Consider the following 230,686-nt stretch of genomic DNA (forward strand, 5'->3'; position numbering starts at 1 on the left):
TCCGAACAGAGAAGTTAAGCCCACCAGAGCCGATGGTACTGCGGTAACACGTGGGAGAGTAGGTCGGTGCCAAATCTTAAAGAAAGCCTGTAGGAGACTACAGGCTTTTCTTGTTTATAACCTTTTTGTTTTCCCCCTTCTTTCCTTAGTTGGCCATATTATTCCTAAATTGGACTCAGGCTATTCATCCAATATGTATAATTTACTCCGCGAGAACATCGAAAAACATATTCATCTGACGGATGAAGAATTTGCACAGTTTTCTGCCCCCTTTTATTTACAGAAGGTACAGAAGAAGCAAATGCTTCTGCGTGAAGGAGAGATCTGTAAATTCGAAGGATTTGTCAATAAAGGATGCCTCCGGGTTTATTACCTGGATGAGATGGGTTTTGAAAAGGTCTTATACTTTGCCGTAGAAGGATGGTGGATCACTGATATAGATAGTTTCACCAATCAGGCACCTTCCATACTCAACATCGAAGCCTTAGAAGATAGTGAAGTACTCATGATTACCTATCCCTATAAGACAATACTTTATGATACCCTGCCGAAGGTGGAGAAACTGTTCCGTATTATGACACAGAAGACCCACGCAGCTTTACAACGCAGGATGATCTCCTCACTAAGTAAAACCGCTGATAAACGTTATATTGAATTTGTCACCAAATACCCACAGCTGGAACAAAGGCTTTCACAACAGCAGGTAGCAGCATATCTGGGGATATCCCACGAATTTCTAAGTAAAATCAGAAAAAAGGTAGCTAAATTAAGGTAGCCCTCATTTTTTGAACTAGTTCAACTTTTCCCGGTTGCAGGCGCTATAACTTTGTGTTCATATTAAAACACAATTTTATGCAGAACTTTAAACGCTTATCTATTTTTATGCTTTCTGGCTTTCTGGCCGCATCTGCAATAGCAGCTTGTACTCCTGCGGGAAATAATTCTACCGACCCATCAGTAAGAAATCCTGAACATGAACTGATCGGCAGAACGGGTAAAATTACCTATCCTGGTTTCCAGGCCGAAGTGCAATATATCAATGATTCTACCATTCACTGGAAAACAGTAGATACTAAAGGAACTGTGGCTGAGGAAACAGAACACATTGCCTATAAAAAACTGGATGACCATTTGTTTTTTCTGAACTGGATGGAAGAAAGTGGTCTTACTGTTAGCCAGGTGATCAATACGAAAGATCTGGAGGTAACGGCTTATCTTACTTATAAGGATGCAACTGTACCATCTGGGCGTAAAACAGAATACCTGCATGGTAAATTTGAATATATCAACAATCACTAATTTTTAATTATACAACAGATATGAAATTGATTTATGTAATGGACCCGCTTTGTGGCTGGTGTTACGGAAATAGTAATCATACATTAGCACTTTTTGAAGCTTATCGTGAAGTCCTGGATTTTGTAATCATCCCGGCAGGAATGTGGGCAGGGCCCAATACCAGAATACAATCTCCGCAGATGTCTGCCTATTTCCGTAAACACGATGAAAGAATAGCGCAGCTTACCGGGACAGAGTTTGGAGAGGCTTATTTTCAATTCCTCCAGTTAGAAGAAGTAAAACTGGATAGTGAGATCCCTTCAAGAGCTATAGTTACCGTACAGGAGTTCTGGAATGCGGAGAATGTCCATTTTATGGTGGCTTTACAACAGGCAAGATATAAATATGGTAAGGATCTGAACTTAGAGAAGACTTACATTGAAATCTGTGAGCAGACTGGAATAAACAGTGCTGAATTTCTGCGTCACTTTAACAGTGAGTCGATGAAGGTAAAAACTCAGGAGACCTTTAGCCAGGCTATGCAATATGCCTCTTCTTATCCTACTTTATTGTTTGAAGAAGCTGATCAGCTGACTTTGTTAGAGCAAGGCTATTCTTCTTTAGCAGAGATCAAAAAGAACATCGGTCAGCTGATCGAAGAAATTAATACAAATCTTATCTAAATAAAAACTTATGAAAACGAATCTGATTTATTCCCTGCTTTTGCTGACTTTCATCGTTTCGAAAGCCGATGCACAAATAATTAAAAGTTTAGAAACCAATCCATTAAAGCTTACGGTGTATAATGCGCCGGAAACCAGTTTGGGCGTTGCTTCTGTTCTGGTTAGTGGTAAAACCGATGTGATCCTTGTGGATGCGCAATTTACCCTGCCTGATGCAGAGAAGGTCGCCACAGCGTTGAAGAAAAGCGGAAAGAACCTGAAAGCTATCTATATCAGTCACGGTGACCCTGACTTTTATTTCGGTCTGGAAATTTTCAAAAAATATTATCCGGAGGTGATTGTTTATGCAACGGCCCAGACTGTAGATCATATCAAAGCTACTGCACAAGGTAAACTCGATGTATGGGGACCACAGTTAAAAAATGCTGCGCCAAAAAATGTTGTTTTACCTCAGGTATTAAAAGATAACACGCTTGAACTGGAAGGGCATAAACTGGAAATACTCAGCACAGAGGCTTCACCAGAAAGATCATTTGTATGGATTCCATCTATTAAAGCAGTTATTGGAGGTATTAATGTTTTTGGCGATAATTTCCATGTCTGGTTGGCTGATGATGCAACTACGGCAAAAAGAGTTAACTGGATTGCTGTTCTGGATAAGATAATCGCTTTGAATCCTGTTGTAGTTGTTCCTGCTCATGCAGCAGCTGGTGCAACAATGAACCTTACTTCTGTGAAGTATACTAAAGAATATCTGCAAACTTATGAAGCAGAGCTGCTGAAAGAAAAAACTTCTGCAGGTTTGATTGCTGCTTTGAAAAAGAAATATCCAAATGCTCAATTTTTACTGGCGCTGGAGCTGAGCGCGAAAGTTAATACTGGTGAAATGCAATGGCACTAATATAAACCAGATTGAAATAAAAAAGGAAGACCATTTGGTCTTCCTTTTTTATTTTGTAGTTAATGCGGTCCCATTTTGCTCAAAGAAATAGATAATCAGCATGATTGCTTTCTCTTTGGAGGTGTTTTTAGGAGTATGTGGCAGACGGCCATCAAAAAGCATGGAGTCTCCGTCCGAAAGGCTATAAGTCTGATCTTCAAAAATGTAGTCCACCTTTCCGGATAAGATATACTTGTACTCAAATGCTTCAGTAACGACCATTGGACGGCTGGCATTAGGTTCTAATTCAAGTAAGACTATATCAACGGTTGAGTTTTTGAATGTTTTAGTGAATATGCGCTGATAAAGAAACCCCAGTGCCTGTTCTTTTTCAAAAGACTGGTACTCATCTTTTCTCTTAACAATTACCGGGCTGAGCTGGCTGTTTGCAGAAATGTCTTTGAAAAATGCATTCAGATCAATGTTAAGCGCACTGATGATATCGATAAGTACCATTAAAGAAGGAACTGTACGGTTATTCTCAATCTGAGAAATCAGGCCTTTGCTTACACCTGCAAGGTCAGCAAGTTCCTGTACCGTAGTGTTATGCTCTCTTCTGATTTCTTTGATCCTGTTACTTATTTTAAGTATGATATTTTCTTCCATAAGGGGGGCAATTGCTCAAACTTAAGGAATTTGGCAGAGTTAAGTTGTTAATAAAGGTTAAAAACTGTCAGACCAAACTCATGTTTAAGGATTGCCCGGGAATTGGCAGCCCGGGCAACAATGAGCTTTATATTTGATTTTAAGATTTGATAATAGCGATTAGTTCTGAGATATTATCAATGATATGGGTAGGATGGAATGGCTCCAGTTCACTTCTGGTGAAAGCTCCTGTGGTAACGCCAACGACATATTTACATCCGGCATTGATCCCTTCATTGATATCCACTTCAGTATCTCCGACTTTAACTATCAGATCTTCCGGCTGGATATTGAGCCTGGTTTTAATCTGGTTGATCATATCGGGATATGGACGGCCGTTTTTCACTTCGTCACTGGCAACCATGATGTCAATTTTGTCTTCCCATTGCAAACGGCTGATGATCAGATCCGCAATGTTTTTAGAAAAACCCGTGTCCAAGCCTATTTTGATACCCATCGCTCTCAATTCTTCAAAAGTGTTTTCAACATTTGGAAGTGGTTTGATTTCCTGAGAATGCGTGTAGAAATCTATCATTATATTGACAAATTCGGTGTGTATCTGATGGATAATCTCCTCATTGATTTTTAGCACATCCGTCTCGTATTTATCCAGCATCATTTGAATGGCCAGTGGTTTTTCATATCCCATTAAAGGGTTGACATCTTCGAGCTTCACGTTATACCCATGTTTTTCCATGGCTTGCTGAAATGACTGGGCTACGTAATTTTCATCACTTACGGTTGTACCGGCCATATCAAACACTACTAATTTTATTGACATTATTACTAATTTTGTTGTTTACAATTATATGGCTTTGTTTACTTATACTAAACAATTTTGTGTTATCTAATTGTTAAGTTTTTCCTGGATTACCGTTTATTAAATGCTTCTGTGACTGGTTTTCCTCTCCAGCTTTGTGGTTCTTTCAAGCCTAATAGCCAGGCAATAGTTGCAGCAGTATCATAGGTAATAATGACGTCTTTAATTTCGTGATCTTTAACTACGCCAGGGCCGTTGGCAATCCATGGAATCTGTACTTCGTCGAGTGATTTACCACCATGTCCTTTACCGGTACCACCATGATCCGCCGAAACGATAATAACAGTCTCATCTGCAATACCAGCTTTTTTTACAGCATTAATGATTTTTCCGATCCGTTTATCGAGGTTTTCCAATTCTGCGTAATAAGCAGGGGTACGATGACCAATATTGTGCCCTGTGCCATCTGGCTCGTCAAAATGGATAAATGTTAAGAGTGGCTTTTCTCTGAGAATGATTGAAGCAGCTGTATCGGCACAGAAATTATCATTGTCCTTTCCGGCAACTACAAAGTCGATAGCCTCTTTCTCAATCAGCGGTCCGATACCTGGCCAGCTGTAAATTACGGCCGTTTTTGCATGAGGTTTTTGTGCTCTGATCACACCGAAAATGCCTGGAAACAGTCCGTAAGAAGATTTAACGACAGATGGTATTTCAGGAACGGCACTTCCCCATTCGGTATAACCATGTTCGGTAGAGCCAGCTCCCATCAGCATGGATGCCCAGTTGACAGCACTTGAGGATGGCAATACACAACGTGCTTTCAGTGACCACGAACCTGTGCTCATTAATTGTTTCAGGTTTGGCATTTTGGCATCAGGAACAGCATAAGCGCCAAACCCATCGCAGCCGATCAGGATGATATGTTTAACATTTTTTGGCTGAGCTTTCAGCTGAAAGCAAGCACAGAGGATAACTAATGTGACTAGTACTTTTTTCATTTTTACTGTTTTTTGGTTTATGAACAAGTATAGCAAAACTAAACTTAGTTTATAAATATTATACTCAACTTTTGTTAAGTATTTGTAAACAATCAGGTGGATTTTTCCCTGAATAATAAAATACTGTTGATCATCATAAAAACGGCTGTCCCTCCGTGGATAAGCAAATGAGGCCAGTCACCACTGCCATTTGCGGTAAGAACCAGTAGACAATCCGTAGCCGGTATAATAATGGCTGTAGAAAAGATAAATGCAGTAACCCGGGGCGACCGTATCCATAAGGGGTAAAACAGTACCAGTCCTGAAAAGATATCCCGGATACCTTTTATACTACCATATAAGCTTGATTTTCCGTCTGGAAGGGGAATACCAAAACCAATGGCAGCTACGCGAGGGGAGAGGATATAACGTAATCCTATAAAAATAATACCAAGAGCTGTGATTAAGGTCAGCCAATAAGAGAGGGAGCGAAAGCCCCATTGATAATTTTTCATCGTTTTCTTTTTTATAGGTTCATGAATTTGAACTAAACAAAAATCAGGAACAGAAAAGCGATGGTCGTTCACCCAGGTTAATTAATGCTGACCCGAGATTCTTTTTCTGATACGGGATAATGACTGAGGTTTGATCCCTACATAGGAAGCGATATAATATTGTGGTATTCTTTGTACCAGGTCGGGATAAATATGCAGGAATTGCTGATATCTGGTAGCCGGAGGATCGGTATACATAGAGCCTAACTGTTTGATCGCTGTGACAAAGACATACTCTATGGCTAACCTTCCAAATCTTTCACCTTGTCTGATCTCGGCATACAGACTTTGCAGTTTTTCATAGCTGATGATGAACAACCGGGTATCCTCTAATGCCTGTATATATCTGTCGGAAATGGTCTGAGGGATAAAACTCATATAATTACAGACAAACTCGCGTTCTTTACTGAAATAGATTGTCCTTTCGTTACCATCATCGTTGATATAATAACGGACGAGCCCTTCGCGGATAAAGGCAACATGTCTGCATACTTTTCCTTCTTCTAACAGGAATTCTCCTGCTTTTAAATCTAATGGTGAAAAGAGCCGGCCTATTATGATTTCTTCTTCCGGACTGATTGTAATATAGTTTTGAATAGCTTGTATTAATGTCTCCATAATAGATGAAGATAATCAGAATTTTGTGTTTACTATGGTTGAAAATAAGCGTAAACGGATCGAATATTTTCTTTAAATTGGTGTAGATGTTCTTTTTAGCATAGTAATTGTGTTGTTTTCGTTCGATATCATATTTTAAAGCCCAAAGCCTTATGAAACAAAAATTACCACTGCCTTTATGGACAATTGTAACACCTGTTCTGGCCTGGCTGGCCTATTTTGGCATTTCGCTTAATCTTGGCGCATTGTATACTATTTTGCTGGCTGCTGTACTGATTGGTGGTGTGCTGGCAGCTGTGCATCACGCAGAAGTGGTTGCGCATAAAGTTGGAGAGCCATTTGGTACTTTATTACTGGCCCTGGCTATTACTGTTATTGAAGTTGCCCTCATTGTTTCGCTGATGCTGACTGGCGGCCCGGATGTAGCTTCGCTTGCCCGCGATACTGTACTGGCAGCAGTGATGATTATTCTGACCGGTATAATTGGTTTAAGTTTACTGGTGGGAGGGGCTAAATTCAAAGAACAGGTATTCAGTTTGCAGGGTGTAAGTGCTTCACTGGTTACGCTGACTGCAATTCTGATACTAACCTTAATTCTTCCGAATTATACAACCAGTACACCTGGTCCGCAATACACACAAACCCAGCTTATTTTTGTAGCGATCATCTGCCTGGTTTTGTACGGTTCTTTCATTATGGTCCAGGCGATCAGGCACCGTGATTATTTTTTACCGCCCGAAGCTGAAGATGGGAATGAAGATATACACGCTGATCCACCTACGGGAAAAGTCGCAATGCTGAGTGCATTTCTGTTGATTTTATGTTTAGGAATCGTTGTACTGCTGGCTAAGGCACTGGCCCCGGATATTGAAAAAGCAGTGGATAATTTTGGTGCTCCCAAATCGCTGGTCGGGGTGATTATTGCTGCTGTAGTTCTATTGCCTGAAGGGTTGGCAGCTTATCGGGCGGCTAAAAAAAACCGTTTGCAGACCAGTCTTAACCTTGCATTGGGTTCTGCCCTGGCAAGTATTGGGTTAACTATACCCGCAGTAGCTATAGTATCCATTATAACGGGTATGAGTATTAACCTGGGAGTTGATATGAAGGCAACTGTACTGTTATTACTGGCTCAGTTTACTATCATAATTTCTCTGGCAACAGGTCGTACAAATATATTGCAGGGCATTGTGCTGCTGGTTATTTTTGCGGTTTACCTTTTTACCATTATTGCACCGTAAAATCGGGATATGATAGAAATCCTGTTGATTATGGGTAAACATAATCAACAGGATAATGAATAGCCAGGTTACTTCAAGCAGATAATTTGTTCAATGTAACTGTAATTGCCTGTCCATTGACTATCATAGATAGTTTTTTCGTAGGCAGTTAAAGAGATCTTGCCACATGGAGTTTTTACACCTGCTGTACCAAAGCTGAAATTAGCTGATGTGTTAGCCGTTCCGTTTACGGAGCCTCCAAAACTGCTGACTAGTGAATAACTTAGCAAATGTGCATCATAAACAGAATAGGAACCTGTAATGGTGTCTCCAACTTTGTAGTGTGAACAATCACCTGCATCATTAATCTGTAAACTGATAGCAGGTGAATTGTTATCCATCTGGATGTATTTGGTAAATAAACCGGCAACGCCTGCTATTTCCAGATCGATTCTTAAAAGGTTATTGGTGCCAGGGCTGAACCTTGCCAGTACGTTATCAGTATTCTTATCAAAAGTCTGATAGTTATAGTAGAAAGTTACCGGATCTGCCTGAACATTAGTATATTGGACGTAAGGAGGGGTTGGTAACCAGCCCACAGCGGTAAAGTCATTGTTGACATAGTGACTGGCCAGCGTACTCATATCGGTGACTTTAATCCTGTACTGATGTCCGACAAAAGATGGTCCCTGTACAACGATAATTCCACCAAAAGGACTGTAATCGTTAACAGCTACCTGATTTAAGGCAAATTTTGCCCCAGGAATAGTTAAACCGTTTACATCACTGATTTTATCTACTGTTATACCGCCTAAAATATTAAACAGTGGTTTCAGTACGCCTGATCCGACACCCGGTTTAATCTGAATATAGGTATCCAAACGGTTTCCCCAGTAATCCAGTTTATCAGGATCAGTCACTGAAGGAGCAACAGCCCATGATAATACGGCGCGTATTTTAACAACTTCCGGATTTGCACATAATTTCCTCATTTTATTAAAATCATAAGGAAGAATGGCTGCATAAGAAAGCCCCTCTTTAGGAATGTTATTGATATCATGTACATTTACTGTAGTTGTGCCTGCGTATTCCCATTTACAGTTGTTTCCCCAGTCAACCCAGAAAGCAACATATTCAAGACTGCCTTTGCTACAGAGATCACCAGAATAACCCGCAGCTCTTTTAATTCTGAACGAGGCTACAAATTGTTCCAGATTGTAATCCAGCCCGATGCTTTCCAGTTGTTCATAAGATACATCTGCACTTGTTTTTTCAAGTTCGCTCAGGATTGCACCCAGATCAATTCCATTTTGCTGTAACTGACTTACTTTCTGATTAATGATCTCTTCATTGTAACTTTGAATAACTGGTAATGCGCTATGTAGCCCATATCTGCCTGGTGTTACATAAGTTTGACCTTTGTATAAGTCTGCGAGTGTTTTTAGATCAGGAGCAGCAGGGGTTATAGCTGATTGTGATTGCTGAAGGGCTGCTTCTCCACCAGGGATCAGTTTAGCTGCATCAGTAATTTTAAGTGTTGGGTGCAACAGGGTAAGTTCAACTAATTGCGAAAAAACCGGGTTCTCGAAAATGATCAGTTTGTATGGTTTGATCTGGATGAAATCATCCACTGTATTTCCCCATACCGAGATATAATTCGGATCATTGGCTGGCGGAATTTTGTTCCATTCCAGGATTGCTCTTGCTTTTGGTAATACATGTACACTGCATATATTCGTTTTTGGGTTTATTTTTAGCGATGCAGCATAATTTAATGGCTTCTCAGGACTTTTCTGACAATCAACCCCAGTAGGAATATCATGTTCATTTACTGCCGAGTAACCCTGGTCCTCCCAGCCTTTACCATAGTCAAGGTAGAAACGTACAAAGGCAAAGGAGCCATCTGTACAAAGGTTTCCATTGTAACCATAATCTCTTTTTACAGCGATGATAGCTTCCAGCATCTGGAAATCCGGATTATAGGCTACTTTTTGAATTTGTTCGTAAAAAGTGTTTCCTGAATAAGCAATAATGCTTTTTTGAATCTGCTCGAACTTTGTTGAAGCAGAAAGGGACTTAGCGGCATGAAAAGCACTGAAGCCGGTTCTTAAGTCCTGAAGTTTTTGTTCATTGTCGTTCATGATCTTAAATTTTGTATTTGCCGGGTAAATGGCAATAAAATAAAAGCCTACTCTTTTTTCCCTTTTCGGCTTCCGGGGTTTAGTCTGGTTCAGAATGGTTGAATCAGCTAATCAAAGCTATGTATGGAAGGGAAGAAAAATGGGAGTGCATATACCTGACTTTATGCGTGGTTATACGCAATTTAAAGGAGTACAATTACTTTAAACTGGTTTTGAGAGAAGAGAAAGAGGAGCAGGAAGGAAGTTTAACAGCGTACGTCTTCTTCTTTAATAATATTGTTTTTGAGGGCGAAGATGACTACACCAGCAATGTTTTTTGCCTGTATTTTCTCGAGTATCTTCACACGGTAGCCTTCCACAGTGCGCTTACTCAGAAAGATCTGGTCAGCGATCTGTTGTGTGGTCTGCTGCAGGCATATCAGTTTGATAATAGTTTTTTCCCGGTCGTTTAAGTTCACAGCGGGCTCCTGCATGGCATGGGGGTTAAACTTACTACGCACAATCATGGTCGCCAGCAGAAAAGAGGTCTGGGAGCAATAGTAGTTTTTATTCTGGTAGACAGAAATGACAGCATCTATAATTTCATCTTTGTGGGCATTCTTAAGCAGGTAACCTTTTGCTCCTGCTTCGAGCATTTCAATAATCAGATTTTCCTCATCAAACATGGATAACGCAATTACGCCTATACCAGGATGAGCTGCTAAGATATGTTTTGTACTCTGGATACCATCTACAGCCGGCATACGAATATCAGTTAATACGATATCCGGATTTTCACGGTCGACTACCTCCTGTAATTGCTGGCCGTTTGATGCCCTGCCACAAACGTTAAAACCCGGATGACCGGATAACATCAAGGCCAGACCATCCAGAAAGATCTCATGATCATCAGCAATTACAATATTGATATTATAATACATGCTTCCTTTGAAAAATGGATTAGATAGCTGATTAAAGTTAAAAAAAATAAATGGTCATTTATGATGCCGGTACCTTTATAATTATTCTGCACCCTTCATCTTTTGCCGTGATAATTTTTAGAGAAGCATTGATAATCTCACAGCGGTTTTCAATACTTTTTAACCCTAATCCCAGGGATAGTTGCCTGGTATTATACAAGTCGAAACCTTTACCATTATCTTCTGAAGTCAGGAGTAAACCGTCAGGCTGATTACTCATGAACAGCTTTAAGCTAGTGGCACCCGAATGTTTAATAGTATTATGTACAATTTCCTGAATTACGCGGAATAAGTGGATCTCTATTTTTTGGGGGATGATAATATCCTGTGGGGCATCGAAATCAATTTTAAGAACATTAAGATCCGAAATCCGGGCTATATATTCTTTGATGACCAGAGTCAGGTTATTCCTGTCCAGGCCGCCGGGCAGGAGGTTATAGGATATCTCGCGTAAATTTTTGATAGTTTCATCAATGTAACCTGAAGCTTTATCCAATGACTGCTTATCAGTCTCATTGATAACTGTAATACTGTGCATGTATAATTTTACGGTAGATAACAGCGGTCCTAGACTATCATGCAGGTCGTTTGCTATCCGTTTACGTTCCAGCTCCTGTATCATAATCTGAGCCTGAATTCTTTCTTTTTGCAGTTGAATGTATCTCTTATTATAACGCATCACAGATACCACAAAATAGATGATCACAATAGCCACCAGTATTGAAGTGATAATCACCGTATAAAACAATTTATCTCCCATTCTTCAAAAATTAATTTCCAGGTTCAGATCCCTCTGAATCATGATTTTATAATGTCTTCTTTTCTGCGGGGAATGAAATAGATCGCTACCGCATATAATAGGTTTATGGCAAAATTGAGATAACCGAAACCTATAATTATTTTATTCGCTACTGCTGATTCGGCCGAGTCAATGGAGAAGGAGGCTTCGTAAATAATCTGGTAAATAAAAATAATAATAAATCCCAGGCAAATCAGGAACCTGGGATTTTTGACTACTGTTTTTTCATGATAAAACATCATGGTATTGATCTGGTCAATACTTAGGATCGCGATAATAAATGCATAGAACTCTCTGAAATAAGGACTAAATGTATTCAGATTAGCATATATGATGGTCTCTGTAAACCAGAAGGTAATACAAAAGGCGGCTATATAAATGTAGGACCGTTTGCGTCTGTACAGATTCTCCCATAGATATAGCTGATATAAAATCAGGCAACACTCCAGTAAACTGTAAATTTTAATTACCGGAGCGTTACTGATTCTAAAGGTGTTAATTAAAATAAAACTGGCTGATTCTGCTAAAAGACCAAATAATAACACAGTGAAAAAGGGAAAATATATTTTATCGGGTCTTCTCAGGAGTACCATACCTGTTATAATGGGTATCAATACAGACTGGCTCAGCAGGAAATTCGTCAGAATATTCATTTGGGAATATTTAATCTATTGGTCCGGTTTCACTACAAAGCGTAGGACAGCGCTGTCCGGATTCTAATGCGATGGCATCATTAGCTTCATTGCTGGTGAGCCTGACTAATTTACCATCACTTCCGGTAATGTCATTGCCTTTGTCATTGACAGCGACCAGTACAAGTCTGATCTGCCCTTTTTTGTCCTCGCCAAGGTAAATCCTCATTCCTTTAGCTCCTTTCTGATCTAAAAGCGCAGCCAGAGCGTCACGGTTGAATTTTTCAGCTAAAGGCAGGTTAAAGTTTTTATCCAGGAAGGTACTGTCTCTAAGTTGGCGGCTTAAAACAGTTTTTTCCTGTCTGAAATTTGCAGTCAGCCGGGCTGCATCACGAATGGAAATGATATGCAGTTTTGCATTTGTCGGGTTATAAGGAATTTGAGGATCAGATTCATTTCCACGCCTGCATTGAGAGAACAAAAATGCAATACCAAGCATCATGCCCATTGAAAATAATGTTTTTGGTGATTTCATAATTCGTTGTTTTTTAATATGTTAAGTTAGATTAATAGTATATTAAGATAGGTAATAGTTTTGGATTGCCAGTACAATATCTGAATAAGCAGCTGCGAAAACAGTTTAGTATTATGATGTGTCGTGAGGGGGAGACACGGGTTTGATAAATTCAGTCCGGGGGTGCCTTTAAAGATTGATGAATTTCAAATAGTGTACAATTGGTTTTTATTTTGTAAGTTCCATTTTATAAACCAGATATTCCAGCAAAGAGCTGATGGATTATGGTTTCAATGTAAACAGAATTATCAGGAGGAATAAGATTATGCGCCTACAGGCAAAGCCCGGAAATAAAAAATCCTCTAGATTTTTACATCTAAAGGATTCATAATCAAGTAGCGGGGAGCAGGATCGAACTGCCGACCTCAGGGTTATGAATCCTGCGCTCTAACCATCTGAGCTACCCCGCCGAAGGGTCTTATTTTTTAAAGAGTTGCAAATATAGAATAAAATACTTTTCTTTAGAAAAAAAAGAAAAAATAATTTACAAATAACAAGATATAAGCGATTTAAGATGTCAGAAAAGAAAAAATTTACACTAGAATATGAGTTGAAATCGTCTCCGCGTATTTTGTTTAGCTTTATAAGTGAACCAAACGGGTTGTCCCAATGGTTTGCTGATGATGTGGTTTTCCGTGATCAAGTATATACTTTTACCTGGGACGATGAAGTCCAGAAAGCAAAAATGTTAAGTTTTAAAGAGAATAAGATGGTTAAGTTCAAATGGATTGACGATGACCCACACTGTTATTTTGAGATGGAAATTGTGCAGGATGAATTAACAAATGATGTAGCTCTTTCTATTACAGATTTTGCTACCGATGATACACTTAAAGAAAGAACACAGATCTGGGATAACCAGATAACTTACCTGCATAGTGTAATTGGTGCATAGGATTTCAGATCCAATGCCTACATTTGTACATTGAAAAAGATCCATATACTGCTTCTTAAAGCATTCATAAGACCATTTATCGTCACGTTTTTTATTGTGATGTTTATTTTGCTGATGTTTTTCCTCTTTAAATATGTGGATGATCTCATCGGAAAAGGATTTGAATGGTATACTATAGTAGAGCTGATGTTTTATGCTTCTGCTGCCAATGTATCTATGGCTTTGCCACTGGCCATATTACTCTCTTCGATTATGACCTTCGGGACACTGGGGGAGAACTATGAGCTGGTAGCCATAAAGTCTGCGGGTATTTCCCTGCAAAGAGCAATGCGGCCGTTACTGGTATTGATTATCGGGATAGCTTTTGCTTCTTTCCTGTTCTCGGAATATATGCTGCCCAAGGCCAACCTGAAGTTTGGGTCCCTGTTATGGGATGTCAGGAATAAAAAACTGTCTTTCCTGATCAAGGAAGGGGTATTTAACAATAGTATCCCCGGGTATTCAATCCGTGTCGATGAGAAAGGGAAAGATGGTACCTCGCTGAAAGGGATCATGATCTATGATCATACCGGTAATAATGGAGTAGCTAAGATTATTGTAGCTAAAAGTGGTACAATGAATACCACTAAAGATAAACAGTACCTGGTATTGAAACTGAATGACGGCGTGCGGTATGAAGAATCAAGCGGGCAAAATTCAGGTTACGATCCAAGGCAACAACTGACCAGGATGCGGTTCGGACAAACGGAGCAGAAGTTTGATCTTTCCAGTTTTAAAATGAACAGGACAGATGAAAATAGTTTCAGGTCGAACAATCAGATGCTGAATCTGAAAGGACTGACACATAAAAGAGACTCTCTCAAAAAAGAACTGGATAGCGTGGATCGCTTTGCGAGATTATCCCTGAGCAGTTATTTCAAACAGAATAATTATACTAAGGGGTATACTAAACTTAAAATTGCACCGGTAAAGGTAGGGGCGACAATTCTGAACAATATTCCAGTCGATAAAAGGGCAACTGCTGTGCAGTCTGCACTGGACCAGGCCAATTCTATTAAACAGACCACCGATGGGAGGGTACCGGATCATGATGACCGGATTGTTAACCTGATCAGGATCAGGATAGAGTATCAGCGAAAGTTTACACTGGCTGTTTCCTGTCTGATGTTATTCTTTATCGGAGCACCTTTAGGAGCAATTATCCGTAAAGGAGGGCTTGGACTACCGGTTGTAATGGCAATCATTTTCTTCCTTTTCTATCATATTATATCTACTGTGGCTGAAAAATCTGCTAACCAGGGGAATATTCACCCTGTCGTCGGAATATGGATGGCCGTCATTGTGTTATCACCCGTAGGCGCGTTTTTGACTTATAAAGCCACTGTGGATTCTGCTCTCTTTGATATAACTTATTATAAGACACTGTTGCTAAGTCTTTTCAAGAGGTTTAAAAAGCAGAAAGCATCATAGTTTTCGGTCCGCAGTTCCTTACTTAACGATGATATTTTTAGCTAAATATTATCCCTTGAAGGTTGTAACTTTGTTTAAGAATCTTACAAATGAATTTAATGAAATATTCTTTGTTTAAGAGGTATTGACGCCAATGGAAATTAAACTTAATGCAATAGAAGATGCTGTTGCTGATATAAAAGCTGGTAAAGTTGTAATTGTTGTAGACGATGAAGATCGTGAAAATGAAGGCGACTTCCTGACTGCAGCCGGTAACGCGACGCCTGAGGTAATTAACTTTATGGCCACGCATGGCAGAGGCCTTATCTGTGCCGCGATTACTGAAGAAAGATGTGATGAACTGAACCTGGAACTGATGGTAGGTAAAAATACTGCAGCATATGAAACTAATTTTACTGTTTCTGTCGATTTGATCGGTTATGGTTGTACCACTGGAATTTCTGCTTCTGACAGGTCAAAAACAATTCAGGCACTGATTAATCCGGCTACTACTCCCGAAGAATTGGGCAGACCAGGACATATTTTTCCTTTACGTGCCAGAGATGGTGGTGTGTTAAGACGCGCCGGTCATACTGAAGCAGCCGTAGATCTGGCCAGATTAGCCGGGATGGAACCTGCAGGGGTTTTAGTGGAAATCATGAAGGAAGACGGGGAGATGGCTCGTTTGCCTGATCTGGTGAAGATTGCTGCACAGCATCAGCTGAAAATAATTTCAATCAAGGACCTGATTGCTTACCGTCTGAAAAATGACAGCCTGATCCGCGAAGAAGTTACCATTAACCTACCTACGGAATGGGGTGATTTCAAAATGACTGCTTATACGCAACTGGAAAATAATGCTACACATCTTGCTTTAAGTAAAGGTGAGTGGACGGAAGATGAAGCTATACTGGTTCGGGTCCATAGTTCTTGTGTAACGGGAGATATCTTCGGTTCATGCCGTTGCGACTGTGGGCCACAGTTACATAAGGCACTACAGATGATAGATCAGGAAGGTAAAGGAATTGTCGTTTATATGAACCAGGAAGGCCGTGGTATAGGACTGGTCAATAAATTATTAGCCTATAATCTTCAGGATGCCGGTTTTGATACCGTTGAAGCAAATATTAAATTAGGTTTCAAAGGAGATGAACGTGATTATGGAGTTGGTGCACAGATCTTAAGGGCACAAGGTGTTAGAAAAATGCGCCTGATGTCTAATAATCCGACAAAAAGAGCCGGATTGATTGGTTACGGTCTGGAAGTTGTGGAAAATATCCCGATAGAGATCAGCAGCAATACACACAATGAAACTTATCTGAAAACCAAAAGGGATAAGATGGGGCATACTATAATGAAGGGCTAGGAGTTGCATTTTGCAACTTCTTTTGCTCCTCGGTGATTGCATCTTTATTTACTACATTCTGTTTTGATTTTTTAGATTGCTGGTCTTTTTCTTCCTGTAGCTTCTTTTGAATCTTGCGGTATTTACCAGTCATCTTCTGAACAAATTCTCTGAAATTGTCAAATTGCTGTGAATAAATTAACCCGAATGAAGTTACATTCATGCTCGGGTTGATCCCTGTATTCACGAAAATACTTTGCTGTGTGGGTGGTTTATTGGCGAGTTTTCCAATTAATGTACCATCTTTCCGGATGAGTGCGAGAACCTCGACCTCACTGCCCACACTATTTCTTGAAAACCCTATGGGCGACAGATCGCTTGTACTTCTGTTATCGATTACACCCGCATTGACAATGATCCGGTTATTAAAGAATTTAAAAGAAGCACTTGCTTCACTTAAAGACCGTATATTAATATCTACGAAATCGAGATTAAGTGAAGACAATACGTTGTTGAACTGGTTGAAAAGAAGTTCTGTTGCTGTACTGGCTACTCCCGAGGTCAGCTGTTTACCTAAATCTTCGCGGCCTGCTCCCGGAGCAAAACTTCTTCTGATGATTAAACTGAATGCCTGAAGGTTCAGGTTGTTCGGGTCACTGAAGTAAGCTTGAAGCTCTTCTTTAATGGATGGATTGGAAGGAAAGAAAATATCCAGTTTGATATCTGGTTTCAATAATAATCCGCTTAATCCCATCTCAACTTCCACAGGAACCCTTAAATTGGCGTTACTGCTGGATACGTCCCTGTTAGCTGCGGTGTAAAGGTCGCTAAGACTCGCTCTAAGCTCATAAATGGCCTTCAACTGTATTTGTGCCTGGTTGGGATTTCCGGTCCATCTGATGGTTCCTCCCTGTCTGATGTTGAATTTCTTGTTGATAACCTCCTGAGCGGTAAAGTCAAAACTTCCTGATTCAATGATATAATCACCTGACATCTCAAAATCACCCAGGCTGTTAATTTCAAGATTGAGGTCTGCATTTCCTTTTCCGCTTAAATTACCCAGGTTGGTAAACAGATTTGCTGTACTGCTTGGGTCTACCTGGAGTTTGAAGCTCATGGTAATCCCGTCAAAATTAGTTGCTTTTTTGACGTTCGCTGCCGTATCCTTACTCAGGAAGGTAATGAAATCCTTACTGGAAACAGTTTCAGAGGTGTTTAAAGGAAGATTGAATACGGTGCCTTTTTCTGTTTTTGCGTCAATACCAATATAAAGTTTATTGGTTGGCCCGCGGAAGATAAAAGTACCGGTTGCATAGGCCTGTCCAAAATATAACTCATTATCTTTTATCGTTGTATTTAAAGCCATAAAGTCTTTGGCCTTAATCGTAATGTCTAGAGTGGGTGTATTGATCTTATTCAGATCTACTGTGCCGTTGGCGGTAGCAATATTACCAGCCGTGTCTTTTAGAACAAGGTCTTCAATGTTAATTACGCTATGCTCAACATTTATTTTATCAGACAGTGTATAGGTTGTCTTTAAATAGTTAACCATGACCTGCGCATTATTAAGCGTGACATTTCCATCAATCTTTGGTGCATCAAATGCCCCTTTTACTGTCAGATTGGTAGAAATTTTTCCCTTAAGCTTAGATACCAGGTCGCTGACAAACGGAGATAAAACAGCAAGTTCACTATCATCCATTTTAACAGCCAGATCCAGGTCTTTGTCTTTAAGGTTTACATGGCCATCGACTTTAAAGGTTTCCATTCCATCTCTGTCAATCCGCATGTAAGCATTGATCAGGTCGGTCTTCTGGTTGTAACCAGAGGTATCTGTCAGGGAGCCAATATAAGTATCATTGAGTGTGAGTGAATCTATCTTAATATCATCGTCAATTTTGGGCGATTTGAGCAGACCGTAAAGTTTGGTCGTCCCATTGACTTTACCTGATAACTGAACCCCTACGGTTTTCAGAAAAGGGTTTATGGTGGTTAAGTTGAATTTTTTAAAACCTACCTTGAGTACATCATTTGCATCTTCGGACAGAATCCCATCCACAGTCAGTAGCTGATCTCCGTTTCGAAGATCGAAATTACTGACCTCTGTTTTCCCGTTTTTGAAGTTGATCCTTACCTTATCCTGGATAGCCCAATCCTGACTGTTTATTTTAAGTAGAGAAGGCAGAATACTAATCCTTGTTGTGTCTTTGGCAAATTCTACCAGACCGTTTAAATCCAGTTGGTTGGCATCGTCTGCATTGGATAGTTTGACGTTGAGGGCCAGGCTGTCATTACGCAGGATGTTGGAAATATTGACGTTTTTGATATATAAACTGTCATTCAGGTCTACACGGTCAGAAGTGATAATTGCCTGCAGCTGATTAGCTGTCGTATTTTCATCAATGATAATATTGTTGGCAATTACACCCTTATATTTTAGCTTTTTAATGAAACCGTTTAGCGTGGCTATATTTTTTTCGGAATCAAAGTTTCCAACAAGCTCAGCCTGGTCTTCAATCTCCAGACCAGGTGCAATTAACTGGGCTAAAGGTTCAAAATGTTTGATATCCAGCTGAAAGGTAAAGATCTGATTTTTGAAATGTACAATGTCTGCCTGTAATGAAGGTATATAGGTTTTTGCCAGTGTTTTGTAATAGGATGGTAAGGTATTCAGATCGTACTGTCCATGTATACTTGCGTCGAGTACGTCGGAGTTTATCTTAAGTGTTCTGTCTGCACCGATACCTTTGGCCTGCAATTGAACAGAATCGATGTTATAGATTCCTTTTACGTTGTTGAGCCTTATTTTATCTATCAGTAAATTTCCCTGGATATTATTGAGGTTTGTTCCAGAAAAGTTGGTGCTGAAATTAGCATCAACCATCAGTGAATCTTTAAACAGATGCAGATTACGGAGTTTCGCCTTTTTGATAGAGGCTTTAAAATTGAAGACAGGCAGTTTTGGGTTTAAGTTTACTCCACCGTCAAAAGCCAGCTGTATATTTTTATCATTAATACTCAATTTACCGTCGAAATACTTTTTGTCAAAGGTTCCGTCGATTTTAACATTCGAGTAGCGGTAATCATTGAAATCAATATATTTCACATCACCGTTAATTTGTTCAGTAAGGGTATTCAGTTCAGTATCCTTCCCTTTTACATAGACCGAAGCTGTAATTTTTCCGAGTGTGTTTTCATCCAGCAGTCTGCCCAGGTCAAAATCATAGGTTTTTACGTTTCCGGAATAAGAGGGTACGCCTTTCTTATTGATTTTCATGTTGACATCCGAGACTACTCTTCCTAATTTGGTTTTAAATTCTCCAAAAGCAATAAAGTCGTTCTGGAAGCCTGTGAAATTCCCATTGAAATAGATATCCCCGAATTTTTGTACGATAACCGGAATCACTTTTTTCCTGTTCCCGGTAATATTTGTCACGAGTTCATCCAGATCTTTTTTATTGGTAGAAGCCATCTCGACTTTCATCTCCATAAAAGTTTCATCGAGTTGTGGCAAGCCTTTGAGGTTGAAATCTCCTTTTACATAGGTCGCCTGTCCGGCTTTTACCGAAAGTTTTTTTGCTCTGAGATCATTAACTAATCCTGTAATCTGGCCGTCTACATCAATATTCAGGTTCATTTTCGAGACTTCAGAGGCAAAATAGGCAACGTCTTTTGATTCGAGGTGACTATTTTTGAAATGAGCCTTCATCCTTACTTTATTGACATAGTCATTAAAGTCGTTGTAATCATGAAACTTCATTTCAAAGTAATCTGAAAGACGACTTTTATTGGTAACGAGAAGGAGCTTTTTAAGTTCTATCTTGTTGCTGTCGATAGTGGTAAATGCAGAGAGGTTTTTGAGGTAAAATCCGCTTTTCTCTTTAAAAGTCAGATTCTTTATATTAGCCTGCACCAGATGGTCGGTCGTATTCAGTTTCTCAAATATACCGTTCAGGTTTTTGAGTTCGACATCATCAAAATTGACACCATTAATGACGGTATCAGTATTCAGGTTTTTATATTTGAGCTGAATGTTATTGAGGATTACTCTGTTGAAAGTGATTTTATAAGGTTTGTTTTTCTTTTTAACTGTCGTTGTCCCTGAATCAAAATAATCAATAATGAAATCCAGATTGGTTCCTTTATTTTTTCCTTTGTACGACTTGAGAAAGAATGATCCGTTGTTTACCTGAACAGTATTGACATCGATAATCCGTTTTTCAAAGGAAAGCAGATTGAGGTCGACAATGAATTTTGGAGTGCTTAATAGGGTGTCTTTCTGCTGATCGAGTACTAAAAGGTCTTCAATGACTACAGATTTGAATGGTTTAAGGTAAATACTGTGTAAAGAAATGGTCGTATTGAGTTCACTGGAAAGATATGCCGCTGCTTTTTTTGCCACAAATGTCTGCACAGGACGGAACTGAAGCGAAAATAACAGAATCGCAAGCAGCAGCAGAATTGATGCAATAGACCAAAGAAGTATTTTTAATAGTTTTTTGATATTTTTGTAGCTTAATAATAAATCAACGTGTCAGTAATACTTGCTATCGAATCCTCCTGTGATGAAACTTCTGTTGCTATTTGTAATAACGGCAAAATTACAGCCAATGTTATTGCAAACCAAACTATTCATCAAAATTATGGTGGTGTAATTCCTGAACTTGCTTCAAGAGTTCATCAACAAAATATTGTACCGGTTATTCAACAGGCATTAACCGACGCTAAAGTTAGCAAAAAGGATATAAACGCCATAGCCTTTACCAGAGGCCCCGGATTACTGGGCTCTTTGCTGGTTGGGGTATCTTTTGCGAAGTCTTTTGCCCTGGCATTAGACCTGCCGCTTATAGCAGTTAATCATATGCACGCGCATATCCTGGCGCATTTTATTGAGGACCCTAAACCTTCGTTTCCTTTTCTGTGTTTAACGGTTTCGGGCGGACATACGCAAATTGTACTGGTTAAAGACTATTTTGATATGGAAATAGTGGGTGAATCACTGGATGATGCAGCGGGTGAAGCTTTTGATAAAACGGCCAAAATACTGAATTTGCCTTACCCGGGCGGTCCATTGATTGACAAACATGCAGCCAATGGTAATCCTTTGGCCTATAAATTCCCTGAACCTCAGATCAAAGATCTGAATTATAGCTTTAGCGGTTTGAAAACTGCCATCCTGTATTTTATCAGGGCGCAGGAAAAAGAGAATCCTGATTTTATTCAGGATAACCTGAACGACATCTGTGCTTCTGTTCAGCATAGTATTGTACATATCCTATTAAATAAACTTAAAAAGGCAGCACAGCTTTACGGGATTAAGGAGATTGCAATTGCTGGTGGTGTCTCTGCAAATACAGGACTGCGTAAGGCACTGGAAGATAAAGCTAAAGAGCTGGGCTGGAATGTATACGTTCCGGGGTTTGAATATTGTACTGACAATGCGGCTATGATTGCTATAGCGGGACATTATAAGTTTATAAATAAAGAGTTTGTCGGGCAGGATATCGCTCCTGCATCAAGAATGGAGTTTAATACAATTAAATAGATTATTATGAATTCAATGAGTTTCCTGTTTTTCGGCCTGATGCTTATCCCTTTTATTTTGCTTTTGATCTGGATGATCAAACAGGATAAAAATAAGAATTATATCGGTCTAGTAGTACTAGTTGCTGCTATATTTATTGCCGCTTATGTAGCGGTTAATGTGGATATGAAGTTTATGACCCCATAGGTTTCCTGAAAAATAAAAAAGCGGTATGTCCATAAGACATACCGCTTTTTTTATGTAGCTGTAAGCTGAATTACAATAATTCTTCCAGTTTTTCGCCAGTTACTTCTTCTCTGATTTTGCTCTCGATTTCATCAGCTAATTCAGGATTGTCCATTAATAATTGTTTAACGGCATCTCTTCCCTGTCCAAGTTTAGTATCTCCATAAGAGAACCATGAACCAGCTTTTTTAACGATATTGAAATCTACACCTAAATCGATAATCTCACCAACTTTCGAAATTCCCTGGCCAAACATGATGTCAAACTCAGCGATACGGAAAGGAGGCGCAACTTTATTTTTAACGATTTTTACTTTTACCCTGTTACCTGAAACCTCATCAGAATCTTTGATCTGTGAAGTTCTGCGGATATCCAGACGTACTGAAGCATAGAATTTCAAGGCATTACCACCTGTAGTAGTTTCGGGGTTACCGAACATCACACCAATTTTTTCACGTAACTGGTTGATGAAGATACAGCAGCATCCTGTTTTAGCAATAGTTCCGGTTAATTTTCTTAGTGCCTGTGACATTAAACGAGCTTGTAAGCCCATTTTAGAATCACCCATTTCACCTTCGATCTCAGCTTTTGGTACCAAAGCAGCAACAGAGTCAATCACGATCACATCTATTGCTCCTGATCTGATCAGGTTATCGGCAATTTCCAATGCCTGCTCACCATTGTCTGGCTGTGCAATCAGCAGGTTGTCTACATCAACACCCAGTTTTTTAGCATAAAACTTGTCAAAAGCATGCTCTGCATCAATAAATGCAGCTACACCACCTTTTTTCTGTGCTTCAGCAATGATATGTGTAGCCAGCGTAGTTTTACCAGAAGATTCAGGACCGTAAATTTCAATTACACGGCCTTTGGGTACACCACCAATACCTAAAGCAATATCTAAACTGATAGAGCCGGTTGAGATAGACTCAATAGATTCAGTAGGAGTGTCACCTAATTTCATCACGGCACCTTTACCGTAAGATTTTTCTAACTTATCTAATGTAAGTTGTAATGCTTTTAATTTATCTGGGTTTGGGATCATCTTATTTAATTATGTCGTAAATATAAAATATTTATTCTTTATAAAAACTTAATCTTTACTGTTTTGTACTAATTTATTTAGCAATATTAAGTATTATTTTTCAATATATAACAAAACATGTAAAATTATTGAATTTAGTATTCAGTTTGGCTAATAGCTTTAGCTCTTTTGTGCTATTTAATCTTATTCACTTTCGGCGGCGCATTGGTACGTATGAGGGTTTCATAGTATTTACAGAATGATTTCAGATCGCAAATATCACATTTAGGCGAACGTGCCACACAGATATAACGTCCATGAAGGATGAGCCAGTGATGTGCTACATGAATACTTTCCTGCGGTAAGTATTTAGTAAGTTCCTTTTCTACGGCGAGGGGAGTTTTACCGCTGGATAAGCCCAGGCGATTGGCTACCCTGAACACATGGGTGTCTACTGCCATAGCAGGTGCATTGTAAATGACAGATGCAATTACATTGGCAGTTTTGCGACCCACACCAGGCATCTTTTGTAACTGGTCGATATCTGAAGGAACTTCATTGTTAAATTCGTTTAACAGGATATTGGCCATGCCGACCAGATGTTTAGCCTTATTATTCGGATAACTCACGCTTCTGATATAATCAAATACGATATCCGGAGTGGTTTCAGCAAGAGCTTTCGCGTTCGGAAAACGCTGAAACAAGGCAGGGGTAACCTGATTGATTCTTTTATCTGTGCATTGTGCAGATAAAATGACGGCTACCAATAACTGAAAAGGATTATTATAATGAAGTTCTGTCTCAGCATCAGGCTGTTTAGCAGAAAAATAGGCTACAAATTGTTTATACCTTTCTTTTTTGAGCATAGACAAAGATAAAACAAAAAAAGCTGCCATACACTGGCAGCTTAATCTTTTAAATCAATTACAAGGACTTTGAATAAGCCAGGATTTTGGAAATAGTTTCCTCATCAGGTGTCTTATTCAACAGATCCATCTGTGGTTTAATGCTTTCATAAAACATTAAATCAAGGTCGTTGAAATACTCACTACTTATATTTTCAGCATGCTGATTTAAGTAGTGGGAATTTGAAATAGGAGTAGAGGTTGTTATCATAAGCATTAAACTGTTTTTGTTTTCTAATTTAACGAAACAATTCAACATTTATTTTAACCTGCTATTTAATTATAAACTTAATTTTCAAGTTACTTCTTTCACCTTCATCATTTTACGCAAATTGCTCAGGGCGTATCTCATCCTTCCCAAAGCAGTATTAATACTGACATCTGTCAGGTCGGCAATCTCCTTAAAACTGAGGTCTGCATAGTGGCGCATAATCAGTACCTCCTTTTGTTCGTCAGGAAGAAGCTGGATTAATGCTCTCAGATCTGTATGGGTCTGCTCTCTCAGTAGTCTGTCTTCTGCATTTTCTTCATAAATCTGAAGCATATTGAGGATATCAGTCCCATCGGCACTGGTAATTACAGGTGCACGTTTTTCACGTCTGAAATAATCGATTACCAGATTGTGAGCAATACGCATCACCCATGGTAAAAATTTACCTTCTTCATTATATCTGCCCGAACGTAACGTATTAATTACTTTGATAAAAGCATCCTGAAAAATATCTTCTGCCAGGTACTGGTCTTTAACCAGTAAATAAATGGAAGTATAAATCTTGGATTTGTACCTGTTCAGGAGTTCTTCGAGAACGGATTCATTTCCTTTTAGGTATAACTTTACTAATTCCTGATCACTATATGATTGTAACTTCATAGGATTATCTAAACTAAATTCCCTTGCTTGGTTGCTAAAAAAATATTGAGTAGATGTTTTTGCTATAGTGGTTCTCCTATGATTTTTAAAGGTTGTGATTTAATCGATTGTGTTACAAGTTCAAAAGAAGCATTTTTTTACCAGAATTCAATAATAAAAGTTGTAAAAAAAATTAAATTAGTTTAAAGAGCCGTATTTTTGCAACTCTCCACAAACGAATTTTGTGTTTTTGGGGTTATAATTAGCAAATCCTATAAGGAAGTCAATGAGTAAGGAAACGGAGAAAGATCCACATAAAAATATTATTATTAAGGGGGCCAGGGTACATAACCTCAAGAATATTGACGTTGCGATACCAAAAAATAAACTGGTAGTCATTACTGGAATGTCAGGTTCAGGGAAATCTTCCCTTGCCTTTGATACACTTTATGCTGAAGGGCAGAGAAGATATGTAGAAAGTCTTTCTTCCTATGCCCGTCAGTTTATGGGCAGGATGAACAAGCCTGATGTTGATTATATTAAAGGTATTGCCCCTGCAATTGCTATCGAGCAGAAAGTAATTACATCTAATCCCAGATCTACTGTAGGTACTTCAACCGAGATTTACGATTATCTTAAACTGCTTTTCTCCAGAATCGGTAAAACGATCTCTCCGGAATCGGGTGAAATAGTTAAAAAAGATACAGTGAGTACTGTGGTTGACTTTGTCTCTGGTCTGGGTAACGAAAGTGTAGTAACGATTTTTTGCCCGCTTCACCCGCATAATAACCGGTCTGTCAAAGAAGAACTGGCTGTATTATTACAGAAAGGGTTTCTGCGTGTTTATATGGATGATACAATTCATAAAATTGAAACTGTACTGGAAGATGAGAAGTTCAGGGATACTGAACTTAAAGATGCCGAGACGGTTAAAATCCTGATCGACCGTATCATTTTTCATGAGGATGATGAAACAATGAGCCGTCTGGCCGATTCTGTTCAGACTGCCTTTTTTGAAGGTAAAGGTGATTGCTACGTAGAACATGAAGGTAAGATCAGTCACTTCTGTGATCGTTTTGAACTGGATGGTATTCGTTTTGAAGAGCCAACACCTAATTTTTTCAGTTTCAATAATCCCTATGGAGCATGTAAAAGATGCGAAGGATATGGAAATGTAATCGGTATTGATGAAGACCTGGTTATTCCTGATAAAAGCAAAAGTCTGTATGATAATGCGATTGCGCCATGGCGTGGTGAAAAGATGCGGGAATGGTTAAATAAACTGATCAAGAATGCTGCAAAATTTGATTTCCCGATTCACAGACCTTTCAATGAGCTGACTGAAAAGGAACAAAAGGTAATCTGGACTGGAAATAAGTATTTTGAAGGACTGGATGCTTTTTTCAAGGAACTGGAAGAACAGACTTTTAAGATTCAGTACAGAGTGATGTTATCCCGTTACCGCGGAAAAACGATCTGTCCTGATTGTAAAGGCTCAAGATTAAGGAAGGATGCCTCTTATGTGAAAATAGGAGGGAAATCTATCGTGGATGTGGTCTTAATGCCTTTATCAGTTATACAGAATTTCTTTGATCAGCTTGAATTGTCTGAAACTGATGCGAAAATATCGAAACGTTTACTGGCTGAGGTAACTAGCCGCGTACTTTATCTGAATAACGTAGGCCTTGGTTATTTAACCTTAAACAGGTTGTCTAATACGCTTTCTGGTGGAGAATCTCAAAGGATTAACCTGGCTACCTCATTGGGAAGTAGCCTGGTCGGATCTATTTATGTATTGGACGAACCAAGTATTGGTCTGCATCCAAGGGATACCAATAAACTGATTGAAGTATTGCAGTCACTCCGGAATGTTGGGAACACAGTGCTTGTTGTAGAACATGAAGAGGAAATGATGCGGGCTGCTGATCATATCATTGACATTGGGCCTGAAGCGGGAACATTAGGCGGTAACCTGGTCTTTACAGGTACGTATGATGAAATTATAAAAGATGAGAAGAGTCTGACCGGAAAATATCTTTCGGGCAAGGAGAATATAGAAATTCCGGCTACCAGAAGGAAATGGGCTGACCATATCCTGATTAAAGGAGCAAGAGAAAATAACCTCAAGAATATTGAAGTGAAATTCCCTCTGGGAGTATTTACCGTAGTTAGTGGAGTTTCGGGATCAGGTAAAACCAGTCTGATCAAAAAAATACTTTACCCGGCCCTGCAAAAAGCTATTGGTAACTATGCCGGGGAACAGACTGGTTTATATGATGGGATATTTGGTAATTATGATCTGATCAGCCAGGTAGAAATGGTAGATCAGAACCCTATCGGACGTTCTTCAAGATCCAATCCGGTTACTTATGTAAAAGCATGGGATGATGTAAGGGCGCTGTTTTCTGCATTACCTGCGGCTAAAGCCGCTGGTCTGAAACCTGCTGCCTTTTCTTTTAATGTAGAAGGTGGCCGTTGTGACGTTTGCCAGGGTGAGGGAGAAGTGAAGATTGAGATGCAGTTCATGGCTGATATTTATCTGCCTTGTGAAGCTTGCGGAGGGCGCAGGTTTAAACAGCAGATCCTGGATATTACTTACCAGGATAAAAATGTGGCTGACATCCTCGACCTGACAATTGATGAGGCGGTAGGATTTTTCAAAAATGAATCTAAAATTCTGAATAAACTGCAACCACTGGTGGATGTAGGTTTGGGTTATGTCCATCTGGGACAATCATCCAATACTTTATCCGGGGGAGAGGCACAAAGGATCAAACTGGCTTCGTTTTTAATCAAAGGGAACAGCGCGAGTAAAACGATGTTTATTTTTGATGAGCCGACTACAGGTCTGCATTTTCATGACATCAAGAAACTGCTGATCGCTTTAAATACGTTGATTGAACAAGGAAATACGATCCTGGTGATTGAGCATAATATGGATATGATTAAATCTGCCGACTGGGTAATTGATATTGGCCCTGAAGGTGGTGATAAAGGTGGGAACATTGTTTTTGAAGGAACACCTGAAGACCTGGTCCATGCAAAATCATCCTATACGGCGAAGTATTTATTGCCTCATCTGAAACCATCTCTGACGGTTTAGAAATATATCATACAATGACGGCTGAAGAATTTTTCTTCGGCTGTCATTTCTAAAATACGACCGATCAATAAAATCTTTATATTAGCACATGCTTTTTCTAACCCTGTTCCTCGGAATAATTCTTAATTCGATAGGTTATATCCCGCCTGGAAACATTAACCTGACGGTTGTACAAATCACTATTACAAGGGGAATAAAACAAGCTTTGTACTTCATTCTAGCCTTTTCCTGCATAGAAGTGCTGTTCACATTTGGTGTAATGCGTTTTGTACAGTGGTTGTCGAGTGAAATTAAGTTTGGCAATTATATTGATGGGATCATGATTATCATGTTCCTGGTGCTGGGTATTATTACCTGGAGATCGAGAAAGGAAATGCCAAAGGCTGATTATTCTAAAAAAGATAGTATCAGGTACGGAATGTTGCTGGGAGTGTTAAACCCTATGCAAATTCCCTATTGGTTATTTGTGGGTACTTATCTGGTTTCGCATGAATGGATAGACATCGGTTATCTCTCGCTTTCAGTATTTAGTATCGGATCGGGAATCGGAGCTGGTGTAGCTTTATATGGTTTCGCCCGTTTTGCGCAGTATATCCAGACCAAATTTGCTTTAAGCAGTTATGTGGTTAACCGGGCTATCGCGATTTTATTCTTTGCACTTTCTGCCTATCACGTCTGTAAACTGAGTTATGTTTATTTTATAAAGTAAACAGCATTCCTTCACCTATTTTTTTAGGAATTCTACATTCCAGATCTTTTCCGCCCTACGTCCGATCAGCCAGAATGAGCCAGCCAGTACGCTGAAGAATAAGGCTTTGTGCCAACTGTCCCAGAAGTATTCAAAGTAACGGGTATATAAGTTGATGAAGAGAAAGGTAATCCCGAACTCGCGGGCAATATCATCTCTGAATTTCAGCCCCACAAAAATACTGGTGACACAAGCAACTGCCGAGATAATGGCCCAGTAGAAAAGACTGATCTGCTTAATGCCATACCATTTATCGAGGGTACCAAAGTTACCGAATACGGAAATCAACCATAAAGAGATAAAGAGGTAAATCATCCCACAGATATAAGTAGTATCGTAAAAGAAGCTGAAGGCTTTGACTTTTTTTAAGGAGAGCGAAATTAAAGTCAGGGCCAGGCCAAAGAAGACAAAACGTAGCGGATAGTTCATACCCAGGAAATAGAGGTTGTCACGGGAAAGATAACCGGTCTCTGTACCAAACCATGCCCCGAGAGAGATCAGTACAAATATCCAGATCAGACGTGATTTGAAAATATAAGCCAGAACAGCATAAATAAACACTGAAAGCAGGATCAGGATGGAAAAATGACCATCTCCCTTACCTATGGCTTTGCCCATATAAGCAATGGCATTGGCAGTCAGCATCACAGCAGTGAAAATCAATGCGTCATTACTGAATACCTGCATCGGTAATGTTTTCTTTCTTTTGAAGCTCAGTTTGTAAAGAAAACCTGCGGCCACTGCAGATAGTAAACTGATCACTCCATCAGGTGTATTGTACAGGGTCCTGAGATAATTCAGAAATTTATTGTCAATGAGTAATGCCCCCAGTGAAATCACACCGCAGGCCATGGCTATCCAGAATGAATACTGAGCAAGTCTGCGCCAGTCGAATGACTTGGCCTCATAACTTGTCTTCAATCTTTCGACCTCAGTTGGTGTGAGCAGATTTTCCTGTTGCCAGTGTTCCAGCATTTCATCTAAAAAGTCACTCTTTTCCTGGTCGATTTTCATTCTTAATTTTATGAATTATTTCGCAATATCTAAAAAAAATTCAGGATTAAGCAATTAATGAAACCAGGTCTGTCTTTAGGGGCTATGTTTTCTTTAACAGATCGGGAATCTTTTTATGGTTACCTACAATCCATACGATATCTTCATTTTCAAATACCAGGTTCGAATCGGGATTGAGAATACGGACCCCATTCCTTTCAATGCCAACAACCAGTCCCTGTGTTTTTTCGCGGATACCTGACTCGCGGATAGACTGAGCAAATACGGGTGAAGAGCTATTGATGACAATCTTTTGCAGTGTCATATCTTTCTTAGGAAAAGCTGTTTCCTGGTCTTCATTTTTTGTGCCTTTGAATAACTCGCCAACTGCTGCCAGCTGATCATCAGTACCAATTAACATAACCTTATCATTTGGATACAGGCGTTCATCTCTGCCGGGTGTAGGGATCATCATATTCCCTCTTTCTATCAGGGCTATATTTACGCCATATTTCTCTCTGACAGCCAGTTCAATCAAAGATTTACCCACCAGGACCGATTCGGGAGCGATAGTCAGTTCAGTCAAATGCGTATCCCAGGGTAAGATCTCCGGTTGTTTCTGCTGTTCTTCGCGGGCATTCAGGTTATACAGAAAGCGGTGTTCCAGACGATCGTAAAAAGCCTGTAGTTTCCTCGAAAAAATAACCATTCCGGTGATAATGAGCAGGAGTGCAATCGTGATGGCAACCCAGGTATTATAAAATTGAAAGATGAGAAAACAAACAGCAAATAAAGCCAGTGCGACACGTACTACCTCTAAGGCAATCAGCGGGCCTCTGGTATATTTTTTATTGAGCCATAAATGGGCATGTGCTTTTCTGGCAATTCTCCGGATCGCCAGCGCCCATAAAAATGGGGCCATGATGATCAGTGAAACAATCAGGCTGATAATAATTCCCTGATCTCCGGCAATGATATTCTGTGTGATGAACGGCTGCAGATATCTGGATCCTGAAAAAATAATCGCAATCAGGATAACAGCGTGAATGATCGTGTTAAATGTATAAGATTTCAGTAATGTTTTCCAGTCACTCATGGTTGTAATTCCAGCCGTACTTGAACTGTATCTCTGAATTGCCGCCACCCAGCTTTTTGGTAATTTACGTTCTAGAAAAAGATAAAATGGTTCTGAACTTTTGATCAGATAGGGGGTGGTAAAGGTCGTAATCGCAGAAACGGCAACAGCAATAGGGTAGAGGAAGTCGCTTGTTACTTTTAAGGTAAGCCCAAGGGTGGCAATGATAAAGGAAAATTCTCCGATCTGGGCCAGGCTCATCCCGGTCTGTACAGCCGTTTTTAAAGGCTGCCCTGATACAAGTGCACCTAAACCGGAACTGAGAAATTTACCGAGTACAGTAGCAACAGTAATGATCAGGATCGGTATAGCATAATCTACTAATATCTGCGGATCGATCAACATTCCTACGGATACAAAGAATATCGCAGCAAACAGATCTTTTACAGACTTGGTCAGGTGCTCAATTTTTTCGGCCTGGGTAGTTTCTGCAAGGATGGAACCCATGATAAAAGCACCTAATGCCGGAGAGAACCCTACTTTAACAGCTAGTAATACCATCAGCAGGCAAAGCGCAATGGAGACAATCAGCATCGTCTCATCATTCATTAGTTTCTTAGTTGCTTTGAGAAAGGTAGGAACCAGAAAAATTCCGCCAATAAACCACAGGATCAGGAAGAATAACAGTTTTAAGATGGAAAAGAACATCTCTGTCCCCGCAAACTGCTGGCTGACCGCCAGTGTGGAAAGTAAAACCAAAAGTAGGATGGCTACCAGATCTTCTACGATGAGGACACCAAACACCAGACCTGCAAATTTTTTATGTTTGACACCCAGTTCTTCGAATGCCCGGATGATAATCGTAGTGGAGGAAACAGAGAGGATCCCGCCCAGAAATATACTGTCCATCGTAGCCCAGCCCATGGCTTTACCGGCAACAAAACCAATGGCAAGCATACAGACTACTTCGACAATAGCTGTAATAGAGGCTGAACCTCCAACTTTGACCAGTTTTTTAAAACTGAACTCCAGCCCAAGACTGAACAGCAGAAAGATTACACCTATTTCGGCCCAGATATTAATACTGGCCTTATCAGTCACTGTAGGGATAAAATTAATATGGGGTCCGACCAGTAAACCGGCGAGGATATAACCTAAGACAAGAGGTTGTTTGATTTTTTTAAAAAGAAGAGTTGTAATTCCTGCTGCGGCAAGTATTAAGCCTAAATCAGTTATTAGTACAGGGAGGTGTAACATATAGCATATTTAATTGTAAAAAGACAGTTGAATGGGGTTGCTGCAGGAGCATTACCAGAAAACATGATTGGGATACAAGAAATCGTATATGAAATTATAATGGAACCTGGTATACAGGTTGATTGTTCTAAGCGGGGAATTCCGGATTAATTTGTCTTCCGGCAGATAAAATAATTGCAGACAGACCACGGGTTGTTTGGTCAATGCCTGTTGTATGGTTCCGGAATGTTCAAAATCATCTCCGTTTAAGCTGGATACGTCCTTCAGTTGTGGTTTCTTAAACAGATAGTGAAGAGAAAGAGGTTTAATCTCTTTCTCCGGCTGGCAAACAGAGCCGGTCTGCCCAGGCTTCAGGGCAAAGCATGAATTCGTTATGAAAAAGATTACTATAATCAATAAAAAACGCCTCATTATTGTAAATATACAATAAAAAAGGCGTTTTTGATAGAAAAAAGACGTTTATTTTGTCGCGTTAAGATTTGCGAAATAGGCCAGGGTATCTTCCTTGTCTTGTTGTAATTGTAATTTTAAAGCTTCCAGGCCCGTGAATTTTACATCATGTCTGAGGAATTCCATAAAATTCATTTTGATGTACTGCCCGTAGATCTCTTTGTTGAAGTCAAAAATATTGACCTCTATATTTCTGGTCATTCCGTTAATGGTAGGACGCTGACCGATATAAGCCATCCCTTTATAAGATTCGTTTTCCATTTCTACAGTAACCGCATAAATACCATCCGAAGGAATGAGTTTGTAAGGTTGTTCAATAAATATATTGGCTGTAGGAAAACCGATAGTCCTGCCTATTTTATCGCCTTTAATTACCGGGCCATACAGAGAGAAATTATACCCCAGATACGTTGCTGCCAGACCAACCTGTCCGTCCAGCAGGGATTTCCTGATTTTGGTGGAGCTTACAGCTACATCATTAATATCCTGCTCTTTGATCTCCTCAATCTGGTAATTATAGGGGCCGGAAAAGGCAACAAGGTCTGTCATGCTACCGGTTCTGTTTTTTCCGAAACGGTGATCGTAACCGACAATGAGCTGTTTGATCCCGATAGTGTCCACTAATATGTTTTTGATGTACTCAGCAGGGCTGAGATTAGAAAAATCGCGGGTAAAGGGAGTGATAATTAAATGATCAACACCTAATTCAGCTAAAATTTCTGCCTTCTCTTCTATTGTATTGATCATTTTCAGATCCTGGTTTTCAGGGTCAATAATCAATCTTGGATGAGGGAAAAAAGTCAGAATAACACTCTCTCCGCCTGTGGATTTTGCCAGCTCACAAAGCCGGTTAATGATTTTCTGGTGCCCGAAATGTACGCCGTCAAAAGTACCTATGGTTGCAACCGCATTGTTCAACCGTTTAAATTCAGAAAGGTGATTATATATCTTCAAAATCTTAAAAATTAATGCAGGGCATGGCGTTTTACTACTCCTCCCTTAATATCAGAAATCTGCTGCTGCACAATAAAAGCGTCGGGATCGATCTGACGGATTTCATTTTGCAGTTTACCCATTTCAAGCTTAGTCACTACGGTATATAAAATATCTATTTCTTTTTTCTCCCCATAACCACCTTCACCTTTATATATGGTTACACCCCTTTTCATATCATTGATCAGAAATGATTTAATATCTTCTTTTTTCTCAGAAATGATAGTTACACCAATATATTGCTCCAGGCCATTAACCACAAAATCCACAGTTTTAGAGGCGGACAGATAGGTCAGAATGGCATACATAGCCGTCTCGATATGAAGGAAAATTGCAGCCACACCAAATATAATAATATTCAGGATCAGGATAATATTGCCTACGGTAAGCATGCTGTTTTTACTGATATAAAGTGCAAGGACTTCTGTTCCGTCGATAACACATCCGCCACGCATAGCCAGTCCAATACCACCACCCAGAAATAAACCGCCAAAAAAAGCGATCAGTAATTTATCGTGGGTAATAGGCTGAAAGGGTATAATAATCAGGAAAATAGCAAGTACTATGATAGCAAAGGCTGTTTTGATTGCGAATGTCTTTCCAATCTGGGTATAACCAAGGATGACAAAAGGGATATTAATCAGCAGGATCAGATAGGATAATTTAAAGCCTGTCAGTGTACTGATCAGCAGGGAAATTCCGGTTACACCACCATCGATAAATTCATTGGGCATCAGGAAACTCTTCAAACCGAAACAAGCAGATACTATACCCATTCCAATCAGGATAAAGTCTTTCAGGTGTCTTAAATAAGTGTTTCTCAGATGACCGTGCATAATATCTATGTTAGCTGTTTTCTATGGGCTGTTCAGCGGCAGCCCTTTTCTCTTTGAGATAGGCCACCAGGTCGGTTACTTCAAAAGCGTCATCCAGTGAAAAACTACCACTTCTGGTACGGGTTAACTTAGACAGGTAAGCGCCGTTTTCAAGGTGTTTACCAAAGTCCGAGACTAACGATCTTATATAGGTACCTTTACTGCATACTATTCTGAAATCAACTTCAGGCAAGGCAATGCGGGTGATTTCAAAAAGAGGCACAGTTACAAAACGTAATCTCAGTTCCTGTTCTTCACCTCTTCTGGCTTTAACATAAAGGCGTTCTCCATTTACCTTGACAGCCGAATGGGCAGGTGGGTATTGTTGAATATCACCTGTAAACGGAGCGGTTGCTGCATATATAGCTTCGTCATTCAGGTTAGTCAGGGGATATTCCTGGTCTATTTCCGTTTCCATGTCAAAGGAAGGGGTGGTTGCACCCAGGATCATGGTACCGGTATATTCTTTATCTTCTGCCTGAAAGGTGTCAATTTGTTTGGTCAGCTTTCCAGTACACAAAATCAACAGGCCGGTAGCCAATGGATCCAGGGTACCTGCATGACCTACTTTTAATTTCAGGGGTTTTAACGAATTTCTAATCTTTCCTACTACATCAAAACTTGTCCATTTATAGGGCTTATTGATGAGTAATAACTCTCCTTCAGCAAAATTGAAGGTTCTTTCCAGTAACTTTTCTGCGCTCAACACGGTAATCTAAATTAAGCTGCAATTTACACATTAAATTATTTGCAGATCGTGTCCGGCGTAGATTAATGCAATAATGGTCAGCCCGGCGATGATACGGTACCAGCCAAATACTCTGAATCCGTGTTTGTTAAGATAACCGATAAAGCTCTTAATGGCCAGAAGGGCAACGATAAACGCAATCACATTTGCAATAACCAAAAGCTGGATCTGATCGTGATTAATGGTATGTCCTTCTTTATAGAAGTCGTACAGTTTCTTTCCTGTAGCCGCAAACATTGTTGGAACAGCTAAGAAGAAGGAAAATTCGGCAGCTACTTTTCTGCTTAATTTCAATGACATCCCGCCCACGATACTTGCACCCGATCTGGAAGTTCCTGGAATCATAGCCAGACACTGAAAAAATCCGATTTTTAAAGCTGTGATATAATTAATCTCTTCTTCCTCGTGGATAGTTGGTTTGTTAAACCATTTATCTACAAAAAGGAGAATTACCCCACCTACGACTAAGGATACTGCAACAGTCATTGGGCTTTCAAGCATCTGGTCAATTTTTTTACTTAATAGCAGACCAAAAACAGCTGCGGGAATAAAGGCAACGAGTAATTTAATATAGAAGTCAATAGTCTTAAAGAAACGCTTGAAATAGAGCACGACTACCGAAAGAATGGCCCCTAACTGAATGGCAATCGTAAATAATTTTACAAACGGATCGGATGCAATTCCCATAAAGGAGGATGCAATGATCATATGACCCGTAGAAGAAACAGGCAAAAACTCGGTCAGTCCCTCTATAACAGCGAGAATGATAGCATCAATAAGTGTCATAGGATTTACTTCTTCAGTATTGCGTAAATGCCAAATCCAAAACCAAAAAGGACAACCATAGGAGCCAGAAGGGTCTTTCTTAAATCATAGATATCAGTTGTACCTATCATCAGCAAAAAACCAACCACCACAATAGCGATGCTGATAAACAATAACTGGTAATTCTTTTTAGTGAAAACCAATTCACTTTTAGTGTCCTGCGTTGCAGAACTAGTTTTTTTCTCGGTCATTATCTGTAAAGGTCGTAAATTTTTAGACGTAAATATTTGCTTACTGCAAAGGTCGTACTCAGGGCAGTCAGGAAAATACCCATACCTACCAGACCAAGCAGCACGATACCAAACTCGGTATAATTTCTTAAAATAATAATTTCAGGAATTTCTTTCTGCGCATAGTAAAGCATGCCCAGCAAAATAATGATGGCAATGAAGGAAGCTATCAAACCGTGTAACATAGCCCAGAAAATAAAGGGCTTACGGATGAAATTTTTAGTAGCACCTACCAGTTGCATGCTTTTAATCAGGAAACGCTGAGAATAAATGGCCAGTCTGATCGTATTGTTAATCAGGGCCACAGAAATGACTAAAAGGATAGCTGCAAATCCAAGTACAATCAGTCCGATTGTTTTAATGTTTTTGTTAACCATATCAATTAATGAACTCTGATAGATCACTTCTTTAACCACGGGGTTCTTGCTGATATTTGCTTTCAGGGCATCTATACTTTTGTTGTTTGCATAGTCTGCTTTCAGATAGACATCAACTGTAGAAAGTAGTGGATTATAGCCGAGGAAGTTTACAAAATCTTCGCCTAAATCCTGCGTCAGGTTTTTGGCAGCGAGCTCTTTGTTAACATATTGTGTCTGCTTAATGGCCGGATTGGCATTCAGTTCTTTCTGAAATTGAAGCACATCGGCTTCTTTTGCACCCTCGTCAACAATGATGTTTAATACAATATTCTCTTTTACATAGTTAGAAAGGTTCTTTGCATGTACAAGGAGTAATCCCAATACGCCAAGCATCAACAAAACCAGGGTTATACTAAATATAGTGGAGATATAAATGGTTTTCGTCTTCTTAGAAGCATCACTGACTTCAAATTCTTCCATATGTTATGTGTTGAGTATTTTTTATGTTCTGCGAAAATAAAAAAATATATGCAAACTATGTGCCTTTTAAACGGGTAAAATATCTTGTTTGGTATGAATATCACTGATATGTACAAAGTTCTTTTCATAACCTCCTTTATTTCTTTATTTTCGCCGTATATAAAGGATTACTTGTAATGGATTACCAATTTAAAGAAATAGAACAGAAGTGGCAGGGGTTTTGGGCAGCAAACCATACGTTTAAAGCAGAAGCATCATCAGCTAAACCTAAATTTTATGTGCTGGATATGTTTCCATATCCATCAGGAGCAGGCCTGCATGTCGGCCATCCGCTGGGCTATATTGCCTCCGATATATTTTCAAGATACAAAAGATTAAAGGGATTCAATGTTTTACATCCTATGGGATATGATTCATTTGGTTTACCCGCAGAACAATACGCTATACAAACCGGTCAGCATCCTGCTTTAACTACTGAAGCAAATATCAGTACTTATCGCCGTCAGCTGGATCAGATTGGTTTTTCATTTGACTGGAGCCGTGAAATCCGCACAAGCGAACCAGAATATTATAAATGGACGCAATGGATCTTTATGCAATTGTTCAATTCCTGGTATAACCTGGAGACAGACAAGGCAGAAGATATCAGTACACTGATTGAAAAATTGAATACAGTAGGAAGTGCTGGGGTAAAAGCAGCAAGTGATGAGGATGTGAAAACGTTGTTGCCTTCTGACTGGGCAGCACTGACTGCTGAAGAAAAACAGGAAGAACTGTTGAAATACAGATTGACATTTTTGAAAGAGAGTACAGTGAACTGGTGCGCGGCACTGGGAACGGTACTGGCGAATGATGAAGTGAAAGATGGTTTTTCTGAACGTGGTGGTCATCCTGTGGAGCAGAAAAAAATGATGCAGTGGAGCATGCGTATTTCTGCTTATGCAGAACGTTTGCTGCAAGGCCTGAACACAATTGACTGGCCGGAGCCGGTTAAAGAAATGCAGCGTAACTGGATTGGGAAAAGTGCAGGTGCGAGTGTGCGTTTCAAAATCGAAACGGGTACTGAAGTTTTGCCTGCTGATTACATCGAGGTATTTACAACTCGTGTAGATACTCTTTTTGGTGTTTCTTACGTAGTTCTTGCACCCGAGCATGAACTGGTTGCTGCACTGACTACACCTGAGCAGGAGAATGATATTAAAAATTATATTGCCCAGACTAAAAAGAAGTCTGAGTTAGACCGCATGGCGGATACAAAAACAGTTTCTGGTGCATTTACTGGTACCTATGTAATTAACCCTGTCAGCGGAGAACGTGTTCAGTTATGGATCGCAGATTATGTCCTTGCCGGTTATGGTACAGGAGCTGTGATGGGTGTGCCAAGTGGTGATCAGCGTGACTGGTTATTTGCAACTCATTTTGGTTTGCCAATTGTTCCGATCCTGGATGCACAACAAGAAATTGAACTGCATGCAGATCCAACTAAAGAGGGTAAGTATATCAATTCGGGCTTCATTAATGGAATGAATTATGCCGAAGCAGTAGCTACTTTAAATACCTGGCTGGAAGAACAGAAAGTAGGTAAAGCCAAAGTAAACTTCCGGATGCGGGATGCTATATTTGGTCGTCAGCGTTACTGGGGAGAGCCTATTCCAGTATATTTTAATAATGGCCTGCCTTATCTGATTAAAGAAGAGGAATTACCGTTGTTATTACCAGAAGTAGATAAATATCTGCCAACAGAAACAGGAGAACCGCCATTAGGCAGAGCCGAAAACTGGACTTATGAGAATCAATATACTTACGAACTGAGTACTATGCCAGGGTGGGCGGGTTCAAGCTGGTATTGGTATCGTTATATGGATGCGCACAATAATACCGCATTTGCTGGTCAGGAAGCCATTGCTTACTGGAAGGATGTAGATTTGTATATCGGTGGTGCTGAACACGCAACCGGTCACTTGCTTTACAGCCGTTTCTGGAACAAATTCCTGAAAGACCTGGGTTATGTGAAGGAAGAAGAACCCTTCAAAAAACTGATCAACCAGGGAATGATCCAGGGCCGCAGTAATTTTGTTTACCGTGTGGTTGATGAAACAGGCAGAGGAACAAATACCTTAGTTTCTCATGGTTTAAAAAATGATTATAAAACTTCTGCATTACACGTAGATGTGAATATTGTGGATAATGAGATCCTGAATATTGAGCAATTCAAATTATTCAGACCAGAATTTAAGGATGCAGAATTCATACTGGAAAATGGTAAATATATCTGCGGTGTTGAGGTAGAGAAAATGTCTAAATCTAAATTCAACGTAGTTAATCCGGATGTACTGATTGCCAGTTATGGTGCAGATACCTTAAGGATGTATGAAATGTTTTTAGGACCACTGGAACAAAGTAAACCATGGAACACTAATGGAATTGAAGGTGTATTCAAATTCCTGCGTAAATTCTGGCGTTTGTTCCATAATGACGCATGGGAATTCAGCGTGTCGGATGAAGAACCTGGCAAAGCAGAATTAAAGGCATTACATAAGATTATTAAAAAGGTACAGGATGATGTAGAGCGTTTCTCTTTCAATACTTCTGTATCCAGTTTCATGATTGCTGTCAATGAATTAACGGATCTTAAATGTAATAAACGCAGTATCCTGCAAGACCTGGTTATTGTACTTTCTCCTTACGCTCCGCATATCACTGAAGAACTGTGGTCATTACTCGGTAATCAAGGAAGCTTGTCATATGCAGCTTATCCGGAATTTAATCCGTCATACCTGATCGAAGATGAATTCAGCTACCCTGTTTCTGTAAATGGAAAAACAAGATTGAATTTAAGTTTGAGCCTGACACTGGAGGCTAAAGAAATCGAAGAGATTGTACTGGCTGATGAGCAGGTTCAGAAATATCTGGAAGGGAAGACACCTAAGAAGGTAATTATCGTAAAAGGCCGTATTGTAAATATCGTAGTTTAATATTTTTACCGGATTAATGATCAAAAGGTTATTAAGGCATGTTTGTCTTAATAACCTTTTTTAGTATAGGCTGTATTTTGATCGAATGTAACATTTGTGCTGAGCTGAAGTGTTTAATTGAGCTGAGGTGCTGAACGTAAACAATTTACCGGTAAATTCGCGCCGTTCGCCGGGAAAATGATTCCTGTTGTCGGAAACTATTTAATATAGCGGTGTAACAAAATTAAATTTGATCAGACTAATGCAATACTGATTCACACACTATTACAAAATTATGAAAAGACTATTACTATTGTTTGCCTTCCTGGGAATGATGATACAGGCTAATGCGCAATTCACTTTAGGCGGGGGAGGACAAAAAGTAACTATCACGGGTAGAATTAGCGCGGTGATTACTGACTCCGCGACAAAAGCACCTGTTGACTATGCTACCGTATCACTCATCAGAGTTAAGGATAATAAATCGGTTAATGGCGGGGTAACTGACGCCAAAGGTAAAGTCGTATTACAAAATGTAGCTCCTGATCAATATAAACTATCGATCGGTTTCATGGGGTATAAAAGTAAAACGATACTGGTAAAAACCAGTCAGGAAAAACCGGATTTAAATTTGGGCAATATCCTGCTGACCAGCACATCGAGTAACCTGAAAGAAGTGGCCATCGTAGGTAAAACACCTATGGTAGAAACTAAAATTGATAAACTGGTTTACAACGCAGAACAGGATGTGACCACGGCTGGTGGTAATGCAAGTGATGTGATGCGTAAGGTTCCGATGGTTTCGGTTGATATTGACGGAAACCCTTCCTTACGTGGAAGTTCTGCTGTAAGAGTATTAATTAACGGAAAGCCTTCGGGAACAATGTCTAACAGTGTAGCGGATGCTTTAAAAATGATCCCTGCTGAAGAAATCAAGAGTGTAGAGGTAATCACCAGTCCTTCGGCAAAATACGACGCTGAAGGTTCAGGGGGAATTATCAATATTATCACTAAAAAGAAAACAGCACAAGGGGTTAACGGAACTGTAGGTGCTTCATTGGGTACACGTCAGAATAATGGAAATTTTAGTCTGAATGTGAAACAGGGCCGTCTTGGAATTACCTCAAGTTTTGGTGGGCAATATGCTATCCCGCAAAATACAAGGGTAGTTTCACAGAATGATAATTATACTAGTAATATGTTTAATTCTCAGGATGGTTATACGAAAGCGAAGAGATATGGTTATACAGGTAGTGTTGGATTGGATTATGATATTAACGGATATAACAGTCTCTCAACGAATATTAAATATAACGATTTCTCCAATGGTTCGAACGGGAGTTTTAATGGAACAAACAGATTACTGGATAGTGTTACCAGCCGTTATCTGCGTACTTCATCGAACGATAACAGTCTGAATAATATAGACTGGAGTGCTGACTACAGGAAAACGACTAAAAAAGAAGGGGAAGAATTTACTGTTTCCGGACAAGCTAGTTTTGGCAGAAATACAGCTAAATTTAATACACTGGTAACTGATCCGTCTGGCGCAGCCGTTGGCCCCGCGCTGATTGGTGATAATACCGGTAAAAATAATGAGTATACTTTGCAAACGGATTATGTATATCCATTTAGTAAAAATGTGATCCTGGAAACGGGTGTTAAAGGAATACTCAGGAATATTAAAAGTAAATATGAAAGCAGTGACCAGGATTTTGACTATAAACAGGATGTAGGAGCTGCCTACGGTGTTTTAAGTTTCAAACTGGCTAAAACGGTTGACGTTAAAGGTGGGCTGAGAGCTGAATACACTGATATTCACGGTGTATCCGGGTCCTCACTGAATTTTAATAATAATTATTTTAACCTGTTTCCAAGTGCTATAATTTCAAAAACGCTGAAAGGAAATTCTACGCTGAAGCTAAGTTATAACAGAAGAATGCAGAGACCAAGTCTGTCTTATCTGAATCCTTTCCTGAACAGAAACGATCCGCAGAACCAGCAGCAGGGTAATCCAAGTTTAAGTCCTGAATTAAGTGATATTGTAGAGCTGGGTTATTCTACCTTCATTAAGGGCTCTATCATTAATGCGTCTATCTTTTACAGAAATACCCAGGATGTGATCCAGAGTTTATTCATTCCTGAAAAAAGTCTGACTACTTATTTCAATGTGGGTAAAAATAAATCCTATGGTGCGAATGTGTTTGCTACTTATAACCCATTACCAAAATGGACATTGATGGGGAACTTCAGTTTAAATACTTATGATTTACTCAATACACAAACTAATGAAAGAAGTGGTGTTTATGTGAATTATTCAGCATTTGCAAGATCGGCTATTTCGTTTAACGGTGGTTGGAATACAGAGATTTTCGGAGTTTATAATTCTGAAAAAAGAGTTTTCCAGAATACGTCTGGACCAATGGTTTTTTATGGTGGTGCCTTCAAGAAGGATATCATGAAAAAGAAAGCAACAGTAGGGATCAATGTACTGAATGTATTCTCGCGTGATTTACACATCAGAAATGAAAGTAAAGGCGATACGTTCCTGCAGAGCACTAATATTTATTATCCTTTACGCTCTTTTGGAGTCAACTTCAGTTATAAGTTTGGTAAAGTGAGCTTTACTTCCAAAAAGAAAAAAGGGATCAATAATGATGACTTAAAACAGGAAGAAGGAGCCGGTGGATTAGGCGGTGGTGCAACGGGCGGCCCTAAACAATAAGAAAAAATTAAGATGAAGAGACCGTCTCCTAAGCAATTAAGAGACGGTTTTTTTTGTAAATTTTTATAAGGATAGTTTTCATTGGCATTTTAATTGTATTGTAGTATTAACCAGGTGTGATTATAATGATTGTAAGGAAATGGTACCTATATTTGCCTGGTAATTTATATGAAGACTTATATCATTCACGTTAGCCATGCTTCTGACAGAAAAAAGCATATTGATAAACAGTTAAAAGGTAAAATAACTGATGTGCATTTTGTGCTGGAAGGGGATAAGGAAAAGTTATCTGACCAGATTATCTCTAAATATTTTACAGGCGGAATGGCATGTATATCGGGGGGGACTTCCTGCGCATTAAAACATATCCTGGCTTATGAAGATGTTAAACGGCATAACATTGATTATGCGGTTATTCTGGAGGATGACATCTTTTTAGATGATCAGTTTATGGAGGCGGTTGAAAATGTGTTAACAGAAATCAAGAAAGATAAAATCAGTAATTTTATCATCAGCCTGGAAGATTCAAGTCTGAGATATGTGAAAGGGAGCACAAGGAAGAAAGGGAAATTTCTGTACAGGGAATCATATGGCAGAATGGCCGGTGCATACATGATCGATAATCAGGCGGCAAATAGTCTGATCGATAAATTAAATCAGGATAAATGTGGTATGCCGATTGATTTTTTTCATAATTATTGTGCCGATCACAAAATTATAGATATCTACTGGATACATCCGACAATTGCAACTCAGGGAACTTTAAACGGGAGTATGAATTCTCTTATTGATCCTACACCCAGAAGTTTTTTCAAAAGGATGTCTTTTAAAATGCACAAGAAATATAAACAGCTGCTTTGGTTATCCCGGTAGGTCTTTATATTTTTTTTACGCGTTTTAAAATCATAAGACTCAGTGGGTTAATTGGATATCCTGTGATGTTGTTCTGAAGCATAGTGACAGACTGGTCATAGAGGATTGGTACTATAGAGGCATTTTCTATAACCATATTATCCATTTTCTGATATAAAATAAAGCGTTTTTTTGAATCGTTCTCATAATAACTCTGCTCAAACAGACGGTCAAATTCTTTGTTGAAATAGCCGGTGTAATTAGGTCCATAGGGTACGCGGTTTTTCGAATAGAATACAGAAAGATAGTTCTCTGCATCCGCATAATCAGCAATCCAGGAGCCTCTGAAAAAATTGACCTCATTCTTAGACATTAATTCACGCAGGCTGGAACTGGGAGTGACATCAACTTTTACCCTGATGCCCAGTGAATTTAATTCTCCCTGGATGAATTCAATCAGATCTTTATAAGTGGTAGAAGTACTCAGTGTTAATTCTGACATCCCTTTCCCATGTGGAAAGCCTGCTTCTGCCAATAATTTGGCTGCTTTGACCGGATCATAGTGGTAACCTATGACCTTTGTGCTGTCAAATCCAGGCATTCCTTTGGGGACAAATCCGGAAGTAGCTGGTGTACCAGTGCTGTTCCGCAGATATTTGATCAGCTTTGCTTTATCTATAGCGTAATTAATTGCCTGACGTACTTTTTTAAATCTCAGTGGAGAGTTTTTGACAATGGATTTTGAAGTATCTACTAATATACCAACGTATTCAGTGCATAAATAGGGGCCTTTGATCAATTGAAATTTACCTTTGTATTTACTGGTCATATGACCGCTTTTGGTCAGAATATCGTCGCGGTAACTCCCGTCAACGCTATAGAAGAAGTCAAGGTCTTTTTTGATAAAGGACATAAATGCACTTTGCTTATCACTGATAAATGAAACTTTAACCGCATCGAGATAAGGAAGTCTGTGCCCGTTTTCCTTTTCCCAGTAATTCTCGTTTTTCAGCAGAACCAGAATTTCTTCTTCTTTCCAGTATTTAAAGCGAAAGGGGCCAGTGCCTATGGGATGGCTCCTGAAATCTTTTCCGTAATGGTCCACTACCTCATGGGGGACAACCACGCAATACTGTGTAGTCAGCAGGTTGATGAATGCCGGAAATGGTTTGGTCAGGCTGATGACCAGTGTACTGTCGTTAACTGCTTTAAAGCTATGACTGTCTTTTACTTTATCACTGAATATCCAGCCGCCTGAAGAAGCGACTTTAGGATCTATCAGCCGGTTGAAACTGTATACAAAATCTGCCGCAACTACTTTTCTTCCTTTTCCTTTGCTGAACAGTGGATCGTCATGAAAGAAAACATCATCGCGTAAATGAAAGGTATAGCATAATCCATCAGTTGTTATTTCCCATGACCTGGCAATTGCAGGTACAGGATTCAGCTGGCTGTCCGCCTGTACCAGACCGTTAAAAAGCTGGTTCATCATCCATATTGCCGGCTGATTACGTGCAAAGGCAGGATCCAGTGAGGTAAGGCTCTGATCAAAGTTGAGGTTAAAGACTTTTTTTTCTTTATCATCAGCCTTAAAATGACAGCTATACAGTGCAATAATGCATAAAGTGCAAAAAATATTTTTTATAATTCGGGGCATCAGATCAGGAATATTACTTTTGCACAAAGTAATAAATTAATCACTATGTCTATTTTAAATGCAGTTATAAATAATGTTGAGGATGAAACGCTACGCGAAGATTTGCAGGAGCGTGTGGATATCATTCTGCATAAGATTAAATTTATGGACAAAATACCTGTGGCCTGCCTGGATACCAACAATACGCCAAACAGTGTTTTGAATGTCCTGATTGAGGCTGTAGGGGGAGAGATGCTGGAAATTGTACAGCAGGCACAAGTACTGATTTATCACCAGACTAACTATAATATCGGGCAATTAATGGGCATTGTCCCTTCTCTGCTGGAAAAGGAATGGCCTGCAGTAACATATAACAGAGTGTACCTGATGGAAGACACCACTGCTTTTTTAAGCGATCCTGTTTCCTTTGTGGAAGCGATGGAAGATATGGCAGAAATGCTTTATCCCGGCTATTTTATTTTCGGGAACGAAGGTAAACGCTGGAGCTCATTTGCTGTTTAATAAGCAATAAATTTATCTATCTGCTGTCCGGTAAATTTGAGGGTATCTTCTTTATAAAAAGCACCTGATTCATCGAGCTCCGTTTTAATCGCCGGAATATGCAGTCTTAAGGGGAGTACATGCAGGTGTAAATAACTGCATACGCCACCAAAGTGATCAATACCCCTGATATTTCCATATTTACCCGAAGATATGCCTACCAGGCAGGCTTTTTTATCATAAAAGCTTTCCGGAAAACTACAGGCATCGATAAATGTCTTCAGGACCCCCGGAAAACTTCCGTTGTATTCGGGAATAATGAACACAAACTTAGTTGTAGCAGTAACCTGGTCCTGCATTTTTTGAAATTCCGGTGATCTTTTTCCATAGAGATCCGAGGTGATTAACGCGGAGGGAAGATCTGTGAGATTCAGTATATTAGCCTCTTGTCCTTTTCCAAGGAAGGCTTCCTGATAATATTTTGCAACTTTAAGCGTATTGCTTTCGGGTCTGTTTGTGCCTGAAACGATCGTAATCATGAAAAAATTGTTAATAAGATGTTCAAAACACTCTATTGTTTAACACTAATATTGTCATTTAGTTTGTATCTTAGCTAATTGTTAAAAAGCCCCTAAATGTAGGTAAAAATAGCATTTTTTACATAAAGGATCTAATTCACAAATTCTCAGGGAAATAATAAGTAATTATTAAATAGATAAATGAGTAAAATTATTGCATTGGCAAATCAGAAAGGTGGAGTAGGTAAAACAACTTCGTCTATTAATTTAGCCGCCAGCCTGGCCGTATTAGAATATAAAACTTTATTGGTAGATGCAGATCCTCAAGCGAATTCGACCTCAGGTATAGGGTTTGATCCCAGAAGCATCAAAAATAGTATTTATGAATGTATCATCAATGATGTAGAACCTTCAGAAGCTATTCAGAAAACAGAAACACCAAATCTCGATCTGTTACCAGCACATATTGACCTTGTCGGAGCAGAAATAGAAATGATCAATCTGACAAACAGGGAGTATAAAATGAAAGCTGTCCTGGAAAAAATCAAGGATCAGTATGATTTTATTATTATTGATTGTTCACCCTCACTGGGTCTGATTACAATCAATGCCTTAACTGCTGCGGATTCAGTAATCATTCCTGTTCAATGCGAGTATTTTGCATTAGAGGGGCTGGGTAAATTATTGAATACTATAAAAATTGTACAAAGCAGATTAAATCCGGAGCTGGAAATTGAAGGTATCCTGCTGACAATGTATGATGTACGTTTACGTTTATCTAACCAGGTGGTGGAAGAAGTGAGAACACACTTCCAGGAGCTTGTTTTTGAAACTATCATACAGCGGAATACACGTTTAAGTGAGGCACCGAGTTATGGGATTTCAGTCATCATGCATGACGCCAATTGTAAGGGAGCAATTAATTATCTGAATCTTGCCCGGGAGATTGTCCGTAAAAACGGAATGGTTAAAGAAACCCAGGGTTTGACTTCTGCAACTATTTAAATATAATTGAATGACATCTTTTCAGCGAAAAACAGGTTTAGGTAGAGGGTTAAGTGCGCTTTTGGATGATTCTGATTCGGCACATCCACCAAAAAATGCGATGAACCCGGTCAGTGAAACCGAACAGAAAACGCCAGCCAGCAATATTGGTCATATCAATATCAGTGATATTGCAACCAACCCATATCAGCCTCGTACTGAATTTGATCAGGTTGCATTGAATGAACTGGCTGATTCCATCAGGGTTCAGGGACTGATTCAGCCAATCACCGTCAGAAAGGCTGAGGGAGGAACTTACCAGTTAATCTCGGGAGAAAGGCGTTTAAGAGCCTCTAAACTTGCAGGATTAAGTGAAATTCCGGCTTATGTCCGTGAAGCCAATGACCAGCAGATGCTGGAAATGGCCCTGATTGAAAATATTCAGCGGGAAAACCTGAATGCAATTGAGGTTGCACTAAGTTTCCAGCGTATGCTGGAGGAATGTAATCTTAAACAGGAGCAGCTGGGGGAAAGAGTAGGTAAAAACCGCTCGACAGTGACCAACTATCTGCGTCTGCTGAAATTACCTCCTGCGATCCAGATCTCGATCCGGGATCAGAAAATCTCTATGGGACATGCACGTGCATTGATTAATGTAGAGGAAACAGATAAACAACTGTTCATCCATCAGGAAATTATTGATAAAGGCCTTTCTGTACGTAAAGTGGAGGAACTGGTCAGAAGTATCAACAGTTTACAGATTAAGCCAAAAGGGATGAAACAACCCCTGGGCGTATCTTTCGAATACCAGAAATTACAAAAGGACCTGGCTTCAAGATTTGCCACAAAAGTAAAACTTAAAGTTGGCGAAAACGGAAAGGGTGCTATTGAAATTCCCTTTGTTTCGGATGATGACCTGAGCAGAATTTTAGAATTATTAGATTGGTAATGCCAAAAATCTTACTGTTATCAGTTTTATTGTTCATTGCTGCGCTTGGAGCAAGTGGACAGGACAAATTCACTGTCAAAGGGGATAGTCTTAAACGTACCCCCGTAAAAACGGATACGGGGTATGTAAACCTGGGTAAAATTGCAGGTAGAAGAGCTGCGATCAGATCTGCAATCATCCCTGGCTGGGGACAATACGGAAACGGACTCACTATCTATCGTGGAATTAAAATTGCCGCTATTTATACAGGGGGAACGCTGCTGGCAATTTCCTATATACAGAATAATCAAAAATATCATGAATATCTTGCTGAGCTCCAATACAGGGCTCAATATGGTCAGTCTCCGGGAGGAAGTCCGCTTTTTAATATCGGGACCCAGGGTTTGCTGACTGCTAAAGATATATACAGGAGAAACAGAGAGGTCGTGATCTTCTCTTTCATAGGTTTGTATGCCGTAAATATTATAGAAGCTTATGTAGATGCGAGGCTTTCCTATTTTGATATAGGGGAGAACCTGGCTATCAAGATCTCTCCGACAGTAATCGGATCCAATACAATGTATGGGTATAATGCTTTTACGCCGGGCTTGAAGATCGCCTTTAGATTATAGATTTAAATATGCTTTACCATCCATCTTTATAAAATAAAAAATACATGAATATAGCTTTAATCGGTTATGGCAAAATGGGTCAGATCATTGAACGTTTTGCAATTGAAAGAGGACATGAGGTTGTCCTGAAAATTGGTATAGATAATCTGGCAGACCTTACGGTTTCAAATTTAAAAAAGGCTGATATAGCAATAGATTTTAGTACCCCTGACGCTGCTATCCGTAATATATATTTATGTTTTGATGCGAATGTACCTTTGGTTGTAGGAACAACCGGCTGGTATGGACAATTGCAGGAAATAAAGGATGAATGTGAACGTGGCAATCATACTTTGTTATACGGATCAAATTTCAGTATCGGGGTAAACCTGTTCTTTTATATCAATGAGATAATGGCAAAAGTGATGAACAACTACCCTGTATATGATGTGCAGGTTGAAGAAATTCATCATACACAAAAACTGGATTCTCCGAGTGGTACGGCTATGACAATAGCTGAGGGGATTATTGAGAATATAGACCGTAAATCTGAATGGGTAAACGAGCTGGATGGTGTTCCTACCATTGATGTGCTTAAACAAAACCAGGTACTGATTGCTTCACAGCGGATAGAGAATATCCCAGGTACACATACCGTGGTTTACAGTTCGGAAGTAGATGAAATAGAACTGAAACATACTGCTCATAGTCGTGCAGGTTTTGCCCTGGGTGCAGTTGTAGCCGCAGAATGGTTGCAAAATAAACAGGGTTTCTACAATATATCTGATATATTTAATTTAAAATAAGAAAAACATATGAATTGGAAGTTCTGGCAAAAGAATAAAGATACTGCGCCTAAAAAGAAGAAAACCAAAAGCAGGGAATGGTTTGATGCTGTTGTCTTTGCTGTAATTGCTGCTACTGTTATCCGCGTATTCTTTATCGAGGCTTATACGATTCCTACTGGTTCGATGGAGAGATCACTATTAATTGGTGATTTCCTTTTTGTGAGTAAGGTAAACTATGGTGCGAGGATACCCATGACACCAGTTGCTTTTCCTTTCGCACACCATACGATGCCAATTACTGGTACAAAGGCATATTATGATGGAATACAGTGGAAATACCGCAGATTACCGGGAATGCAGGATATTAAAAGAAATGATGTAGTCGTTTTTAATTTTCCTGATGGAGATACGGTAGCTCTGGAAGCGCAGGACAGGGATTACTATGATATGGTCCGTTCGGTAGGCAGACAGGCTGTTCATAACCAGTATACGATTGTCAGCAGACCGGTAGATAAGAGAGAAAACTATATCAAACGTTGTATCGGTATCAGCGGTGATATTCTGAGTATGTCAAACGGACTGGTTTCGATCAATGGAAAACCTGAACCAATGAAAAACACCGGACAGATCGATTATCTGGTGAAGTTCAAGACCAGCGATGTGAATTTCCAGGTTTTCGAAGAGATGGGTTTTGTGATAGACAGGGATATCAGTGCAATTTCTCAGGATAGCTACAATTTTGTAGGTACCCCTGAAATGATGGAGAAGGTTAAAAAATTAGACTTTGTAGCTGCTGTAAATACACGTACTGCCGTACCTGGTGCAGCTGAACCAAATGTTTTTCCTCAGGATCCAAACAGAAAATGGAATGCGGACAACTGGGGGCCGGTTCAGATACCTAAAAAAGGATGGACAGTCAAACTGGACAGCGCGTCGATGCCTTTATATCAGCGTGCTATTACTATCTATGAAGGTAATAAACTGGAAAAAGTTGCTGGTGGATGGAAGATTAACGGAGTCAAAACCGATAGTTATACTTTCAAAATGGACTATTACTGGATGATGGGCGATAACAGACATAATTCACTGGATTCCCGTTACTGGGGTTTTGTTCCTGAAGATCATGTGGTTGGTAAAGCATTGTTTATCTGGATGAGTTACGATACTAACGGATCTTTCTTTAGTAAAATCAGATGGAACCGTTTGTTTAGGGGTATTCATTAGATCCCGCCGGATTTTCCGGAATAAAAAAAGAGGTAAACAGTTTATAAACTGTTTACCTCTTTTTTTATGTTATAGTCTGTCAATCCGGAGTTTGTCGGCCAGTTCATTCAGGTCGTTGACCACTGCTTCTACCAATGGTATTCCCGACACTTTACGTTCCTGCTCAAAAGCATATTCAGGTTCTCCGGGAATAATTACGCTTTTGGAAGGGTCTATGGTTTTAGCACTTTTAAAGCGTTCAATCCAGTTATCGAGGTGAGCTTTGAAGTCGGCTGCGGGACGGAACCCATCAATCCGCATCGCGCCAAAGAAATGTCCCAGGCCTTCGCCTACAGGATTTTTCGACGGTTCAAGGAAGGCGACAAAAGGAGGAACCCAGGGCCCATAATTAGCACCCGAGAGAACCGCAGTCAGAATATCAACTGTTGCACTCAATCCGTAGCCTTTATGACTCCCGTGATCTTTATCGCTGCCTAAAGGAAGTAATGAACCCCCGTTTTTTAAAGCATTAGGATCAGTAGATCCATTGCCATCCTGATCCTGGGCCCAGCCTTCAGGAATAGGTTGATTTGCTCTTTGTGCAATTTCAAGTTTACCATTAGCTGCTGCTGCGGTAGCCATATCTACGACTACCGGAGGGTATTTTCCTGCCGGGAAGGCATAACACATCGGGTTGGTCCCTAATAACCTTTCATTTGCATAGGTAGGGGCAACCAGCGGACTTGCATTAGTCATACTGATGCCAATCATATCTTTTTCGACAGCCATCAATGCATGATAACCTGCAATTCCAAAATGATTTGAGTTTTTGACGGCTACCCATCCACTGCCATATACAGCCGCTTTTTCCATCGCCACTTTCATCGCAAAAGGGGCCACCACAAGACCAAGACCTGCATCTCCGTCTATGGTTGCAGTTGTAGGGGTTTCGTGGACTATGGTAATGTTTGGAGTGGCATTGATCCGTTCTTTTTCCCAAAGACGGATATATCCGCTGAGGCGGGCTACACCATGAGAATCTATCCCTCTGAGATCAGAGCGTAGTAATACATCTGTGGCTAAATCCGCATCTGCGGAAGGACAACCCATTTTTAAAAAGACACTTCTGGTGAAATTCCGTAAACGTGTTTCCGTAAAAGTATAAAAAGTCATCTGGATCGGTTAAGCGTATAATACCGTAAATTTATAATCAAGCGGTTTGAATGCGGACAATAGGCTTTCAATAAAATCTTCCCCGTAAAGTACATACATCGGAGCGATATTTAATACACGTTCCTGTAATACTCCCGATGGAAATAGTTTGTTTTTCAAGGCATCAATCTGCTGTAATGAAGTTGTATGTTTACGTTTTTCTGCACGTAAAAGTTTTTTCTCCAGATTGGTAACCAGTTTCAGGGCTTTCGTTTTGGCGCCTTCAGCCGACATAGATAAAGTTTTATCAATCTTATAAGAGTTTAATTTGATCTGGTCAAAAATAGCTCTTATAGCACGTTGTTCGTCATCCAGACAAAGCGAATCACCCACGTGGGCCTTAATCCATTGGTTTTTTAGTTGTTCATCACTATTAAACAGGGTGATCGGACTAATGTCAAGAATCTGCATTTTTCTTGCGCTTCTGTCGTCAATGACCAATGCCGAGTTCCTTAAGATCAGGACAGGATAAAAAACTTTGTAAAAATCAAAATTGGCCTTTAACTGGAGCCAGTAGGTCACTTCTGCGCCACCTCCGATATAAGCCAGGTTCGGAAGGATCAGCTCCTGATAAACCGGACGCATAACTACGTTTGGACTGAAGCGCTCGGGATGGGTATCTATTTCTTGTTTTAAAGCCTCTCTGGTAAAGCTGATGTCCGTATTGAGTACCTTATAAAGGTTATCTTCTTCTACGATACGTTCACGCAGCTGGTCATCCATATAGAAGAAATTAATCTCTCTTGGATTTACCTGTGGTTTATAGCCCTTTGACTCCAGGGCAGCACTGCTGGCATTGATTTGGGTAAAACTGTTCTGAGCTGTAATATCCTGATAGATAATATCAGCAAACTGGGTTTTTAGGGCTGAATCATCCGCGTCTATACAAACCAGACCCTTTTTACCAAATAAAGCATCTACCAGCTCACGCGTAGCATTAGCCAGTGTCTGATTCGAGGTATAGGCTTTTTCAATTGCTTTGGAGAATTCAGTACCGTTTTCACTAATGCCAAGATAACCTTTGTAAGCTGTCAGTGCATCTGTTATATCGGATGTGTTTAATCTTCCGGTAGCACCTGCCGCATTTTTTTTCCAGGTCAGGAGCTTGTCCTCTACTTTCACATGATTGATTTCTTCAAAATCATGGTCTTCTGTTGCCATCCAATAGACAGGTATGAAGTTATAATCAGGAAAACTTTTTTTGAGATCGGCCGCCAGTTTGATTGCTGTTACAATCTTATAGATAAAATACAGTGGGCCTGTAAATATATTAAGCTGATGACCCGTTGTAATGGTAAACGTGCGGTCATCAGCTAATAAGTTGATATTTTCTTTGACTAAAGCAGAAGGCTGAATATGCAGGTACTGCTTTTGCAGACTGCGAACCAGTAAACTCCGGTCACCGGAATACTTCCGGTCTTCAATAGCTTTCTTAAAGCCTTCCGTAGTAGGGGAGTACTTGTAAAAAGACTCCAGGTTATCTTTCCCATCTATGTAATCCAGGACTACTGATGAAAAAGCATGTGTTTGCTGATAGGAGATATACTTAGCCTGCATTGCTACGAAATTAAGTTATTAAACCATAATTCAGCACACTGCAATATTATTTTACAATTTGTCCATATAGATCAAAATCTTCTGCACGATCGATAGCTACATTTACAAAACTACCGTTAGCTGCATAGCCTGTGTTTGCATCGATTAAAACCTCATTATCAACCTCTGGAGAGTCAAATTCAGTACGGCCAATAAAGAAATCACCTTCTTTACGGTCTACCAGTACCTTGTAGGTTTGGCCTACTTTTTCCTGATTAATTTCATAAGAAATTCCCTGTTGAAGCTCCATGATCGCATCGACACGTTCCTGTTTTACTTCATCAGGTACATCATCCACCAGATTGTGTGCATGTGTTTTCTCCTCGTGTGAGTATGTGAAACAACCTAATCTGTCGAAACGCGTATCTTCAACCCAACGCAGCATCTCTTCAAAGTCTTTTTCAGTTTCGCCCGGGTAACCACAGATTAATGTCGTACGCATAGCAATTCCAGGAACTTTATCCCTGATCTGATTGACGATGTCGATAGTCTTCTGTTTGGTGATTCCACGACGCATCGATTTTAGCATATTGTCTGTAATATGCTGTAAAGGCATATCCAGATATTTGCAGATATTCTCTCTTTCGTTCATGGCATCCAGGATTTCCATAGGGAATCCCGAAGGATAGGCGTATTGCAACCTGATCCATTCAATACCATTAATGTCCGAAAGACGTCTTAATAATTCATCCAGATTACGTTTACCGTAAATATCCAGCCCGTAATAAGTCAGGTCCTGCGCAATAAGAATCAGTTCTTTAGTTCCGTTTGCTGCTAATATTTTAGCTTCTTTAACCAAAGCTTCCATTTCAGTAGATACGTGTTTACCACGCATTAATGGAATTGCACAGAAAGAGCAGGGGCGGTTACAGCCTTCTGCAATTTTGAAATAAGCAAAATGTGAAGGAGTAGTCAGTAGTCTTTCTCCAATCAGTTCATGCTTATAATTTGCACCTAATGAATGTAGTATATTTTGTAAGTCGTTAGTCCCGAAAAAGGCGTCAACGTTTTTGATCTCTGATTCCAGCTCTGGTTTATAACGTTCAGAAAGACATCCGGTTACAATTACCTTGCTGATTTTACCTTCCTCTTTTAACTGGCTGTACTGAAGGATAGTATCAATAGACTCCTGTTTTGCATTGTCAATGAAGCCGCAGGTATTGATTACAATAATATCGTCCTTATTGATTTCGTTAGCCTCATGAACTACATTTAAGCTATTCCCTCTTAATTGACCCATCAAAACCTCAGAATCGTAAATATTTTTGGAACAACCCAAGGTAATTACATTGATTTTTGGTTTTTTAACTGGGATAATTTTAGAAGTTGTTTTTGTGTTCATCTTGTATGTATATATATGCTCAGCGCGGAAATCTTATTTAAAGAGGCCGTCAACAAAAGCTTTTTTATCAAATAATTGAAGGTCATTCACACCTTCACCTACCCCGATGTATTTAACAGGGATTTTAAACTGATCAGAAATACCAATCACTACGCCACCTTTAGCTGTTCCGTCCAATTTAGTAATCGCCAATGCGTTTACATCCGTTGCTTCTGTAAATTGTTTACACTGCTCAAATGCATTTTGTCCGGTTGATCCGTCCAGTACCAGTAAAATTTCATGTGGTGCATTAGGAATTACCTTTTCCATCACTTTCTTAATTTTACCAAGCTCATTCATTAACCCGATTTTGTTATGCAGTCTTCCTGCAGTATCAATAATGACTACGTCTTCTCCGTTTGCTACAGCAGACTGTATCGTGTCAAAAGCTACTGAAGCAGGATCGGAACCCATAGCCTGGGCAACAACCCTGACACCAATGCGTTCACCCCATAACTTGATCTGTTCAACGGCAGCAGCTCTGAAAGTATCTGCTGCACCCAATACAACTTTTAACCCTTCGGCTTTAAGTTTATGGGCAAGCTTGCCAATGGTAGTCGTTTTACCTACACCATTTACACCAACCACCATGATCACATAAGGTTTATGGTCTCCGTATTCGAAATTGCGGAAATCATTACTGTTATTTTCAGCCAGCAAAAGCTGGATCTCATCCCGGAGAATCAGATTCAATTCGGAAGTGGACAAATATTTGTCTTTTGCCACTCTGTCCTGAATCCTTTCGATGATTTTCAGTGTAGTCGTAACGCCGACATCCGACGTAACGAGTACTTCCTCCAGATTGTCCAGAACATCGTCATCAACGGTTGATTTTCCTGCAACAGCTTTGGTGATTTTGTTAAGAAACCCAGTTTTAGTTTTCTCTAAACCCTTGTTTAATACTTCCTGAGCTTCAGGAGCAGTTTCCTTTTTCTTGAAAAAATCGAATAGTCCCATAGAAATGTAGATGAAAACAAAAAAAGCCCTCCCATGAATATAGGGACGGCTTTAATATCATTAAATATTAAAATTACTTGCCTTCAATAGCATCTTTAACGTGATCGTTATGAACGATAACTTCTTTAAAAGAATAAGCACCAGATTTTGGTGATTTAGTCATCGTAATAACTTTTGAATATTCTTTACCTTTACCCGTTTTAAGGGTTGCAACTACCTTTTTTGCCATGATCTAAATAGATTGGAAATGTATTACTTAATTTCTTTATGTACAGTTACTTTCTTCAATACAGGATTGAATTTTTTCAATTCTAATCTCTCAGTTGTATTTTTACGGTTTTTTGTAGAGATATATCTAGACATACCAGGCATGCCGCTAGTTTTATGCTCTGTACATTCTAGAATAACTTGTACTCTGTTACCTTTTTTTGCCATTTTATTAATAATTTAGTTGATTCACATCAACAATGTTTTTACAAAAATCCTTTTTTTACGAAACGGTTAATAGCTTCAGTAATACCAACTTTATTGATGGTTTTGATAGCTGAAGTAGAAACTTTCAGTGTTATCCAACGGTCTTCATCAGGAATATAAAATTTCTGAAGTTGTAAGTTGGGATAAAACTTACGTTTAGTTTTAACGTTTGAGTGAGAAACATTAAAACCACTCATAGCCTTTTTTCCGGTTAAATCACAAACTCTAGACATGCCTTTAATATATATTGTTAAATTGTTCTTCGCTTAATTTTTTAAGAGTGTGCAAATATCACGAAAATATTTGTAACGATCAAGAGTCCATGCGATTATTTTTCAAATTTTACAGATTCTCTCCTGCTCCTCTCCGGACAAAGATACACAAATACCTCAGAAATGCGAATATCAGGGGATTCATTGGCCTGATGCCCCTTAATGTAATTAACAATGTACATATATTTTGTACTAAGAATATTTATATCATCTTCAAATAATTTATATTAGCTTAAAAAATCCCCAAATATATTATGCAAATCAAATCTTTAGCCGAGTACGAAGAAACCTACAAGTTCAGTGTTGATCATCCAGAGGAGTTTTGGGCAGGAATAGCCGAGAATTTTCTATGGAAAAAGAAATGGGATAAGGTATTATCCTGGAATTTCACTGAACCGAAGATTAAATGGTTCGAAGGCGCAAAGTTGAATATTACCGAAAATTGCCTTGACCGTCACCTTGAAAAAAATGGTGATAAACCAGCGATCATCTGGGAATCAAATGATCCGGAAAAGCCAAGTGTAACCTTAACCTACAAAATTCTTCATGAGCAGGTATGTCGTTTTGCCAACGTGCTGAAGAAAAATGGTGTTAAAAAAGGTGATCGTATTTGTATTTATATGCCAATGGTGCCTGAGCTGGCTATCGCTGTATTAGCATGTGCCCGTATTGGAGCAGTGCATTCAGTCATATTCGGTGGTTTCTCTGCGAAATCTATCGCAGACAGAATCAATGACTCTGCCTGTAAACTGGTTATCACTGCTGATGGGTCTTTCCGTGGAAACAAACAGATTCAGCTTAAAGAAGTAATAGATGATGCACTGATCGGGTGCCCTACTGTAGAAAAAGTGATTGTATTAACGCATACAAGAACACCTGTTTCTATGTTAAAAGGACGTGATCTGTGGTACGAAGATGAGATTAAACTGGTAGATACAGTTTGTCCGGCTGAAGAAATGGATGCTGAAGATATGCTGTTCATCTTATATACTTCGGGTTCTACCGGGAAACCAAAAGGTGTTGTGCATACAGTAGGCGGATATATGGTTTATGCCGGATACACTTTCTCTAATGCATTCAATTATCAACCGGGTGAAGTGTTTTTCTGCACCGCGGATATCGGCTGGATTACAGGTCACTCTTATATCGTATATGGCCCGCTTTCTCAAGGGGCAACCACACTTATATTTGAAGGTATCCCCACTTATCCTACGCCTTCAAGATTCTGGGAAATTGTAGAAAAACATAAGGTTAACATTCTATATACTGCGCCAACGGCAATCCGTTCGCTGATGAGTTTTGGAACAGAGCCACTAAACGGGATAGATATGAGTTCTCTGCGTGTGCTTGGATCGGTAGGAGAACCTATTAATGAAGAAGCATGGCACTGGTTTGATGAAGAAGTAGGACATAAAAAATGCCCTATTGTCGATACCTGGTGGCAGACGGAAACCGGCGGATTGATGATTTCACCAATTGCCTTTGTAACTCCGTTAAAACCAGCCTGTGCAACTTTACCTTTACCTGGAGTTCAGCCCCTACTGGTAGATGAGCAGGGAAAAGAGATAGAAGGAAATGGCGTAAATGGTAATCTGTGTATTAAATTTCCATGGCCTGGTATGTTAAGAACGACTTATGGTGATCATGAACGTTGTAAACAAACTTATTTTTCTACCTACCCTGAGCTTTACTTTACAGGTGATGGATGTATGCGGGATGAAAACGGGTATTACAAAATTACCGGAAGGGTAGATGATGTAATTAATGTTTCGGGACATAGAATTGGTACAGCTGAAGTAGAAAATGCAATTAATATGCATGCGGGTGTAGTAGAAAGCGCGGTAGTCGGTTTTCCGCATGAAGTTAAAGGACAGGGAATATATGCCTTCGTGATTTATCCGAAAATTCATGATGAACCAGAGCTAACCAAGAAAGATATTCTGCAAACTGTAACCCGTGTAATTGGTGCGATAGCTAAACCAGATAAGATATTATTCGTGTCCGGATTACCTAAAACACGATCGGGAAAAATCATGCGCAGAATCCTTCGTAAAATTGCTGAAGGAGAAACAACCAGTCTGGGTGATACCAGTACTTTGCTTGACCCGGCAGTGGTAGATGAGATTATTGCGGCGGCTCAACAACTATAAGGAGTGCAATTCCTGAAAACAATTTTAAAAACCGGCTGTTCTTAACCTGAACAATTATTTATTTAAAACGGATACTATGGACAGTTTAGAGTTAAAAGGAAAATGGAACGAGTTAAAGGGAAAAGTTAAACAAGCATATGCTGAACTTACTGAAGATGATTTAAAACATGAAGAAGGTAAGGAAGATGAGCTTTATGGTAAATTACAACAGAAAACAGGTAAAACCCGTGATGAAGTAATTACCTGGTTAAAATCTCTTTAAGCTTATTAATATGAGAAAGGCCTCTTCGGGTTCATATCCGAAGAGGCCTTTTCTGTAAAGAATTATCCCGAAGGATTAGTAACCAAATATTTGCTCTAAGGTAAGGGTGTTAAGTTTGCCGAATTTTTGCATATCATCAGCTTTTACCTTTTTGTCGGATGCTACAATACAATAGTTGTAAGGTTTATTCGCCACATTATTGGTGTGGAAAGATTTAATATCTGCAAATGTCAGAGGCTGAATACCTTTATATTCATCAATTCTTGAATCGTGGTCAAGACCCAGTCTCTGATCTGCATAATAGTGATTGATGATATCATTTTTTGTAATTCTTGAAGTCACCAGCGCATTTAAAGAATTAGATTTCGAAGATTCAAAGTTTTTATCCGATTCAGGTAAAACATTGAGCAGCTCATTCATCGCACCAACTGCATCATTCATTTTATCAGCCTGGCTACCTACATAGGCCATCATGGCATTGTCTTTCTCTTTTTTGTCAGGCGTTACATAAAATGCAAATGTCGAATAAGCCAATGCTTTAGACTCTCTGATAGTCTGGAAAACAATAGATCCCATACCGCCACCAAAATAGCTGTTAAACAAATTGACTTTAGGCGTTTCTGAAGGGTTATAGACTCCGTTATTTCTTATCCAGCGAATTTCTGACTGTACCATGTCATAGTTGGCAAAGTATACCTGGTTGTCTTTATTATCTGTATAAGTGAAATGCTGGGCCGGGGCAGCTTCAGTAAATGACTGAGGCAATACGTGTACTTTCGCGATATGTTTAGTGAAAGTTTCCGGTGTTTCAGGCCCATAATAATTAACAGCGTGTTTATATGTATTGATATGATGCAGGATATCCAGCAATTGTGAGGAAGTCATTTGCTGTAACTCTTCGTTTGAAAGTACAAAATTCGTTGGATTTTTAGGACCGAATTGTGCATAGTTCATCAGGCCTGAAAGAATAGCACTTTTGTTCAGCTTTGTATTTTCTCTTGATTTAAGAATACTGCTTTTCATCTCTTTTAAAGCTTCTTCATTGGCTTTGCAGTTGGCGAAGATGTGTTCTGTTAAACTTACAGCCTGATCGAAATTTTCCTGCAATCCGCTGATTTCAATTGTCGTCACATCGTTTCTTACGGAAAAGGAATAGTTACAGGCGATATTGTAGAACTGCTTGCTGATTTCTTCTGCAGTATATTTATCAGTACTCAGGAAAGTAAGATATCTCGCTGCGTAAGGTAATAGTTTAGAATTCCAGGCTCCCATATCAAAACGATAGGTGAGTTTGAATATGCTATTTTCTTTGTTTTGGACTGTTACCACATCAGCAATGCCGGTTTTTCCAAAATTCAGATCTTTCTGGTAATCCAGGAATCTGGCTTCAATAGGTTTGGTGGGGGCAGCCAGCAGATTTTTAGTGAAGACAGACGTTTCGTTTGTATTTGTTTTAACAGGAGTGATTGCTGGTTTCTCTACTTTTTGAATGCTCTTGTCTTCGCCTTTATGTTTTAAAATGACTACATAGTCATCCTTGAAAAATTTGTTTGCGAAATCAACAACCTCTTTCTTGTTGATTTTGGCCATGTCATCAGGGTTGCTCAGTGATTTATCCCATTTAGTTGCCCGGTTTAAGATAAATTCATTAGTCACCGCTTCTACCCGGAAATTATTCTTATCAAATGATTCCAGCAGACTCAGTTTACTGTTTGCTACTGTAGCTTTGATCAGACTTTCGTCAAAATTACCACTTCTGATCAGAGCAATCTGATCGAGTAACAGTTGCTTAGCCTGGTCAAGCGTCTGACCTTGTTTAGGCTGGGCAGACAGCGTAAAAGTCCCATAGTCTTTCATCTGCTGGTAACTGGCATATGCACTCAGTACTTTTTGCTGTTTGTTTAGATTAATATCCATTAATCCGGCTTTACCATTTGAAAGGATGCTGGAGATCAGGTCAAGCACCATACTTTCCTTTGTATTTTCAGCATAACCTCTATAACCGATTTTTACAGTCTCCGCACTTGGACCATTAATATCAGCAGTCTGAATTCTGGTTAGTGGTTTTTCCGGTGCAGGGTTGTATAATTCGAGCGGTTTGGCTTTCATATAAGCAAATGACTTAGCCACTTTCTGGATCATTTCATCCGATTTGAAATCACCTGATAATACAATAGCCATATTATTCGGCACATAATATTTGTTATAATACTTGCGGATTTCTACCAGAGAGGGATTTTTTAAATGTTCAATGGTACCAATAGTGGTTTGTTGTCCATAGTTATGGGTTGGATATAACAAGGCATTCATTCTTTCACTGACTTTCCAGGAGTCATTATCCAGGCCTCTGTTTTTTTCCTCATAAACTGCCTCCAGCTCTGTATGAAAAATACGGAATACCGGATTGCGGAAACGTTCTGCCTGTAAGGCAAGGAATTTATCTACTGCATTAGAAGGAAGGTCTTCATTATAAACTGTTTCTTCATACCAGGTATGTGCATTGGTAGATTGTCCACCAATTGATTTCATCATTTTATCGTATTCATTCGCTATCGAATAATTTGAAGCTTCACCCGATGTTTTATCAATCTGCGCATATATTTCTTTCCGTTTAACAGGATCGGTAGTTGCATGATATTTTTCATAGAGGGCCTCTATTTTATCTAACAGAGGTTTTTCTTTAGCATAATCCAGGGTTCCAAAACGATCAGTTCCCTTAAATAACAGATGCTCCAGGTAATGTGCCAGTCCTGTAGAAGTACGCGGATCTGTATTACTACCTGCTCTTACAGCCATACGGTATTCAATGCTCGGTTCTTTAGCATTTTCCGAAAGGATAACTGTCAAGCCGTTTGGTAAAGTATAAAAGCGCGATTTAGTGGGGTCATTGGTCACATATTTATAGCTATAGCCACCGGAAGAGGCAGTCTTCCACTGGTATCCCACCTGTGCCATGAGGGATGATCCTGCCAGAATAAAGCAGGAGAAAATAAGTATTTTTTTTTTCATGTTTAATAAGTTATGTTCAAATATACTTTTTGAAATAGGAATTTCTGGCATTTTTTGTCCCATAATCTTGTACTTTTACCTCCATGAAGAAAGAGCAATCCAGACCCAATATTTTAGTAGTAAATGATGATGGTGTAACTGCACCGGGAATCAGGAATCTGATTGAAGCAGTTAAGGAATTAGGTAATGTCGTAGTGGTTGCACCAGATGGACCGCAATCAGGAATGGGACATGCAATTACGATTGGAAAACCACTGCGTTTTGATCGTGTAGATCTCTATGAAGGTGTTGAAATGTATAAATGTTCAGGTACACCGGTAGATTGTGTGAAACTGGCCGTTAACAAAATATTTAAAGGTAAAAAACCAGATCTCTGCGTTTCGGGGATCAACCACGGACTGAACAATTCAATCAATGTAATTTATTCAGGTACGATGTCTGCTGCTGTAGAAGGAGCTATTGAAGGTATTCCTTCGATTGGATTTTCTTTGGATGATTTTTCTGAAGAAGCTGATTTTAGCCATTGTCTTAAATTTGTTAAGATTATAGCCCGTCAGGTACTCGATCATGGTTTGCCGCAGGCCACTTTGTTAAACGTGAATTTTCCAAAGGGAGAAGAGCTTAAAGGAATTAAAATCTGCCGTCAGGCAAATGCAAAGTGGGCAGAAGAATTTGATGAAAGAAAAGATCCTTACGGACGTCCGTATTACTGGTTAACCGGAGTGTTCCAGAATAATGACAAAGGAGAAGATACAGACGTATGGGCTTTGGATAATGGTTTCGTATCGGTTGTACCGGTGCAGTTTGATCTAACCGCGCATCATGCTATCCCAATATTAAATTCATGGACGTTTAATGATTAAAAATATTAAAAATAGTGTTTGGACAGGCTTCGGAATCGGGCTTGTCCTTCCCGGAATACTGGTTTCTATAGTGTGGTTTATAATGCATACTGTATCTTTTCTGGCAAAGGCTGATCTGTTACTGATTGGTTGTATCGCAGTGAATGCACTGCTATTAAAATATTTTTTTAAAGTCAATAAAGAAAATACCGGAAGGGGAATTCTGAGTGCTACCTTTATCTGGGGTTTCTTATTCTTTTTTTATAAAATGTCACAGTCATGAAGTACTATCTGGTAGCAGGCGAAGCGTCGGGAGATCTCCATGGTGCCAATTTGATGAAGGCACTGAAAGATCAGGACCCCGAAGCTGAATTCAGATATTTTGGTGGCGATAAAATGAAGGCCGAGGGGGGACATCTGGCGAAACATTATGCTGAAATGGCATTTATGGGATTTACAGAAGTTGTGCTCAATCTCAGGACGATATTCCGGAATCTGAAAACCTGTAAAAACGATATCCTGAACTATTCGCCGGATGTACTGATTCTGATAGACTTTCCGGGGTTCAATTTGAAAATAGCTGATTTTGCGAAAGAGCAGGGACTCAGCGTATGCTATTATATCTCTCCGAAAGTATGGGCCTGGAATCAGAAGCGGGTCCTGAAAATTAAAAAGATCGTTGATCACCTGTTTTGTATCCTCCCATTTGAAGTTGATTTCTATAGAGAGTGGGGGATGGAGGTGGATTACGTAGGTAATCCTTTGCTGGATGAGAAAGCTTCTTTTGTACCCGATATTGATTTCTGTGAAAAACAGGGGTTGAATAGTGGGCAGGTAATCGCATTATTGCCAGGTAGCCGTAAACAGGAAATAGAGCGGCTTTTGCCAGCCATGCTGAGTGTTACTGAAGAATTTCCAGATCAGCAGTTCGTCGTTGCTGCTGCTCCCGGTTTTCCAGTGGTTTATTATCAGCAGTTTATCGGGGCAAAAAATGTGAAACTTGTTTTTGGGCAAACTTATGACCTGCTTCATATTGCTACCGCTGCTATAGTTGCCTCCGGTACGGCAACCCTGGAAACGGCTTTATTCCATGTCCCTCAGGTAGTAGTTTATAAAGGAGGTACAATTTCTATTGCAATTGCCAGAATGCTGGTTAAAATCAAATTTATATCATTAGTCAATCTGATTATGAATTCAGAAGTTGTTACGGAGCTGATTCAGGAAGATTGTAATACGATAAATATAGCGGAAAATCTGGCCAGGCTGATTGAAGGGCCGTGGAGAGAAAAGATGCTGAATGACTATAAAGATTTGGCAGAAATAATGGGGAAACCCGGTGCTTCAGCCAGAACGGCTGCGTTGATCCTGCAATATATGCAAAAGAAATAAATGCCTGTCTTATTTTGAAGGCAGGCTTTATGCTAAATTCAAGCGGTTTTTTTTACCAAAAGATTATTGATCCTTTTGACCACATCATCCAGGTCAAATGGCTTACTGATATAATCATCAGCACAAGCCTGCGTGCTCATTTGTTTGCTTCTTGGATTCGCTGACATCACAATAACCGGGATGTGTTTGGTGAACATATCATTTTTCAGGTCATCACAGATTTCGATTCCGTTTCCATCAGGTAACATTACATCGATAATAAAGAGATCAGGTAAAGAGTCCCGTAGTTTGCTTTTCAGCTCGCTGACTGACGAAGAAAGCTGCAGTTCATAACCCTCATCCTTTAATAAATACTCAATGATATACCTGATATCACTGTCATCTTCCAGTACGTGTATCCTTTTGGTCATAATTAATTATGTTAGCTATTTATTTGTTTAATTCTTATCAAATAGTGTTCCACAATATCTCCAATATAGCCGGAGAGATTAAACATTACATTCTTGTGTGTAAAACTTATTCGTTTAAAAAAAAAGGCATCCCATATTCTGAAATGCCCTCTGGAATAGTTTTAAAGATAATTAAGCTGCATCTATAGCATCGCGTAATGCTTTTGCGGCTGCTGCCGGATCTTCAGCACCATATATGGCTGCACCAGCAACGGCTACAATCGCCCCTGCCTGAATGACTGCGGTGATATTTTTAATATTTACACCACCAGCTACCGAAACTGGTACTCCTGCGCGGGCTGCTTCATCAATTAAAACCTGAATAGAATATCCTTCTGTCCATTGTTCATCCAGTCCTGCATGTAGCTCTACAAATGCTGCACCTAAGCTTGTTACTTCCCGGGCACGTTTCACGCGGTCTGCTACGCCAATAGTGTCAACTACTACTCCTTTGCCATGTGCTTTTCCTGCTTTGATTGCACCTGCGATAGTTGCATCACCTGCGGCCCCCAGAACAGTTACTAAATCTGCACCTGCTTTAAAAGCGATATCAGCCTCCAGCTCTCCGGCATCCATAGTTTTTAAATCTGCAAACACCAGTTTATCTGGATGTGCCTGTTTCATTGCAGTAACTACCTTGATCCCTTCATTCTTAATTAATGGGGTACCCAGTTCAATAATATCAATATAAGGAGCGATTTTAGCAGTTAAGGCCAGGGCTGCTGCTGTCGTTAATAAGTCTATTGCTACTTGTAATTTTGCCATGTATTTGTTTTTTATTTAATGTGTTCTAATATTCAATTGGTTATTCCAGATTGGCATGTCTTTCCCAGAGTTCTTCAGCGGGAGTGTTCTCAGCGGCCATCATCGTTTGAAAAATAGCATCAGTCAGCAGGAGCAGGGATTGTTCAAACAGGCTTCCTGCATATTGTGCCGAAATAGTTTTTCCATGATCTTCTTTCTGCGCGGCAGGAATAAGTATAACCTGGCTAGCCAGTCTGGCTAACGGAGAATTGGTTGTGGTAGAAAAGACAACCACCCCGGCACCTGCAGATACGGCTTTTTCTGCTGCCTTGACGATGGTTCCTGTGGAACCTGATCCTGAAGCTGCAATTAGCAGATCTCCTTTTTTTATTGCTGGTGTAGTAGTTTCTCCTGCAACATATACCGTAAACCCGAAGTGCATCATTCGCATGGCAGCAGCTTTTAAAGCCAGGCCTGTACGTCCCGCACCAGTAACAAAAATCCGTTTTGCCCCAAGAAGATAAGGAATTGCTGTTGCCAGCTGATTAAAATCTATGTTGGCTGCGATTCTGTTATTTTCTGCTAAAATCAATTCGAGATTAGCTTTTAAGCCGATGGCATTCTGATCTGTGTTATTCATTGGTTTTTTGTCTGCACCAAAGGTAGTTTGAGCAAATTGTGGGAACGTTATACTATATGCGCATAGTGTGGGATTATTTGGAAACCCATATCTTTGAATTGATGAATGAGAACGCGAGCCCTGGATTAGAAAAGTCATTGATTTATATCAGAAACCTGGAGAACTGCCCTCCAAGTTACCTGAACGATCCCGGAAGAAAGGATTTCTTTGAAATTGTCTGGTTACAGGATGAATTTCCATTACACCTGGCCGGGGATGAAGAGAAATCGGAGCGTGGGGACTGGATTTATCTTATTCCCCCATATCGCGTCCATCAGCTAAATAAAGCAGGTAAAAATGGTATTCTGCTATCTTTTAAAAGAGATTTTCTGGATGACCAGGACAAGGAATTTTATCTTGACCTTTTTAAGATTTTCAATATACAGGGAGAGTTTTCCTGTTTGCCCCTTGCTGTTGATAGTGCTGCCGAACTGAATAAAATCTATCCTTTGCTGGAAGAGGAGTATCAAACACAAAGTAATAGTTTTTTGATTTTAAAGGCTTTACTGAAAGTATTCCTGTTGAAACTGATCCGCATTAAAGAACATGTTTTTACCACTCATGATGTCAATCAGAAAAGAGTATATGAATTTATGCTGCTGCTTGAAGAAAACTATCAGCAGGAACGGAATGCTGAATTTTATGCCGGAGAGCTGGGTTTAAGTGCTAAACGTTTAAACCAGATTTTAAAATCTAAACTGGATAAAACAGTCGTGCAGCTTATTCATGACAGGGTGATTCTGGAGGCAAAGCGACAAATTATACATAGTGAAAATACCCTTAAAGAGATTGCTTATAGCCTGGGGTTTACCGATCGCCCATACTTTAGCCGGTTCTTTAAAAAACAAGCGGGTGTATCTCCCGAAGAATTTCAGAAACAGGCCAGAATCCATATGGAGTCGCTGTTCAATACACTGATTGAATAGACAGAATAGGATAATATTCACTAGCTTTATTTTCTAAACTAAAAAATTTATGAAAAGAATAGCCTTTGCCCTTCTGTTCGTCAGCACTATTGTTGCCTGTAAACAGGAAGACAAGAAAAACCATGCTAACGGGAATGCTAAATTCAGCAAACTCTGCGATCAGTATTACGAAGATTATTTAAAATTAAATCCAATTTCTGCCACTTATTCGGGAGATAACAGATATAATGGCGAGCTACCTAACGATGGGTCGGTGGCTTATCTGAATACTACTAAAAGTTTTTACAAACAATATCTGGATAGCCTGGGTAAATATAACCGCGAGCAGCTGGATGAAAATGACAGATTATCTTTTGATGTATTGAAAGATCAATTGGAGGTAGGATTGGAAGGGCTTAACTATCACTTTGAATATCTCCCTTTTAATCAGATGACTGCGTTACCATTAACGATTGGTCAATTTGGATCCGGTACCGGGGCACAGCCTTTTAAAACGGTTAAGGATTATGAAGACTGGTTGAAGCGTATTAATGCATTTTCTGTCTGGGCTGATACAGCAATCGGGAATTTTAAAAAGGGAATTGCATCCGGTATTGTATTGCCTAAAGCGCTGGTTGTGAAAATGTATCCGCAAATGCTGGGGATGGTTGTCACTGATCCTGCAAAGAGCTTGTTCTACGGTCCGGTTAATCAAATGCCAAAAGAATTTTCGGTAGCAGACAAAAAAAGACTGACAGAGGCTTACCGTAAGTCAATACTAACCGTGATTGTTCCTACCTATAAAAAACTGGGGGATTTTCTGAAAAATGAATATCTGCCAAAGGCGAGAACAACTTCAGGTTTTTCTTCTTTACCTGGCGGGACTGCGATGTATACCTATTTAGTGAAACAACAGACCACAACTACTAAAACACCGGAAGAGATTTATCAGACTGGTTTGAAAGAGGTAGCAAGAATTCATTCGTTAATGGACAGCGTTAAAAATACGACAGGTTTTAAAGGTGATTTGAAGGCGTTTTTTGAATATATGAAAACCGATCCTAAATTCATGCCTTATAAAAAGCCTGCTGAGATTCTCGCTGCATTCGATAACATTCATAAACGGATGGAACCGAATCTGAAAAAGATGTTTACAACAGTTCCAAAAACACCATTTGAAATCCGTCAGACCGAGGCTTTCCGTGCAGCATCAGCAAGTGCTGAATATAATCAGGGATCTGCGGATGGTAAACGTCCTGGTATTTTTTATGTGCCTATATTGGATGCTACCAAATTCAATACAACTTCTGGTATGGAATCTCTGTTCCTTCATGAAGCCATCCCCGGACATCATTATCAGATTTCATTGACTCAGGAAAATACTAATTTGCCTAAATTCCGTCGTTTTGGTATGCACAATGCCTACGTAGAAGGCTGGGCTTTATATTGTGAATCTTTAGGTAAGGAATTAGGACTTTATACAGATCCATACCAGTATATGGGTGCTTTGGGTGACGAAATGCACCGGGCTATCCGTCTGGTTGTAGATGTGGCCATACATACTAAAAATATGACCAGGGAACAGGCCATTAAATATATGATGGATAATGAGGCAATCGACGAGCATGGGGCAACAGCCGAAATTGAACGCTATATGGGAATGCCTGCACAAGCATTGGGTTATAAAACCGGGGCAATGAAAATCCGTGAATTACGTACAAGATACGAGAAAGAATTAGGACCTAAATTTAAGCTGGCCGAGTTCCATCATCAGGTGCTTAAAGACGGGTCTTTACCATTAAGTGTTTTTGAAGCAAAAATGGATGCCTGGGCTGCAACAGTAAAATAATAGTAATTTTTCCCTAGTTAGGAGAATATTCTGACCAGGGAAGAGAAACTTCCCCGGGCAAGCTTATATTGCAGGCTTGTCTGATAAGATCTTTCAATTTCCGGCCCTATAAAAGAGGCCGGAATCAGGTCATCAGGATTGGATCGGAATAATATAGACCATTTTCCTGATGACCTGTTCTTAAATATTTCCAGAATGCCGTGTTTGTGTATTATCCTGTAGAAGGAAAGATTAGGTGATAGTTTTTTTACCTGGAAACTTTCTCCATACAGTGAAACTTTATAATAAATCATATAGGTGTATTTGGTTTTAAGCTAATTGATTCTCTATACGTCTCAAAAATCATTCAGATCAGACGATTTGCTGATCATTCATCTTTTCTTATTGTAATTGTCTGGCTTTGTTCTTCAGCGTTAACGGACAATTGAACAATTGGCACTAGTGTTTTTCTAAAATCGTTTTAATTATTAACGATGATATTCTGCGATTTGTTGCGGAAGATGAAACTGAAAAACGCCTTCCTTATCAATAAGGTTAAAATTACTCTTCTGAGGGCAATTTATTTTTTCTTTTTTTAATAATAGCTCTTTGTCATGGATAAATACATTTCATAATATTTTTTAACTATTGTGTACTTTAAAATAATATTAAAAAGTATTCTGTTTATAATAATATTATTTATTAAGTTTGACGCCTAACCAGAATAATGACCGTGATCATCGAGAAGAGTAAACTCTTAAGGGCAGATATAATCAGACAACTATACTATAAACATCCGCTTTCCTTAACTGAACTGAGCAGGTTAACTAACAAAAGTTTACCACTGGTTACTAAAGTCGTAAACAATCTCATTACAGAAGGTTATATCGTTGAACAAGGTCTTGCTCCATCAACAGGCGGCAGAAGAGCATCACAATTTCTACTCAATCCGGACAACCAGAAGTACATCGTTTCCATAGCCATGGATCAGTTGATAACCCGTATGGTTATTTATGATTTAGCGCATCAAATGGTTGTGCCTGTAAAATCAGTTCATCTTATCATTGCTGAAGATAAATATGGGGTGTCCAAACTGGTTGATTTTATAAAAGAAAACCTGTTATTAGCTGGCATTCAAAGAAAAAACCTTTTAGGTGTAGGTCTGGGCATGCCAGGATTCATTAATATTGAAGAAGGGATTAATCATTCCTATCTGAAACCCGAAAACGGGCAGAACCTGCAACAATATTTAACTGCTGAATTAGATTTACCAGTATTTATTGACAATGATTCTAGCCTGATCGCATTGGCCGAATGGCATTTTGGTGCGGCAAAGGGGATGAAAGATGTGCTGGTTGCCAATATTGGCTGGGGTACCGGACTAGGTATGATTGTCAACGGACAGCTTTACAGGGGAAGCAGTGGTTATGCCGGAGAATTCAGTCATATTCCATTATCAAATACCAATAACCTTTGCTCCTGTGGCAAAAGGGGCTGTCTGGAAGTAGAAACTTCATTACTGGTCATGACTCAGAGAGCGATAGCAGAGATCGAAGGAGGGGCAGCATCCAGTATGACCACTCTTTTTAAAGACAAAAGCAAAGATATCGGGGAGCTTTTCCTTGAAGCCGCAAGTAATCATGATCCACTTGCTGTTTCTATTCTTTCTGATGCAGCCTTTTTACTTGGAAAAGGGCTAGCTACTTTAATCCATATTATGAATCCTGAATGTATTGTATTGAGTGGTCGCGGAGCGATGGCCGGAAAAATTCTGTTACCTCCCATACAACAGGCGATCAATGAATTTTGTATTCCCCGGATGGCAGATCAGACTTCCATTGTATTGTCAGAACTGGCGGTGAATGCTGAGTTGCTGGCTGCGGCAAGTCTGGTCATTGAAAATAGCCAGTTCGAATTTTAATAAGCAAACAAACCAATTTAATATATAAATCTAATCAAGCATGAAAAAAATCTACTCCAGATGTTTAAGTGTTTTATTGTTAACATTGCTGACAATAACCGCTTATGCACAAAAAACTGTATCCGGAAAGGTACAGGATGCTACGGGTACCCCGGTGCCTGCAGTGAGTATACTTGTAAAAGGTACAAATAAAGGTACCAGTACCGATGGCAATGGTAAATTCTCTATTTCGGTTCCCGAAGGAGGTACTTTGGTATTTCGTTATATCGGATACAAGATGCAGGAAGTTCCGGTAGGCTCATCGGCTACTTTAAACATCGTTTTGCAGGATGATAATAAAAATCTGACAGAAGTTGTCGTTACTGCATTAGGTATTAAGAGAGAAAAAAAATCTCTTGGTTATGCTGTGCAGGAAGTTAAAGGAGAATCTTTGGTTGAAGCCAGAGAACCAAACCTGGCCAATACGCTTTCTGGTAAAGTTTCAGGTTTGCAGGTTATCCGTTCCAGTAATGGGCCGGCAGGTTCTTCAAAAATCAACTTAAGAGGAAATAACTCTTTGACTGGTGATAACCAGCCGCTGATTGTGGTTGATGGAGTGCCTTTGAATAATTTCACCGGAGCAATTGATAATTTCTCAGGTAAACAAAACAGTGATTTTTTCAATCCTTCTCTGGATATGGGAAATGGTCTTTCCGATATCAACCCTGAGGATATTGAAAGTATGTCTGTACTGAAAGGGCCAGCGGCATCAGCACTTTATGGTTCAAGAGCAGGTAACGGAGTAATTCTGGTTACTACTAAAAGCGGAAAAGCCCAGAAAGGATTAGGCATAACTGTTTCTTCAACTTTAGGTATTGAAAGTGTTTTCACAAATCCAAAAGCGCAAAGTGATTTTGGACAGGGCTCAAATAATATATTCGATCCTTTGTCAGGTTCGAGCTGGGGACCTAAAGTTGCTGGTCAGACCGTAACCAACTGGAATGGTACCCAGTCTCCTATGAAAACCTATAATAACATCAATGATTATCTGAATACCGGGATAAGTTCAAATCAAAGTGTAGCATTTCAACAACAGGTTAAGTCTACTTCGGTTTATACTTCTTTTAACCGTTTAGATGATAAGGGGATTATTCCAGGGGCTGAATTACAGCGGACAAACCTGATGGCCAGGGCAACAACTAAATTCGGTGAAGGTGACAGATGGCAGACAGATACGAAGATACAATACAGTAATTCTAATGCCATGAACAGGCCTGCAGGCGGTTCTAATTCAAGTAACATCTTTTCTACATTATACAATTTTCCAAGATCATTAGATATCACGCAATTTAATCCTGCTGTCGATGGCAACAACAAAATGATCTGGTACAGTCCGACAAGTACGCAGCTCAATCCATACTGGGCAAGGCAGTATAACCTTAATCAGGATGTCAGAGACAGATATATCATGAACGGGTCGTTAAAATACAATTTCAATAGCTGGTTAAATGCTGAAGTAAAAGCAGGAGCTGATAAGTATAGTACTACAGCCGAAGAGAAACTTTATGCAGGTAGTCCTTCGTCAACAACAGGCCGTTACAGTTTGAGTAAACAGTCTTTTACAGAAACAAATTTCAGTGCATTAGTTAACGGGCACAAAGATAATATCTTTGGTCGTCTGGGTGGAGCCTTCAGTGTTGGTGCTAATGCGATGTCACAACAGTTAAGTGCTTTAAGTGCAAACACAGGTGATATGACTGTGCCGAATTTCTTCTCTTTAAATAATGGTAAAAATCCAGCGACTATCGGACAGATTTTGAATAAGAAAAAGATCAATTCTGTGTATGGTACCGTACAGGCAAACTGGGACGGCTATTTATTCGTGGACGGAACTTTCAGGAATGATAAGACCTCTACTTTAGCTCCTGGTAAGAACTCTTATTTTTATCCTTCAGTGAGCTTTTCGTACGTGATTACAGAAATGTTCAGCAAAATGGGTAAAGAGTTACCTTCATGGATAAGTTATGCCAAACTGAGAGCATCTGCTGCTACGGTAGGTAACGACATGGCTCCTTATCAGTTATACAATACTTACGTTATCAATAAAGATCCGAATGGAAACCCTATAGCTTCGAGAAATGACGTGCTATACAATCCTGATGTGAAAAATGAGTTGATTAAATCTTATGAGGCAGGAGCAGAGATGCGTTTCTTTAAAAGCCGGGTAGGTTTTGATTTGTCAGTATATAAGTCAAATGCTACAAATCAATTGATTGATATTCCATTGGATCCTTTGAGTGGTTATAAAGCTGTGAAAGTTAATTCAGGAAATATCCAGAATACTGGTGTTGAACTGATGGTAGATGCACATATCCTGGATAATCCAAATTCATTGAACTGGAATGTAGCATTAAACTATTCACACAATAATAACACCGTGAAATCTTTGAGCCCTGGTATTCCACAGTATTCTCTGGCTGGTTTTGATGATGTTAAAATTCTGGCAGTAGAAGGACAGAAGTATGGAGAGATTTATGGTAGTAAATTTTTGCGTGTGACTGACGCCAGCAGTCCATACAATGGCCAGATTTTATTAGATGCCAATGGTTTGCCACAAAAGGGTGATCAGAATGTGAAATTAGGAAATCAACAGGCAAATGCACTGGTTGGTATTACCAATACATTCAGTTACAAAGGGTTTAATCTTTCCTTCCTGGTTGACGGGCGTTTTGGTGGAAAGATTTTCTCAACCACATTGTTAGCCATGCAGAAAAGCGGCACAGCTAATAATACTGTAGTTAATGGTTCAAGAGACAATATGGTTGCTGCGGGGGTTATCCTTGATCCGGCAACAAACCAATACGTGAAAAATACAAAAGCGGTAACTCCGCAACAATACTGGTCGGCTGTGGGTACCGGTAACCTGGGTATTACAGAAGCCAACCTTTATGATGCTTCTAATATCAGAATCAGAAATATAAATCTGAGCTACAATTTATCTCCAAAACTTTTGGCTAAAACTCCTATTCAGAGAGCAAAAATTGGGGTGTCTTGTAATAACGTCTGGTTAATCAGCAGCCATATGAACGGTATTGACCCTGAATCGGTTTTTGCTACCGGAACTAATGCTGTAGGGTTTGAGAACTCCAGCGCACCTACCACACGTACCGTTTCCTTTAATTTAACCTTAGGCTTTTAATCTTTCTATTACGATGAAACATATATTATCAAAATCATGTGCCCTTATTGCTGCTGCAATGTTCGTGGGATCATGTAAGAAAATTGATCAGATCAATACCAGCCAGACTGCTGCCAATGGCGACCAGGTTCAGGTTGAATATTTTATAAATAACTCCATTATTTCGGCGCAGATGGATCCGGATGTTGCCGAGAGATCCTTTGTGCTTTATTGGAAACCAGCCGGACATCAGGCAGCTGATGTGGATGGCGGAGCAATCTCTGTCGCTAATTATGACGACGGATGGACAAGTTCCTATTACAATCAGGTATCGACCTGGTTAAATTATGCGAATACAGCTATACAGATAGGTAATCAGCAAATTGCAGCTGGTAAAGCTCAGCCTTATACCAAAAACCTGATTCAGGTAGCCCGTATATGGAGAGCTTATTTAATGAGCGAGATGTCTGATAATTTTGGTCCGATTCCGGTTAAAGCTTTTGAAAATACAAATCCAGACTTTTCGGACGTAAAGACCGTATATTATTATTTACTGGATGAGTTGAAAGACGCAAGTTCAAAACTGGATCTTTCTGTCGTGAATACAGCAGATTTAGTAAAATTAGATCCTTCTTATGCCTATAATTACGCCAACTGGCAGAGATATGCCAATTCCATGCGTTTACGTCTGGCCATGAGGTTGTCTGAAGTTGATCCTGCAAAAGCTCAGGCTGAGTTTGAGGCTGCAGCTGCGACTAATAACTTTATCACAACAAAAGATCAGAGTTTCCAGGTACAGGAAAAAGATGGCTGGAGTGCCTTAAGTGGTGTGATGAGCCGTCCATGGGATACACAACCTTTATCAGCGACTTTGAACAATCTTTTTGTTGGTCTTGGAGGTGTAAAAACACAGGATCAATTAGGTGCCGATTTTCAGCCCTTTATTAAATCTGCCGACTGGTTAGGCCAACGTTACCCTGATCAATTTGCTACTAAAACAAATGATCCTGCTGCGGGATACTGGTTTAATGGTTTACCGTTTACAATCGATCCACGTGCTTTTGTATTGTTCAGTATCCCTGGTGATCTGACCAATCCAAACTATCCGAACCAAAATGGTAATTATGATACAGTGACTTCAAGGTTGCTGAAAGATGCTAACGGAGCAACAGTTAAAACGGTTGATGCTAAATATACCTGGAATGCGAAGACTGATGGAAACTGGGGACAGAAAGACCAGATGAACCAATTGGTTAATTATGGAGGGACTATGCCACGTATCAATATGCAGTTTAGAAACAGCACCCAAAAAAGATTATTCTTCGGACCTTGGGAAACTTACTTTTTACTGGCAGAAGGTGCTGAACGCGGATGGAATTCTCCAATGGGCGCACAAGCTGCTTACGAAACTGGTATTGCTAAAAGCTTTGATTACTGGGGTGTATCTATGGGATCTTATATAACATCTCAGGATTACAACAGAGTTGGAACATCTGTAAGCTGGACACATACTACCGAACCCAATGCGGGACGTGTGATGAAGTATGAAGATGGAATGACTGGTACACCAGGTACAGTTACTGTAAATTATCCAAAAAATGATCTGTATAAAAACGGAGCAGTTAAAAATGACCATTTAACAAAAATCATTACACAGAAATTTATCGCTCAGACCCCATGGTTGCCATTGGAAGCATGGAATGATCATAGACGATTAGGATTGCCGTTTTTTGAAAATCCGGTTATTGAACTTCCAATAACTACTTTGCCTGCATTGAACGATGGTTCTTATATGACCAGCAGTGTTAAGTTTTTCCCTCAGCGTTTAAAATATCCTTCAAGTCTGATTAATACAAATTCATCAGGTTATAACCAGGCAGTCTCTGCACTTGCTGGTCAGGATGCTGTTTTAACCCCGTTATGGTGGGCTAAAAAATAAGTTATCGGGATATCCGAAACGGAAAGGGGTGGATGTTATCAATAACATTCACCCCTTTTTTGATTTTAAATCAGCTTATTGTCTGATCACTTTAAATTCAGTTCTGCGGTTTAGCTGATGCATTGCATCCGAACATTTGACCCCATTGCTACAGCCATTGAGCAACTGTGTTTCGCCATAACCTTTTCCGGTGATCCTGCTTTTGTCAATTCCTCTGGAAATGATATACTGCACGGCAGAATTGGCTCTTTTTTGTGATAACCACAGGTTGTACTGATCCTTACCTCTGCTGTCGGTGAAGGAGCTGAGTTCCACCCCGATGTTTTCATTGGTTTTCATGGTCGAGACCAGTTTATCCAGTTCTCTTGCGGCATCAGGTCTGATATTGGATTTGTCAAAATCATAATAAATATTGTTGATGACAATAGCTTTGTTGAGCACAAGTGTTTCCAGGAACAAGTCTTTATGCAGGACTGTTGAAGTCGTTAAGTTCATGGTTGTCAGCGAAGCCCCATCCGAGCTGTAACCAGGTTTTTCTGCTTTGAGAGTGTAATCTGCCTCCTGATCCAAGCCAAAGCTGTAAGCACCACGGCTGTCTGTTTGTGTGGTCAGCGTATTTCCCCCCTGTTTGTTCAGGGTGATGGTTGCCCCAGCAATCGGCTGATTAGTTTTGCGGTCATAGACAGTACCCTGGAGTTTGAAATCGAGGATCATTTTAGCGGCAAAGCTGTAGATATCATCACTGCCCATTCCTCCCGGACGATTGGAAGCCATCAGTGCATTTCCTTTGAGGCTGAGGTTGAAAGCGAAATCATCCTGCGGTGAATTGACCGGGTAGCCCAGGTTGACAGGGGTTCCCAGTCCAGCAGCTGTTTTAGCAGCTTTATAAATATCAAGTCCACCCATACCTACCAGTCCGTCACTGCTGAAATAGAAGTTCCCCTGCTGATCGGTAAAAGGACTGCGTTCATTGCCAGGGGTATTGAAAGCCACGAGATTGACTGCCTCTGCCCAGGTTCCATCTGCATTTTTGCTGCAGCTGTAGATATCTGTTCCACCTTTCCCCCCAGGCATGGAAGAAACGAAGTAGAGTGTATTTCCATCGGCAGAGATAAAAGGATCACCGACCGACCATTCATTGACTTTATTGTATCTGAACGGGACTGGTTTGCCCCATACGCCATTGGCATCTTTGGTACTGCTGTAGACTTCCAGGTTAATGGTTGCAGGTTGTCCTTTCTGGCGGATAATTTTTTTTGGTATTCTGGTGAGGGTAAAATAAATGGTATTGCCATCCGCAGTAAAAGTGGCCGCTCCAATATGGTAATTGGTCTGCGGGTTGATTGGGAAAAGCTTTAAGCTATCATCGGCTTCCTTTTTCTGATACAGGCGCAGGTACTGATTTCCTGTCCATCCATAATGAGCAGGATCTGGTAACTTGGTCTGGCTGTCAAATTTGAGGAAAGGTTTGCGGTAGATTGTTCCAGCCTGTGCAGGTAAATTTCTGTCAGAAGTGAATACAATACTTTGCTGATAGGCAACCGCTCCCCAGTCTGAATCTGTACTGTTAAGCCCTTTTTCATTGACCAGGGTTACTGGTTTGGGGTTTGCAGTCCAGTAGGCTGCCGAATCACAGGAAGCGCTCCAGATTTGCTGCTGCTGTGGGCTGATGCCTGGTTTTAAGCTTGCATATTTCTGGTACTGAATTTTAGCCTCCTGATATTTGGCATTGCTTTGTAAGGCCCTGGCATAATAGAGGGTGTTTTCAGGTGTACTTTCGGGCATGGCCGAGGCGATGGCATACCAGGATTCTGCCTTTGGATAATTGTCTGTCAGGCGATAGGTATCGGCCAGTCTTGTCGCGGCATGGAGGGTTTGTTTTTTCTGATAAGCCTTCTCATAGAGTGCTGCTGCCTGGTTATAATTGTATAATTCAAACTGCTGATCAGCCTGCTTCAGGATATACTGTGCCTTTGTTTTTATGGTAGTCAGGGACAGCACAATGGTTGCTGTGATTATCCCTGACTGTATTGATTTGATGCTGCTCATGGATGGGAAGCGTTAGAATATAAATGATAAAATTTTAGAAGTACCTAGGTGATTTCATTCTGGTATTTTTGGTATTGAAATAATAACCGATTGATATTTCATGAGTACCGCTGCTGTATCCCTGCAAAGGCCCGATGGAGATATCATAGGCATAACCAATCCGGAGCGTTTTGGTTGGGAATACTTCTATGGCAGCCACTGCGGAGTTACGGTTACTGAGGTCTCTTTGGAGATAGTCTTTGTTGTAGAGTTTAACCCCTGTGCGGTAAGAGCCCCCGATCCATATCCTGTCCATGAACAGGACAAAGGCATTAATGTCTAGACTGGTCGGGCCAGCACGGTCATCCTTTAACAGGAAAGACGGCTTCAATAAGATGTCCTGTCCCAGAGGGATGAGTGTACCTGCGGTTAAATAATAATGAGGTTTGGGTTGAGGAATAAAAGCGTAGCGATCTACATTGATATATTGGGCGATGAGGTTATCGGCAGAGAATCCTGCATAATAGCGGTCATCGGAATAATATACCCCGACTCTGGCATCGGGCAGGATGGTACTTTGGGTACCTGTAGGCTGATCGATTTCCGGATCATTGGGATTTAACATGGAACCGTCTATGCCGAGTTGTTCCATTCCGATCCCTACCCCGAAGGCAAGTCTTGAACTTCCCGAAGCGTTCATTCTCAGGCGATAGGCATAATTGGCATAAGCGGCCAGGTTACTCTGAGCACCGAGTTTATCGGCCGATACCTGGAGGGCTAGTCCGACATTACCATCATTAGCTGTCGCATCTACAGCGAGAGAGAAGGTTGTTGGAGCCCCTTTAATCCCAGTCCACTGGCTGCGGTAAAAACTATGGAGGTTCAATTGCTCTTTATATCCTGCATAGGCAGGATTGATATAGATGCCGTTGAACATATACTGGCTGAACTGCGCGTCTTGTTGTGCTTTGACCACCTCTGAAGGAAGTAGCAGGGTGAAAACCAACACTATTAATAACAAGCTTCTTTTCATACGGGTAAATTTAATTCTGTTTCGACTCTTCAATCTGATTGTGTTTTTCCGGTTTGTTTATTAACCCACAGGCTGAAAAGTTCAGCCCATGGGTGGGTGTGCTATTTCTTGAAGGCTCTGATCAGTGTGATATAACCTTTAAAGATCTGCCAGTCACCATTTCCACCTTTGGCTTTGACTTTCAACAGGTAGTAATAAGTACCTTCATTGAGTCCTTCACCTGTCCAGGTGTTCTGGTAATTGTTTTGTCTGAAGACTTCATTACCCCAACGGTTGACAATGCTTAATTCATTATCACCGTACTGGTCGAGACCTCTGATTTCAAAAGTATCGTTGCGTCCGTCCCCGTTAGGTGTGAACAGATTCGGGATCTTGATCTCAAAGAAGCTGACTGTGATGGCAACATTGGCGACATTAGTCAGATAACCATACATATCCCGTACCTGATAAGTGAAATTGTCAGGTCCCGTATATCCCGGATCCGGCGTATAGGTAATGGTTCCATCACTGTTGACTATCACTTTACCATGTGCAGGCTGGGTGATGACTACAACCGTTGCTTTATCAAAGCTTGAAGAGCCCGGATTATCATTGGCCAGTACATCCACACGAACCGGCGAGTTGGCATTGGTCTGTGCCTGGTCATCATTGGCCACTGGCGATTTGGTAACCACAATGACTGTTGGGTTAGTGTTGGTAGCATCAGTACCAGAGACGGCGGTTACTGTCGCTCCTGAAGGAGTGATGGCTTTGGCAATCGCGGTATTGGTTACCTTTCCAGCATCTTTATCTGCCTGGGTTAAGGTATATAGCTGCGTGATTGAAGCTGAAGCTCCTGGTAGAAGTCCTCCACCAACATCGATGGTTCTGTTGACTATACCCAGTTTGGCATCACTGAAAGTGACAGGGTTCAGGGTGACATTGCCCAGATTTTGTACCGTAAAGGTATATGTGATCTGGTTTCCGCTGAATACCCCTGTTTTAACCAGTGACAGGCCTCCTGAAGGCGTGATGGCTACTACTGTTGGTGTATCATTAGTGGCATCCGTACCTGAAATGTCTGTTGCCGTAGCCCCGCCAGCAGCTGTTGCTTTCACATTGGCAGTATTGGTTACATTTCCAGCGTTTTTATCTGCCTGGGTTAAGGTGTACACCTGGGTTACAGTTACTGAAGCACCAGGAGTAAGACCAGTACCGACATTCACTGGCAGGTTGGTAACACCTAGTTTGGCATCATTGAGCAGTACAGTTGTGAAAGTCACATTGCCTGTATTCTGCACGACAAAAGTATAAGTGATGCTATTGTTATCTGTACTGATGACCCCGGTTTTTACGAGTGTTACCGCTGGTTTTGGAGTCAGTACAATCACCGTTGCATCATCAGGGGTAGGGGTATTCGGATCATCAGATTTCGGTTTGTCCACCGGATTACCTGAAGGATCAGTACCTTTTGCACTGGCCTGGTTGCTGTAAGTACCACCATCCAGGTCTCCTTGCGTTAAAGTATGTTTAGCGGTTACTGTGCTACTTGCTCCCGGAGCGAGTGTGACAATATTGGCTGGTGTGATACTACCTGCATCTGCTCCCGGATCTGCGACCACGATATTACTTAAAGTGACGTTTCCGGTATTGGTGGCAACGATGGTATAAGTAATAACATCACCTGCTTTGCTACCAGTATTGTTGGCTACTTTAGTCAGGGTCATCGAGGTAACCGGTGTAATGACAACTACTGTTGCATCATCAGGGGTAGGGGTATTCGGATCATCAGATTTCGGTTTGTCCACCGGATTACCTGAAGGATCAGTACCTTTTGCACTAGCCTGGTTGCTGAATTTACCTCCATCTATGTCAGCCTGGGTTAAAGTATGTTTGGCAGTGACTGTGGCGCTTGCTCCCGGAGCTAGTGTCACAATGTTTGCCGGCGTAATACTACCTGCATCTGCTCCTGGATCTGCGACCACAATATTACTCAAGGTGACGTTTCCGGTATTGGTGGCTACGATGGTATAAGTAATGACATCCCCAGCTTTAGTACCCGTGTTGTTGGCTACTTTAGTCAGAGTCATGGCCGGTGTTCCTGGTGTTATCGTAATGGTGAAAGTCTGAGGAGCCGATTGATCTACTCCGCCATTGGCTGTTCCACCATTGTCTTTCAGGATGACCGTTACAGTCACTGTTCCCGTTGCTCCAAAAGCAGGAGTGTAGGTCAGTGTACCATCCGGGGCAATCGCTGGCTGGGTAGTGAACAGTGCATTATTGGCGTTGGTGACGATGAAGTTAACCAGTTGACTGGATTCATTGGCTGGTCCCGGACTGATTGCAGTTGCCCATCCCGGAATGGTTTGTGCACCTGCGTATTGTAGTACAGTCTGATCTGCCCCTTTGACAAATGATGGTGCATCATTGACAGGTATTACAGTCAATGTTAAAGTACTGGTTGCAGATCCTCCTTGTCCGTCAATGACAGTATAAGTGATGACCGGAACAGGACCGTTATAATCCTGAGCAGGCACGAAGGTATAACCACCGTCACTGCCCAGAGTGATGGTTCCTACTCCTGCGATCAGTACCGGGTTACCTGGTGTCTGATCGCCAGCGATTCCAGCGATAGTAAATTTGCTGACTGACAATGTATTATTGTCGACATCGGTGTCGTTTGCTAAAACACCATTAGCCGCAGTCACAATTAAAGTCTGATCTTCCAATAAAGTATTGGTATCAGGATTAGCTACCGGATCACTGTTGACCACTGATACTGTTGCAATCGCAGTATTATTCGTTAAGAACGGATCTGTTTCATTACCCGATACCACTGCTGTGGTCTGGTAAGGTCCACCGACAATCAGCGTAGCCTGGATGGTTAAGGTGGTTGTACCACCATTAGCCAGGTTACCAATGGTCCATAATCCCGAAGCCGGATCATAAGTGCCCGTTGTTGCAGACTGACTGGTGATCTGGTAACCGGCTGGCAACAGGTCGGTGACTTTAACCCCAGTGGCATTACTAGGCCCATTGTTTTTCACCTGAACGGTAAAGGTCACTGGCTGTCCGACTTTTTGTAAAGCCTGGTTAACGGTATTGGTTACACTCAGGTCAGTGACTGCCTCTACCGTTGTATTAACCGGTGGAGTTGTTTGTGGTACTGTACCAGGTTCTGCCGGGGTCACAGTTGCTGTATTCTGAATAGCAGCAGTTGTACCCGCAGGTAAAGAACCCGTAACTACAATGGTAATGGTATTGGCATTTCCCGCTGGGATGTTCGCCGTTACACTCACATTGTTGCCGGTTCCTGTAGTTCCGCTGGTTACCGTGGCAGTACCAGCTGCGGTGGCTGTCCAGCTGACACCAGTCAGTCCGGCTGGCACAGCATCAGTAATGACAGCCGCGATTGCATCACTGGTACTTGTATTTACGGTAGTAATGATATATTGAACTGTTGTTCCTGCTGTAGCGTTAGCAGGACCAGATTTGGTAATGTTGAGGATTGGTACCCTGCTGACAGTGGTAGTCACTGAAGAACTCACCGGCGTTACTCCAGCTTCCGCAGGCGTTGCAGTAGCCGTATTGGTGATGCTGGTGTTGAGGTTGGCAGGGACAATACCACTGACATTGATGGTAATGATATTACCAGCTCCAGCCGGTATATTTCCTGTTAAGGCGATATTGCTGGTGGTGCCCGAAGTTGTTCCACTCAGGGTTGCTGTTCCTGTGGTGGTTGCTGTCCAGTTGATACCAGTAAGCTGAGCAGGAATGACATCCGAGATGGCCAGTCCTATAGCATCCCCGGTACCCTGGTTATTGACTGTAATCAGGTAATTGATGGCTGCACCTGCAACCACATTAGCCGGACCAGTTTTCACGATATTAATCACTGGTTTTCTGCTGACTACTGTGACCACTGGTACTGTAGTTGTCGGTGTACTTCCTGTTTCGGTAGGGGTTACAGTAGCAGTATTGGTCAGTGTACCATTAAATGCAGGGTTGACTGTTCCTTTGACCTGAATGATCAGCGCATCTCCTGGAGCAGTCGTTAAATTGGCATTGGTTGCTATGGTGTTTGAATTACCCGAGCTGGCGCCAGTAAGTACCGCATTTCCTGTGGTCAGTGCTGTCCATTGTACATTGATAATATCCGCCTGTACCAGATCGGAGATAGCTGCATTGAGGGCAGTACTTGGGCCACTGTTGATGACCGTGATCTGGTAATCAATTTCCTGCCCGGCCAATAGTGTTGCCGGACCAGATTTGGTAATCGAGAGATTGACCACCGGTTTAACCACAGTACTTACTGTCGAGGTCACCGGGGTGATTCCAGGTTCAGAAGGAGTGGCTACCGCCTGATTGGTCAGGGTGTTATTGAAAGTAGGGTCAATGGTGCCAGTAATGGTGACGGTGATGGCCGCACCTACCGGAACATTGACATTGGCAGTCATCTGGTTTCCTGTTCCTGTAGCTCCCGAATTGACCACTGCGGCACCTGTTGCTGTTGTTGTCCAGGTTACATTTTGTACAGCTGCAGGAACCAGGTCGGAGATGGCTGTATTTACCGCATCCGAAGGTCCAGCATTGCTGAGGTTCAGTGTATAAGTGATCTGTTGACCGCTGGCGGCAGTAGCCGGACCAGATTTGACAAGTACAAGTCCAGGAGTTCTGGTCAGAGCGGTCGTCACTTGGTTGGAATTTACTGGCGGGTTACCCGGTTCTGTTGGGGTAACTGTGGCCGTGTTCACGATATCAGCGGTAGCAGAAGAAGGGATGGTACCAGTAATGGTGATCAGTACCCTTGCATTGACTGCCCCTGGGATATTGGCTACGACATTCAGCGCATTACCAGTTCCGGTGGCACCTGTAGTGATTGCCGCGCCGTTTTGCGCACTGGCTGTCCAGCTTACATTTTGCAGGATGGCAGGGATCGCATCGGTGATGGCCGCTGCAGTCGCATTACTTGGACCTGCATTGGTTACTTCCAGTGTATAAGTAATTGGCAGACCAGGGCTGGTTGAAGCCGGTCCCGATTTACGGATACTGATAGCTGTAACCTTGCTGACTACTGTGTTGACCGTAGGTGAGGTTACTGCAGGATTCACGCCAATCTGAGCAGAAGCCGTATTGGTCATTGTGCCTGTAAAGGCAGGATCTACAGTACCGGTAACATTTATAGTAATAATATTACCTGCACCCTGTGGAATATTAGCAGTGACTACCGGATTTGTAGTACCTGTAGTAGGCGTAGAGGTGATCGCTGCAGTGCCTGAACTGGTAGCTGTCCAGGTGTAATTAATTAACTGGGCTGGCAGCGGATCAGTAATGTTAACCGCTGTTGCATCACTTGGTCCGTTATTACTTACCTGGATCACATAATGTACCTGCTGACCAGCTACAGCAGTCTGAGGACCGCTTTTCGATACTTGCAGTGTAGGGTTATTAGTGACAGTTGTTGTCACGGTTGCTGTATTATTTGCTAAGTTATAATCAGCTAAACCAGCAGGCAGAACCAGGCTGGCATTATTGATAATAGGTGATGCAACTGTATTAGACGGAACAGTACCATTGATGGTAATCAGTATATAATTACTGTTGTCACCACCAGGGATATTACCAATGGTTTGAACAGTGTTACTGTTTCCGGATGTGCCGGATGTGATGGTAGCGGTACCTACGACAGTTGCTGTCCAGTTGTTCACCGTTACACTTGCAGGAACCACATCATTAATGGTTAAACCAGTCGCATCTACAGTACCATTGTTAAATACCTTTAACGTATAACTGATATGATCTCCTGCAGCCACACTTTGAGGACCTTGTTTTTCGACACGCAGATCTGTTGATTTATTAACAGAGGTAACCACAGAACTTGAATGTGTTGCCCCGGCTACAACAGTCACTGTGTTCGTGAATGAGGCTCCTGCACTAGGAAGCACGGTTCCGTTTACTATAATTTCGATAGCATTAGATGATCCTGCATCTATATCTGCAGATGGTATACTAATCGTATTGGTTGTACCAGTAACTACATTATTCGGTATACCAGCTATTTTTGAAGCATAAAGTGCAGTCGCAGTCCAGTTTGTTACGCTAACATCAGCCGGAACAATATCGTTTATACTTGCACCGGTGATATTACCCAAACCTGAATTCGTTACGATAATTCTATAAGAAATCGGATCACCTACATTTGCTGTTGCAGGTCCGGATTTGGATACTCTGAAATCCGGATTGTTGCTGATTGTAGTAGGTAATACCGCTGTATTGTTTGATGTCTGAGGATCAGGGACGGTACTGTTAGCTGTTGCTGTATTTGGCATTGAAGTGCCATCAGCGAGTGCCGGATCTACATTTCCCGAAACCATCACTGTAACCAGTCCTGTACCAGAAGGTATATTAGCAGTCAGATTCACATTTCCATTTCCATTTGGAACTGAAGCCGTAGCGCCACCCGAAGTAGTTACTGTCCATGTCGGGTTTAGAACGCCAGCCGGCAGATTGTCCACAATCACTGTTCCTACTGCGGTACTTGGTCCTGCATTACTGATACTCAATTCATATTGTATCATTTCTCCCGCGCCCACATTGGCAGGTCCTGATTTTACAATCCTTACGTTAGCCGAAGCTGAAGTTGTGGTTGTTACAGTACTCGTTACAGGAGTAGGATTAGTAACTCCTGCAGGCGGTGTAATACTTGCCGTATTGGTAATGGATGCATTGGCATTAAATAAAGGATCAAGAGTTCCTGTTATTGTGATAGTCAGTGCATCCTGTCCGTTTGCTTTTAAATTAGCCAGAAGATCTACATTGCCTGATCCACTTAATAAATTGGCACCTGCAGAGCCCGATGCCGTTACTGTCCATGACGGGCCTAAAATACTGGTTGGGATAACATCCTGTACCCTTGCTCCAGTTACATCACTCGGGCCTGAATTGCTGACCTGGATTGTATAAGTAACCGGCTGACCAGCAACAGCTGTTGAGGGACCAGATTTAAGAATAACCAGATTAGATGTTTTGGTTACTCCGGTAGTTACTGTATTTGAAGTGACAGGATTATTGCCCGGTTCCGAAGGTGTAACTGTTGCGGCATTACTGATTGATGTTCCTGAGAAAGCAGGATTTAGTGTGCCGGTAATCATCACATTCACATGATTAGCTGCACCCGCAGGAATACTTCCGGTTACACTCACTGCATTACCTGTTCCTGAAGTACTGGTCACAGTTGCAGTTCCGGTTACTGTTGCGGTCCAGGTTACATTAGTTAAAGCTGCGGCAACCTGATCTGTGATGACAGCTGCCAACGCATTACTTGGCCCATTATTGGATATGGTCAGATTATAAACTACGTTTCCACCCGCATCTACTGTTGCAGGCCCTGTTTTACTAATGATTAATGCACTTTTATTTCCAACAGTAGTATTTACTGTATTTGAATTTACCGGACTGATACCAGGCTCCGAAGGAGTTGCTGTCGCGGTATTGGTGATGACTGTATTTGCCTGTGCAGAGCCTAACTGACCTGTAACTGTAATTTGAATGTTGTTGGTATTACCCACATTTAAATTGCCAGTTACACTGATATTGTTGCCTGTTCCAGTTCCGGTAACAACTGATGAAGTTCCCGAAGCAGCGGCTGTCCAGGTTACGTTGGTTAATGCAGCAGGTACAGCATCAGTGATGACCAGTGCGGTTGCATTGGATGGACCATTGTTTACTGCGTTGAGTACATAAGTCACGGTTTCCCCTGCATTAGCTGTTGTAGGGCCCATTTTGGTAAGTGAGACAGAAGGCGTTTTGGTGATGGTGGTAATTACCGGACCCGCAGTCTGTGGTACAGCCCCTGTTTCAGCAGGAGTGACTGTGGCACTGTTGCTGATATTAGCTGTAGCCGCCGGGTTTACTGTTCCGGTAATGGTGATCAGGATCTGATCGGTACTGTTTCCACCAATATTACCCGTTACACTGAGATTATTTCCTGTACCTGTGGCCCCAGCGGTTACTGTGGCAGTACCGCTAGTTGTGGTTGTCCAGCTTGGGTTGAGGATACTGGCTGGAATAGCATCCGTAATTACCGATGCAATGGCATTGGCCTGGCTGATGTTTTTGACCGCAATAGTATAGGTGATGGCCTGTCCTGCACTGAGTGAGGCCGGCCCATTTTTCTGAATACTTAATACCGGGATACGGGTTACATTGGTTGTGGCCGTAGCCGATGCAGGACTGGTACCTGTTTCAGCTGGTGTCACTGTCGCTGTATTGGTCAGTGTACCGCTAAAACCAGCGGCTACTTTACCAGTCACGGTAATGGTGATCTGATTGCCAGTTCCTGCAGCGACATTACCATTGATGCTGATGGTGTTTCCGGTACCTGTCAAGGCTCCGGTTACCTGCGCATTTCCAGCGGTTGTTGCAGTCCAGTTAACCCCTGTAATGGTAGCCGGTACAGCATCAGCGATGGCCAGGTTTAAGGCATCGGATGCACTGGTATTGGTTACATTCAGGGTATAGGTAATAGTTTCGCCGGCATTGATAGCTGCAGGCCCATTTTTAGTGATCGAGACTACTGGTGTTCTGCTGGCAATGGTATTGACCGTTGAGCTGGGGGAAGGGCTGTTCGGCTCAGTAGCCGTTACCGAAGCGGTGTTTGAAATGGTACCATTGAGAGCCGGATCAGATTTACCAGTGATGGTAAAGATGATTTTATTAGCAGCTCCTGCAGGTATGTTTGCTCTTGCATCCAGTGTATTTCCAGTACCTGTAGCGCCCGAGGTAATGGTAGCTGCTCCTTGTACCACCGAAGTCCAGGTTGTATTTAAGATACTGGCCGGGATGGCATCCTGAACATGTGCAGCGATGGCATCACTTGGTCCGTTATTTCCTACGGTGACGGTATAGGTCACATTATTTCCTGAATTGATTACAGGAGTTACACTTTTGACAATGGTTAAACCCGACTGCGCGGTAATGGTTGTATTGACTGCAGTCGAGGTTACCGGCGTAGTTCCTGGTTCAGCAGGGGTAGCTGTTGCGGTATTGGTGAGTGTACCCGAAGCATTGGATGCAATGGTACCAGAAACGACAATCTGGATGGTACTTCCAGTGGCGAAGTTGGCATTGACATTGATTGCGTTGCCTGTTCCAGTGGCACCACTGTTGATCAGCGCTGTTCCAGCGGTAGTGGTCGCTGTCCAGCTGACCCCAGTAATGGCGGCAGGAACTGCATCGGTGAGTACGGTGTTTACACTATTTGAAGGGCCATTGTTTTTGGCAGTAATGGTATAGACAATGGTATTTCCCGCTAATGCTGTAGCCTGGCCACTTTTGGTGATGGTGAAAGCCGGTACTTTGGTGACTGTGGTTACAGCCTGTGCATTGACCGGTGTACTACCAGGTTCCTGTGGTGTAGCGATGGCATTGTTGGTAATGTTTCCGGCAAATGCAGGATCAATAGTACCAGTGATCACGACCAGTACTTTGTTGGAAGTACCGGCAGGGACATTGGCTGTAACGTTGACATTGTTTCCTGTGCCGGTAGCTCCTGTAGTTACTGCCGCTGTACCGACTACTTGAGTGGTCCAGCTGACATTGGATAATGTGGCAGGTACTGCATCGGCAATTTGTACACCAGTAGCATTACTAGGTCCATTGTTTGATATGGCTACCTGATAGGTAATCTGATTACCAGCTGTGGCCGTAGAAGGTCCTGTTTTAGTGACTACGACACCCGAGGTACTGGTGATATTGGAATTGACTGTAGAGTTACTACCTGTTCCGGCAGGTTCTGCCGGGGTTACTGTGGCGGTATTACTGATACTTCCGGTCGCTCCAGGATTGACGGTACCAGTAATGGTTACCGATATGGTATTGGCCGCACCGGCAGGGATGTTGGCGGTAAGGCTTACATTATTTCCTGTACCCGTAGCACCAGTAGTGATGGCAGCTGCCCCAGCTACCGTACTTGTCCAGCTGACATTGGTTAAAGCGGCAGGGACTATATCGGTGATGCTGGCACCGACTGCATTACTGCTGCCGGTATTGGCAATGTTGAGGGTATAGGAGGCGACATTACCTGCAGTTAACCCTGCTGCACCGAGTTTGGTGATGGTGAGTACTGGTTTACTGGTAATGTTTGTGATGACTGTTGAAGTATTGTTTCCTGGTGTAGGATCCGTGATTCCCGGAGGGCTGGTCACTGTGGCTGTATTGGTCAGCGTACCTGTTGCCCCTGGAGCTACCGTACCAGTAATGGTTAAGGTAGTTGATTGTCCGGAGGCCAAAGTAAGGCCAGTCCAGTTTCCATTAGCGCTGGTATAGGTTCCTGCAGCAGGGCTGTATACTGGATTGTTAAATCCAGCGGGCAGGTTATCTGTTAAGGTCAGTACATCAGCAGCGGCGAGTGTACTAGGGCCGTTATTGGTTAAAGTAATGGTATAAGTTAAAGCATTACCAGCGGTAGCTGTTGTCGGGCTTGCTGTTTTGACAACACCAAAATCGATGACCCTGCTGATGGTACCAACGTCAGTTGCTGTATTATTTCCTGGTGTAGGATCGGTTACTCCGGTAGGAGGGGCTACAGTCACGGTATTGCTGAGTGAACCACTGGCAGTAGGCGCTACAGTACCTGTAATGGTGAGTGTAGCAGTTTGTCCTGAGGTCAAAGTGAGTCCTGTCCAGTTTCCATTAGAGCTGGTATAAGTACCTGCCGAAGGGACAAAAGAGCTGGCAGTGAATCCGGCAGGGAGGTTATCGGTTAAGGTAACCACATCAGCAGCGAGTAGGGTACCAGGTCCATTATTGCTCAGGGTGATGGTATAGGTTACGGTTTGTCCTGCCACAGGTGGTTTAGGGACCGAAGTTTTGGTTACGCCCAGGTCAATGACCCTGCTTACCGGTGTGGTAATGGTTGCAGTATTGTTTCCTGGTGTAGGATCAGTCACTCCAGCAGGCACGACTACAGAAACGGTATTGCTGAGTGATCCTGTGGCATTCGCTGCAACAGTTCCGGCAATGGTTAAAGTGGTGCTTTGTCCTGAGGCTAAAGTGAGCCCTGTCCAGTTTCCATTTGAACTGGTATAGGTTCCTGTAGCTGGTGTATAGGTTGAAGCGGTGAATCCTGCTGGCAGATTATCTACCACCTGGATAACATCAGCAGCCACCAGTGCACTAGGCCCACTATTGGTTAAAGTGATGGTATAAGTTAAGGCTTGTCCAGTAACCGCAGGGTTTGGTGAAGCGGTTTTGCTTACACCTAAATCCATTGATCTCGTTACCGCTGTGACATCCGTTCCTGTATTATTTCCAGGCGTAGGGTCTGTGATGCCAGTCGGTGGAGTTACCGTTGCTGTATTTGTCAGGTTACCGGCAGCAGCGCTTGCGTTTACTGTTCCAGCAATAACCAGGGTTGCACTTTGTCCATTGGCTAAAGTCAGGCCAGTCCAGTTTCCGTTTGAACTGGTATAAGTTCCTGCAGACGGGGTATAGCTCGAAGCCGTAAATCCTGCTGGCAGATTATCAACTACACTTACAATATCGCTGGCCAGTAAACTACTTATACCATTATTCTTCAGTGTTAAAGTATAGGTTAAAGTCTGTCCTGCAATAGCTGGTTTAGGGCTGGCCGATTTAGTTAAACTAAAATCGATCTGCCTGCTGACAGTTGTCGGTGTTGTTGCTGTATTATTCCCGGGTGTGGGGTCGGTAGTTCCCGTTGGTGGTGTCAATGTTACGGTATTACTTAAAGTACCTGCCGCAGACGGAGATGTTGTGCCAACAATAGTTAACGTAGTCGATTGTCCTGAGGCTAAAGTTAAACCCGTCCAGTTTCCGTTGCTGCTCGTATAAGTTCCATTTGCAGCAGTATAGCTGGTAGCGGTAAATCCGGCAGGTAAATTATCCACTACAGGTACGACATCGGTAGCCAGCAAACTGGTTGGGCCATTATTTGTCAAAGTAATTGTATAAGTCAAAGTCTGACCAGCAATTACCGTTGTAGGATTAGAAGTTTTGGTTACCCCCAGATCGAGTACGCGGCTGATATTTGTGGAAATTGTAGAAGTATTATTACCTGGCACCGGGTCGGTAATGCCGGGTGGGGTGGATACAGTAGCCGTATTACTCAGCGCGCCTGTTGCTGTAGCACTGACAGTTCCGGTAATAGTCAAAGTGGCCGACTGTCCAGATGCTAACGTGAGCCCGGTCCAGTTACCGTTACTACTGTTATAAGTTGTACCGGCAGGAGCAGCTACATAAGAAGAAGCTGTAAATCCGGCTGGCAGGTTATCTGTTACATTGATCACATCCGTTGCCAGTATCGGACTTGGCCCGTTGTTGGTCAGATTGATGGTATAGGTTAAAGGACTGCCCGCAACTGCTGTTGCTGGTGTCGCTGTTTTGACGACGGCAAGATCGTATGGTGCAATAGGGACGGGTGTATTGGTCGCTGTATTATTGGCAGGAACCGGATCGTATTCAGCTGCCGTTACTGTAGCTGTATTTGCATAAGGACCGGTACCAAGTACTGTTGCATTAATTACCAGTGTAGCATTTGCACCATTAGTAAGTGAACCAACACTCCAGACTCCGGTAGCAGAATTGTAAGTTCCTACGCTCGGTGTGCTTGATATATAAGTATAACCAGCAGGTAAAAGATCATTAACAGTGATGTTATTACCTGTTAATGGGCCATTGTTAAGCACTTTCACAGTAAAAGCTACATTACTGTTCACTCTTGGTGTAGCGTTATTTACTGTTTTAGTAATGGAAAGATCGTTTTGAAGAACAGTAGTTGAAACTGTTGCGGTATTATTTGTCAGATCGGGATCGGTGATACCAGATGTTCCTACATTAAAAGTTGCGGTGTTACTGATGGTTCCGCCACTTGGGTAGCTATTAATTTTACCCACGATGGTAAATGTTCCTGTACTGTTTGCATCCAGGTTAACTGCAATATTCGATAAATTGGTATTGGAATATCCTGTCGCTGTATTTAAGGCATTCCCATTATTATTGAAAGTTACGCTTGTAACCTGAAAACCAGGAGGGAACTGACTCAGTGCATCGGTAAAGGTAAGTCCTTGTAAGTATGCCGGGGTCTGGTTGGTCGCATTAACTGTATAGGTTAGCTGATCTCCGACATTAGCGGTCAGTTTATCCACACTTTTAAGTACCCTTACTCCTCCAGGAGTTGTAACGATTAAATTTCTGATTTCGTGGTTGTTGTAACCACCACCCGTAGATGAAGCAAATCCTATCTTAAGATTTGCTGGTACAGGTGTGAGCGTGGTTAACGTATATTGAAAGAGTTGTGTAAAGGCTCCATTAGGAGTAGTTGTCCAATTTACAGTTACCATATAGGTATTTGGAACGCCGGTAGGTACAATCTGTACCTGGACTCTTCTGTAAAACTGTGCATCTGTAGGTCTTGTTGCAATTAGTGTTCCGTAACCAATTGGCAGTCCGAATGTTGCGTTTACATCAAGTCCAGCCAGATAGGTATTCGTAGTGGCTGCATTGGTAGTTGTCGGTCCCCTCAGTACCACCGAATTCGGTACTTGTCCCGGGCCTCCATTTCTTCCGTCATTTGGACTTGAATAGTTACCAAACTCATCCAGACCAAGCCCGATATATCCACCCCCTAAACCGGTAATACCTGAACTTGTACTTGGGGCATAGCCTAATGAACCGCCGTTGGCACCTAGTTTAAAAGGTACTGATGCATCAAACAAAAACACGCCAATTCCGTCTGCACCTCCAAATGTAGGATTGGTTGGTCTCCAGGTTTTATATTCAAAATCTGCCAGAACACCAAGTGTAGATGGGAATGACTGATTGATATAGGCATATCCAGCCTGGGTCAGGGCAGCAGGGGTAAGTCTGAGCCATCCCTGATTTGTGGGGTCTACACCTCCAGAGGTTAAGGTCGCATTCCCACCAATAGTAATCCCTGTAACCGAACTCCCCATGAAACTCTGCGTAATCGTAAACTGGGCATTTGCCTGCAGACTGATAAACAGAAATAACAAAAAGAAACATGCTCTTTGGAATTTGGAATGAAAGCTGATTTCTCTTTTTGACTGCGTATCTTCTGATCCTTCTCCGTAAGAGTCGATACACATTGAATTATTCCGGGATTGTGGCTGATCCACGGGTGTATTTCGTGTTTTAAATAATGAGGAGGAGAGCGTGAGATTGTAGATTAGTTTCATAGAGTAAAACTTTTGATGCGTGGTAGATTATTTAGCCCGTAAATCCCCATTGGAGTTGGCTTACAGGTTTTGCTCTACTGAAAAGGGAGAGTTAACTCTCTCTTTTCAGTAGAATGATGTATATAGTTTTAAGGTAATTGCTGAGTTATACTCTTGAAGCCGGTCATTGTGCACTGAACCTGGACAGGAACATAGCAGATTTCTACAGGCTTATACAAGGAATGAAAGTCGGAACGGCTGGCTTTGGGATAAAAACTAATTATAGTTTTCGTCAGGGCATTTTTTAGCTCTTTTTTGAATAAAGATTTATTCCAGGATTGAATCAGATCAATGCTCGTAACCGTATTGAAGATTCTTAAAAAAGAGAAAGGTTGAGTGTAGATTTGTTTCATACTTTAAGAGCTTTAGATGCGTTATTAATCAGAATACTGAATGAGTAGAACACGAATTATTGATTTTGTACACAATACTCGTATTTAAAATGCAGGCAGATCTTGTTTAGTTTATAATTAGTTAATGATAGTTGTAGAAATAATTTGTCTAAAAAATACGTTAATAGATGTGTTTTTTATTGTCCAGAATTATATGCTATTAACTTCGATTTCAATAATTGTGCCGCTAGCTGTCTGATAAACAGGTTAGTATGGTTTTCGGTGTGTGTGGCGCTTTAAAATGTGCGATTTTAGCAATGCTATTTCTATTTAGCTAACTAATAATCTTAGGTTATTCATTTTATACAGTTTGCGGGGAATTTGTTCCTGATTTAAAAAGTATCTTTAAGACTCTGTTTTTCTTCTGTTTAAAAGAACTTTTTTTATTAAAGTAGAACTAAATTCAGTACAGCTGCCCAGGTTTTAATACCAATGTATTGCGGCGGCTGTTTTTAAGTTAAATCTGGATTGATAAGAGATTATTTTCTTTGGATAATGTTATTCAAACGGAAGCCCCGTAAACCAAAAGTTGACGGGGCTGAAAGAAATTTATAATAAGAGATTTATCTTATTGTCTGACTACTTTAAACTCAGTTCTGCGGTTTAACTGGTGCATGGCATCCGAACATTTGACCCCATTGCTACAGCCATTGAGCAACTGTGTTTCGCCATAACCTTTTCCGGTGATCCTGCTTTTGTCAATTCCTCTGGAAATGATATACTGCACGGCAGAATTGGCTCTTTTTTGTGATAACCACAGGTTGTACTGATCCTTACCTCTGCTGTCAGTGAAGGAGCTGAGTTCCACCCCGATGTTTTCATTGGTTTTCATGGTCGAGACCAGTTTATCCAGTTCCCTTGCGGCATCAGGTCTGATATTGGATTTGTCGAAATCGTAATAAATATTGTTGATGACAATAGGTTTGTTTAAGACCAGTGTTTCCAGGAACAGATCCTTGTGTAGCACCGTGGAAGTGCTCAGGTTCATGGTTGTCAGCGAAGCTCCATCCGAGCTGTAACCAGGTTTTTCTGCTTTGAGGTTATAGTCTGCCTCCTGATCTAACCCAAATTTGTAGGTACCCCGGCTATCTGTTTGTGAGGTCAGTGTATTTCCTCCCTGTTTGTTCAGGGTGATGGTTGCCCCAGCAATTGGCTGATTAGTTTTGCGGTCATAGACAGTACCCTGAAGTTTGAAGTCGAGGATCATTTTGGCGGTAAAGCTATAAATATCATCACTACCCATTCCTCCCGGGCGGTTGGAAGCCATGAGTGCATTTCCTTTGAGGCTGAGGTTGAAAGCGAAATCATCCTGTGGTGAATTGACCGGGTATCCCAGGTTGACTGGTGTTCCCAGTCCGGTAGCTGTTTTACCAGCTTTATAAATATCAAGACCACCCATCCCTACCAGTCCGTCACTGCTGAAATAGAAGTTACCCTGCTGATCGGTAAAAGGACTGCGTTCATTGCCAGTGGTGTTGAAAGCAGCCAGGTTCACTGCATCTGCCCAGGTTCCATCTGCATTTTTGCTGCAGCTGTAGATATCTGTTCCACCTTTACCACCCGGCATGGAAGACACAAAGTAGAGTGTATTCCCATCAGGGGAGATGAAAGGATCACCCACTGACCATTCATTGACTTTATTGTATCTGAACGGGACTGGTTTGCTCCATCCGCCATTGGCGTCTTTGGTACTGCTGTATACTTCCAGGTTAATGGTTGCAGGTTGTCCTTTCTGGCGGATAATTTTTTTCGGTATTCTGGTGAGTGTAAAATAAATGGTATTGCCATCCGCAGTAAAAGTTGCCGCTCCAATATGGTAATTGGTCTGCGGGTTGATTGGGAAAAGCTTTAAGCTATCATCGGCTTCCTTTTTCTGATACAGGCGCAGGTACTGATTTCCTGTCCATCCATAATGATTGGGATCTGGTAATTTGGTTTGGCCGTCAAATTTAAGGAAAGGTTTGCGGGAGATTGTTCCGGCTTGTGCGGGTAGGTTTCTGTCAGAAGTGAATACAATACTTTGCTGATAGGCAACCGCTCCCCAGTCTGCGTCTGTACTGTTGAGCCCTTTTTCATTGACCAGGGTTACTGGTTTAGGGTTTGCTGTCCAGTAGGCTGCCGAATCACAGGAAGCGATCCAGATTTGCTGCTGCTGGCTGCTGGCTGGTTTTAAGCTTGCATATTTCTGGTACTGAATTTTAGCCTCCTGATATTTGGCATTGTTTTGTAAGGCCCTGGCATAATAGAGGGTGTTTTCAGGTGTACTTTCGGGCATGGCCGAGGCGATGGCATACCAGGATTCTGCCTTTGGATAATTGTCTGTCAGGCGGTAGGTATCGGCCAGTCTTGTCGCGGCATGTAAGGTTTGTTTTTTCTGATAAGCCTTCTCGTAAAGGATGGCTGCCTGGTTGTAATTGTATAGTTCAAACTGCTGATCAGCCTGCTTCAGGATATACTGTGCCTTTGTTTTTATGGTAGTCAGGGACAGCAAAAAGGTTGCTGTGATGAGCCCTGTCTGTATTGATTTGATGCTGCTCATGGATGGGAAGCGTTAGAATATAAATGATAAAATTATAGCTGCAATTAGAAGTACCTAGGTGATTTCATTCTGGTATTTTTGGTATTGAAATAATAACCGATTGATATTTCATGAGTACCGCTGCTGTATCCCTGCAAAGGCCCGATGGAGATGTCATAGGCATAGCCAATGCGGAGTGTTTTGGTTGGGAATACTTCTATGGCAGCCACCGCGGAGTTACGGTTACTGAGGTCTCTTTGGAGATAGTCTTTGTTGTAGAGTTTAACCCCTGTGCGGTAAGAACCCCCGATCCATATCCTGTCCATGAACAGGACAAAAGCATTGATGTCCAGACTGGTCGGGCCAGCGCGGTCATCCTTTAACAGGAAAGACGGCTTCAATAAGATGTCCTGTCCCAGTGGGATGAGTGTACCCGCGGTTAAATAATAATGCGGTTTGGGTTGAGGAATAAAAGCGTAGCGATCTACATTGATATATTGGGCGATGAGGTTATCGGCAGAGAATCCTGCATAATAGCGGTCATCGGAATAATATACACCGACCCTGGCATCGGGCAGTATAGTACTTTGGGTGCCTGTTGGCTGATCAACCTCAGGATCATTAGGGTGTAACATGGAACCGTCTATGCCGAGTTGTTCCATTCCGATCCCTACCCCGAAGGCAAGTCTTGAACTTCCCGAAGCGTTCATTCTCAGGCGATAGGCATAATTGGCATAAGCGGCCAGGTTACTCTGGGCGCCGAGTTTATCGGCCGAGACCTGGAGGGCTAGTCCGACATTACCATCATTAGCTGTCGCATCTACAGCGAGAGAGAAGGTTGTTGGAGCCCCTTTAATCCCAGTCCACTGGCTGCGGTAAAAACTATGGAGGTTCAATTGCTCTTTATATCCTGCATAGGCAGGATTGATATAGATGCCGTTGAACATATACTGGCTGAACTGCGCGTCTTGTTGTGCTTTGACCACCTCTGAAGGAAGTAGCAGGGTGAAAACCAACACTATTAATAACAAGCTTCTTTTCATACGGGTAAATTTAATTCTGTTTCGACTCTTCAATCTGATTGTGTTTTTCGGTAGTATTTATTCTTTGTTTCCTTTCATGGAATCTGTATGGACCTGTTCAATTGGCTAACTGAACAGTTCCATACAGATTTCATTTATTTATTTTTTGAAGGCTCTGATCAATGTGATATAACCTTTGAAGATCTGCCAGTCACCATTTGATCCTTTGGCTTTGACTTTCAGCAGGTAGTAATAAGTACCTTCATTAAGTCCTTCGCCTGTCCAGGTGTTTTGGTAATTGCGCTGTCTGTAGACTTCATTACCCCAACGGTTGACAATGATTAATTCATTATCACCGTACTGGTTGAGCCCTCTGATTTCAAAGGTGTCATTGATTCCGTCCCCGTTTGGTGTGATCAGGTTCGGGATCTTGATTTCAAAGAAGCTGACGGTAATAGCAACATTGGCAACATTGGTCAGGTAACCATAGATATCCTTCACCTGGTAAGTGAAATTGTCAGGTCCGGTATATCCAGGATCCGGCGTATAAGTAATGGTTCCATCACTGTTGACTATCACTTTACCATGTGCAGGCTGAGTGATGACTACAACCGTTGCCTTATCAAAGCTTGAAGATCCCGGATTATCATTGGTCAGTACATCTACACGAACCGAAGTATTGGCATTGGTCTGTGCCTGGTCATCATTGGCAACCGGTGATTTGGTGACCACAATGACTGTCGGGTTATTGTTGTTCGCTGCTGTTCCTGAGGTGGCAGTCACGACTGCTCCCGAAGGGGTGATGGCTTTGGCAATGGCGGTATTGGTTACCGTTCCGGCATCTTTATCTGCCTGAGTTAAGGTATACAGCTGCGTGATTGAAGCTGTAGCTCCTGGTAGAAGTCCTCCACCAACATCGATGGTTCTGTTGACTATACCCAGTTTGGCATCACTGAAAGTGACAGGGTTCAGGGTGACATTGCCCAGATTTTGTACTGTAAAGGTATATGTGATCTGGTTTCCGCTGAATACCCCTGTTTTAACCAGTGACAGGCCTCCTGAAGGCGTGATGGCTACGACCGTAGGTGTATCATTGGTGGCATCGGTACCAGAAATGTCTGTTGCCGTAGCTCCGCCAGCAGCTGTTGCTTTCACATTGGCAGTATTGGTTACATTTCCGGCATTTTTATCTGCCTGAGTTAAGGTGTACACCTGGGTTGTAGTTACCGAAGCACCTGGTGCAAGACCAGTACCCACATTCACCGGCAGGTTTGTTAGCCCCAGTTTGGCATCATTGAGCAGAACAGTTGTGAAAGTCACATTGCCAGTATTCTGCACGACAAAAGTATAGGTAATGCTATTGTTGTCGGTACTGATGACCCCGGTTTTAACGAGTGTTACCGCTGGTTTTGGAGTCAGTACAATCACCGTTGCATCATCAGGGGTAGGGGTATTCGGATCATCAGATTTCGGTTTATCAACCGGATTACCTGAAGGGTCAGTACCTTTTGCACTGGCCTGGTTGCTGAATTTACCTCCATCTACATCGGCTTGTGTTAAAGTATGTTTGGCAGTGACTGTGCTACTTGCTCCCGGAGCGAGTGTGACAATGTTTGCCGGGCTGATACTACCTGCATCCGCTCCCGGATCTGCGACCACGATATTACTCAAGGTGACGTTTCCGGTATTGGTGGCAACAATGGTGTAAGTAATCACATCCCCTGCTTTAGAACCGGTGTTGTTGGCTACTTTAGTCAGGGTCATGGCCGGGGTTCCTGGTGTTATCGTAATGGTGAAAGTCTGAGGAGCTGACTGATCTACTCCACCATTGGCTGTTCCACCATTATCTTTCAGGATGACTGTTACAGTTACTGTTCCGGTTGCTCCAAAAGCAGGAGTATAGGTCAGTGTACCATCCGGAGCAATTGCTGGTTGGGTAGTGAAGAGTGCATTATTGGCATTGGTAACGATGAAGTTAACCAGTTGACTGGATTCATTGGCTGGTCCCGGACTGATTGCAGTTGCCCATTCCGGAATGGTTTGTGCACCTGCGTATTGTAGTACAGTCTGATCTGCCCCTTTGACAAATGATGGTGCATCATTGACAGGAGTCACACTTAATGTTAGGGTACTGTTTGCAGATCCACCTTTACCATCAATTACGGTATAAGTGATGACTGGAACAGGACCATTGTAGTCCTGAGCAGGTGCAAAGATATAACCACCGTCACTGTTCAGGGTGATGGTTCCTACTCCTGCAATCAGTACCGGGCTACCTGGTGTCTGGTCACCTGTGATACCAGCTATGGTAAACTTGCTCACAGACAATACATCGTGATCGACATCGGTGTCATTGGCTAAAACACCATTAGCCGCAGTCACAGTTAAAGTCTGATCTTCCAATAAAGTATTGGTATCAGGATTAGCAACCGGATCACTGTTGACCACAGATACTGTTGCAATCGCAGTATTATTCGTTAAGAACGGATCTGTTTCATTACCCGATACCACTGCTGTGGTCTGGTAAGGTCCACCGACAATCAGCGTAGCCTGGATGGTTAAGGTGGTTGTACCACCATTAGCCAGGTTACCAATGGTCCATAATCCCGAAGCCGGATCATAAGTGCCTGCTGTGGCAGACTGACTGGTGATCTGGTAACCGGCTGGCAACAGGTCAGTTACTTTAACCCCAGTGGCATTACTAGGCCCATTGTTTTTCACCTGAACGGTAAAGGTCACTGGCTGTCCGACTTTTTGTAAAGCCTGGTTAACGGTATTAGTTACACTCAGGTCAGTGACTGCCTCTACCGTTGTATTAACCGGTGGAGTTGTTTGTGGTACTGTACCAGGTTCTGCCGGGGTCACAGTTGCTGTATTCTGAATAGCAGCAGTTGCACCCGCAGGTAAAGAACCCGTAACCACAATGGTGATGGTATTGGCATTTCCAGCTGGAATATTTGCCGTTACACTCACATTGTTGCTGCTTCCAGTGGCTCCGCTGGTCACAGTGGCTGCACCAGCTGCAGTGGCAGTCCAGCTGACCCCAGTGAGTCCTGCAGGTACTGCATCTGTAATGACAGCCGCGATGGCATCACTGGTACTGGTGTTAACTGTGGTAATGATATATTGAACTGTTGTTCCTGCTGTAGCGTTAGCAGGACCAGATTTGGTAATGTTGAGGATTGGTACCCTGCTGACAGTGGTAGTCACTGAAGAACTCACCGGCGTTACTCCCGCTTCCGCAGGCGTTGCTGTAGCCGTATTGGTGATGCTGGTGTTGAGGTTTGCAGGGACTACAGCGCTGACATTGATGGTAATGACATTCGCAGCTCCAGCCGGTATATTTCCTGTTAAGGCGATATTGCTGGTGGTACCCGATGTGGTTCCGCTCAGGGTTGCTGCACCTGAGGTTGTTGCCGTCCAGTTGATACCAGTCAGCTGGGCAGGGATGACATCGGAGATGGCCAGTCCTATGGCATCACCTGTACCCTGGTTATTGACCGTAATCAGGTAATTGATGGCCGCACCAGCCACTACATTGGCCGGACCAGTTTTCACGATATTGATCACTGGTTTTCTGCTGACTACAGTGATTACCGGTGCAGATGTAGTTGGTGTACTTCCTGTTTCGGTAGGGGTTACAGTAGCGGTATTGGTCAGTGTACCATTAAATGCAGGGTTGACTGTTCCTTTGACCTGAATGATCAGCGCATCTCCTGGAGCAGTCGTTAAATTGGCAGTTGTTGCTATGGTATTTGAATTACCCGAGCTGGCGCCAGTAAGTACCGCGTTTCCAGTGGTCGAAGCTGTCCATTGTACATTGATAATGTCAGCCTGTACCAGATCGGAGATGGCTGCATTGAGTGCCGTACTTGGACCGCTGTTGATGACCGTGATCTGGTAATCAATTTCCTGCCCGGCCAATAGTGTTGCCGGACCAGATTTGGTAATCGAGAGATTGACCACCGGTTTAACCACAGTACTTACTGTCGAGGTCACCGGGGTGATTCCAGGTTCAGAAGGAGTGGCTACCGCCTGATTGGTCAGGGTGTTATTGAAAGTAGGGTCAATGGTGCCAGTAATGGTAACGGTGATGGCCGCACCTACCGGAACATTGACATTGGCAGTGACCTGGTTTCTTGTTCCTGTAGCTCCGGAATTGACCACTGCGGCACCTGTTGCTGTTGTTGTCCAGGTTACATTTTGTACAGCTGCAGGAACCAGATCGGAGATGGCTGTATTTACCGCATCCGAAGGTCCAGCATTGCTGAGGTTCAGTGTATAAGTGATCTGTTGACCGCTGGCGGCAGTAGCCGGACCAGATTTAACCAGTACCAGTCCAGGAGTTCTGGTCAGGGTGGTGGTTACTTGGTTGGAGACTACTGGCGGGTTACCAGGCTCAGTTGGCGTTACGGTAGCCGTATTGACCAGATCGGCAGTTGCAGAAGAAGGGATGGTACCAGTAATGGTAATGAGTACCCTTGCATTGACTGCCCCTGGGATATTGGCTACGACATTGAGTGCGTTACCAGTTCCGGTCGCACCAGTTGTTATGGCCGCCCCGTTTTGTGCACTGGCTGTCCAGCTTACATTTTGCAGGATGGCAGGGATCGCATCGGTGATGGCCGCTGCAGTCGCATTACTTGGACCTGCATTGGTTACTTCCAGTGTATAAGTAATTGGCAGACCAGGGCTGGTTGAAGCCGGTCCCGATTTACGGATACTTAATGCAGTCTGTTGAGTGACTACAGTAACCACAGCTGGTGAAGTAATGACTGGATTAGCACCGATCTGAGCAGTAGCTGTATTGGTTATAGAACCTGCAAATCCCGGATCAATTGTTCCTTTAATATCAATTGATACTACATTTCCTGCACCTTGAGGAATATTTGCAATAATTGCCGGGTTCCCTGTTCCTGTTGTCAGGTTTACAGTTGCACCGCCTGTTATTGTGGCTGTCCAGTTCACATTTTGTAGCTGTACAGGGACAACATCTGCGATATTAACCGCTGTTGCATCACTCGGTCCGTTATTCGTTACCTGGATTACATAATGTACCTGTTCACCGGCATATGCAGTATTAGGACCGCTTTTTGAAACATTTAAGCTTGGGTTGTTTACAATTGAGGTTGTTACAGCCGAAGTATTATTGGCTAAGTTATAATCTGTCAATCCAGCGGTAGTCAGGTTAACGGTTGCTGTATTTGTAATATTCCCAGCTACAGTAGAAGATGGGATAGTTCCATTGACAGTGATTAAGATATAGTTACCAGTGCCAGCGGCGATACTGCCAGTAGTAGCAATAGTACCATTAGTACCCGTTGTGTTACCAGTCACAGTCGCAGTACCGGAAGTTGTAGCTGTCCATTTGTTTACTACAACAGCAGCCGGTACATTATCCTGTATAGATAAACTCGATACATCATTAGGTCCGTTATTGAATACTTTCAAGGTATAGGTGATATTTTCACCTGCAGCTATGGTTGCCGGACCCTGTTTTTCGATACGCAGATCTGTCGATTTATTAATAGAGGTTGTCACAGAACTACTATTGGTTGTTCCGGACGTAACATTCACCGTGTTGGTAAATTGTGTATGTCCTTTGTCAACGACAATGCCATTTACAGTGACTTCAATCGTATTGGCAGGGCCATTCAAAATATCACCTGATGTAGAAATTGTTCCGGTATTTCCAGAACCGGCACCAGTAATAGTTGCGCCGCCTATGGCTACAGCTGTCCAGCTGGTTACCTGTACATCTTCAGGTACATTATCAGTAATTAAGGCATTGGTGATATCACCTGTTCCTGCATTACTTACTATGATTTTGTAAGTAATCGGGTCTCCGATATTTGCAGTTGCCGGACCTGATTTGGATACTCTGAAGTTTGGTGTGTTATTAATGTTTGTAGTAACTGTAGAGGTGTTGTTTGCTGTTTCCGGGTCAGGGACAACCGTACTTGTGATCGTTGCCGTATTAGAAAAAGCGGTGCCATCAGTTAAAGCCGGGCTTGCTGTTCCAGTTACGACAACCTGTACCATACCTGCTCCTGATGGAACGTCTGCTGTCAGACTTACATTTCCGGTTCCCGAAGCAGTAGAAATAACAGCTCCACCCGAGGCCGTTGCTGTCCAGCTCGGATCTAAGATCTGAGAAGGAATCGCATCCTCGATATCAACTGCTAGCGCCGTACTCGGTCCTGCATTGGTGATATTTAAAGTGTATTGTACCTGTTGGCCAGCTCCGGCGTCTGCTGGTCCTGATTTTACAATCCTTACGTTTGCCGATCTGCTTGTCGTAGTCGTTACTGTACTTGTTGCAGGAGTTGGATCTGTAACACCAGCCGGGGGTGTTGCTGTAGCTGTATTGGTTACAGTAGTCCCCGCAAATAAAGGATCAAGTGTACCGTTGATAGTGATCAGTAATGAATCAGTTGCATTTGCTTTCAGGGTAGCTAACAGATCTACATTACCTGAGTTATTTGTAGGAGTAGCACCAGAAGTACCGCTGGCAACTACAGTCCAGACAGGATTCAGAATCTGTGCAGGGATAACGTCCTGTACTCTTGCACCAACTACATCACTTGGTCCTGCATTTTTTACGCTGATGGTATAAGTGATCGGCTGACCAGCAACAGCTGTTGCTGCACCAGATTTTAAGATGCGTAAATCCGAAGTTTTCGTAACGGTTGTTGTAACCGTGTTCGAGGTTACCGGATTATTACCAGCTTCAGCAGGCGTAATGGTTGCCGTATTACTGAATGAAGTTCCGGTAAAGCCTGCATCCAATTTTCCACTGATGAGCACATTAATTTGATTGGCTGTACCTGCAGGTATACTTCCGGTTACACTCACTGCATTACCTGTTCCGGTAGCACCTGCTGAGATAGTAGCAGTTCCGGTTTGAGTAGCTTTCCAGGTTACGTTGGTTAACCCTGAGGTGATCTGGTCAGTAATTATAGCATTGACTGCATTACTCGGGCCATTATTGGATATGGTCAGATTGTAAGTCACCTGTTCCCCGGCATTTACTGATGACGGGCCAGACTTACTAATGGTTAATGCAGTTTTATTTCCTATGATTGTACTTACTTTATTTGAATTTACCGGACTGATACCAGGCTCCGAAGGAGTTGCTGTCGCGGTATTATTGATAGTTGTATTGGCTTGTCCCGCACTTAACTGACCTGTAACTGTAATCTGAATATTGTTGGTGTTACCCACATTTAAATTACCAGTTACACTGATATTGTTGCCTGTTCCATTTCCGGTAACAACTGATGAAGTTCCCGAAGCATTGGCTGTCCAGGTGACGTTAGTCAGTTCAACAGGTACAGCATCAGTGATGACCAGTGCGGTTGCATTGGATGGTCCATTGTTTACTGCGTTGAGTACATAAGTCACGGTTTCCCCTGCATTAGCTGTTGCAGGGCCCATTTTGGTAAGAGAGACAGAAGGCGTTTTGGTGATGGTGGTAATTACCGGACCCGCAGTCTGTGGTACAGCTCCTGTTTCAGCAGGAGTGACTGTGGCACTGTTGCTGATATTGGCTGTAGCCGCCGGGTTTACTGTTCCGGTAATGGTGATCAGGATCTGATCGGTGCTGTTTCCGCCAATATTACCCGTTACACTGAGGTTATTTCCTGTTCCTGTGGCCCCAGCGGTTACTGTAGCTGTACCAGTAGTGGTGGTGGTCCAGCTTGGGTTGAGGATACTGGCTGGAATAGCATCAGTAATCACCGATGCAATGGCATTGGCCTGACTGATATTTTTGACCGCAATGGTATAAGTAATGGCCTGTCCTGCACTGAGTGAGGCTGGACCATTTTTCTGAATACTTAATACCGGGATACGGGTTACATTGGTTGTGGCCGTGGCCGATGCAGGACTGGTTCCTGTTTCAGCTGGGGTCACTGTTGCTGTATTGGTCAGTGTGCCACTAAAACCAGCGGCTACTTTACCAGTCACGGTAATGGTGATCTGATTGCCTGTTCCTGCAGCGACATTACCATTGATGCTGATGGTGTTTCCGGTACCTGTCAAGGCTCCGGTTACCTGAGCATTTCCAGCGGTTGTTGCAGTCCAGTTAACCCCTGTAATGGTAGCCGGTACAGCATCAGCGATGGCCAGGTTTAAGGCATCGGAAGCACTGGTATTGGTTACATTCAGGGTATAGGTAATAGTTTCGCCGGCATTGATAGCTGCAGGCCCATTTTTAGTGATCGAGACTACTGGTGTTCTGCTGGCAATGGTGTTGACCGTTGAGCTAGGGGAAGGGCTGCTCGGCTCAGTAGCCGTTACCGAAGCGGTGTTTGAAATAGTACCATTGAAAGCCGGATCAGATTTACCAGTGATGGTAAAGATGATTTTATTGGCTGCTCCTGCAGGTATGTTTGCTCTTGCATCCAGTGTATTTCCAGTACCTGTAGCACCCGAAGTAATGGCTGCTGCCCCTTGTACCACCGAAGTCCAGGTTGTATTTAAGATACTGGCCGGGATGGCATCCTGAACATGTGCCGCGATGGCATCACTTGGTCCGTTATTTCCTACGGTGACGGTATAGGTCACATTATTTCCTGAATTGATTGCAGGAGTTACACTTTTGACAATGGTTAAACCAGACTGGGCGGTAATGGTGGTATTGACCGCAGTCGAGGTTACCGGCGTAGTTCCTGGTTCAGCAGGCGTCGCTGTTGCAGTATTGGTGATGGTACCCGAAGCATTGGATGCAATGGTACCAGAAACGACAATCTGGATAGTACTTCCAGCGGCGAAGTTGGCATTGACATTGATTGCATTGCCTGTTCCGGTCGCCCCGCTGTTGATCAGGGCGGTTCCCCCTGTGGTTGTTGCAGTCCAGCTGACCCCAGTAATGGCGGCAGGAACTGCATCGGTGAGTACGGTGTTTACACTATTTGAAGGGCCATTGTTTTTGGCAGTAATGGTATAGACAATGGTATTTCCCGCTAATGCTGTAGCCTGGCCACTTTTGGTGATGGTGAAAGCCGGTACTTTGGTGACTGTGGTTACAGCCTGTGCATTGACCGGTGTACTACCAGGTTCCTGTGGTGTAGCGATGGCATTGTTGGTAATATTTCCTGCAAAAGCAGGATCAATGGTTCCAGTGATTACGACCAGTACTTTGTTGGAAGTACCGGCAGGGACATTGGCTGTTACGCTGACATTGTTTCCTGTGCCGGTAGCTCCTGTAGTTACTGCCGCTGTACCGACTAATTGAGTGGTCCAGCTGACATTAGATAATGTGGCAGGTACTGCATCGGCAATTTGTACACCAGTAGCATTACTAGGTCCATTGTTTGATATGGCTACCTGATAGGTAATCTGATTACCAGCTGTGGCCGTAGAAGGTCCTGTTTTGGTGACTACTACACCCGAGGTACTGGTGATATTGGAATTGACTGTAGAGTTACTACCTGTTCCGGCAGGTTCTGCCGGGGTTACTGTAGCGGTATTACTGATACTTCCGGTCGCTCCAGGATTGACGGTACCAGTAATGGTTACCGATATGGTATTGGCAGCACCCGCAGGGATGTTGGCGGTAAGGCTTACATTATTTCCTGTACCCGTAGCACCAGTAGTGATGGCAGCTGCCCCAGCTACCGTACTTGTCCAGCTGACATTGGTTAAAGCAGAAGGGACTACATCGGTGATGCTGGCACCGACTGCATTACTGCTGCCGGTATTGGCAATGTTGAGGGTATAGGAGGCTACATTACCGGCAGTTAACCCTGCAGCACCAAGTTTGGTGATGGTGAGTACTGGTTTACTGGTAATGTTTGTGATGACTGTTGAAGTATTATTTCCCGGAGTAGGATCCGTGATGCCCGGCGGGCTGGTCACTGTGGCTGTATTGGTCAGCGTACCTGTTGCCCCTGGAGCTACCGTGCCAGTAATGGTTAAGGTAGTTGATTGTCCTGAGGCCAAAGTAAGGCCAGTCCAGTTTCCATTGGAGCTGGTATAGGTTCCAGTAGCCGGGGTATAACCTGAAGCAGTAAATCCAGCGGGCAGATTATCTGTTAAGGTGAGTACATCAGCAGTGGCAAGTGTACTAGGACCGTTATTGGTTAAAGTAATGGTATAGGTCAAGGCATTACCAGCGGTAGCTGTTGTCGGGCTGGCAGTTTTGACAACACCAAAATCGATGACCCTGCTGATGGTTCCAACGTCAGTTGCGGTATTATTTCCTGGTGTAGGATCGGTTACTCCGGTAGGAGGGGCTACAGTCACGGTATTGCTCAGTGATCCGCTGGCAGTAGGCGCTACCGTACCTGTAATGGTCAATGTAGCGGTTTGTCCTGAGGTTAAAGTCAGTCCTGTCCAGTTTCCATTAGCGCTGGTATAAGTACCTGCTGAAGGGACAAAAGAAGAGGCAGTGAATCCTGCAGGCAAGTTATCGGTTAAAGTAACTACATCAGCAGCGAGTAAGGATCCTGTTCCGTTGTTGCTCAGGGTAATGGTATAGGTTACGGTTTGTCCTGCCACCGGTGGTTTAGGGACCGAGGTTTTGGTTACGCCCAGGTCAATGACTCTGCTTACCGGTGTGGTAATGGTCGCAGTATTGTTTCCTGGTGTAGGATCAGTTACTCCTGTCGGTACCACTACAGAAACAGTATTGCTGAGTGACCCTGAGGCATTCGCTGCAACAGTTCCGGCAATGGTTAAAGTGGTGCTTTGTCCTGAGGCTAAAGTGAGCCCTGTCCAGTTTCCATTTGAACTGGTATAGGTTCCTGTAGCTGGTGTATAGGTTGAAGCGGTGAATCCTGCTGGTAAATTATCTACCACCTGGATAACATCAGCAGCCACCAGTGCACTAGGCCCACTATTGGTTAGGGTGATGGTATAAGTTAAGGCTTGACCAGTAACAGCAGGGTTTGGTGAAGCGGTTTTGCTTACACCTAAATCCATAACTCTTGTTGTATTGATTGTATTAGTTGCAGTATTATTGGTAAGATCAGGATCTGTGATGCCAGTTGGCGCGGTTACTGTTGCTGTATTAGTAAGCGTCCCCGTAGCTACTGTAGAAGAAAGACTTCCTGCAATAACCAAGGTTGCACTTTGTCCGTTTGCTAAAGTCAGACCAGTCCAGTTTCCGTTTGAACTGGTATAAGTTCCGGTAGACGGGGTATAGCTCGAAGCAGTAAATCCTGCTGGCAGATTATCAACTACACTCACAATATCGCTGGCCAGTAAACTACTTATACCATTATTCTTCAGTGTTAGGGTATAAGTTAAATTTTGTCCGGCTGCTACAGGTGAAGGACTGGCTGTTTTAGTTAAGCTAAAATCAATCTGTCTTGCGATTGGTGTAGTTTCTGTGGCCGTATTATTACCAGGCACTTTATCATTGGTACCAGTAGGGGCAGTTACACTGACCGTATTACTTAATGATCCGGTTGACGTAGCTGCGACTGTACCGACAATGGTTAAAGTAGTATTCTGACCATTATCTAAGGTTAAGCCTGTCCAATTGCCAGTTGCCTTATCAAATGTTCCTTTCGCTGCTGTATAAGTCGAAGCTGTAAAACCAGCAGGAAGGTTATCTGTCAGTGTAACTACATCTGCAGCAAGTAAAGCTCCAGGCCCGTTATTGCTAAGAGTAATTGTATAAGTCAGTGTCTGACCTGCAATAACAGGTTTAGGACTTGAGGATTTGGTTACGCTAAGGTCGATATCCCGGTTAACCGGGGCGACGACAGTTGCTGTATTATTAGTCAGATTCGGGTCTGTTATACCTGTTGGATTCGTAACAGTAGCTGTATTACTTAAAGAACCAGATGCTGTCGAGGCCACGTTACCGGTGATCGTTAATGTCGCCGATTGACCATTAGCTAAAGTTAATCCAGTCCAGCTGCCGTTGCTGCTGTTATAGGTTGTTCCGGCAGTCGGTGTGTAGGCAGTCGCTGTAAAACCTGCTGGTAGATTATCAGTTAAGGTAATTACATCAGTAGCCAGTACCGGACTCGGACCATTATTTTTAAGTACAATGGTATAAGTCAGAGGTTGTCCAGCCGTGGCTGTTGTAGGAAGAACAGTTTTTGTAACACCCAGATCATAAGAAGGCTGAATGATTAAACTATAATCTTCTACTTCCCCATTACTTGCCGCGCCCACCACCGACGAGGTGGTTAAGTTATCCGTACTCAACCTCAGACGTGCATAGGTAATACCGGCAGTCAGATTAGATAAACCAGACCAGGATAGTACTGCTGAAGTTGCATTGTTAGGTACATTGACAACAACACCTTCTGATGGATCAAAAACTCCGTTTTTATTAAAATCTACCCATCCGACTAATTTTGCGGTTACTCCGGTGGTATTGGTTACCGGTACCGTCAGACTGTATGTTGTTGAAGAAGCTGTAAGGACAGGAAGCGTGGTAAAACCATCCTCATCAAGACCATCTCCATTAGTCCCGTTTGCATCTGCACCTGCTGCTACCGGTTGTCCGTCAGGTTCTCCGTCTATTGTTTTACCAATGATGATGCGGTTGTCAATAACATGACGGGGACCATTGTCAGCCAGTAATGTTTTATAACTGACCGGCGCATCTCCAAAGTCTAAAGGAATAATTTGTAAGGTGTAATCTTCGACCTCCCCGTTACTAATTACCGAAGTCGGTGTAGACGTTGTTAAAGCAGGGGTCGTAGAAATCCTGAACCTTGCATAAGTTTGCCCCGAAACAAGGCCCGTCAGGCCTGTCCAGGTTAAAGTTGCGGTGGTCGCATTATTAGGTACAGTTACTGAAGCACCTTCTGAGGGTTCAAAAGTACCATTGCGGTTAAAATCTATCCAACCTACCAGGTTGGCATTGCCACCACTGGTGTTTCCGACCGTTGCGGTAACACTATAGGTTGTCGCATTGACGGGAAGTGGGGCAAAACTAGCGATACCATCTTCGTCATTTTCTCCGTTTTTATTATCCGCATCTGCATTGGTACCCAAAACAAAAGTCGCTGGGTCGAAGTCACCTGCTATTAAGCCTAATTTTGGTGTTTGTGGTTTAGCTACAGTTCCTGTAGTAATCAGGCTGCTTCCACTAGGAGGATTGGCAATATAAACCGGGCTAGTCGATCCAGGGTTTGGATTATCACCTCCAGTAACCAAAGGAGTTAGTGTATGAGTTGGGGAACCATAAGAAGCAGGTGCATCACCTATTTCGGAATAGGCCATCACACCTAATGCCATCGCCGTTAATCCACCAGACTCAATATGAGCATTAATCGTAAGTGGATTATTTAAATCAGTTAAGGTTTTCTGAGTATATAATAAAGCCGCATTCTGATTACATTGTAATCTGACGGTTTGATCGTTAGCTAAAAAAGTAATACGTCTCCCGTCACCTGGGCCCGGCTGATCATTTTGATTATCAACAAAAGTTTCCAGTAATTTCCATTTATCCCCGTTTGTGTTACCCTGAGTATATTCACTAGGTGCATCAGATTCAGCATTTCCAAAGACCAGCCCTATATCTGCCTTTTGACCATTTACTGTAGCGTAGGTCCGTATACGAAAATCGGCATCAGCGCCATTATTGTTTGTTCTGATCGCATTGACAAGTGTATTACTTGATCCATTACCACCAATATTATATAGGCGATTTAATCTGTCTTCGAAGTAAGATCCTGATACATAGGGTATCAATCTTGGATTTGTACCGCCTTGTGTAAAACTGACATTGTCAATGATGGCCGTAATGGTAATACCACTCACAGTGAAAGTAAACGTTTTACTTTCACCGGCTGCCATATTCAGACCAGTAAAATTGAGCCAGTAGATATTATTTCTATATATCCCTGTTCCACCGGTTGCCTGTACCTGTCCGAATGAATTTTGGGCAAATAAAATGAAAAGCAATAGCAGGCAGGAGGCAAACTGGTAAGCAAACCTGATCTTTTTAATTAGGAAATTTGGATTTTCAGAAATGAAAAAATCCTTTGTGTAGAGTCGTTTCATAGAAGGTAAATTGGTATTGAGATAATCTTATTATAGGATAGATATGAGCTGCAATGATTCAGCTCAAAGGCGAAAATGGAAGGCTTATACAGACGAAGTTGACGCCCGGATTTCTTGTGGCATCACTTTGAAGTTTTGTATGAGAGCAAACTGATATCTGGGATACTGTTCAAAGGATTCTAAATAGAATAAGCTGTTCACTGATCCCGAACGGGATAATGCAGAAAGTCTGTTTATGATTTTTAGAAGGCAGGAAAAGATAACCATGCGGTAGATTTTTATCATACTTTAATAACTTTTTATGCGTTAATAATCACATAATAACAGGATCCGCATTTGCTTAATACTATAATTATGCATATGAATATTATACATACGTAGCTTAGTCGTATAAAGATTGGTTAACAGTTGTTCTTTTGAAATTTTTTTTCCTGAAAAATGCTTTTATAAGTGTGCTATACGTTACTTAAATAATATTCAATAGCTGGCTGGGCTCAAGAATTGTGCCGTAGATGCTATCAGGCGCTGGTTTTTCGATTTGCTTATATTAAAAACAAGTGTGGGAAAAGAAAGAAAATGAGTGTTTTTTTGTTTTAATATACTTCCTTGATAGAGAATATTTTGTTTTGTAGAATAAAGACTTTATTTAATAGAAGGATTTTTGTCTTGACTATAAGTTAATTGCAACTATAATTGTAATTTTTTTGTTTATAATTTTTTGATAAAAGATAAACTGGTGTGTTTTTCCTGAGATGCAAACTTTAAATTAATGGTAACTTGATTTTTATTTAATAATATTTTTCTCTTGTATAAAAGTGATACTGTTTTGTATAAAAAACTTAGTCTTAATCTGAACGTTCAATAGTCTGCTTTTTAAGCATGTGTTCCAAAAAGTGTCCATATTCTCCACATATTTACTTCAATAGATTTTCCTGTAGATAATACCGAACATGGTGAGTTATTAGTAAGGATTATGCAATTATTATTTTCAATGGTTCAGTGTTCCATCTTTTCCATTTCTTTAAGATACTGGCTCAACTCGGGAAGTCCTATTTCTTTTCTGCGTTTATTGAGGTTTAATGAGTCCTGAGTAGGAAGGGGGCTCAGTTTTTGTGTTTTTGGATTGTAACGACACTGAGTTCCATACAATTGTTTTTTACCTTGGTTAATTAATACACGATCTTTCAGATAAGCATAATCTTCACATGATGCATTATGACGGTTAACTTCAGTGATCATCAGGGTTAGTACATTTTGTTGAAATTTGACATCATCATCACAATGTTGTACAATAGTAAAGAATTTATTGCTTCCACTTTTGCCGACCAGCGAATAACCTGGGAATCCATATTTCTTGATCATCCGTTTAGCTTCTGCATAATTAAAACTGTCAGTTTGTGCCCATTTTCTATCGACTGTTGCCTGATCATAAACAGATTTCTTCTTGTTATATAATTTGTCCGATTCTACACGCCATTTCTGATCTTCCTTATACATGACCTCTATCTTCTTATAGAGTGCAGAATCTATTGTAGTCTGACTGAAAGCTACTGTATAGGAGAAGGAAAGGTAAAAAAGAAGGAATATTGTTTTCATTACATGAGATTCTACATTCAATTTAAGCTTTTTACAAAAGAGTGTTCCATTATAGATTAGAATAATTTTGTGATAGCTGAGTTAATCATGAGGAATCTATTCAATCTTTGGCGTAAATGATAACATGAAGTAACAAGGTAACACCTACTCCTGCCAATAGAAGTCCCCCAATAAAAAAGAAAGTGTTGTATACACTGGGAGTCGAAAATCCGTAAGCCACGCTATATATCCCTATAGGTATCAGCACCAGGCCTAAAAGAGCCTTGAGTGCATTGATTAATCCTTTCATAGCTTATGCCCGACCATTTACAATGAATAATGAACAGTCATTAGTAGTTACTGCTCGTTTCGCAAAACAATTGAGATAATTTTTTTTTGGCCCTGGGTATTATAAAATCCTATATATTGCCTGTAATAGCTATCCGGAGATTGGATGCTTTCTGAATCTATATCCATACCATCTTTCGTCGTTTTATCAATGCTCAAACACTTGTTGAAGATTTTTTCTGCTTTAAAAATATCTTCCACTGTGGGTGTGAAATGAGAACTCTTTAGCTTCTAAATATAGATTTTTGCTTTCCTCTACCGGAGAAATTGTGTAGCCGACACCGTCAATAATTCCATACCTGCTCTTGCTACATCCGGCTAAGATTATGAGTGACTTAGTATTCAAATAAACCGAGTTGAAAATGGTTTTTCTCATATGCTGTTGAATTCCTTTTTTAAGGATTAATGTGTATTGATATAAGTGGTAAATATAATTTTTTTAAATTGTTACTATGTTAGATTTTTACCTGATACCGGATCATCAACGCCAGCCCGGCTACCCTGAAGAAGTAGAGTTGGAATTGGCTGGTGAACTTGATTATAAGACTTTTGGAAATCTACAGAAGTCTGGGATAATCGGAAGTAATTATGATTACTATACTGATTTCAGGTGGGACACAGACATCATCAAACAGATCTGCCATAAAATAAATCTTAATCAGCGCTTACATCATGGAGATATTGAAAATTTGCTGGCCATTTTGAACAAGGCCAGATCACTGAATATGGGTTTGCTGGCTTATGCTGATTAATTTTATTTATTTAAGTAAACCATCCTGGATGGTTTTAACTTTTATATCATTTGTTTTTCCTGATCACCCGGGAGGCTAAACCGGAGCGTCTCTTGAAATGGATAAAGTATCTTCATAAAACTCAGTCTGGAAATGAGCAAAAAAAGAAAGCAAAATGATACTGTCTTCATATGGCTGATTAATGTTTTGGGTTCTGACAGCTATTGAGTAAATAAAAAAAGCCTTTCAGATTATACTGAAAGGCTTTTAAAAGAATTTTAAGGAATTGTTATTTAGTTTGCATGAGTTTGGTCATCTGCTCTTTCAACTCATTAATCTGTTGCTGCTGTGCCTTATTCTGTTTATCAGTCTCATCTTTTTGCTGAATGAGATACAAAGTCAGTTCTTCTACCTTTTTAACAAGTAACTTATTCATCTCACCTAAATTAACCCCATCTGTTTCCACTTGCTTTGCCGATGGTAGCTCTGGTAAATGTTTATTATTATCCAGGTAGTTTTTTAATTGCGGAAGAGAAAGTAATGCATATTCTTCATTGAAAACATAATCCGGCCAGTTTGCAGTCTCTACTTTGATTGCCCGTGCCCGTATATTTCCGTTGACTGATAGTTTATCCGTAGGGTTTGAAGTCCCAATTCCTACATTTCCAGATTTAGCAATACGCATAGCTTCCGTTCCCTGAGTCGTACCCTCCCCATTAGGGAAAAATGTAATATAACCATAAACAGAAGACCTGTTGTCTAATCTGAATTCACCGCTGCCGGCTGATGAATAAAGCAAAGCAGGATAGGTATCGTTGCCGATAGCCATCATTCCTGAATTCAAATCACTTTTAATATGTAATTTGGCAAAAGGTTTATCAGTTCCAATCCCAACATTTCCGGTGGAAGCATTATTCAGAACCAGAGGGAGTGCTTCTATAGATAGTTTCTTGAAAACATTATCCCCAAATACATCAATGTAACTCAAATTATTAGTTAAGTCGGCATTGATATACATTCTACCTTCTCCGGTTCCGTTGCCGCCACCAAGCCTGATTTCACCCTGTTTACTATTGCTGTATACCTGTAATCTGGTAATTGGATTTGCTGTACCGATACCTACATTCCCACCAATATCGGTTAGAGCTGTTTGCGCATTAGAGATATGATATGCCATGAAAAGACATAAACTTAATAAAAGTGATTTCATAAATAGCTGATTGTTAATTCGCTCTAAAACTAGACAAAAAAAGCCTTTCAGAACATAATTCTGAAAGGCTTTTAAAAAGAGTGGGGGGAGAAGGATTCGAACCTTCGAAGTCTTGCGACAACAGAGTTACAGTCTGTCCCATTTGGCCACTCTGGTATCCCCCCGATTAAAAAATAAAGCTCCAGATTGCTCTGAAGCTTTCCTGGGTGGAGAATAGCGGAGTCGAACCGCTGACCTCTTGCCTGCCAGGCAAGCGCTCTAGCCAGCTGAGCTAATCCCCCGGGGTGGCAAAAGTAATTAAAAGTTTGACTGTTGCAAATTAAATGTTGAAATAAACTATAAAAGGGCTTTGATCAATTTCAAAGCCCCAATTATTACTAGATTAATGATTAATCAGGGACATAAAAAGCTATGCCTTCATTTACAAAATCACCATTCCCGATAGTAGGCTGATTATCTGGTGTAAAATAATGATCGCTGTTTCTCGAACTATAATACACATAAACAGGTGCTCTATCTGCGCCTGCTGAAGGATAAGCATGAAATGCTATACCCTCATTTCTAAAGCTGCCATTTCCTATGGTGGGTTGATTATCCGGCGTAAAATAATGATCACCTGATCTTGAATTATAATAAACATAAACAGGTACGGTGCCGGTGGCAGGCGCCGAGAAAGCATAAAAAGCTATGCCTTCATTTAGAAAACCACCATTTCCTATGGTAGGTTGATTATCGGGGGTGAAATAATGATCGCTGGATCTTGAATTATAATAGACATAAACAGGAACATCCCCCAATGCTTTCACTCCTTTATCTTTAAGGTATTGATTGATATATAATCTTACAGCTTCCTTCTTTGCAGGATTGGCAATCAGATCAGAAAGTGGAATAGCTCCATCTTTTACAATCTCAATCAGTGTAGCGTTTGCCGCAGTGCAAGTACTTTGCCAGTTGCTGATATTTACTTTTGTGATAGGCTTATCCAGCTCAACTTCTCCTATTACTCCTTTAGTCCCGTCTCCACCTACTGTACGGTAACTTAAAGTTTGATTAGTATTCGTTTTAGCCAGACTTTCATCATAGGTAAAATCGGCATTTAACGAGAAAAATTTGATAAGTCCATGAGCAGCAGCTCCAGCGGTTGCCGCTTTCTTTTTATCCGAACTGGTGGTTGTAGAGCGATAATTAATCTCAAGTTTTGCACCCAGGACAATGTTACTCAATACGTGAGTTCCATAAGCAGCTACCAATTGCTGTGGAGTCATTGTGTTAATATCTGATTTAAAAGCATCTGATAAATAATTAGCTATAATCAGGTCATTTGATGCATTAACTTTAACAGATCTTTGTTTATTAATCTGTGATAGGTGAGCATAAGAATATTTGTTAGATGCTTTCATCGAATCCTTATAAGATCCGTATACCGTTCCTCCAAAAAGTTTAAAGTCAAGAGAGCCGCTAAACTTACCGGATAAATCACGGGAATAATCTTCTGAATTTGCGCCTGACTCAATTGTAGTATACTGATCCGGGGCGATGCTATTTTCAACCCTGTCAGGGTGCTCAAGTTTTAATTTTGCGATATCAATAACTTTAAATCTTGAAGCACTTGCATTGCCATACTCGCCTGTTGCATCGTATCCATAACCCAGTAAATCATATAGGCCATCTCCACCAGAGGCCACTTTACGGATGTTTTCAGGGTTTCCGGGCAGGTTTTTAAATTGATCTTTTTTACATCCGGCTACTGTACACAATAGTAGCATGACGAATGGAAAGTAGTTTTTCTTCATGTTTGTCAATGGTCTAAATATTAATTTATATGGTTTAAATTATTCGAATATATAAAATATTTATACATATTGACAACTGTAGTAATTTTTAAAATAAATTAAGGTTGTTTTATTTGGTGTTTATAGTGTTAAATTATTAAAATTTTATTCAATAATACTTTATTGGTGTTGAAAATTGAGCTTTTTTGACTTGTATAGTGACTGTTTATTTCAGGTAACGAACTTTAAATTAACATATTGTTAATCTATATAGGTTATCAGTGTTGTTTTAAGTCTTATGTGAAATTATTTTATTTAAACCGGTAGGAAGGAACCGGTGAAAGAATGGTTACCTTAGAGGTAATCTTTTAGCAACGTTAACTGATCAGTCAAATTTATCTCTTGATTGTTATACTTCTGCCGGTAACCAGGTTAAAAGTATAGATCCGGTATAATCCATCATCTGATATTTCAATCTTCTCTACCAACCCTGTTTTACTAAATGTATCGGTGACCATGTCGCCTTCTTTTACATCTTGTAATACATCCAATGGTGTGTCATTATTTAATCTGATCATGGTATTTGCGGATAAAATACAAATATACACTATCCTTAAAGGATAACGGCTTAATGTAGCCCTTTCCTTTTGACATCGGCTAAAAATCTGATTAGATCCTGGCAAAACTTGTCAGGTTGTGCATAATGAACATTATGTTCCACTCCGGGATATTCAACCCTGGTAATCAGGTGAGGAAATTGGTTAGTCAATGCAACATTTTCTTTTTCAAAAGGAATTGGATCATTTGCTGATACCGGGTCAAGGATAAGCATAGGAACAGTTAAATTTCTGAATATTATTTTAGGTTGAACCATGGTAATTGAGGTACCATATAGTGGAGATTTATTAGGTTTCAATACAAGGTCTCTGAATTGTTTTTCGTTTTCCATCGAGAAGAAATTTGCTAAACCCTGATAAGTAATCCAATGGTTTCCTCGTTTTTTGATAATATTCAATAACTCGGGCTGAGTTCCGCCTATCGATTTGTCGTAAAGACTTAAATAGGCCTCCATTTCAGAATCATAACTCTTATTATAAAGACTATCAGCTTCGGCGGAAGGTACAATGGAACTGAGTTTTTTCTGAAGTATTTCATCGCTCATGCTGTGATTAAAACTGTTAAAGGCGACAGAACCACCATCTTCTAGTATCAAACCTTTTACCCTTTGTGGATAACTCTGATAAAAGGCTGCAGCAATATAACCCCCTCTGGAAAATCCACCAATCACAGCTTTATTAATTTTCAAAGAATCCATTAAAACAAGTATATCATCAGCAGAATGATAAAGGGACACCTCATGTGCAGGTATTGGTGTTTGTCCATGCCCATAGTAATCAACAGCAATCAGATAATAACCTCCGTCAGTCAATGTTTTAGCCAGTTTTGCCAGTTCATAACTATGACTGAAACTGCCATGAGCCCAGATTAATGGCGTATCCGAAGGATTACCCCATGTTAAATAGTGCATCAGTACATTGTTAGTCTGAACATATCCGCCATGTATATTCTCAAATTCAAGATAGGCCGACTTTGCCTGCTGATACAATTTTTCTAAATTTGTCGTATCTGAATTCCTGTCATATTGTGCAAACACGGACGTTCGCTCCGTTATGGTCATTAAACAGATCAATAATATAATTGATTTCATATCAGGTTTACGCTTAAATAAGACCTAAAGCTAGAAATATTCAAAACCTGAACCCCTTTTTCACTAACCGCGGTCAATAACATGACGTTCAGAAGATCCCCAACAACATTTAATCCAATGAAACTTAAATTAAACAACAATTTTTTTGTGATTACCGGCGGCCCCGGATCCGGAAAAACCACCTTACTCAGCGAACTCGAAAACATGGGATACCAATGTATACCTGAAGTTGCCAGGGAAATTATTAAAGAACAAATGCGAACAGACGGAGAGGCCTTACCCTGGAAAAATAAAGAACTTTTTAAACAATTGATGCTCGATCGTTCGGTTGCGGATTATGATGATGTAAGTATTAATAATGACCTGCCGGTTTTTTTTGACCGCGGAATATTAGACACATTAGCTTACGCGAAACTAATTCGTTCGCCACTGAATAAGGATATGGTTCGTCGTTATGCCCAAACTTACAGATATCATCAGAAAGTTTTCCTGTTGCCGCCCTGGTTTGCTATTTATCAGACGGATGATGAACGTAAACAAACATTTGAAGAAGCTGTTCGGATTTACGAGGTTCTGAAAGAAACCTACGGTACCTATCTTTACGAAGTGATAGAGGTACCCTGTGTGTCAATTAACAAAAGGGTAGCGTTTATTTTGGAAGAAATCAGTCAGGCATAACCTAATTATTATCCCTGACTGATTATATAATGCACAGGCTCTGCTGTATATTATTTTCTGGTCAGATTATATTCATTTCCTTCCGTTTGTTTTGTATGATCGCTACCATCATGCATCTGAATGGTCTTTTCATCAACAACACTGAACGAAGTTCCCCTGTCCATTAAATTGGTATAAGCCAGATATATTTTTTTAGCAGTGGCATCATATTTCCACTTTCCTTTACTGTCCATTGAAGGGGCGGGTTTATTGTCTGCGCCTTTGTAGACCTCTTTTAATGTAAAGCTGGAGTCAGCATTAAAAGTAACCTCGACTGCAGATTTCATTTTTCCAACTGGTACTTCACCTGTAAAGGTTCCAACGGTAAACGCTGCTGGTGTTGCAGTCGTAGTGGTGGTCGCTGTAGAATCTGTTGCCGTCTGTGCAGCATTTTTAGAGCTGTGACAAGCACTGGTTAAACTAACAACGGCAGCCAATATTGCTGCATACATGATTTTGGTGTTCATATTAGTGTATTTATTGATCAATAGATGTTTGTGTGTTAACGTAAATGTAACGAAATAATTACTTTCTTAGGCATAAATAATGCCAGAATGATCGCTCATGCTGTAAGCCGGGATCAAAACAGCTGTAAAGCAATTTGTCTATATTTGCCGGAATGAAACCCGCAATTTATAACTCCAAATACTTTATTACCATCGGAGTCTTTATTTTATTGTGTTTTAGTGGGATTGGTTACTTCATGACCAGTAAATTCAACAAACGCACAGAAAGGATCAGTATTGATATGGCCACCAAGATCTATCAGCTGAAATCCAATATTATCTATAATGAATTCAGAAGTTTCATCAGAGGCTTAAACAATTCCGAAACGATTATTCCCCAGATCAGATCCAACACTGATTTTCATCACGCAGAACAAATGGTCAGTGCACTCTTACTGAGCCATCCAAAAATAAAACGCGGCTGGTATGCGATAGTCAAAGGAAAAGATACTGTTTACAAAACAATAACTAAAGAAGGGCAACAGTATAAAGAAGGAACAATACTGAGTTATCAGAAAAAATTCATCCACAGTCAGCTGGTCAGAAAAGACAGCGCAATCAGAACCGGAACCATGATCAATGTATCAGATTCCCTGCATTGTCTGTTAGCATCCAGACATCGTCTGGCTGATTCCTCTGTGCTGATCCTTGGACTGGATGTCAACTTCAGAGATTTACAGCATTACCTTTGGAGTGTAGACAGTACCGGCCGGGCTTCTGCATTTATTATCGATTCGGCCGGATATTATATCACCAATCTCGAAGAAAAACTGATTGGTAAACGCATGGCAGGTCCTGTTAAAAGAACCGGGACCCAGTTTCTGGGAGACAGCATCAGCAGTTATGAAATTGTAAACTCTGCGTATCTGCAGCTTCCTGTAGTCCGTTTTTATACGCCTTTACATATAGGCCCGATGAAATGGACCATGATAGTGGATACCCCCGTCCTGGCAGTCGACGAAGATGTAAAAGCCATAGAAAAATATGTGATGATCATGTTTGTCTCCACAGCTTTGATTATACTGATTCTGATCTCCTGGACGCAGGCCAAATGGCAAAAACAATTTATGCTCAGGCAGCGGGCCGAGTTAGCTGTAGAACGTCAGCAAAAAGAAAATGCCGTTTTACAGTTAGATAAACTCAAAGAAAAGCTCGATCCACATTTTTTATTCAATTCACTGAGCTCTTTAAATGGTCTGATAGAAGAGAAACCGGCGCTTGCAAAATCATTTGTGGTGAAGCTTTCAAGAGTGTACCGCTATGTGCTGGATCCTACACCAAACGGACTCGAATTAGTCTCCAGGGAAGTCGGTTTTGCCAATGAATATTTTTTCTTATTGAAAATACGGTTCGGCGATGCTTTAGCCTCGCTTGAAATAGATTTGAATGAACAACATTCCTCTGCTTATATTCCCTTTATGAGTATCCAGACACTGGTCGAAAATGCAGTGAAACACAATGTCGTTTCCAAATTAAAACCATTGTATATCAGTATTAAAAGTGAGGGCGATGGGATACTTGTTACCAACAATTTACAGTTAAGGAACGATGTGAAGGATTCTGGCAAACAAGGGCTAAAATACCTGCAGGGAATTTACGCGCATTTCGGAGACCTTCATTTGAATTACGGGATTGAAGATGGGACCTATAAATGCTTTTTACCCCTCATTAAAAATCCATCCACTCCTTAAATCTGCGCTTTCACTTCGCATAATGGCAAGCTCACTTTTAATAATTTCATAATCTGGCAACTAAGGGGGATTTTGTGGCATGATTTTGAATAAAAAATTTTTGAGATTGTCTTTTACTGCGCTCTTTTTATTGTTCTGCAATGTAAATGGCTATACTCAGATGCCTAAAAAATTACCAAAACCTACAGGTAAAACTACTAGTAAAAAAACACTTACGGATACACTCAGTAAGAAAGCCAAGACCGACAGTACCAAAAATAAGGAACTGAAAAGTTATGCGGAATTATTGAAAAAAGCGACAACACTGAATGGTCTGTTTAAAGTTCATCAGGTAGAAGCAGATTACTACTTTGAAATTCCATTGAACCTGATGGAAAAGGACTTTCTGATCGTCAACAAAATTTCGTCAGTACCTCTTGCACTTAACGAATCCGGCCTGAATAAAGGGATGAACTTCGACAATAAAGTAGTTCGTTTTTCCAGAAATAAACTGGCCAAAACAGTATGGGTAAAGACCATCGTACCACAGATCGAGTCGGCTCCGGGTGATGCGATTACCCGTTCTGTAAACGATAATTTTACCGGTTCAGTTATTGAATCATTCAAGATTGAGGCCTATTCGCCCGATTCATCTGCCGTTGTTATTAAAATGAACAAGGTTTTTGACGGAACGGAAAAAAGCTTCAATGATGTATTTACAGATTTAGGATTGGGAGCCTCCCCTAAATCGTCTTTATCAGCTATTGAAAAGGTTAAAACTTTCCCACAGAATTTAGTCATCCGCGCTTTATTAAGTGCCCGTGTGATGGATGCAGGAATTAGCGTACCCATCAGTATAACCGTTACTACAAATCTTCTTTTATTACCAGAGAAACCAATGAAACCGCGTTTTGCGGATAACAGAGTAGGTTTCTTTAGTACACCGAGATGGTACTTCTCTGATGCACAGCATAAGATGGAAACAAGGGAACTGGTTACCAGATGGAGAATGGAACCTAAACCTGAAGATCGTACCAGATATCTGAAAGGCGAACTGGTAGAGCCAGCTAAGCCAATCGTATTTTATATAGATCCTGCGACTCCCCCAAAATGGAGAAAAGAAATTATAGCAGGTGTTCATGACTGGCAGAAAGCCTTTGAACAGGCTGGTTTTAAAAATGCTATCCAGGCCCGTGAAGTAAAAGATACTGCCGATTATGACGGTGATGATGTCCGTTACTCTGAAATTACTTACGCCGCTTCGCCAAAATCAAATGCAATGGGCCCTGCGGTTGTAGATCCACGTTCGGGAGAGATCCTGGAATCTGATGTAGTCTGGTGGCATAATGTAATGATCTCTGTTCAATCCTGGATGCGCGTGCAGACTGGTATAATTGACACAGGAGCAAGATATAATCAATTGTCAGATGCAAGAATGGGACATGCTATCCGTTTCGTCTCTTCACATGAAATTGGCCATACCCTGGGTCTGAAACACAATATGGCTGCGTCGGCTTCTTTCCCGGTAGACTCTTTACGTTCACCAGCCTTTACTAACCGTATGGGTGGTACAGCTTCTTCTATTATGGATTATGCCCGTTTCAATTATGTGGCACAACCCGAAGATAAGGTCACTAATATTACCCCGCAGATCGGCGTTTATGATACCTACGCCATTGCCTGGGGATATCGCTGGCTGGATGTAGAAGATCCGCATAAGGAACTGCCAATTCTTAAAGAATGGATTAAAGTACATGCAAATGATCCTTTGTACCGCTTTGGCGAGCAGCAGAGTTTACTGAATACCATTGATCCCCGTGCGCAGTCCGAAGATCTTGGAGATAATTCGGTTAAAGCCAGCCGTTACGGATTAGCCAATTTAAAACGCCTGATTCCGCAAATAGCGGCATGGTCAGCGCCTGAAGGTGATAATTACTATGAAGCAGGTAAATTATATATGGCTGCTATATGGCAGTGGCAGGCTTATGCCGAACATGTGACTGCAAATATCGGTGGGTACTATTTAGAAAACCCAGTGAGCGGAGATGGCAAAAATGCTTTCACACCTGTACCTGTAAATATCCAGAAAGAAGCTTTGGCTTATCTTAAAGAACAGGTATTCTATATGCCAGACTGGTTGTTTAATAAAGAGCTTCTTCAAAAAACTTTTCCTTTAAAAGATACCCCGGTAGGACCGCTTGAATACGCACCTTACAATATGAGACGTGAATCCCAGTATGCATTGCTTTACAGCCTGCTGAGTGAAAGTCGTTTATTAAGAATGCTGGAGATGGAAGTGCTGATGGGAAAAGACAAGGTATTTACAGTGGCAGAGTTATTTAAGGATATACGTCCTGCGGTTTTTGCGAAGACCTTAAAAAGTAAATCACTTTCTATCACTGACCGTATGCTGCAGCAAAACTATGTGGATGTATTATTGGTGAGTACGGATAAGATGATGGAAAAGATTACCAAGAAATCGTTGAAACAGTCAAACCTGATCAATTTACCACAAACATGTGATCTTGGTCTGAACCGAGATTTCGAAACTCCTGCGGCCGAATTAAGAAATATCTACGTGACCTCAATGAGCCGGACCTCGGATGCAGCTTCTGCAAAAAGAGGGGAGCTGCTTCAGATTTTATCACTGCTTGAAAATAATAAAAACACAGGAGATGAATCGACTAAAAGTCATTATATGGATTTAATCCTTCGTATCCGTCAAAGCCTTAAAACGAATTAACCGATTTCACACACACACAAATACACACACATCAATTTATTCAGCCGGGCTGCTATACACACCCGGCTGAATTTTCAAACACACCTCAAATAAATACTATGGTTAAAAATCTACTCTTATTTCTTGTCCTGATTGGCCTCGGCTTATCCGGATATAGTCAAAAAAAGACCGCCATCAGTGGTCAGGTTTTAGATCCGGAAGGATTGCCAATCCCTGGAGCATCCGTTTATGTGGATAAATCTACGATAGGGGTACAAACAGGACTTAACGGAGTTATCCAGAACATAGCCATTGGTACTGTAACCGATTCGGAAGGTAAATTTACTTTAAGTGTTCCCGAAGGGACTCCAACCATCCGCGTAAGTTACATGGGTTATAATTCCATGCTGGTAAACATTATCAATAAAACGAAACTCACCATTTCAATGGAAAGTAATGAGAACAATTTGGGTGAGGTGGTTGTCAATGGTTATACTGCAATTGCAAAACGTAAAAATACGACGGCAACAACGGTATTGGAATACAGTAAAATGCGTCAGTCGGGTGTTTCTGGTATCGACCAGATGCTGGAAGGACAAATTGCAGGGGTGGCAGTAACGACGCTGACCGGTGGTCCGTCTGCTGCACCAAAGATCCGTATCCGTGGTACAGTTTCTTTAAATGGTGGCCAGGACCCACTATGGGTATTAGATGGTATCCCGTTGGAAGGGACTAACATGCCTAATAATTTAACAGATAAAGATAATATTGACCAGTTACGTAACTTACCAATTGCGGGATTAAACCCTGATGATATTGCGGATATTACGATTCTGAAAGATGCAGCAGCGACTTCAATTTATGGAGCCAGAGCAGCAAACGGCGTTATTGTGATTACGACAAAAAAAGGTAAAAAAGGGCCGGTTTCCATTAACTTCAATGCGAATACCTTTATCGCTGAACGTCCTGACTTTAGCAAATTAAACCTGATGAACTCGACAGAAAAAGTTGATTTCGAATTGGGCCTTGCTGCAAGACCAGATTTAACCTTCAGAAACAATCAGGGTGAGATTATCAGGATCCTGAATAAAAATAATGAACTGGATAATTACCAGGCTAATGGTTTTTCAGCATTAAGTCCTGCGACACAACAACAGATCAACTCACTCCGCCAGAACAATACCAACTGGGGAAAAGAACTTTATCAGACCGCAATCAATCAGCAATACAGCTTAAGTCTGTCGGGTGGTAATGACCAGGCGAACTACTATTTTTCTGGAGGTTATTACGATGAGAAAGGAACCTCTATCGGTACAGGTATGAAAAGATATAACCTGACTTTAAAAACTGATTTTAACATTTCTCAGAAATTAAAGTTCGGAGCAGCTATTTTCGCTTCCAAAACAGACCGTAAAAATTACCTGGCTGACATTGACGGTTTCACGAATCCGGCAAAATATTCCAGAAATGTGAACCCTTATCAGGTGATCAGAAATGCTGACGGTAGTTACGCTTATGACCAGGATATCTTTGGAACCAGTAATGCTATCCGTGATATCTATGTACCATTTAACGTCATTGAAGAGAGAGAAAATACCAGATATACTTTAGGTAATAAAAGTTTGAAGAGTATCCTGGATATGGATTATCAGATTACCAAAGACCTGAAATTACATTCTGAGCTGGGCTTACAGTTTGATGAAACGGGAAGCGAAAAATATGCTGGTATTGATTCATACTATGCACGCAGAATTAAGGAAACGACAAGTTATTACGATTCTAAAAATAAGAAATATGCTTATTTCCTGCCTGTAGGAGGGATTATTGAAAACCAGAAGACCTCTTTTTTCCAGTATAACTGGAAATCCTTACTGGAATATAAAAAGGTCATCAATGAGAAGCATGAGATTGAAGCCCTGGCAGGTACAGAATTCAGAAAAAACAACAATGAAGACCTGATGACCAAAGGGTTCGGTTTCAATGAACGTACACTGACTAATCAGAACATTATATTTCCAAATTCAACACAGTCAGATAATCCGAGTTTCCGTACTTATAGGAAAGATAAGCTGGCCAATGCTTATGCTTCTTTCTACGGTACACTTTCGTATACTTATGATAGAAAGTACACCGTCTATGGTAGTGTCCGTTATGACGGATCAGATTTATTCGGTGTAGATCCTAAATATAAATACCTGCCAATTTATTCTGTTTCCGGTGCATGGAATGCGAATGAAGAAGATTTCGTGAAAAACCTGAAATGGATTTCTAATTTACGTATCCGCAGTTCATACGGTATCCAGGGAAATATTGATAAAAATACTTCACCAATGATTGTCGGCAGATACAAAACTGCTGAAATATTACCAGGTAATGTAGAGAATACAATCAGTGTGGAAAGTCCTCCGAATGACAAACTGCGCTGGGAAAAAACAACTACGTATAATGCCGGTCTGGATTTAGGTTTATTCAACAATGCATTCCAGGTTACATTCGACTATTATAACCGGAACAGTAATGACCTGATCGGTTTACAATCACTACCCTTAGAAAATGGTTTTGAATTTACCAACAAGAACTTTGCACAGGTAAAAAATAAAGGACTGGAACTGACTATTTCGACAAGGAATATCAGTACTAAAAAATTCCAGTGGTTTACAGATTTTAATATCGCCCATAACAAAAGTAAAGTAATCAGAGAGGAGCAAAGTGCAAACCTGTTTACCCCATCCAGACAAGGATATCCGGTAAATGCTCTTTTTGTCATGAAAACAGCTGGTCTGGATGCTGATGGTATTCCACAGTTCATGCAGAATGGAAAAGTTGTTTCCATGGAAAATTTCTACAAAATATATGATCCATTTGCAGAAGTTCAGGCAGGTCTGGCAACTGGTACTGCTTTAAGCAACAAAGAATACCAGAGCCTGTATACTTATGCCGGCGACAGAGATCCTAAGTATACTGGTGGTTTGATTAACCGTTTCCGTTATGGTAACCTGGACCTTTCTATCTCGGCAGTTTTTAACCTGAGCCAGATGATGCTGATCAATCCTTCTTATAAACCGGCATTGGTTGACCGTGGAATGAACTATTCAAGAGATATCCTGAACGCATGGACACCGACTCATACGAATACAAACCAACCTAGGATTATTGATAAAAACACAGGTGACGGAAGTCGCTGGATGGCTGCTGATTTTATGAACACCAACGATCCTGGAAACTCTTATAAATACCTGGATGTTTTCGCAAAGAAGGTCAGCTATATGCGCTTAAACAGTATTCGTTTAGGCTATACTTTACCAGCAAAGATCTCTTCAAAAATCAAGGCAAATGCATTGAGGTTTAGCGTAGAGGGCAGAAACCTGTTTGTATTGAGCACTGGTTACAAAGGATATTTCGATCCGGAAACTTACGGTAACATTTACGCGCAACCAATTTCAAGAAGTATCTCTATCGGTGTAAATGCAACATTTTAAAGATTAAAACAGAAATTCAAATGAAGAAACTTATACAGATCTGTGCTGTGCTGATGGTGCTAACCACCTTGGGCAGCTGTAAAAAATACTTAGATATACAACCGGTAGGAAGAGTAATCCCTACTACTTCGGATGATTTCAGGGCCCTGTTAACCATGGGGTACAATGGTTTTGCCGAGCATAAATCATTACTGGCTATCCGTACCGATGAATTGGTGATCAATGAAAATAATTATGACCTGTCCACCTATCGCGATATCTACAGATGGAATGATGGTTCTCCGGATGCTATAACCCTTCATTTTCCTTACCTGGCATTTTACAATACTATCTTTTATGCCAATGAAGTGATTGCCGAAGTGGAGAGTAAAGTGGGTAAAACTGCAGCAACCGATCAGATGAAAGGGGAGGCTTATTTATTACGTGCCTATTGCCATTTTGAGTTGCTGAACCTGTTTGCCAAACCTTATCAGGCATCCACTGCATCCAGTGACCGCGGTATCGCATTAGCGCTTAAAATGAACCTGGAACAGAATTATAAACCAGCTACAATTGAGGCTACCTATGCCCAGATACTTGCTGATATCGATGAGGGCCAACAATTATTAAATGTAGTTGATTTCCCGGCGGGTAAAAACTATCGTTTTACAACCCGTGCCGCACTGGCACTGAAAGCGAGAGTATATGAGTTTAGGGGAGCGTACAACAATGCACTGGATGCTGCTCAGAAGGCTTTACAACTGAACAATCAATTGGAAGACTTAAACGTAGCTGGTAGTCGTTTACCTAACCATTACCTGGCTAAAGAGAACATCATGGCTATGGAAAAAGCATTCAATGTTTCGGTTTCGAAAGCATTCTTTATCTCTCAGCATTTACTTCAGATCTACGATCAGGCGAACGATCTTCGTTTTCCGGTCTATTTCAGTAAATCGGATGATCGGTACGTTTCTCTGAAAGGGGCAACAAATGAACTGAATATTTCTTTCCGTAACGGAGAATTATACCTGATTCAGGCCGAAGCTGCTTTACAAACAGGAAACCAGGCACTGGCTACAGAAAGTTTACTGGCCCTGAAAGCCAAACGTTTAAAACCTGCTTATTTTGCAACAGAAAAAACGAGAATCCAGGCTTTAGCTAAACCAGCTCTTTTACAGGAAATCCTGAATGAAAGAGAAAGAGAACTGGCATTGGAAGGTCACCGCTGGTACGATCTGAGAAGATACGGACAGCCTGCCCTGACGCATACTGTAGACGGAGTAAATTATACCTTACAGGCAAATGATCCGAGATATACTTTGCCTTTCCCTAAAGAGGCGATCGTAAATAATCCGAACCTGCAATAAAACAGGGTTTCCTTAATGAATTAACTCCGGTCTGTCGCTACAGGCCGGAGTTTTTTTTTACATTTACGGTTAAGCAATTAAGACATGACCGTATTGATTATTGAGGACGAAGAACTAGCTGCAGTTACCCTGCAGAATATGCTCGTACACATTAATCCCGCTATCCGGGTACATGCCATCGTAGGTACCGTAGAGGCTGCGGTGAACTGGCTTCAGCAACATACAGCTGATCTGCTCTTTATGGATATCCATCTGGGCGACGGAGAAAGTTTTCAGATTTTTCAGCAGGTTGCGGTCAGTAGTCCGGTGATCTTTACCACGGCCTATGATCAGTATACTTTAAAAGCTTTTAAAAACCAGGGGATCGATTATCTGCTGAAGCCCTTTGATGAGGAAGATGTACGTAATGCATTAACCAAACTCAGTAATATTCAGAATACCGCTGACCCTTCAGCACCCCAGCTTGCCCGGAAAGTAGAAGCCGTTTTAGGTAAACCCCGTAACCGTTTTATGGTGAAGGTAGGCAAGCTGATCAAAACAGTACCTTCCGATCAGGTAGCCTATTTTATGGCTGATGATAAATATCTTTTTTTGATGACTAAAGATCATCAGAATTATATCATTGAAGAAACTATAGGAAGTCTGGAACCTAAGCTGGACCAGGAACATTTCTTCAGGATCAACCGTAAGTTTATCATCCATATCAATTCGATCCGGGAGATGTATAAGCTTTCGCGTAACCGCGTCAGGATTCATCTGTCTCCAAAACCTGAAGGTGTGGAAGTCGTGGTGAGTGAAGAAAGAGCAGAGGCTTTCAAGCAATGGCTGGATCAGTAATTAAGGCACGGTTTGTGTTATTGATCTGAAGAAGAATCAAGATGAACCAAGCCGAAAAAATAAGCAGAAACGAAGAAATCACCCAAGCCTATTTTACTTTATTAGACCAGCACCTCGCTGATTTAATCTCCGGAAGGGAAATAGAAATGATGGAGATCAGTCAACTGGCTGACCGGCTTTTTATTTCAGCAAAACATTTAAGTCAGACTATTCAGTTAACGATGGGACATCATCCCTGTCATTTTTATGATCAGAAAATTCTGGATGCTGCAAAAAAGATGATACTGGAGACCCCTTTATCTATTGCGGAAATTGCCAGAAAACTAACTTATGATCCTTCTAACTTTTCTAAATTTTTTAAAAAATACACAGGTAAAACACCCGGTCAGTTCAAACAGGATGAATTAAACAGCACCAGTTGAAACTTCCGAAAAGTTCACCACATAACGCTCTGCTTAAATAGCAATATTTGTTTAATTAATCATAAAAAAAAACGTTATGGCTGGAAATGATTTGAAAGGTAAAGTAGTACTAATTGCCGGAGGGGCTAAAAACCTGGGTGGATTATTAAGCAGGAATTTTGCAGAAAAAGGGGCTAAAGTTGCTATTCATTATAATAGTGACCATACAAAGGAAGCAGCCGAAAAAACGTTAGCTGATATTAAAGCAAAAGGCGGAGAAGCATTCCTGTTTAAAGCAGATTTCAGACAGGTAGAGAATATCAGTAAGTTTTTTGCAGAAACCAAAGCAAAGTATGGCGGTATTGATATCGCTGTGAATACTGTAGGACAAGTGTTGAAAAAACCATTCGGAGAAACAACCGAAGCAGAGTACGACAGTATGTTTGATGTGAATTCTAAAATTGCTTATTTCTTTATTCAGGAGGCTGGAAAACAGCTGAATGATCATGGGAAGATCTGTACAGTAGTGACCTCGTTGCTGGCAGCTTATACAGGTTATTATTCTACCTATGCTGGTGGAAAAGCTCCGGTAGAACATTTTACCAGGGCAGCATCCAAAGAATTTGGTGGAAGAGGAATTTCAGTAAATGCGATTGGCCCCGGGCCGATGGATACCCCGTTTTTCTATGGTCAGGAGAGTGACGACGCAGTAGCTTATCATAAATCTGCTTCTGCCCTGGGTGGATTAACTGATATCAGAGATATTGCTCCGATAGTCCTGTTCCTGGTTACCGAAGGATGGTGGATTACTGGTCAGACCATATTTGCCAACGGCGGATATACCACAAGATAATGAGCGTTTTATAGAAAAATTCCAGTGTATTCTCACTGGAATTTTTTATTTTGAATCAAAAATCCCTATGATATTAAAAATTATCAATTCAATACTGATCCTCTTTGCGCTGTATATGGGGATCAAACAAGGATGGGCCATGTTCTCGGGTAAAACAGCCATGCTGGAGATGTTCGGTAAATGGGATATGGGCAAAACCAGTGTAATGGTTTTAGGTGCTTTTACCATGATTGGTGCGATCCTGGTTTTATTTCCTAAAACATTTGTATTGGGCAACTTTATCACTGCGGCAGGGATCTTACTGATTATTGCTTTCCATTTAAGTGACCGGGATTTAAAAGGTGTGGCTATTGAACTTCCTTTTCTGATACTATCTCTTCTTATTATTTATTTACAGCATCCACTGGCGAAAGGTTAGCTCTGGGTACTGTTCGGGATGAGGCCAACATGAGGCCAACATGAGGCCACGTTCAGGCCAGGTTTTACCCTAGGGAAAAGGTGGGGTGATGTAGTGTATATGTTGGTTTACTGATGGGGATTTCTGGTATCATGACCGGACAATTGCAGACAATAGCGGACAATACCAGACATCCTGTTTGAGTTGCAGACTGATTCATTTACTTTAGGTTATTGGTTAACTTAAAAAGAATGTCATGGCAACTAATCATGGAAAATACCTCAGAGGTGCATTGGGTCCTGTAGTCTACAAAAGATACAGGAACAAGCAAGTAGTAACAATTAAACGTGGCCGCGGAACCGTGAAACAAACAGCTAACAGCCAAAGGTCTTCAAGTACTTTTGGCTTAAGTAGTAAACTGGGCGGTAAGCTACGCTATATATTAGATAACGATATTAGTGGCCTGCAGGATGGAGAGATGGCCAACAGGATGACCACTATATTCAACCTCATGCTAAGTGACTGTCGTGATCCTAAAACCAGGGTGTTTAGCTTTAAAGAATATAGTTTCCGCAGACTCGCTGATTTTGAGTTTAACATCAATTCTCCTTTAAGAAATTATCTGGAGATCAAACCCGAAACAACAATTGCCAATGGTAAAATGCAAGTGGTTTTTCCAGTCCTGGAAAACCCGCCAAGATTAAAATTTCCGGAAGAGAGCTCTTCTTGCAGGATGACTGTGAGCCTGGCATTATTTCGTTTAAAAGAGGGGAAACATATCAGTACAAGTCAATCGCAGCGTATTGTCTTTGACAGGGAAAAACCTGAGCTGGGCGGACAAACATTTACTTTTGAGGTTCCTGATGGTTGTCTTTGTGTAGTCAGTATGTTTTTAGATTATCGTACTTATTCAGTGCCGTTAAATCATAAAAAATTTAGTCCGGCAGCTGTTCTCGATGCCTTTGTTACTCCAGGGGTTTATAAGGCAAATGATCGGCGAAACTGGATGTATATGGATACGGAATTCTAGAGTGTTTCGCTATAGTATAACCAAAAAGGTGACTGGTTAAACTGCCACCAGTCCTGTGCCAGCTGCGTCTGTATTGCTGCCCAGTAAGGATCATTGCTGTCAAACCGGAAAGCATATCTTAACAGGTTATAACATGTCGTAAACTGACCCGTAGCAATTAAAGCTGCGGGTTTGTTTTCTGCCTGGTGACTTTTATCAAACCAAAGCGTGGTATCCATATCTGTTGCCAGCTGGGCAGTTTCCTGTAAGGCAACCGAGGGTTTCAGTAATTCATTTAAACTGATTTTTTTGCCATTGATCAGAACAGTTGGATTGGTCTTATGCCAGGCTTCGGCCTTGAGGTCAGCGAGCCGCTGGAAGTCATTTTTTGGGCTCAATGTGTAAATCGCATTTAATAAACTGAACTGTCTCCAGTGTTTCAATTCTATCTGCTGGATTAAGGTGTCTTTTTCTCCTTTTTTCAGTAAAGTGCCATCTGCCTTTATCTTCCTTTCCGATATTTTTTCAAACAGGCGGTCATAGGAAACCCTTCGGATCTTTTTTAAAAATACGACTGAAGCAAGATAGGATAAAGAGCTGGCGCGCGAATAGATCAGCTGAAGGAGTACACTTAAGCGGAGTCTTAAAAAATAAGAGATGTGTCCCAGGATCATCGTGCTATAGGTATCCTCTTCCTTTTTTACCTTTTGATAAGTCTTAAAACCCAGAACGTAAAAATAAGCGGATACTAATAATAGCGTAGTACTGATCCCTAAAAGTGCATAAGATAATCCCGTACAGGTTTTGGTGATTACACCAGTGATAAATATTGCAGTCAGCAATAAGATAATCAGTAAATATTGAAGCAGGTTCGGTTTTCCTATCCAGCTTTTTTTATCCTCTTCCGGGAAATCATACCCTGTGGTATAGTTACTGCTGACATCGCAGGTGATATACAGGTCGTAACCAAATATATTCCTGGTCTGAAGTCTTTCCTCAGCTTTGATAAAAGAATCTATTCCCTGGTTATCATCAATTCCACCATCCATCAATACAAAACGCGGGGGCGGGGCCTCGACAATTTCACCCTTAGCCGGAGAAAACCGCGGATCTTCTTTAATCGCGGCTTCGAGTGTGTTTTTATTTAATCCATGATGGGTAAAATCATTAGGGAAAACAAAGGGCTCAAAACCTAAAGGGAAACAAGACGAGCAGGAGAGGATATCGGCCAGTTTTAAATTTTTTAAAGTTTCGTGCGAACTTTTATCACCTTTAAATCTCAGAAAATTGTTTCCGGGTATACCCGCATTTTGAAAACGGAATAACATTCCGTTTTCAAATTCAGTCGCATTCACACAAACCTCTTTGACAGCAGATTTAACAGGTTTCCAGTAGACCCCGAATACTTCTTCCTTGAAAAGGAGTTCGTTATAAGCGATAGAAAAAGCATTAATGACATTTCTTGACTTGCCGGGAGTTTTCTTCCATTCCCGGTCACTTTTCATGATCCTGAAAACACGGTCAATTAATTTAGTACCATGTAAGATATGTTTGTTGATATCGGTATAAAATTCTTTGAAAGTCTGACCCTTCCGCTGACTGGCGGTATAGGCAAGATTCGTAATTGTTCCCCCCGAAGCCGAAGAGATAAAGTGAACAAGGGAAGTCAGTTTCTTACCATCGATATAAACAGTCTCCATATAGGACAAACAACCCAGTGAATAGGATGCTGCCCGGAAACCACCGCCCGAAAAACTCAATGCGATATGCTCAGGTTTTCTAGGCAGAAGAACAGAATATTCCATAATCAGTTTTAATGATAAAAAGGTAAGGCTTATTTTGTTCAATATCAAAATATAAACTGGCTCTTACTGAAGAGACCAGTCTATATGATCAGTATAAATTTTGTTATCCTTTTTGATTACTGTTTTAATCTTGTTTATGCCTTTTTTCAATTGGATGTCTTTAAAAATATATTGAACTGCATTGGTTCCCTGCACTGGTGCGGCAGAAATCTTTTTGTCATTGACATATAAAACCGGCTGACCGATATTAGAATAAACTGTTACTGGTGTTACTGCATGCTTCCGGGCTGTTGTACGGCGTTCGGTCAGATATAATACAGGTTCTTTACTCCAGTTAGCCTTATACCAGTAAAAAGCATCTTTTTTAAGTTTGCGGTCAAAAGTGACCAGACCTTTCATATTACGGGCCGGCATGCTGCCACGGTTCCACATCGGAGTAGCAAAATCAAACATATTCCAGATATAGGATGCAGTGATATAAGGATGTTTAGCAATAATCGGCCATTGTATTTCATGTGTTTTAGTCTCGAAATTTTCGGGATAAAACGGCGAAGTATAATCATACTCCTCCTTCAGGTCTGCTTGTTCCTGTTGCTGGAAAATATTCCCGTCTGCACCATATTCTGTCAGGATCAGTTTGTTATCCGGATAGATGGTTTCTGTTGTTTTTGCCCAGGTTTCCAGATCACCGATTTTGCCTTCATACCAGCCATAATAACGGTTCATACCCTGGATGTCCGCATTTAAGTTGGTTGGACGGTCCATTTCTCCGTATCCGCTTACACTGACGGTATAACGGTAAGGATCTTCAGTTTTAGCGATATCATTCAGGTCGCGGGTCAGAACGGCAGGAAAATCGGCAGGGGTTTTACCGTATACTTCATTGTGTAATCCCCAGACATAAATGGAAGGGTGATTGTAATTTTGTTTGATCAGTTCCATGAGCTGCTGTTTGGCATTATCAGCTTCTTCTCCGGTACTTGTATTGACAAAAGGGATCTCAGCCCAGATGACAAAGCCCATCGTATCACAAGTGGAATATAAATATTCTGCCTGTTGATAATGTGCAAAACGGATGGTAGTCGCACCCATTTCTTTAATGATGTCCAGGTCTTCTTTATGTTGTGCATTGCTGAGCGCATTGCCATACTGCCATCTGTCCTGGTGTCTGCAAACCCCATGCATGGCATAAGGCTGATCATTCAAAAAGAAACCCTTGCCGGCAATAATTTCAAACTTACGGAGGCCGAGAGGTTGTTCGACTTCATCGATGACTGTCTGATTAAGCAGGAGCTGGGTTCTGACTTTATACAGGTAGGGATCATTAAAACCATTCCACAGGTGTGGACTGGTCAACTGGAAATCCTGTGAAAATTGTTGTCTGCCCTGGGTGGTCATGTGTTGAGCAGAGGTTTTACTGCTTACAATTTTTCCGGTATGATCAATAATGTCTGTTTTGATATCAATGTCCTGCCCGCTCTTTTCTGTGTTTTCTATTTTAACGGCTACACTTACTTCAGCAGATTTAGCGGTCACATTTTTCTGGGAAATATAAATCCCCGGAGAAGCATAGTCAGTTGTAGTGATGTTGACCTTGTTCGTGACTAAAAGACTCACGGGCCGATAAATCCCTCCATAAATACCGAATAAGAAATGGTTGACAGGGATAATATCTTTACGGGCCTTATTGTTAACCTTGACCAGGATGGAATTGGATTCGCCCAGTTTTACAGCATAGGTAATGTCAAGACAAAAAGCACTGTAAGAACCTTTATGGGTGCCTACCAGTTTGTGATTGACATAAACCTGTGCAACTTGTCCGACGCCTTCAAAACGCAGAAATAAACGTTTGTTTTTATATTCAGGGCCAAATACAACTTCCTTCTTGTACTGACCTTCACCTTCGTAAAAGTCTTTGCCCAGCTGCATATCAATCGCATTCCAGGTATGTGGAAGGGTGACTTTCTCCCAAACGCTTTTGGTATTGATGGTGTCGTTGGTTTTACGGAATGTCCAATCCTGATTAAAGGAAATATTTTTCCTGGATTGTGCAAAACCGGGTACACTAAAGCCTGTCAGCAAAAATAGAAGAACTGCTAAGTAGTATCTGTTGTTAAAATATAAAATTGTCATACGGTATTTTAGGTTTTAGCTTTTTCGTATTTAACTGCTTTCGCTGGGGTTTCTTTTGTGGTTTCCAGTACAATCACAAAAGGACGGTTTTCTGTTTTATTTTTCAAATGAATAAAACTTTCATGACTTCCAATCTCTTCGGGTGTATATTGTTGTGTGGGATCATCTAATCTGTAAGCTTTGGTAATACCTGTTTTACTGGGTAGTTTCAGACGTAATGCACCGGATATAGGGACATTAAAAATAAGCATATATACCTTGTTTGTGCCCGTTTTTTTGGTGTAATATCCCCAGTTCTGAGGTTCAAAACCAGCGTATTCACAATCATAAACGGCTTCCTGGTTAATCTTCATCCAGTCACCGATTTCGCGGGCCAGTGAAAGTTCTTCCTGACGGATAGACCCGTCGCCTTTGGGGCCAAAGTTCAGCACGAAATTACCATCCAGTGAAACACACCTGGCCAGCATTTCCAATAGTTCATCTGTGGTTTTAATATGTCCTTTCCAGGCTTTATTATATCCCCACTGATTTTCAGGAACAGTCATTACGCAATCCCAGTCATTGCCATGTACTTCGTTAATTGTACTCGGGATTTTGCGTTCCCAGCCCTGCTCATAATCTCCCATCAGATTACCATTGGTATCAAAATGACGTTTGCCATTTTCATCGGCACGGAAGCGGCTTCCGATAATCAGCCCCGGATGGATTTTGCGCATTTCGGTTTCCAGTTCATCAGCAAAAGCAGCTTGCTGAACCCATGCTTTATCCCAGGTACCATCAAACCATAAACCTTTAACTGTAGGGTAGAGCCTCAGCAATTCGAGCAGCTGATTTCGGGTAAAGGTTTTGAAACGGTCAAAAGCAAGGCTGTCTGCTTTAGTTTTAATTTCATAACGCCAGTCGGGATTATTCCAGTCCATCACAGAGAAGTAGAGGATAACATCAATTCCTGCTTTGTTGTAGGCATCGACCAATGGCCCGATCAGGTCTTTCTTATAGGGTGAATTAGCTACGGTGTATTTGGTGAATTTGCTGGGCCACAGACAAAATCCATCATGGTGTTTAGTGGTAATGGTTACATATTTAGCGCCCATTTGCTGAGCCGTTTTTGCCCAGGCTGTGGCATCAAATTTTGTGGGATTAAAGTGGTAGATCAGAGAATCATAGGAAGATTTAGGGATGCCGTCCCAGGAACGGATCCACTCGGAAGCACCGTTGTAAGTTTTTCCATTCCATTCTCCACCGGGGATGGAATATAAACCCCAGTGGATGAACTGCCCTAATCCATAGGCCCGCCATCTGGCCATATCCGGATCTGTTCTGCGTCCGGTTCTGTGCGCACCATGTTTCAATGGAACTGCTGTCTGTTTAAATTCAGTTTGTTGTGCCTGGCAGAATTGATTAAACAGTATCGCGGTGATCAGGATCAGGAATATTTTTTTGCTCTTCATGATTTCTTCTTTTTAATAACCGGTATTCTGGTCCAGTTTTGCGTCTTTATTGAGATCGATTTCGGCCTGTGGTATGGGTAAAAGCTGGTTATAAGGTTTGATCGATCCGGCAGAGGTCGGGTTGTACTTCTGGGCGCGGTTAAACAATGTTCCTGTACGCATCAAGGTGACCCGGCGATCTTCTTCGGCAGCCAGTTCACGGGCTCGCTCATCCAGGATAAAATCCAATGAGATATCACTTGCCTGTACCTGGTCGGCATTTGCCCTTGTGCGGAGCTGATTGATACTGGCAGCAGCCTCGGCTAGTTTGCCTTGTTGAAATTGTGCTTCTGCCAGCAAAAGATAGGTTTCTCCAAGGCGCATCTGAATACGGTCTTTATAGGTAATAGTTCCGAAAGGTTCCTGGTCAGTATAATAGTTCCATTTTGTAGTATGTGCATAAATATTCTGAATGGTATCAAAGCCGGTAACCACTACCTGTTGCCCGTATTTTGGAGAGGCCGGGTCATTATAATAGAATTTGCGATGAATATTATAGGGCGAATTACGCATGTCATTCTTTTTATACAAGTTATAAGTCCACCAGTTAGTAGGTCTGATCCGGCCAATTCCTCTTCCACCTAAAGAATCAGCAATCAGCATTCCTGGGATATTGACATAAAAAGGGACCCAACATCTTCTGCGCTGATCTGTCGGACTAAACCCTCCGGGGACATTATAGTTTTGCTCTATCACCCAGATTGCCTCTGCATTTCCTTGGTTTCTTCTCATATTTCCATAAATGAACATATCTGAAAATGGATCGCCTGGCTGATCTTTTTTAATCCCGTAACGCGTTTTTATTAACCGGAGCGCTCCATTAGCTATAACCTTTTTGGCTTCAGCCTCTGCCAGGTCTGGTTTATTTGCTCTAAGATAAACTAAAGCTAACAATTGAGAGGCCGCAGACTTATTGATGCGCCCCTGTGCTGTTAATTTGGCAAAATCGGGCAGGTTCGCAGCGGCGTAAGTTAGATCGGTAATGATGAAATTCAGTACTGAATCTGCAGGGGCACGTACAAAATCTGTTTTGGGTGCAGTCAGGGAATGCTTCAGCAATGGAATCCCGCCATACAAACTGGACATAAAATTATAAGCGTAAGCCCTGAAGAATTTAGCTTCGGCAATATAACCGGTTTTCTGGGCCGGTGTTAAACTTGTTTTACCGGATTCGACAGCATCGATGATCTGGTTAGCCGAATTGATGGTTTTATACCCCCAGCGCCAGAACCCTGCCGAAGCTACATCCTGTGAGTTGAGTTGTCCATAACTTTCATAGGGGACCATCGCTGAGGTGGCCTGTCCGTTTCTGGCTATATCAGTTCCGGAGGCCATGGTTGCAATAATCCCCTGATCACCTTCGTACTGATCGCGGACTGTATTTTGCAAACCGGCTATCGCGGCCTCGAAACCGAGGGGATCTACCAGTGTATTCTCAGGAGCATAAGCTGATTTTAAGTTTTCATCCAGGAAACTCTTTTTACATCCGGTACTTAAAACTGAAAACAGAACCAGTGCATATATATAGAAAACTAACTTCTTCATAATCATTTAAATTTATTGTAGACCAATGTTGATACCCATTACAAAAGTTCGCACCTGCGGATAAAAGGTACTCGCCTGGTTGTCGTAATATTTATAAGGATCGGACTCAGGGTCCCAGCCCAGCCATTTGGAGAAAGTAGCCAGGTTCCGTCCGCTCACATAGACACGCAGGTTGTTTATTTTAAGCCGGTTGAGTTTCTCGACAGGGAAATCGTAACTCAATGTGGCATCTTTTATTCTGGTAAAAGATCCGTCAACCGGATAGGTATATTGTCTTGAATTGGTATAAGCCAGGGACGGACTGGTATTACTTTTGTTTTCAGGGGTCCAGTAAGTATAACTTGCAGGCAAGTTGATCCTGCCCAGCTGATCCCTGTAATCATAAATCGTATTCGGTTTCAATACACCCTGGACTGTCTGGATAAAGACACTCAGCGAAAGACGTTTGTATTTGAATGTATTGGTCAGACCGGCAATATAGCTGGGCAGACGGGGTCCGAGATAAGTACGGTCCTGAGAATTGATTTTTCCATCGCCATTCAGATCCTGGAACTTCAGATCGCCGGGTTTAGCAGATGGGTCTACACTGAAATCATCGCCTTTTTGCCAGACACCGATTAATTTATAATCGTAAACTCCCTGTAAGGACTTTCCTATAAAAAGGTTGTTTACGATATCATCTTTACCATCTCCATAAAGTGATACTACTTTATTCCGGTTCAGGGAGAAATTAAAATTAGTTTGCCAAGAAAAATCTTTTCGTTCTATATTTCTGGAAGTAATACTGGCTTCAAAACCTTTATTGGCGGTTTTACCTACATTATCTAAAATTGAGGTATAACCTGTTATATTGGGTATTTTTCTGGATAAAAGTAAGTCATAGGTATTGGTGAAATAGGTTTCCAATGATCCTGAGATCCGGTTGGAAAGGATAGAGAAATCTACCGCTGCATTAAATCCTTTGGTACTTTCCCATTTGAGATTTTGATTTCCAATCCTGCTTGGGGTTACACCAATGGTAGTGACACCATCATAAATATATGGGGTAGTAGCCAGGGTACTTAAAGTATTGTAAGGGGAAACTCCCTGGTTACCTGAAACCCCATAAGAGAGACGCAGTTTTAATGAATTAATTAATTTGCTGTCTTTTAAAAAAGCTTCATTGGCTATATTCCAGCCCAAAGCGACAGATGGGAAAGTCCCGTATTTGTTATCACTGCCAAAACCTGAATAACCATCTCTTCTGGCAGTTAATGTCAAAAGGTAACGACTGTCATAAGCATAGTTTATTCTCAGCATCTGTGAGACCAGTGTACTGGCGTAATAATTGGATGTGGTAGTCTGTTTCTGACCTGCCCCGATGTTATTAAAATCGAGCATATCATTAATGAAAGTATTGGCATTAATGGTGGATCGGAAATCATCATTTTTTTGTGCGCTATATAAGCCGGTTACATCGATGTTATGTTTTCCGAAAGCTCTCTGGTAACCAAATATGTTTTCGATCAGCCAGTTTTTAGCTTCTTCGTTGGCCAGAGTTGCTGTTCCGAGAAGATCTCCGGTTTTACGGCCGGTATAATCTCCTGTACGATCAGGTTTATAGGTATAAGCTGTATTCAGTCTGTATTTGAACCCTTTAATAAATTCTGGTTTAATTTCTGCATAGGCATTTCCGCTTAAGGTCCTGGTCAGGTTTAAGGTTGGCTGATATAAACCCAGCAGGGGATTGGTATAAAGCTGTTCGGGGTTCATCGGGTATATTTCGTAATCTCCCTGTGCGTTATACAAATGCCCGTAAGGACTCATGACTGTAGCCATATAGAGATTTACTTTTCCTCCGCCCTGATCGTTATTGGTAAAAAACAGGTTGGTTCCTGCGGTCAGCCAGGAGGTAATTTTCGCATCGAGGTTGGAACGTACGCTGACACGGTTATACTGATATCCTTTCAATACACCTTTTTCTTTGGTGTAGTTTCCGGAAACATAATATTTGACATCTTCAGTACCTCCGGAAATATTCAGCTCATGGTTCTGGATAAAGCCCTGCTGAGAAATCTGTTTTAACCAGTCGGTCTCTATACCCTTGTCATAATTGTCCTTTTCATACTGGTTGGGAACAGGGGCGGAGGCTTTATTGGTTTGTGCAGTGTAATCAAGGTTTTTTTGAGCGTATTGTGCACCGTTCATGGGCTGCATAGCACTGGTCATGTTTTCCAGACCAAACCAGGTACTGTAAGCAACCACCGGTTTACCCGTTTTTCCTCTCTTGGTCGTAATCAGGACGACACCATTTGATCCGCGGGTTCCATAAATTGCGGTAGCAGAGGCATCTTTAAGTACATCGATTGATTGGATGTCGGTGCTGTTAATATCGTTATAAGAACCACTGAATGGGATACCGTCCAAAACAATCAGTGGACTGTTGCTTGCTGTAATGGAATGTAATCCTCTGATATAGAAATCCGGTGATTTTCCGGGAGCATTGGACGAAGAACTGATATTCACACCGGCAACAGAGCCTTGCATCGCTTGCAGCACATTGGTTACCGGGAGGTTCTGAAGACGTTCTTTCGGCACTGAAGAGATAGATCCGGTTACATCGCTTTTCTTTTGGGTACCATAACCAACTACAACGATTTGGTTAAGTTCGCTGACGTTTTCCTGTAAGATGATATCTATCTTTTCCTGATCTGCTTTGATGTGTTGTCCGGCATAACCTATATAGGTAACCACCAGGGTTGCACCAGGAGGGACATTACTGAGTTTGAATCTTCCTTCGGCATCAGTTATCGTTCCATTTTTTGTGTTTTCTACTTTAACAGAGACTCCCGGAAGAGGTTTACCCTGCTGATCTTTTACTGTTCCGGTGATGGTCTGCGGTGGCATAACCAGAAGTTCATTTAAAGACATGGCCTGAGCGGGTCTGACCGTTAGTATAATTAAATAGATGATCAATATAAAACCACAGGGGTATGTGATTTGAGCATGGTTTCTTCTCTTCATGGTTTGGTTAGTTTAGGGTATCTAAACTAAAGAAGTTACCACTGCACGGAAAGCAGAAATCGCTGAAGATTGTCAAATCAAACGTTTGTTCAGTGATTTCAAACGTTTGAAATTGGAGAGTGGCCTGTTGTAAATTCAGGCAGGAAAAATGGGGGAAGCAGATTGTCCAGGTGTACGAAGACTATCTAAAATATGTAAAACAGAAAAAAGGCAATAGCTATCAGTAGGATAATGAAAAATAAGAATCTACTAAATGATGAAGTTGAGCCCCTGGAACCGGGGCTAATTGGTTTCAAATGCTGGTCAGCTAAAATCTGATCAATTTGAGTGTCACGGGCATTCATCGGTGAAGAAGGCTTTAAAGAATGTGTCGCAGAAGCTCCGCCATGCTCCAGTGCTTCTACATACTCTTTACTCTCTGACAAGCTAACACGGGCAAAATCTTTATAGATTTTCACAGCCTGCAATTTCTTGCCCTGTGACAGATAGAATAAAATCTCTGAGTCAATATCCCGGGTGTCCGCTACAAAGATGGCTTGTCCGCGGCTTATGTTTTCGACAATGTCCAAAGCCTCTTTCAGTCCGCATTTGAAGAAAGTGTGAACCAGCTTAACAGCAGCAATTTTTTTGTTCTGAGATAACAATAACCGGACTTCTTCTTCTATTTCTTTTGGTAAGATCATTAGTGTAATTTAAGGATAAACAATGAGATTACTCCTTACTCTTTAATAATCCAACCTGGGGAAATGGTCAGGTAAAATCTACCTGTCGATATCTTCAGTCTCCACTGTAGAAATGCTTTCTCCCCGACTGATTTTTCCCACAATTTCAAAGGATTCTTTCAGTCCGGATTTGGTGAGTGTATGAACCAGTTCAATAGCAGCAACTTTTTTATCTTGAGACAGCAATAACTGGACTTCTTTAACTAGTCCTTCTGGTAAAATCATTAGTGTAAATTAAGGATGAATAATAGGGTAAATGGACAATGTTTGATTAAAATTACATTAAAGATATTTTAAAAAAAAATGTATTGTTCATTTTGTTCATTATTTGTAGAGGTCAGCAGGCTTAAGCATTAATGTTCTCTTCTGTTGCAGATTGTTGTAATCGACAGTGATCAGATACTGTTTCTTTCCGAAAACATAATTGTTTATGAACCACAGTATCTCATTCAGATTCTTATGCATTGGAATTTCTGCTATTTCATGCCCCATTCCTCTCACCTGCATATAGCAATAGGGGTATTTATTTGCTGTAAATCTTTCTGCCAGATATTTAGAACCAAAAAAACCTTTGTTGAAAAATCGTTTTTTATTATTTATAACCAGTTTGTCTTCTGCCCCATGAAACAACATAGTAGGGGCAGGGGCGATCTGATAAGATGGAGAGCCTTTATAACTTAGTATTGCTCCTGCAAAGGAGATAACACCCGCATACTGAAATTTTTCCGGAAGCTGAAGGGTTAAACTGGTATGGTTTCTTTTCTCCCAGTCGGCATGTAGTACCGTTATTGCTCCGGCACTGGAACCGGATATGATAATGCTGGTGCTGTCAATACCTAAACTGCCAGCGTTTTTAAGGAGGTAGGCAGTGGCGCTGTAAAGATCTGCAACTGCAGTATCTATGGCATTTTTTAAAGGTTTGGTATGGAGGGCGGAAAGTTTTTTTACTCCTTTCAGACCCAGCCGGTAATCTATAGAAACAACTTTGTAATTATGAGCGGCTAGTTTGTTGAAGTAGGCTGTATAGGCTTTATGATCTCTTGTACCGGTTATAAACCCTCCCCCAAAGACAAACATCACGCAGGGCTTCTTTACTTTTAAATCCTGGTTACTGTAAATATCCATTTTCAGCTCCTGCTTATCTTTTACGCTATAGGTAAATGTTGTTTTATGAATAGTCTCAGCTGGTTTTGTTTCTTGTGCAAAAGTGCTTTGAAAATTGGTTAGGAAGAAAAACAGCAGGATTAATATAGATCTGTATGTTTTGGCAGTGGTAAGAGAAAGGTTCATTATTCGCGGATTATATCGTTTTAAAACAATTTTTATGCCATCCGGGTGATTAATGACTGGAGATATTAAATGAAATTGGGACATTAAAAGCAACTCTGGCAGGTTTACCTCTGTAAAGTCCAGGCTCCCATAAAGGAGATCTTTTCATCACCCGGACAGCTTCTTTAGCCAGATCGTCATTTACATAATTAACCACTTTGACATCGGTTAAGGTACCATCTTTTTCCACTGTAAATTTCACAATGGCTACCCCGGTTATACCTGCCCGGCGGCAATTTTCCGGATAATTAACATGTCCGCGAAGATAGCTGTAAAATCGGTCCATACCCCCTTTAAATTTAGGCATAGTCATGTTACTGGTGTATTTATAAGTTACATCCTGGTCATCCGTACTCTCACCTGAAATTAGTTTCCCATTTGTGTAGGTTTCAGTATACTGACTGCTGGTTTTTGTTTTGTCACCAGTCCAGACCCCATCAGGAACTCCATTTTTGATTGCTCCACGCTCTATGATTTTTCCAAAATCCTGATCATAAATTATATAATCTCCATTCCCTTCAACTGCCAGTTCTTTTCCGGTAGAATCTCTGACCTCATTGATATGAACATCAGGAGGACCTGGGAAAGGGGAGCTTTTATAAACCGAAATGGTATACAAATTGCCGCTCGGATAATATCTGTAAGCAGTATCTGTCATTAGTCCTTTACTGAAGTTTGCGATCTCTTTTTTGTTCCCGTTCGGGTAGTAGACCCTGCGGTATCCTTCATAAGAAGGGGGATCTATTTTACTGGACATCCCTATTGTCTTTTTAGTACCATCCATATAATACTCTCTCACCGGATACAACTCAGATCCCTGTTCGGGTTCCTGGACAATGCGGATATAGTCTGCACTGTCGCGCTGAGTAACGTACTGCCCATTGTTTTTAATGAAATAGGTGTTCTGGCGCTGGGCAGATACTTTGATGAAGAAGCATAAGAATAGAGACAAAAGAAGATTAAATCTGATCATTAAAACTGTGTGTTATTATTTAAGGTTAATTTGATAAAGTAAATGATACAGGAACATTATAGGAGACTTTGACTATTTTACCCTTGACAATTCCAGGTTCCCAGGGAGGGCAGGCTTTAATTACTCTTATTGCCTCTTTTGCCATATCCGGATCGACATAATTGACTACTTTAATGTCGTCTAAAGTTCCATCTTTCATCACTGTGAATTTCACAACGGCTACACCTTGTATACCTTCGCGATTACATCTTGCAGGATATTCCACGTTTCTATGTAAATATTTGTAAAACTTATCTATACCACCTTTAAATTGAGGCTGAATAAAGCTTTTGGTGTATTTGTAGATGACAAGCTGATTATCAGTGCTCACTCCGGAAACCAGTTCCCCGTTTGCGTAGATTTCAGTGTACGGATCACTGGTTTTTGTTTGATCACCTGTCCAGGTTCCATCAGGAACTCCGTTTTTTATGGGGCCTCTCTCTACGATATTTTTAAAATCGTCATCATAAACTAAATCCTGACCATTTCCGTTAATGACCATTTCTTTACCCGTGCTATCCATAACTGTCTTGGTAAAAATAACCGTGGGGGCCGGGTCAGGATAATTGGTATAGGATACGACTTTGTATAGTTGGCCATTGGGATAATAAGTGTAGGCCGTATCAGTAATTTTTCCTTTGCTGTAACTGGCGATCATTTTTCTTTTTCCATTTGGATAAAAGCTGCGGTAAGGACCTTCATAAAGCGGCGGGTCTATTTTGCTGGTCCTTCCCAGTGTTTTTGCTTTTCCATCTAAGTAGTATTCTTTTATGCCATAAAGATCGGTGCCTTTCTCAGGCTCCTGAACGAAGCGGATATAATCGGCACTGTCACGTTGAGTAACATATTGTCCGTCATTTTTAATAAAGTATGTATTTTGGCGTTGCGCAGAAACCTTTAAAAAAGGGCTCAGGAGTACAAAAAGGAGAAGGTTGAATCTGGACATTTGAGATAGACGTTATGTCCGCAAGTTATCTGTATTTCATTTGAATAAAAAATTAAATTATGCGTAATGACAATTAATTTAAATCCTTCATTTTAACAGAAATGCTGTAATTTTAGACATTGATTAAATGTTATTGCGAATGAAACAGATTACGCTCTTCTTTTTGTTTTTACTGGGTTCAATTTTTTCCAGGGCACAGGATCCTGTAAAATACCGCGTTATCTTTATTGGTGATGCCGGAGAAATGAATACCGTACAGAGAGCGTCACTGAAAGATGCGGCAAAACAGGTGATTGCCGGAAAAACAACTGTCATGTACCTGGGTGATAATATTTATCCCAATGGAATGGGCTTACCTGGCAGCCCGGAAGAAGCAACGACCAAACAGATTTTACAATCACAGTTCCAGCCTATGCGCCAGATGGGGGCAGCAGTTTATTTTATTCCTGGTAATCATGACTGGGATAAAATGGGGCCTCAGGGGCTGGCTAAAATAATCGCCCAGGGAGAATATCTGGCTGCACAGAATGATTCTCTGTTAAAAATGGTTCCCCCTAACGGATGTCCTGATCCGACGGCTATACAACTGACCGATAATCTCACGATTATAACTTTTGACAGTGAATGGTGGCTGTTTCCTTATGCTAAACGAAATCCTGAAGCTGAATGTAATTGTAAAACTAAAGACGATGTTATTGCCAGAATGCAGGAGCTGCTGGAAGCTAACAGAGGTAAAATTATTCTGTTTGCTGATCATCATCCGTTACAAAGTTATGGGGTGCATGGCGGATATTTTTCACTGAAAGACCATGTTTTTCCGTTAACCTCACTGAATAAAAACCTGTATGTGCCTTTGCCGGTTGTGGGTTCATTATATCCTTTGCTGCGGTCTGTGTTTTTAAGTCCGGAGGATATGCATCATCCTTTTTATAAAGAGATGATCAAAAAAATAAACGGAGTCTTCGGTGCTTATCCAAACCTGACTTATTTTTCAGGGCATGAACATGGTTTGCAGTTAATCAAAAGTGATCAGCTTAATCTTCAGGTGGTAAGTGGTGGGGGAGCTAAACACTCCGCCAATAAAAAGGGTAAAAATTCTATTTTTCATGAATCAGCCCAGGGTTATGTGGTAGCAGATCTGCTGATGAACAATGATATGCGTTATGATTTTTATGAATACACTGATAACGGCGTAAAAAAAGTATACAGTTATACCAAAGCATTTGTCCCGGTTTCTGATGCACCTCAGCACATTGTTAAAGTAATCACAAAAGATAGTGTTTCTATCAAAATATATCCAAAATACGATAGTGTAAGTAAGGTCCACCGGTTCTTATTCGGAGAAAACTACCGTAAAGAATATGCAATGAAGATAAAGGTTCCGGTGATCAGGCTGTCTGAAATAAAAGGCGGTTTAATGCCGCTTCAGCGAGGTGGAGGTTTCCAGTCACATTCTTTAAGGATGGTAGACAAACAGGGGACGGAATGGGTTTTGAGAAGTGTTGAGAAATTCCCGGAAGCATTGTTACCTGAGAATCTCAAAGAAACTTTTGCGAAAGATATCCTGAAAGATAACATGTCTGCCCAGCATCCGTTTTCGGCATTGATAGTTCCCGAGATTGCCAGTGCAGTGGGTGTGGCACACGCCAATCCGATAATCGGTTGGGTCTCTCCTGATGCTAATCTGGGGAAATATGGAAGAGTATTTGAAAACACGCTTTGTCTTCTGGAAGAACGTGAACCTACCGGGAAATCTGACAACACGCACAAAATGTTTAAGAAGCTGGTGAAAGACAATGATTACACCTATGATGGTCCGGCTTTTTTAAGGGCAAAAGCATTGGATGTAATTATCGGGGACTGGGACCGGCATTTTGATCAATGGAGATGGACACTGGATAAAAGTGGAAAAAGAGCTGTCTACAGTCCTGTGCCACGTGACCGTGATCAGGTTTTTTATCTGACCCAGGGTATTATCCCGCGTTATGCGCAGTCATCTACCTTTTTGCCAATGATCCAGGGATATGAAAGAAATATAACCAATATCAACTGGTACGTATGGGAGAGCAGGGATATGGCTACCCGTATATTAAGTCAGCTGACAGAAAAAGAGTGGATGGACATTATTCATGCTTTCTGTGCCCAGCTGACGGATGAAGTTTTTGAAAAAGCATTGAGAAAATTACCTGAACCAGCATATTCTATGCGTCATGATCAGTTTCTGGCACAGCTGAAAGAGCGGAGGGCAAAACTACCGGAAATGATGGATCAGTACTATCATTTTCTGAATAAAATTATAGATATCCAGGCGAGTGATAAAGGAGAGCTGATAGAAATATCGGATGCTTCAGGCGGAGGTTTAACCATTGATATTCATCAGTTGTCAAAAAACAAGAAAGTAAAAGATCAGATATTTCTGAAAACATTTGATCCTAAAATTACCAAAGAAATCAGGTTGTATACCAAGGATGGAAATGACAGCCTGGTTTTAAATAATAAAAGTGCTGATATCAAATTAAGAATTATCGGTGGCCATGGCAACAAAGCTTATCATGTGGAAAATTCTTATCATAAAGTAACGCTTTATGATAAAACAGACAGCACTAGTTTTACTGGTAATACAGGCCGTTTACATAAAGTACTTTCTAATGATACGGCAAATATATCCTATAGACAGACGGATCTGTACCACAGAAGTCTGTACCTGCTGGACGGAGGCTATAATAATGATGACGGCTTGTCATTAGGCCTGTCGGTTAAATTCATGAACCCTGGTTTCAGGAGGTTCCCTTATGGAAATACACAACAATTCTCTTTTATACATTCTTTCAGTACCAAGGCTTTTAAATTCGATTACAGGGGTGAATGGATGCATACAGTAGGGAAAGCCGATCTGATCCTGGCTGCCAGTGCATATGCTCCCCATAATACACAGAATTTCTTCGGACTGGGGAATGAAACTGTTTTTGATAAGTCTATCGATGGAATCAGTTATTACCGTGCCAGGTTTAGTTTATATCAGTTAGATCCGGCACTGAGATGGAAAAGACCTAAATCTTCTTTTAGTGTAGGGCCATCATTGCAATATTATGCTTTTAACAGGAATGATAACACAGGAAGGTTTATTAACAATAGTACCGGTCTGCATTCTTCGGACAGTCTTACCATTGCAAAGAATAAATTATACACAGGAATAGTAATTAACTTCATTAATAATACCCGTAATAACCAGGTGTTACCTTCTCTGGGCAGTTATATCAACTTAAGATTGCAGGGCTATACCGGATTAAACAGCTATTCTAATACCTATGGTCAGTTTACCGGAAGTGTCGCATTGTATAAAAACCTGGATAACCGGGCTAATTTTGTAATTGCTGAGCGTTTTGGCGGTACAGTAACGGTAGGTAAACAGCCATTTTATCAATCTGCATTTTTAGGCGGGGAGGGAACTTTACTGGGTTATCGTCAGTTCCGGTTTGCCGGTGACCACAGCTTTTATAATAACTTGGAAATGAGAGTTAAACTGGCTGATTTTGTAAGTTATGTATTACCCGGACAATTAGGTCTGGTGGGTTTTCAGGATATCGGCCGGGTATGGAAAAAGGGAGAAGAATCGAGTACCTGGCATACTGGTGTTGGTGGTGGTCTATATTTTGCACCTGCTTCAATGGCTGTTGTGCGTTTGGTAGCCGGACATTCGGACGAAGGATGGAACCCTTATATTTCTCTTAGTTTTCGCTATTAGGGGAAAATTATTAACTTGAGCAGATGAGTAATTTACTAACTGAATCAACTATTATTCTTGAAAATGACCGGGTGTTAATCAGACCGCTTACAGTGGATGATCACGAACATTTATTATCAATTTCTTTAAATGAACCGGAGCTCTGGCATTTTTCTCTGGTTTCTGCTGCCGGATCAGAAAACCTGACACAATATATTAAGACCGCGTTGGAAGACAGGGCTAAAGGAACAGCTTATCCGTTTATTGTTTATGATAAGCTGACCAATAGCTATGCTGGTTCAACCAGGTATTACGATATACAGGAACGTTTTAAGACACTTCAGCTTGGATACACCTGGTATGGTGAAGATTTCCAGGGGACAGGACTAAATAAAAACTGTAAATATCTGTTGCTGAAATATGCATTCGAAGATCTGGGTATGGAAAGAGTTGAATTCCGCGCAGATAACAGTAACCACAGGAGTATCGCTGCGATGAAAAGCATAGGTTGTAAAATGGAAGGTGTATTACGCAACCATATGCCTAATAATCATGGGGGCAGAAGAGACAGTATAGTTTTAAGTATCTTAAAGGGAGAGTGGGAGGCTTACGTTAAATCAAACCTGGAGGAGAAAATATTTCCGTCTGATCCGGATGGCAACGTTAACTAAGGCAATTAGTGCCGGGACCTCGACCAGCGGGCCGATTACGCCTGCAAAAGCCTGACCGGAGTTAATCCCGAATACCCCAATAGACACAGCAATAGCCAGTTCAAAATTATTACCGGTTGCAGTGAAAGCTATAGCTGTGCTTTTAGCATAGTCAGCACCAAAATATTTTCCTGCAAAAAAGCTGGTTATGAACATAACAATAAAATAAATAACCAGCGGAACAGCAATGCGGATTACATCCAAAGGGATTTTTACAATCAGGTCGCCTTTCAGACTGAACATGACAATGATGGTAAATAATAAGGCGATTAATGTGAGCGGTGAGATAAATGGTACAAACTTAGCCTGAAACCAATGCTCACCTTTGAGTTTAAGGAGAATAAATCTGCTGCTGATCCCTAAGACAAAGGGGATACCCAGGTAAATACCTACACTTTTAGCAATTTCCGTTATCGTAATATGGATAGCCAGGCCTTTGATCCCAAAAAGGGGAGGTAATACCGTTAGAAAGAGGTAGGCATAGACACTGTATAAAAGTACCTGGAATATACTGTTTAAGGCAATCAGTCCGGCTCCATATTCTCTGTTTCCTTCAGCCAGTTCATTCCAGACCATGACCATCGCGATACATCTGGCCAGCCCGATCAGAATTAGCCCGGCCATATATTCCGGATAATCTCTCAAAAAAGTAATGGCCAGAATAAACATTAAAACAGGTCCTATAACCCAGTTCAGTAAAAGTGAAACACTTAGAATCCTGGTATCCTTAAACACTTCAGCCATATGCTCATATTTTACTTTTGCCAGAGGTGGATACATCATTAAGATCAGCCCAATGGCCAGCGGAATGTTTGTGGTCCCGCTCGAAAAGGAATTAATAAAAGCAGCCGAAGAAGGAAAGAGAAAACCTGTCGCTACACCAATGGCCATGGCCAGGAAAATCCAGAGTGTAAGATAACGATCTAAAAAGCTGAGTTTTTTTCTTTCCAGGGCAGGAGTACAGGATGTAGCAGACATTTTTAAGAGATGCTTAAGTTTTCAAGAGTAAAATTTTGTATATAACTGCGGATCATGTCGCGGACTATGGCAAATTGTTCCATGACCTCCTGTTCAGTTCCCGATGCTTTTGCCGGATCAGGAAAATTATAATGCAGTTTTATAGCCTGATTAGGGAAATACGGGCAGCTTTCTCTGGCATTATCACACACGGTAATCACATAGTCAAATTCAATTCCTGAATATTCATTGACATTATTCGAAGTGTGGGCAGAGATGTCAATACCATCCCTTTTCATAATTTCTATGGCTTTTGGATTTACACCATGTGTTTCAATCCCAGCACTATAGATTTCTGCCCGGTTTCCTGCAAAATATCTTAGATAACCTTCAGCAATCTGACTGCGGCAACTATTGCCGGTACATAGAACAAGTATTTTCATAAGGTATATTTTTTAGCAGCAGCCACTATCCGGGCTGCAGGTATTCCCGTCAGTCAGATTAAACATTTCTATTTTTAATTTGGGAACTGTTCCGCAGCTTTCTCCCCTTCCGATTGCTTTACACTCACTTTTACCAGGATTCAGATCCACTATGAGGTCATCACCGGTTAAGTTCAGTTGGGTAGGGAATAATTGACGCATATCATATTGTTCATTTCCGAATTCAATTTTTACTACTGCCAGTGGATTTAAAGGCATAGATTGCTCCACGAGATTAATAATCGATAGGGCTTTTTTTACCTGCATAGCGCGCGTACTGTCTTTTTTTTCAGGTTCCCATAGTTGAAGGATGACTTCTGTCCAGGTATTCATAACCCCACCACAGTCTACAGAGGTAATAGGGGCTTGTTTAATCTCTGTCAGGTGATAGGAAGCATCTATCCGTTTATCATCTCCATACTGAAACTGTAAAAGCTGCTCCGGATGCTGTTCAAGGAATGATTTGAAAGTCTTCCAGTTGATTAATTCTGGTTTGTTCATAATATTGCAATTTAACGATTGATTAGGTTAATTTTTTTAGAGCCTGATGGTTGACGATCTATTAACAACAGTTTTTTTGTGGGATATAAGCCGCAAAGAAGGCATTGAGCTGATTTTGCAATAGCTTCCAGTTTTCCGGATGAATGCAATAGCAGACACTAACCCCTTCAATTGTTCCCTGGATCAGACCGGCATTTTTTAATTCTCTTAAATGTTGTGATATAGTAGCCTGGGCCAGTCCCAATTCATCTACCAGGTCACCACATATACAAGCATTTGCTTTGATAATGCTTTGCAGAATAGCAATCCGCGCCGGGTGGGCCATAGCTTTCAGTAAAGTGGCGATCTTGTTCTGCTCGGCAGTAAATATTTCAGTTTTTGTCAGTCCCATAATATATATTGCAATATTACGATTAATATAGATATCTAGCTATATTTTTTGTTTTTTATTGAAAGAAAATCTTCTGGCAATTGTAAAACCCCAGCGATACTGCCCTTTTAGCCAGGAACTGGTGGTTTGTGAGATATACTGCATTTCTTCTATGGCTTGTGCATTGGTGAAATTCAGATGAAATACATGTCCGCCAGTTTCAATTTCCAGTCCGACATCTAATGGATTATAGAATTTTACGCCATTAACCTGCTCCAGGTAAGCTTTGTCTGCCTGATTACGGAATGGAATAAAATAATCTACTACAATAGCCATTCGCTTACTGATTTTAGCTCTTCCGCCAAAGCCAAGGGCAAAGAGGTCATTCTGATCCCGGAATGCTGTGAAATTCCGGTGCAGATAACTCGGGGTAAGGCTAAAAGAGAAGTTTGAATTAAACTTCCTGGCGAGGATAACCTGACTGACATAATTCATCCGGTCACTGAACCGGCGATAGGCAGTTGCTGCTGCCGGATCATCGCTTGCACGGACTGCGGCGATTGTATTACTTCCGAATAAAGTAACGGCAACGGGAATATAATCATCGGTTGTCTGTTCCAGTAACCGGTATTTAATATTTCCTTCATATAGCTGTTGCACATCTGTAGCACCTTTTGCCCTGGCCAGGCCAATACTCAAACGGTCTGACAAACCGTATTCAAAACCTATCCTTACATCGGTTGCGTGATCCAGTCCGAAGAATTGTCTGATGCCGCCGTTGCCGCCTGCAATATCTCCAAACCGATGATCTACTTTAAATTCCAGTTCGTTTTGATGAATAGTCTCATTGGTATGACCGTTAACTAATTTGATGTCTTTAAATGTTGCGGCTACTTTCTCATGAACGGGTTTGTTGTCTGCTAATTCTTTTTCTAATTCTTCCTGTCCGAAGCTGTGCAGTGTACTGAAAATGAGGAGGAGCAGAAGGAGTTTTTTGAATAATCTTGTTCTCATTTGGTTATGGTTTTCGTGGGTTGATAGACGGCTGATAATCGTACTTCTACGTATTCTGCGATATTTTTAAATACAAGGGATGGGATCTTAATCTGATAATCTTCAATTTTTATTTTAAACACAGATTTTGCAGTGACTACTCCATTGCTAATGATCATGGCCACTCTGCAGGACCAGGGTTTAGTTACGCCGTGGATCTGGAGTGTACCTTCGACAGTAAGATTGTAATTCCCGTCCTTATTGAAGTCGAGCTCATCGGTGATTCTTCCGCTGAATTTAGAAAATGGATAGCGGTCACTTTCCATGTAATCCTCGTTAAAATGTTCCTGCATAAGTTTCTTTTGAAACTGAAAGGAAGTATTGCTGACTTTGAAAATGATATTCCTGGTTTTGGGATCTATCACCGAACTGGCGGTATTGCTCTTTCCTTCTATATCTTCCATGACTGTACCCGAAAAGAAAGAGACAGTGGCATTTTTACTGCTTAAAATATATTGTGCGCGGGAGGGAAATGTAAATGAACAAATGAAAAGGAGAAGATACAGTGCTTTCTTCATAGGTTTTGGTTTTGAATGGTAACTGTTTTTGTTTGTTTTACTGAGACATTCCAGAGTCGAACCAGGTCTGTAAAGATTGTAGGTCTGCAGCAGAGAGGCTTCCGCCCAATGGCATCGTTTTACTGACTAAAACAGCTTGTTTAATCTTGTCAGCATTAGCTGTTACAGAACTGTAGCCATTAAAACTCCAGGCTGAGGCGCCACCTCTGCCCGGTGCATGACAGCCTGCACATCTGGACTGAAGCAAACCTTGTACAAAACCTGTATAGGTAACCTGTGTACCGGGATTGACCGGTACAACAGGTTTAAGTTCTTCAGCTTGTTTTTTTGAACAGGCAGCCAATAAAAGCACGCTTATCGCTATAGCGATAAAATGATTTACATATTTTGACATATCAGGATCTTAAGGGGTTAATGCAATAGTGTTCACGGTTAGTATAGGCCATAAACCAGAATTTATACTGACTCCTTTGGTATCACCACGTTTGGCATCAGGACCAAAATAATATAAGGGATGGCCTTTGTAGGTGAGTTGTTTTTTACCCGCCGAAGTAATCTGCATCATCATGTCTTTTTTAAGAACAGATGGTACATTCAGAATATCTGATTCGTAAATCGGCCAGGTACTGTTGTTGCTTAAGTCTGCTTTAGTGTAAGTATTGAGATTATACGTATCGGGTTTGAAAGCATATAAAGTTCTGCCCGAGGCATCGGTTAAATATTGTGTGATTCCTGTGCCCAATTTTTCGTCACTGGTGTAGTTCTGACCATCCAGGCCCACTAACTGATAGTTGGCCAGCATGACTGAATAATCCGGTTTGGCAACAAACCATGTTCCGCCCGAACCATCTCCATTCACATCAGATTTGTTGGTGTCGCCCGAAAAATAATATAAAGGCCATCCTTTATAGGCAGTTTGTTTGCTGCCATCTGCACGGGTAATCGTGCTGATATCAGTTGCGGTAATTCCTGTTGGAGCAGTTTGGTTCCCGGCATAGTATGGCATCCAGGTTATTGCACAAGCTCCGGTACAGCCTGAGGAGCCATTGGCATCAATAGAGAAAAAATAGAGTGTTTTTCCATTGGCATCGGTAAGGATACTGCCAAAAGTAGCATTGGTGGTCAACTGAAGATTAGAACTTGCCACAGGAGGAGTAACAGGATTTCCGTAAGGATTATCAGGAGACATCGTGTCATTTTTTTTCGAACAGGCTGATAGAAAAAACAATGTAGCCAAGCTGCAAAGGGCCAGACATTTTTTTAGAGATAGGACCATCGTATTTACGGTTAAAGGTGATAAGTATTTTTAATTATTGAGGTTACGGTACCGTGTTAAGAAAGGTTGCTTGTGATATTGATAAAATATTTTAATTAAAAAATAATGCGCTGTTTTACAGCTTTTTATGGTCTAAATAAAATTTTCTTGCTAGGTTTGGCAACCTATTGAACGGTCTCTCCGTATAGGGGGTAAATGACGCAGGTTAAATTATAAGAACAGGTGCAAAGTATTATTAACGGGTGCATCAAAAAAGACAGGTCTAGTCAGTACTTACTCTATAAAGAATTTTATAGTTATTGCCTTGCTATATGCCGCCGGTATTCCTTAAATGATGACGATGCTGCCGAAGTTCTAAATGATGGTTTCCTGAAGGTCTTCACCTATATCGGGAAATACGATCTGACGAAGCCATTTAAACCGTGGATTGCACGCATTATTACGAATACTGCGATTGATCATTACCGGATGAACTTGAAATTTTCTGATCATGACGATGTCAGCGAACATGAGGATATCGGCCATGGCGCAGCAATTTATGATCATCTGGCCTATAAAGATCTGCTGATCCTGATCCAGACGCTTTCTCCCGCCTATCGTACTGTATTTAATTTATATGCGATTGACGGCTATTCACATGAAGAGATAGCTGGTCTTTTAAAAATATCAGCTGGTACTTCTAAATCCAATTTATTTAAGGCAAGACAACATTTAAGAGAAAAACTCAAGGTTTTAAATATGAACCAACCTCCTGATAGCCAGCAGGAGAAGGAAAACCTGGGTGTCAATAAAGAAATGGCAATAAAACAGATAAATACTGATGAATAGAGATAATGATATAGATCAGCTATTTAGAGATAAGTTAAGTGATCCGGAGATCCCATTCAATGAAATGGACTGGAAACAAATGGAGGCTAAACTTGATCAGCAGCAAAAGAAAAGACTTGTTCCGGTGTGGCTATACGGGGCAGGAGGGATTGCGGCTGCATTGATAATTTCATTGTACTGGATTCTGGTAAATCCTGTCAGTGTCGATAAACGGGTTATCAAAGATACTTTGACAAATAAAAAGCCAGGACAACAGTCGGTTATCCCTTTTTCAGTACCTGATTCACTAAACCCTGCCGCCGATTCCTCACAGCTGCAGCCGGACCTAAAAAATGGGGATATGCTGGCTGGAAATAGAGCGCAACCGGTTATGAATAATATTGCCAGAACAGAAAGCCAGCTATTGGAGGAATGGTCAGGACAACCTGTATGGAGTGTGCCTTCTCCGCTTCAGGTGAAAATGGGGACGTTGCAGACTATCAAGGTCCATCCTTTTGTTTCTCCCGAAACCGATAGCTCCAGATTAGCTGAAAAAGCAAATGCGCTGGCGCATAGTAAAGATCCGGCAGGAAGAATTGACGCTGTTGAAATTGCAAGATCTGTGAAGCAAAAGATGGAGAATGCCTTACAGCAGAATCATGAGGTGATTGTCAGTGCGATGGCTGCGCCTGATCTGTCTTTTGCAAAATCGAGCAAACCGTCTAAGGTAAGTTCTAATGTAGGGATGCTGGCTACCTACGCTTTTGGCTCTAAAATCAGTGTGACTTCGGGGGCAATCTATTCAAGGAAGTTTTATAATAGTGGAGGAACAGCACCTCAGAGCAATAATTATAGCCCAGGAGCAGACTGGCAGGTTAACGCAGATTGTAATGTGCTGGATATTCCGCTGAATGTAAATTATAAGATTTTCAGTCAGAAAAAATTGGCGATAAGTCTGAATACGGGGTTATCCAGTTATTTTATGCTGAAAGAAAAGTATCAGTTTATCACAGGACAGCCGGGACCGTCACAGCAGGTTTCAACGCTGGAGATTAATAACCAGAACCAGCATCTTTTTGGTATAGCCAATGTTTCTATAAGTTTTGATCATCAGATAAGCCCTTCGGTGAGTATAGGGGTGCAGCCTTTTGCTAAATTACCATTAACAGGAATCGGTTATGGTAAAGCCGATCTGAAGTCGGCAGGAGTATCGTTCTCTTTGAATATTGGTTTGTTTCCTGCTAAAAAACCAGGTAAATATGCAGCTGTTCAATATTAAACAGCTGCATATTAAATTTATATGGTCGTAGTGATATAGGTATTCTCCAGAGTGCCGTCATCATATAATTTGATAATTGCATATCCGGGAGGGGTTTCCTGATAATAATAAGGCTTAGCCGATTTTTCATCGCCTTTGCCCCACCAGAAGCCACTCATTGCTCCGTTACAATAGTACTCGACACCATTATACCAGGCTCTGTCCAGTAAATGCTGATGTCCGCTCAGGCATACTTTAACTTTATCTTTGTACTTATAAAACAACTTTTTCAACTCTTTATGATCCCCATGCTGTCCGCCTTCCCAGCTACTGGTTACTGTCAGTACCGGGTAATGTGACATCAGCAGTACCAGGGTACCTGGCGCCAGTTGCTCTAATTCATTTTCCAGCCATTTAAACTGCTCTTCGTCTAATGAGGTATTTTTATTATTCCCGTCCAGTATAATAAAATGCCATCCTTTTTTAGAAAAGCTATAATAACGGTTAGGGATTTTCAATCTTTTAACCACGTAATCTTTACCGTACATCTCGTCCTGCTTTGAAGGGGCAGCCCACCAGGTATCATGATTACCTATGCAACTGTGTAACTCATAACCTGAAATCTGGCTGATACATTTATCCCAGACTCTCCACTGATCGATTACTTCTTCTCTTTTGACATGATCGTAATCTGCCGCATGAATGCTATCTCCTCCGTTGAGAAAGAAATCAACTTTTAGTTTTTTAATATCCTGAAGACATTTTTCAAATCTTTGTTCGGCATCTTCAAAATGACGGATATGTACATCAGTAATATGCGCAACTGTTAAAACCAGTTTCTTTTTAGATGAATGGGATGTTTCGGCCGGAGCTGTAGCTGCATGACCTATTTCTCCCAGGGCCAGGGCCACAGTAGCAAGGGGTATTGCTTTTAATAAACTTCTTCTTTTCATTGCTTTATATTTTACCAGCCAGTAGGCTGAGTCAGTTTTGGATTAAGTATGATTTGCTGAAAAGGGATTGGGAAATAGTAATATTTAGGTTCTATAAAAGATCTCGGTGTATTGATGTTTTCCGGGAACATGACAAAACCTGAAGTTGTATTACTTAAATAAAAACTATTGTCACTCAGATAGTAAAGGACCAGTTTAGTACGTACTGCATCTGGAAGGTTTGCGATCGGAGCAGTCTGATCAGGTGATTGTAAAATAGCAATGTCTTCTACTCCATCGCCCGTAACATCAAAAGCCCCCAGTTTCGGTACATACATTCCCTGTGTCGGTCTTTCCAGTAATTTACCAGCTTTCCATCTTAGTAAATCGGCATATCTGAAACCTTCACAGGCAAGCTCTACATTTCGTTCCCGGCGGATCTCCAGTAAGACGCCTTTGCTGCTGATCTGGGGATACATATTCATTAATACCGGATCGGGATTTGTATTCGCTGTTCCGATGTTTAAAGGAGATACGCCAGCACGGTTACGCAATAGGTTTATAGTTTGATCAATATCGCTTTGCGTGATGGTACCTTGCTCAGCTTTTGCTTCTGCATTAATCAATAGGATCTCGGCATAACGGATAATAGGCAAATCAGTAAACTCGGTATATACTTTGGCTACAGGGTCAATCGCATAAAACTTAATTTGCGGATACCCGCCAAAGGTTGGCCTGATTTTATTTGGTATCCCTAGTGTAGTAGAAAACCCCGGAGGCATAATCGTCGTTGCCATCCTCGGATCACGGTTCTTGAAAATCTCGACATACGGTTTCGTATCCCAGCCAGGGCTGGAAGTAAATGGTGTTCCATCTGTCATCAGATAGGTATCAGCCATAGATTTGCTGATTGACCATTGCCAGTCAAAAACATAGTGTGTACTATTAGAATGATTGAGTGCCTGACTATTGTTCTGATAAAAGATCATCTCCTTATTTGTACTCAGATCGGTACTGGTAAATAATTTTTGATAATCAACTCCTTTTAGACCAGTGTTATAGATGGAAAAACCTGCGCCCATAATTTCCTGAGAGGCAGAAACAGCTCTGTCGAGGAAGGCACCGGCGCTACTTTGTAAGCCTAGTTCGTCATGATATTTTCTGAAAGTACCTTCGTAAAGACAGAAACGGGCAAGCAGAGACAGGGAAGCCCATTTGGTAATCCTTGTGTTCGTACCAGCAGCTTTTACGTTTTTTGCTGCATATTCAAAATCTGCCCGGATGGAATCGGCAACAAGGGTACGCGGATCTTTCGCCTTATATAATGCAGCCTCATCATTCGCATCCAGTACAGTGGTATAATAGGGAACATCTCCGTATCTTTTCAGCATCTCAAAATAGAAGATACCTCTGTAAAAACGGGCGATACCTATGAAATGATTAATTGTGGCCTGATCACCCTGTACATTCTGCAGGTTGTTTAGCATGTAATTGATTCTGCGCAGGTTCCTCCAATCCCAGGAAAGCACAGAAACATTGACTGGTGTAAGTTTTCCCCTGATCATATTGTCTGCTTCGCTGCCACCCAGATTGACAGAGATGTTATCAGAAAATAAATCATTTGTTCCAGGCCCTAATGAAGTCATACCTGTCATCTCATAAAACCCATTACTATAGGTTTCCAGATCTGTGGTAGTCTTGAAAAAATCTTTAGGATTAATTGAGGTTTGCGGGGTCCTGTCCAGGAAGTCTTTCTTGCAACCGGTAAACAGTAAGCTGATTGCGATAAGGGCAATAAACAGTGAATGGTAATATCTTGTAGTCATGTGAATTAGAAATTAATGTTCATACCAAATGAATAAGTACGCTGGAATGGATAGATAGCACCAGCAAGACCTTCCGGATCCAGTTTAACCTTGAGTTTGGAATACTCAAAAAGGTTTTCCCCGCTCACATAAAAATGAACGTTTTCGAGTTTAAGTCTTTTGAGTACACTTTTAGGCAATGTATAACCCAGTGTAATATTTTTAACCCTTACATAAGCTGCATTCTGCAGGTATTTAGTATTGGGAATACCCAGCTCCATACCTGAATCTTCGGCGGCATAAGCTTTAACCCTTGGGAAATAAGCATTCGGAGTTTCAGGAGTCCAGTGATCCATGTTCTGAGCAGTAACGTTTGTCCATGGCTGAGCGTAGATCCCCCAGAAATAGATATTGCTTGGCTCTGGATACCAGTCTCTTTTAGCTACACCCTGCAAGAATACACGGACATCAAACCCTTTCCATGCAGCACCGAGGTCAACACTAAAAGGAAGGTGGATCTGGTTGTTACCAATTTTGTATTTATCACCAGGATTGTCTACCGTATTATTTCCAAAATCGACCTTTCCATCTTGGTTACGGTCTTTGAATTTAATATCCCCGACAAAAAACTGGTACCGGTTATCTGCTTGTCCTACAGCTGTCTGGTCGGCATGGTTTTTCAGTTCAGCTGCATTCTGGAAAAACCCTTCTGTTTGTAATCCCCAGATTTCACCGATCTCCATTCCTTTGTAATAGTTATTAAGGGATTTTGTCGGATTATCGAAACGGGTGATAAAAGTCCGGCTATCGCTCAATGCAAAAGTTACGTTATAAGACAGGGGAGAACCTCCGACTGGTTTAGAATCTCGCCAGGTTAATTTTACTTCCCATCCATCTGTTTTCAGGTCTGCCGAATTAGTGGTAGGTGAAGGTGTACCAAATACGCCAGGGAGTGTTTTTCCCGGAACCAGCATATCTTTAGTGTAGCGGGTATACTTGTCCAGGTTTAATTCCAGTTTATTCTGGAAGAAAGTCATATCCGCACCCAGATTGACGGTAGATACTTTTTCCCAGGTAAAACCACTGGATATAGCCGAAGGCGGATCAACATAAGTTGGTTGTACACCACCTAATACCTGACCATTTTTTTTGCTTTGTAGTACAGCCAGATAATCATATTCGCGAACCGAAGCCTGGTTGCCCAATACACCGTAGGATGCTCTTAATTTAAACTGATCCATTTGAAGTGCCTGTTTCACCGGGTTGAAAAAATGCTCTTCCGAAACTACCCATCCGGCAGATGCCGATGGAACAAATACCCATCTCTGGCCTGGCGCAAAACGGGATGACCCATCGTAACGTCCGTTAAATTCGACCAGATATTTTTCTTTGAAATTGTAGTTTAAACGGTAAAAAAGTCCCTGAACTGCCCATTCTCTAATGTTTTCAGAGACATTCTGATCGCCAGTGGCCAGATTGATAGAAGGGATGTTATTTGAAATCAATAATTTTCTAGAAGCAATAGAATTTGTGTTGATGTAATGCTCCTGGTTATAACCCACTAATCCCGAGATGAAATGGTTACCCAGTTTTTTATGGGCTTCGGTATATAAATTGACTACATCATATTTAATGTTAGAATTGTAGTTGGTTGCACTGGTCGAATTGTTTAATGGCGGAGCCAGATCCTGACCTGTTTTATAAGGAACAGGAATTTCATAAGATCTGCTTAAGGAGTCAGCTCTGCGGAATGTAGCGTCACCTTTTAAACTCCAGACATCTTTAATCAGCGATGCGTCAAAAGAGAATGTGGTCTGAAAAGTATTATTGTCAGAAGTCTTTCTGCCTCCTTGCTGTACAGCACCCAATACTGCAGCACCTGCTGAAGTCCATGAACCGTCCGGATTTTTCGGTACGTCGGTTACATTGGTTCTGTTGATATTCCAGAAATAGTTGCCATCGATAAATGTAGGAGCTGCATAAGAACTGGCGCTAAACATGGTGTTATTAGAAAGTTTGAACCATTTGGTTAAATTAAGGTCAACCTTACTTCTCATGTTATAGAGATTGTTTTTCTCGTTTGCATTCCTGATCATTCCCTGCTGGTCATAATAATTAGCAGATAAATAATAGCTCAGCTGATCGGATCTTTTAGAGATGGTTACCCCTGTATTATAAGTAGGAGCGGTTTTATTATAAGCTTCTTTCAGCCAGTCTGTATTGCCGATATAGAACCATTTGGTTGGGTCGTTAGGATCGGTAATTACACTAGGTAAAGAAGGATCTAAAGAACGTAAACGTGCTGCTTCAACTAATGCAGGACTATAGGCAGGATTATATAAAGGATAGGCCGCCTGGTTCTTCATTTGTAATACGGTATAGGGATTAGTCACCACATCGGGTAATTTACCCACTGTTCTGATAGCAGTATAGCTGTTTACGCTGATGCTCAGCTTATCACTTTTTGCAGATTTAGTAGTGATTAAAACTACACCAAAAGCTGCTCTTGATCCATAGATGGCAGCTGATGCCGCGTCTTTTAAGACCGAAATACTTTCTATATCAGCAGTGTTTAACATTAATAATTCTGATGCTGAAAAAGGAACGTTGTCAACCAGTATCAGCGGACTTCCACCATTGATAGAAGTATATCCCCTGATATTAAAATCGGGTGCGGTATTTGGTCTGCCATTGGCGATAGAGATATTCAGATTGGGAATTAAACCCTGTAAACCCTGACCCAGATTTGCAATTGGTCTGTTCTCCAGTTGTTTAGAAGTAATCGCATCTACAGCGCCAGTCAGATTTGCTTTTTTCTGCGTACCATAACCCACTACGACTACCTCATTTAAATCGGAAAGTACTGGCTCTAAGGTAATAACCATACCAGAAGCCTGCGAAGCAGATACCTCCTGTGATTTGTATCCCAGGTAAGAGAAGATCAGTACTGCTTCTTTATTAGGAACTTTTAATTTGAAATTTCCATTTTCATCTGTTCTGTAACCTGTTTTTGTTCCTTTAATGAGTACAGAAACTGACGGCATAGGCAAACCTTTCTCATCGATAACTTTTCCCTTGATTTCGATATCGGTAAAAAGACTTGTTACTTTACTCAGCAGCGAGAAGGGGGCAGGTTTGATGACCAGTGTATTAGCTTCGATGCTATAAGTCAGATCCTGGCCTTCCAGACATTTTTTCATGACCTCATCTAAAGACGCATGGGTAAATCGGGCATCGATCACTTTATCCGCCTTTAGTTTATCCTGTTCCCAAAGAACATTGTAACCTGTTTGTTTTCTGATCTCTCTGAAGATATATTTTATAGCTACATTTTTCCTGTTTAACGAAATGTTCTGGGCATTACTACTGGCACTGGCCTGAAGCAGGAAAGTAATCATTAAAACTGTGGTAAGTTTAACGCACATGAGTAATTGTCTTTTAAACGTTGTGTCAGGATCTGGAACACCAGGTAAACTGACCGGCAAAAATTTAGTAATGCAGGCGTTGAACCTGCGAAAAAAAATAGTATAAATTGTATACATTTGATCGTTTGTTTGGGGTTTTTAAATATGCTATGTCGTAGTTTATTTTGATTACCTCCATAAAGCACGCGGTGTAAACCGCGATACCGGTCAGTGATGTTCGCAGCATCACTGACTTTTTTAAAGGAGAATCATGGCTGGTTTATTTTACAGTTATAATCCTCCTCCCTTCTATTTTAAAGTGTACAGATCCTGTTAATTCCAATGTCTTTAATAGCTGTGATACACGATCAAATCTGGAGACAGTACCACTGAAATGTTTTTCCTTTAATGCTGGATCCTGAAAATCAACTTTAACATCATACCAGCGTTCGACCTTCTGCATAATGTTTTCCAGGGTTTCATTGTTGAAGGTGAAAAGACCATCTTTCCAGGCCAGTTCTTCTTCCACATCGACTGGGATTACTTTAATCTTTTTGTCAACGACAGACTGCTGTCCGGGCTTCAGGATCTGTTCTTGCTGATTGTTATCAGTCATAGATACCCTGACACTACCCTCGGCTAATGTTGTTTTAGTCGCCCGTTCATTATCGTAGGCACTGATATTAAAATGGGTGCCTAATACCTCTATTTTTTGTTGTTTACTGTCGACTATGAAAGGCATCTTTTTATTTTTCTCCACTTCGAAATAAGCCTCACCTTTTAAGACTACTTTACGCTGAAGTCCGCTGAACCTGACAGGGAAACTTAAAGAAGAAGCCGCATTCAGCCATACTTTTGTGCCATCAGGTAAGTTGACCTGATATTGGCCACCCTTAGGTGTTTCAATAGTATTGAACAGAGACTGTGCTTTAAGATCGGTTGTTCCACCGGGATTAGATTGTATCGTGTAGACCAGCTGTCCATCTGCAGTTTTTGTAACCAGACAGCCTGATTGTTTAGCGATTTGTCCGTTGATGGAGTCATCGAGGACAATTTTAGAACCGTCTGCCAGTGTTAATAAAGCTTTACTGGTTCCCGGACCTATATCAACACTGGTGAAATCGGATACTCCATCAGGTTTAGCCGGATGATAAACCCTGAAATATAATCCGGCACTCAGCAAAAGCATTGCTACAGCTGCGGCCGACCAGTATATTTTAGGCCTGAACGGATATTTTCGTTTATTTTGTTTGCTTATATTGTTCCAGAGCTCCTGTTGCAGTGCAGCGTAGGAGGGCTCTTCGATTTCCTCAGGTTCATCGGCCGTTTCTTTCAGATACCAGCTTTCTACAATGGATCTTTCTTCCGGTGTACAATTTCCCGCTAAGTATTTCGCTATTAATTTTCTTGCTCTTTCGTTTTCCATGGTATCGCCGTTTTAACGGTTCATATGGATAAGAACGTTTGCTCAAAGCTTGGTAGTAGAGAAAAAGGAAAAAAGTTTTAGCACTCTATTAAAAGATAAAAGAAGCCAGTGAACCTAGCTTTAAACGCAATATTTTAATTGCATTGTTCATTTGTTTTTTGACAGTCTTGTCCGAGATATCCATTCTGGTGGCAATCTCTTTATGGGAGAGATTTACTTTACGGCTTAATTCAAAAACCTCCCGCATTTTAGCAGGCAGTTTGGCAATCTCACTTTCGATACGACTGGCCAGTTCACGGTTACGTACCAGATGGTCTGTTATATTTGTTCCTTCATCTATGAATTGCTCTAATGAATTCATGTATTTTTCCCTGACCTTGCCTCTCTCAAATAATTTAAGAATACTGTTCCTGACAGCGGCATATAAAAAGGAAGAGAGTGAGGTATGCAAATCTAAAGTATCCGATTTGGACCAGACCATTACAAAAACATCCTGGATCACATCTCTGGATTCTTCCTCATTCTGAAGGATTTTTCGGGAGTACCGGTATAATATACTCCAGTATCTTTGATAAATTTCAGCATAGGCACGATGATCACGATCTTTTAAAAGCGCAAGTAAGTCATCATCCGAAAGTAAATTATAAGCTACCATTAACCCACCTGATATTTTGGGACAAAGCAAATGTTAATTGATGAATATACGATTCTTTGTGTATTATTATTTTGTTAAATCATATAGCACCTGTTTAAAGAGATACTCTATTTTGTGAATAGTATCCCGATGCTGAAATATAAAACATTATTTTGTTAAAGAGGTCTGATCTTCTTGTTTTTCAGTTCTTTATTCTGAGGATAAACTCTAATTCAGTTTATTTTTCTTTAATAGGGTGCTGAGAATAAGATCCAGCAATCTTTATCGCATCTTTAGAACTTGTTTTTAGCACCTGTTTAAATTTATTTGATAAAATTAAAGTACAGGTGCTTAATTTGTGCTAAACCAAATAGATTAAAGATGACGATCCAGACTAAACATAATTTCGGCGCAGGACCATGTATTTTGCCTGCCAGTGTACTTGAACAAGCTGCAGAAGCAGTAAAGAATTGGGATAACAGCGGTTTATCCATTTTGGAGGTTTCGCACCGCTCTCCAAAATTTGAAGAAGTAGTAGTGAAAACAGAAGCACTGGTCAGAGAATTACTGGAAGTGCCCGAAGATTACGCTGTGTTATTCCTTCAGGGAGGAGCCAGTACACAATTTTCAATGATCCCACAGAATTTTTTACAGAAACATCAGAAAGCAGCCTATACGGATGCCGGCTTATTCGGAGAGAAATCTATTAAGGAAGCAAAATATTTTGGTGAGGTAGAAGTCGTTGGATCTTCTGCCGGAGAAGGATACGCCATGATCCCGGAAATAGGGTCAGTGACAAAAGATATGGCTTATTTTCACTGTACATCAAATAATACGATTGAGGGAACAGAAATGTTCAGTTTCCCCGAGCTCGGTATTCCCCTGATCTGTGATATGTCATCAGATATTTTCAGCAGGGTTATGCCTATCGGTCAGTTCGATTTAGTTTATGCAGGTGCACAGAAAAATATGGGACCGGCAGGAATGACTTTAGTATTAGTCAAAAACGAATTGCTTGATACTGTTAAACATCCTGTGCCTTCTATGTCCGATTACCGGATCTACAGGGATAATCAAAGTATGTTTAATACGCCTCCGGTATATTCCATTTTTGTGGCAATGCTAAATATGCAATGGCTGAAGGCCCGTGGGGGCGTAGCACAGATTGAAAAGGAAAATATAGCCAAAGCGGCTCTGTTATATGCAGAAATAGATAGAAACCCTTTGTTTTATGGAATGGCCGTCAAAGAACACCGCTCCAGGGTAAATATTTGTTTTAAAATGCATGACCAGACAAAAGAAGAAGATTTCCTGTCTTTTGCAACAGACCGCGGTATGGTAGGAATTAAAGGTTATCGTACAGTTGGTGGTTTTAGGGCCTCATTGTATAATGCACTGCAAATCGACTCTGTCAAAGCACTGGTGGCCTGTATGCAAGATTACGAGAAACAACATGGCAACAATTAAACCTTTCGTGGCCTTAAGGCCTCAGGAAGTTTATTTAGACAAAATGTTAACCGCAAAGCCCTCCTCCTGTAATGGGAGGAGCAATGGCTCCATTGCCCATATGCTCGACAATGGATTTCATGAAAAACACGGACTGACCAATGCGCATATTCTGGCCAATCTGAAAAAGATGCTCCATACGGGTGATTTTTATCAGGAGGAACGGCCCTGTATTTTTATTTATGAAATTACTCAGGGAAAGGATATTCAGACAGGTGTCTGGGCTATAACTGACCTGGCAGATTTTGACCAGGGACATATTAAAATACATGAATCCATACTCGACTGCCTGGCCTCCGGACTAATTAATTACCGGGATGAAGTTGGATTAGAAGGAGGGCCTTTGCTCCTGACTTATCAGCCTGCCAGGGAGATCAGTCAGCTTCTGACGCAGGTCAAGAGGGCCGAGGCGGATTCTGTATATTATGCGAATAAAGTTTTTCACCGGTTATGGACTGTTTACGATCTGAAAACGATCCGGCAGTTAAGCTTGTATTTTTCTGAATTACAGCACGTTTATCTTGCCGATGGCCATCACCGTCTGGCAGCGGCTGTTCAATATAGAAATATGGAACCCAGAACTGGGAATGCCAATTATATCTCTTCTTTTTATCTCTCCTGTGATCAGCTGAAAATCAAAGAATTTCACCGGGTGGTAATCCCCGCAGAAGAAATCTATATCGGTCAGCTCTTTCGTATCCTGAAGAAAACTTTTTCAGTCACCAGATCACAGCGGAATGAAGTAGTCGTTCCTGTAGAAGCCAGGGAATTCGGGTTGTACATAGAAGGAAAATGGTATAGAATGGTTTATAAGCTGGCTGATAAGGCCGACTTACCGGATGCCTGTCTGTTGCAGGAAATTGTACTGGGGCCTTTGTTTAAAATTGTGCATCCTGAGACAGATCAGCAGCTGATCCCGGTTGGGGGTTCAGAAGCTATTCATGAACTGGAATTCATCTTAGCAGAACACCCGACTGCTATTGCATTTACATTGGCAGCAATGCGGGTTGACCAGTTAATGGATATTGCCAGAAAAGGAATTATCCTTCCGCCAAAATCTACCTGGGTAGAGCCGAAAATCCCTTTTGGCCTGTTATTAAGAAAGCTCTGATTCAGCTAAAATGGAAATCGACCTTTCCATTTCGGTAGGGTTGTACTAAGCGGGAAATCCGATAAAAAATAATAATCATGCCCTATATCCCTTTAAAACGAATTTTTCTGTAATTGTGCTGGTGGGCATATCATTTGGGTTTAAGTTTTTTTAAAAACGAAAAAAACAAATGGAAAATCAAATGATATTTGTGCGTGTTGCCACAGTGAATGATATCAGATATGCCGATGAAATAGTAAGAGAAACTGAAGCTTCGGCAATAGTCCGGGGATCGGGAATTGCCAAACGTTCTGTTGAATCAGTGGCGCAAAAAATGCGTGAGGGTAGGGCCGTAGTAGCGGTTACCGGTAGCGGACAATGGGTAGGGTTTGCCTACTTTCAAACCTACGAAAATAATAAGTTCGTATCTAATTCGGGCCTGATCGTCTCTCCGGCATTCAGGAATTCGGGTGTAGCCAGGGCTATTAAAGAGAGAGTCTTTAAGATGGCCCGCAGGACGTATCCTGAGGCAAAAATTATCAGCATCACTTCAGGTGCTGCAATTATGAAAATGAATACAAGCCTGGGTTTTGAGCCTGTTACCTTTTCTGATATTACCCATGATGACTTATTCTGGGAAGGTTGTAAAAGTTGTGTAAACTATAATATCCTCGATGGTAAAAAAAGATGTAACTGTTTATGCACGGCTATGTTATTCGATCCGGAAAAACATCAGGAAGATACTATTCCTGCCGAAACGTTAAAGTATTTTTCTATGTATCTGGCAGAAGCCAATTAATTTTTTTATCGTATGAAACTAGATTTTGAACATCAGACTGATCAGGATTCTTTACTTCCACACCAACAGGAATCCATTGAATTATTAAAGCAATTAATTTCAAAACCTTCATTTAGCGGGCAGGAAGAAATGACGGCAAACCTGATTGAATCATTTCTTCAGGATCATTATGTATTTACCTTAAGAAAACACAATAATATATGGTGTTATAATCTGCATTTCGATCACAAGAAACCAACAATTTTGTTGAATTCACATCATGATACCGTAAGACCTTCGGCTGTCTATACTAAAAACCCTTTTGAAGCAATTGTTCAAAATGATAAACTGTTTGGTTTGGGCAGTAATGATGCCGGGGGGGCACTGGTCTCCCTGATTGCAACTTTTCTTCACTTTTTTAAGCGGAGAGATCTGCCTTTTAATATTTGTCTGGCAGCAACTGCTGAAGAAGAAACTTCAGGAGAAAAAGGACTTAAATCTATTTTAGACGACTTACTCCCGATCTCTTTTGCTATTGTGGGCGAGCCTACCAATATGCAGATGGCTATTGCCGAGAAAGGATCCATGGTGCTGGACTGTAAGGCTTTTGGCCGCTCCGGACATGCAGCAAGAGAAGAAGGGGATAATGCTATATACCGGGCGTTAAAAGATATTCAATGGTTTTCCTCTTATGTATTTCCTATTGAATCAAGAGTAATGGGACCGGTAAAAATGACTGTTACAGAAGTTAATGCCGGAATACAGCACAATATCGTTCCTGCAGAATGTAATTTCACAGTTGATGTAAGGCTTACAGATGCTTATACTGAAAAGGAACTTTTACACATTATTCAGAACCATACTTTTTGTGAATTTACGGTCAGACCGGGTGTCTTAAAACCGTCCTGTATCAATCAGCTGCATCCGATAGTCAAAACAGGGTTGTCAATTGGGAGATCTGCCTATATTTCCCCTACAAGCTCTGATCAGGGCTGGCTGGATATGCCTTCTGTTAAGATGGGACCTGGTGAATCTGCCCGTTCCCATACTGCCGATGAATTTATTTACCTCGAAGAAATTAAAGAAGGAATGGATATTTATGTTCAGCTACTGGAATCTTTATTCCCTTATCTGATGAATAATCCAGAACCTGAAAAATAATCATTTTGTTGTTGGTTGTGTGCGGAGGCTGTTCATTCTAAAATGATCAGCCTCTTTTTTTTGTTTATCTTCCGTCAATAAGGGCAATTGTTTTTGCAAGAGGTTAAAATAGCTTAATAACTGGATAACCTTGGATTGCTTTTTTTAAGGAAAACACCCTTTCTTTAGGATAACCAATATAAACTGATGAAAAAGAACCATTTTGCTGTAATACTGATTATCTCCTTGTTTTTTCTGTGGGGTTTCGCACTGAATTTAAATCCTATCCTTATTCCACATCTCAAAAAAGCATGTCAGCTATCAGATAAACAATCAGCATTTATTGATTCTGCATCTTATATTGCTTATTTCCTGCTGGCTATTCCTGCTGGTAAATTCATGAAAAGGTTCGGGTATAAAGGCGGTATTGTATTCGGATTACTATTATTTGCTACAGGGGCGTTTCTGTTTTATCCGGCTGCAATAACCCGGTCCTATACCTTTTTCTTAACCGCATTATTTATTATCGCCAGTGGCCTTGCATTTCTGGAAACTGCTGCAAACCCCTATATAACTGTATTAGGCGATGCCGAAGGAGCCACACAAAGACTTAATTTTGCACAATCATTTAATGGACTCGCAGCCACATTAGCCCCGCTTTTAGGTGGTATGTTCATTCTTTCTGGTCAGAAACTGGATGCGAATGCAGAAGCCGCAATGAGCCCTGAACAGTTGAATACCTTTCTTAATCATGAAGCTTCCTCGGTTAAAATCCCATTTTTGATTATAGGCGCCGTAGTTCTGCTGGTAGCTGTTTTTATATGGAGGACTCCTTTACCCGAAATTCAGGAACAAGAGGGAGAGGAAGAGAAAACAGGCTCCATACTGAAAGAAAAGAATCTGATCAGGGGTGTAATCGCTCAGTTCTTCTATGTAGGGGCGCAAGTTTGTGTAAGTAGTTTTTTTATCCGTTTTTCGGCTCAGGTAGCAGGTATTGCTGAGAAATCAGCGGCATTATATCTTTCAGGAGCCTTATTGGGCTTTATGGTAGGACGTTTTATAGGCTCTTTCCTGATGAAATTTATTGCACCCTCCAAATTACTTGCTTTTTATAGTTTGATTAATATTGTACTGATCATCGCTGCGGTGACTTTGAAAGGGATGCCTGCAGTTTACGCTTTATTGGGTGTAGAATTTTTTATGTCGATTATGTTCCCGACTATTTTCTCCTTAAGTATGCAAAAGCTGGGATCAAGAATGAAACTGGGTTCCTCATTGGTGATCATGGCTATCGTAGGCGGAGCTGTTTTTCCAGTTATCATGGGGATGGTCTCTGATCAGACTAATATTCATACTGCTTATATAGTACCTGCCGTTTGTTTCGCTGTAGTTTTCTATTTTGCATTGACAAATCTGCGGGCTAAGAATATTAAACTAAGTACCGCTCATTAAATATGATTAGCATAGATGCACACCAGCATTTCTGGAAATACGATAAACTCAGACATAACTGGATCAGTGATGAAATGGCTGTTATCCGGCGTGATTTTTTGCCTGAACACCTCTCTGGGATTCTTCAGGAAAATGAAATTGAAGGTTGTATTGCAGTACAGGCAGATCAGTCGGCTGAAGAAACCCGTTTTCTGCTGGAATTATCAGATACGAATGATTTCATCAAAGGAGTGGTGGGATGGGTAGATCTTCAGGCTCCGGATATTGAAGAACAGTTAAGTAGTTACAGTCCGTTTAAAAAATTAAAAGGTTTCAGACATATCCTGCAGGGAGAAACACAAAGAGATCTGTGTCTGAAAGATTCTTTCCTGAATGGGATAGCCAGATTGGAACAGTTTGGTTTTACTTATGATATACTGATCCATGAGGATCAGCTGCAGTATATTCCTGAATTTGTATCCCGTTTCCCGGATCAGCGTTTTGTTCTCGATCATATGGCTAAACCAGACATTAAAAGTGGAGAAATCCATCACTGGAGAAAAGCAATAGAATTGGTCGCGGTACATGAAAATGTGTCCTGTAAAATATCTGGTATGGTCACAGAAGCAGATTTGAAGACATGGAAACAAGGTGATTTTCTGCCTTATCTCGATGTCGTCGTGAACGCTTTTGGCATGAAAAGAATTATGTATGGATCGGACTGGCCGGTATGTCTTGCAGCGGGAAACTATAACGCAATTATGCAGATTGTACGATCTTATTTTGCCTCTTTCTCTGCCAGTGAACAGCAACTTTTTTTTGCTGACAATGCAAAGGATTTTTACAGACTGGATACAACCCGTTAATTCTACGGGAATAGCTAACCAATATTGTTTTTTTTATAATAATTTTAGAGTCTGTTCAGAAACACTGAGCAGAGAAGAATAATGCCTTATGAAGAAAACGATCCTTTGTTTAGCCGTTGCTTGTTATTGTTTTACTGCTTTTAAACCGGGCCGGGAATCTGAAACAGGAATTTCCCCTGATTCTGCAGCTATTAAAGAAATCAATGCCCGGGGTTTCTCCAGACATATCGGCTTCCTGGCCTCAGATGAGTTCCAGGGACGAAAACCTTTTACAGTGGGGGAGACAAAGTCTATCAATTATCTGGAAGCACAGTTCCGCCAGCTTGGTCTTAAACCAGGTAATGGAAACAGTTATTTCCAGGAAGTGCCCATGATAGAAATTAAGTCTGTTCCGGATCGCAGGATGATATTTAAAGGACAGGGAGGTCAGGTCACTGCTGATTATCTGACCGGTTTTGTGGCTGGGACAAAAAGGGTAGAACCGAAGGTCAGTCTGACTAATTCTTCGCTGGTATTTGCAGGTTACGGAATCGTGGCCCCCGAATTCAAATGGAATGATTACGCTGGTCTGGATGTCAGAGGGAAAACGGTAGTGGTTATGATCAATGATCCCGGTTTTGCAGATTCAACACTTTTCAGAGGAAAAAATATGACCTATTACGGTCGCTGGACTTATAAATTTGAAGAAGCAGCACGTCAGGGAGCAGCTGGTATCCTGATTATTCATGATACTGCACCTGCTGCCTATCCCTGGTCTGTAGTACGCAGTGGCTGGTCAAAGTCCAAGCTGCAGGCTGAAGAAAAGGATAATAACAGGTCGAGGGCTGCCGTTGAAGGATGGATTAGTTTGGATATAGCCAAACAGCTGCTTAAGCTGAGTGGACAGTCAGAGACTATTTTAGCTAATGCCAGTAAACCAGGGTTTAAAGCTGTAGACCTCAAATTGCAGACTTCTTTAAATATTACCAATACAATTAAAAGATCAGTATCAAATAATGTGGTGGCTATCCTGCCCGGGACTAAGAGACCAAAGGAAAATATTATTTATTCTGCCCATTGGGATCATTTGGGGGTTGGTGAAAAGGTAAACGGCGATTCTATTTATAACGGAGCGGTAGATAATGCAACTGGTGTGGCCGCATTACTGGAGCTGGCTTCAGCTTTTCAAAAAGCTGTGCACCGGCCGGAAAGGTCTATTGTGTTTGTTTCCTTTACTGGGGAAGAGCAAGGGCTGATCGGTTCAGAATACTATGCCAGACATCCCGTATATCCGGTTAGCCAGACAGTTGCCGATATTAATATGGATATGATGGGGATTGCCGGAAAAACAAAAGATATCGTAATCTATGGGTATGGCCAGTCAGAGCTCGAAGACTATGCTGAAGTTTCTGCCAGAAAACAAGGAAGAGTTATTGTGAAAGACCCTGTACCTTCATCTGGATTGTACTATCGCTCGGACCATTTTAATTTTGCTAAAGTAGGAATACCATCCTTATTTACCGGATCAGGCGTAGATAACGTACTGCACGGGAGGGAATGGGGCCTGAAACAAGTTGCAGATTATACAAAATCGCGGTATCATGCCCCAGGGGACAATGCGGAAGCAATTACTGATTATACTGGAATGGTCGAGGATACCAGGCTGCTATTTGATCTGGGGTATCGTCTGAGCCAGCAAACTACTTTTCCAAAATGGAAAAGCGGCTCAGAATTTAAAGCAGTAAGGGAAAAATAGAATCAGGTAAGGCTATTCTGTGATTAACAGGATATTATCTGTCATTTTACTGGATACTGTCCTGGGTTCACTTCCGTCTATTGCAATAATCATTGACTGATCAAAGTCGAGTTTATCCAGTACCTCTATTTTGGATCCCAGACCAAGATTCAGCTGTTTCAGGTATTTCAAAAAGGGAGTGGAAGTATCTCTGACGCTACCTACTTTACCAGATTGGCTGATTTCTAACTCACTCAAACGTTTGTTCGCATAAACAGGCATCTTACCATTTGCCGGGATCGGATCTCCATGCGGGTCAAATGCAGGATTACCCAGAAAGTCATCCAGTCTTTTAGCCAGTTGATCATCATGGATATGTTCCAGCTGTTCTGCAATAGGATGTACCTCAGCCCAGTCATAATGAAGTTTCTCAACCAAAAAAACTTCCCATAATCTATGTTTGCGGATAATATCCAATGCAACAGTTTCTCCTGAGGCGGTCAGAATAGCTCCCTGTGTTTTGTCATAGGTGATCAGCTGCTTTTCTTTAAGTTTCCTTAACATATCGATTACTGAGGCTGGATTGTTCTCCAGTGAATCTGCAATGGCTTTAAGACTGACCTTATTCTCATTTTTACTGATGTGATAAATCGCCTTAAGATAGTTTTCCTCAGAATAGGTTTTCTTCATGTTATTGCTGCTTCTGCACAAAAGTAAAGAAATATTTTTCTACTCTCATGTATTAGGTTAGACTAATTTTGTATATTTGCTTATTCGAATTTTAGAATTGTATGATTTGAGAAATATTAACTTAAACCAGTTGGATGATATGCGATTTTTAAACATATTTCGTTAAATACCTTAAAATGTTTTATTTAGTTTATTTTTTTTATCAGACTGAATATATTTAACTCTGGATCCTGTTTATTAAATTATGGAAGTAGCAATTACCGTACTCGAGAATGAAATTAAAAGCATGTCTTTACTGCTAAAAAAAGAAGACCTGATGAGAAAAGATATAAAAAAGGCAACTATCGTCATGAAAGATATTGCGAAACTTAAAACTGCAGTTAAGCTATTAAAAGAGCACCATCAACGTAAAGAAAGAATACGCTTATAAAGAGCCTTAAGAATTTTCAATAGCCCAGTTTAAGTTGATACTGGCTCCGGTATGGTTCCCGGAGCCATATCTTTTGAGTATGAAAAAAATAGTTATTTTGTTCATTGATAAGTATTTGATTAATAATTATTCTATATTTATATATAAATATCTTCAACCAAATAATTAGTATCCATGCAATCTGAACACGCTCAAAAAACTGACGAGTTATCACCAAACCAGGATGATAATGCCCATATTCCATTTGATGGGTTTGTTAATGTGAACGATATCGTTAAAAGAAGAAGACAATTAAGGACTGCAGAATTTAATATGCATGATCAGATCTGGGACGCCGCAAATGATGCCCCCTCTTTATAATTTCTTCAATTAATTATTTTTTTCTATCTTGAGTGTATCTATTATATCATTTGATATACTACCTGATGAAGCTATTGACTACCCATCCAACTGCAAAAAGGAATTTATTTGTTTTTTTCCTGATTCTGTTACTCCTTATTCTTTCAGGTATATTTAATCTTCTTCAGCCATTAATCGTTTTACCTCTTTGTTTTTTTCTTGTTTTTATGGCCTTGCTGGTACTGTTTTTTTTCGAAGAAAAGAAGTTGGTGGTTCCGGTTGCTGATAGTCGGATCAGTACAGAAGTCAACGAAAATGGGTTTAAATTGATAGCTGATCAGATTCCATTTATGGTATGGCGCTCTGATGCTGATGGAAAATGCATTTACGTCAATAAAAAATGGATAGAATTTACTGGTTTAAGTTATGAAGAAAGTCTGGGTTTTGGTTTCGTCAAATCAATGGCCATACCTGAAAATCAGCGAAGAAGACAGGAATGGTGGAAGATGATCAAAGACCATCAGCCTTATGAATTAAAATTTCAGCTGAAAGATAAAACGGGAGAGCTTCGGTGGGTACTCGCCCAGGCAAATGCCTATTATATCGGAACCGGGTTCATGGGCTATATCGGCAGTATTATTGACATTACTCAGCAGGAAAACTCTACAATTGCAATTCAGGAATTGTCAGATCGTAAAGATGAATTTTTAAGTATTGCCAGTCACGAACTGAAAACCCCTCTGACGAGTATTAAAGCACTTTTTCAGTTAATTGAACGAAATATTTCTCCTGATCACCTGGTCTTTCGTTTTTTGGGTAGGGCGAATAATAACATCCTGAAACTGGAAACACTAATCAATGATCTGCTGGATGTATCAAAAATTAATGCAGGTAAATTAAGTTATGACTATTCGGAATTTGCTTTCCATGAAATGCTGAATGAGGCTATTCTGAACATGCAGCATATAGCACCGGATTATCAGCTTGTCTTGCAGAAATCTGATCCTGTACTATTTATGGGTGATAAGTTCAGACTGGAGCAGGTTATTTTTAATTTCTTGTCCAATGCGATTAAGTATTCTCCGGAGCGAAAAGAAATTATCATTAATTCGGAAGTCCTCAATGGAAATATCATTGTTTCTGTACAGGATTTTGGAATAGGGATTAAAAAAGAAAACCTGACTAAAATTTTCAACCGTTATTACCGCGTGGATAATACGATTATGAAATTTGAAGGACTGGGCCTTGGCTTATTTATCTCCTCCGAGATCATTAAGAGACATCATGGAAGTTTCTGGATTGAAAGTGAGTTAGGTGAAGGGGCGACCTTTTATTTTATACTGCCACTGACTAATCAGCATAAGCACGCACAGGTCTTAACTGATGAATTTAGCTATTATGAGGATGAAACCATCAAAATACAGATCTCAGCTGAAGAGGACAGGATGGATGTAAACTGGACGGGGTATCAGAATTTTAAAAGTGTGCAGGATGGCTGTCTGATTATGCTTGATCTGGTCAAAAAGAACCCCTGCACAAAAATACTAAATGACAATTCGGAAGTGAGGGGAAACTGGTCAGAAGCCTCAGACTGGGTTTCTGCCGAGTGTTTACCGGCTCTAGCAGCAGCAGGGATTACACATGTTGCCTGGATTTATTCGCCCAGTATCTTTAGTCAGCTTGCTGCCGAGAAAAGCGTAGATCTTAGTGATCATATTACTATCCGGTTTTTTAATGATAAAGTATCAGCAGCTGCCTGGCTTGATTCAATTTAGCTTTGAATTGCCACCTGTTTTTTGATCTCAAATAAATTAACTTCTTAACATTTTTTTGCAAAATCAACATTCAATTTCTTACATTGTATGTAAATCAATTTATTAAATAAGAATCTTATGAAAAAACTACTTTCGTTAGTGGCTGTATTAAGTTTATGGGTAAGCTTAACAATGGCACAGACTGCTGTCCCTGCGACACCTGTTAAAGTTAAAAAAGATGGTACTCCAGACAAACGCTATACCACCACAAAACAGACTACACCAGCTGTTAAATTAAAGAAAGACGGTACACCAGATAAACGTTACAGTACTGCAGCTAAAACCGCTGCAACAGCTCCGGCAGCTGCTAAAACAAAAGCTACCAAAGCAGTTAAGACTGTTAAAACTACTACTACAACTGCCACTGCAGCTCCGGCAGCAGCAGCAGCCCCTGCTGTTAAAGAAGTTAAAACTACAACTACAAAGGCTGTAAAAACACCTAAAGCAGCAGCAGCAACAGTTGTCAAAGATTACAAACCAACTGTTGATAAAAGTTTATCAGGACCAAATGGAGAACAAATCCTTACCGGCCCTCGTGGTGGAAAATATTATATCAACAAAAACGGTAACAAAACTTATGTCAAAAAAGAAGGATAGTCTTCTTTATTTGATTGAAATATAGTTGATTAACAATATTTTTTGTTGTTTAATTATAGAGATATTTTATATTTGTATTGTCCTTATGACACCACCAATTCATACGAATTGATGATAAAGGCCGGGTAGACTGAACAATGCCCGGCCTTTTCTTATGCTAATTATTTCCTATGAGATATCCTGTTTTTTTAATAACGCTAAGCTTCCTTGGCTGTGTGATGACAAGATCATCAGCTCAAACAAATTCCGGTAAAGAAAGTGCTGTCCTGAACCATATTGCTGTTTATGTAACAGATCTGGATAAAAGTGCATCATTCTATGAAAAATTACTTCATCTCCGTCAGATCGAAGAACCATTTAAAGATGGCCGGCATATCTGGTTTTCACTGGGAGGGGCCGGGCAGATGCACCTGATTAAAGGCGCGAAACAAACAATGGTGCATGATAAAAATGAACATCTGTGTTTTAGTGTCCCTTCTATTGCTGATTTCCTCAAAAGACTGGATGCAGAAAAAATTGACTATGTCAACTGGGAGGGAACGGCCAGAGCTCCCACAGTCAGGGTTGACGGTGTAAGACAAATTTATTTTCAGGATCCTGACGGGCACTGGCTTGAAGTAAATGATGAAAAAAGATTAAATAAATAAAAATGAGTACAGATTATTCCAAATGGGCAACCACCGAAGAGATCAAAACAAGATTTGACCGTGATGTAGAAAGATTTTCTAATCTGGATACTGGACAACTGACCACTATAGACGCACCGCTGACCATGGAGCTTTGTACCGAAGCTGCAAAGTATATCAGTCCACAGGCAAAGGAACTGCTGGATATAGGTTGCGGGGCCGGTAATTATACACTGAAGATGCTGAGTAAAATCAGTAACCTGAATTGTACCCTGAACGACCTGAGTCTGCCTATGCTCGAAAAGGCAAGGGAGAGGGTAAGCGCCCAGACCAATGGAAATGTTTCCATTATCCAGGCTGATATGCGGTCTTTGGAATTACCGGATAATCATTTTGATATTATTCTGGCTTCTGCAGTCTTTCATCATCTTAGGGAGGATGCGGACTGGGAACATGTTTTTGGTAAAATGTATGCGGCGCTGAAACCGGGAGGGAGTATCTGGATATCGGATCTGATCACACATGATTCACCGGCAGTTGCCAAACTTTTTCAGGATAAATACGGGGCTTACCTGGAGACGCTCGGAGGACCAGAATATCGTGAAAAAGTATTTGATTATATCGCCTATGAAGATACCCCCAGGTCGGTTAATTACCAGTTGGGACTGCTTCAGAAAATAGGATTTAAGAACCTGGAGATTCTGCATAAAAACTCGTGTTTTGCCGCATTTGGTGGGGTAAAGTGACCTTTTTCTTGATTATAAACCTTATTTTTGGGTTTAACAGACACTTATGGAACTTATACCAAAATCACCCATTGAGAAAATAATTGCTCCGGTAAGCAGGTTTATTCACCTCGAATATACTGGTGGTATCGTACTTTTTTTAAGTGTGCTTACAGCTATTATATGGGCCAATTCGTCTTTTCAGGAATCGTATCACCATTTATGGGATATCAAATTTTCTATCGGGTTTGATAGATATGTATTGAATAAACCTTTACATATCTGGATCAACGATGGTTTAATGGCTTTGTTCTTTTTTGTCATAGGGCTGGAGTTGAAAAGGGAGTTTATGGAGGGTGAATTATCTACTCTGAAGAAAGCCTCTCTGCCAATGATGGCAGCCCTGGGCGGAATGCTGGTTCCAGCGGTTATCTTTTTTTGTATTAATAAAGGGCTAGACTCCGAGCATGGCTGGGGAATCCCTATGGCTACCGATATAGCCTTTGCCCTGGCTTTGCTTTCAATGGCAGGTAAACACATTCCTGCTTCGCTTAAGGTGTTTTTATCAGCGCTGGCTGTTGCCGATGATCTGGGTGCTGTGCTAGTTATTGCATTTTTTTATACTGGTAACCTTGACTTTGTACCACTGGGGATAGCCGGTGTTTTTCTGCTGATTTTAATAGCTGGCAATAAACTGGGAGTCAGAAGCTCGGCTTTTTATCTGCTGATTGGTATAGCGGTCTGGATTGGATTTTTGTTGTCTGGTGTCCATGCAACTATTGCCGGTGTGCTGGTTGCCTTTACGATTCCTGCGGTAACCAAGATCAATGAAGAAGCCTTTTCGGCCAATCTCGGAAAATTAGCTTTAGATTTTGAGCAGGAGGTACCAAACTGTGGTTTATTAACGACTCCGGCACAACATAAAACTATAGAAAAAATAAGGACTCTGACGCTTGCTGCAGAGACTCCTTTACAGAAAATTGAATATGCGCTGCATCCCTGGGTTGCTTTTGTGATTATGCCACTTTTTGCGCTCGCTAATGCGGGTATCCTGATTGGAGCGAACTTCTTCTCAGCGCTGGTCAATCCGGTGAGTATAGGCGTTATTTCGGGCCTGATCATAGGTAAGTTTGTAGGGGTGCTGTTGTTTACCTGGCTGATGGTGAAGACTGGTCTGGCACAATTGCCGGATCAGGCGAACTGGAAACATATTACAGGGGTTGCTTTGCTGGCAGGTGTAGGTTTTACCATGTCTTTATTTATCAGTAACCTGGCTTTTGAAAAACCGGAGTTTATTGAACAGGCAAAATATGGGATCCTGATTGCTTCGCTGGTTGCAGGAGTATTGGGAATTACCTTATTGAAGTATTTTAGAAAAGCCTGATCAGCCGGGAGATTTCTTGTCCGGGCTAAAACAAGCAGGCTGTTCATTTGTTCTACAGATAAATTAGCAGCTTATGATTATCACAGAGAATAATACCCCGTTTAACAACGAAGAGGAAGAAGATGACCAGTTAAGTCAGCAGGATGTACAATCTGATGGAATAGATGCTGTTCCACCTTCTGAAGCAGATACGCTGGCCACTGAAATTGAAAACCTGAAACAGGCAGACAAAGCTTCAGAGTCGGCGTTCACCTTAAATATTGACAAAGGTTACGCACCTAAAAAGGAAGAAGAATAACCTGCGTATTTTAAATAGAAAAAGCCCTTCTCTGAATTCAGAGAAGGGCTTTTTTACGTTTGAACTATTTGTCTTAGTTTACACCAGTACGTGTATCCCACCACATTTGTTTTCCCCAGAAATTATCTTTCACAGAAGCTACAAAAGGACCGCTGTTACCAGAGTTTAAGTTAGTTTCTGATGTTGGGTATGGATAACGGAACGGAGGTCTGTTATGGCCTGTAACTGTTGATCCTGAAGCAGCAGGTAACAAAGGAACGTCAGTACGACGGTTCTCAGCCCATGCTTCATTACCATTTTTGAATAAAGCAATCCATTTTTGTAAATAGACTGTTTTAAGGTTGCCGTCAAAAGCACCGCTTCCTGCAAGGTAAGTAGCGATATCAGCCGCTGCAACTCCATTGTCAGTTAAGGATAAAGTTACACCGTTAGTGTAGGCAGTAGATGCAGTTATACCCGCATTCCAGCCTAGTAACGCTGCTTCAGCCAGGTTGAAATTAACCTCTGCAGCAGAGAAAAATGGTGTAAATCCTTTTACATTATCTCTGAACCTTGCGCCGATTCTTGAATAACGGCTGATCGGTTTAATTAAAGCAGCGTCAGTAGGACCGATTGGTGCACCACGATACACACCGTCAAGCGTTGCTGGTTTAGCATAGATACTTAAACGAGGGTCATTTAAGCCTTGTAGTGTAGTAATCATGACATCACTAACTCCATGGTCATCACGGTTTCCGCTTGGGTTAAACTGATCAAAAGCCCATGGCTCAAGATAAGGAAGGACACCTGGCCATGTCAGATAAGCATTGTTGTCATTTGAAGTAATCAATGGATATAGTGTCGGATTACCAGTAATCTCTTCCACGTTAGCTTTTGCTAATGCTGGTGAGATTTTAGAAATCCTGATAGCTATTCTCAAACGAAGAGAGTTAGCAAAACGTAACCATTTAGAAACATCTCCCTTGAATAAAACGTCTCCGTTTCCAAGATCATCTTTTCCGTGCTGATTGAATAAAGCAGCAGCAGCTTTCAGTCTGTTTAACAGCTCAGGATAAATCAACTCCTGAGTATCATATTTAGGAGAAATTACACCTGCGTCACCCTGAAGGGCACCACTGAATGGGATATCTCTCCATCTGTCTGTTGCAGAAAGCCAGATTAAAGTCTGGAAGGTAGTGGCTACTGCCTGCATATTGGTTTTACCATCTTTTTTGGAACCATCTATAACCAGCTGTAAATTTTTAAGATCTCTGGAATAGTATGTCCATAAATTTTCCACCACATTAGGTCTGAAATTATAGCGCGCTTCATCCAGGTATTGAATTTTTGCCAACTGACCAGAATAGGTAGAAGGTTCATTCATGTCACCCCATACATCATAGGTATTGGAAGCGTGATCCTGAATACTGAATGCCAGCACGTTGGTTAGTGGCGCAACTGTCGGCCTGTTCGGATTCGTATTGGTGGCATCAAAGTTTTTGGTACATGACGAAGTCAATGTCCCAAAAGCAATGAAAAAAAGACTGTATTTATAAATATTCTTCATTTTCGTTTATTCTATAGTGATAAATTCAATTTCAATCCTATACTGCGGCTTGAAGGAATCTGATATTGTTCGATACCCAAACCGGTATTGTCAGCACCGAAACCAGTTTCCGGGTCGATATGTGCTGTATTACTTTTATCAGTATGTAACAAAGCAACATTATTTGCAAATACACCAATACTAGCTCCTTTTAACCAGCTGATTTTATTCGTGATGCTTTTTGGAAGGGCATAAGATAAATTAATAGTTCTTAATTTGATGTAACTACCATCTACAATGTCGTATTCAGTACCACCACCAGCATAACTTACATTAGTGAAAAAGCTTTGTGCAGAAATCACCTTATCGTTTGGTGTTCCGTCCGCTTTAACTACTTTGTATCCTTGTAATACATCTCTGCCAATCACAACACCATTTTCTCTGAAATTACCCTGAGCAGTAAAATCCAATACTCCGGTTGTAGCACCAAACATCTTTGTGGTACTGAAGAAATCTCCGCCTTTTCTGAAATCAACCAGGAAGCTCAGTGAGAAAGCGCGGTATTTGAATGTATTGGTTATACCACCAACCCAGTCAGGAGTAATGTTTCCAAGAGTTTGCTGACTATCATAAGTTAACAGACCTTTGCTGTTCACAACGATCTCACCTTTATCATTTCTATGATAAGCAGAACCTTTGATTACACCAAATTCCTGACCTGGAACAGCATTGATATTCATACCCCATGCGGTTGAGATCGGGTAACTTGATAATGTTTGTCCTGTAACAGGATCTGTGTAAAGTTTGTTAACTCTGTTTTTGTTTTTTGCCCAGTTGATGTCTATATCCCACTGGAAACCATTTTCCTGTTTGATAATAGTTCCACCTAACTGAATCTCTACACCTTTATTCTGAATTTCACCCGCGTTGATTAGTAAAGTACTTGCACCAGTAAAACTAGATAAGGCAATTCCCATAATCTGGTTGGTCGTTACTTTATTATAGTAAGTTGCATCCAAACGTAGTCTGTTATCAAATGCGCCTAATTCTAAACCAATCTCTTTACTGACAATCTTTTCAGGTTTCAGGTTTAATGGAGGTAACTGGCTTGAAATTGAATATTGTGTTACACCGTTAAATGCATTTGCAGATGCATTATAGATACCAATTGTCTGGTAAGCAGATGTTGCATTACCTACCTGTGCCCAGCTTGTTCTTAACTTACCATAATTCAAGATAGATTTATCAATCTTCAATGCTTCGGTGAAGACCCAGCTTAAACTCACTGACGGATAAAAATATGATCTGTTTTGGCTAGGTAAGGTACTACTCCAGTCATTACGTGCTGTAAAATCCGCATATAACCAGTTTTTATAGCCAAATGAAGCCTGTCCGAATAAACTATTTGACTGAAGTTTATTGAAAGAGTTATCAGCCGCAGGATTACCATTTACGTTTGAAATGTTATATATCCCGGGAACAACTAAATCCGCAGCTTTAATCATAGTATATTTAAGTCTGCTGTCACGGTGATTGGCACCGGCAGTATAGCTTAAACTTACGTCTTTTGCAATCTGACCTGATCCTGTTAAAAGGAAATCGACGTTTAACTCATTTCTGTAATATTCATACTGTGTGAAGTTACCACCGCCTTTTGTAGCCCAGATAGCAATTTCTTTGTTGGATACAGTTTCTTTTCTGTTTTCGTAAGAGATATCATCTCCAACTCTGATCATCGCGTTCAACCAGTTATCAAATTTATAACTTGCAGAAATATAACCAAACAGACGGTCTTTCTGACGGGACTGGTTGTAAATAGAATTTACAATTGAATATGGATTGTCATGGAAGGTACTGATCCAGTTATAAGGATTACCATTTGGCAAAAGCTCATTCTGATGCGCTTTCAGATCAGCCATGTCTACCTGACGGCCAAACCAGCTACCAATACTTTGCATTGGGTTAAACTCATTATAACCCTGTCCGGCAAGATTTTTATTATCTATACGTACATAGTTTAACATCGCATCTACCTTGAATTTGCTGGTGATGTTCTGTGTTGTGTTTAACTGAAAGGTATTTTTCATCTGATCAGTATTAGGAATCGTACCTACCTGTTTTTGGTTTGTATACGAGAACCTTGTACTTCCTTTGTCACCTGAAGTTGTCAGGGCGATGTTATTGTCTAAAGTGTATCCTGTCTGGAAAAAGCTTTTAGTGTTATTTGGATGAGAAATCCATGGTGTAGGTGTTGGAAGGCCATCCGCACCGATAGGGCTATTGTATTGTGGAATTAATAAACCAGCATCCAGTCTTGGACCCCAGCTTTCATCATCCCCGTCATTTACACCAGCACCAGCACCGTCTACGTAGTTATAACCATTTTCTCTGGCAAACTGGTTATAAGTACCCGGGCTGCCTGCTGCTTTCCATTCGTATTCACTTCCTCCGGTACCCTGACCATATTTATTCTGATATCTGGGTAACAAGTATACTTGTTCAAAAGAGAAACCTGCTGAATAGGTGATACCCAGACCTTTTGTACCTGCACCACTTTTGGTGGTAATCATAATTACACCATTTGCAGCACGTGATCCGTAAAGAGCGGCAGCATTTGCACCTTTCAAAACATTGACAGACTGAATGTTATTCGGATCTATATCCTGAATACCTGTACCGTAGTCTGTTGTTCCTGTTTTTGCACTGGTTAAATCTGGAACCGTGTTGTCCAGAGGAACACCGTCAATTACAAATAAAGGCTGATTGTTACCGAAGGAATTGTTACCTCGTAATACAATACGTGCACTTGATCCTACAGCACCACCTGAGCCCGTTACTTGCACACCTGCTACTTTACCTGACAGTGAATTAATCACGTTTGGTTCGTTCGTCTTAGTTAAATCTGCTCCGGAAACTTGTTGCGTAGCGTAACCCAGTGATTTCTTATTCCGACTGATACCCAGGGCAGTAACTACAACTTCTCCCAGCGTTTTTGAATCTGAAGATAAGCTGACATTAATTACGTTTGAACCTGTAATATTTACGGATTGGCTGAGGTAGCCTATAGATGAGAAATCCAGTGTTCTTGCCGTTGAATTTACTTTAATCGAGTATTTACCACGGGCGTCTGTCTGCCCACCCCCCTGGCCACCTTTGATTCTTACACTGACGCCTGGGATAGGTATCCCATCGTCCTTTCCTGTTACTGTACCAGTTATTGTTCTGTCTTGTGCCATTGCAGACGCTGCAATATACACGAGTAAGAATAAACTCAGTATAAGTTTTTTCATAAAAAATTAGTTTAGGTTAATAGATTGATTTGTATTTTAATAATAAGTGAAGTTAATAAAACAAAACAAAGGATAAAATTTATTTTAAATAATTTACCTTATGTAATAGTTTGGATATAAAGGAAATAATGCCTTAATAATATTAACAGGTGTCTTTTTTCTGCATTCAGTTTTTATTTCTTTCTGATGATTTTAGCTTAAAAGAATATTGATATATTGGCCTCAGCTTATTTTAAAAGACATTCACAGAATTCATGTATAAAAAATATAAAGTATTAATCTTCGCAGCAGCAGTTGTATTCAGTGCCTGCCAGAACAAAAAAGAAGTAACCAGTAACAATGTTGTTTCAACAGACTCTGCAAAAGTCCTTCCGCCAAAAAATCTGACCTATAAAGTTGTGGGTACATTACCCCATGATACTGCTGCCTATACCGAAGGTTTTGAGCTAAACGGGGGGAAGTTATATGAGGGTACAGGTACACTTGAAAACTCATTTATCTCCATTGCAGCTATGAATTCAGGAAAAGTCCTCCAGAAGTTTCCCCTTAAGGATAAAAGTATGTATGGAGAGGGGATCACGATATTAAATAACCAGCTTTTTCAACTGACCTATCAGAATCATATAGCCAATGTATATGACCTGAAGGACCTGAGTAAGGTTGTCGGAACATTTAATTGGCCATACGAAGGATGGGGGATGACCAATGACGGGAAAAACCTTTATGTCAGTGTCGGAAGTTCTATTATCTACAAAATAGACCCTAAATCTTTTGCTGTAGTTGGTCAGATTCAGGTGACCGACAATTTAGGTACAGTTGATCAGTTGAATGAACTGGAATACGTTGATGGATTTATCTATGTCAACCAGTGGCAGACGACCAAGATCCTGAAAGTAGACGCGGGCACCGGTCAGGTTGTTGGAACTATTGACTGTTTCGGCCTGCTATCCAGTTATGCACCCGATTATACACCGAAATCAAGTGATAGTGTCCTGAACGGAATTGCCTGGGATAAATCGCAGCAATTATTATATGTTACAGGTAAAAACTGGCCCTTGATTTTCAAACTGAAGTTAGATTAACCTTTAAGATGAATATCAGTACTTTTAATGCCTTTAAAAGTCGTAACTACCGGTTGTATTTCAGTGGTCAGTCGATTTCACTGATCGGAACCTGGATGCAAAAGACTGCGGTAAGCTGGGTAGTTTATTCAGAGACGCATTCCAAATTCATGCTGGGGCTCACACTTTTTGCAAGTATGTTCCCTTCTTTTATCTTTTCGTTTCTCGGAGGAGTAGCGTCTGACAGGTACAACCGTTATAAATTATTGCTCATCACACAGTTCGCTTCTATGGGGCAGGCGATACTGATGACTGCCCTGATATTTTTTAAACATTATTCTGTCTGGGAAATCATTGCACTGAGCGCGTTGCTCGGTTTAATTAATGCTTTCGATGTTCCGGCCAGACAATCTCTGGTTTATGAGATGGTTGATGACAAAGCCGATTTACCTAATGCACTGGCCCTGAATTCTTCGATGGTTAACCTTTCCAGACTCATTGGGCCAGGGATCGCCGGAATTGCTTTAGAGAAATTCGGCGAGGATATCTGTTTCGGTTTAAATGCAGTCAGCTTTATTGCGGTTATTGGTTCACTGCTGATGATGAAATTGCCGGTATATCTTGAAAAACCCAGGACCAAAAATGTTTTCGGAGAACTTAAAGAAGGGTTTCAATATATCAGGCGGACCCCTTCTATTGCATTTGTACTGATTATGCTGGCTTTGATTAGTTTGCTGGTTTTACCGTTCAGTACTTTGATCCCGGTTTATGCGAAAGATATTTTTAAAGGCACAGCTTCTACTTTTGGGGTCATAGACAGTGTAATTGGTCTGGGTGCCTTTTGCGGAGCAATTTTTCTGGCCTCTTTAAAACCGGGAAGAAACCTGCGGAAAATTCTGGCCATCAATACAATTATATTCGGTATCGGGCTGGTCGCTTTTTCTCACAGTACCTATTATCCTATTGCGCTTGTTTTTGCAACGGTATCAGGATTTGGTATGATGTCACAGATCACCATCAGTAATACCTTAATTCAGACAACAGTAGATCCGGATATGCGGGGGAGGGTTATCAGTTTTTATGCAATGGCATTTTTTGGGATGCAGCCTCTGGGTGGTCTATTGATAGGTACCTTATCCCAATGGATCGGTACACCAGATACTGTACTGGCACAGGGGATTATCACTTTAATTATTGGTTTTTCACTATATCGTTTTCTCCGGCTGAATGAAGCTAAAAAACTAAAGGCAGTACAGGAAGTCTAAATTCCTGTACTGCCTGATCAGTTAAATAGTTTCGAGATATAATTTTTGCAGATCATGGGCAGAAATATCTTTGGCATCCAGTGTATGTATTAAGCTGCCCTGGCGCATGATCCCAATTCTTGTACCCACATTTACAGCATTAAAGATATCATGCGTAGCCATGAAAACAGTTCTGCCAGCTGCAGAAAGCTGTCTGACCAGTTCACTGAACTCATGAGTGGCGCTCGGATCGAGCCCGCTGGTTGGCTCATCCATTAAAATTACCTCTGCATTTTTTGCTACGGCGATGGCTATGCCTACTTTCTGGCGCATACCTTTACTGTAATTTCCCACCCGCTTGTGAAATGCCGCTGTCTGTAGCCCTGCCTGAAGCAGAAAATTTTCCAGCTCTTCTTTTTTATACTTAAATCCCGCGATCCGGCTAAAAAAATCAAGATTTTCAAGACTGGTCAGATTAGCATATAACATGACGATTTCGGGAATATAAGCCAGGAATTTCTTCGTGGTCGTATGATCAGGCGAAACCAGTACACCATTGACTAATGCCTTTCCCGAAGTAGCACCGGTAAAACCCAGGAACAGATTAATAGTTGTCGTTTTACCTGCACCGTTCTGTCCCAGAAGGCAAAATACTTCGCCTGGTTCAATACTAAGGTTCAGGTGATCAAGAGCTACCTGATCGCCATATTTTTTAGTCAGTTCTATTGCTTGTAACATCATATGGATTAAAACTTAATTCCTATAGAAACTTTTACATTAAAAGGGTCGCCATCGATATAATAGAAATTGCGGCCTTCATAAGGATAACCTGTAATAATATCTCCTGAGGACATATAACGTTTACCTGTTAAGTTATCCGCGATCAGCCTGAGGAAATATTTGTTTTGAACATAACTTATTCCGGCATCAAACTTTGTGAAGTCGGGGATGTACTCTCCTTTTTCGGAAGTACTTCGTTTAATCAGAGTCATCTGACCAACACTCAGGTTTAACCTGGCTTTATTTCTTAACAAAAATCCATATTGTATCCAGGTATTGAAAAGCTGTTGCGGAGTCTGTGGCATTTCCTTGCCCAGCTGATCCGGATCAATGTCTTTAGTGATTGTCGCTTTGACATAGGTGTAGTTTGCAGATATAGATAGGTTATCCGTAATATTTCCTAATATATCTGCCTCAATTCCATTACTGGTTACCTGACCAATTTGTTTGAGGTAACCTTCATTGACCATATCAGCAACCAGTACATTGGTTTTAACTGTATGGAAGCCATTCACAGTCGTCAGTAAACGGGAGTTAAACCATTTTCTTTTGATACCCAGTTCCAGGTCATTTCCTCTTTGCGGATCTACCGGAGCTGCTCCAGTTACCTCTCCGGTATTAGCTACAATTGCTTTTTGGCCACTCTGAGGAACAAAAGACTGGTCATATAAAAAGAAAACAGAAGTGGCTGTATCCACCAGGTAAGTCAGTGCGGCACGTGGTGAAAGTGCTTTCTGGCTATAGTTACTTGTTTTGGTTATCCCTTTGGCATTGGTGGTCGCCTTTTCGTTTGTATACCAGGAATATCTTGCACCCAGGGTTAGTGATAGTTTATTCAGTAACTGGACGTTGTCATAAACAAAAGCCGATTTCAGAAAAGTATTATTGTTGATCCTGGTCAGGCGTGTGGTCTGACGGACCTGTTCTGGATTTACCGCATTAACCGGGTTGAACTGATTGTAAGGGAATTCAATTTTTCCATTGTTCAACGATAGAGAATCCCTGCTATTGGTGTAATCTGCACCCAAAAGTAACTGATGTTTCACGAAGCCGGTTTTGAAATTACCGTTGGCAAATAACTGCGAAGAGAAGGTTTGGCCTGCACCTCTGGCTAAACTGGCCCGGCGTCTGGTATTTCCGCTGGCATCAAAATTAACAAGGCTGCCTTTAGAGGTCATATTCCAGTTCGAATATGGAGAAGACAGGTAGGACGATTGTGAAGTCAGCTGCCAGTTTTTATTGAATTTATGTACAGCGTAAATCCGGCCTGTTTCATTCTGTGTAAAACTTGTAGGTAAACCATAGGCTGAGCTGTAATTTGTACTGATTGGTCCTTTCAGCATGTCTGCTTCGCTACGTACTTTAACTATGGCCGAACCATTCTCAGTTTCTCCTCTGACCAGGTTGTATTCTGCCAGGACAAAAGTATTGGGACTAAAATTATATTGTAATACCGGTGCGGCTACATACTTATTTGTACGTAAATCATTGAGATAAGAATCCCTGTGCTGATAGGCGATGTTAAAACGATAGGAAAATCCTTTTTTCCTGACAGCCGAACCTATATCTGCTGCAATACGATACAGATTAAAACTTCCTGCGGTCTGTACCACATTCAATAATTTCTGCCCGGGAGTTTTGGTGACAATATTTACTGATCCGCCAGGTTCTCCGAAAGCGTTGAGAAAACCAGCGGGGCCCTTTACAAATTCTATATTTTCAATCAGCGCTTCATCATCTATAGATGCGCCATAATTAAACCGGCGGGACATGCCGTTCAGGGTAGTATAAGCGTTGAATCCACGGATCTGCACAGCTGCTGAATTATCAAATGGCGTACTGTTATAACCGAAATAGATACCACTGGCATTTCTTGCGGCATCTTTTAATTCCAGGACACCTTGCTGCTGTAACAAGCCGGCCGAAACGCTGATGATGTTTTGGGGTAACAGGAGTAGGGGCTGCTGCAATTTTAAGGTATTAGACAGCGTATCGGCTTTAATCTTAACGATCTTTTTATGAATGACGTTGACCTGGTTTAATTTTTTGACAGGGGCTTCCTGGGCAGAGGTGAACAGCGGACTGGCAAGGCAGACCAGGCATAGTAAGTAAAAGTGTTGTTTCATGTGTTTCTATTTGTGCGTATGTAAGAGAGTATCAGGATAAGCAGAGTGGCCAGCCAGATAAATGAAGTGTTTTCCAATATCCGGGCTGGTCTTGCAGGATCCTGTGTGAACTGGAATACAGGTAGATTACTGACTTCCTGCCGGTTTAGCTTTTTATTATGCAGCAGATAATTATTCATGAGCTTCACCCATTTGTTCTGAAATGCATTAACCTGTTGCTGGTAGTAGAGATAATCACTCAGGCCGGTTTGTGCTGTCGTATTGAGCAGTAACTGCATTTGTGCTACGGGATTGAATCTGGCCATCCGGTTGAGCCAGGTATTGTGTTGTTGAGCAGCCCGGTTATAAGCTGCAATGTTTTTATTCATCCTTCTGCCTAAAAGATCATAATAGGCTACAAACCTGATATTTCCGTACTGTGCGGTATCACTCGTTTTCCGGAGATTCAGATATTGAGGATTATGCTGGTAAAAATGAGTTACTAATTGGGCTATTGGTATTTCCCAGGTATGGTTCATGGTTTCACGCTGAAGAGAGACTAACTCGGTTCTCATCGGCATAGGATATTTCAATGTCGCCATCTTGTTAATAAAGGCAGGGGACAACAGGGTTAGCAGCAGCCAGACACCGATCAGGATCAGTGCATTGATTTGTGAAGACTTCCTGAACCGGATAACCAGCCAGCAGATGGAAAACCAGAACAGCAGGTAAGAGTTAATGACAAAAAACCATAATAGTACGTCGGTTAATCCCAGGGAAATACCTGACGGTCGGATAAAGAAACCAATCAGACTAAGCAACCAGCTTATTGCGAAGACCAGTACCAGGCGAAAAAGAAGTTTATGCAATAAAATAGAATTTATCGTTCCGTTCTGTACAGCCAGCAGGCGATCGGTCTGTTGCTCCATCTCTTTAGAAAAGCAATCATAACTGAGTGCTACTATCAGCAATGGAAATAAATAGATCAGTACAAAAGAGAGATCAAAATTACCGGAAGCCAGTTTCTCCGGATTGGCAATTTCTGCATTTGGAGGTGTGAGTATATCCCTTTTGCTATTGATAATATCAAAATAAGGGAGTATATCCCTTTGTCCGATTGCCATTACAGCAAGAGGCCCGGGAGGGTTACTGGCCGCTGGTGATGCCCGGTATTCTATAACTTGCGGCAGCCCTGCCTGACTGGCTAGTATTTTCCCTTTAGCAGTGCTGGTATCAGCCTGAAACCTGCTAAGCAGATCTTGTAAATGAGCCTGCTGATTTTGCGCAAGTGTATCCAGCCCTGTGAGTTGTCTCTCTACAAATCGGTGCCCGTTATAGAGACTATAAAGTCCCATCACTAAAAAAAACAGCAGAATCAGTAGTTGGGCGGGCTGGCGGATAAATTGTCGCCATTCAAAACGGAAGATTAATTTTAATAACTCCATAATTTATAAAAGGGAGGATTTCGTGACAGATTGTAAAACGATGGATAATAGTAACAGCCAGCTGCATATGGAGAGTATTGCAATAAGCTGTAAACCCAGAACATGAGATAGCGGCGGCAGCTGGTATTGAAAGTCTTTAAGCTGACTGAAAAATTCAGGCCCTGGCGTGTAAGCTTCACCTGAACTGACCGGATGACTGGCCAGTTCAAGATTTAAATGGCGGATCAGGTCATTGCGGTAGCTTTTAGCTTGCAGGAAAAATGTCTGATGATGATAGAAATCTGTTCCCGACATGGCCATAGAAAGCCGTTTCAGACTCATATAAGGATTAGCAAAACCAGCCATCCCTAGCAAAGATTGTTGCTGGTCAAAGGTCTTTTTTAACCGGGCGTAGTGGTGATCAAATACCTTATCCTGGTAATCCTCATTATATTGAAGAATCAATCCATCGGCATTGACGGGTAACTGTTCAGGCTTGTCAGTTTGGTACTTGAGCAGTAATCCTTTCATATACCTTTCGCCACGGTCCTGATAAGGATCATTACCATGAATACCTTTTAAAAAACCTTGCTTAACAGCCTCGTTAAAAGAGCTGCGGGAGAGTAGGGGATAACGCTGATCGACGACGCTGGTGGCTATTTTTGGTAACAGGATACTGCCAAGCAGCCAGATACCAAGAACAATCAGTACAGCAGTTCTAGAAGTACTGCTTAATGCGGATACGATCACCCCAGTGATAATGACCAGTAAATAAAACAATAGATAACTCACAAAAATGAGCAGGAACCGTCCCCATAATTCAGTACCCGGAGGCGAAAAAAGCAGTACGAAAAACAGGATGATAAAAACCGGGACCACAAGCAGGAGAACTAAAAGGTAATTTGACCACACTTTTCCCCAGGCTAAACGGCTGGGTTTTATACCCTGAGCCAGTAACATTTTATAGGTGCCCGATTCTTTCTCAAAGGTCAATGCAGAAGAACTCAGGAATAGGAGTAATAAAGGGATGAGTAATTGCATGATCAGGGCAAGTGTAAACTGACCAAAGCGCATCAAGGCATCATTTCGTTCAGCATTGCTATAATCCACTTCGTGCTGTACATGAGCTTCTACACGATAGGTTGTACCAGAGTAGTCATTTAATCCGGGATCAAAAGCAACCAGCAGATTTAGCGGTTTAAAAAGGTAAGTGCCAAAATGAGCTGCCTCATGCGGACCATTGTGCTGTTTTATCCATTGCTGGCGGAATTTGTGCTGTGCATGCTCCTGGTTCTGTTGGTCCCGCTGATATTGGAAAACAGTTAAAAGTCCACAGGCTATAAACAGAGTATAAATAATGATAGCCAGGGTGCTCATTATTTTATCACGGTAAGCCAACCTGAATTCTTTCCAGATCAAAGTGCGTAAAGGAGTATATAAAGGGATTGACATTTAATAATTTTTAATTGCATCAAAGTTGCATTATATTTATAATATTTGCAACAGTGTTGTATTTAAGAGTCGTCTGTCCATGTTTCATATTTTCTCCTTCAATAAGAAATTTCCATTTTATAAACAGCCCGATGCGATGGATTGCGGTCCGGTCTGCCTGAAAATAATTGCTGAACATTATGGGAAAACCTTCCCGCTGGCACATTTGAGGAAATTATGTAATCTGGGTAAATCAGGTACTACACTAGCCGATATGATTGAAGCAGCTGGTTCACTGGGTTTTAAAACACTGGCTGCCGAATTATCTTATACACATTTACTGAGCAAGGCTCCGTTACCTTGCATACTTCATTGGGAAAAAGAGCATTATGTGGTGCTTTATCACATTGATGAGCAATATGCTTACCTGGCTGATCCTGCATTGAGCGGAAAGGTGAAGATTAAAACAGCAGATTTTATCAGATCCTGGGAAGTGGCAGCTGGGGTTGCTAAAGGGCGTGTTTTGCTGTTGGAGACTACCGGAGCTTTCCTGGATCAGGAGAGTATAGCCGATCCTTCAGCCTCCCTATGGTCATTGGTTCCTTATCTTAAACTACACCGTAAAGGTTTGATCCCGGTAGGACTGAGCCTTTTGCTGGCCAGTGGTTTTTCTTTAGTCATTCCTCTGCTGACACAATTGATTGTAGATAAAGGGATCCATGGTAAAAATACCAATCTGTTATTGCTGATCTGTATTGGACAGCTCATGTTATTTTCAGGAAGGATGCTGATGGATTTCCTGCGGGCACGTCTGCTGTTCAGGCTCGGGGCCAGAACCAGTATTGTCCTGTTAAAGGATTTCCTGGCGAAACTCATGTTATTACCTTTTTCCTTTTTTGATAACCGGCAGGCAGGTGATAATATGCAGCGTGTCAACGATAACCAGCGTGTGGAAGAGTTCCTGACAAATTCGGTTATCAGCTTTATTCTTTCCGCTATCACCCTGGTCGTATTGGGCGGGGTCTTGTGTTATTATAACTGGCAGATTTTCTTAATCTTTCTGGCGGGTGCTTTAATCAGCGTCTTCTGGTCAAATTCTTTTAAACAAAAGAGGAAGGTAATTGACCAGAAAAAATTTAAAGTCCTCTCTGCCAATCAACAGTTATTGCTGGAGATTTTTTATGCTATGCAGGAAATTAAACTGACTGGAAGCGAAAAGGAAAAACAGCAGATCTGGGAGAACCTGCAGGATCAGTCTTATGACCTGAAACTGGAGGCGCTGCAGTTGGATCAGCTGATGCAAGGTATAGGTTTCTTTATCAATGAAATCAAAAACGTGTTGATTACTTACGCTGCTGCCATGCTGGTTATTCATGATCAGGTTACCCTGGGCGGTATGCTTGCCATCACTTATATCTGCGGTCAGCTGAATACACCGATTACTCAGCTGATAGAGTTTGCACGTGTTTCGCAGAACACCAGGTTTAGTTTACAGCGGATGGCCGAAGTGCATCAGGAAGCAGAAGAAGATGCTGATGTAGCCTATGATCAACATGCGCTGGAGCCTGAAGATATTAACCTGAAACGGGTAAGCTTTCAATATGGAAACAGGCATTCTCCGTTTGTCCTGAAAGATATAAACCTCCATATCCCGGCAGGAAAAGTGACAGCTATAGTAGGGATGAGTGGAAGTGGTAAAACAACACTGATTAAACTGTTACTGAAGTTTTACCAGAGCAGCAGCGGTACAATTACCGTAGGAGACCGAAAGGTAGATCAGGTACATGCCAGACAGTGGAGGGCAGCCTGCGGAGTAGTGATGCAGGATGGCTATGTATTTATGGATACGATAGCGAATAATATCTTCGCCGGATCTGAAATTAAAGACGTTGTTCGGCTGCATGAAGTGGCCCGGCTGGCCAATATGCATGATTTTTTTATGTCTATGCCATTTGGTTATGATACAGTGGTTGGAAAAGATGGTTATGGTTTAAGTGAGGGACAGAAACAGCGTTTGCTGATTGCACGGTTAATCTACCGGAACCCATCTTATATCTTTCTGGATGAAGCAACCAACTCTCTGGATGCACATAATGAGTTGTCCATTGTCAATAACCTGAATAATTTTTTTGCCGGAAAAACAGTGTTGATCGTCGCACACAGACTTAGCACGGTGAAAAATGCCGATCAGATTATCGTATTACACGAAGGGATTCTGGTTGAAAAAGGAACACATCAGGAGCTGATCCGGCGTGAGGGGAGCTATTACAATCTGGTCAGAAATCAACTTGAACTAAGTAAATAAGTTATTGATTATTAAATAAAACACACCGCATGAGCATAGAAATATTTCCACATTCTTTAGTCAGATACGCAGGAATGAACCACCAGGTCTTCGATTCCTTTAAACTGGAAGAGTCGAATGGGATACTGCAAAAACATCAGCGGATGGACCGGGCTAAAAGTAAACTTAAAACATTGATTTGTGATGCTTTATTTGACCTGATCAGCGCACAGACTGATGATGAGTTAAGACAGCAGCTGATTAATCTGAAAAGACAGGTTTTCAATGATAAAACTATATCCCAGCAGAAAATAACGGCTATACAGCATTTATTTTCTGCAAGTCTGGCTATAGATTTCCAGGATTATATTAAACTCATACAGCAAATAGATACTTTTCAAACAGCTAATACCACTAATTTCAACTTTATGCTTCTGGAGCAGCGAAGAAAAATATTGGTATTGGCTACAGACCAGGCATTACAAAATGGCCTGCTGTTATCAAGTCCTGTTTTACTGGAGCAATTGCCCGAATATCTGAAAAAAGAACCTGCTTCTTTTCGTCAGAAAGAATTAAGGATAGAGTTCAGCCTGCTCCGGTATCTGACCAGGATGTGTTTTAAAACTTCTCCGTTCAGTACTTTTACTTATACAGGTATTATGCAGCTGACAGCTAATTCTGCCGCCTTTTCTGCTCTTTCAGAAAAGGTGGTTAAAAATAGTCTGAGACTCAACAATGCCTTATTCGAGTATCTAAAGTCTATTTTAATTCATCACCCGGTGATGAATGAGTTATTAATTATCAAACTGAATAAAACAGTGGTAATTCAAGGCGATAAGATGCAATTCCTGGTTAACTTCAATAATATTGAGGCTTTCCAGCAATTACCGGCCAGCGGATTACAACTCCTGATCTTTCATTACTTGAAAAATTCGTGCCATTCAGTCTCTGTCAAAACATTAGCTGATAATCTTTCAGATGCAGTAGAGGAGGCAGACTTTAGCACTATCAAAAGATATCTTTTAAAATTGGCCGCTGCTGGTTTACTGGAGTTAGGCATGGAGACATCTGGTATCGATCCGCATTGGGACACTAAACTGCTGAAATTTTTTACCGATCAGGATAGCAATGAGCCAGCTGTTTCGCAGATTATTTATCTGTTCAAACAATTAAAGCAATACCAGAGTGCTTATTTGCTGGGGGATACTGCTAAACGAAAGCTCATTTTAACCTATGCTGAAAATACAGTCGCCGATGTTTTCAAAAAGCTACAGACTGAGGCGGGGCTTCCGGCAGGAGTTGTTAAAGCTGAAGAAACTAAAGTGTCCGGGGCTCCGGAGATTTTTGAAACCACTAATTTTACACCCTATCATTTTTCCGGCAGGCAATTGTTTTATGAAGATTGTTATACGCCTGATCTGGAAGTGCTGGAAGCAACGCCAGTGAATAAATTTGCAGAGAAGGCCGATCAGCTGCTCAATCATTTGATTCCCCTGGATTTATTGAAAAATGAAAAGGAAAAAATGAGCCGTTTTTTCCTGGAATACTATCCTGTTACTGCCCGGGTAAAAGCTATTGATTTCTATCAGTCTTATTATTTTCATATTAAAAAACCGGAGAAAGAAAATGCTGCAAATAAAATTTCTTTAGCCGTTGAACCTGGGGACTGGGAGAAAAAGGTGAGTCAGAAACTGGCAGGGCTCATTGCACATCGTCCTGCTGTGCTTAATCTCGAAAATGATTTTTTTGCAGACCTGACTCCTTTAGATCAGCCGGTTTCGAAAAACCAGTATTCCAGGGGACTGTTTGTCCAATTTTATCAGGGAGGAGATCATGGTAGTCTTTTCGGGGTGATTAATAGTGTCCTTCCTGGCATGGGGAAAGTCAGCGGCAGATTTTTGCCTTTATTTACACCAGCTATCACCGCAGATTTTGTTCATTATAACAACCGTCTCTATCCTGAAATATTAAAAGCAGAGTTGAATGATGCTTCAAGTTTTAATGCCAATATACATCCGCCTTTGCTGGGGCTTGAGCTTGCTTTACCAGGCGGGAACAAAAGTTATACAGAAGAAAAACAGATCCCCGTCAATGAGCTTTCGGTTAGTTACGATCCGGAAAGCGGCTCCTTAAAACTGAGTGATCAGCATCAGGAAATATTTACTTACGACTTATGTCTGGAATCTTTTTATAACCGCTCTAATCTTTATCAGTTACTGACACATTTTAACCCGGATGTGAAGTTGTCCCTGCAGCCATTTATCAATCTGGTTGACGGATGTTATGTCGCTTCCGAAGAAGAACAGGAACATGAAATTGAATCATTGCCAAGAATTACCTACAGAGAAACAGTTGTGCTCAGAAGAAGGACCTGGCGTGTGAAAACTACTTTCATACCTGTTCAGCAGTCATCAGAAACAGCTTATGCTTATTTTATCCGACTCAACGCATGGCGCTGCCAGCATGGGATTCCTGCAAGCGTGTTCTTATTTCTGAGAAAAAGATCCTTTTTTATCAAACAGAAGATACAAACGAAAGATAAAAAAGATGGATTTGCTGATGATTACAAACCACAGTTTATTGCTTTTGAACAACCTCTTCTGATTGAAATGTTTAAACGTTTACTGACCAGGGCCGGGGATTATCTCATCTTCGAAGAGGTGCTGCCGGTTATAGGCAGCGATGCTTCTGGTCAGAGAGGGCCGGTTAAAGAATATCTGCTTCAATGGTATAAATATTAATTCATGGAACAGAAGTGGTTTGCTGTATATCTGTTTTATCCCGGAGAGCTGGATGAGGTATTACTTGGGTTAATTGCTCCTTTGACAGATGTGTATTTGTCTGACAGAAGATTAGTCCCTTCTTATTTTTTTATCCGTTACTGGGAAGGTGGAAGTCATATCCGGTTGAGAGTAAAGACAGGTGCAGAACAATGGCAGGTCATCCTCAAACAATTGGAGGAAAGAGCGGATAAGTTATTTACAGGTTATGATCTGACAGCTGCTGTTTATGCTCCCGAGATTGAGCGTTATGGAGATGAACGAAGTATATACTGGGCAGAGAGACATTTCTTTCAGTCTTCCGTTTTTGTTTTAAATTATATCTGTACCCGCAAAAATGGGGCTTCTGTATTGATACAGGCATTGCGCATGCAACTGATTCTATTATTTGCAGCGCAACTGGAAATGTCCAGACTGACTGAGATAGGAGCTTTTTTTATCAATGGATGGCTGCCCCGGCTTTATACGAAGACCGACGATTTCCCGGCACAGAAAACTTTTTGGCTAAATGAATTTGAAAACTCATTTAAGCGGACAAAAGAATTTATTTTACCGGCCTCACTGGCTTTCTGGGAAGAACTCAATACGGGCACAGCCGATAAACAGGTTATGGAATTGCTAAAGGTTGATCAGCAAATCATGCTTAGTTATCTGGCAGGGGGATTCGGGGAAACAAAAATAACAGAGATCATGACCAGTATCATGCATATGGATAACAATCGCCTGGGTATTTCGAATTATGAAGAAGCTTATGGGATGTATTGCACTATGCAATGTCTTGATTTTATTGCTCAAAATGTCTTCTTTTAGAGAATATTATATGGCTTTATCTACAATCTCACCACGTGACCAGTTCCTGGAACAGTTAATGCAGATCAGAACAGATCTGGTGGCTTCTTCAGTTAAAGATGAAACAGGCCTGTATTGGCGAAGCCCTTATTATGAAAGTGAAACTCATTATTCATTTAAGACTACGGTTGATATTTTTAATGGAAACAGTGGGATAGCTCTGTTTTTTATAGGGTTATTTGAATCCGGAGGTAAAAAAGAAGACCTGGATATAGCCGAGGAAATTATGAATAAGGTGCTGAGTTCAGATGAGGTACTCAAACCTCGTGCTTTTGGCTTTTACACAGGTTTAGCAGGGGTGGTTTATGCTTGCATTAAACTTTACGAGCTGAACCAGAAAAAACAGTATCTGTTAAAGGCACATGAATTAATCCTCGAAAACAAACAGACTATTATAGAACATCTGGTTAAGGCAGATTTGTTGAGTGGATATTCAGGCGTACTGTTTGTGACTACTTTGCTTTATCATCATGGCAGAGATAAAAATGTACTGGTCATTATTCAGCAGTTAATTCAGCGGCTGATCCATGAGGCGAGAATCTCGGAATCAGGCTTAAAATGGGATTATAATCAGTCAAAGTCAGGTTTTGACAGTCTGGCTGGCTTTTCACATGGTGCTTCAGGTATAGCTTATGTTTTGCTGCAGGTTGGTCATTATTTTAAAAGTGAAGGATTGATTTATCTGGCTGAACAAGCTCTGGAATACGAAATGCAGTACTACCATCAGGAATCCGAAAATTGGCTCGATCTGCGTTTAGGAAGTTATCGTTTAGGTTTGCCAGATGCCCACCGCTGGGATCTGAATCTATTCCTTCCGGAGATGAAGAAAGTAAATTCGTGGGCGCATGGTGCAGCGGGGATTGGTCTGGCCCGCTTATATGCCTATCAGCTTACCGGAAAGAAAATCTATCTCGATCAGTGTCATCGGGTGATGAACAAATGTCTGAAGGAGCTGAAGTTGATGGATAGGACAGACTTTACGTTGTGTAGTGGTTATATGGGCATGTTTCCTTTCCTGTCAGCATTCCAGAAAGTTACAAAATCGGATTTTACGAAATTGTTTCTTTCAGTTGCCAGTAAGGCCGAAAAAACAGCCAGACTTAAACATAGTTATAACACTTATATTTCAGCAAATCAGTTTGATTATGGTCTGCTTTCCGGGAAATCGGGGATTGGTTATATGCTGTTAAAATTGATTGATCAGGAAATAGAATGTGTTGCTTTTCCTCATTTGCCGTCTAATTCCGGTCTGGTGGCTGATCAGATTTGTCCAGACCGGCGGATTTTACAAAATCAGATTTTTTTAGCGCATTACCCTCAGAGTATACATCTGCTGGATCAGATAGAAGTGGGTTCTTTCAGAGAACTGAAGGCTGAGAATATAAATGAATTTGAAGTCAGACTGCTGGAGAAAATTAACAGTTTGTCATTGCCTGGAGCTTCGGAACTCCTTGAAGTTTTTGATTTCGAAAATCAGGTAACGGGCTGGTGGAAATTGCATAAAGGGCATTTATGTTATGTGAAGAAAAATGAATTTATCAGGAGCAGTGCAAAAGAATTATCTATAGCACCGGAAACAGATTTGCTGAGGATGAAATTGAGGCTGAATGACCATATAGCTTTTTACAGACTGAGTTTGAAGCTTAAGGAGATTTTAAAGATTGAGATGAAACATCAGGCGGTATTATTGATCGCAGAGGAGAGTGGGATCAGCCAGGTTTATATTGGTCAGCTCAGCACATTGGTTTTGGATTATCTGGAGATGAACCCATCTGATATTGCCGGGATGATTAAGTTGGTATTACAGGACTATAATGAAAAGGAGAAAACCGGTCAGGAATTGCTGCGGGACAAAATTATGCTACAGATCAGGTCACTGCTGGTTAGTGGGATTATTGGGTTGAAAACTGAATAAGTAAAAATGGGAGACTGGAAAACCAGCCTCCCATAAGGTTATTGTTTAATTTTTAATTAGCAGATAACTGTAGTACACTTAATTGGAGGTGTGTGGTGATCATCTGTTGCTTCTGTGTGAGTTGGCTCTGACTGATGACCAAGACCACCTGATAAACGCATCGCAACTTCGCTGTCAATACTAGTTACAAAACTCTCTAACTGAAGGTCTTCAAGATTTAACTTGATTTTTTCTGATTGATTTTTCATGGATTATAGTTTTTAAATGTTGATGAAATTTATACCAGTTATACTGGGGCAGTATTCATCTCGTAAATTAGTATTTGCCTAAATGATTACGGGTTTTGGCTTTCCCCCGGTTGCAACAATGCTAAGATAGTTATTTGCAACTATGTTGCAAACTATTGAAGAGAAAAATTTAAATAAATATTCAGGCCCCGGAAAACCGGAGAGAATTATCATTTTCGAGCTATGAAAACTGGCAGATGAAAGGGGGATAAAGTGCTATTTTATTCGGGTTTTGTTCGGGTTTTGTTCGGACTTGGTTCGAAGATCCTTCGAACGGAGCTGAATGAAATATGAATGAAGTTTGAATAGAGGATGTGCTTTTTTCAAATCAAGTGACTGGTTAATACACGGGGAATAACCGCAATATTAAATCAGTCAGAATGAAATCTAAGCAACAGGTTCCTGTATCGCTGCAGCACTGACTTTTTTAACCTCCCATGGAGATTGTTTGAGAATCATTTTCTCTTTAACCAGCGGATCTTTTGCTTTCTTCTTTTTGAACTTTTTACCGTACCATACCAGGAAGCCGGTAATGGGCAGGCTTGCCGAAATAAGACTGGCTAAAAAGGCAATAATCTTACCTGGAATACCCAGAATAGCTCCAACATGGATGTCGTAGTTCATCCTTCTGAGTTTATCGGCCGCACTGATATCCTCATATTTTCCAAGCAGTGGAGAACTGCCGGTGATGGGTTTCATACTATACTGATCAAAAGCATATTTATCTGCTTTATAAAGTGTACCTGCTCTCAGATAAACAACAAAACCCAGTGCATCCGAAGCTTTGGAAGGTAAAGTGATGAACATTCCGGCTGCCTGATCGGTGGTAGCCAGTCTGCTGTAGATCCTGTCAATGTTTTTGGGTTCGAAGTCTGCTGTCGATGTAGTATCTGAGACTATTTTAGCCTGTGTAGCCAGTGTTCTACCTCCTGAGGTTACCCAGTACAACGATTTACTATACCATTTGTAGGCATAGACAAGGCCGGTTAAAGAGATAATCAATAAGACCAGCATCACATAAAAACCTGCAACTTTATGCAGATCATAGTTTACTCTTTTAAAACTGGCACGCCATTTAATCTTAAAACTCTGATCTTTTACAGACTTAATCCATTTTTTTGGCCACCACATAATAAGCCCCGAAATCAGTATTACTACAAAAGTAAGTACACCGATACCCACTACTGTCCCGCCAATATCTTTAGGAAGCCATAATGTACGATGTCCGTTCAGGATAAACCTAAAAAAATCGGGACTACTTTTTTTGCTGGTTTTTTCAATATAAATAACCTTTGCCGTATAGGGATTCAAGTAAACGACAGTACTGGTGCCTTTCTTACGGTTTCTTGAAGTTACTGTGGCTGATTCATTCTTCTGACCATAACGTACCGAGGTAGGTTTCAATTTACCCATTTCAGGCCGGGCACTTTCAATGAGTTGTGTAGGCAGCAGGAAAGCTTTTTCCTGAGGGGCTACAAACTGCCAGGGCTGATAGATGCTCCTGATCTCATTCTCAAAAACATAAATACATCCTGTTATACTTACAATAAAGACGATCAGGCCTGAACCCAGCCCGAGCCACAAGTGTAACCATGCATTGATTTTTTTGAAAGTCGCCATCGAATCCAGTCTTTTTATTTAGAATGATTTAAAGTAAAGACCGCAAAGTAAATGATATTATTTTAAGATTCCTAGTCCTGTGTGTAATCATTCTAAATAAAATAAGCCTTTTAGCAGGTTTTATAGATGACCTTAAATGGTGATGTAGAACATAGGTTTAATTCATAGTCTTTATAAGAAATATTATTATTATATTCAGTCTGACTGTAGTGAATCTGGAAATGTTATTAGAATACATTGATTAAGGTCACATTTTACGATGATACTTAGCATGCATTGGACCGGGATAATCAATAACCTTTGTATCGGCCGTATAAATGGATGAAATATCTTTTAGCCGATAATTAAAATTTTTATGAATAGATATCTACTTATACTCGTTTTCACTTTTAGCACTTTTTTCAATGCCTACGCACAGGAGGCTGTAAAAAAAGACTCAACTACCAAAGCAAAGATCACTATGAAAGGGCTGTTTCAGGCCCGGTACCTTTTCAGCGGAAATAAAAATATTGATTTAAATGGTTTACAGCACCCTGATGGTAAGGCTGTTTATAATGATTTTGATATTAAAAGGGCAAGGCTGCAGTTTACCTCCAAAATATCTGACCGTACTGATGTTGTTTTACTGCTTAACCTGGCTGATTTTAAAAGTGATCCCAAAAATAAAGTACTGGAAAATGCTTATATCACTTATAGGGTAGATGATTATGTCAATCTGAAAATGGGACAGTTCAGGCCTGCTTTTGGTTTGGAAGATATGTACCCGGTTGATGTGATTAAATCTATGGATTATTCAAATCAGTATACTGCTTTTGGTAATAACGGCTGGCAAAGTTTCCAGATCGGAGCAAGTATTTACGGGGCCACACATGGAGAGATCCCTGTAAAATATGAGTTCTCCATCGTGAACGGAAACGGCAGGAACCAGGTGATGGATAGCGATAACGGAAAACATTTTTCCTCAAGGGTCGAATTTGGTCTGCAAAAAAGCATGAATATAAAATTAGGTCTGAATGGCGGGTTAGCGACTGTGAATGGTGATGGCGTATATGCCACTGGGATAGATTTGTCAGGAGTTATTCCTCTGGGGAAAAAATGGTCGCTGGAGATAGAAACAGAATACAAACAGGGAGATAACCATGTACTTTATTTCGGATTGGATTCTGCAAAACGTGTTGGTGCTTTGAACAAATACCAGATGAGGGGAGTCTATATTTTACCAAATCTGAGATATGCAATCAATTACCATCGTTTAAGTTCACTGGAAATATCCTGCAGGTATGAAAATTTCAATAATGATTACCGGCACGCTGAAACTGCTAATCCCAGACAAACCTGGACGCCAATGATCAGTGCCGAATTCCTGAAAGCCTATAGTGCAAGAATTCAGATTGGTGTTAATATCGATCGCTACAAGAGAAATATCCCTGCAACTACACAGTATAATAATTCATTGTTTATCGTCCAGGTCCAATCAAGATTATAAAAACAATCCCCATGAAGACTACAACTGCTCCGGCGGCGGCATTGCCTCCAACAAAAGAAATTCAACCGATACCACTATTGATCACTGTGTTAATCGGGCTGGTTATCTGGTTTATTCCTGCTCCGGAAGGAGTGAAGCCCGAGGCCTGGCATCTGCTGGCTATCTTTTTGGCTACTATTATAGGGATTATTCTCAAGGCTGCGAGTATGGGTACACTTTGTATGATCGCAATTGCCTTAACCGCATTAACAGGAGTTCTGGCTCCTGGTAACCCCGGGAAATCAATTACCCTTGCTTTAAGAAGTTTCGGGGATAAGGTGATCTGGCTGATCGGAATTAGTTTTTTTATCGCCCGTGGTTTCATTAAAACAGGCCTGGGAAGCCGGATAGCTTATATTTTTATCAAGTTGTTTGGTAAAAGTTCTCTTGGGCTGGCTTATAGTCTTGGGGCTGCCGATTTAATGCTGGCCCCGGCTATCCCAAGTAATACGGCGAGAGGCGGAGGAATTATCTACCCGATTATGAAGTCTATGGCGATGAGCCTGGGTTCCATGCCGGACAAAGAGGAAACCCACCGCAAAGTTGGCGCTTACCTGACATTGAACAGTTATTATATGAACCTGATTGCTTCGGCGATGTTCCTGACTGGAACAGCAAGTAATCCGATGTGTCAGAAGTTTGCAGCGGACATGGGAATTCATATCAGCTGGATGTCCTGGTTCTGGGCTGCGATTGTACCTGGTCTGGCTTCTGTCATTCTTATCCCTTATTTATTATACAAAGTTTTCCCTCCTGAGCTGAAGAAAACGACTGAAGCTCCTGCTATGGCCATAGCGAAACTGAAAGAGATGGGTAAAATCACTAAGAATGAATGGCTGATGTTAATGGCATTCCTGATTTTACTGGTATTATGGGTAACTGGTGATCTTTTTAAAATTGATGCCACTACCACAGCATTCATCGGGCTTTCCATTTTACTGCTGACCCAGGTGCTGACATGGGAAGATGTTAAAGCTGAAAAAGGGGCATGGGATACTATCGTATGGTTTGCTACGCTGGTGATGATGGCAGGATCATTGAATGAACTGGGTTTTATCCCCTGGTTTGGACATTTAATCCAGGCACAGCTGTTAGGTATGTCGTGGACACTGGCCTTTCCGATTATCATTATCGTTTATTTTTTAAGTCATTACCTGTTTGCCAGTGCAACTGCTCATGTCGCAGCTATGTATGCTGCTTTACTGGCCGTTGGTATTGCGATGGGTGTGCCACCTTTATTACTGGCACTGATGCTTGGTTTTACGGGTTCCCTGTTTGGTACTATAACACATTATGCGCATGGCCCTGCACCCGTATTTTTTGGAAGCGGGTATGTGGATATTAAACAATGGTGGACGATGGGACTGATCATCGGGGTTGCTTTACTTGCGATCTGGATGGGACTGGGTGGTCTTTGGTGGAAAATTACCGGAGTTTATTAACTATTAAAACAAAGTGAAATGACTATGAACTTTCTTAAAAGTACTTTATCCCGGAAAAACCTGATGGCCCTGACCGGATTATTCCTTTGTTTTTTCCTGGTCATCCATTTACTGGGGAACCTGCAACTGTTATTGCCGGCTGACCGGGCAGCAGAAAGTTTTAATTACTATTCCAATTTGTTGTCGGGTAATATCTTTATTAAGATAATCTCTTATGTACTCTATTTTTCGCTGATAGCACATGCTGCGGATGCCTTGTATATTACCCTGAGAAACAAAAGAACAACGGTAAAATATGCTTATGATAATCGTAAACAGGCCAGTAAATGGTATTCCAGGAATATGGGGATTCTGGGGACGATCTTACTGATTTTCCTGGTCATCCATTTCAAGGATTTCTGGTATGTCTACAAATTTGGGGTGATACCTTATGATAAAAATGGAAACAAGGATCTGTATGTGATCGTTGTCCATGCTTTCAAATCCTGGTGGTATGTACTTATATACATCCTGTCGATGTTTGCCTTAGGATTTCATCTTTTACATGGTTTTAAAAGTGCGGTCAGAACACTGGGATTATACCATCCCGGATATGCTGCCTTTGTGCAAAAATTTGGAATGATCTATAGTTATGTGATTACAATAGGTTTCGCTGTCATTCCTGTATATGTTCATCTTACTCAATTCGGATTATGGAATTAGATGCTAAAATACCTGAAGGTCCACTGGAAAAAAAGTGGAGCAATTATAAGGCTCAGGCTAAACTGGTCAATCCTGCGAACCGGAAAAAATTACCTGTTATTGTCGTTGGTACCGGTCTTGCAGGCTCATCTGCAGCGGCTTCGCTTGCAGAACAGGGATATCCTGTATATTCCTTTTGTTTCCAGGATTCTGCCCGTCGGGCGCACTCTGTTGCTGCCCAGGGGGGAGTCAATGCGGCTAAAAATTATCAGAATGACGGTGACTCTGTCTACCGCATGTTTTATGATACCTTGAAAGGAGGTGACTTCAGGGCACGTGAAGCCAATGTTTACCGTTTGGCTGAATGTTCTCTTAACCTGATCGATCAGGCGGTAGCTCAGGGGGTACCCTTTGCCAGAGAATATGGAGGATACCTGAGTAACCGGTCTTTTGGCGGGGTTCAGGTTAGCCGTACTTTTTACGCAAGGGGACAAACCGGACAACAATTATTGTTGGGGGCTTATCAGGCCCTGATGAGACAGGTGGCAGCTGGTAAAGTGGATTTATATAGCAGGCATGAAATGCTTGACCTGGTAGTTATTGATGGAAAAGCAAAGGGGATTATTGCCAGAAACCTGGATACTGGTGCTATTGAAAGATTTGCTGCTGAAGCCGTAGTGATTGCTACTGGTGGATTTGGTAAAATCTATTACTTATCTACGCTGGCTATGGGTTGTAACGGATCTGCCATCTGGCGGGCACATAAAAGAGGTGCGCTGATGGCTTGCCCGAGCTGGACGCAGATTCATCCTACCTGTTTACCACAGGCAGGAGATTACCAGTCGAAATTAACCCTGATGTCCGAATCACTGAGGAACGACGGCAGGATATGGGTTCCGAAATTGGCTAACGAAGAAAGACAGGCCAATGATATTCCTGAAGAAGAAAGGGATTATTATCTGGAAAGGCGTTACCCTTCCTTCGGGAACCTTGCGCCAAGGGATATTTCCTCGAGAGCAGCAAAGGAAAGAATTGATGCAGGTTTTGGCGTGGGGGCACAACGGAATGCTGTTTATCTTGATTTTTCTAAAGCGATTCAGGAACAGGGAAAAGATAAGGTGAAAGAGAAATATGGTAATCTCTTTTCTATGTATAAAAAGATAACTGCTGATGATGCTTATACTGCCCCTATGAAAATATCTCCGGCAGCGCATTTTTCTATGGGCGGGTTATGGGTAGACTATGAACTGATGACAACTATTCCTGGTTTGTTCGCGATAGGAGAAGCCAATTTTGGTGATCATGGAGCAAACAGGCTGGGTGCAAATTCTTTATTGCAAGCCTGCGTAGATGGTTATTTTATTTTGCCCTATACTCTGGCTAATTATCTGTCCGGCGAGTTGAAGAAGGAGAGATTAACCATACACCATCCGCAGTTTGAGCTGGTGGAGAAGGAGGTGACCGGACAGCTCGAACGATTGTGTCAGATCAACGGGACAAAAACCACGGATTATTTTCATAAACAGCTGGGAAAATTACTCTATGATCAATGCGGTTTATCCCGTTCGGAAGCTGGACTGAAAGCAGCGATTAAAGGTATCCAGGTGCTAAGGGAAGAGTTTTATAAAGACTTGATTGTGCCTGGTACCCAGGGAGAAATTAACGCGGAGCTGGAGAAAGCTGGCAGAGTAGCTGATTACCTTGAAATCGCAGAACTGATGTGTAATGATGCACTGAGCAGAAAAGAATCCTGTGGAGCACATTTCAGGGAAGAGTACCAGACTGCTGAAGGTGAAGCACTAAGGGATGATGAGAATTACTGTTATGTATCTGCCTGGGAATGGAAAGGTGAAAATACGGCACCTGTACTACATCCCGAACCGCTGGTATTCGAGTTTATTAAATTATCAGTTAGAAGTTATAGTTAGGAATTATGAGGGTACATCTTAAAATATGGCGTCAGAAAGATGCGGGAACAGCAGGTAAACTGATGGATTATGAACTCGATAATGTAGATAATCATATGTCTTTTCTTGAGATGATGGATACGCTTAATGAACAGCTGATCCTGAAAGGGGAGATGCCGGTTGAGTTTGACCATGATTGCAGAGAAGGGATTTGCGGAACCTGCGGGATGATGATTAACGGTCAGGCACATGGGCCTGTTCCGGGTTTAACTGCGTGTCAGTTGCATATGAGGGAGTTTGAGGATGGAGCTACGATTTATGTCGAGCCATTCCGGGCAGCTGCTTTTCCGGTGAAAAGAGATCTTAAAGTAGACCGCTCTGCATTTGACCGGATTATACAGGCTGGAGGATTTATTACCGCATCTACCGGACAACCTGCCGAAGCAAATACAATTCTGATTACTCATGAAACCGCCGAATCTGCTTTTGATTCTGCAGCATGTATTGGCTGTGGCGCTTGTGTGGCTACCTGTAAAAATTCGAGCGCAGCTTTGTTTACTTCGGCTAAGATTGCTCATCTGGCAAAAATTCCGCAAGGAGAAAAAGAAGCAGCCAAAAGAGTGTTGAAAATGGTATCCCGTATGGATGAAGAGGGTTTTGGGCATTGCAGTAATACCGAAGCCTGTGAGGTAGAATGTCCACAGGGGATATCTGTGCTGAATATAGCCAGGATGAACTGGGAGTATACAAAAGCGAACTTACTGAAAGATTAAAATATATTTTTATTTGCTGTAGCGTTTCCATATCCCCTTACGTTTTACTGTTATTAGGTTAAAATTTGAATACCGGAAGCGGGGAGGGTTATGCCTTTGCTTAATGAGATTTCAGGGGTGTGTTTTGTTGCTTACCTACAGAAATGTTTTATAAGGTTTTGAATTTTTAGGTAGATGGGATTACCGCACACAAATGGGTACAATTGCCTCTCAGTCGTCAAGACGGAGAGGCATTGTTTTTTTATCAGGCTTTTACCAGAATACTGTATATAAGGCAACGATGATGCCGCAGACTATCAGTGCACCAACTGCAAAAGTCTGGGTAGTTTTGAACATACTTCTGTCTACTTCAAGTCCTTTTGGATTGATGCCATTCCTGTTTTCCATTTTACTGATAATGAACATGGCAATGACGCAGATCATAAAGACAAAACCCATACGGTCAATAAAAGGGATCTCATATAACATAGTGCCATCTTTTTGTGGCGCCAGTTTAGAAAAACCATAAGCATTCAGCCATTGCAGATTAGTGAATGTAGGTAATACTTTGAAAAATACAGAAAGGATGAAACCCCCGATGGTAGCGAAAAGAGCTGCATTGGAAGTCGTTCTTTTCCAGAAGAATCCGAGCAGGAACATGGCGAAAATACCAGGAGAGACGAAACCTGTATATTCCTGGATGAACTGGAATCCTCCTTTTTTATCAATCCCCAGTTGTGGAGCAATAATAATGGCAAGAACCATGGCTACTATGACAGTAATTCTTCCAATGATGACCTGCCTGTTTTCATCGGCCTCTTTATTGATGATTTTCTTGTAAACATCAAGGGTGAATATTGTTGCAATACTATTTGCTTTTCCCGCTAATGAAGCTACGATCGCTGCAGTAAGCGCAGCAAAAGATAAGCCTTTCAGACCGGCAGGTAAAAGGTTAAGTAGCACCGGGTAAGCAGAATCGGCATTTAGAGAGCCATCTTTTAGCATTGTTTTATGGAAGTCGCCATAACCTTCCTTGTATAACACATAGGCTGCAATACCTGGTAAAACGACAATAATTGGCATCAGTAATTTCAGGAATGCAGCAAAGAGTAAACCACTTCTGGCTGTCTTCAGATCAGCACCCAAAGCTCTTTGTGTAATATATTGATTACAACCCCAATAATTCAGGTTAACGATCCACATACCACCGATCAGAACCGATAATCCCGGCAGGTCCATGTAATGTGCATTCTCTTTATGGAAGATCATATGAAAGTGATCTGTAGCTTTTTCTTTAATCAGCGCAAGCCCGTTGACTACACCTGTGGTCCCAAAGTGTGTCGCTACGAGTTCGAGTGCCAGATAGGTCGTAGCAAGACCGCCAAGGATCAGAAAAAATACCTGGATTACATCTGTATAGCCGATTACCTTCATCCCGCCAAGCGTGATAATGACAGCAAAAACAGATAAGACATACATACAGGCCGTGATATTAATGCCCGAAATACTGTTAATGGCGAGAGCTCCAAGATAAAGGATGGAAGTCAGGTTAACCACTACGTAAAGCAGCAGCCAGAAAATTGCCATAATCATGGCTACAGTGCTGTTATACCGCTGACCGAGAAACTGGGGCATGGTATAGATCTTATTTTTGATGTATACCGGGATAAAAAATACAGCTACAATAATCAGCGTTGCTGCAGCCAGCCATTCATAACTGGCAATAGCAAGCCCCATCGAGAAGCCGGATCCACTCATCCCGATAAACTGCTCGGCAGAGATATTGGAAGCAATCAGCGAAGCGCCGATAGCCCACCAGGTCAGTGAATCTTTGGCCAGGAAGAAATCTTTTGAATTTTCTTTTTGTGCTTGTTTTTTGCGGTAAACTGTCCAGCCGTATAAGGCTACAATGAGGAAGTAAACGAGGAAAACGACGTAGTCGTAAGTGCCTAATGAGTTCATAAGTTTAGTTGACATGAATCGGGTTCAGCTGAACCTTTATATTCATTTTCCTTTTTTCAGGGGTGGTTTATAATTGGTTATCGAAAACTAATTTAGGATAATAATTTTATTATGCAATTTATTGTATGGTTTGAGAGCTAATTATTTAGGACATTTGTGCTATGGATAACGGAATATCAAAAGCGGAACGTACCCGGCAGTTTATTATTGAAACCACAGCAGGAATTTTTAATACCAAAGGGTATGCAGGTACCTCGTTGTCTGATCTGACGGAAGCAACCCAACTGACCAAAGGGAGTATTTACGGGAACTTCGAAAATAAAGAAGACGTAGCCTTAGCGGTGTTTGATTACAATCTGTCCAGGGTAAGACTCGCGATTGCAAACCGGATGCAGTTATCCACCAGTTATCACGATAAACTAATGGTTTATGCACAGGTTTATCATAGCTTTAGCGGAGAAGCTTTTCCTCCGGGAGGATGTCCGATTCTGAATACTGCGATCGAAGCAGATGATACCAATACGCTCTTAAAAGAAAGAGCTGAGAGAGCTGTATCAGAATGGAAAAATAATATTAAAAGCCTGATTCAGGCAGGAATTAAAAGCGGTGAGTTCAGCGCTGGTACAGAGGTTGATCGTCTGGCTTATTCTATAGTTGCTTTAATTGAAGGGGGGATAATGATTGCTAAAATTACAGGGGATCATGCCAACCTGGACAAAGTACTGAAAACGGTAGAACTACTGATTGTTCAGCTTAAAGCATAAAAAAGCCGGAATTGAATTATCAATTCCGGCTTTTTAGCGGGTTATATTTTATAGTGATTTGAAAACCACGATTCCATTGTGGCCACCAAAACCAAAAGTATTACTCATTGTATTTTTAACTTTTGCAGATACCGCCTCTTTAATCACAATATTTAAATGTGAAGGAATGGCAGGATCAAGTTCGTCTGTATTAATTGTCGGCGGAATAACACTGTCTCTCATAGAGAGCAGACAGATAATAGCTTCAATTGCACCGGCTGCACCCAGTAAATGGCCAGTCATAGATTTTGTTGCACTAATTAACAGGTTATTTTTATCTGTTCCCAGCAGATTGGTTACTGCCTTGGTTTCAGAAAGATCTCCAACTGGTGTTGAAGTAGCATGTGTATTTAAATAGTTAATATCATGTATGCTCAAACCAGCTTCTTCCAGTGCTAATTTCATCGCATGAGAAGCGCCCAAACCTTCAGGATGTGTTGCCGTCATATGATAAGCATCAGCTGTCATTGCTGCACCACCAATTTCACCATAGATAGTCGCACCGCGTTTTACAGCATGCTCATATTCTTCCAGTACTAATGCACCGGCACCTTCGCCCATGACAAAACCATCACGTTTAACATCAAATGGTTTTGAAGCTGTTTCAGGAGTATCGTTTTGTGCAGACATAGCTTTCATTGCACAGAAACCACCAACTGATGAAGCTGAGATTGGTGCCTCAGATCCGCCGGTAACTATAATTTTTGCTTTGCCCATACGGATATAGGTAAAGGCATCCATAATTGCTGTGTTTGAAGTAGCACAGGCAGATACAGTAGTATAATTAATACCCATGTAACCATTACGGATGGAAATCATTCCTGATGCCATGTTTGCAATCAGTTTTGGAACGAAAAAAGGGCTGTAACGTGGTGTACCATTACCTAGCGCAAACTCTGCAGATTGCTGCTCGAAGGTATCCATTCCACCCTGGCCTGATCCCCAGATTACACCCACATCAAAAGGGTTCATTTTTTCAAATTCAAAACCCGAATCTTTGATCGCTTCATCAGATGCCACCAATGCGTATTGAGTAAAACGGTCTGTTCTTTTAATATCTGACCGGTCTAAGTATTTTGTAACGTCATAATCCTTGAGTTCACAAGCAAATTGCGTGCGGAAAAGGGAAGCATCGAAACGGGTAATTTTTGCTGCTCCGCTTTTACCTGCTACGGTATTGCTCCAGAAAGTATTTACATCATTTCCTAAAGGGGTTAAAGCCCCGATCCCTGTGATAACAACTCTTTTTAACATATGCATTTATATAAATTAATGATTGATCATTGCCTTACAGCACTGATTAACTCTCACAAAAGTAAGATTATATTTAATACCCAATGGTATAAAACTGTGTCACATACACAGATTCTCCATTCTGACGCGAAAATACAAATATTAAAATCAAATTAATTTGTTTGTGAAGGTTTTTAGCTGAAACATTTTAGATACTCTCTGAATTTAACTTGTAAATGTTAAACAGGGTCTGAAATTTAATTGACGAAATACGCTGAGTCTATATTATATTTGAACATTAAAATATTTAAAGATAATGTCAGATCAGAAAAAAGAAATATTCGACAGTGTTGCTCAGCGACTCAAAATTGAAGGTTTTAACGTAGTTAATCGTGATGAGACCCGTCCATGGGGTGGTTTTTTTGTTATTGATGAAGCTCAAGCACAACAGTTTGCCAATGTTTATTTTGACGGACTAAATGTTGAAGAACTGAAAATTTCAGGAAAATTAAGCCCTAAAATATTAATTGTAGCTCCAGATACGCGTTTATCATGGCAGTATCACCATCGCCGTGCAGAAATATGGAGAGTAGTGAGTGGTACTGTTGGCGTGATTACCAGTGATACTGATGAACAGGGCGAAGTTAAACAACTGGCACCTGAACAGACTATCAAATTGAAACAAGGAGAAAGACACCGTCTGGTAGGTTTGGATGACTGGGGAATTGTTTCTGAAATCTGGCAGCATACTGATCCTTCCAATCCGTCTGATGAATCTGATATCGTTCGTGTATCAGACGATTTCGGCAGATAAATTATATTGCAGCCTGTACTTCACCGGATTCGAAGTACAGGCTTTTTATTTTCTCCTTTCTTTCTGAATTTTATCGTTGTATAACATCAAATTTATATTCAGGATATTCCGCGTCAAATCCCTTTTCTTTTCCCTACTTTTGTGCCGCAAACATCCGGCTGGATGTATTTTGCGTTAGTATACCCAATCCAATATGATCATTTTAATATTTTTTCTGCTGCACTGGTTTCTTTCACTTTTTTCACAAACCTTCTTTCTGCATCGTTATGCTTCTCATAAGATGTTTAAAATGAATACTTTCTGGGAAAAGTTTTTCTATACCATTACATTTTTGTCACAAGGGTCTTCTTTTCTGAACCCAAGGGCCTATGCGATACTACATCGTATGCATCATGCCTTCAGTGACACTGAAAAAGATCCGCATTCTCCACATTTTGTGAAAGATGTATGGGGGATGATGATCCAGACTAAAAATATTTATCTGAATTATGCCAAATATAATGAAGAGCCTGAAGAGCAGTTCCGTGATAAATATCCATCATGGCCGCTGATTGATAAAATTGGTGATTCATGGATTACACGAATGGTGTTTATCAGTTTTTATGTCTGGTTTTATGTAACCTTCGCTACTGCATGGTGGATGTTTTTATTGTTACCAATACATTTCCTGATGGGACCTTTACATGGGGCTATTGTAAACTGGTGCGGACATAAATATGGTTATTCAAATCACGATAATAATGATCATAGTAAAAATTCTCTTCCACTGGATTTCCTGATGATGGGTGAATTATTTCAGAATAATCATCATAAAAAACCTAATAACCCAAACTTCGCCTCTAAATGGTTTGAATTTGATCCAACCTATCCGCTGATGAAAGTCATGCACTGGTTGCATATTATCAGAATCAGAAAAACCTAAATTTAAACAAGCTTTAAAAATATTTTTCTTTTGGTTAGGAGATTGGCTCGTTTTTAGCAACAGTATATATTAGAAGATTATTCCGATATTACCCGCTACCAGTACTAATTTGAAAATACAGACAAGTCTCCTTTTATTTATAGCGCTAAACCTGTTTCTACAGCTGAAATCAAATGCACAGAGCCAGGTTAAATTACTTGGGGTTGTTCTTGATACAACAAAGACAGGTATTCCTGATGCACACGTCCGGCTGATTGCAGGCCGGGATACTTTAACCGGTAACACAGAATCTTCTGGTAAATTTCATTTTTCCGGGCTTAAATATGGTACTGTAACATTGCTGGTCAGAGGAATAGGCTATCAGCCTTATGAGACTAGCTTTGTGCTGAAAGAAGGGGAGGGACCGGAACAAATCTTACCTGTGATTGTCTTAAAATCATCTGTATTTCAATTAAAGGAAGTGGTAATCAAAGGTGCTGTGGTCCCAATGAAGGTCAAACAGGATACTGTTGAATTTAATGCTGAGGCTTATACCGTTCGTGACAATGACAGGGTAGAAGATTTGCTGAAGCAATTGCCCGGTGTAGAGATCGATAAAGATGGTAATGTGGTTTCGGCAGGTAAAACATTGACTAAAATACGGGTAAACGGGAAGGATTTCTTTACGAGCAATGTAAAGGAATTCATTTCGCAGTTGCCGGCTGGAGTAGTCTCTAAAATTCAGTTTATCGACGATTATGGGGATAAGGCCAATTTTACAGGAATTAAAACCGGAGAACCCCAGAAGATGCTAAACCTGGTGCTCAAATCGGATCGCAACGAAGCACAATTTGGTTCTGCAAATGCGAGTGCGGGAACTAATGACAGGTACGCCCTGAACCTCAATGGCTATTTATGGAGGGGTTCCAAACAGATTGGTCTAAATGCAGGGGCCAGTAATACCAATACTGGTGCGGGAATTAATACCAACTCGAATTTGGGAGTCAATTATAGGAATAAGGTTGGTAAAGATTGGATGTTTGGCGGAAGTTATGACTATGGTTACAGCAAGAATGAGAGTGTGCAGCAAAGTTATATGGAGACGGTAAACTCAATGGGGACTATTTATAATAATTCGTCAAACAATAATTCTTCCAGGGGTAATAATCATAATTTTGATCTTAACCTCGAATCTGTTAATCAGGAGAACTTCATCCGAGGAGGAATCCGTGGGGCCCTGCAGGGAACTAACAGTATTTCTGCAACGGATGCTATACAGTCCGGGGCAATCCGGCAGGATCTGAATACGCAACGGATAAGTAAACAGAAATCGCCAAACCTGAATGTCGATTTCACGATTGCACGTAAACTTAAAAAAACAGGTAGAAACTTTTCGGTAAGCCTATATGGTGGTACGGGAAATGCCAGCCAGAATAATGATCTTAACAATCAGATCAGGTACTATGATCCTGAGACCGGCAATGCGGTCAAAGATTCTTTGCTGCATCAGCTGGTTGATAACCGTAACCGGACTACTAACCTGTCGGCGAATCTGAGCTATACCGAACCATTAGGCCGTAAAAATGATACCCTGGTCAGAAGAAGTATAGATGTCACTTATTTGTTTTCGCTAAATCATATTCATAATGATCTGGATACTAAAAATATTGATCAGACGGGTGTTGTCAGTAGTGTGGATTCTTTAAGTAACAGCTATAGCTCTTCCTTTAGTAAACATATTTTTGGTTTGAATTACCGGTATGAAAGTAAAAAACTTCATTATACGCTGGGAATTACAGCCCAGCCTAACTTGCTGACTGGTGCATATGAAGGGAGGACAGATCGGATTTACAAGGCAGGGTTTAATATAGCACCGGTGGCCCGTTTTGTTTATACTACATCTTCCAGAAATCATTTTAGTGGTTTTTATGCCGGAAATAGTGTTGATCCTAATTTTAATCAGTTACAGCCTGTCAGGGATACCCGGAACCTTCAGAATATCATTGTAGGAAACCCCGAGTTAAGAGCCGCATTTAATCATATGCTGAACTTTAGTTATACGCGTAGCGGGGTAGAGACCGGCAGTACATTCCAGGTTGGGTTAAGGGGTAATTTAGTACAGGATCAGGTGGTATCCAATACCATTCTTGTACCTGACGTATTAGACAGCCGGAAACAGGAAACTCACTTTCTGAATACGAACGGCAATTATAGTTTTGGCAGTAATTACTACTGGACACTACCGGTCGGCCAGAAGAAGTATATACTGGAGGCAACAGGTGGAGTGAATTATAGTCATCGGATATCTTTTACTGAGCAGATGAAGAATATAGGGAAAGGTATTAACCTGAATCAGCGGATCGGGGCCAGAATGAACAGAAAATGGATCATGTTGTATACCAGTGCCAGCTATAATTATAATAATAACGTATACTCTATACCGGGCTCCAATGCAAATACTATTCAAAACTGGGTATTCAGTATGGACAGCCGGGTTTATCTGTTTAAGAGTCTGATCCTTGGATTTAATGCAGGGAAAACTGTCAATCAGGGTTATTCACTGGCTACGACCAACCCTCTTCTAATTAACGCTTCTGTAGAAAAAACTTTTTTTAAGGATAAACGCGCCAGTCTGAAACTGGAAGGGAATGACCTGTTAAACCAGGGGAACAACCTGAGCAGATCTGTTACCGATAATTCGGTTACAGAAAGCAGGACTAATCAGGTTACCCGGTATCTGTTACTGAGTTTTACCTGGCGGTTGCAGAGTTTTGCAGGTGTGGATTAATCTGTTTCCGGAGGTATAAAAAAAGAGGTTGATCATTTTTTTATAAATGATCCAACCTCTTTTTTTGACTATGATCAGAATTGATGGTTATTGGTTCTGATAATGATAATCTGTGTGTTTGATGATATTCCGGTTATTATCTTTGATATTGATCAAACGCTGCAATCCGTCATATTCGTAATATGTTGTCATATTCTTACTGTCCGTAGAGCTTGTCATACCTACCAGCGGATCATAAGTATATGTTGTCATTTGTGCGTTTGAAGGATAGAAACAAACATCATCAATCTGACCTGCAGGAATACTGATACTATAGGTACTAGCAGCTACGTTTACTGGTGAAGTCTGTAAGGACCAGGTGTTATCTGAAGCTGATTTTAACCAATAGGTAAGTATATAGCTACCTGCATCCAATCCGCTCAGGGCTTTTGAATATCCACCTGTATAACTGTAATGACCTGTTTTACTATCATTCACAGTGCTGTTTCCATTGCCATTTTCAAAGCTATCATAGAAAATGTCCTGATTTTTGGCATTATTGGCCTGGGCTACCAGGTAAGTGCCATTATAGTCCCATTGGTATGCACTATGGGCTCCTCCGGTTTTTGATTGTTCTAAAAGATTACCACTTGCATCATAAGCGTAAAATTGCTCCCTTGCTTCCAATGAAGTAGTACCTGTCTGCACGTTGATTTGCTGAGGACGGACGATATTAGAAGAGAAGGCCTGGTAATCAGTTTTGATTTTTTCTGTCTGAGTTCCATCGACAGTCGTTGTGACGTCAACTTTAGAAGCAATGACATTTTTATCCTGCATATAAGCTATTGCTTTATCTGTCGCTGGCAAATTATTCTCAGCTGTAGCATAACACTGAGTAAATTGAGATACACAAGTGTTGTAAAGGGATGCCAGTTGTTTAACTGAACTCGTATAAACGGCTTCATACTGGTCATAACCTGTGCGGTCCTGTTTACCAACAGCCGCCCATTGATCCTGATCTTTTTGCTGGTTTAATGCCAGTAACTGCTGATTAAAAGAGGTAACACAGCTTTGCAGGTTACAACTTGCCTGGTAGTTATAATCCAGTGGGTATTTTATAGTTTGTATCTTAATTTTCTGATCACTGTTTTTTGTTGTAATCCTGGTTGGGAGCATGTGGGCATAATTGTCATAATTATAATCAATCTCGGAGGATACCGGATTTTGACCATTGAGATCAAAATTCGTAGTGACGGTTGAACTTAATAGTGGTCTTACAACATGGTAGTAATAGGGTAGTATATGAAAATAATTCATAAAAGATTGTCCAAATATCGGACAGCCAAAACTGTAATTTGATGGTGAGTCTCCGCCGGTTATTTCATTTGGCATTCTATAATTACCAGTGCGGCTGGCTAATTCCTGAAAATTAAAATCAGTATAAGCAGCATAAAATTTGATACTGTCCCTACCCGGAGTATCACCTGCAAAATCGTTGACATTGTTATAGGTATTGGTAACCTGGTTGATTAATACCGGACTACCATTGCTGTCATTTTTATAGATCTTTTTATCCAGCAATTGTGAACGGATAAGGTCTCTGTCCAAACGGAAAAATGGAAACCAGTGATCAACAAAATCTCTTGCAGTATTAAAGGTGTACACGGTTTTACCTGATGTGGTATTGTTGTTGCCAGTCATTACCTCTTCTACTTCCTGATAAGAAACCGAACTGTTAGAACTACCACCTACCGGAATACTGATTCCTTCACCATATATCTTGCTCCGGTCTCCCATACCGTAATGGTAAAAAGAGGTGCCGGTTATACTGGTCGCATTTGATTGTAGAAGGTATTGGCTTTTTGTTAGTGCACTTAACATGTAACCTATATTTCCCTGGTAAACTTCAGAGTTAAAATAAGGTTTAGTGTAATTATAAGTTTTAGTCAGGGTACTGCCTTTCCCATCATTGTGTTGTATCTGACGTATGCGTAATCCGCCAGCAAGAACTGTTTTAAGCGCTGGCAGGGTGGTAGCGTTATAAGGATAGGATTCTATAACTGATGCATTTAATCTGTAATATGGCGTTTGGTTATAGTTGCTGATCAGACCGGGGGTAGGAAAATATAATCTGTATTGATGTGTAACATCCAAAGTATACGTGTCTTTAGCATCATAGGTCTTTGAATCGTTAAAATGACCGAGATTTAGTGCAGCAACCAATTGGTTTAGCGTAATATCATATAGATAGAGTAGTGCTAAACTAGATGTACAACTACCAGAATGGCAATATACACTAGCTGTAAAAGTCATTACAACATTAGGCGTTTTTGGCTGGAAGGTTAGTGATACGCCAGAGACCGGGTCATTAGGCACCATATCAAAATTAGTCATACCATGTACTGTAGGGGGAATATAGAGAACTGTATCGGTATTTACGGTTGTTGTGATTTGATTTGGCTCCATGGTGAAATTCGTATTACCCCCGGTTGGGTATGTTATTCCTGTCAATGACCCTTTCTTTGAATTTTCGGCATTTACCGCTCTTTTTTCCGGAGCAGGTACAAAGTCCTGAGGTGGTAAAACCCCATATGTTAATTTTACGTCACTTGGTGATTTGACTAGTAACATATCTGAGTTACCATTTCCATTATAAAACCCCCACAAATCCTGATCAAAAGTGAAATCGGGTGGAGCATCAGAAGAATAATAAGTGAATTTATAGGGGGGATTTGTCTTGGTAGCAACATTATTCACATAACCAGTTTCCATAATACTATCCAGTCTGGTACGGGTGCAATTTTGAAACTGGGACTGATAGATCTGCAATGATTTGATTTCGCTGGAGACATTATTTACGTTATTATAAATATCTATCTTATTTAACCTACTGGTCGTATTGTCATAGGTGAAATGGACCTTCCCATTAACACTGGTTATTTCCTTAAGCCTGGAGGTGTTAAGTGTATAGTCTGTGATCCCGTTACGTACAGTCATGCCTGCAGCACCAGGAGTAAATGTAATAGCTGAATAAACAGATTGTGCCGTATGTGTGTTGTAATTGACATGATTTGGTAAACCTGTTTCGTACACAAAAGAGATACTATCTGTTTTATCTGCAGAGATTATTTTTGTTAAATACCAGGCCGTCGGTGTTGTTCCCCGGTTAGGGTCAAAGAGGTATGAGGCAGGCAGGTAATAGTTGTCTCCAACATATTCAAAACGATAAGTATCCCCATTCGTGCCTGTAATTATACAAGGCTTTAGTATGATTTGGGGCCAGTCTATTTTAATTGGACTATAGGGTATTGTTACGGGCTTTGGAGTAACATCTGGTGCTATACGGTTCCTGAACAGGAATTTACCACCCTGATCTAAAAAATTATAATAAAAGATATCCGGTTCTCCATCCTGTTTTACGGCTCCATCAGTATAGATGTTGATTAGCCCATTTGCCAGACAATAGCTTTTTTGAGTAGAAGTGAAATAGGCTTCATTAGGATATATCATATTTAAATAGCCATTTTCTGATTCATCAGGTATATCTCTGATGACCCTTGAAATGGCGCCTCCTGCATTTAATGTCCAGCCAGCGCCCATCGTCACCGATTTATCACTTACTTTTATTCCTCCGGCATGATAGCTTAAGCTAATAGGGACCGATAGTTTTTTAGAGGTGAATGTGTACAAAGGGAGTGAAATATCAGGAACACCGGTGCTTAACGAAACGGGATAATCAATATACCTGCTCAATGCAGAAGCATTCGGAGTTGATGGGATAACTGTCTGCTCGAAGACTGGTAAGCTACCCTGTGCATGGCTTATCTTAACCAATAGCAGCAGCATAGCCAATAGTTTGACGGATCTGAGAAACGTAGATTTTGATTTCAATGGATTATATTTAATGGGTTTTCAATTTTGAAATTTCAAAGCATTAAATATTCATATCTTAAAGGAGGATTTTTGTTAACCTATTATACTTTTCTATCTCACTTGTCCTGATTAGTTGATCTTGAATATTAAACACAATTACGACCAACAATAAAAATTATCAAGCCTGGTATAAATATATATATACTTCATTTACAATAGGCAATATTAGATGAAAAAAAAGAGCCTGATCATAAATTAATTATGATCAGGCTCTTTTAAATATTATTTAGTACTGTGCTAGTCTGTTTTTGTTTTTGGTTTTGATCCGCTGAATCTGCGGTTACCACCACCACCCTGACCACCACCACCGGCAGTTCTTTTTGCGCCACTCAGGTTGGGTTTGTATTCGCCTCTTTCCTGACGGCCACCTCTTGAGGGTTTGCTTTTTCCTTTAACTTTTGCCGCTGCAGCTCCTGACATCAGGCTCTGCCAGCTCATGGCATAAGGATGATCTTCCTGTACAGGAATTTTAAGTGCAATCAGTTTCTCGATATCATCCAGATATTCTTTTTCTTCTCCGTCACAGAAAGAGAAGGAAACACCGCTGTTACCTGCACGGCCCGTACGGCCTATTCTGTGTACATAAGTTTCAGGAACATTAGGCAGTTCGTAATTGATTACATGTGTCAGTTCATCAACATCAATACCACGGGCAGCGATATCTGTAGCGACAAGGATACGGGTAGTTTTTGCTTTGAAATTAGTCAATGCGCGCTGTCTCGCATTTTGTGATTTATTACCGTGAATAGCCTCAGCTTTTACACCAACTTTAATCAGGTCTTTTACAATACGGTCTGCACCATGTTTGGTACGGGTGAAAACCAGTGCTGTTGTAATCGTTTTATCTTTTAAGATATGGATCAGCAGATTTTTTTTGTCGTTTTTATCTACGTAATAAATAGACTGCTCAATTTTTTCTGCTGTAGAAGATACTGGTGTTACCTCTACTTTTAACGGATCAGTTAAAATAGTATTGGCCAGTTTTTGAATTTCTGGTGGCATAGTAGCCGAGAAAAACAAAGTCTGTCTTTTTGCAGGTAATTTGGCAATGGTCTTTTTTACATCATGGATGAAACCCATGTCGAGCATTCTGTCTGCTTCATCCAGAACAAAGATTTCTACATCTTTAAGATTGATGAATCCCTGATTCATTAAGTCAAGCAATCTGCCTGGGGTAGCGATCAGGATATCTACACCACGATGTAAAGCATCAGTTTGTGCTTTCTGTCCAACACCACCAAAAATAACCAGGTGACGTAAAGAAAGGTTTTTACCATAAGCCTTGAAACTCTCTTCAATCTGGATTGCGAGTTCACGCGTTGGCGTAAGTACCAATGCACGGATTGGCCTTGGACCTTTGGTATTCTGATGTTCTTTATTCAGCAATTGTAGCATGGGAATTGCAAAAGCGGCTGTTTTACCAGTTCCGGTTTGCGCGCAGCCCAATAGGTCTCTGCTGGTTAATATAGTAGGGATAGATTGTTCTTGTATAGGGGTTGGGTTAGTATAACCCTCTGTTTGCAGCGCTTTTAAAATAGGCTCAATCAGATTTAATTCTTCGAATAACAATGTGTTTGAAATTTAATGTGTATAATAATGAGAAAACGTTAACAGTCAACAGGTGTTTAATTAATGAATTCCTTGTTTTTTAAATAGTTACGTTTTGCTGCCGCAAATATACATCTAATTTCCGAAACTTATTTGTCTTCTTTAAAGCGGGTGAAAAACAATAGGGCCAGGATGCATAAAGCAAAACCTACTACACCATTTAAACGCAGGCCAAAATCATGTCCGGGGTCTTTTCCATAGATCGTAAGCATAGCAAAAAGTGCAATGCCTAAAGTCTGCCCAAGTTTGACAAAAAGATATTTGACAGCGAAAAACATACCTTCGTGGTTTTCACCAGTCTCTTTCGTGTCTTTCTGGGCGATATCGGCCAGGATAGCATTCGGTAAAATGCCCAGTGCGGCCAGAGGGAAAGACGCACAGATGACCAGGATGTACATCTGCATGGTAGGGGAAAATGGCAGATGCCCCAGGAAGTAAATAGTGACAAAAATAAGACTTAAGGTGGCAAAAGCTGCCAGCACCAGGGCCTTTCTGCCGTACTTTTTAGCCCCGTAATTAATGAATGGATAAAATACCAGGGAAAGGACAACCATGATACCCATATATTTTCCTCCGTCTGATTCAGGAAGATTAAGCAATACACTGACAAAATAAAGCAGACCGCTCGAAATAATACTCAGGGCAGTATAATACGCAAAATCTGAAATCAGGTAATATTTAAAATTGGCATTCCGGAAAGTATTTCTAATAGCTGGAATCAAGGCTATATGGGTTGGTTTTCCATCTGTATATTCTTTTTCATCAATGGTAATCACCGGAAGTATCATCATCAGGCCAGAAAAAATACTTAAGCCGATAATGGTGTACTGTAGTGCTTCCATCCTTCCCTGGATATGCGCAAATTCCTGTATCAGATCGGCAAAGTTATTCGTCATTGCAGAGAGGATCATACCCATCACAAAACCTACCTGCTGAAAGGTGGATAACTTTACTTTTTGTTCGGTTGTATGGGCCAGCTCTGCCAGCAAGGCATTATATGGAATGATATAAGTTGTCACTGACATAAAAAAACCAATCAGCATCAGGGTCAGCCACCAGGCATTGGTCGTAGATTCGGCTTTGATCAGCGGGTGGAAAATCATTCCGCAAAAAATAACTGCCGGAATAATGGCATAACGCATAATCGGGATCCGTCTGCCTTTGGGATTCCGGCTGCCATCACTTACTGAAGCAATAAAGGGATCATAAAAAGCATCGAATAATCTTCCTGATGCTGCAATCAGAGATAAAATATTGAAGACACCAAAAACGATTAGCTGAGGAACAAGAGGTGTTAAGCCGGAATTAGTAGGCGGCAGGTAGAAATAAGGGAGCATGACAATAATAATATTGGTCATAATGCTCCAGCCCATCATCCCGGCTGCATAGGTAATTTCTTTACTTAAGGGCAGTTCCTTTTGATTCATCGGCCTGTAAGTTTTTTTTGTTGAATACCCTTAAGATATAATAAATTAAAACAAAGCCGGCAAATATATATAAGCCATTTGTAGCTGCCGAAGGGTCATCCATGTAAATGCTTGTACCCACAAAAATATAGAAGGCAATAAAGAGTATGGGAAGAACAGGGTACCACTTCATCGTATAAATGCTGTCCGGATCTAAATGTGCAGTTTTACGACGTAAAATGAATAAGGTAGCGGCTGAACTGGCTGTTCCTATACATTCGAGGATGATCGCATAATTCATGATCTTATCAAAAGTCTGGGCGAAATACAGGGTGATCATAATCAAGGCTGTAAACGTGGTCAGACTGACTACCATTACATCAGTTTTTTTGTTTTTTTGTGCAAAAATGGATGGAAGTGCGCGCTCTTCGCCCATGGCATACATTGCTCTGGGATTGCTCAGCAGGTTCACATTAACATAACCGAGTACAGATAAAAATATGACTGCTGACAGGATAGTGAAACCGGCAGGACCAAAGATCTTTCCAGCCAGTATCGCAGCAATACTATGGGCAGTTTTCAGTTGTTCAAACCCAATCACTTTTACATAGGCATAGTTAATGAGCAGATATAAGGATATAATGATAAACAAACCGGCTTTAATCCCTTTGGGTATGATCCGTTTAGCATCTTTAACTTCTCCGCCCAGATTGATGGTCTGCGTATAACCGGCAAAGGAGAAGGTTACTGCAATCAGACAGATACCTAACGCCTTGCCGTAATCAGACCAGACAGGTAACTGACCGGATACGGTTTTAAATACGGGAATAACAGTCTGGGTTTGTCCGCCAAAAAAGATGGCACTGATCAGGGTGAGAACCAGGGTGATTTTGATGACAGTGAGTATGTTTTGCACTTTTGAGCTGGCTTTTAAACCCAGCAGATTGATGCCGAAAAAAACAAGAATGGTGATGCCGGTAATGAGTTGTCTGTTGGTATCAGTCTGCATATCAGCGGGGAAGATAGCACTGCAAAGATATTCAGAGCCGATCAGGGTAACAGCAGCCATAGAGGCTGCGTTGGTCATGACTACGGTGCCATTAATTGCAAAAGCAACTGAAGGATGATAACAGGTGGAAAATATTTTATAATAACCCCCGGTTGCGGGAAAACGGGAACCGATTTCGGCATAGATCAGCGCACCACAATAGGCAACCAGGCCGCCGATAATCCAGGCGAGGAAAAATAATTCGGGAATCTGTGCTTTGGCAGCGACGTTAACTGGTGTACGGAAAATCCCCATACCGATGACCAAACTGACTACGATCATCGACAGATCGAAAAGGGAAAGTTGTTTCTTAGGATGCATGTATTGTAGAAGTAATGGTTGAAGGTACGGCAAATTGTGTATTTGTTGAAACTTTGTGATTTTATTGAGCTTGTTTTTCGCTAAATTTGGGGATTCTAGAAATTTTATGGCAGAACCAATATATAACGACGACAGTATACGGTCACTCGACTGGAAAGAACATATCAGACTACGCCCCGGAATGTATATCGGGAAATTAGGTGATGGTTCTGCACAGGATGACGGTATTTACGTTTTACTGAAGGAGATCATGGATAATTCCATTGATGAGTTTGTGATGGGATCAGGCCGCATCATAGATATTACAGTTTCTGATTCTAAGGTAAATGTAAGAGATTACGGCCGCGGTATTCCGCTGGGTAAAGTGATCGATTGCGTATCCAAGATCAATACCGGTGGTAAATATGACAGTAATGCTTTCCAGAAATCTGTAGGACTGAACGGAGTAGGTACAAAAGCTGTAAATGCTTTGTCAACCAGTTTTGTGGTGCAGTCGTACCGGGACGGAAAAACCAAAAAGGTAGAATTTTCCAAAGGGGAGATTATCATGGATCATCCGATTATTGATACTACCCAGAGAAATGGTACAGCAATTACTTTTTATCCGGATGAGAGCATTTTCAGAAACTATCATTACATCCCTGATTTTGTAGAGAGTATGATCTGGAATTATGTATTCCTGAATACCGGTTTAACAGTTAATTTTAATGGTCAGAAATATTTCTCGGAAAGAGGTTTGTATGATTTGCTGCATAAAGTAGCCGATGTTGAAAATATCCGTTATCCGATTATCCACCTTAAAGGCAATGATATCGAAATTGCAATGACCCACGGTCAGCAATATGGAGAGGATTATCACTCTTTTGTGAATGGACAACATACTACTCAGGGTGGTACACACCAGGCAGCATTCCGTGAGGCTGTCGTGAAAACGATCCGGGAGTTTTATAAAAAAGAATACGAAGCTTCGGATATCCGTGCTTCAATTATTGCAGCAATCTCTGTCCGGGTACAGGAACCTGTGTTTGAGTCGCAGACAAAAACTAAACTGGGCTCTCAGAATATGGGGCCTGAAGGACCATCTGTCCGTACTTTTATCAATGATTTTGTTAAAAAGGAACTGGATGACTACCTGCATAAACACACTGATGTTGCTGACGCTTTACTGAAACGTATCCTGCAATCAGAAAGAGAGCGGAAGGATATTGCCGGAATTAAGAAACTGGCAAATGACCGGGCAAAAAAGGCATCCCTGCATAATAAGAAACTCAGGGATTGTAAAGTGCATTTCAGCAGTACGCATGAAAAACGTTATGAAACCACTTTGTTTATTACCGAAGGGGATTCAGCGTCGGGCTCAATTACCAAATCGAGGGATGTGGATTGCCAGGCTGTATTCAGCCTGAAAGGGAAACCGCTGAACTGTTATGAGCTGACCAAAAAAGTAGTGTATGAGAATGAGGAATTCAATTTATTACAGCACGCGCTGAATATTGAAGACGGGCTGGATGGTTTGCATTATAATAATATCGTTATCGCAACAGATGCCGATGTGGATGGTATGCACATCAGGTTGCTGATGATGACTTTCTTTCTTCAGTTTTTTCCTGACCTGGTAAGAGCAGGGCATGTTTATATCCTGCAGACTCCTTTATTCAGGGTGCGTAATAAGAAAGAAACGATTTATTGTTATAGTGACGATGAACGTAAGAAAGCGATTGAGAAATTAGGGAACAAACCGGAGATTACCCGATTTAAAGGATTGGGAGAGATCTCGCCTGATGAGTTTGGCTTGTTTATCGGTAAAGATATCCGTCTGGACCCTGTGATCCTGAAAGATCAGACCATCAAGAACCTGCTGGAGTATTATATGGGTAAAAATACACCTGACCGGCAGCAGCATATTATCAGAAACCTGAGAATAGAAAAAGATACAGTTGAGGAACTGGTCTCTGCTGATGTAGTTGCAGCGCTTCCTGAAGATGATAGTTTGGAGGAAATTGCAGAATCGGCTTAAGCCGGTTCTGCCTTTGTTTCGTCCTTGTGCTGAGGAGGCAAAACATCCACTTTCTCTTCTACGACAGTGATTTTTGTAAATACAGCATATTTACTGGGTTTAATGCCCTTATCATATTTTTCTGCATAAGCTTGTGTGAACTCTGCACCAAAGTATAAAATGATGGCCGTATAGTAGATCCATAACAGGATAACTATAATAGAACTTGCAGCGCCAAATGCAGATGCGGGATTCCCTTTCTCAATATAAATTCCTATTCCATATTTACCCAGACTGAAAAGCAGGGCCGTAAATAGCGCGCCGATAATAGCCGATTTCCATCTGATAATTACGTCAGGTAGTATCTTGAATATAATGGTAAATACAGCGGTTACAGCAGCTAAGGTAAGGGCGTTGTTCAGAATATAGATCAGCAGGGTAGTCGTAGTGTCTGCAACTGGTATGATCTCACCGATATGGCTTTTGGTCACGAGCTGACCTAACTTAGAGCCTAGTCCAACGACAATACTGTTGATGACCAGTGAAACGAGTAAAAGGAAACCCATAGAAACGATCAGGGAAAAAGAAAGTAACCTGTTGGTCAGCATCTTTAACCAGCCTTTTTTAGGGACAGCCTTTACTTTCCAGATCATATTGATACTGTCCTGGATTTCAATAAAGATAGCTGTCGAACCGACAACTAAAGTCGTGATTCCGATAATCAATCCTATAGTGGTTTTACCGGTAAGATTGGCATTGGCGACAAAACCCTGTATTTGTTTAGCTGCTTCGGGGCCAACCATTTCATTGATCTGTGCAAATAACTCTGTGCCGGGACTGAGTTTGTTATTGAAAAATATACTTGCAGCAGCAATGATAATGATAATCAGGGGGGTCAGCGAGAAGATGGTATAATAAGCCAGTGCCGCACTTAACTTCATGACACGGTCTTCTATAAACCCTTCCCCGGCCGCAACAAACAGATGGTAAAGCGCAATAAAAAAATGTTTTATTTGATGTATTAGTTTCATTTTGAGTCTTAAAATGGATATCCGATTCCAATATTGTAAACCAGGTTATTGTTTCTCCAGGTCTTATCACCAAAGGCAATCTTGTCAATTACCCATCTTTGTCCTTCAGGCAGGTATGGTTTTCTGATAGGGAAAGCAACGTCGAGACGGATCACAAAGATCTTGGCATCTACACGCAAACCTGCACCG

Annotated in this window: 168 protein-coding genes and 3 tRNA genes (1 of these 171 cut by a window edge); 77 read left to right on the plus strand and 94 right to left on the minus strand. The window is 41.0% G+C overall.

Going from position 1 to position 230,686, the window contains the following annotated elements:
* From HDF25_RS13605 to HDF25_RS13620, 4 genes are all read left to right on the plus strand, one after another.
* The coding region (locus HDF25_RS13605; protein ID WP_221450904.1) for a Crp/Fnr family transcriptional regulator at positions 1-775 on the plus strand (775 nt) is incomplete at its 5' end.
* A 77-nt stretch (positions 776-852) separates the two neighbouring features.
* Positions 853-1,299, plus strand: a complete 447-nt coding sequence (locus HDF25_RS13610) for a MoaF-related domain-containing protein (protein ID WP_184625584.1) — start codon at positions 853-855, stop codon at positions 1,297-1,299.
* A gap of 20 nt (positions 1,300-1,319) precedes the next feature.
* On the plus strand, positions 1,320-1,961 hold the full coding sequence (locus HDF25_RS13615; RefSeq protein WP_221450905.1) for a DsbA family protein: 642 nt from the start codon (positions 1,320-1,322) through the stop codon (positions 1,959-1,961).
* Between the two features lie 10 nt (positions 1,962-1,971).
* A complete protein-coding gene (locus HDF25_RS13620) occupies positions 1,972-2,862 on the plus strand; it encodes an MBL fold metallo-hydrolase (RefSeq protein WP_184625587.1) in 891 nt (296 codons plus the stop codon).
* Positions 2,863-2,910: 48 nt separating this feature from the next.
* Here HDF25_RS13620 and HDF25_RS13625 read toward each other — a convergent pair whose 3' ends face one another.
* The 5 genes from HDF25_RS13625 to HDF25_RS13645 all read right to left on the minus strand — a co-directional run bounded on the left by HDF25_RS13625 (position 2,911) and on the right by HDF25_RS13645 (position 6,458).
* Complete coding sequence (locus HDF25_RS13625; protein WP_184625589.1) at positions 2,911-3,507, minus strand: helix-turn-helix domain-containing protein; 597 nt, start codon at positions 3,505-3,507, stop codon at positions 2,911-2,913.
* A 139-nt stretch (positions 3,508-3,646) separates the two neighbouring features.
* Entirely contained in the window at positions 3,647-4,327 is a 681-nt protein-coding gene (locus HDF25_RS13630; RefSeq protein ID WP_184625591.1) for an HAD-IA family hydrolase, read from the minus strand.
* Between the two features lie 89 nt (positions 4,328-4,416).
* Entirely contained in the window at positions 4,417-5,307 is an 891-nt protein-coding gene (locus tag HDF25_RS13635) for an alkaline phosphatase (RefSeq protein ID WP_184625592.1), read from the minus strand.
* A 92-nt stretch (positions 5,308-5,399) separates the two neighbouring features.
* On the minus strand, positions 5,400-5,801 hold the full coding sequence (locus HDF25_RS13640) for a DUF4267 domain-containing protein (RefSeq protein ID WP_184625594.1): 402 nt from the start codon (positions 5,799-5,801) through the stop codon (positions 5,400-5,402).
* 81 nt (positions 5,802-5,882) lie between these two features.
* The gene (locus HDF25_RS13645; RefSeq protein WP_184625596.1) at positions 5,883-6,458 is read right to left on the minus strand and encodes a Crp/Fnr family transcriptional regulator; all 576 of its coding nucleotides are present in this window, start codon (positions 6,456-6,458) and stop codon (positions 5,883-5,885) included.
* Between the two features lie 152 nt (positions 6,459-6,610).
* On the opposite strand from HDF25_RS13645, the gene HDF25_RS13650 reads away from it, so the two are divergent.
* Positions 6,611-7,696 carry a calcium:proton antiporter gene (locus HDF25_RS13650; protein ID WP_184625598.1) on the plus strand — a complete coding sequence of 362 codons (1,086 nt, stop codon included), beginning with the start codon at positions 6,611-6,613 and terminating at the stop codon, positions 7,694-7,696.
* A gap of 68 nt (positions 7,697-7,764) precedes the next feature.
* On the opposite strand, the gene HDF25_RS13655 is transcribed toward HDF25_RS13650, so the two are convergent.
* The 6 genes from HDF25_RS13655 to HDF25_RS13680 all read right to left on the minus strand — a co-directional run bounded on the left by HDF25_RS13655 (position 7,765) and on the right by HDF25_RS13680 (position 13,190).
* The gene (locus tag HDF25_RS13655) at positions 7,765-9,816 is read right to left on the minus strand and encodes a hypothetical protein (RefSeq protein ID WP_184625600.1); all 2,052 of its coding nucleotides are present in this window, start codon (positions 9,814-9,816) and stop codon (positions 7,765-7,767) included.
* Between the two features lie 245 nt (positions 9,817-10,061).
* Entirely contained in the window at positions 10,062-10,736 is a 675-nt protein-coding gene (locus HDF25_RS13660) for a response regulator transcription factor (protein WP_184625602.1), read from the minus strand.
* 58 nt (positions 10,737-10,794) lie between these two features.
* A complete protein-coding gene (locus HDF25_RS13665) occupies positions 10,795-11,535 on the minus strand; it encodes a sensor histidine kinase (protein ID WP_184625604.1) in 741 nt (246 codons plus the stop codon).
* A 38-nt stretch (positions 11,536-11,573) separates the two neighbouring features.
* The gene (locus HDF25_RS13670) at positions 11,574-12,227 is read right to left on the minus strand and encodes a hypothetical protein (protein WP_184625606.1); all 654 of its coding nucleotides are present in this window, start codon (positions 12,225-12,227) and stop codon (positions 11,574-11,576) included.
* 10 nt (positions 12,228-12,237) lie between these two features.
* Entirely contained in the window at positions 12,238-12,741 is a 504-nt protein-coding gene (locus HDF25_RS13675) for a hypothetical protein (protein ID WP_184625608.1), read from the minus strand.
* 375 nt (positions 12,742-13,116) lie between these two features.
* Positions 13,117-13,190: transfer RNA gene (locus HDF25_RS13680), tRNA-Met, on the minus strand.
* 104 nt (positions 13,191-13,294) lie between these two features.
* Between HDF25_RS13680 and HDF25_RS13685 the strand changes: the two genes are divergently transcribed.
* The 3 genes from HDF25_RS13685 to HDF25_RS13695 all read left to right on the plus strand — a co-directional run bounded on the left by HDF25_RS13685 (position 13,295) and on the right by HDF25_RS13695 (position 16,490).
* A complete protein-coding gene (locus HDF25_RS13685) occupies positions 13,295-13,675 on the plus strand; it encodes an START-like domain-containing protein (RefSeq protein WP_184625610.1) in 381 nt (126 codons plus the stop codon).
* A 30-nt stretch (positions 13,676-13,705) separates the two neighbouring features.
* Complete coding sequence (locus HDF25_RS13690) at positions 13,706-15,145, plus strand: LptF/LptG family permease (protein ID WP_184625612.1); 1,440 nt, start codon at positions 13,706-13,708, stop codon at positions 15,143-15,145.
* A gap of 133 nt (positions 15,146-15,278) precedes the next feature.
* Positions 15,279-16,490, plus strand: coding sequence for a bifunctional 3,4-dihydroxy-2-butanone-4-phosphate synthase/GTP cyclohydrolase II (locus tag HDF25_RS13695; protein WP_184625614.1), 1,212 nt, complete (start codon positions 15,279-15,281; stop codon positions 16,488-16,490).
* Here the strand turns inward: HDF25_RS13695 and HDF25_RS13700 are convergent.
* Entirely contained in the window at positions 16,474-20,871 is a 4,398-nt protein-coding gene (locus HDF25_RS13700; protein ID WP_317618207.1) for a translocation/assembly module TamB domain-containing protein, read from the minus strand. The genes HDF25_RS13695 and HDF25_RS13700 overlap by 17 nt on opposite strands.
* Before the next feature lie 129 nt (positions 20,872-21,000).
* Between HDF25_RS13700 and tsaD the strand changes: the two genes are divergently transcribed.
* Complete coding sequence (gene tsaD / locus HDF25_RS13705) at positions 21,001-22,014, plus strand: tRNA (adenosine(37)-N6)-threonylcarbamoyltransferase complex transferase subunit TsaD (RefSeq protein WP_184625618.1); 1,014 nt, start codon at positions 21,001-21,003, stop codon at positions 22,012-22,014.
* Positions 22,015-22,020: 6 nt separating this feature from the next.
* Positions 22,021-22,200 carry a hypothetical protein gene (locus tag HDF25_RS13710; protein WP_184625620.1) on the plus strand — a complete coding sequence of 60 codons (180 nt, stop codon included), beginning with the start codon at positions 22,021-22,023 and terminating at the stop codon, positions 22,198-22,200.
* A gap of 70 nt (positions 22,201-22,270) precedes the next feature.
* On the opposite strand, the gene recA is transcribed toward HDF25_RS13710, so the two are convergent.
* From recA to HDF25_RS13730, 4 genes are all read right to left on the minus strand, one after another.
* Positions 22,271-23,284, minus strand: a complete 1,014-nt coding sequence (gene recA, locus HDF25_RS13715) for a recombinase RecA (RefSeq protein WP_184625622.1) — start codon at positions 23,282-23,284, stop codon at positions 22,271-22,273.
* A gap of 173 nt (positions 23,285-23,457) precedes the next feature.
* Entirely contained in the window at positions 23,458-24,129 is a 672-nt protein-coding gene (gene nth / locus HDF25_RS13720) for an endonuclease III (RefSeq protein WP_184626183.1), read from the minus strand.
* A gap of 58 nt (positions 24,130-24,187) precedes the next feature.
* Positions 24,188-24,385 carry a hypothetical protein gene (locus tag HDF25_RS13725; protein ID WP_184625624.1) on the minus strand — a complete coding sequence of 66 codons (198 nt, stop codon included), beginning with the start codon at positions 24,383-24,385 and terminating at the stop codon, positions 24,188-24,190.
* A 78-nt stretch (positions 24,386-24,463) separates the two neighbouring features.
* The gene (locus HDF25_RS13730; protein ID WP_184625626.1) at positions 24,464-25,039 is read right to left on the minus strand and encodes an RNA polymerase sigma factor; all 576 of its coding nucleotides are present in this window, start codon (positions 25,037-25,039) and stop codon (positions 24,464-24,466) included.
* A gap of 265 nt (positions 25,040-25,304) precedes the next feature.
* On the opposite strand from HDF25_RS13730, the gene uvrA reads away from it, so the two are divergent.
* Positions 25,305-28,121 carry an excinuclease ABC subunit UvrA gene (gene uvrA, locus HDF25_RS13735; protein ID WP_184625628.1) on the plus strand — a complete coding sequence of 939 codons (2,817 nt, stop codon included), beginning with the start codon at positions 25,305-25,307 and terminating at the stop codon, positions 28,119-28,121.
* Positions 28,122-28,209: 88 nt separating this feature from the next.
* Positions 28,210-28,830 carry a LysE family transporter gene (locus HDF25_RS13740; protein WP_184625630.1) on the plus strand — a complete coding sequence of 207 codons (621 nt, stop codon included), beginning with the start codon at positions 28,210-28,212 and terminating at the stop codon, positions 28,828-28,830.
* Positions 28,831-28,845: 15 nt separating this feature from the next.
* On the opposite strand, the gene HDF25_RS13745 is transcribed toward HDF25_RS13740, so the two are convergent.
* The 9 genes from HDF25_RS13745 to HDF25_RS13785 all read right to left on the minus strand — a co-directional run bounded on the left by HDF25_RS13745 (position 28,846) and on the right by HDF25_RS13785 (position 37,154).
* Positions 28,846-29,883: a DUF2157 domain-containing protein gene (locus HDF25_RS13745; protein ID WP_184625632.1), complete on the minus strand. Its 1,038-nt coding sequence runs from the start codon at positions 29,881-29,883 to the stop codon at positions 28,846-28,848.
* An 82-nt stretch (positions 29,884-29,965) separates the two neighbouring features.
* The gene (locus HDF25_RS13750) at positions 29,966-32,194 is read right to left on the minus strand and encodes a cation:proton antiporter (RefSeq protein WP_184625634.1); all 2,229 of its coding nucleotides are present in this window, start codon (positions 32,192-32,194) and stop codon (positions 29,966-29,968) included.
* A gap of 51 nt (positions 32,195-32,245) precedes the next feature.
* A complete protein-coding gene (locus HDF25_RS13755; protein ID WP_184625636.1) occupies positions 32,246-32,605 on the minus strand; it encodes a hypothetical protein in 360 nt (119 codons plus the stop codon).
* Positions 32,606-32,653: 48 nt separating this feature from the next.
* Positions 32,654-33,598: a bifunctional riboflavin kinase/FAD synthetase gene (locus HDF25_RS13760; protein ID WP_184625638.1), complete on the minus strand. Its 945-nt coding sequence runs from the start codon at positions 33,596-33,598 to the stop codon at positions 32,654-32,656.
* An 11-nt stretch (positions 33,599-33,609) separates the two neighbouring features.
* Positions 33,610-34,473 carry a YitT family protein gene (locus HDF25_RS13765; protein WP_184625640.1) on the minus strand — a complete coding sequence of 288 codons (864 nt, stop codon included), beginning with the start codon at positions 34,471-34,473 and terminating at the stop codon, positions 33,610-33,612.
* A gap of 10 nt (positions 34,474-34,483) precedes the next feature.
* Positions 34,484-35,227, minus strand: coding sequence for a tRNA pseudouridine(55) synthase TruB (gene truB, locus HDF25_RS13770; RefSeq protein WP_411267922.1), 744 nt, complete (start codon positions 35,225-35,227; stop codon positions 34,484-34,486).
* Between the two features lie 24 nt (positions 35,228-35,251).
* Complete coding sequence (locus tag HDF25_RS13775; RefSeq protein ID WP_184625642.1) at positions 35,252-36,046, minus strand: undecaprenyl-diphosphate phosphatase; 795 nt, start codon at positions 36,044-36,046, stop codon at positions 35,252-35,254.
* A 5-nt stretch (positions 36,047-36,051) separates the two neighbouring features.
* A complete protein-coding gene (locus HDF25_RS13780; RefSeq protein WP_184625644.1) occupies positions 36,052-36,276 on the minus strand; it encodes a DUF3098 domain-containing protein in 225 nt (74 codons plus the stop codon).
* The gene (locus HDF25_RS13785) at positions 36,276-37,154 is read right to left on the minus strand and encodes a cell division protein FtsX (RefSeq protein WP_184625646.1); all 879 of its coding nucleotides are present in this window, start codon (positions 37,152-37,154) and stop codon (positions 36,276-36,278) included. The genes HDF25_RS13780 and HDF25_RS13785 overlap by 1 nt, the downstream gene beginning before the upstream one ends.
* A 176-nt stretch (positions 37,155-37,330) precedes the next feature.
* Between HDF25_RS13785 and leuS the strand changes: the two genes are divergently transcribed.
* The 3 genes from leuS to HDF25_RS13800 all read left to right on the plus strand — a co-directional run bounded on the left by leuS (position 37,331) and on the right by HDF25_RS13800 (position 43,706).
* Positions 37,331-40,129, plus strand: a complete 2,799-nt coding sequence (gene leuS / locus HDF25_RS13790) for a leucine--tRNA ligase (protein WP_184625648.1) — start codon at positions 37,331-37,333, stop codon at positions 40,127-40,129.
* Between the two features lie 274 nt (positions 40,130-40,403).
* Positions 40,404-42,833 carry a TonB-dependent receptor domain-containing protein gene (locus HDF25_RS13795; RefSeq protein WP_184625650.1) on the plus strand — a complete coding sequence of 810 codons (2,430 nt, stop codon included), beginning with the start codon at positions 40,404-40,406 and terminating at the stop codon, positions 42,831-42,833.
* A gap of 168 nt (positions 42,834-43,001) precedes the next feature.
* Positions 43,002-43,706, plus strand: a complete 705-nt coding sequence (locus tag HDF25_RS13800; protein WP_184625652.1) for a glycosyltransferase family 25 protein — start codon at positions 43,002-43,004, stop codon at positions 43,704-43,706.
* A 4-nt stretch (positions 43,707-43,710) separates the two neighbouring features.
* On the opposite strand, the gene HDF25_RS13805 is transcribed toward HDF25_RS13800, so the two are convergent.
* The gene (locus HDF25_RS13805; RefSeq protein WP_184625654.1) at positions 43,711-45,342 is read right to left on the minus strand and encodes an ABC transporter substrate-binding protein; all 1,632 of its coding nucleotides are present in this window, start codon (positions 45,340-45,342) and stop codon (positions 43,711-43,713) included.
* A gap of 45 nt (positions 45,343-45,387) precedes the next feature.
* Between HDF25_RS13805 and HDF25_RS13810 the strand changes: the two genes are divergently transcribed.
* Positions 45,388-45,843 carry a hypothetical protein gene (locus HDF25_RS13810; protein WP_184625656.1) on the plus strand — a complete coding sequence of 152 codons (456 nt, stop codon included), beginning with the start codon at positions 45,388-45,390 and terminating at the stop codon, positions 45,841-45,843.
* Here HDF25_RS13810 and HDF25_RS13815 read toward each other — a convergent pair.
* Positions 45,840-46,361 carry an NADPH-dependent FMN reductase gene (locus HDF25_RS13815; RefSeq protein ID WP_184625658.1) on the minus strand — a complete coding sequence of 174 codons (522 nt, stop codon included), beginning with the start codon at positions 46,359-46,361 and terminating at the stop codon, positions 45,840-45,842. The two genes, HDF25_RS13810 and HDF25_RS13815, sit on opposite strands and share 4 nt — an antisense overlap.
* 180 nt (positions 46,362-46,541) lie before the next feature.
* Here HDF25_RS13815 and HDF25_RS13820 point away from each other — a divergent pair, with 180 nt between their 5' ends.
* The 5 genes from HDF25_RS13820 to lepB are packed head-to-tail and all read left to right on the plus strand — an operon-like array spanning position 46,542 to position 50,875.
* The gene (locus tag HDF25_RS13820) at positions 46,542-47,345 is read left to right on the plus strand and encodes a ParA family protein (RefSeq protein WP_184625660.1); all 804 of its coding nucleotides are present in this window, start codon (positions 46,542-46,544) and stop codon (positions 47,343-47,345) included.
* A gap of 10 nt (positions 47,346-47,355) precedes the next feature.
* Positions 47,356-48,273: a ParB/RepB/Spo0J family partition protein gene (locus HDF25_RS13825; RefSeq protein WP_184625662.1), complete on the plus strand. Its 918-nt coding sequence runs from the start codon at positions 47,356-47,358 to the stop codon at positions 48,271-48,273.
* Positions 48,273-48,884: a DUF5683 domain-containing protein gene (locus HDF25_RS13830; RefSeq protein ID WP_184625664.1), complete on the plus strand. Its 612-nt coding sequence runs from the start codon at positions 48,273-48,275 to the stop codon at positions 48,882-48,884. The genes HDF25_RS13825 and HDF25_RS13830 overlap by 1 nt, the downstream gene beginning before the upstream one ends.
* Positions 48,885-48,928: 44 nt before the next feature.
* Positions 48,929-49,669, plus strand: coding sequence for a 4-hydroxy-tetrahydrodipicolinate reductase (gene dapB, locus HDF25_RS13835; protein WP_184625666.1), 741 nt, complete (start codon positions 48,929-48,931; stop codon positions 49,667-49,669).
* Between the two features lie 9 nt (positions 49,670-49,678).
* The gene (gene lepB / locus HDF25_RS13840; protein ID WP_184625668.1) at positions 49,679-50,875 is read left to right on the plus strand and encodes a signal peptidase I; all 1,197 of its coding nucleotides are present in this window, start codon (positions 49,679-49,681) and stop codon (positions 50,873-50,875) included.
* A 69-nt stretch (positions 50,876-50,944) separates the two neighbouring features.
* Here lepB and HDF25_RS13845 read toward each other — a convergent pair whose 3' ends face one another.
* The 7 genes from HDF25_RS13845 to rpmB all read right to left on the minus strand — a co-directional run bounded on the left by HDF25_RS13845 (position 50,945) and on the right by rpmB (position 56,707).
* Complete coding sequence (locus tag HDF25_RS13845) at positions 50,945-52,027, minus strand: Ldh family oxidoreductase (RefSeq protein ID WP_184625670.1); 1,083 nt, start codon at positions 52,025-52,027, stop codon at positions 50,945-50,947.
* A gap of 9 nt (positions 52,028-52,036) precedes the next feature.
* Positions 52,037-53,623, minus strand: coding sequence for a bacillithiol biosynthesis cysteine-adding enzyme BshC (gene bshC / locus HDF25_RS13850; protein WP_184625672.1), 1,587 nt, complete (start codon positions 53,621-53,623; stop codon positions 52,037-52,039).
* A 46-nt stretch (positions 53,624-53,669) separates the two neighbouring features.
* Complete coding sequence (gene rimO, locus HDF25_RS13855) at positions 53,670-55,004, minus strand: 30S ribosomal protein S12 methylthiotransferase RimO (RefSeq protein WP_184625674.1); 1,335 nt, start codon at positions 55,002-55,004, stop codon at positions 53,670-53,672.
* 33 nt (positions 55,005-55,037) lie between these two features.
* A complete protein-coding gene (gene ftsY, locus HDF25_RS13860; protein WP_184625676.1) occupies positions 55,038-56,000 on the minus strand; it encodes a signal recognition particle-docking protein FtsY in 963 nt (320 codons plus the stop codon).
* A 73-nt stretch (positions 56,001-56,073) separates the two neighbouring features.
* Complete coding sequence (locus tag HDF25_RS13865) at positions 56,074-56,229, minus strand: DUF4295 domain-containing protein (protein ID WP_184625678.1); 156 nt, start codon at positions 56,227-56,229, stop codon at positions 56,074-56,076.
* A gap of 23 nt (positions 56,230-56,252) precedes the next feature.
* The gene (gene rpmG / locus HDF25_RS13870; RefSeq protein ID WP_008242799.1) at positions 56,253-56,435 is read right to left on the minus strand and encodes a 50S ribosomal protein L33; all 183 of its coding nucleotides are present in this window, start codon (positions 56,433-56,435) and stop codon (positions 56,253-56,255) included.
* 38 nt (positions 56,436-56,473) lie between these two features.
* A complete protein-coding gene (gene rpmB / locus HDF25_RS13875) occupies positions 56,474-56,707 on the minus strand; it encodes a 50S ribosomal protein L28 (protein WP_041887249.1) in 234 nt (77 codons plus the stop codon).
* A gap of 293 nt (positions 56,708-57,000) precedes the next feature.
* Here rpmB and acs point away from each other — a divergent pair, with 293 nt between their 5' ends.
* Positions 57,001-58,896: an acetate--CoA ligase gene (gene acs, locus HDF25_RS13880; protein ID WP_184625680.1), complete on the plus strand. Its 1,896-nt coding sequence runs from the start codon at positions 57,001-57,003 to the stop codon at positions 58,894-58,896.
* Between the two features lie 76 nt (positions 58,897-58,972).
* The gene (locus tag HDF25_RS13885) at positions 58,973-59,158 is read left to right on the plus strand and encodes a CsbD family protein (protein ID WP_184625682.1); all 186 of its coding nucleotides are present in this window, start codon (positions 58,973-58,975) and stop codon (positions 59,156-59,158) included.
* Positions 59,159-59,233: 75 nt separating this feature from the next.
* Here HDF25_RS13885 and HDF25_RS13890 read toward each other — a convergent pair whose 3' ends face one another.
* Positions 59,234-62,167 carry a M16 family metallopeptidase gene (locus HDF25_RS13890; protein WP_184625684.1) on the minus strand — a complete coding sequence of 978 codons (2,934 nt, stop codon included), beginning with the start codon at positions 62,165-62,167 and terminating at the stop codon, positions 59,234-59,236.
* 83 nt (positions 62,168-62,250) lie between these two features.
* Between HDF25_RS13890 and surE the strand changes: the two genes are divergently transcribed.
* Genes surE through lpxB form a run of 3 tightly spaced genes read left to right on the plus strand, consistent with a single transcriptional unit; the run spans position 62,251 to position 64,398 of the window.
* A complete protein-coding gene (gene surE / locus HDF25_RS13895; protein ID WP_184625686.1) occupies positions 62,251-63,030 on the plus strand; it encodes a 5'/3'-nucleotidase SurE in 780 nt (259 codons plus the stop codon).
* Positions 63,023-63,292, plus strand: a complete 270-nt coding sequence (locus tag HDF25_RS13900; protein ID WP_184625688.1) for a stationary phase survival protein SurE — start codon at positions 63,023-63,025, stop codon at positions 63,290-63,292. The genes surE and HDF25_RS13900 overlap by 8 nt, the downstream gene beginning before the upstream one ends.
* On the plus strand, positions 63,289-64,398 hold the full coding sequence (lpxB, locus tag HDF25_RS13905; RefSeq protein ID WP_184625690.1) for a lipid-A-disaccharide synthase: 1,110 nt from the start codon (positions 63,289-63,291) through the stop codon (positions 64,396-64,398). The genes HDF25_RS13900 and lpxB overlap by 4 nt, the downstream gene beginning before the upstream one ends.
* 38 nt (positions 64,399-64,436) lie before the next feature.
* Here the strand turns inward: lpxB and HDF25_RS13910 are convergent, their stop codons facing one another.
* From HDF25_RS13910 to hxlB, 3 genes are all read right to left on the minus strand, one after another.
* On the minus strand, positions 64,437-64,808 hold the full coding sequence (locus HDF25_RS13910) for a response regulator transcription factor (RefSeq protein ID WP_184625692.1): 372 nt from the start codon (positions 64,806-64,808) through the stop codon (positions 64,437-64,439).
* 171 nt (positions 64,809-64,979) lie between these two features.
* A complete protein-coding gene (hxlA, locus tag HDF25_RS13915) occupies positions 64,980-65,612 on the minus strand; it encodes a 3-hexulose-6-phosphate synthase (protein WP_184625694.1) in 633 nt (210 codons plus the stop codon).
* A gap of 40 nt (positions 65,613-65,652) precedes the next feature.
* A complete protein-coding gene (gene hxlB / locus HDF25_RS13920; RefSeq protein ID WP_184625696.1) occupies positions 65,653-66,231 on the minus strand; it encodes a 6-phospho-3-hexuloisomerase in 579 nt (192 codons plus the stop codon).
* A 101-nt stretch (positions 66,232-66,332) separates the two neighbouring features.
* Between hxlB and HDF25_RS13925 the strand changes: the two genes are divergently transcribed.
* Both HDF25_RS13925 and HDF25_RS13930 read left to right on the plus strand, forming a co-directional pair.
* Positions 66,333-67,196 (plus strand): helix-turn-helix domain-containing protein, encoded by an 864-nt coding sequence (locus HDF25_RS13925; protein ID WP_184625698.1) that lies wholly within the window; start codon positions 66,333-66,335, stop codon positions 67,194-67,196.
* 49 nt (positions 67,197-67,245) lie between these two features.
* Complete coding sequence (locus HDF25_RS13930) at positions 67,246-69,024, plus strand: DUF885 domain-containing protein (RefSeq protein ID WP_184625701.1); 1,779 nt, start codon at positions 67,246-67,248, stop codon at positions 69,022-69,024.
* A gap of 17 nt (positions 69,025-69,041) precedes the next feature.
* On the opposite strand, the gene HDF25_RS13935 is transcribed toward HDF25_RS13930, so the two are convergent.
* Entirely contained in the window at positions 69,042-69,317 is a 276-nt protein-coding gene (locus HDF25_RS13935) for a hypothetical protein (RefSeq protein WP_184625703.1), read from the minus strand.
* Positions 69,318-69,730: 413 nt separating this feature from the next.
* On the opposite strand from HDF25_RS13935, the gene HDF25_RS13940 reads away from it, so the two are divergent.
* The 3 genes from HDF25_RS13940 to HDF25_RS13950 are packed head-to-tail and all read left to right on the plus strand — an operon-like array spanning position 69,731 to position 76,020.
* Positions 69,731-70,924, plus strand: a complete 1,194-nt coding sequence (locus HDF25_RS13940) for an ROK family protein (RefSeq protein ID WP_184625705.1) — start codon at positions 69,731-69,733, stop codon at positions 70,922-70,924.
* A 40-nt stretch (positions 70,925-70,964) separates the two neighbouring features.
* Positions 70,965-74,102: a SusC/RagA family TonB-linked outer membrane protein gene (locus HDF25_RS13945; RefSeq protein WP_184625707.1), complete on the plus strand. Its 3,138-nt coding sequence runs from the start codon at positions 70,965-70,967 to the stop codon at positions 74,100-74,102.
* Positions 74,103-74,115: 13 nt separating this feature from the next.
* On the plus strand, positions 74,116-76,020 hold the full coding sequence (locus HDF25_RS13950) for a SusD/RagB family nutrient-binding outer membrane lipoprotein (protein WP_184625709.1): 1,905 nt from the start codon (positions 74,116-74,118) through the stop codon (positions 76,018-76,020).
* A gap of 75 nt (positions 76,021-76,095) precedes the next feature.
* On the opposite strand, the gene HDF25_RS13955 is transcribed toward HDF25_RS13950, so the two are convergent.
* The 8 genes from HDF25_RS13955 to HDF25_RS13990 all read right to left on the minus strand — a co-directional run bounded on the left by HDF25_RS13955 (position 76,096) and on the right by HDF25_RS13990 (position 112,817).
* Positions 76,096-78,069 carry an OmpA family protein gene (locus HDF25_RS13955; RefSeq protein WP_184625711.1) on the minus strand — a complete coding sequence of 658 codons (1,974 nt, stop codon included), beginning with the start codon at positions 78,067-78,069 and terminating at the stop codon, positions 76,096-76,098.
* Between the two features lie 34 nt (positions 78,070-78,103).
* Positions 78,104-79,081 (minus strand): type IX secretion system membrane protein PorP/SprF, encoded by a 978-nt coding sequence (locus HDF25_RS13960; RefSeq protein WP_184625713.1) that lies wholly within the window; start codon positions 79,079-79,081, stop codon positions 78,104-78,106.
* Positions 79,082-79,182: 101 nt separating this feature from the next.
* Positions 79,183-93,276 (minus strand): Ig-like domain-containing protein, encoded by a 14,094-nt coding sequence (locus HDF25_RS13965; RefSeq protein ID WP_184625714.1) that lies wholly within the window; start codon positions 93,274-93,276, stop codon positions 79,183-79,185.
* 128 nt (positions 93,277-93,404) lie between these two features.
* Entirely contained in the window at positions 93,405-93,668 is a 264-nt protein-coding gene (locus HDF25_RS13970) for a hypothetical protein (RefSeq protein ID WP_184625716.1), read from the minus strand.
* 607 nt (positions 93,669-94,275) lie between these two features.
* Entirely contained in the window at positions 94,276-96,246 is a 1,971-nt protein-coding gene (locus tag HDF25_RS13975) for an OmpA family protein (RefSeq protein ID WP_184625718.1), read from the minus strand.
* A 44-nt stretch (positions 96,247-96,290) separates the two neighbouring features.
* Positions 96,291-97,268: a type IX secretion system membrane protein PorP/SprF gene (locus tag HDF25_RS13980; RefSeq protein WP_184625720.1), complete on the minus strand. Its 978-nt coding sequence runs from the start codon at positions 97,266-97,268 to the stop codon at positions 96,291-96,293.
* Between the two features lie 138 nt (positions 97,269-97,406).
* Positions 97,407-111,221, minus strand: a complete 13,815-nt coding sequence (locus tag HDF25_RS13985) for an Ig-like domain-containing protein (protein WP_184625722.1) — start codon at positions 111,219-111,221, stop codon at positions 97,407-97,409.
* Between the two features lie 996 nt (positions 111,222-112,217).
* Positions 112,218-112,817, minus strand: a complete 600-nt coding sequence (locus HDF25_RS13990) for a DUF6624 domain-containing protein (protein ID WP_184625724.1) — start codon at positions 112,815-112,817, stop codon at positions 112,218-112,220.
* Positions 112,818-113,596: 779 nt separating this feature from the next.
* Between HDF25_RS13990 and HDF25_RS13995 the strand changes: the two genes are divergently transcribed.
* Entirely contained in the window at positions 113,597-113,896 is a 300-nt protein-coding gene (locus HDF25_RS13995; RefSeq protein ID WP_184625726.1) for a hypothetical protein, read from the plus strand.
* Positions 113,897-114,164: 268 nt separating this feature from the next.
* On the opposite strand, the gene HDF25_RS14000 is transcribed toward HDF25_RS13995, so the two are convergent.
* From HDF25_RS14000 to HDF25_RS14025, 6 genes are all read right to left on the minus strand, one after another.
* Positions 114,165-115,085, minus strand: a complete 921-nt coding sequence (locus tag HDF25_RS14000; RefSeq protein WP_184625728.1) for a hypothetical protein — start codon at positions 115,083-115,085, stop codon at positions 114,165-114,167.
* Positions 115,086-115,166: 81 nt separating this feature from the next.
* Positions 115,167-115,249: transfer RNA gene (locus HDF25_RS14005), tRNA-Tyr, on the minus strand.
* Positions 115,250-115,292: 43 nt separating this feature from the next.
* Positions 115,293-115,366 (minus strand) — tRNA-Ala (locus HDF25_RS14010).
* Between the two features lie 108 nt (positions 115,367-115,474).
* Positions 115,475-116,878 carry an MAC/perforin domain-containing protein gene (locus tag HDF25_RS14015; RefSeq protein ID WP_184625730.1) on the minus strand — a complete coding sequence of 468 codons (1,404 nt, stop codon included), beginning with the start codon at positions 116,876-116,878 and terminating at the stop codon, positions 115,475-115,477.
* Positions 116,879-117,252: 374 nt separating this feature from the next.
* Positions 117,253-117,435, minus strand: coding sequence for a hypothetical protein (locus HDF25_RS14020; protein WP_184625732.1), 183 nt, complete (start codon positions 117,433-117,435; stop codon positions 117,253-117,255).
* Between the two features lie 50 nt (positions 117,436-117,485).
* Positions 117,486-118,565 (minus strand): alpha/beta fold hydrolase, encoded by a 1,080-nt coding sequence (locus HDF25_RS14025; RefSeq protein WP_184625734.1) that lies wholly within the window; start codon positions 118,563-118,565, stop codon positions 117,486-117,488.
* A gap of 117 nt (positions 118,566-118,682) precedes the next feature.
* On the opposite strand from HDF25_RS14025, the gene HDF25_RS14030 reads away from it, so the two are divergent.
* Entirely contained in the window at positions 118,683-119,243 is a 561-nt protein-coding gene (locus HDF25_RS14030; RefSeq protein WP_184625736.1) for an AAA family ATPase, read from the plus strand.
* A 50-nt stretch (positions 119,244-119,293) separates the two neighbouring features.
* Here HDF25_RS14030 and HDF25_RS14035 read toward each other — a convergent pair whose 3' ends face one another.
* Positions 119,294-119,749, minus strand: a complete 456-nt coding sequence (locus HDF25_RS14035; RefSeq protein WP_184625738.1) for a copper resistance protein NlpE N-terminal domain-containing protein — start codon at positions 119,747-119,749, stop codon at positions 119,294-119,296.
* Positions 119,750-119,901: 152 nt separating this feature from the next.
* Between HDF25_RS14035 and HDF25_RS14040 the strand changes: the two genes are divergently transcribed.
* The 9 genes from HDF25_RS14040 (at position 119,902) to HDF25_RS14080 (ending at position 132,523) form a co-directional block, all read left to right on the plus strand.
* Complete coding sequence (locus tag HDF25_RS14040) at positions 119,902-121,479, plus strand: sensor histidine kinase (RefSeq protein ID WP_184625740.1); 1,578 nt, start codon at positions 119,902-119,904, stop codon at positions 121,477-121,479.
* A gap of 160 nt (positions 121,480-121,639) precedes the next feature.
* Positions 121,640-124,201 carry a zinc-dependent metalloprotease gene (locus HDF25_RS14045; RefSeq protein WP_221450906.1) on the plus strand — a complete coding sequence of 854 codons (2,562 nt, stop codon included), beginning with the start codon at positions 121,640-121,642 and terminating at the stop codon, positions 124,199-124,201.
* A gap of 98 nt (positions 124,202-124,299) precedes the next feature.
* Entirely contained in the window at positions 124,300-127,659 is a 3,360-nt protein-coding gene (locus tag HDF25_RS14050) for a SusC/RagA family TonB-linked outer membrane protein (RefSeq protein WP_184625744.1), read from the plus strand.
* 20 nt (positions 127,660-127,679) lie between these two features.
* Positions 127,680-129,005, plus strand: a complete 1,326-nt coding sequence (locus HDF25_RS14055; protein WP_184625746.1) for a RagB/SusD family nutrient uptake outer membrane protein — start codon at positions 127,680-127,682, stop codon at positions 129,003-129,005.
* An 84-nt stretch (positions 129,006-129,089) separates the two neighbouring features.
* Positions 129,090-129,842 (plus strand): LytR/AlgR family response regulator transcription factor, encoded by a 753-nt coding sequence (locus HDF25_RS14060; RefSeq protein WP_184625748.1) that lies wholly within the window; start codon positions 129,090-129,092, stop codon positions 129,840-129,842.
* A 41-nt stretch (positions 129,843-129,883) separates the two neighbouring features.
* The gene (locus tag HDF25_RS14065; protein ID WP_184625751.1) at positions 129,884-130,264 is read left to right on the plus strand and encodes a helix-turn-helix domain-containing protein; all 381 of its coding nucleotides are present in this window, start codon (positions 129,884-129,886) and stop codon (positions 130,262-130,264) included.
* 76 nt (positions 130,265-130,340) lie between these two features.
* On the plus strand, positions 130,341-131,096 hold the full coding sequence (locus tag HDF25_RS14070; protein ID WP_184625753.1) for an SDR family oxidoreductase: 756 nt from the start codon (positions 130,341-130,343) through the stop codon (positions 131,094-131,096).
* 67 nt (positions 131,097-131,163) lie between these two features.
* Positions 131,164-131,514, plus strand: coding sequence for a hypothetical protein (locus HDF25_RS14075; RefSeq protein ID WP_184625755.1), 351 nt, complete (start codon positions 131,164-131,166; stop codon positions 131,512-131,514).
* 235 nt (positions 131,515-131,749) lie between these two features.
* On the plus strand, positions 131,750-132,523 hold the full coding sequence (locus tag HDF25_RS14080; protein WP_184625757.1) for a hypothetical protein: 774 nt from the start codon (positions 131,750-131,752) through the stop codon (positions 132,521-132,523).
* Here the strand turns inward: HDF25_RS14080 and HDF25_RS14085 are convergent.
* From HDF25_RS14085 to HDF25_RS14130, 10 genes are all read right to left on the minus strand, one after another.
* Positions 132,520-134,307 carry a patatin-like phospholipase family protein gene (locus tag HDF25_RS14085; protein WP_184625758.1) on the minus strand — a complete coding sequence of 596 codons (1,788 nt, stop codon included), beginning with the start codon at positions 134,305-134,307 and terminating at the stop codon, positions 132,520-132,522. The two genes, HDF25_RS14080 and HDF25_RS14085, sit on opposite strands and share 4 nt — an antisense overlap.
* A gap of 63 nt (positions 134,308-134,370) precedes the next feature.
* On the minus strand, positions 134,371-136,440 hold the full coding sequence (locus HDF25_RS14090) for a glycoside hydrolase family 2 protein (protein ID WP_184625760.1): 2,070 nt from the start codon (positions 136,438-136,440) through the stop codon (positions 134,371-134,373).
* Between the two features lie 8 nt (positions 136,441-136,448).
* On the minus strand, positions 136,449-137,891 hold the full coding sequence (locus HDF25_RS14095; protein WP_184625762.1) for an alpha-L-fucosidase: 1,443 nt from the start codon (positions 137,889-137,891) through the stop codon (positions 136,449-136,451).
* A gap of 12 nt (positions 137,892-137,903) precedes the next feature.
* The gene (locus tag HDF25_RS14100; RefSeq protein ID WP_184625764.1) at positions 137,904-139,475 is read right to left on the minus strand and encodes a RagB/SusD family nutrient uptake outer membrane protein; all 1,572 of its coding nucleotides are present in this window, start codon (positions 139,473-139,475) and stop codon (positions 137,904-137,906) included.
* 12 nt (positions 139,476-139,487) lie between these two features.
* A complete protein-coding gene (locus HDF25_RS14105) occupies positions 139,488-142,478 on the minus strand; it encodes a SusC/RagA family TonB-linked outer membrane protein (protein WP_221450907.1) in 2,991 nt (996 codons plus the stop codon).
* A 185-nt stretch (positions 142,479-142,663) separates the two neighbouring features.
* Positions 142,664-143,161: a hypothetical protein gene (locus HDF25_RS14110; RefSeq protein WP_184625766.1), complete on the minus strand. Its 498-nt coding sequence runs from the start codon at positions 143,159-143,161 to the stop codon at positions 142,664-142,666.
* A gap of 78 nt (positions 143,162-143,239) precedes the next feature.
* A complete protein-coding gene (locus HDF25_RS14115) occupies positions 143,240-143,425 on the minus strand; it encodes a hypothetical protein (RefSeq protein ID WP_184625768.1) in 186 nt (61 codons plus the stop codon).
* Positions 143,426-143,524: 99 nt separating this feature from the next.
* Positions 143,525-144,490, minus strand: coding sequence for an alpha/beta hydrolase (locus HDF25_RS14120; RefSeq protein WP_184625770.1), 966 nt, complete (start codon positions 144,488-144,490; stop codon positions 143,525-143,527).
* A gap of 49 nt (positions 144,491-144,539) precedes the next feature.
* Positions 144,540-145,502: an energy transducer TonB gene (locus HDF25_RS14125; RefSeq protein ID WP_184625772.1), complete on the minus strand. Its 963-nt coding sequence runs from the start codon at positions 145,500-145,502 to the stop codon at positions 144,540-144,542.
* 25 nt (positions 145,503-145,527) lie between these two features.
* Positions 145,528-146,487 (minus strand): energy transducer TonB, encoded by a 960-nt coding sequence (locus tag HDF25_RS14130; RefSeq protein ID WP_184625774.1) that lies wholly within the window; start codon positions 146,485-146,487, stop codon positions 145,528-145,530.
* A 139-nt stretch (positions 146,488-146,626) separates the two neighbouring features.
* On the opposite strand from HDF25_RS14130, the gene HDF25_RS14135 reads away from it, so the two are divergent.
* Together HDF25_RS14135 and HDF25_RS14140 are read left to right on the plus strand one after the other, a co-directional pair.
* A complete protein-coding gene (locus tag HDF25_RS14135; RefSeq protein WP_184625776.1) occupies positions 146,627-150,232 on the plus strand; it encodes a BamA/TamA family outer membrane protein in 3,606 nt (1,201 codons plus the stop codon).
* Positions 150,233-150,255: 23 nt separating this feature from the next.
* On the plus strand, positions 150,256-150,882 hold the full coding sequence (locus HDF25_RS14140; protein WP_184625778.1) for a GNAT family N-acetyltransferase: 627 nt from the start codon (positions 150,256-150,258) through the stop codon (positions 150,880-150,882).
* Here HDF25_RS14140 and arsB read toward each other — a convergent pair.
* From arsB to HDF25_RS14180, 8 genes are all read right to left on the minus strand, one after another.
* Complete coding sequence (gene arsB, locus HDF25_RS14145; RefSeq protein ID WP_184625780.1) at positions 150,829-151,899, minus strand: ACR3 family arsenite efflux transporter; 1,071 nt, start codon at positions 151,897-151,899, stop codon at positions 150,829-150,831. The two genes, HDF25_RS14140 and arsB, sit on opposite strands and share 54 nt — an antisense overlap.
* Positions 151,900-151,901: 2 nt before the next feature.
* Complete coding sequence (locus tag HDF25_RS14150; RefSeq protein ID WP_184625783.1) at positions 151,902-152,321, minus strand: arsenate reductase ArsC; 420 nt, start codon at positions 152,319-152,321, stop codon at positions 151,902-151,904.
* Between the two features lie 12 nt (positions 152,322-152,333).
* Positions 152,334-152,861, minus strand: a complete 528-nt coding sequence (locus HDF25_RS14155; RefSeq protein ID WP_184625785.1) for a DUF6428 family protein — start codon at positions 152,859-152,861, stop codon at positions 152,334-152,336.
* 61 nt (positions 152,862-152,922) lie between these two features.
* Positions 152,923-153,252, minus strand: coding sequence for an ArsR/SmtB family transcription factor (locus HDF25_RS14160; RefSeq protein ID WP_184625787.1), 330 nt, complete (start codon positions 153,250-153,252; stop codon positions 152,923-152,925).
* 39 nt (positions 153,253-153,291) lie between these two features.
* Positions 153,292-154,245 (minus strand): DUF5777 family beta-barrel protein, encoded by a 954-nt coding sequence (locus HDF25_RS14165; protein ID WP_184625789.1) that lies wholly within the window; start codon positions 154,243-154,245, stop codon positions 153,292-153,294.
* Positions 154,242-154,802, minus strand: a complete 561-nt coding sequence (locus tag HDF25_RS14170) for a YceI family protein (protein ID WP_184625791.1) — start codon at positions 154,800-154,802, stop codon at positions 154,242-154,244. Before HDF25_RS14170 ends, HDF25_RS14165 begins: the two co-directional genes overlap by 4 nt.
* A 37-nt stretch (positions 154,803-154,839) precedes the next feature.
* Entirely contained in the window at positions 154,840-155,196 is a 357-nt protein-coding gene (locus HDF25_RS14175) for a c-type cytochrome (protein WP_184625793.1), read from the minus strand.
* Positions 155,197-155,205: 9 nt separating this feature from the next.
* Positions 155,206-155,991 (minus strand): hypothetical protein, encoded by a 786-nt coding sequence (locus HDF25_RS14180; protein ID WP_221450909.1) that lies wholly within the window; start codon positions 155,989-155,991, stop codon positions 155,206-155,208.
* A gap of 309 nt (positions 155,992-156,300) precedes the next feature.
* Between HDF25_RS14180 and HDF25_RS14185 the strand changes: the two genes are divergently transcribed.
* Together HDF25_RS14185 and HDF25_RS14190 are read left to right on the plus strand one after the other, a co-directional pair.
* Positions 156,301-156,906, plus strand: a complete 606-nt coding sequence (locus HDF25_RS14185) for an RNA polymerase sigma factor (RefSeq protein WP_184625797.1) — start codon at positions 156,301-156,303, stop codon at positions 156,904-156,906.
* Entirely contained in the window at positions 156,899-158,164 is a 1,266-nt protein-coding gene (locus HDF25_RS14190; protein ID WP_184625799.1) for a hypothetical protein, read from the plus strand. Before HDF25_RS14185 ends, HDF25_RS14190 begins: the two co-directional genes overlap by 8 nt.
* A gap of 17 nt (positions 158,165-158,181) precedes the next feature.
* On the opposite strand, the gene HDF25_RS14195 is transcribed toward HDF25_RS14190, so the two are convergent.
* The 5 genes from HDF25_RS14195 to HDF25_RS14215 all read right to left on the minus strand — a co-directional run bounded on the left by HDF25_RS14195 (position 158,182) and on the right by HDF25_RS14215 (position 166,365).
* Positions 158,182-159,096, minus strand: coding sequence for a metallophosphoesterase family protein (locus HDF25_RS14195; protein WP_184625801.1), 915 nt, complete (start codon positions 159,094-159,096; stop codon positions 158,182-158,184).
* Positions 159,097-159,107: 11 nt separating this feature from the next.
* Positions 159,108-160,901 (minus strand): RagB/SusD family nutrient uptake outer membrane protein, encoded by a 1,794-nt coding sequence (locus HDF25_RS14200; protein ID WP_184625804.1) that lies wholly within the window; start codon positions 160,899-160,901, stop codon positions 159,108-159,110.
* Positions 160,902-160,906: 5 nt separating this feature from the next.
* Positions 160,907-164,422 carry a TonB-dependent receptor gene (locus HDF25_RS14205; RefSeq protein ID WP_221450910.1) on the minus strand — a complete coding sequence of 1,172 codons (3,516 nt, stop codon included), beginning with the start codon at positions 164,420-164,422 and terminating at the stop codon, positions 160,907-160,909.
* Between the two features lie 142 nt (positions 164,423-164,564).
* On the minus strand, positions 164,565-165,710 hold the full coding sequence (locus tag HDF25_RS14210) for a FecR family protein (protein WP_184625806.1): 1,146 nt from the start codon (positions 165,708-165,710) through the stop codon (positions 164,565-164,567).
* Between the two features lie 88 nt (positions 165,711-165,798).
* Positions 165,799-166,365, minus strand: a complete 567-nt coding sequence (locus HDF25_RS14215; protein WP_184625808.1) for an RNA polymerase sigma-70 factor — start codon at positions 166,363-166,365, stop codon at positions 165,799-165,801.
* A 360-nt stretch (positions 166,366-166,725) separates the two neighbouring features.
* Between HDF25_RS14215 and serC the strand changes: the two genes are divergently transcribed.
* The 7 genes from serC (at position 166,726) to HDF25_RS14250 (ending at position 174,890) form a co-directional block, all read left to right on the plus strand.
* The gene (serC, locus tag HDF25_RS14220) at positions 166,726-167,811 is read left to right on the plus strand and encodes a 3-phosphoserine/phosphohydroxythreonine transaminase (RefSeq protein ID WP_184625810.1); all 1,086 of its coding nucleotides are present in this window, start codon (positions 166,726-166,728) and stop codon (positions 167,809-167,811) included.
* A 100-nt stretch (positions 167,812-167,911) separates the two neighbouring features.
* Positions 167,912-168,961 (plus strand): DUF1015 family protein, encoded by a 1,050-nt coding sequence (locus HDF25_RS14225; protein ID WP_411267923.1) that lies wholly within the window; start codon positions 167,912-167,914, stop codon positions 168,959-168,961.
* 169 nt (positions 168,962-169,130) lie between these two features.
* Complete coding sequence (locus HDF25_RS14230; RefSeq protein ID WP_184625814.1) at positions 169,131-169,739, plus strand: GNAT family N-acetyltransferase; 609 nt, start codon at positions 169,131-169,133, stop codon at positions 169,737-169,739.
* A gap of 12 nt (positions 169,740-169,751) precedes the next feature.
* Positions 169,752-170,879, plus strand: a complete 1,128-nt coding sequence (locus HDF25_RS14235; RefSeq protein ID WP_184625816.1) for a M20 family metallo-hydrolase — start codon at positions 169,752-169,754, stop codon at positions 170,877-170,879.
* A 186-nt stretch (positions 170,880-171,065) separates the two neighbouring features.
* A complete protein-coding gene (gene fucP, locus HDF25_RS14240) occupies positions 171,066-172,310 on the plus strand; it encodes an L-fucose:H+ symporter permease (RefSeq protein ID WP_184625818.1) in 1,245 nt (414 codons plus the stop codon).
* 2 nt (positions 172,311-172,312) lie between these two features.
* Positions 172,313-173,155 carry an amidohydrolase family protein gene (locus tag HDF25_RS14245; protein ID WP_184625820.1) on the plus strand — a complete coding sequence of 281 codons (843 nt, stop codon included), beginning with the start codon at positions 172,313-172,315 and terminating at the stop codon, positions 173,153-173,155.
* An 88-nt stretch (positions 173,156-173,243) separates the two neighbouring features.
* Positions 173,244-174,890, plus strand: coding sequence for a M28 family metallopeptidase (locus HDF25_RS14250; RefSeq protein WP_184625822.1), 1,647 nt, complete (start codon positions 173,244-173,246; stop codon positions 174,888-174,890).
* Between the two features lie 12 nt (positions 174,891-174,902).
* Here the strand turns inward: HDF25_RS14250 and HDF25_RS14255 are convergent, their stop codons facing one another.
* Positions 174,903-175,559 (minus strand): metal-dependent transcriptional regulator, encoded by a 657-nt coding sequence (locus HDF25_RS14255; RefSeq protein ID WP_184625824.1) that lies wholly within the window; start codon positions 175,557-175,559, stop codon positions 174,903-174,905.
* Between the two features lie 244 nt (positions 175,560-175,803).
* Between HDF25_RS14255 and HDF25_RS14260 the strand changes: the two genes are divergently transcribed.
* The 8 genes from HDF25_RS14260 (at position 175,804) to HDF25_RS14295 (ending at position 181,772) form a co-directional block, all read left to right on the plus strand.
* Entirely contained in the window at positions 175,804-175,989 is a 186-nt protein-coding gene (locus HDF25_RS14260) for a hypothetical protein (RefSeq protein WP_184625826.1), read from the plus strand.
* A gap of 174 nt (positions 175,990-176,163) precedes the next feature.
* A complete protein-coding gene (locus tag HDF25_RS14265; RefSeq protein ID WP_184625828.1) occupies positions 176,164-176,349 on the plus strand; it encodes a hypothetical protein in 186 nt (61 codons plus the stop codon).
* Between the two features lie 65 nt (positions 176,350-176,414).
* The gene (locus tag HDF25_RS14270; RefSeq protein WP_184625830.1) at positions 176,415-178,103 is read left to right on the plus strand and encodes a sensor histidine kinase; all 1,689 of its coding nucleotides are present in this window, start codon (positions 176,415-176,417) and stop codon (positions 178,101-178,103) included.
* 117 nt (positions 178,104-178,220) lie between these two features.
* On the plus strand, positions 178,221-178,739 hold the full coding sequence (locus HDF25_RS14275) for a hypothetical protein (RefSeq protein ID WP_184625832.1): 519 nt from the start codon (positions 178,221-178,223) through the stop codon (positions 178,737-178,739).
* Between the two features lie 218 nt (positions 178,740-178,957).
* Entirely contained in the window at positions 178,958-179,386 is a 429-nt protein-coding gene (locus HDF25_RS14280) for a VOC family protein (protein ID WP_260409374.1), read from the plus strand.
* A 2-nt stretch (positions 179,387-179,388) separates the two neighbouring features.
* Positions 179,389-180,111, plus strand: a complete 723-nt coding sequence (locus tag HDF25_RS14285; RefSeq protein WP_184625836.1) for a class I SAM-dependent methyltransferase — start codon at positions 179,389-179,391, stop codon at positions 180,109-180,111.
* A 46-nt stretch (positions 180,112-180,157) separates the two neighbouring features.
* Positions 180,158-181,474 (plus strand): Na+/H+ antiporter NhaA, encoded by a 1,317-nt coding sequence (gene nhaA, locus HDF25_RS14290; protein ID WP_184625838.1) that lies wholly within the window; start codon positions 180,158-180,160, stop codon positions 181,472-181,474.
* Positions 181,475-181,547: 73 nt separating this feature from the next.
* Positions 181,548-181,772 carry a hypothetical protein gene (locus tag HDF25_RS14295; protein ID WP_184625840.1) on the plus strand — a complete coding sequence of 75 codons (225 nt, stop codon included), beginning with the start codon at positions 181,548-181,550 and terminating at the stop codon, positions 181,770-181,772.
* A 73-nt stretch (positions 181,773-181,845) separates the two neighbouring features.
* Here the strand turns inward: HDF25_RS14295 and HDF25_RS14300 are convergent, their stop codons facing one another.
* Positions 181,846-183,318, minus strand: a complete 1,473-nt coding sequence (locus tag HDF25_RS14300) for a SusD/RagB family nutrient-binding outer membrane lipoprotein (protein ID WP_184625842.1) — start codon at positions 183,316-183,318, stop codon at positions 181,846-181,848.
* 11 nt (positions 183,319-183,329) lie between these two features.
* Positions 183,330-186,587 (minus strand): SusC/RagA family TonB-linked outer membrane protein, encoded by a 3,258-nt coding sequence (locus tag HDF25_RS14305; RefSeq protein WP_184625844.1) that lies wholly within the window; start codon positions 186,585-186,587, stop codon positions 183,330-183,332.
* 254 nt (positions 186,588-186,841) lie between these two features.
* Between HDF25_RS14305 and HDF25_RS14310 the strand changes: the two genes are divergently transcribed.
* Positions 186,842-187,669 carry a glutaminyl-peptide cyclotransferase gene (locus HDF25_RS14310; protein WP_184625846.1) on the plus strand — a complete coding sequence of 276 codons (828 nt, stop codon included), beginning with the start codon at positions 186,842-186,844 and terminating at the stop codon, positions 187,667-187,669.
* An 8-nt stretch (positions 187,670-187,677) separates the two neighbouring features.
* Positions 187,678-188,913: an MFS transporter gene (locus HDF25_RS14315; protein ID WP_184625848.1), complete on the plus strand. Its 1,236-nt coding sequence runs from the start codon at positions 187,678-187,680 to the stop codon at positions 188,911-188,913.
* Between the two features lie 21 nt (positions 188,914-188,934).
* On the opposite strand, the gene HDF25_RS14320 is transcribed toward HDF25_RS14315, so the two are convergent.
* From HDF25_RS14320 to HDF25_RS14335, 4 genes are read right to left on the minus strand one after another with little or no spacing between them, the layout of a single operon-like run.
* Complete coding sequence (locus HDF25_RS14320) at positions 188,935-189,633, minus strand: ABC transporter ATP-binding protein (protein ID WP_221450911.1); 699 nt, start codon at positions 189,631-189,633, stop codon at positions 188,935-188,937.
* Between the two features lie 5 nt (positions 189,634-189,638).
* Positions 189,639-191,798, minus strand: a complete 2,160-nt coding sequence (locus tag HDF25_RS14325; RefSeq protein ID WP_184625850.1) for a TonB-dependent siderophore receptor — start codon at positions 191,796-191,798, stop codon at positions 189,639-189,641.
* Complete coding sequence (locus tag HDF25_RS14330) at positions 191,795-193,222, minus strand: ABC transporter permease (protein WP_184625852.1); 1,428 nt, start codon at positions 193,220-193,222, stop codon at positions 191,795-191,797. The genes HDF25_RS14325 and HDF25_RS14330 overlap by 4 nt, the downstream gene beginning before the upstream one ends.
* Positions 193,223-193,225: 3 nt before the next feature.
* The gene (locus HDF25_RS14335; protein WP_184625854.1) at positions 193,226-194,653 is read right to left on the minus strand and encodes a DUF3526 domain-containing protein; all 1,428 of its coding nucleotides are present in this window, start codon (positions 194,651-194,653) and stop codon (positions 193,226-193,228) included.
* Between the two features lie 79 nt (positions 194,654-194,732).
* Here HDF25_RS14335 and HDF25_RS14340 point away from each other — a divergent pair, with 79 nt between their 5' ends.
* Genes HDF25_RS14340 through HDF25_RS14355 form a run of 4 tightly spaced genes read left to right on the plus strand, consistent with a single transcriptional unit; the run spans position 194,733 to position 202,460 of the window.
* The gene (locus HDF25_RS14340; RefSeq protein ID WP_184625856.1) at positions 194,733-196,937 is read left to right on the plus strand and encodes a peptidase domain-containing ABC transporter; all 2,205 of its coding nucleotides are present in this window, start codon (positions 194,733-194,735) and stop codon (positions 196,935-196,937) included.
* Between the two features lie 29 nt (positions 196,938-196,966).
* Entirely contained in the window at positions 196,967-199,657 is a 2,691-nt protein-coding gene (locus HDF25_RS14345) for a lantibiotic dehydratase (RefSeq protein ID WP_184625858.1), read from the plus strand.
* Positions 199,658-199,660: 3 nt separating this feature from the next.
* The gene (locus HDF25_RS14350) at positions 199,661-200,506 is read left to right on the plus strand and encodes a thiopeptide-type bacteriocin biosynthesis protein (protein ID WP_184625860.1); all 846 of its coding nucleotides are present in this window, start codon (positions 199,661-199,663) and stop codon (positions 200,504-200,506) included.
* Between the two features lie 10 nt (positions 200,507-200,516).
* Positions 200,517-202,460, plus strand: coding sequence for a lanthionine synthetase LanC family protein (locus HDF25_RS14355; RefSeq protein ID WP_184625862.1), 1,944 nt, complete (start codon positions 200,517-200,519; stop codon positions 202,458-202,460).
* 56 nt (positions 202,461-202,516) lie between these two features.
* On the opposite strand, the gene HDF25_RS14360 is transcribed toward HDF25_RS14355, so the two are convergent.
* Positions 202,517-202,708, minus strand: coding sequence for a pinensin family lanthipeptide (locus HDF25_RS14360; protein WP_184625864.1), 192 nt, complete (start codon positions 202,706-202,708; stop codon positions 202,517-202,519).
* A 426-nt stretch (positions 202,709-203,134) separates the two neighbouring features.
* Positions 203,135-204,367, minus strand: a complete 1,233-nt coding sequence (locus tag HDF25_RS14365; protein ID WP_184625866.1) for a PepSY-associated TM helix domain-containing protein — start codon at positions 204,365-204,367, stop codon at positions 203,135-203,137.
* 355 nt (positions 204,368-204,722) lie between these two features.
* On the opposite strand from HDF25_RS14365, the gene HDF25_RS14370 reads away from it, so the two are divergent.
* From HDF25_RS14370 to HDF25_RS14390, 5 genes are read left to right on the plus strand one after another with little or no spacing between them, the layout of a single operon-like run.
* Positions 204,723-205,853 (plus strand): porin, encoded by a 1,131-nt coding sequence (locus HDF25_RS14370; protein ID WP_184625868.1) that lies wholly within the window; start codon positions 204,723-204,725, stop codon positions 205,851-205,853.
* Positions 205,854-205,864: 11 nt separating this feature from the next.
* Positions 205,865-207,334: an anion permease gene (locus tag HDF25_RS14375; RefSeq protein ID WP_184625869.1), complete on the plus strand. Its 1,470-nt coding sequence runs from the start codon at positions 205,865-205,867 to the stop codon at positions 207,332-207,334.
* 24 nt (positions 207,335-207,358) lie between these two features.
* Entirely contained in the window at positions 207,359-208,036 is a 678-nt protein-coding gene (locus HDF25_RS14380; protein ID WP_184625871.1) for a succinate dehydrogenase cytochrome b subunit, read from the plus strand.
* Positions 208,027-209,943 (plus strand): fumarate reductase/succinate dehydrogenase flavoprotein subunit, encoded by a 1,917-nt coding sequence (locus HDF25_RS14385; protein ID WP_184625873.1) that lies wholly within the window; start codon positions 208,027-208,029, stop codon positions 209,941-209,943. Before HDF25_RS14380 ends, HDF25_RS14385 begins: the two co-directional genes overlap by 10 nt.
* Before the next feature lie 5 nt (positions 209,944-209,948).
* Positions 209,949-210,695, plus strand: coding sequence for a succinate dehydrogenase/fumarate reductase iron-sulfur subunit (locus HDF25_RS14390; RefSeq protein WP_184625875.1), 747 nt, complete (start codon positions 209,949-209,951; stop codon positions 210,693-210,695).
* A gap of 252 nt (positions 210,696-210,947) precedes the next feature.
* Here the strand turns inward: HDF25_RS14390 and HDF25_RS14395 are convergent, their stop codons facing one another.
* Positions 210,948-212,636 (minus strand): sodium/sugar symporter, encoded by a 1,689-nt coding sequence (locus tag HDF25_RS14395; RefSeq protein WP_184626193.1) that lies wholly within the window; start codon positions 212,634-212,636, stop codon positions 210,948-210,950.
* 161 nt (positions 212,637-212,797) lie between these two features.
* On the opposite strand from HDF25_RS14395, the gene HDF25_RS14400 reads away from it, so the two are divergent.
* Entirely contained in the window at positions 212,798-213,400 is a 603-nt protein-coding gene (locus tag HDF25_RS14400) for a TetR/AcrR family transcriptional regulator (protein ID WP_184625877.1), read from the plus strand.
* Between the two features lie 48 nt (positions 213,401-213,448).
* Here the strand turns inward: HDF25_RS14400 and fabF are convergent, their stop codons facing one another.
* Entirely contained in the window at positions 213,449-214,693 is a 1,245-nt protein-coding gene (gene fabF / locus HDF25_RS14405; RefSeq protein ID WP_184625879.1) for a beta-ketoacyl-ACP synthase II, read from the minus strand.
* 295 nt (positions 214,694-214,988) lie between these two features.
* On the opposite strand from fabF, the gene HDF25_RS14410 reads away from it, so the two are divergent.
* The 3 genes from HDF25_RS14410 (at position 214,989) to HDF25_RS14420 (ending at position 219,175) form a co-directional block, all read left to right on the plus strand.
* Positions 214,989-215,486: a phosphoheptose isomerase gene (locus tag HDF25_RS14410; RefSeq protein WP_184625882.1), complete on the plus strand. Its 498-nt coding sequence runs from the start codon at positions 214,989-214,991 to the stop codon at positions 215,484-215,486.
* A 193-nt stretch (positions 215,487-215,679) separates the two neighbouring features.
* Positions 215,680-216,408 carry an acyl-CoA desaturase gene (locus HDF25_RS14415; protein WP_184625884.1) on the plus strand — a complete coding sequence of 243 codons (729 nt, stop codon included), beginning with the start codon at positions 215,680-215,682 and terminating at the stop codon, positions 216,406-216,408.
* 109 nt (positions 216,409-216,517) lie between these two features.
* Positions 216,518-219,175, plus strand: coding sequence for an outer membrane beta-barrel protein (locus HDF25_RS14420; protein ID WP_184625886.1), 2,658 nt, complete (start codon positions 216,518-216,520; stop codon positions 219,173-219,175).
* Between the two features lie 87 nt (positions 219,176-219,262).
* Here HDF25_RS14420 and HDF25_RS14425 read toward each other — a convergent pair whose 3' ends face one another.
* The 4 genes from HDF25_RS14425 to HDF25_RS14440 all read right to left on the minus strand — a co-directional run bounded on the left by HDF25_RS14425 (position 219,263) and on the right by HDF25_RS14440 (position 227,470).
* Positions 219,263-223,045 carry a hypothetical protein gene (locus HDF25_RS14425; protein ID WP_184625888.1) on the minus strand — a complete coding sequence of 1,261 codons (3,783 nt, stop codon included), beginning with the start codon at positions 223,043-223,045 and terminating at the stop codon, positions 219,263-219,265.
* Between the two features lie 279 nt (positions 223,046-223,324).
* Positions 223,325-224,656: a DEAD/DEAH box helicase gene (locus HDF25_RS14430; protein WP_184625890.1), complete on the minus strand. Its 1,332-nt coding sequence runs from the start codon at positions 224,654-224,656 to the stop codon at positions 223,325-223,327.
* Positions 224,657-224,784: 128 nt separating this feature from the next.
* Positions 224,785-226,122 (minus strand): MFS transporter, encoded by a 1,338-nt coding sequence (locus HDF25_RS14435; protein WP_184625892.1) that lies wholly within the window; start codon positions 226,120-226,122, stop codon positions 224,785-224,787.
* A complete protein-coding gene (locus HDF25_RS14440; protein WP_184625894.1) occupies positions 226,094-227,470 on the minus strand; it encodes an APC family permease in 1,377 nt (458 codons plus the stop codon). The genes HDF25_RS14435 and HDF25_RS14440 overlap by 29 nt, the downstream gene beginning before the upstream one ends.
* Before the next feature lie 106 nt (positions 227,471-227,576).
* Between HDF25_RS14440 and HDF25_RS14445 the strand changes: the two genes are divergently transcribed.
* A complete protein-coding gene (locus HDF25_RS14445) occupies positions 227,577-229,487 on the plus strand; it encodes a DNA topoisomerase IV subunit B (protein WP_184625896.1) in 1,911 nt (636 codons plus the stop codon).
* Here HDF25_RS14445 and HDF25_RS14450 read toward each other — a convergent pair.
* A complete protein-coding gene (locus HDF25_RS14450) occupies positions 229,484-230,497 on the minus strand; it encodes a YihY/virulence factor BrkB family protein (protein ID WP_184625898.1) in 1,014 nt (337 codons plus the stop codon). The two genes, HDF25_RS14445 and HDF25_RS14450, sit on opposite strands and share 4 nt — an antisense overlap.
* Before the next feature lie 8 nt (positions 230,498-230,505).
* A protein-coding gene (locus HDF25_RS14455; protein WP_184625900.1) for a BamA/TamA family outer membrane protein crosses the window boundary here: on the minus strand, positions 230,506-230,686 show its final stretch. 2,108 nt of this gene lie beyond the right edge of the window; only the last 181 of its 2,289 coding nucleotides appear in the window; its start codon lies beyond the right edge, outside the window; its stop codon occupies positions 230,506-230,508.

Source organism: Pedobacter cryoconitis, from assembly GCF_014207135.1.
Classification (GTDB): Bacteria; Bacteroidota; Bacteroidia; order Sphingobacteriales; family Sphingobacteriaceae; genus Pedobacter; species Pedobacter cryoconitis_D.

What these genes read in the sequence shown, in the direction of transcription:
- HDF25_RS14300 (WP_184625842.1), bottom strand. Translation starts at nt 183,318, where the DNA reads ATGAAGAATATTTATAAATACAGTCTTTTTTTCATTGCTTTTGGGACA.
- HDF25_RS14105 (WP_221450907.1), bottom strand. Translation starts at nt 142,478, where the DNA reads ATGAAGAGAAGAAACCATGCTCAAATCACATACCCCTGTGGTTTTATA.
- HDF25_RS13990 (WP_184625724.1), bottom strand. Translation starts at nt 112,817, where the DNA reads ATGAAAACAATATTCCTTCTTTTTTACCTTTCCTTCTCCTATACAGTA.
- recA (WP_184625622.1), bottom strand. Translation starts at nt 23,284, where the DNA reads ATGATCCCAAACCCAGATAAATTAAAAGCATTACAACTTACATTAGAT.
- HDF25_RS14100 (WP_184625764.1), bottom strand. Translation starts at nt 139,475, where the DNA reads ATGAAGAAGTTAGTTTTCTATATATATGCACTGGTTCTGTTTTCAGTT.
- HDF25_RS14065 (WP_184625751.1), top strand. Translation starts at nt 129,884, where the DNA reads ATGAACCAAGCCGAAAAAATAAGCAGAAACGAAGAAATCACCCAAGCC.
- HDF25_RS14305 (WP_184625844.1), bottom strand. Translation starts at nt 186,587, where the DNA reads ATGAAAAAACTTATACTGAGTTTATTCTTACTCGTGTATATTGCAGCG.
- HDF25_RS14360 (WP_184625864.1), bottom strand. Translation starts at nt 202,708, where the DNA reads ATGAAAAATCAATCAGAAAAAATCAAGTTAAATCTTGAAGACCTTCAG.
- HDF25_RS14365 (WP_184625866.1), bottom strand. Translation starts at nt 204,367, where the DNA reads ATGGCGACTTTCAAAAAAATCAATGCATGGTTACACTTGTGGCTCGGG.
- HDF25_RS14345 (WP_184625858.1), top strand. Translation starts at nt 196,967, where the DNA reads ATGAGCATAGAAATATTTCCACATTCTTTAGTCAGATACGCAGGAATG.
- HDF25_RS13765 (WP_184625640.1), bottom strand. Translation starts at nt 34,473, where the DNA reads ATGCACGGTCATCTGAGAAACACTTATTTAAGACACCTGAAAGACTTT.
- HDF25_RS13825 (WP_184625662.1), top strand. Translation starts at nt 47,356, where the DNA reads ATGACATCTTTTCAGCGAAAAACAGGTTTAGGTAGAGGGTTAAGTGCG.
- HDF25_RS14125 (WP_184625772.1), bottom strand. Translation starts at nt 145,502, where the DNA reads ATGATCAGATTTAATCTTCTTTTGTCTCTATTCTTATGCTTCTTCATC.
- rimO (WP_184625674.1), bottom strand. Translation starts at nt 55,004, where the DNA reads ATGAACACAAAAACAACTTCTAAAATTATCCCAGTTAAAAAACCAAAA.
- HDF25_RS13640 (WP_184625594.1), bottom strand. Translation starts at nt 5,801, where the DNA reads ATGAAAAATTATCAATGGGGCTTTCGCTCCCTCTCTTATTGGCTGACC.
- HDF25_RS13935 (WP_184625703.1), bottom strand. Translation starts at nt 69,317, where the DNA reads ATGATTTATTATAAAGTTTCACTGTATGGAGAAAGTTTCCAGGTAAAA.
- HDF25_RS14015 (WP_184625730.1), bottom strand. Translation starts at nt 116,878, where the DNA reads ATGAAGAAAAACTACTTTCCATTCGTCATGCTACTATTGTGTACAGTA.
- HDF25_RS14000 (WP_184625728.1), bottom strand. Translation starts at nt 115,085, where the DNA reads ATGAAATCACTTTTATTAAGTTTATGTCTTTTCATGGCATATCATATC.
- HDF25_RS14340 (WP_184625856.1), top strand. Translation starts at nt 194,733, where the DNA reads ATGTTTCATATTTTCTCCTTCAATAAGAAATTTCCATTTTATAAACAG.
- HDF25_RS13685 (WP_184625610.1), top strand. Translation starts at nt 13,295, where the DNA reads ATGTCAGAAAAGAAAAAATTTACACTAGAATATGAGTTGAAATCGTCT.
- HDF25_RS13830 (WP_184625664.1), top strand. Translation starts at nt 48,273, where the DNA reads ATGCCAAAAATCTTACTGTTATCAGTTTTATTGTTCATTGCTGCGCTT.
- HDF25_RS14025 (WP_184625734.1), bottom strand. Translation starts at nt 118,565, where the DNA reads ATGAAATCAATTATATTATTGATCTGTTTAATGACCATAACGGAGCGA.
- HDF25_RS13985 (WP_184625722.1), bottom strand. Translation starts at nt 111,221, where the DNA reads ATGAAACGACTCTACACAAAGGATTTTTTCATTTCTGAAAATCCAAAT.
- HDF25_RS14075 (WP_184625755.1), top strand. Translation starts at nt 131,164, where the DNA reads ATGATATTAAAAATTATCAATTCAATACTGATCCTCTTTGCGCTGTAT.
- HDF25_RS14270 (WP_184625830.1), top strand. Translation starts at nt 176,415, where the DNA reads ATGAAGCTATTGACTACCCATCCAACTGCAAAAAGGAATTTATTTGTT.
- HDF25_RS14130 (WP_184625774.1), bottom strand. Translation starts at nt 146,487, where the DNA reads ATGTCCAGATTCAACCTTCTCCTTTTTGTACTCCTGAGCCCTTTTTTA.
- HDF25_RS13965 (WP_184625714.1), bottom strand. Translation starts at nt 93,276, where the DNA reads ATGAAACTAATCTACAATCTCACGCTCTCCTCCTCATTATTTAAAACA.
- HDF25_RS14335 (WP_184625854.1), bottom strand. Translation starts at nt 194,653, where the DNA reads ATGTCAATCCCTTTATATACTCCTTTACGCACTTTGATCTGGAAAGAA.
- HDF25_RS13820 (WP_184625660.1), top strand. Translation starts at nt 46,542, where the DNA reads ATGAGTAAAATTATTGCATTGGCAAATCAGAAAGGTGGAGTAGGTAAA.
- fabF (WP_184625879.1), bottom strand. Translation starts at nt 214,693, where the DNA reads ATGTTAAAAAGAGTTGTTATCACAGGGATCGGGGCTTTAACCCCTTTA.
- HDF25_RS14070 (WP_184625753.1), top strand. Translation starts at nt 130,341, where the DNA reads ATGGCTGGAAATGATTTGAAAGGTAAAGTAGTACTAATTGCCGGAGGG.
- HDF25_RS13785 (WP_184625646.1), bottom strand. Translation starts at nt 37,154, where the DNA reads ATGGAAGAATTTGAAGTCAGTGATGCTTCTAAGAAGACGAAAACCATT.
- HDF25_RS14330 (WP_184625852.1), bottom strand. Translation starts at nt 193,222, where the DNA reads ATGGAGTTATTAAAATTAATCTTCCGTTTTGAATGGCGACAATTTATC.
- serC (WP_184625810.1), top strand. Translation starts at nt 166,726, where the DNA reads ATGACGATCCAGACTAAACATAATTTCGGCGCAGGACCATGTATTTTG.
- HDF25_RS14400 (WP_184625877.1), top strand. Translation starts at nt 212,798, where the DNA reads ATGGATAACGGAATATCAAAAGCGGAACGTACCCGGCAGTTTATTATT.
- HDF25_RS14310 (WP_184625846.1), top strand. Translation starts at nt 186,842, where the DNA reads ATGTATAAAAAATATAAAGTATTAATCTTCGCAGCAGCAGTTGTATTC.
- lepB (WP_184625668.1), top strand. Translation starts at nt 49,679, where the DNA reads ATGAATTGGAAGTTCTGGCAAAAGAATAAAGATACTGCGCCTAAAAAG.
- HDF25_RS14195 (WP_184625801.1), bottom strand. Translation starts at nt 159,096, where the DNA reads ATGAAAAGAAGAAGTTTATTAAAAGCAATACCCCTTGCTACTGTGGCC.
- HDF25_RS14020 (WP_184625732.1), bottom strand. Translation starts at nt 117,435, where the DNA reads ATGATCAGATTAAATAATGACACACCATTGGATGTATTACAAGATGTA.
- HDF25_RS14450 (WP_184625898.1), bottom strand. Translation starts at nt 230,497, where the DNA reads ATGAAACTAATACATCAAATAAAACATTTTTTTATTGCGCTTTACCAT.
- HDF25_RS13800 (WP_184625652.1), top strand. Translation starts at nt 43,002, where the DNA reads ATGAAGACTTATATCATTCACGTTAGCCATGCTTCTGACAGAAAAAAG.
- HDF25_RS14280 (WP_260409374.1), top strand. Translation starts at nt 178,958, where the DNA reads ATGACAAGATCATCAGCTCAAACAAATTCCGGTAAAGAAAGTGCTGTC.
- HDF25_RS14295 (WP_184625840.1), top strand. Translation starts at nt 181,548, where the DNA reads ATGATTATCACAGAGAATAATACCCCGTTTAACAACGAAGAGGAAGAA.
- HDF25_RS14415 (WP_184625884.1), top strand. Translation starts at nt 215,680, where the DNA reads ATGATCATTTTAATATTTTTTCTGCTGCACTGGTTTCTTTCACTTTTT.
- HDF25_RS14265 (WP_184625828.1), top strand. Translation starts at nt 176,164, where the DNA reads ATGCAATCTGAACACGCTCAAAAAACTGACGAGTTATCACCAAACCAG.
- HDF25_RS13615 (WP_221450905.1), top strand. Translation starts at nt 1,320, where the DNA reads ATGAAATTGATTTATGTAATGGACCCGCTTTGTGGCTGGTGTTACGGA.
- HDF25_RS13810 (WP_184625656.1), top strand. Translation starts at nt 45,388, where the DNA reads ATGTCTATTTTAAATGCAGTTATAAATAATGTTGAGGATGAAACGCTA.
- HDF25_RS13695 (WP_184625614.1), top strand. Translation starts at nt 15,279, where the DNA reads ATGGAAATTAAACTTAATGCAATAGAAGATGCTGTTGCTGATATAAAA.
- HDF25_RS13610 (WP_184625584.1), top strand. Translation starts at nt 853, where the DNA reads ATGCAGAACTTTAAACGCTTATCTATTTTTATGCTTTCTGGCTTTCTG.
- HDF25_RS13845 (WP_184625670.1), bottom strand. Translation starts at nt 52,027, where the DNA reads ATGACTTTTTATACTTTTACGGAAACACGTTTACGGAATTTCACCAGA.
- HDF25_RS14160 (WP_184625787.1), bottom strand. Translation starts at nt 153,252, where the DNA reads ATGGGACTGACAAAAACTGAAATATTTACTGCCGAGCAGAACAAGATC.
- HDF25_RS14055 (WP_184625746.1), top strand. Translation starts at nt 127,680, where the DNA reads ATGAAGAAACTTATACAGATCTGTGCTGTGCTGATGGTGCTAACCACC.
- HDF25_RS14255 (WP_184625824.1), bottom strand. Translation starts at nt 175,559, where the DNA reads ATGAAGAAAACCTATTCTGAGGAAAACTATCTTAAGGCGATTTATCAC.
- HDF25_RS14395 (WP_184626193.1), bottom strand. Translation starts at nt 212,636, where the DNA reads ATGAACTCATTAGGCACTTACGACTACGTCGTTTTCCTCGTTTACTTC.
- HDF25_RS13670 (WP_184625606.1), bottom strand. Translation starts at nt 12,227, where the DNA reads ATGAATATTCTGACGAATTTCCTGCTGAGCCAGTCTGTATTGATACCC.
- acs (WP_184625680.1), top strand. Translation starts at nt 57,001, where the DNA reads ATGCAAATCAAATCTTTAGCCGAGTACGAAGAAACCTACAAGTTCAGT.
- HDF25_RS14320 (WP_221450911.1), bottom strand. Translation starts at nt 189,633, where the DNA reads ATGATGTTACAAGCAATAGAACTGACTAAAAAATATGGCGATCAGGTA.
- HDF25_RS13885 (WP_184625682.1), top strand. Translation starts at nt 58,973, where the DNA reads ATGGACAGTTTAGAGTTAAAAGGAAAATGGAACGAGTTAAAGGGAAAA.
- surE (WP_184625686.1), top strand. Translation starts at nt 62,251, where the DNA reads ATGAAGAAAGAGCAATCCAGACCCAATATTTTAGTAGTAAATGATGAT.
- HDF25_RS13725 (WP_184625624.1), bottom strand. Translation starts at nt 24,385, where the DNA reads ATGCTTATGATAACAACCTCTACTCCTATTTCAAATTCCCACTACTTA.
- HDF25_RS13995 (WP_184625726.1), top strand. Translation starts at nt 113,597, where the DNA reads ATGTTAGATTTTTACCTGATACCGGATCATCAACGCCAGCCCGGCTAC.
- bshC (WP_184625672.1), bottom strand. Translation starts at nt 53,623, where the DNA reads ATGCAGGCTAAGTATATCTCCTATCAGCAAACACATGCTTTTTCATCA.
- leuS (WP_184625648.1), top strand. Translation starts at nt 37,331, where the DNA reads ATGGATTACCAATTTAAAGAAATAGAACAGAAGTGGCAGGGGTTTTGG.
- HDF25_RS14235 (WP_184625816.1), top strand. Translation starts at nt 169,752, where the DNA reads ATGAAACTAGATTTTGAACATCAGACTGATCAGGATTCTTTACTTCCA.
- HDF25_RS13755 (WP_184625636.1), bottom strand. Translation starts at nt 32,605, where the DNA reads ATGAGGCGTTTTTTATTGATTATAGTAATCTTTTTCATAACGAATTCA.
- HDF25_RS14445 (WP_184625896.1), top strand. Translation starts at nt 227,577, where the DNA reads ATGGCAGAACCAATATATAACGACGACAGTATACGGTCACTCGACTGG.
- HDF25_RS14350 (WP_184625860.1), top strand. Translation starts at nt 199,661, where the DNA reads ATGGAACAGAAGTGGTTTGCTGTATATCTGTTTTATCCCGGAGAGCTG.
- HDF25_RS13865 (WP_184625678.1), bottom strand. Translation starts at nt 56,229, where the DNA reads ATGGCAAAAAAGGTAGTTGCAACCCTTAAAACGGGTAAAGGTAAAGAA.
- HDF25_RS14215 (WP_184625808.1), bottom strand. Translation starts at nt 166,365, where the DNA reads ATGGTAGCTTATAATTTACTTTCGGATGATGACTTACTTGCGCTTTTA.
- HDF25_RS14375 (WP_184625869.1), top strand. Translation starts at nt 205,865, where the DNA reads ATGAAGACTACAACTGCTCCGGCGGCGGCATTGCCTCCAACAAAAGAA.
- HDF25_RS14325 (WP_184625850.1), bottom strand. Translation starts at nt 191,798, where the DNA reads ATGAAACAACACTTTTACTTACTATGCCTGGTCTGCCTTGCCAGTCCG.
- rpmG (WP_008242799.1), bottom strand. Translation starts at nt 56,435, where the DNA reads ATGGCAAAAAAAGGTAACAGAGTACAAGTTATTCTAGAATGTACAGAG.
- HDF25_RS14045 (WP_221450906.1), top strand. Translation starts at nt 121,640, where the DNA reads ATGCCTAAAAAATTACCAAAACCTACAGGTAAAACTACTAGTAAAAAA.
- HDF25_RS14140 (WP_184625778.1), top strand. Translation starts at nt 150,256, where the DNA reads ATGAGTAATTTACTAACTGAATCAACTATTATTCTTGAAAATGACCGG.
- HDF25_RS14275 (WP_184625832.1), top strand. Translation starts at nt 178,221, where the DNA reads ATGAAAAAACTACTTTCGTTAGTGGCTGTATTAAGTTTATGGGTAAGC.
- HDF25_RS13660 (WP_184625602.1), bottom strand. Translation starts at nt 10,736, where the DNA reads ATGTATTATAATATCAATATTGTAATTGCTGATGATCATGAGATCTTT.
- HDF25_RS13970 (WP_184625716.1), bottom strand. Translation starts at nt 93,668, where the DNA reads ATGAAACAAATCTACACTCAACCTTTCTCTTTTTTAAGAATCTTCAAT.
- HDF25_RS14355 (WP_184625862.1), top strand. Translation starts at nt 200,517, where the DNA reads ATGGCTTTATCTACAATCTCACCACGTGACCAGTTCCTGGAACAGTTA.
- lpxB (WP_184625690.1), top strand. Translation starts at nt 63,289, where the DNA reads ATGAAGTACTATCTGGTAGCAGGCGAAGCGTCGGGAGATCTCCATGGT.
- arsB (WP_184625780.1), bottom strand. Translation starts at nt 151,899, where the DNA reads ATGTCTGCTACATCCTGTACTCCTGCCCTGGAAAGAAAAAAACTCAGC.
- HDF25_RS13795 (WP_184625650.1), top strand. Translation starts at nt 40,404, where the DNA reads ATGAAAAGACTATTACTATTGTTTGCCTTCCTGGGAATGATGATACAG.
- HDF25_RS13620 (WP_184625587.1), top strand. Translation starts at nt 1,972, where the DNA reads ATGAAAACGAATCTGATTTATTCCCTGCTTTTGCTGACTTTCATCGTT.
- HDF25_RS14155 (WP_184625785.1), bottom strand. Translation starts at nt 152,861, where the DNA reads ATGAACAAACCAGAATTAATCAACTGGAAGACTTTCAAATCATTCCTT.
- HDF25_RS14120 (WP_184625770.1), bottom strand. Translation starts at nt 144,490, where the DNA reads ATGAACCTTTCTCTTACCACTGCCAAAACATACAGATCTATATTAATC.
- HDF25_RS14200 (WP_184625804.1), bottom strand. Translation starts at nt 160,901, where the DNA reads ATGACTACAAGATATTACCATTCACTGTTTATTGCCCTTATCGCAATC.
- HDF25_RS14180 (WP_221450909.1), bottom strand. Translation starts at nt 155,991, where the DNA reads ATGTCTCCTGATAATCCTTACGGAAATCCTGTTACTCCTCCTGTGGCA.
- HDF25_RS14245 (WP_184625820.1), top strand. Translation starts at nt 172,313, where the DNA reads ATGATTAGCATAGATGCACACCAGCATTTCTGGAAATACGATAAACTC.
- HDF25_RS14170 (WP_184625791.1), bottom strand. Translation starts at nt 154,802, where the DNA reads ATGAAGAAAGCACTGTATCTTCTCCTTTTCATTTGTTCATTTACATTT.
- HDF25_RS13635 (WP_184625592.1), bottom strand. Translation starts at nt 5,307, where the DNA reads ATGAAAAAAGTACTAGTCACATTAGTTATCCTCTGTGCTTGCTTTCAG.
- HDF25_RS13780 (WP_184625644.1), bottom strand. Translation starts at nt 36,276, where the DNA reads ATGACCGAGAAAAAAACTAGTTCTGCAACGCAGGACACTAAAAGTGAA.
- HDF25_RS14135 (WP_184625776.1), top strand. Translation starts at nt 146,627, where the DNA reads ATGAAACAGATTACGCTCTTCTTTTTGTTTTTACTGGGTTCAATTTTT.
- nhaA (WP_184625838.1), top strand. Translation starts at nt 180,158, where the DNA reads ATGGAACTTATACCAAAATCACCCATTGAGAAAATAATTGCTCCGGTA.
- HDF25_RS14190 (WP_184625799.1), top strand. Translation starts at nt 156,899, where the DNA reads ATGAATAGAGATAATGATATAGATCAGCTATTTAGAGATAAGTTAAGT.
- HDF25_RS13730 (WP_184625626.1), bottom strand. Translation starts at nt 25,039, where the DNA reads ATGAAGTTACAATCATATAGTGATCAGGAATTAGTAAAGTTATACCTA.
- HDF25_RS13910 (WP_184625692.1), bottom strand. Translation starts at nt 64,808, where the DNA reads ATGACCAAAAGGATACACGTACTGGAAGATGACAGTGATATCAGGTAT.
- HDF25_RS14040 (WP_184625740.1), top strand. Translation starts at nt 119,902, where the DNA reads ATGAAACCCGCAATTTATAACTCCAAATACTTTATTACCATCGGAGTC.
- HDF25_RS13710 (WP_184625620.1), top strand. Translation starts at nt 22,021, where the DNA reads ATGAATTCAATGAGTTTCCTGTTTTTCGGCCTGATGCTTATCCCTTTT.
- HDF25_RS14285 (WP_184625836.1), top strand. Translation starts at nt 179,389, where the DNA reads ATGAGTACAGATTATTCCAAATGGGCAACCACCGAAGAGATCAAAACA.
- HDF25_RS14090 (WP_184625760.1), bottom strand. Translation starts at nt 136,440, where the DNA reads ATGACAATTTTATATTTTAACAACAGATACTACTTAGCAGTTCTTCTA.
- HDF25_RS13925 (WP_184625698.1), top strand. Translation starts at nt 66,333, where the DNA reads ATGAATGAGAACGCGAGCCCTGGATTAGAAAAGTCATTGATTTATATC.
- HDF25_RS13625 (WP_184625589.1), bottom strand. Translation starts at nt 3,507, where the DNA reads ATGGAAGAAAATATCATACTTAAAATAAGTAACAGGATCAAAGAAATC.
- HDF25_RS14440 (WP_184625894.1), bottom strand. Translation starts at nt 227,470, where the DNA reads ATGCATCCTAAGAAACAACTTTCCCTTTTCGATCTGTCGATGATCGTA.
- dapB (WP_184625666.1), top strand. Translation starts at nt 48,929, where the DNA reads ATGAATATAGCTTTAATCGGTTATGGCAAAATGGGTCAGATCATTGAA.
- ftsY (WP_184625676.1), bottom strand. Translation starts at nt 56,000, where the DNA reads ATGGGACTATTCGATTTTTTCAAGAAAAAGGAAACTGCTCCTGAAGCT.
- HDF25_RS13665 (WP_184625604.1), bottom strand. Translation starts at nt 11,535, where the DNA reads ATGGGAGATAAATTGTTTTATACGGTGATTATCACTTCAATACTGGTG.
- HDF25_RS14175 (WP_184625793.1), bottom strand. Translation starts at nt 155,196, where the DNA reads ATGTCAAAATATGTAAATCATTTTATCGCTATAGCGATAAGCGTGCTT.
- HDF25_RS14435 (WP_184625892.1), bottom strand. Translation starts at nt 226,122, where the DNA reads ATGAATCAAAAGGAACTGCCCTTAAGTAAAGAAATTACCTATGCAGCC.
- HDF25_RS13645 (WP_184625596.1), bottom strand. Translation starts at nt 6,458, where the DNA reads ATGGAGACATTAATACAAGCTATTCAAAACTATATTACAATCAGTCCG.
- HDF25_RS14085 (WP_184625758.1), bottom strand. Translation starts at nt 134,307, where the DNA reads ATGGAATATTCTGTTCTTCTGCCTAGAAAACCTGAGCATATCGCATTG.
- HDF25_RS14380 (WP_184625871.1), top strand. Translation starts at nt 207,359, where the DNA reads ATGAACTTTCTTAAAAGTACTTTATCCCGGAAAAACCTGATGGCCCTG.
- HDF25_RS13980 (WP_184625720.1), bottom strand. Translation starts at nt 97,268, where the DNA reads ATGAAAAGAAGCTTGTTATTAATAGTGTTGGTTTTCACCCTGCTACTT.
- HDF25_RS14150 (WP_184625783.1), bottom strand. Translation starts at nt 152,321, where the DNA reads ATGAAAATACTTGTTCTATGTACCGGCAATAGTTGCCGCAGTCAGATT.
- HDF25_RS13890 (WP_184625684.1), bottom strand. Translation starts at nt 62,167, where the DNA reads ATGAAAAAAAAAATACTTATTTTCTCCTGCTTTATTCTGGCAGGATCA.
- HDF25_RS14260 (WP_184625826.1), top strand. Translation starts at nt 175,804, where the DNA reads ATGGAAGTAGCAATTACCGTACTCGAGAATGAAATTAAAAGCATGTCT.
- hxlB (WP_184625696.1), bottom strand. Translation starts at nt 66,231, where the DNA reads ATGAATAACACAGATCAGAATGCCATCGGCTTAAAAGCTAATCTCGAA.
- HDF25_RS13930 (WP_184625701.1), top strand. Translation starts at nt 67,246, where the DNA reads ATGAAAAGAATAGCCTTTGCCCTTCTGTTCGTCAGCACTATTGTTGCC.
- HDF25_RS14115 (WP_184625768.1), bottom strand. Translation starts at nt 143,425, where the DNA reads ATGATTTTACCAGAAGGACTAGTTAAAGAAGTCCAGTTATTGCTGTCT.
- hxlA (WP_184625694.1), bottom strand. Translation starts at nt 65,612, where the DNA reads ATGGCAAAATTACAAGTAGCAATAGACTTATTAACGACAGCAGCAGCC.
- HDF25_RS13630 (WP_184625591.1), bottom strand. Translation starts at nt 4,327, where the DNA reads ATGTCAATAAAATTAGTAGTGTTTGATATGGCCGGTACAACCGTAAGT.
- HDF25_RS13740 (WP_184625630.1), top strand. Translation starts at nt 28,210, where the DNA reads ATGCTTTTTCTAACCCTGTTCCTCGGAATAATTCTTAATTCGATAGGT.
- HDF25_RS13945 (WP_184625707.1), top strand. Translation starts at nt 70,965, where the DNA reads ATGAAAAAAATCTACTCCAGATGTTTAAGTGTTTTATTGTTAACATTG.
- HDF25_RS14050 (WP_184625744.1), top strand. Translation starts at nt 124,300, where the DNA reads ATGGTTAAAAATCTACTCTTATTTCTTGTCCTGATTGGCCTCGGCTTA.
- HDF25_RS13805 (WP_184625654.1), bottom strand. Translation starts at nt 45,342, where the DNA reads ATGCCCCGAATTATAAAAAATATTTTTTGCACTTTATGCATTATTGCA.
- HDF25_RS13950 (WP_184625709.1), top strand. Translation starts at nt 74,116, where the DNA reads ATGAAACATATATTATCAAAATCATGTGCCCTTATTGCTGCTGCAATG.
- HDF25_RS14210 (WP_184625806.1), bottom strand. Translation starts at nt 165,710, where the DNA reads ATGGAAAACGAAAGAGCAAGAAAATTAATAGCGAAATACTTAGCGGGA.
- HDF25_RS14410 (WP_184625882.1), top strand. Translation starts at nt 214,989, where the DNA reads ATGTCAGATCAGAAAAAAGAAATATTCGACAGTGTTGCTCAGCGACTC.
- HDF25_RS14165 (WP_184625789.1), bottom strand. Translation starts at nt 154,245, where the DNA reads ATGAGAACAAGATTATTCAAAAAACTCCTTCTGCTCCTCCTCATTTTC.
- HDF25_RS14250 (WP_184625822.1), top strand. Translation starts at nt 173,244, where the DNA reads ATGAAGAAAACGATCCTTTGTTTAGCCGTTGCTTGTTATTGTTTTACT.
- HDF25_RS14035 (WP_184625738.1), bottom strand. Translation starts at nt 119,749, where the DNA reads ATGAACACCAAAATCATGTATGCAGCAATATTGGCTGCCGTTGTTAGT.
- rpmB (WP_041887249.1), bottom strand. Translation starts at nt 56,707, where the DNA reads ATGTCTAGAGTTTGTGATTTAACCGGAAAAAAGGCTATGAGTGGTTTT.
- HDF25_RS13900 (WP_184625688.1), top strand. Translation starts at nt 63,023, where the DNA reads ATGATTAAAAATATTAAAAATAGTGTTTGGACAGGCTTCGGAATCGGG.
- HDF25_RS14230 (WP_184625814.1), top strand. Translation starts at nt 169,131, where the DNA reads ATGGAAAATCAAATGATATTTGTGCGTGTTGCCACAGTGAATGATATC.
- HDF25_RS13750 (WP_184625634.1), bottom strand. Translation starts at nt 32,194, where the DNA reads ATGTTACACCTCCCTGTACTAATAACTGATTTAGGCTTAATACTTGCC.
- HDF25_RS14390 (WP_184625875.1), top strand. Translation starts at nt 209,949, where the DNA reads ATGAGGGTACATCTTAAAATATGGCGTCAGAAAGATGCGGGAACAGCA.
- HDF25_RS13650 (WP_184625598.1), top strand. Translation starts at nt 6,611, where the DNA reads ATGAAACAAAAATTACCACTGCCTTTATGGACAATTGTAACACCTGTT.
- HDF25_RS14030 (WP_184625736.1), top strand. Translation starts at nt 118,683, where the DNA reads ATGAAACTTAAATTAAACAACAATTTTTTTGTGATTACCGGCGGCCCC.
- HDF25_RS14315 (WP_184625848.1), top strand. Translation starts at nt 187,678, where the DNA reads ATGAATATCAGTACTTTTAATGCCTTTAAAAGTCGTAACTACCGGTTG.
- HDF25_RS14060 (WP_184625748.1), top strand. Translation starts at nt 129,090, where the DNA reads ATGACCGTATTGATTATTGAGGACGAAGAACTAGCTGCAGTTACCCTG.
- HDF25_RS14385 (WP_184625873.1), top strand. Translation starts at nt 208,027, where the DNA reads ATGGAATTAGATGCTAAAATACCTGAAGGTCCACTGGAAAAAAAGTGG.
- HDF25_RS14110 (WP_184625766.1), bottom strand. Translation starts at nt 143,161, where the DNA reads ATGATCTTACCAAAAGAAATAGAAGAAGAAGTCCGGTTATTGTTATCT.
- HDF25_RS13675 (WP_184625608.1), bottom strand. Translation starts at nt 12,741, where the DNA reads ATGAAATCACCAAAAACATTATTTTCAATGGGCATGATGCTTGGTATT.
- uvrA (WP_184625628.1), top strand. Translation starts at nt 25,305, where the DNA reads ATGAGTAAGGAAACGGAGAAAGATCCACATAAAAATATTATTATTAAG.
- HDF25_RS13745 (WP_184625632.1), bottom strand. Translation starts at nt 29,883, where the DNA reads ATGAAAATCGACCAGGAAAAGAGTGACTTTTTAGATGAAATGCTGGAA.
- nth (WP_184626183.1), bottom strand. Translation starts at nt 24,129, where the DNA reads ATGCTCAAAAAAGAAAGGTATAAACAATTTGTAGCCTATTTTTCTGCT.
- HDF25_RS13815 (WP_184625658.1), bottom strand. Translation starts at nt 46,361, where the DNA reads ATGATTACGATCGTTTCAGGCACAAACAGACCCGAAAGCAATACGCTT.
- HDF25_RS14225 (WP_411267923.1), top strand. Translation starts at nt 167,912, where the DNA reads ATGCTCGACAATGGATTTCATGAAAAACACGGACTGACCAATGCGCAT.
- HDF25_RS14095 (WP_184625762.1), bottom strand. Translation starts at nt 137,891, where the DNA reads ATGAAGAGCAAAAAAATATTCCTGATCCTGATCACCGCGATACTGTTT.
- HDF25_RS14080 (WP_184625757.1), top strand. Translation starts at nt 131,750, where the DNA reads ATGGCAACTAATCATGGAAAATACCTCAGAGGTGCATTGGGTCCTGTA.
- HDF25_RS13960 (WP_184625713.1), bottom strand. Translation starts at nt 79,081, where the DNA reads ATGAAAAGAAGCTTGTTATTAATAGTGTTGGTTTTCACCCTGCTACTT.
- HDF25_RS13940 (WP_184625705.1), top strand. Translation starts at nt 69,731, where the DNA reads ATGACCGTGATCATCGAGAAGAGTAAACTCTTAAGGGCAGATATAATC.
- fucP (WP_184625818.1), top strand. Translation starts at nt 171,066, where the DNA reads ATGAAAAAGAACCATTTTGCTGTAATACTGATTATCTCCTTGTTTTTT.
- HDF25_RS14205 (WP_221450910.1), bottom strand. Translation starts at nt 164,422, where the DNA reads ATGTATACAATTTATACTATTTTTTTTCGCAGGTTCAACGCCTGCATT.
- HDF25_RS13955 (WP_184625711.1), bottom strand. Translation starts at nt 78,069, where the DNA reads ATGAGCAGCATCAAATCAATACAGTCAGGGATAATCACAGCAACCATT.
- HDF25_RS13975 (WP_184625718.1), bottom strand. Translation starts at nt 96,246, where the DNA reads ATGAGCAGCATCAAATCAATACAGACAGGGCTCATCACAGCAACCTTT.
- HDF25_RS13775 (WP_184625642.1), bottom strand. Translation starts at nt 36,046, where the DNA reads ATGACACTTATTGATGCTATCATTCTCGCTGTTATAGAGGGACTGACC.
- HDF25_RS13655 (WP_184625600.1), bottom strand. Translation starts at nt 9,816, where the DNA reads ATGAACGACAATGAACAAAAACTTCAGGACTTAAGAACCGGCTTCAGT.
- HDF25_RS14370 (WP_184625868.1), top strand. Translation starts at nt 204,723, where the DNA reads ATGAATAGATATCTACTTATACTCGTTTTCACTTTTAGCACTTTTTTC.